The 230,686-nt window shown below is 66.3% G+C and carries 195 protein-coding genes, 2 tRNA genes, 2 pseudogenes and 2 riboswitches (2 of these 201 running past the window's edge); of the genes and pseudogenes, 73 read left to right on the forward strand and 126 right to left on the reverse strand.

Annotated elements, in window-relative coordinates; genetic code table 11:
• The 5 genes from thrC to glyA form a co-directional block, all read right to left on the reverse strand.
• Window positions 1-421: the start of a threonine synthase gene (gene thrC / locus E7V67_014995; GenBank protein ID WUR11027.1), read on the reverse strand. 782 nt of this gene lie to the left of the window's left edge; the window shows 421 of its 1,203 coding nt (coding positions 1-421); it begins with the start codon at window positions 419-421; its stop codon lies off the left edge, out of view.
• A 74-nt stretch (window positions 422-495) separates the two neighbouring features.
• Entirely contained in the window at window positions 496-924 is a 429-nt protein-coding gene (locus E7V67_015000) for a Rid family detoxifying hydrolase (GenBank protein WUR11028.1), read from the reverse strand.
• A gap of 51 nt (window positions 925-975) precedes the next feature.
• On the reverse strand, window positions 976-2,133 hold the full coding sequence (locus E7V67_015005) for an FAD-binding oxidoreductase (GenBank protein ID WUR11029.1): 1,158 nt from the start codon (window positions 2,131-2,133) through the stop codon (window positions 976-978).
• 5 nt (window positions 2,134-2,138) lie between these two features.
• Window positions 2,139-3,356, reverse strand: a complete 1,218-nt coding sequence (locus E7V67_015010) for a benzoate/H(+) symporter BenE family transporter (GenBank protein WUR11030.1) — start codon at window positions 3,354-3,356, stop codon at window positions 2,139-2,141.
• A 7-nt stretch (window positions 3,357-3,363) separates the two neighbouring features.
• A complete protein-coding gene (gene glyA / locus E7V67_015015) occupies window positions 3,364-4,635 on the reverse strand; it encodes a serine hydroxymethyltransferase (protein ID WUR11031.1) in 1,272 nt (423 codons plus the stop codon).
• Between the two features lie 270 nt (window positions 4,636-4,905).
• Here glyA and E7V67_015020 point away from each other — a divergent pair, with 270 nt between their 5' ends.
• Window positions 4,906-6,306: a PLP-dependent aminotransferase family protein gene (locus tag E7V67_015020; protein WUR11032.1), complete on the forward strand. Its 1,401-nt coding sequence runs from the start codon at window positions 4,906-4,908 to the stop codon at window positions 6,304-6,306.
• 48 nt (window positions 6,307-6,354) lie between these two features.
• Here the strand turns inward: E7V67_015020 and E7V67_015025 are convergent, their stop codons facing one another.
• The gene (locus E7V67_015025; protein ID WUR11033.1) at window positions 6,355-8,418 is read right to left on the reverse strand and encodes a TonB-dependent receptor; all 2,064 of its coding nucleotides are present in this window, start codon (window positions 8,416-8,418) and stop codon (window positions 6,355-6,357) included.
• 184 nt (window positions 8,419-8,602) lie between these two features.
• Here E7V67_015025 and E7V67_015030 point away from each other — a divergent pair, with 184 nt between their 5' ends.
• Both E7V67_015030 and E7V67_015035 read left to right on the forward strand, forming a co-directional pair.
• Entirely contained in the window at window positions 8,603-8,941 is a 339-nt protein-coding gene (locus E7V67_015030; protein ID WUR11034.1) for a DUF485 domain-containing protein, read from the forward strand.
• Window positions 8,938-10,605 (forward strand): cation acetate symporter, encoded by a 1,668-nt coding sequence (locus tag E7V67_015035; GenBank protein WUR11035.1) that lies wholly within the window; start codon window positions 8,938-8,940, stop codon window positions 10,603-10,605. The genes E7V67_015030 and E7V67_015035 overlap by 4 nt, the downstream gene beginning before the upstream one ends.
• Window positions 10,606-10,620: 15 nt before the next feature.
• On the opposite strand, the gene E7V67_015040 is transcribed toward E7V67_015035, so the two are convergent.
• From E7V67_015040 to E7V67_015060, 5 genes and pseudogenes are all read right to left on the reverse strand, one after another.
• Window positions 10,621-11,190 (reverse strand): hypothetical protein, encoded by a 570-nt coding sequence (locus E7V67_015040; GenBank protein WUR11036.1) that lies wholly within the window; start codon window positions 11,188-11,190, stop codon window positions 10,621-10,623.
• 21 nt (window positions 11,191-11,211) lie between these two features.
• A pseudogene (locus E7V67_015045) lies at window positions 11,212-11,550 on the reverse strand (translation initiation factor Sui1).
• Between the two features lie 10 nt (window positions 11,551-11,560).
• Window positions 11,561-11,797 (reverse strand): hypothetical protein, encoded by a 237-nt coding sequence (locus E7V67_015050; GenBank protein ID WUR11037.1) that lies wholly within the window; start codon window positions 11,795-11,797, stop codon window positions 11,561-11,563.
• 12 nt (window positions 11,798-11,809) lie between these two features.
• On the reverse strand, window positions 11,810-14,008 hold the full coding sequence (locus E7V67_015055; GenBank protein ID WUR11038.1) for an OsmC domain/YcaO domain-containing protein: 2,199 nt from the start codon (window positions 14,006-14,008) through the stop codon (window positions 11,810-11,812).
• Between the two features lie 137 nt (window positions 14,009-14,145).
• Window positions 14,146-15,042, reverse strand: a complete 897-nt coding sequence (locus E7V67_015060; GenBank protein ID WUR11039.1) for a LysR family transcriptional regulator — start codon at window positions 15,040-15,042, stop codon at window positions 14,146-14,148.
• Between the two features lie 113 nt (window positions 15,043-15,155).
• Between E7V67_015060 and E7V67_015065 the strand changes: the two genes are divergently transcribed.
• Together E7V67_015065 and E7V67_015070 are read left to right on the forward strand one after the other, a co-directional pair.
• On the forward strand, window positions 15,156-16,022 hold the full coding sequence (locus E7V67_015065; GenBank protein WUR11040.1) for an NmrA/HSCARG family protein: 867 nt from the start codon (window positions 15,156-15,158) through the stop codon (window positions 16,020-16,022).
• 25 nt (window positions 16,023-16,047) lie between these two features.
• Complete coding sequence (locus E7V67_015070; GenBank protein ID WUR11041.1) at window positions 16,048-16,521, forward strand: AtaL-like protein; 474 nt, start codon at window positions 16,048-16,050, stop codon at window positions 16,519-16,521.
• A gap of 88 nt (window positions 16,522-16,609) precedes the next feature.
• Here E7V67_015070 and E7V67_015075 read toward each other — a convergent pair whose 3' ends face one another.
• The 4 genes from E7V67_015075 to guaB all read right to left on the reverse strand — a co-directional run bounded on the left by E7V67_015075 (window position 16,610) and on the right by guaB (window position 22,414).
• The gene (locus E7V67_015075; GenBank protein ID WUR11042.1) at window positions 16,610-17,173 is read right to left on the reverse strand and encodes a hypothetical protein; all 564 of its coding nucleotides are present in this window, start codon (window positions 17,171-17,173) and stop codon (window positions 16,610-16,612) included.
• A gap of 528 nt (window positions 17,174-17,701) precedes the next feature.
• On the reverse strand, window positions 17,702-19,069 hold the full coding sequence (locus tag E7V67_015080; GenBank protein WUR11043.1) for a P-loop NTPase fold protein: 1,368 nt from the start codon (window positions 19,067-19,069) through the stop codon (window positions 17,702-17,704).
• A 187-nt stretch (window positions 19,070-19,256) separates the two neighbouring features.
• The gene (gene guaA / locus E7V67_015085; GenBank protein WUR11044.1) at window positions 19,257-20,867 is read right to left on the reverse strand and encodes a glutamine-hydrolyzing GMP synthase; all 1,611 of its coding nucleotides are present in this window, start codon (window positions 20,865-20,867) and stop codon (window positions 19,257-19,259) included.
• A 71-nt stretch (window positions 20,868-20,938) separates the two neighbouring features.
• A complete protein-coding gene (gene guaB / locus E7V67_015090; GenBank protein ID WUR16289.1) occupies window positions 20,939-22,414 on the reverse strand; it encodes an IMP dehydrogenase in 1,476 nt (491 codons plus the stop codon).
• Between the two features lie 142 nt (window positions 22,415-22,556).
• Between guaB and E7V67_015095 the strand changes: the two genes are divergently transcribed.
• Window positions 22,557-23,060, forward strand: a complete 504-nt coding sequence (locus E7V67_015095; GenBank protein ID WUR11045.1) for a DUF4124 domain-containing protein — start codon at window positions 22,557-22,559, stop codon at window positions 23,058-23,060.
• Window positions 23,061-23,172: 112 nt separating this feature from the next.
• Here the strand turns inward: E7V67_015095 and E7V67_015100 are convergent, their stop codons facing one another.
• The 20 genes from E7V67_015100 to tssA form a co-directional block, all read right to left on the reverse strand.
• A complete protein-coding gene (locus E7V67_015100) occupies window positions 23,173-23,772 on the reverse strand; it encodes a hypothetical protein (protein ID WUR11046.1) in 600 nt (199 codons plus the stop codon).
• A gap of 123 nt (window positions 23,773-23,895) precedes the next feature.
• Entirely contained in the window at window positions 23,896-27,393 is a 3,498-nt protein-coding gene (gene tssM / locus E7V67_015105; GenBank protein ID WUR11047.1) for a type VI secretion system membrane subunit TssM, read from the reverse strand.
• 11 nt (window positions 27,394-27,404) lie between these two features.
• Window positions 27,405-28,742 carry a type VI secretion system protein TssL, long form gene (gene tssL, locus E7V67_015110; GenBank protein ID WUR11048.1) on the reverse strand — a complete coding sequence of 446 codons (1,338 nt, stop codon included), beginning with the start codon at window positions 28,740-28,742 and terminating at the stop codon, window positions 27,405-27,407.
• A 27-nt stretch (window positions 28,743-28,769) separates the two neighbouring features.
• Entirely contained in the window at window positions 28,770-30,101 is a 1,332-nt protein-coding gene (gene tssK, locus E7V67_015115; protein WUR11049.1) for a type VI secretion system baseplate subunit TssK, read from the reverse strand.
• 39 nt (window positions 30,102-30,140) lie between these two features.
• Window positions 30,141-31,502: a type VI secretion system-associated FHA domain protein TagH gene (gene tagH / locus E7V67_015120; protein ID WUR11050.1), complete on the reverse strand. Its 1,362-nt coding sequence runs from the start codon at window positions 31,500-31,502 to the stop codon at window positions 30,141-30,143.
• A gap of 74 nt (window positions 31,503-31,576) precedes the next feature.
• Complete coding sequence (locus tag E7V67_015125; protein ID WUR11051.1) at window positions 31,577-33,559, reverse strand: type VI secretion system tip protein VgrG; 1,983 nt, start codon at window positions 33,557-33,559, stop codon at window positions 31,577-31,579.
• Window positions 33,560-33,562: 3 nt separating this feature from the next.
• Window positions 33,563-33,952, reverse strand: a complete 390-nt coding sequence (locus tag E7V67_015130; protein WUR11052.1) for a DUF4280 domain-containing protein — start codon at window positions 33,950-33,952, stop codon at window positions 33,563-33,565.
• 30 nt (window positions 33,953-33,982) lie between these two features.
• The gene (locus tag E7V67_015135; protein WUR11053.1) at window positions 33,983-34,771 is read right to left on the reverse strand and encodes a hypothetical protein; all 789 of its coding nucleotides are present in this window, start codon (window positions 34,769-34,771) and stop codon (window positions 33,983-33,985) included.
• Window positions 34,726-35,094: a hypothetical protein gene (locus E7V67_015140; GenBank protein ID WUR11054.1), complete on the reverse strand. Its 369-nt coding sequence runs from the start codon at window positions 35,092-35,094 to the stop codon at window positions 34,726-34,728. Before E7V67_015140 ends, E7V67_015135 begins: the two co-directional genes overlap by 46 nt.
• Before the next feature lie 104 nt (window positions 35,095-35,198).
• Window positions 35,199-36,305, reverse strand: a complete 1,107-nt coding sequence (locus E7V67_015145; GenBank protein ID WUR11055.1) for a M35 family metallo-endopeptidase — start codon at window positions 36,303-36,305, stop codon at window positions 35,199-35,201.
• A 67-nt stretch (window positions 36,306-36,372) separates the two neighbouring features.
• Window positions 36,373-37,548 (reverse strand): hypothetical protein, encoded by a 1,176-nt coding sequence (locus E7V67_015150; protein ID WUR11056.1) that lies wholly within the window; start codon window positions 37,546-37,548, stop codon window positions 36,373-36,375.
• Window positions 37,549-37,612: 64 nt separating this feature from the next.
• Window positions 37,613-40,279: a type VI secretion system ATPase TssH gene (gene tssH / locus E7V67_015155; protein ID WUR11057.1), complete on the reverse strand. Its 2,667-nt coding sequence runs from the start codon at window positions 40,277-40,279 to the stop codon at window positions 37,613-37,615.
• 21 nt (window positions 40,280-40,300) lie between these two features.
• Window positions 40,301-41,308, reverse strand: a complete 1,008-nt coding sequence (tssG, locus tag E7V67_015160) for a type VI secretion system baseplate subunit TssG (protein WUR11058.1) — start codon at window positions 41,306-41,308, stop codon at window positions 40,301-40,303.
• A complete protein-coding gene (tssF, locus tag E7V67_015165) occupies window positions 41,293-43,164 on the reverse strand; it encodes a type VI secretion system baseplate subunit TssF (GenBank protein WUR11059.1) in 1,872 nt (623 codons plus the stop codon). The genes tssG and tssF overlap by 16 nt, the downstream gene beginning before the upstream one ends.
• A complete protein-coding gene (gene tssE, locus E7V67_015170; protein WUR11060.1) occupies window positions 43,161-43,664 on the reverse strand; it encodes a type VI secretion system baseplate subunit TssE in 504 nt (167 codons plus the stop codon). Before tssE ends, tssF begins: the two co-directional genes overlap by 4 nt.
• Window positions 43,657-44,448, reverse strand: coding sequence for a type VI secretion system accessory protein TagJ (locus tag E7V67_015175; GenBank protein WUR11061.1), 792 nt, complete (start codon window positions 44,446-44,448; stop codon window positions 43,657-43,659). The genes tssE and E7V67_015175 overlap by 8 nt, the downstream gene beginning before the upstream one ends.
• 55 nt (window positions 44,449-44,503) lie before the next feature.
• Window positions 44,504-45,001: a type VI secretion system tube protein Hcp gene (locus tag E7V67_015180; GenBank protein ID WUR11062.1), complete on the reverse strand. Its 498-nt coding sequence runs from the start codon at window positions 44,999-45,001 to the stop codon at window positions 44,504-44,506.
• Window positions 45,002-45,064: 63 nt separating this feature from the next.
• On the reverse strand, window positions 45,065-46,552 hold the full coding sequence (tssC, locus tag E7V67_015185) for a type VI secretion system contractile sheath large subunit (protein ID WUR11063.1): 1,488 nt from the start codon (window positions 46,550-46,552) through the stop codon (window positions 45,065-45,067).
• Window positions 46,553-46,568: 16 nt separating this feature from the next.
• Window positions 46,569-47,069: a type VI secretion system contractile sheath small subunit gene (tssB, locus tag E7V67_015190; GenBank protein WUR11064.1), complete on the reverse strand. Its 501-nt coding sequence runs from the start codon at window positions 47,067-47,069 to the stop codon at window positions 46,569-46,571.
• Window positions 47,070-47,094: 25 nt separating this feature from the next.
• Window positions 47,095-48,126 (reverse strand): type VI secretion system protein TssA, encoded by a 1,032-nt coding sequence (tssA, locus tag E7V67_015195; GenBank protein WUR11065.1) that lies wholly within the window; start codon window positions 48,124-48,126, stop codon window positions 47,095-47,097.
• A gap of 747 nt (window positions 48,127-48,873) precedes the next feature.
• Here tssA and E7V67_015200 point away from each other — a divergent pair.
• On the forward strand, window positions 48,874-50,619 hold the full coding sequence (locus E7V67_015200; GenBank protein ID WUR11066.1) for a serine/threonine-protein kinase: 1,746 nt from the start codon (window positions 48,874-48,876) through the stop codon (window positions 50,617-50,619).
• Window positions 50,620-50,646: 27 nt separating this feature from the next.
• On the opposite strand, the gene E7V67_015205 is transcribed toward E7V67_015200, so the two are convergent.
• Both E7V67_015205 and E7V67_015210 read right to left on the reverse strand, forming a co-directional pair.
• On the reverse strand, window positions 50,647-51,186 hold the full coding sequence (locus tag E7V67_015205; protein WUR11067.1) for an OmpA family protein: 540 nt from the start codon (window positions 51,184-51,186) through the stop codon (window positions 50,647-50,649).
• Window positions 51,183-51,962: a protein phosphatase 2C domain-containing protein gene (locus tag E7V67_015210; protein WUR11068.1), complete on the reverse strand. Its 780-nt coding sequence runs from the start codon at window positions 51,960-51,962 to the stop codon at window positions 51,183-51,185. Before E7V67_015210 ends, E7V67_015205 begins: the two co-directional genes overlap by 4 nt.
• A 581-nt stretch (window positions 51,963-52,543) precedes the next feature.
• Between E7V67_015210 and E7V67_015215 the strand changes: the two genes are divergently transcribed.
• From E7V67_015215 to E7V67_015230, 4 genes are all read left to right on the forward strand, one after another.
• Window positions 52,544-52,678, forward strand: a complete 135-nt coding sequence (locus tag E7V67_015215; GenBank protein ID WUR11069.1) for a hypothetical protein — start codon at window positions 52,544-52,546, stop codon at window positions 52,676-52,678.
• Window positions 52,675-54,357, forward strand: coding sequence for a ShlB/FhaC/HecB family hemolysin secretion/activation protein (locus tag E7V67_015220; protein WUR11070.1), 1,683 nt, complete (start codon window positions 52,675-52,677; stop codon window positions 54,355-54,357). The genes E7V67_015215 and E7V67_015220 overlap by 4 nt, the downstream gene beginning before the upstream one ends.
• A 48-nt stretch (window positions 54,358-54,405) precedes the next feature.
• Window positions 54,406-61,245 (forward strand): YDG domain-containing protein, encoded by a 6,840-nt coding sequence (locus E7V67_015225; GenBank protein ID WUR11071.1) that lies wholly within the window; start codon window positions 54,406-54,408, stop codon window positions 61,243-61,245.
• Window positions 61,246-61,409: 164 nt separating this feature from the next.
• Window positions 61,410-61,742, forward strand: coding sequence for a helix-turn-helix transcriptional regulator (locus E7V67_015230; GenBank protein ID WUR16290.1), 333 nt, complete (start codon window positions 61,410-61,412; stop codon window positions 61,740-61,742).
• An 8-nt stretch (window positions 61,743-61,750) separates the two neighbouring features.
• Here E7V67_015230 and E7V67_015235 read toward each other — a convergent pair whose 3' ends face one another.
• Together E7V67_015235 and E7V67_015240 are read right to left on the reverse strand one after the other, a co-directional pair.
• Entirely contained in the window at window positions 61,751-62,128 is a 378-nt protein-coding gene (locus E7V67_015235) for an RnfH family protein (GenBank protein WUR11072.1), read from the reverse strand.
• Window positions 62,121-62,552: a type II toxin-antitoxin system RatA family toxin gene (locus E7V67_015240; protein ID WUR11073.1), complete on the reverse strand. Its 432-nt coding sequence runs from the start codon at window positions 62,550-62,552 to the stop codon at window positions 62,121-62,123. Before E7V67_015240 ends, E7V67_015235 begins: the two co-directional genes overlap by 8 nt.
• Window positions 62,553-62,692: 140 nt before the next feature.
• Here E7V67_015240 and smpB point away from each other — a divergent pair, with 140 nt between their 5' ends.
• From smpB to E7V67_015265, 5 genes are all read left to right on the forward strand, one after another.
• Window positions 62,693-63,142, forward strand: coding sequence for an SsrA-binding protein SmpB (gene smpB / locus E7V67_015245; GenBank protein ID WUR11074.1), 450 nt, complete (start codon window positions 62,693-62,695; stop codon window positions 63,140-63,142).
• Window positions 63,142-63,495 (forward strand): hypothetical protein, encoded by a 354-nt coding sequence (locus E7V67_015250; GenBank protein ID WUR11075.1) that lies wholly within the window; start codon window positions 63,142-63,144, stop codon window positions 63,493-63,495. The genes smpB and E7V67_015250 overlap by 1 nt, the downstream gene beginning before the upstream one ends.
• A gap of 109 nt (window positions 63,496-63,604) precedes the next feature.
• Complete coding sequence (locus E7V67_015255; protein WUR11076.1) at window positions 63,605-64,285, forward strand: hypothetical protein; 681 nt, start codon at window positions 63,605-63,607, stop codon at window positions 64,283-64,285.
• On the forward strand, window positions 64,285-64,833 hold the full coding sequence (locus tag E7V67_015260; protein WUR11077.1) for a FlgO family outer membrane protein: 549 nt from the start codon (window positions 64,285-64,287) through the stop codon (window positions 64,831-64,833). The genes E7V67_015255 and E7V67_015260 overlap by 1 nt, the downstream gene beginning before the upstream one ends.
• 52 nt (window positions 64,834-64,885) lie before the next feature.
• Window positions 64,886-65,461: a DUF1349 domain-containing protein gene (locus tag E7V67_015265; GenBank protein WUR11078.1), complete on the forward strand. Its 576-nt coding sequence runs from the start codon at window positions 64,886-64,888 to the stop codon at window positions 65,459-65,461.
• On the opposite strand, the gene E7V67_015270 is transcribed toward E7V67_015265, so the two are convergent.
• The 6 genes from E7V67_015270 to ppsA all read right to left on the reverse strand — a co-directional run bounded on the left by E7V67_015270 (window position 65,454) and on the right by ppsA (window position 72,129).
• On the reverse strand, window positions 65,454-66,341 hold the full coding sequence (locus E7V67_015270; GenBank protein WUR11079.1) for an NAD-dependent protein deacetylase: 888 nt from the start codon (window positions 66,339-66,341) through the stop codon (window positions 65,454-65,456). The genes E7V67_015265 and E7V67_015270 overlap by 8 nt on opposite strands.
• A 298-nt stretch (window positions 66,342-66,639) precedes the next feature.
• Window positions 66,640-67,770, reverse strand: a complete 1,131-nt coding sequence (locus tag E7V67_015275; GenBank protein ID WUR11080.1) for a hypothetical protein — start codon at window positions 67,768-67,770, stop codon at window positions 66,640-66,642.
• Between the two features lie 11 nt (window positions 67,771-67,781).
• A complete protein-coding gene (locus E7V67_015280) occupies window positions 67,782-68,201 on the reverse strand; it encodes a DUF4259 domain-containing protein (GenBank protein ID WUR11081.1) in 420 nt (139 codons plus the stop codon).
• A gap of 9 nt (window positions 68,202-68,210) precedes the next feature.
• Window positions 68,211-69,158 (reverse strand): stomatin-like protein, encoded by a 948-nt coding sequence (locus E7V67_015285; protein ID WUR11082.1) that lies wholly within the window; start codon window positions 69,156-69,158, stop codon window positions 68,211-68,213.
• A gap of 27 nt (window positions 69,159-69,185) precedes the next feature.
• A complete protein-coding gene (locus E7V67_015290) occupies window positions 69,186-69,602 on the reverse strand; it encodes an NfeD family protein (GenBank protein ID WUR11083.1) in 417 nt (138 codons plus the stop codon).
• 85 nt (window positions 69,603-69,687) lie between these two features.
• Entirely contained in the window at window positions 69,688-72,129 is a 2,442-nt protein-coding gene (gene ppsA / locus E7V67_015295) for a phosphoenolpyruvate synthase (GenBank protein WUR11084.1), read from the reverse strand.
• A 260-nt stretch (window positions 72,130-72,389) separates the two neighbouring features.
• On the opposite strand from ppsA, the gene E7V67_015300 reads away from it, so the two are divergent.
• Window positions 72,390-73,229, forward strand: coding sequence for a pyruvate, water dikinase regulatory protein (locus E7V67_015300; protein ID WUR11085.1), 840 nt, complete (start codon window positions 72,390-72,392; stop codon window positions 73,227-73,229).
• A gap of 6 nt (window positions 73,230-73,235) precedes the next feature.
• Here the strand turns inward: E7V67_015300 and E7V67_015305 are convergent, their stop codons facing one another.
• Both E7V67_015305 and E7V67_015310 read right to left on the reverse strand, forming a co-directional pair.
• Entirely contained in the window at window positions 73,236-73,562 is a 327-nt protein-coding gene (locus E7V67_015305; GenBank protein WUR11086.1) for a hypothetical protein, read from the reverse strand.
• A gap of 19 nt (window positions 73,563-73,581) precedes the next feature.
• Window positions 73,582-73,938: a hypothetical protein gene (locus E7V67_015310; GenBank protein ID WUR11087.1), complete on the reverse strand. Its 357-nt coding sequence runs from the start codon at window positions 73,936-73,938 to the stop codon at window positions 73,582-73,584.
• 234 nt (window positions 73,939-74,172) lie between these two features.
• Between E7V67_015310 and E7V67_015315 the strand changes: the two genes are divergently transcribed.
• A complete protein-coding gene (locus E7V67_015315) occupies window positions 74,173-75,789 on the forward strand; it encodes a M28 family peptidase (GenBank protein WUR16291.1) in 1,617 nt (538 codons plus the stop codon).
• 88 nt (window positions 75,790-75,877) lie between these two features.
• On the opposite strand, the gene E7V67_015320 is transcribed toward E7V67_015315, so the two are convergent.
• Window positions 75,878-76,489, reverse strand: coding sequence for a PEP-CTERM sorting domain-containing protein (locus E7V67_015320; GenBank protein ID WUR11088.1), 612 nt, complete (start codon window positions 76,487-76,489; stop codon window positions 75,878-75,880).
• 82 nt (window positions 76,490-76,571) lie between these two features.
• Window positions 76,572-77,573 carry an SDR family oxidoreductase gene (locus E7V67_015325; GenBank protein WUR11089.1) on the reverse strand — a complete coding sequence of 334 codons (1,002 nt, stop codon included), beginning with the start codon at window positions 77,571-77,573 and terminating at the stop codon, window positions 76,572-76,574.
• Window positions 77,574-77,707: 134 nt separating this feature from the next.
• Between E7V67_015325 and E7V67_015330 the strand changes: the two genes are divergently transcribed.
• The 3 genes from E7V67_015330 to E7V67_015340 all read left to right on the forward strand — a co-directional run bounded on the left by E7V67_015330 (window position 77,708) and on the right by E7V67_015340 (window position 79,546).
• Entirely contained in the window at window positions 77,708-78,595 is an 888-nt protein-coding gene (locus tag E7V67_015330) for an RNA polymerase sigma-70 factor (protein ID WUR11090.1), read from the forward strand.
• 98 nt (window positions 78,596-78,693) lie between these two features.
• Window positions 78,694-79,158, forward strand: coding sequence for a carboxymuconolactone decarboxylase family protein (locus tag E7V67_015335; GenBank protein ID WUR11091.1), 465 nt, complete (start codon window positions 78,694-78,696; stop codon window positions 79,156-79,158).
• A gap of 46 nt (window positions 79,159-79,204) precedes the next feature.
• Window positions 79,205-79,546: a hypothetical protein gene (locus tag E7V67_015340; protein ID WUR11092.1), complete on the forward strand. Its 342-nt coding sequence runs from the start codon at window positions 79,205-79,207 to the stop codon at window positions 79,544-79,546.
• 158 nt (window positions 79,547-79,704) lie between these two features.
• Here E7V67_015340 and E7V67_015345 read toward each other — a convergent pair whose 3' ends face one another.
• The 18 genes from E7V67_015345 to rpsB all read right to left on the reverse strand — a co-directional run bounded on the left by E7V67_015345 (window position 79,705) and on the right by rpsB (window position 97,870).
• On the reverse strand, window positions 79,705-80,844 hold the full coding sequence (locus E7V67_015345; protein WUR11093.1) for an IS481 family transposase: 1,140 nt from the start codon (window positions 80,842-80,844) through the stop codon (window positions 79,705-79,707).
• A 123-nt stretch (window positions 80,845-80,967) separates the two neighbouring features.
• Window positions 80,968-82,161, reverse strand: coding sequence for an EAL domain-containing response regulator (locus E7V67_015350; GenBank protein WUR11094.1), 1,194 nt, complete (start codon window positions 82,159-82,161; stop codon window positions 80,968-80,970).
• 41 nt (window positions 82,162-82,202) lie between these two features.
• Entirely contained in the window at window positions 82,203-82,988 is a 786-nt protein-coding gene (locus E7V67_015355; GenBank protein WUR11095.1) for an RNA methyltransferase, read from the reverse strand.
• Window positions 82,989-83,001: 13 nt separating this feature from the next.
• Entirely contained in the window at window positions 83,002-83,622 is a 621-nt protein-coding gene (rnhB, locus tag E7V67_015360; GenBank protein WUR11096.1) for a ribonuclease HII, read from the reverse strand.
• Entirely contained in the window at window positions 83,619-84,791 is a 1,173-nt protein-coding gene (lpxB, locus tag E7V67_015365) for a lipid-A-disaccharide synthase (protein ID WUR11097.1), read from the reverse strand. Before lpxB ends, rnhB begins: the two co-directional genes overlap by 4 nt.
• Complete coding sequence (lpxA, locus tag E7V67_015370; protein WUR11098.1) at window positions 84,775-85,563, reverse strand: acyl-ACP--UDP-N-acetylglucosamine O-acyltransferase; 789 nt, start codon at window positions 85,561-85,563, stop codon at window positions 84,775-84,777. Before lpxA ends, lpxB begins: the two co-directional genes overlap by 17 nt.
• Window positions 85,564-85,581: 18 nt before the next feature.
• Window positions 85,582-86,049 (reverse strand): 3-hydroxyacyl-ACP dehydratase FabZ, encoded by a 468-nt coding sequence (gene fabZ, locus E7V67_015375; GenBank protein ID WUR11099.1) that lies wholly within the window; start codon window positions 86,047-86,049, stop codon window positions 85,582-85,584.
• Window positions 86,046-87,113, reverse strand: coding sequence for a UDP-3-O-(3-hydroxymyristoyl)glucosamine N-acyltransferase (lpxD, locus tag E7V67_015380; GenBank protein ID WUR11100.1), 1,068 nt, complete (start codon window positions 87,111-87,113; stop codon window positions 86,046-86,048). Before lpxD ends, fabZ begins: the two co-directional genes overlap by 4 nt.
• Window positions 87,114-87,130: 17 nt before the next feature.
• The gene (locus E7V67_015385; protein ID WUR11101.1) at window positions 87,131-87,661 is read right to left on the reverse strand and encodes an OmpH family outer membrane protein; all 531 of its coding nucleotides are present in this window, start codon (window positions 87,659-87,661) and stop codon (window positions 87,131-87,133) included.
• Between the two features lie 27 nt (window positions 87,662-87,688).
• Entirely contained in the window at window positions 87,689-90,025 is a 2,337-nt protein-coding gene (bamA, locus tag E7V67_015390; protein ID WUR11102.1) for an outer membrane protein assembly factor BamA, read from the reverse strand.
• 100 nt (window positions 90,026-90,125) lie between these two features.
• Window positions 90,126-91,496 carry an RIP metalloprotease RseP gene (rseP, locus tag E7V67_015395; GenBank protein WUR11103.1) on the reverse strand — a complete coding sequence of 457 codons (1,371 nt, stop codon included), beginning with the start codon at window positions 91,494-91,496 and terminating at the stop codon, window positions 90,126-90,128.
• A 21-nt stretch (window positions 91,497-91,517) separates the two neighbouring features.
• Window positions 91,518-92,723 carry a 1-deoxy-D-xylulose-5-phosphate reductoisomerase gene (gene ispC / locus E7V67_015400; protein ID WUR11104.1) on the reverse strand — a complete coding sequence of 402 codons (1,206 nt, stop codon included), beginning with the start codon at window positions 92,721-92,723 and terminating at the stop codon, window positions 91,518-91,520.
• Window positions 92,724-92,802: 79 nt separating this feature from the next.
• Window positions 92,803-93,636 (reverse strand): phosphatidate cytidylyltransferase, encoded by an 834-nt coding sequence (locus E7V67_015405; GenBank protein ID WUR11105.1) that lies wholly within the window; start codon window positions 93,634-93,636, stop codon window positions 92,803-92,805.
• Between the two features lie 4 nt (window positions 93,637-93,640).
• A complete protein-coding gene (uppS, locus tag E7V67_015410) occupies window positions 93,641-94,390 on the reverse strand; it encodes a polyprenyl diphosphate synthase (GenBank protein WUR11106.1) in 750 nt (249 codons plus the stop codon).
• 110 nt (window positions 94,391-94,500) lie between these two features.
• Entirely contained in the window at window positions 94,501-95,061 is a 561-nt protein-coding gene (gene frr, locus E7V67_015415) for a ribosome recycling factor (protein ID WUR11107.1), read from the reverse strand.
• A 27-nt stretch (window positions 95,062-95,088) separates the two neighbouring features.
• A complete protein-coding gene (gene pyrH / locus E7V67_015420; protein WUR11108.1) occupies window positions 95,089-95,805 on the reverse strand; it encodes a UMP kinase in 717 nt (238 codons plus the stop codon).
• 227 nt (window positions 95,806-96,032) lie between these two features.
• On the reverse strand, window positions 96,033-96,947 hold the full coding sequence (gene tsf, locus E7V67_015425; protein ID WUR11109.1) for a translation elongation factor Ts: 915 nt from the start codon (window positions 96,945-96,947) through the stop codon (window positions 96,033-96,035).
• A 170-nt stretch (window positions 96,948-97,117) separates the two neighbouring features.
• On the reverse strand, window positions 97,118-97,870 hold the full coding sequence (rpsB, locus tag E7V67_015430) for a 30S ribosomal protein S2 (protein WUR11110.1): 753 nt from the start codon (window positions 97,868-97,870) through the stop codon (window positions 97,118-97,120).
• 333 nt (window positions 97,871-98,203) lie between these two features.
• Here rpsB and E7V67_015435 point away from each other — a divergent pair, with 333 nt between their 5' ends.
• On the forward strand, window positions 98,204-99,901 hold the full coding sequence (locus E7V67_015435) for a hypothetical protein (protein ID WUR11111.1): 1,698 nt from the start codon (window positions 98,204-98,206) through the stop codon (window positions 99,899-99,901).
• A gap of 94 nt (window positions 99,902-99,995) precedes the next feature.
• Here E7V67_015435 and E7V67_015440 read toward each other — a convergent pair whose 3' ends face one another.
• Window positions 99,996-100,295 (reverse strand): hypothetical protein, encoded by a 300-nt coding sequence (locus tag E7V67_015440; protein ID WUR11112.1) that lies wholly within the window; start codon window positions 100,293-100,295, stop codon window positions 99,996-99,998.
• Window positions 100,296-100,342: 47 nt separating this feature from the next.
• Window positions 100,343-101,044 (reverse strand): DNA-binding protein, encoded by a 702-nt coding sequence (locus tag E7V67_015445; protein ID WUR11113.1) that lies wholly within the window; start codon window positions 101,042-101,044, stop codon window positions 100,343-100,345.
• A gap of 182 nt (window positions 101,045-101,226) precedes the next feature.
• On the opposite strand from E7V67_015445, the gene E7V67_015450 reads away from it, so the two are divergent.
• The 8 genes from E7V67_015450 to E7V67_015485 all read left to right on the forward strand — a co-directional run bounded on the left by E7V67_015450 (window position 101,227) and on the right by E7V67_015485 (window position 109,686).
• Window positions 101,227-101,538 carry a hypothetical protein gene (locus E7V67_015450; GenBank protein ID WUR11114.1) on the forward strand — a complete coding sequence of 104 codons (312 nt, stop codon included), beginning with the start codon at window positions 101,227-101,229 and terminating at the stop codon, window positions 101,536-101,538.
• A gap of 142 nt (window positions 101,539-101,680) precedes the next feature.
• Window positions 101,681-102,091 carry a CopG family transcriptional regulator gene (locus E7V67_015455; GenBank protein ID WUR11115.1) on the forward strand — a complete coding sequence of 137 codons (411 nt, stop codon included), beginning with the start codon at window positions 101,681-101,683 and terminating at the stop codon, window positions 102,089-102,091.
• 51 nt (window positions 102,092-102,142) lie between these two features.
• Window positions 102,143-103,489 carry a PHB depolymerase family esterase gene (locus E7V67_015460; protein ID WUR11116.1) on the forward strand — a complete coding sequence of 449 codons (1,347 nt, stop codon included), beginning with the start codon at window positions 102,143-102,145 and terminating at the stop codon, window positions 103,487-103,489.
• A gap of 104 nt (window positions 103,490-103,593) precedes the next feature.
• A complete protein-coding gene (locus E7V67_015465) occupies window positions 103,594-104,340 on the forward strand; it encodes an MHFG family PEP-CTERM protein (protein WUR11117.1) in 747 nt (248 codons plus the stop codon).
• Between the two features lie 153 nt (window positions 104,341-104,493).
• Window positions 104,494-105,312: a type I methionyl aminopeptidase gene (map, locus tag E7V67_015470; protein WUR11118.1), complete on the forward strand. Its 819-nt coding sequence runs from the start codon at window positions 104,494-104,496 to the stop codon at window positions 105,310-105,312.
• 8 nt (window positions 105,313-105,320) lie between these two features.
• Entirely contained in the window at window positions 105,321-107,918 is a 2,598-nt protein-coding gene (locus E7V67_015475) for a [protein-PII] uridylyltransferase (GenBank protein ID WUR11119.1), read from the forward strand.
• Window positions 107,918-108,667: a pseudouridine synthase gene (locus E7V67_015480; GenBank protein ID WUR11120.1), complete on the forward strand. Its 750-nt coding sequence runs from the start codon at window positions 107,918-107,920 to the stop codon at window positions 108,665-108,667. The genes E7V67_015475 and E7V67_015480 overlap by 1 nt, the downstream gene beginning before the upstream one ends.
• Window positions 108,668-108,879: 212 nt before the next feature.
• Window positions 108,880-109,686, forward strand: a complete 807-nt coding sequence (locus E7V67_015485) for a PilZ domain-containing protein (protein ID WUR11121.1) — start codon at window positions 108,880-108,882, stop codon at window positions 109,684-109,686.
• Between the two features lie 122 nt (window positions 109,687-109,808).
• On the opposite strand, the gene E7V67_015490 is transcribed toward E7V67_015485, so the two are convergent.
• Window positions 109,809-111,206, reverse strand: a complete 1,398-nt coding sequence (locus tag E7V67_015490; protein WUR11122.1) for an ATP-binding protein — start codon at window positions 111,204-111,206, stop codon at window positions 109,809-109,811.
• Entirely contained in the window at window positions 111,203-111,886 is a 684-nt protein-coding gene (locus E7V67_015495; protein WUR11123.1) for a response regulator, read from the reverse strand. Before E7V67_015495 ends, E7V67_015490 begins: the two co-directional genes overlap by 4 nt.
• Before the next feature lie 133 nt (window positions 111,887-112,019).
• Between E7V67_015495 and E7V67_015500 the strand changes: the two genes are divergently transcribed.
• Window positions 112,020-112,802, forward strand: a complete 783-nt coding sequence (locus E7V67_015500; protein WUR11124.1) for a MipA/OmpV family protein — start codon at window positions 112,020-112,022, stop codon at window positions 112,800-112,802.
• A 60-nt stretch (window positions 112,803-112,862) separates the two neighbouring features.
• On the forward strand, window positions 112,863-114,464 hold the full coding sequence (locus E7V67_015505; protein ID WUR11125.1) for a sialidase family protein: 1,602 nt from the start codon (window positions 112,863-112,865) through the stop codon (window positions 114,462-114,464).
• 55 nt (window positions 114,465-114,519) lie between these two features.
• On the opposite strand, the gene E7V67_015510 is transcribed toward E7V67_015505, so the two are convergent.
• From E7V67_015510 to E7V67_015545, 8 genes are all read right to left on the reverse strand, one after another.
• A complete protein-coding gene (locus E7V67_015510) occupies window positions 114,520-116,511 on the reverse strand; it encodes an oligopeptide transporter, OPT family (protein ID WUR11126.1) in 1,992 nt (663 codons plus the stop codon).
• Window positions 116,512-116,757: 246 nt separating this feature from the next.
• Window positions 116,758-117,294: a peptide deformylase gene (gene def, locus E7V67_015515; GenBank protein WUR11127.1), complete on the reverse strand. Its 537-nt coding sequence runs from the start codon at window positions 117,292-117,294 to the stop codon at window positions 116,758-116,760.
• The gene (gene galU, locus E7V67_015520; GenBank protein ID WUR11128.1) at window positions 117,291-118,181 is read right to left on the reverse strand and encodes a UTP--glucose-1-phosphate uridylyltransferase GalU; all 891 of its coding nucleotides are present in this window, start codon (window positions 118,179-118,181) and stop codon (window positions 117,291-117,293) included. Before galU ends, def begins: the two co-directional genes overlap by 4 nt.
• A gap of 21 nt (window positions 118,182-118,202) precedes the next feature.
• The gene (gene ligA, locus E7V67_015525) at window positions 118,203-120,536 is read right to left on the reverse strand and encodes an NAD-dependent DNA ligase LigA (protein ID WUR11129.1); all 2,334 of its coding nucleotides are present in this window, start codon (window positions 120,534-120,536) and stop codon (window positions 118,203-118,205) included.
• A gap of 10 nt (window positions 120,537-120,546) precedes the next feature.
• The gene (locus E7V67_015530) at window positions 120,547-121,815 is read right to left on the reverse strand and encodes a cell division protein ZipA C-terminal FtsZ-binding domain-containing protein (protein ID WUR11130.1); all 1,269 of its coding nucleotides are present in this window, start codon (window positions 121,813-121,815) and stop codon (window positions 120,547-120,549) included.
• A complete protein-coding gene (smc, locus tag E7V67_015535; protein ID WUR11131.1) occupies window positions 121,812-125,339 on the reverse strand; it encodes a chromosome segregation protein SMC in 3,528 nt (1,175 codons plus the stop codon). Before smc ends, E7V67_015530 begins: the two co-directional genes overlap by 4 nt.
• 98 nt (window positions 125,340-125,437) lie before the next feature.
• Complete coding sequence (locus E7V67_015540) at window positions 125,438-126,163, reverse strand: phosphatase PAP2 family protein (GenBank protein ID WUR11132.1); 726 nt, start codon at window positions 126,161-126,163, stop codon at window positions 125,438-125,440.
• A gap of 166 nt (window positions 126,164-126,329) precedes the next feature.
• Complete coding sequence (locus E7V67_015545) at window positions 126,330-128,348, reverse strand: DUF1631 family protein (GenBank protein ID WUR11133.1); 2,019 nt, start codon at window positions 128,346-128,348, stop codon at window positions 126,330-126,332.
• Between the two features lie 370 nt (window positions 128,349-128,718).
• Between E7V67_015545 and E7V67_015550 the strand changes: the two genes are divergently transcribed.
• Entirely contained in the window at window positions 128,719-128,895 is a 177-nt protein-coding gene (locus E7V67_015550; GenBank protein ID WUR11134.1) for a hypothetical protein, read from the forward strand.
• An 82-nt stretch (window positions 128,896-128,977) separates the two neighbouring features.
• On the opposite strand, the gene E7V67_015555 is transcribed toward E7V67_015550, so the two are convergent.
• Window positions 128,978-129,538 (reverse strand): ATP-dependent Clp protease proteolytic subunit, encoded by a 561-nt coding sequence (locus E7V67_015555; protein ID WUR11135.1) that lies wholly within the window; start codon window positions 129,536-129,538, stop codon window positions 128,978-128,980.
• Between the two features lie 189 nt (window positions 129,539-129,727).
• A riboswitch (glycine riboswitch) is annotated at window positions 129,728-129,813 on the forward strand.
• Between the two features lie 11 nt (window positions 129,814-129,824).
• Window positions 129,825-129,931: riboswitch (glycine riboswitch) on the forward strand.
• A 70-nt stretch (window positions 129,932-130,001) separates the two neighbouring features.
• Here E7V67_015555 and gcvT point away from each other — a divergent pair.
• The 3 genes from gcvT to gcvP all read left to right on the forward strand — a co-directional run bounded on the left by gcvT (window position 130,002) and on the right by gcvP (window position 134,521).
• Window positions 130,002-131,117, forward strand: coding sequence for a glycine cleavage system aminomethyltransferase GcvT (gene gcvT, locus E7V67_015560; protein ID WUR11136.1), 1,116 nt, complete (start codon window positions 130,002-130,004; stop codon window positions 131,115-131,117).
• A 61-nt stretch (window positions 131,118-131,178) separates the two neighbouring features.
• Entirely contained in the window at window positions 131,179-131,562 is a 384-nt protein-coding gene (gene gcvH, locus E7V67_015565) for a glycine cleavage system protein GcvH (protein ID WUR11137.1), read from the forward strand.
• A 64-nt stretch (window positions 131,563-131,626) separates the two neighbouring features.
• On the forward strand, window positions 131,627-134,521 hold the full coding sequence (gene gcvP, locus E7V67_015570) for an aminomethyl-transferring glycine dehydrogenase (GenBank protein WUR11138.1): 2,895 nt from the start codon (window positions 131,627-131,629) through the stop codon (window positions 134,519-134,521).
• Window positions 134,522-134,592: 71 nt separating this feature from the next.
• Here gcvP and E7V67_015575 read toward each other — a convergent pair whose 3' ends face one another.
• On the reverse strand, window positions 134,593-135,666 hold the full coding sequence (locus E7V67_015575; GenBank protein ID WUR11139.1) for a hypothetical protein: 1,074 nt from the start codon (window positions 135,664-135,666) through the stop codon (window positions 134,593-134,595).
• Window positions 135,659-136,336, reverse strand: coding sequence for a hypothetical protein (locus E7V67_015580; protein ID WUR11140.1), 678 nt, complete (start codon window positions 136,334-136,336; stop codon window positions 135,659-135,661). The genes E7V67_015575 and E7V67_015580 overlap by 8 nt, the downstream gene beginning before the upstream one ends.
• A gap of 193 nt (window positions 136,337-136,529) precedes the next feature.
• On the opposite strand from E7V67_015580, the gene E7V67_015585 reads away from it, so the two are divergent.
• The 4 genes from E7V67_015585 to E7V67_015600 all read left to right on the forward strand — a co-directional run bounded on the left by E7V67_015585 (window position 136,530) and on the right by E7V67_015600 (window position 140,987).
• Window positions 136,530-139,757: a winged helix-turn-helix domain-containing protein gene (locus E7V67_015585; GenBank protein ID WUR11141.1), complete on the forward strand. Its 3,228-nt coding sequence runs from the start codon at window positions 136,530-136,532 to the stop codon at window positions 139,755-139,757.
• Window positions 139,754-140,191, forward strand: a complete 438-nt coding sequence (locus E7V67_015590) for a hypothetical protein (GenBank protein WUR11142.1) — start codon at window positions 139,754-139,756, stop codon at window positions 140,189-140,191. Before E7V67_015585 ends, E7V67_015590 begins: the two co-directional genes overlap by 4 nt.
• A 70-nt stretch (window positions 140,192-140,261) precedes the next feature.
• Entirely contained in the window at window positions 140,262-140,522 is a 261-nt protein-coding gene (locus E7V67_015595; GenBank protein WUR11143.1) for a hypothetical protein, read from the forward strand.
• A 96-nt stretch (window positions 140,523-140,618) separates the two neighbouring features.
• Window positions 140,619-140,987 (forward strand): cupin domain-containing protein, encoded by a 369-nt coding sequence (locus tag E7V67_015600; protein WUR16292.1) that lies wholly within the window; start codon window positions 140,619-140,621, stop codon window positions 140,985-140,987.
• 1 nt (window position 140,988) lies between these two features.
• Here E7V67_015600 and E7V67_015605 read toward each other — a convergent pair whose 3' ends face one another.
• Genes E7V67_015605 through E7V67_015615 form a run of 3 tightly spaced genes read right to left on the reverse strand, consistent with a single transcriptional unit; the run spans window position 140,989 to window position 143,713 of the window.
• On the reverse strand, window positions 140,989-142,449 hold the full coding sequence (locus E7V67_015605) for a hypothetical protein (GenBank protein ID WUR11144.1): 1,461 nt from the start codon (window positions 142,447-142,449) through the stop codon (window positions 140,989-140,991).
• Entirely contained in the window at window positions 142,446-143,321 is an 876-nt protein-coding gene (locus E7V67_015610; GenBank protein WUR11145.1) for an ABC transporter ATP-binding protein, read from the reverse strand. Before E7V67_015610 ends, E7V67_015605 begins: the two co-directional genes overlap by 4 nt.
• The gene (locus E7V67_015615) at window positions 143,318-143,713 is read right to left on the reverse strand and encodes a GntR family transcriptional regulator (GenBank protein WUR11146.1); all 396 of its coding nucleotides are present in this window, start codon (window positions 143,711-143,713) and stop codon (window positions 143,318-143,320) included. Before E7V67_015615 ends, E7V67_015610 begins: the two co-directional genes overlap by 4 nt.
• Window positions 143,714-143,849: 136 nt before the next feature.
• On the opposite strand from E7V67_015615, the gene E7V67_015620 reads away from it, so the two are divergent.
• Window positions 143,850-145,205, forward strand: a complete 1,356-nt coding sequence (locus E7V67_015620; GenBank protein ID WUR11147.1) for a glycosyltransferase — start codon at window positions 143,850-143,852, stop codon at window positions 145,203-145,205.
• A 40-nt stretch (window positions 145,206-145,245) separates the two neighbouring features.
• On the opposite strand, the gene E7V67_015625 is transcribed toward E7V67_015620, so the two are convergent.
• The 9 genes from E7V67_015625 to E7V67_015665 form a co-directional block, all read right to left on the reverse strand.
• Complete coding sequence (locus E7V67_015625) at window positions 145,246-146,907, reverse strand: peptide chain release factor 3 (protein WUR11148.1); 1,662 nt, start codon at window positions 146,905-146,907, stop codon at window positions 145,246-145,248.
• Window positions 146,908-147,006: 99 nt separating this feature from the next.
• Window positions 147,007-151,689, reverse strand: a complete 4,683-nt coding sequence (locus E7V67_015630) for a PilC/PilY family type IV pilus protein (protein WUR11149.1) — start codon at window positions 151,687-151,689, stop codon at window positions 147,007-147,009.
• 23 nt (window positions 151,690-151,712) lie between these two features.
• Window positions 151,713-152,294 carry a hypothetical protein gene (locus tag E7V67_015635; protein WUR11150.1) on the reverse strand — a complete coding sequence of 194 codons (582 nt, stop codon included), beginning with the start codon at window positions 152,292-152,294 and terminating at the stop codon, window positions 151,713-151,715.
• On the reverse strand, window positions 152,291-153,448 hold the full coding sequence (locus tag E7V67_015640) for a PilW family protein (GenBank protein ID WUR11151.1): 1,158 nt from the start codon (window positions 153,446-153,448) through the stop codon (window positions 152,291-152,293). Before E7V67_015640 ends, E7V67_015635 begins: the two co-directional genes overlap by 4 nt.
• The gene (locus tag E7V67_015645) at window positions 153,438-153,851 is read right to left on the reverse strand and encodes a prepilin-type N-terminal cleavage/methylation domain-containing protein (GenBank protein ID WUR11152.1); all 414 of its coding nucleotides are present in this window, start codon (window positions 153,849-153,851) and stop codon (window positions 153,438-153,440) included. Before E7V67_015645 ends, E7V67_015640 begins: the two co-directional genes overlap by 11 nt.
• Window positions 153,848-154,474: a GspH/FimT family pseudopilin gene (locus E7V67_015650; GenBank protein ID WUR11153.1), complete on the reverse strand. Its 627-nt coding sequence runs from the start codon at window positions 154,472-154,474 to the stop codon at window positions 153,848-153,850. Before E7V67_015650 ends, E7V67_015645 begins: the two co-directional genes overlap by 4 nt.
• Window positions 154,462-154,905, reverse strand: coding sequence for a type IV pilin protein (locus E7V67_015655; GenBank protein ID WUR11154.1), 444 nt, complete (start codon window positions 154,903-154,905; stop codon window positions 154,462-154,464). Before E7V67_015655 ends, E7V67_015650 begins: the two co-directional genes overlap by 13 nt.
• Window positions 154,906-154,964: 59 nt before the next feature.
• Window positions 154,965-156,329, reverse strand: a complete 1,365-nt coding sequence (locus E7V67_015660; GenBank protein WUR11155.1) for a sensor histidine kinase — start codon at window positions 156,327-156,329, stop codon at window positions 154,965-154,967.
• A complete protein-coding gene (locus E7V67_015665; GenBank protein ID WUR11156.1) occupies window positions 156,329-157,006 on the reverse strand; it encodes a response regulator transcription factor in 678 nt (225 codons plus the stop codon). The genes E7V67_015660 and E7V67_015665 overlap by 1 nt, the downstream gene beginning before the upstream one ends.
• 135 nt (window positions 157,007-157,141) lie before the next feature.
• Here E7V67_015665 and E7V67_015670 point away from each other — a divergent pair, with 135 nt between their 5' ends.
• The gene (locus tag E7V67_015670; GenBank protein WUR11157.1) at window positions 157,142-159,073 is read left to right on the forward strand and encodes a methyl-accepting chemotaxis protein; all 1,932 of its coding nucleotides are present in this window, start codon (window positions 157,142-157,144) and stop codon (window positions 159,071-159,073) included.
• Window positions 159,074-159,546: 473 nt separating this feature from the next.
• Window positions 159,547-160,356: a Crp/Fnr family transcriptional regulator gene (locus E7V67_015675; protein ID WUR11158.1), complete on the forward strand. Its 810-nt coding sequence runs from the start codon at window positions 159,547-159,549 to the stop codon at window positions 160,354-160,356.
• On the opposite strand, the gene E7V67_015680 is transcribed toward E7V67_015675, so the two are convergent.
• The 12 genes from E7V67_015680 to E7V67_015735 all read right to left on the reverse strand — a co-directional run bounded on the left by E7V67_015680 (window position 160,253) and on the right by E7V67_015735 (window position 171,465).
• Window positions 160,253-161,776: a CHASE3 domain-containing protein gene (locus E7V67_015680; protein WUR11159.1), complete on the reverse strand. Its 1,524-nt coding sequence runs from the start codon at window positions 161,774-161,776 to the stop codon at window positions 160,253-160,255. The genes E7V67_015675 and E7V67_015680 overlap by 104 nt on opposite strands.
• Before the next feature lie 241 nt (window positions 161,777-162,017).
• Window positions 162,018-162,650: a response regulator transcription factor gene (locus tag E7V67_015685; protein ID WUR11160.1), complete on the reverse strand. Its 633-nt coding sequence runs from the start codon at window positions 162,648-162,650 to the stop codon at window positions 162,018-162,020.
• A gap of 307 nt (window positions 162,651-162,957) precedes the next feature.
• On the reverse strand, window positions 162,958-163,365 hold the full coding sequence (locus tag E7V67_015690) for a MerR family transcriptional regulator (GenBank protein WUR11161.1): 408 nt from the start codon (window positions 163,363-163,365) through the stop codon (window positions 162,958-162,960).
• Between the two features lie 13 nt (window positions 163,366-163,378).
• The gene (locus E7V67_015695; protein ID WUR16293.1) at window positions 163,379-163,726 is read right to left on the reverse strand and encodes an integration host factor subunit alpha; all 348 of its coding nucleotides are present in this window, start codon (window positions 163,724-163,726) and stop codon (window positions 163,379-163,381) included.
• A gap of 237 nt (window positions 163,727-163,963) precedes the next feature.
• Window positions 163,964-166,390, reverse strand: coding sequence for a phenylalanine--tRNA ligase subunit beta (gene pheT / locus E7V67_015700; GenBank protein ID WUR11162.1), 2,427 nt, complete (start codon window positions 166,388-166,390; stop codon window positions 163,964-163,966).
• A gap of 22 nt (window positions 166,391-166,412) precedes the next feature.
• Window positions 166,413-167,429, reverse strand: coding sequence for a phenylalanine--tRNA ligase subunit alpha (gene pheS / locus E7V67_015705; GenBank protein WUR11163.1), 1,017 nt, complete (start codon window positions 167,427-167,429; stop codon window positions 166,413-166,415).
• Window positions 167,430-167,536: 107 nt separating this feature from the next.
• Window positions 167,537-167,896 carry a 50S ribosomal protein L20 gene (gene rplT / locus E7V67_015710; protein ID WUR11164.1) on the reverse strand — a complete coding sequence of 120 codons (360 nt, stop codon included), beginning with the start codon at window positions 167,894-167,896 and terminating at the stop codon, window positions 167,537-167,539.
• Window positions 167,897-167,921: 25 nt separating this feature from the next.
• The gene (gene rpmI / locus E7V67_015715) at window positions 167,922-168,119 is read right to left on the reverse strand and encodes a 50S ribosomal protein L35 (GenBank protein ID WUR11165.1); all 198 of its coding nucleotides are present in this window, start codon (window positions 168,117-168,119) and stop codon (window positions 167,922-167,924) included.
• Between the two features lie 340 nt (window positions 168,120-168,459).
• Window positions 168,460-168,981, reverse strand: a complete 522-nt coding sequence (infC, locus tag E7V67_015720; GenBank protein WUR16294.1) for a translation initiation factor IF-3 — start codon at window positions 168,979-168,981, stop codon at window positions 168,460-168,462.
• 72 nt (window positions 168,982-169,053) lie between these two features.
• Window positions 169,054-170,961, reverse strand: coding sequence for a threonine--tRNA ligase (gene thrS, locus E7V67_015725; protein ID WUR11166.1), 1,908 nt, complete (start codon window positions 170,959-170,961; stop codon window positions 169,054-169,056).
• Between the two features lie 255 nt (window positions 170,962-171,216).
• A tRNA-Val gene (locus tag E7V67_015730) sits at window positions 171,217-171,293 on the reverse strand.
• A gap of 95 nt (window positions 171,294-171,388) precedes the next feature.
• Window positions 171,389-171,465 (reverse strand) — tRNA-Val (locus tag E7V67_015735).
• A 242-nt stretch (window positions 171,466-171,707) separates the two neighbouring features.
• Between E7V67_015735 and E7V67_015740 the strand changes: the two genes are divergently transcribed.
• The 5 genes and pseudogenes from E7V67_015740 (at window position 171,708) to E7V67_015760 (ending at window position 177,687) form a co-directional block, all read left to right on the forward strand.
• Entirely contained in the window at window positions 171,708-172,634 is a 927-nt protein-coding gene (locus E7V67_015740; protein WUR11167.1) for a cation diffusion facilitator family transporter, read from the forward strand.
• Window positions 172,635-172,849: 215 nt separating this feature from the next.
• Entirely contained in the window at window positions 172,850-173,299 is a 450-nt protein-coding gene (locus tag E7V67_015745) for a hypothetical protein (GenBank protein WUR11168.1), read from the forward strand.
• Window positions 173,251-176,532 (forward strand): DUF6531 domain-containing protein, encoded by a 3,282-nt coding sequence (locus tag E7V67_015750; protein WUR11169.1) that lies wholly within the window; start codon window positions 173,251-173,253, stop codon window positions 176,530-176,532. Before E7V67_015745 ends, E7V67_015750 begins: the two co-directional genes overlap by 49 nt.
• A gap of 15 nt (window positions 176,533-176,547) precedes the next feature.
• A pseudogene (locus E7V67_015755) lies at window positions 176,548-176,619 on the forward strand (hypothetical protein).
• A 288-nt stretch (window positions 176,620-176,907) separates the two neighbouring features.
• Complete coding sequence (locus tag E7V67_015760; protein ID WUR16295.1) at window positions 176,908-177,687, forward strand: RHS repeat-associated core domain-containing protein; 780 nt, start codon at window positions 176,908-176,910, stop codon at window positions 177,685-177,687.
• A gap of 728 nt (window positions 177,688-178,415) precedes the next feature.
• Here E7V67_015760 and E7V67_015765 read toward each other — a convergent pair.
• The 4 genes from E7V67_015765 to E7V67_015780 all read right to left on the reverse strand — a co-directional run bounded on the left by E7V67_015765 (window position 178,416) and on the right by E7V67_015780 (window position 185,311).
• On the reverse strand, window positions 178,416-181,463 hold the full coding sequence (locus E7V67_015765) for a patatin-like phospholipase family protein (protein ID WUR11170.1): 3,048 nt from the start codon (window positions 181,461-181,463) through the stop codon (window positions 178,416-178,418).
• Window positions 181,464-181,700: 237 nt separating this feature from the next.
• Window positions 181,701-183,944 (reverse strand): bifunctional (p)ppGpp synthetase/guanosine-3',5'-bis(diphosphate) 3'-pyrophosphohydrolase, encoded by a 2,244-nt coding sequence (locus E7V67_015770; GenBank protein ID WUR11171.1) that lies wholly within the window; start codon window positions 183,942-183,944, stop codon window positions 181,701-181,703.
• 114 nt (window positions 183,945-184,058) lie between these two features.
• Complete coding sequence (locus E7V67_015775; GenBank protein ID WUR11172.1) at window positions 184,059-184,409, reverse strand: RidA family protein; 351 nt, start codon at window positions 184,407-184,409, stop codon at window positions 184,059-184,061.
• 17 nt (window positions 184,410-184,426) lie between these two features.
• A complete protein-coding gene (locus E7V67_015780; GenBank protein ID WUR11173.1) occupies window positions 184,427-185,311 on the reverse strand; it encodes an alpha/beta hydrolase in 885 nt (294 codons plus the stop codon).
• A 132-nt stretch (window positions 185,312-185,443) separates the two neighbouring features.
• Between E7V67_015780 and E7V67_015785 the strand changes: the two genes are divergently transcribed.
• The 5 genes from E7V67_015785 (at window position 185,444) to E7V67_015805 (ending at window position 192,141) form a co-directional block, all read left to right on the forward strand.
• Window positions 185,444-186,271 (forward strand): 3-hydroxybutyrate dehydrogenase, encoded by an 828-nt coding sequence (locus E7V67_015785; protein ID WUR11174.1) that lies wholly within the window; start codon window positions 185,444-185,446, stop codon window positions 186,269-186,271.
• Window positions 186,272-186,466: 195 nt separating this feature from the next.
• Window positions 186,467-188,761 (forward strand): TonB-dependent receptor, encoded by a 2,295-nt coding sequence (locus E7V67_015790; GenBank protein ID WUR11175.1) that lies wholly within the window; start codon window positions 186,467-186,469, stop codon window positions 188,759-188,761.
• 4 nt (window positions 188,762-188,765) lie between these two features.
• Window positions 188,766-189,725 (forward strand): fatty acid desaturase, encoded by a 960-nt coding sequence (locus tag E7V67_015795; GenBank protein ID WUR11176.1) that lies wholly within the window; start codon window positions 188,766-188,768, stop codon window positions 189,723-189,725.
• The gene (locus tag E7V67_015800) at window positions 189,722-190,528 is read left to right on the forward strand and encodes a PhnD/SsuA/transferrin family substrate-binding protein (protein WUR11177.1); all 807 of its coding nucleotides are present in this window, start codon (window positions 189,722-189,724) and stop codon (window positions 190,526-190,528) included. Before E7V67_015795 ends, E7V67_015800 begins: the two co-directional genes overlap by 4 nt.
• Window positions 190,529-190,815: 287 nt before the next feature.
• Window positions 190,816-192,141 (forward strand): dicarboxylate/amino acid:cation symporter, encoded by a 1,326-nt coding sequence (locus E7V67_015805; protein ID WUR16296.1) that lies wholly within the window; start codon window positions 190,816-190,818, stop codon window positions 192,139-192,141.
• 46 nt (window positions 192,142-192,187) lie between these two features.
• Here the strand turns inward: E7V67_015805 and E7V67_015810 are convergent, their stop codons facing one another.
• The 3 genes from E7V67_015810 to E7V67_015820 form a co-directional block, all read right to left on the reverse strand.
• Window positions 192,188-192,604 (reverse strand): hypothetical protein, encoded by a 417-nt coding sequence (locus E7V67_015810; protein ID WUR11178.1) that lies wholly within the window; start codon window positions 192,602-192,604, stop codon window positions 192,188-192,190.
• Window positions 192,605-192,674: 70 nt separating this feature from the next.
• Window positions 192,675-193,325, reverse strand: a complete 651-nt coding sequence (locus tag E7V67_015815; GenBank protein ID WUR11179.1) for a CoA transferase subunit B — start codon at window positions 193,323-193,325, stop codon at window positions 192,675-192,677.
• 10 nt (window positions 193,326-193,335) lie between these two features.
• Complete coding sequence (locus E7V67_015820; GenBank protein WUR11180.1) at window positions 193,336-194,034, reverse strand: CoA transferase subunit A; 699 nt, start codon at window positions 194,032-194,034, stop codon at window positions 193,336-193,338.
• A gap of 174 nt (window positions 194,035-194,208) precedes the next feature.
• On the opposite strand from E7V67_015820, the gene E7V67_015825 reads away from it, so the two are divergent.
• Together E7V67_015825 and E7V67_015830 are read left to right on the forward strand one after the other, a co-directional pair.
• Window positions 194,209-194,769 carry a PAS and helix-turn-helix domain-containing protein gene (locus E7V67_015825; protein ID WUR11181.1) on the forward strand — a complete coding sequence of 187 codons (561 nt, stop codon included), beginning with the start codon at window positions 194,209-194,211 and terminating at the stop codon, window positions 194,767-194,769.
• 95 nt (window positions 194,770-194,864) lie between these two features.
• The gene (locus tag E7V67_015830) at window positions 194,865-195,938 is read left to right on the forward strand and encodes a putative zinc-binding peptidase (GenBank protein WUR11182.1); all 1,074 of its coding nucleotides are present in this window, start codon (window positions 194,865-194,867) and stop codon (window positions 195,936-195,938) included.
• A 31-nt stretch (window positions 195,939-195,969) separates the two neighbouring features.
• Here E7V67_015830 and E7V67_015835 read toward each other — a convergent pair whose 3' ends face one another.
• The gene (locus tag E7V67_015835; protein WUR11183.1) at window positions 195,970-196,359 is read right to left on the reverse strand and encodes a RidA family protein; all 390 of its coding nucleotides are present in this window, start codon (window positions 196,357-196,359) and stop codon (window positions 195,970-195,972) included.
• Window positions 196,360-196,471: 112 nt separating this feature from the next.
• On the opposite strand from E7V67_015835, the gene E7V67_015840 reads away from it, so the two are divergent.
• Together E7V67_015840 and E7V67_015845 are read left to right on the forward strand one after the other, a co-directional pair.
• Entirely contained in the window at window positions 196,472-197,395 is a 924-nt protein-coding gene (locus E7V67_015840) for a LysR substrate-binding domain-containing protein (GenBank protein ID WUR11184.1), read from the forward strand.
• Window positions 197,396-197,436: 41 nt separating this feature from the next.
• Window positions 197,437-200,469: a triple tyrosine motif-containing protein gene (locus tag E7V67_015845; GenBank protein WUR11185.1), complete on the forward strand. Its 3,033-nt coding sequence runs from the start codon at window positions 197,437-197,439 to the stop codon at window positions 200,467-200,469.
• A gap of 167 nt (window positions 200,470-200,636) precedes the next feature.
• Here the strand turns inward: E7V67_015845 and E7V67_015850 are convergent, their stop codons facing one another.
• Together E7V67_015850 and E7V67_015855 are read right to left on the reverse strand one after the other, a co-directional pair.
• Window positions 200,637-201,239 carry a DUF1877 family protein gene (locus tag E7V67_015850; protein WUR11186.1) on the reverse strand — a complete coding sequence of 201 codons (603 nt, stop codon included), beginning with the start codon at window positions 201,237-201,239 and terminating at the stop codon, window positions 200,637-200,639.
• A complete protein-coding gene (locus tag E7V67_015855) occupies window positions 201,236-202,012 on the reverse strand; it encodes an SDR family oxidoreductase (protein WUR11187.1) in 777 nt (258 codons plus the stop codon). The genes E7V67_015850 and E7V67_015855 overlap by 4 nt, the downstream gene beginning before the upstream one ends.
• A gap of 180 nt (window positions 202,013-202,192) precedes the next feature.
• Between E7V67_015855 and E7V67_015860 the strand changes: the two genes are divergently transcribed.
• The 6 genes from E7V67_015860 (at window position 202,193) to E7V67_015885 (ending at window position 212,338) form a co-directional block, all read left to right on the forward strand.
• Window positions 202,193-203,860 carry an electron transfer flavoprotein-ubiquinone oxidoreductase gene (locus E7V67_015860; protein WUR11188.1) on the forward strand — a complete coding sequence of 556 codons (1,668 nt, stop codon included), beginning with the start codon at window positions 202,193-202,195 and terminating at the stop codon, window positions 203,858-203,860.
• A gap of 186 nt (window positions 203,861-204,046) precedes the next feature.
• The gene (locus E7V67_015865; protein WUR11189.1) at window positions 204,047-204,946 is read left to right on the forward strand and encodes a flagellin; all 900 of its coding nucleotides are present in this window, start codon (window positions 204,047-204,049) and stop codon (window positions 204,944-204,946) included.
• Between the two features lie 95 nt (window positions 204,947-205,041).
• Window positions 205,042-205,998, forward strand: coding sequence for a hypothetical protein (locus E7V67_015870; GenBank protein WUR11190.1), 957 nt, complete (start codon window positions 205,042-205,044; stop codon window positions 205,996-205,998).
• Between the two features lie 294 nt (window positions 205,999-206,292).
• On the forward strand, window positions 206,293-211,095 hold the full coding sequence (locus E7V67_015875; protein ID WUR11191.1) for an RHS repeat-associated core domain-containing protein: 4,803 nt from the start codon (window positions 206,293-206,295) through the stop codon (window positions 211,093-211,095).
• Window position 211,096: 1 nt separating this feature from the next.
• Window positions 211,097-211,561 carry a hypothetical protein gene (locus E7V67_015880; GenBank protein WUR11192.1) on the forward strand — a complete coding sequence of 155 codons (465 nt, stop codon included), beginning with the start codon at window positions 211,097-211,099 and terminating at the stop codon, window positions 211,559-211,561.
• Window positions 211,562-211,786: 225 nt separating this feature from the next.
• The gene (locus tag E7V67_015885) at window positions 211,787-212,338 is read left to right on the forward strand and encodes a hypothetical protein (protein ID WUR11193.1); all 552 of its coding nucleotides are present in this window, start codon (window positions 211,787-211,789) and stop codon (window positions 212,336-212,338) included.
• Between the two features lie 137 nt (window positions 212,339-212,475).
• On the opposite strand, the gene E7V67_015890 is transcribed toward E7V67_015885, so the two are convergent.
• From E7V67_015890 to E7V67_015935, 10 genes are all read right to left on the reverse strand, one after another.
• Window positions 212,476-213,522: a formylglycine-generating enzyme family protein gene (locus tag E7V67_015890; protein ID WUR11194.1), complete on the reverse strand. Its 1,047-nt coding sequence runs from the start codon at window positions 213,520-213,522 to the stop codon at window positions 212,476-212,478.
• 83 nt (window positions 213,523-213,605) lie between these two features.
• Complete coding sequence (locus E7V67_015895; protein WUR11195.1) at window positions 213,606-214,835, reverse strand: helix-turn-helix domain-containing protein; 1,230 nt, start codon at window positions 214,833-214,835, stop codon at window positions 213,606-213,608.
• 152 nt (window positions 214,836-214,987) lie between these two features.
• The gene (locus E7V67_015900; GenBank protein WUR11196.1) at window positions 214,988-215,404 is read right to left on the reverse strand and encodes a hypothetical protein; all 417 of its coding nucleotides are present in this window, start codon (window positions 215,402-215,404) and stop codon (window positions 214,988-214,990) included.
• Window positions 215,405-215,527: 123 nt separating this feature from the next.
• Entirely contained in the window at window positions 215,528-217,618 is a 2,091-nt protein-coding gene (locus E7V67_015905) for a flagellar biosynthesis protein FlhA (protein WUR11197.1), read from the reverse strand.
• Window positions 217,615-218,748, reverse strand: coding sequence for a flagellar type III secretion system protein FlhB (locus tag E7V67_015910; protein WUR11198.1), 1,134 nt, complete (start codon window positions 218,746-218,748; stop codon window positions 217,615-217,617). The genes E7V67_015905 and E7V67_015910 overlap by 4 nt, the downstream gene beginning before the upstream one ends.
• On the reverse strand, window positions 218,741-219,562 hold the full coding sequence (fliR, locus tag E7V67_015915; protein WUR11199.1) for a flagellar biosynthetic protein FliR: 822 nt from the start codon (window positions 219,560-219,562) through the stop codon (window positions 218,741-218,743). Before fliR ends, E7V67_015910 begins: the two co-directional genes overlap by 8 nt.
• An 11-nt stretch (window positions 219,563-219,573) precedes the next feature.
• A complete protein-coding gene (fliQ, locus tag E7V67_015920) occupies window positions 219,574-219,846 on the reverse strand; it encodes a flagellar biosynthesis protein FliQ (protein WUR11200.1) in 273 nt (90 codons plus the stop codon).
• Between the two features lie 12 nt (window positions 219,847-219,858).
• Complete coding sequence (gene fliP, locus E7V67_015925; protein WUR16297.1) at window positions 219,859-220,581, reverse strand: flagellar type III secretion system pore protein FliP; 723 nt, start codon at window positions 220,579-220,581, stop codon at window positions 219,859-219,861.
• A gap of 122 nt (window positions 220,582-220,703) precedes the next feature.
• The gene (locus E7V67_015930) at window positions 220,704-221,081 is read right to left on the reverse strand and encodes a FliM/FliN family flagellar motor switch protein (protein ID WUR11201.1); all 378 of its coding nucleotides are present in this window, start codon (window positions 221,079-221,081) and stop codon (window positions 220,704-220,706) included.
• Window position 221,082: 1 nt separating this feature from the next.
• On the reverse strand, window positions 221,083-221,931 hold the full coding sequence (locus E7V67_015935; GenBank protein WUR11202.1) for a FliM/FliN family flagellar motor switch protein: 849 nt from the start codon (window positions 221,929-221,931) through the stop codon (window positions 221,083-221,085).
• A 533-nt stretch (window positions 221,932-222,464) separates the two neighbouring features.
• Between E7V67_015935 and E7V67_015940 the strand changes: the two genes are divergently transcribed.
• The 10 genes from E7V67_015940 to E7V67_015985 form a co-directional block, all read left to right on the forward strand.
• A complete protein-coding gene (locus E7V67_015940; GenBank protein ID WUR11203.1) occupies window positions 222,465-222,821 on the forward strand; it encodes a flagellar hook-basal body complex protein FliE in 357 nt (118 codons plus the stop codon).
• Between the two features lie 51 nt (window positions 222,822-222,872).
• Window positions 222,873-224,669, forward strand: a complete 1,797-nt coding sequence (gene fliF, locus E7V67_015945; protein ID WUR11204.1) for a flagellar basal-body MS-ring/collar protein FliF — start codon at window positions 222,873-222,875, stop codon at window positions 224,667-224,669.
• Window positions 224,653-225,693, forward strand: a complete 1,041-nt coding sequence (locus tag E7V67_015950) for a flagellar motor switch protein FliG (GenBank protein ID WUR11205.1) — start codon at window positions 224,653-224,655, stop codon at window positions 225,691-225,693. Before fliF ends, E7V67_015950 begins: the two co-directional genes overlap by 17 nt.
• Entirely contained in the window at window positions 225,690-226,394 is a 705-nt protein-coding gene (fliH, locus tag E7V67_015955; protein ID WUR11206.1) for a flagellar assembly protein FliH, read from the forward strand. The genes E7V67_015950 and fliH overlap by 4 nt, the downstream gene beginning before the upstream one ends.
• On the forward strand, window positions 226,391-227,701 hold the full coding sequence (gene fliI / locus E7V67_015960) for a flagellar protein export ATPase FliI (GenBank protein WUR11207.1): 1,311 nt from the start codon (window positions 226,391-226,393) through the stop codon (window positions 227,699-227,701). Before fliH ends, fliI begins: the two co-directional genes overlap by 4 nt.
• The gene (locus tag E7V67_015965) at window positions 227,698-228,132 is read left to right on the forward strand and encodes a flagellar FliJ family protein (protein WUR11208.1); all 435 of its coding nucleotides are present in this window, start codon (window positions 227,698-227,700) and stop codon (window positions 228,130-228,132) included. The genes fliI and E7V67_015965 overlap by 4 nt, the downstream gene beginning before the upstream one ends.
• A gap of 97 nt (window positions 228,133-228,229) precedes the next feature.
• Window positions 228,230-229,618, forward strand: a complete 1,389-nt coding sequence (fliD, locus tag E7V67_015970) for a flagellar filament capping protein FliD (protein WUR11209.1) — start codon at window positions 228,230-228,232, stop codon at window positions 229,616-229,618.
• Between the two features lie 60 nt (window positions 229,619-229,678).
• On the forward strand, window positions 229,679-230,068 hold the full coding sequence (fliS, locus tag E7V67_015975; protein ID WUR11210.1) for a flagellar export chaperone FliS: 390 nt from the start codon (window positions 229,679-229,681) through the stop codon (window positions 230,066-230,068).
• Window positions 230,061-230,372, forward strand: coding sequence for a hypothetical protein (locus E7V67_015980; GenBank protein WUR11211.1), 312 nt, complete (start codon window positions 230,061-230,063; stop codon window positions 230,370-230,372). Before fliS ends, E7V67_015980 begins: the two co-directional genes overlap by 8 nt.
• Window positions 230,369-230,686: the start of a flagellar hook-length control protein FliK gene (locus tag E7V67_015985; protein ID WUR11212.1), read on the forward strand. Its footprint extends 900 nt past the window's final position; 318 of the gene's 1,218 nt are visible here — the first part of the coding sequence; its start codon is at window positions 230,369-230,371; its stop codon lies off the right edge, out of view. Before E7V67_015980 ends, E7V67_015985 begins: the two co-directional genes overlap by 4 nt.

A 230,686-nucleotide genomic window follows, 5' to 3' on the forward strand; every position in this document is an offset into this window, starting at 1 on the left:
GCGCCGCCGCAGCATTGCCCGTGCTGGCGGTGGCGATCGTGTCGAAGCCCTGACCGGCCGCCAGCGCCGCCGCCAGCGCGCTGGCGCGGTCCTTGAGCGAGCCGGTCGGGTTGCGGGTGTCGTCCTTGACCAGGACACGTCCGCCGCCATCCTGCTTGAGCTCATACAGCGGCGAACCGCCCGTGTGCAGCGCCGGCCGGAAATCGGGCGCGATGGGCAGCAGGCTGCGGTAGCGCCACATGTCGAAGCTGTCGTGGCGGGCCACGTCCTGGCGGAAGCCGGCGCCAATGCGCTCGTAGTCGTACAGCACGTCGAGCGCGCCGTCCAGTTCGCAGGTGGGACAGCAATAACCGGCTTCATTGATTGCATAGTTCGTATGACAGTGCAGGCAGCGCAGCGTGTAACCCGTTTCAAAGCTCATGACAGATCCGTTTTCCGTGTGAGGTTGAGGCGGCGAAGGCACCGGCGCGCGGGCCGGTGCCTGCAGGGACCAGCTCAGCTGCGCTGGACCAGGATGGCGTCGATCGCCACCAGCGTGCCGCGTGCCAGGTTGGCGGCACCCACCGTGGTGCGGGCCGGATACGGCTGGCTGAAATACTCGGCCATGATGGCGTTCATGACGGAGAACTTTTCGATGTCGGTGATGTAGACCGTGACCTGGACGATGTCGTCGATCGTGCCGCCGCAGGCCTCCGCCATCGTCTTCAGGTTGCTGAAGGTCTGGCGCACCTGGCCTTCGAAACCGCCCTCGGCGATGTCGTTCGTGCCCGGCACGACCGGCGTCTGCGCGGCCAGGAACACCATGTTCCCGACCCGTACGCCTTGCGAGTAGGTGCCCAGCGGCAGCGGTGCCTTGTCCGTGAAGATGATGTCGCGATCCGTTGCGCTGGCGTCGAGATCGACGCGTTCTGCTACCTGATTCATGCTTGCTTCCCTTTCAGTGAGTGAGATGAAGGACAAAGGTGGACGACTGCCCTATTCCAGTTCGGCCACCGCGGTCAGATGCCGCGCGGCGATGCCGGCCACGCGCCCCGGCGCCACGTCGGCCGCGTCGATGCCGGCCAGGTCGGCGGGGACGCCGGCGCCGGTTGCCAGCGCGGCGCACAGCCGGGCCATCGCCGGCGCCGTCTGGATGCCGTAGCCGCCCAAGGCGGCACACCAGACGAAGCCGTCCACGCCGGCGTCCGCGCCGACGACCGGGCTGCGGTCCGGCACGAACACGCGCAGGCCGGCCCAGCGATTCAGGATGCGTTTCGGCCGCAACGTCGTGGCCGACTCCAGCCGGTCCATCGCGATCGCCACGCCCAGTTCGTCCGGCAGCGCGTCGTGCGGCTCGGCCGGTGTCTCGTCGCATGGCGACACCATCAGGCGGCCCACGTCCGGCTTGATGAACAGCTGCTCGTCGACGGTGCCGATATACGGGCAGTGCGTCACGTCGCGCTCGGGGTCGACCACGACCACGGTACGCAGCAACGGCTGGATGCCCAGCGGCGTGGCACCGCAGCGGCGCGCCACGTCGTCGGCCCAGGCGCCGGCGGCGTTGACGATGGTCCCGGCGGCGATGCGGCTGCCGTCGGCCAGTTGTACGTCCCAGGCGCCGCCGCGGCGCTCCGCCGCGGCGATTTCCGCATCCGTACGCACCAGCCCTCCCCGCAGGCGCAGGCCGCGCAGGAAGGCGCTGTGGATCGCGTGCACGTCCAAGTCGAACGCGCTCGGTTCGTGGATGCCGGCGATCCACTGCTGGCCCATGAACGGCGCCAGCTCGGCGATGTCGCGCCGCTCGACCCAGGCGGCGCTGGGCACGTGCTGCTTGACGGCGGCGTAGCGCGCCTGCAGCTTGCCCCAATGTGCCTCGTCGCCCAGGATCAGCGCGCCGCGCGGCGCGCTGAGTGGATCGCTCGTCAGATCGGCCGGCGGTTGTTCGAAGAAGCCGCGCGAGGCGCAGGTCAGCCGGCGGATCAGGGCATTGCCATAACTCTCCATCGAGATGGCCGCCGAGCGGCCGGTGGTGTGGTAGGCCAGGCTGCGTTCGCGTTCCAGTACCAACACGCTGCCGTGCCGCGCCAGTTCCGACGCCACCGCGACACCGGCGATCCCGCCGCCCACCACCAGGAAATCAACAGACTGTGTCATCGTGTTCAAGCCTTCTTCAGGGTTGCAAGCTGCGGCGCCGCGCGTTTCCACGGCTTGTGCAGAATCAGGTAGGCGGCGCCGCCGATCACCAGGCCCCAGAACGCGGCGCCCAGGCCCAGGAAACTCATGCCCGAGGCGGTGACCAGGAAGGTGACGATGCTGGCGTCGCGATGGCTCTCGTCCTGTACGGTGCCGATCAGCCCCGTGGTGATCGCGCCGATCAAGGCCAGCCCGGCCAGCGCCGCGATCAGTTCGTGCGGCAGCGCCGAGAACAGCAGCGCCAGCGCGCCGCCGAACGTCCCCACCACGACATAGATCGCCCCGCCCACCACGCCGGCCACATAGCGCCGGTCGGCCTCCTCGTGCGCTTCCTTGCCGGTGCAGATCGCCGCCGTGATGGCGGCCAGGTTGACGCCGTGCGCGCCGAACGGCGCCAGCAGCAGCGAGGCCAGGCCGGTGGTGGCGATGATGCCGCTGGCCGGCACCTGGTAGCCGGACGTGCGCAGCACGGCCATGCCGGGCACGTACTGGCCGGTCAGGGTGACCAGCGCCAGCGGCACGCCCAGGCTCAACACGGCATGCCAGGACCATTCCGGCGTCGTCCACACCGGTTGCACCACGGCCAGCTGCAATTGCGACAGATTCGTCACGCCGGTGCTCACCGCGAAGGCGGTGCCGATCACCAGCACGCCGGCAATCGCATACCGGGGCAGCGTGCGCTTGACAACCAGGAAGGTCAGCACCATCAGCAGCACCAGCGCCGGGTTGGCCTTGACCGAGGTGAATACTTCCGTGCCGAAGCGCAGCAGGATGCCGGCCAGCATGGCGGCCGCGATACCTTTCGGGATGTGCGCGATGAAGCGGTCGAACGCGCCGGACAGCCCGATCAGCGTGATCGCCACCGAGCTGGCGATGTAGGCGCCGATCGCCTGCCCCAGCGGCATCGTCGGCAGCATCGTCACCAGCAACGCCGCGCCCGGCGTGGACCAGGCCGTGATGACGGGCGTCTTCAGGCGCCAGCTCAGCACCAGTCCGGTCAGGCCGCTGCCGATCGAGATCGCCCAGATCCAGGACGACGTCTGCGCTTCCGACAGGTGCGCCAGCCGCGCGGCCTGGAACACGATCACCAGCGGTCCGGCGTAGGAAATCAGCACGGCCAGGAAGCCGGCCACCAGCGCCGAGATGGAAAAATCGTCGCGCACCGAGCGTGATGGATTCGTCATCGCGACCTCAGCCATGAACGGGGCCATGAACGGGGCCATAAACCGGGAAGTCGCGGCACAGGGCCCGCACCTGCTCGTGCACCCGCGCCAGCGTCGGCGCGTGGGTGGGCGCCTGCAGCACGTCCGCCACCAGGTTGCCGACCAGGCGCGCCTCGGCCACGCCGAAGCCGCGCGTGGTGATGGCCGGGCTGCCCAGGCGGATGCCGCTGGTCACGACCGGCTTTTCCGGGTCGTTCGGGATCGAGTTCTTGTTGCAGGTGATGCAGACGTCGCCCAGGATGCGCTCGGCATCCCGGCCCGTGATGCCGGCGCCGCGCAGGTCCACCAGCATCAGGTGGCTTTCGGTGCGGTTCGATACGATGCGCAGGCCGCGCTGCCGCAGGGCCTCGGCCATCGCGGCGGCGTTGGCCAGCACCTGCTCCTGGTACAGCCGGAACGACGGCGCCAGCGCTTCCTTGAACGCCACGGCCTTGCCGGCGATCACGTGCATCAGCGGCCCGCCTTGCGTGCCCGGGAAGATGGCCGAGTTGACGGCCTTCTCGTGCTGCTCCTTCATCAGGATCACACCGCCGCGCGGCCCGCGCAGGCCCTTGTGGGTGGTGGACGTGACGAAGTCGGCGTGCGGTACCGGGTTCGGGTACTGGCCGCCGGCGATCAGGCCGGAGTAATGCGCCATGTCCACCATGAAGTAGGCGCCGACATCGCGCGCCACCCGGGCGAAGCGCTCGAAATCGATGCGCAGCGAATACGCCGAAGCACCGGCGATGATCATCTTCGGGCGCACCGCGTGCGCCGTGCGCTCCATGGCGTCGTAGTCGATTTCCTCGGCTTCGTTCAGGCCATAGCTGTGCACGTTGAACCATTTGCCGCTGATATTGAGCGGCATGCCGTGCGTCAGGTGGCCGCCTTCGGCCAGGCTCATGCCGAGGATGGTGTCGCCCGGCTTCAGGGCGGCAAAGAATACCGCCTGGTTCGCCTGCGAACCGGAGTGCGGCTGCACATTGACGCTCTCGGCGCCGAACAGGCTGCGCAGGCGCGCGATGGCCAGGCGCTCCGCCTCGTCGACGATGTCGCAGCCGCCGTAGTAGCGCTTGCCCGGATAGCCTTCCGCATACTTGTTGGTGAGCTGAGATCCCACGGCGGCCAGCACGGCCGGCGACGTGTAGTTCTCCGATGCGATGAGTTCGATGTGTTCCTCCTGGCGCAGCGTTTCGCGCCGGATGACGGCCTCGATCTCGGGATCGATGGCGGCTAGGGTGTGGTGGTGACGATCAAACATGGGCTGTTCCCGGATGAGTGGACGAATGCGGATGAGTCGCTTACAACTTACATCGATTTATTCGATGTAAATTGCCTAGTTAATTTAATGCAAACATCAAGGTCGGTCAACAGATTGTTTTGTCTGCTGTTGCGAAAACCGCTCTTTATTAGGCTATGCAACCATGTGATACTCCGAGGAAATCATTTCGCGCGCATTACATCGCTGCGGTAGGGACTTGCAATGTTGTAAAATAGTGCAATCGACGCAATCAACCTCCAAGGAACAACCATGTGGCAACCGGAACTGGTGCAGACTGACGGCCCCATCTACGAGAAGATCGCGGCGGCGCTGGAGCGCGACATCCGCGCCGGGGTACTCAGCAATGGCACCCGCCTGCCCACATTGAAGGAACTGGCGGCGTTGCTGCGCGTGACCCCCGGCACGGTGAACCGGGCCTACGAACTGGCCCAGCGGCGCGGACTGGTGCAGGGCGAGGTGGGACGCGGCACCTATGTGCGGGCCCAGGATGCGGTGGCCGAGGCTGCCAGCACGCCTGTCGTACCGGCCGCTGCCGCCACGCCGGAGCCCGCCAATGGCTGGCTCGACCTGTCGATCGTCAAGCCCAACCTGGCGTTGCAGGAGCCGTATGTGCGGGCCGCCCTGGCGGAGTTGAGCCAGTCGCCCCTGCTGACGGAAATGCTGGACTACACGCCCGATGGCGGCCACCCGCTGCACCGGGTCGCCGGCGCGGCCTGGATGCAGGCCGCCGGCCTGGCGGCGCGGCCGGAGCAGGTCTTGTTGACAGCCGGGGCGCAGCACGGCTTGTGGGTCGCCGTCAACGCGCTGACGCGCGCCGGCGACCTGGTCCTGTGCGAATCGCTGTGCTATCCAGGCGTTGCCTCCGTCGTGCACGGCCTGGGGCGACGCCTGCGCGGCGTCGCCATGGACGAGGAAGGCATGAGCCCGGACAGCCTGCGCGCGCTGTGCCAGCGCGAGCGGCCGGCCATGGTGATCTGTATCGCGACATGCCAGAACCCCACCACCCGCGTGATGTCGGCGCAGCGCCGTGCCGCCATCGCGGCGCTGGCACGGGAGTTCGACTTCATTTTGGTGGACGACGATCTGTACGGCTTCCTGGCGCCAACGCCGCTGCTGCCGCTGGCCAGCTACGCGCCGGAGCGGACCCTGTACCTGACCAGCCTGTCGAAATCCGTCTCCTCCACCGTGCGCCTGGGCTACCTGCACTGCCCGCCGGCTTGGCTGGCGGGACTGGCCGCCAGCGTGCGCACCAGCGTGTGGATGGTGTCGCCGCTGGCGGCGCAGCTGGCCACCAACCTGATCAACAGCGGCAAGGCTGCCGAACTGTGCAGTGCGCAACGGGCCGAAGCGCGCCAGCGCCAGCAGATGGCGCGCGAACTGCTCGGGCGGTTCGAATACAGCGCGCTGCCGACGGCCTATCACCTGTGGCTGAAGCTGCCCGAGTTCTGGAGCGGCGGCGACCAGTTCGCCGCCATCGCGCGCGGCCACCAGTTGCTGGTGGCCGGTGGCGACGCGTTCTCGATGAACGGCGACGGCGAGGGCCACCAGTACGTGCGCATCGCCCTGATGGCGGGCTCGCGCGAACAGATGCGCTTCGTGCTGACCAAGCTGGCCGGGCTGCTCACCATGCCCGATACGCGCTGGCTCTAGGGCGGCGCGGGAGCGGCCGCTCCTCCCGCCCGCCCGCGTGCGCCCGCGTTACAGCTCGTAGTGCAGGGCGATACCGGCGATGCGGGGCGCGCCGGCCGTGACCACCGGGCCGGTCGTGCGGCTGACCACATAGCGCCTGTCGCCGGCATTGCGCACGTAGGCACTCCAGCGCCACGGACCGACCTCGTATTGCGCGTTCAGGTTGACGAGTGTCGCCGCATCGCCCCGCAGCACGCCGGTCACCTGGCGGAAACGCGGCGAGCCGGGTTCGCCGTCGGTCAGGTATTGCGACGGCGCATCCGACTGGTAGGCCAGCTCGGCGTGCAGGCTCAGCGCCGGCAGCGGGCGCCAGCGGCCGCCGACGGTCAACTGGCGGCGCGGCGCGCGCTCGAACGCCTGGCCCGACAGGTCCTGGTTGACGGCCTGGAAGCTGCGGTAGCGCGTATGGTTGAGCGCGCCGTTGGCGTACAGCCGCACGGCCGGCGAAACGATCCACGTCGCCGACAATTCCGCGCCATACAGGCGCGCCCGACCGGCATTGGCCACCTGCGCGCTGTTGTCGTTGCCGGGGATCGTCAGCACGCTAACCTGCTGGTCCTTCCAGTCGGTCCAGTAGGCATTTGCATGCAGCTGCAGGCGCCGCCCCAGCGGGCGGCCACGGTAGCTCAACTCATAGTTGGTGCTGTATTCGGGATCGAACGGCACGCTGGCCTGCTGCGCGATATTGAAGGCCGAGCCGCCGCCGCGGTAGCCGCGCTGCACTTGCGCGCCCAGCCAATGGCCGGCGCCCAGCTCGTGGCTGACGCCCAGCTTGGGCAGCATGGCGTGGTAGCTGCCGGGCGAGACGGTCTCGGGATCGCTGTCGAAGCGTGCCGCGACGCGGTTGCGTTCGCGGTCGTAGCGCAGGCCGCCGATCAGTTCCCAGCGTGGCCGGAAGGCCCAGCTCACTTCGCCGAATACGGCACGGTTGCGCACGCGCGTATCGCCGCCCAGTCCGAGCACGGGCTCGCCGTCGAACAGCAGCCGGTCGTCGCGCATCTCATGGCTGTTGCCGGCATACACGCCGAGGTGGCCGGTCAGCCCGTCTGCGCGGTACGCCAGCCGGAACTCCTGCGAGGCCAGGCGGTGCCGGTGGTCGCGCAGCACCTCATCGACGGGGGCCGTGTCGGTCTGGTCGAAATCGAGCACCGCGTCGTACCGGGTATGCGTGACGGCGCTGGTGCTGTGCAGCGTCCAGGCGGGCGCGAGGCGGTATTCCAGGTTGGCGACCAGCGAGTTCTGGCGCATATTGTCCCAGGCGTCCGCATTGGTGCGCACACGGTACAACAACGCCGCGCCGTCCTCCTGGGTGACGACCGGATTGCCACGGCGGTGATCGGTATGGCTGACCGTGAACAGCGCGTCCAGCGCGGGGCTGGGCTGCCACAGCAGCTTGGCGCGCGCCGTCAGGCTGTCGCGCGGGTTGGCCGGCTTGCCCAGGGTCTCGTTGACGATGTAGCCTTCGTCCCTGGCGCGCTCCACGGCCACCCGCGCGGCAAGTTTGCCATCGACCAGCGCGCCGCCGCCAGCGAAGGCGGCGCTGCGCTCGTCGAACCTGCCGCCACGCACCTGCGTCCGCAGCGACGGCGTATAGGTGGGATTGCGGCTTTGCAGCACGATGGCACCGGCCATCGCGTTGCGGCCCTGCACCGTCGATTGCGGTCCGCGCAGGATCTCGACCTGCTCCATGTCCCAGGTGGACAGGGTGCCCAGCGTGACGTTCTGGCGCGGCTGCACGGCGCCGTCGACATACACGGAGATCAGGTCGTTGGCGCCCTGCTCGCCCAGCCCCGCGACCGGCACGCCGCGGATGCTGAAGGTCTGGTTGTTCGGCGCGGTGCTCACGCCCGGCGTGCGCGCCATCATGTCCGTCAGCGAATGGTCGCCGTGCTCCTCCAGGTCGCGCGCCGTGGCGACGCTGGCGCCGGTCACGGTCCGCTCGAGCGACTTGCCCATTTTCTCGCCGCTGACGACCACGACCGGCAGGTCGTCCTGTACCAATGCCTGGGCCTGGGCGGCGTGGCACAGGACCAGGCAGGCGGATGCCATGACGCTACGCGTAAAGACTTGCATGGGTGCCTTCTCGTTATGAATACGATAAGGCCCGCATCATAATGATAATCATTCTCAACATCAACCAGATAGATGAGGGGGCGCCGCGCGTCGTCAGTAAGGCTACGGTAAGAAACGTTGCGTAGGGTCTAAGGTCAGCGGCCATTCATGCAAGCTGCACCGACAAAAATCAATGGAGACACATATGGAACAAGACCTCGTCCGACGGGTCAAGAACGACCCCAACTACCACAAGCTCGTCAAGACGCGCTCCCGCTACGGCTGGATGCTGACCTGGGCCGTCATGGTGGCTTACTATGGCTTCACCGCCCTGAACGCGTTCGACAAGGAATTCATGGCCGGCAAGATCGGCGACGGCGTCATGTCGCGCGGCGTGCCGCTCGGGCTGTTCGTGATCCTGTTCACGGTAGCCGTCACAGGTATCTACGTGCGCCGGGCCAACCGCGAGTTCGATGCGTTGACGGACGCCATCCACAAGAACGCCGCCGCCCCCGCCAAGCAAGCCGAACAGGTGAGCGCATGATGGCCCGTGGCGCATTGCGCGGCGCGGCCGCGCTGGCCGCACTGGCCGCGGCCGGCACCGCGCTGGCCGCGCCCGACCTGGGCCAGGCCGCGAAACAGGCCACCAACTGGACGGCGATCGTCATGTTCGGCGCGTTCGTGCTGCTGACCCTGTTCATCACCAAATGGGCCGCCGCGCGCACCCGCTCGGCGTCCGACTTCTACACGGCCGGCGGTGGCATCACCGGCTTCCAGAATGGCCTGGCCATCGCGGGCGATTTCATGTCCGCCGCGTCCTTCCTCGGCATCTCGGCGGCCGTGTTCGCCAACGGCTTCGACGGCCTGATCTACGCGATCGGCTTCCTGGTCGGCTGGCCCGTGCTGACCTTCCTGATGGCCGAGCGCCTGCGCAACCTGGGCCGCTTCACGTTTGCCGACGTGGCCGCCTACCGCTTCGCCCAGAAGCCGGTGCGCATGTTCGCCGCGTCCGGCACCCTGGTCGTCGTGCTGTTCTACCTGATCGCGCAGATGGTGGGCGCGGGCCAGCTGATCAAGCTGCTGTTCGGCCTGGACTACTGGATCGCCGTCGTGCTGGTGGGCGTGCTGATGATGGTCTACGTGCTGTTCGGCGGCATGACCGCCACCACCTGGGTGCAGATCATCAAGGCCGTGATGCTGCTGGGCGCGACCAGCTACATGGCGTTCGCCGTGCTGGCGCTGTACGACTTCAGCCCGTCCCTGCTGTTTGCCGAGGCTGTGCACGTGCATGCCAAGGGCGACGCCATCATGGGCCCGGGCGGCTTCATCAAGGACCCGATTTCCGGCATCTCGTTCGGCATGGCGCTGATGTTCGGCACCGCCGGCCTGCCGCACATCCTGATGCGCTTCTTCACCGTGCCGAGCGCCAAGGAAGCGCGTAAATCGGTCCTGTGGGCCACCACCTGGATCGGCTACTTCTACGTGCTGGTGTTCATCATCGGCTTCGGCGCCATCGTGCTGGTCGGCACCAACGCCGGCTTCAAGGATGCCGCCGGCAAGCTGCTGGGCGGCGACAACATGGCGGCCGTGCACCTGGCCAAGGCCGTCGGCGGCGACGTCTTCCTCGGCTTCATTTCCGCCGTCGCCTTCGCCACCATCCTTGCGGTCGTGGCGGGCCTGACCCTGTCCGGCGCCTCGGCCGTGTCGCACGACCTGTATGCCACCGTCATCAAGAAGGGCCAGCCGGCCCCGGGCAGCGAGCTGCGCGTGTCGAAGTTCACCACGATCGTGCTGGGCGTGATCGCCGTGCTGCTGGGCATCGTGTTCGAGAAGCAGAACGTGGCGTTCATGGTGTCGCTGGCCTTCGCGATCGCCGCCTCGGCCAACTTCCCCGTGCTGTTCATGTCCGTCCTGTGGAGCAAGTGCACCACGCGCGGCGCCACCGTCGGCGGCTTCCTCGGCCTGCTGGCGGCCGTCACCTTGACGGTGCTGTCGAAATCGGTGTGGGTCGACGTGTTCCACAACGCTTCGGCCATCTTCCCCTACACCTCGCCTGCGCTGTTCTCGATGACGGTGGGCTTCGTCGGCATCTGGCTGTTCTCGGTAACGGACACCAGCAAGCGCGCAGCCATCGACCGCGCCGGCTTCGAAGCGCAGGAAGTGCGTTCGGAAACGGGCATCGGCGCGGCCGGCGCCACCGCGCACTGAGCCGGGTGCTGGCGGCTACTTGATGTTCGCCGCCAGCTTCGCCCAGACGGCGTCGCCGATGTCGCGACGCCCTTCCGGCGGCTGGAACGACAGGAAGAAGGTGTCGTTCTTGACGCCGGTCGCCATGTACATGAAGTAGGACGGCTGGCCGGTCGTGCCGCTCGTCATCGATACCAGCACGGCCGGGTGCTTGCCGTCCTTGAACGGGCGCACCTGGATATTGGTCGCCACGCTCCTCATCTTGTTCAGCGAGCCGGGATCGTCGATGCCGTAGAACACCTTGTGGCGCGCGTCGTACGTGACCTTGGTCGCCATCGACGCGATCAGGTAGCCATTACGCGTCGGCAGCTTTTCCGCCGTGGCGCTCGCAGCATCCGCCGGACGCATCCAGTACGAGTAACCGATGCGCTTGACGCCCGACTGGGCATACTCCACCGGCACCGGCACGTTCAGGTCGATCGGCTGCGGCAGACGGCCTTGCAGGAGCTGGTTGATCGGCACATCGCGCGTCTGCACGGGCGCGGCAGGCGCGGCCGAGGCGACGGTGACGATGGACAGACCGGCTGCGACGAATAGCGATTTCATGCGTTTCCTTTTCGGTTGAGGTCAGCCGCCGGCGCGCTTCGGCCGGTGGCCCTGCTTGGTCAACACGTCCATGATCAGGTCGCAGTGGTCGCCCTACACCTCGATCACGCCGTCCTTGACGGTGCCGCCCGAACCGCAGGCGGCGCGCAACTGCTTGCCCAGCGCGGCCAGCGCGGCGGCGTCCAGCGCCAGGCCCTTGACGACGGTGACGCACTTGCCGCCCCGCCCTTTGGTCTGGCGCGCCACGCGCACATTGCCGTCGCCCAGCGGCGCGGATGCGGCCTTGCAGGCGCAGGAAGCGACGCTCTGGCGGCACGCCGGACACATGCGGCCGCTGTCGGTGGAATAAACCAGGCCCATGCTACAGGGCTCAGGCCGACGGCTCGAGGCGCGCGAGGCGCTGGCCGATGATACCCCAGCGTACTTCGGCGCCGTCGACCGTGCCGACCAGCGCCCAGCCGGTGCCGATCTTCTCGACGGTGACGGGACTCTCCAGTTCGGCCGCCAGCTTCTCGGCCCACATGCCGGCCGCGCCGCGGCCCTTGAACAGTTCGTTGCCGTCGTAGATGACGGTGGCGTCGAACACCGGTTTGGTGAAGATGGTCATGCTGTCTCCTCGTTATTTTGCAGCGGCGGCGGCGCGGGCCTTGTGCAGCTTGCGGTAGCTGTCCAGCAGGCGCTGGTGGCGGTCCAGGCCCGCCAGGTCCATGCCGGTCGGGCTCAAGCCGTGGAAGCGCACGCTGCCGTCCACCGAGCCCAGCGCCGCATCCACGCGCGCGTCGCCGAACATGCGGCGGAAGTTGGTCACATAGTCGTCCAGCTCCAGGTCGTCGTCCAGCGTCACTTCCAGCACCACGTTCAGGGCCTGGTAGAACAAGCGGCGTTCGACCGTATTGTCGTTGTACTGCAGGAAGGCGCCGACCAGGTCGTGCGCGTCCTCGAAACGCTGCAGCACCAGGTTGATCAGGAGACGCAATTCCAGCACCGTCAGCTGGCCCCATTCCGTGTTCTCGTCGAACTCGATGCCGATCAGGGTGGCGATGTCGGAGTACTCGTCCAGCTCGTTGTTTTCCAGCCGGTCCAGCAGCGCTTCCAGCTGCTTGTCGTCCAGCTTGTGCAGGTTCATGATGTCCTCGCGGAACAGCAAGGACTTGTTCGTGTTGTCCCACACCAGGTCCTCGACCGGGTAGATCTCGGAATAACCGGGCACCAGGATGCGGCAGGCCACGGCGCCCAGCTCCTTGTATTCGGCGATATACACTTCCTTGCCGGCGTCGGCCAGCAGCCCGAGCAACCGCGCCGCTTCCTCGGCGTTGGCGTTCTCGCCTGCGCAGGTGAAGTCCCACTCGACGAAATCGTAGTCGGCCTTGGCACTGAAGAAGCGCCACGACACGATGCCGCTGGAATCGATGAAGTGCTCGACGAAGTTGTACGGCTCCGTGACCGCCGCGCTGGCAAACGTCGGCGGCGGCAGGTCGTTCAGGCCTTCGAAACTGCGGCCCTGCAGCAGTTCCGTCAGGCTGCGCTCCAGCGCCACCTCGAAGCTCGGATGCGCGCCGAACGACGCGAACACGCCGCCGGTGCGCGGGTTCATCAAGGTCACGCACATCACCGGGTACTCGCCGCCCAGCGATGCGTCCTTGACCAGCACCGGGAAGCCCTGCTCTTCCAGCGCCTGGATGCCGGCCAGGATGCGCGGGTATTTCGCCAGCACGTCGGCCGGCACGTCCGGCAGCGCCAGCTCGCCCTCGATGATCTCGCGTTTCACCGCGCGCTCGAAGATCTCGGACAGGCACTGCACCTGCGCCTCGGCCAGCGTGTTACCGGCACTCATGCCGTTACTGGCGTACAGGTTCTCGACCAGGTTCGATGGGAAGTAGACGGTGGCGCCATCGGACTGGCGCACGAACGGCAGCGCGCAGATGCCGCGCGCCACATTGCCGGAGTTGGTGTCGATCAGGTGGGAGGCGCGCAGCTCGCCGTCCGGGTCGTAGATCTCCAGGCAGTATTCATCGAGGATCTCCTCCGGCACCGCATCCTTGCGGCGCGGCTTGAACCAGCGCTCGTTCGGGTAATGCACGAACTCCGCATTGGCGAACTCCTCGCCCCAATAAGCGCCGGCATAGAAGTGATTGGCGCTCAAGCGCTCGATGTATTCGCCCAGGGCCGAGGCCAGCGCGCTTTCCTTGGTCGCGCCCTTGCCGTTGGTGAAGCACATCGGCGAATGGGCATCGCGGATGTGCAGCGACCACACGTTCGGCACGATATTGCGCCACGAGGCGATCTCGATCTTGATGCCCAGGCCCGCCAGCAGGGCCGACATATTGGCGATGGTCTGCTCCAGCGGCAGGTCCTTGCCAGGGATGTAGGTGGCCGTATCGGCATTCGGCTGCAGGGTCAGCAGCGCCTGCGCATCCGCGTCCAGGTTTTCCACTTCCTCGATGACGAATTCCGGTCCCTGCTGCACCACCTTCTTCACCGTGCAGCGGTCGATCGAGCGCAGGATGCCCTGGCGGTCCTTGTCGGAGATGTCGGCCGGCAGCTCGACCTGGATCTTGAAGGTCTGCTGGTAGCGGTTTTCCGGATCGACGATATTGTTCTGCGACAGGCGGATGTTCTCGGTCGGGATATTGCGCGTGTCGCAATACAGCTTGACGAAATAGGCCGCGCACAAGGCCGACGAGGCCAGGAAGTAGTCGAACGGACCGGGCGCCGAGCCGTCGCCCTTGTAGCGGATGGGCTGGTCGGCGATGACCGTGAAGTCGTCGAACTTCGCTTCGAGGCGGAGCTTGTCGAGAAAATTGACCTTGATTTCCATGTGGATTCCAGAAAACTGATGTGTGAGGTGCTGCCGGCGCGGCCCTTGAAAGCATCAAGCCCTGCCGTGGCAGGGCTTGGGCTGTTGGAGTCGGGCGATGGCGAAACCGGGATTATACGCAAGTTGGTGGTGCGGGTTCAGCGGTTTGCCGCGGGTGCCAGGTAGGCAGCCAGCTCGTCCGGCGTCCCGTTCGGAAAAGCCGTCTTCAGATGCGCGAGGAACGCCGACACGCGCGGGCTCAGCAGCCGGCGTGACGGATACAACGCCCAGATGGCGATCTCCGGCGCGTCGAGGTCGCCCCACTGGGCCAGCCGGCCAGCCGTCACATCATGGCTGACCAGCGACGCGGGCAGGCACGCGGCGCCGACGCCAGCCAGCGCCGCGTCGCGCACCATCACGAGCGACGACAGGCGCAGCCTGGGCTCGATGGCGATGCTGGCGCCGCCCGTCAGCCGCCAGGAGACTGGCCCTTCGACAGCCGCGCGCACGACGGCGGCAGCGGGCTCGCCCGCCCCTGGTCGCGCAACGGCAGGGTGGGCCACGACGACAAGCCGGTCACGCAGGAATATGCGCCCGACCAGCGTTGCGTCCGGGTCAGGATTGACGCGGATGGCCAGGTCGTAGCCCTCCTCGACCATGTCCACGGCCCGGTCCTCGGTGGTGATTTCCAGCCGCACCTCGGGGTAGGCCAGCGCGAAACTGGCGGCCAGCTTGCCCAGCGCCATCTGCGCGAACAGCAGCGGCGCGCTGATGCGCAACCGGCCGCTGACCGTGCTTGCGCCGGACGTCAGCGCTGCCACCGTCTCGTCGATCTCCAGCAGCAGCGGCGCCATGCGCGCATGAAACGCCTGCCCTTCCTGCGTCAGCTTCAGCGAACGCGCCCCGCGCTCCAGCAGCCGCACGCCCAGGCTGGCCTCCAGTTCCAGCACGCGGCGCGACAGCGTGGCCTTCGGGCGACCGCTGGCGCGCGCGGCACGGCCGAAGCCGCCGTGACGGGCGACGAGGTTGAAGTCGGCAAGCGCGAGCAGGTCCATGTGTATCACCAGCGAGACGGAGTGTCCAATTCTACCGTCTATCGGTGCGATCGTGGGACGCCTACCATGCAAAGCGTCAACCGACACTTTTCAATCGACCAGGAGCAACCATCATGACCATTCTCGTTACCGGTGCCACGGGCAACGTCGGCCGCAACGTCGTCGCACAACTCGTCCAGCGCGGCGCCACCGTCCGCGCCCTCGTCCGCAATCCCGCCAGCGCCAACCTGCCGGCCGGCGTGGAAGTCGTCCAGGGCGACATGCTCGACGTTGATTCGCTGCGCCGCGCCTTCGAAGGCGTCTCGACGCTGTTCCTGCTCAATGCGGTCGTGCCCGACGAAGTCACGCAGGCGCTGATCACGCTGAACGTGGCGCGGCAGGCGGGCGTCCAACGCGTCGTCTACCTGTCCGTGCTCCACAGCGACCGCTACGTCAACGTGCCCCACTTCGCCGGCAAGTTCGCGGTCGAACGGATGATCGAGCAGATGGGCTTCTCGGCCACGATCCTGCGCCCGGCCTACTTCATGGACAACGACTTGACGGTCAAGGACGCGATCACTTCCTATGGCGTATATCCGATGCCGATCGGCGCCCAGGGCCTGGCCATGATCGATGCGCGCGATATCGGCGAGATCGCGGCGATCGAGCTGATTCGGCGCGACGGCGCCGGCAGCGACTTGCCGCTGTCGCGTATCGATCTGGTCGGTCCGGAGACGCTGACCGGTGACGATGTTGCCGCCATCTGGGCGGAGACGCTGCGGCGGCCGATCGCCTACGGTGGCGACGATACCGCGGCTTTCGAGCAAAACCTGCGGCAGTTCATGCCGGGGTGGATGGCGTACGACATGCGGCTGATGAGCGAGCGCTTCATTAGCGATGGGATGGTTGCCGGGCCGGAGGATGCCGCGCGCCTGATTGCGCTGCTGGGACGACCGCTGCGCACCTACCGCCAGTTCGTCGCCCAAGCCGTTGCCGCCTGACCCAATCCGCTTTTGGAGACCCATCATGATCTATTCGACAGCGACCGTTCCGGTCAATCCTGCCGGTGAAGTTCCGTTGACGCGCGCCCAGGCTTGGCAAGGCCTGGTACTGAAGGCACGCGACGCACGGCTGTTCCTGCCACCCGGCTTGTGCACCCGCTGCGACGTCGTGGAGGAAAGCGCGACGCATATAGTGCGCGAAGCCACTATCGGCGGGAACGAGATCCGCGAGATCATCAGCTTCGATCCGCTGGAGAAAGTGTCGTTCTTCCAGGCCGGCGGGCCGCGTGAAGGTGTCATCGTCAATGAGCTTTTCGAGGATGCCGAGGGTGCGCTGCAGCTCAGGTTTTATTGCTACACCGGCTTGCGCGGCAAGGAGCCGGGCGGACCCGAGGAGCTGGCGGAGCAGGCCTGGATGGACAGCGACCAGGGTTACCGCGCGGCGTTGCTGTCGACGTTGGCACGCACACGCGAGCTGCTGTTCATTGGGAGGTTGTGATCCCTCTAGCAGAGGCATGGCCGGCTCGCCTGGCGCGACGCACAGAACGCTCGGCGCTGTGGTGGAGTACGCGAGCCGAACGACAGCGCTATTTCATATAGGCGGGCAGCGTGCTGCCGCTCTTGATAGCGTAATCCGCAATCCTGTCCGACACGCTGGCTGGCAAGACGAAGCCCGCCAGCGCCCGCACCGCCCCGCCGATCTGGTAGTCGGCACCCTTGGACAAGGATTTGTAGTCGGCCAACCCGTCCACCACGCCCTTCTGGCCCCACGCGACGATATAGGGGTTCGACGGCAGCACCGGATGGCCGCCCTGCGCCTGGCCGGCCTGGAGGCGTCCCAGCAGTTGATCGATCGCCTTTTTGAGGCCGTACAGCGTCGGCGCGGCGTGACAGGTCGGGTCGCCCGTTTGCCCGGCGAGGAAGCGTATGTACATATAGTGTTCGGCAGCCGCCGCATCGTAATCGTTGTCGTAGCGGTGGGCGGAATCGCCGCGTATCGTTGTTTTCAACAACTGCCAGGCGACACGATTGACCTTCACCGTAGGCGGTGTAGTGTCGCCGTCCTGCCAGAGTAAATATTTTGCGCTGGCCTGCGACCAGCGGATGAATTCCTGGACACGCGATTCGTCCAGCTTCGTGAAGTTTCCCATACGGCCTCTCTTGATGAACTGCCGCGACGGGAATCCGCGGCGGCTTATCGGTCCAGTTTACGCTAGCGGAGATCCGAATCTGGTCACGAATTGTCTGCCATGTGTATGCGGTGGCCAATTTGTTGGATCGCTGGGCAGCGCATTCGCCCGGCGTCTCGATGCTGTTCCTGCTCAATGCCGTGGTGCGCGATGAGGTGACGCTGGCGCTGAGAGCGGCTAATGTGGCGCGGCCAGCGCCGCGCCAGGGCACGCGACCAAGGTCAGGCCATGCTGACTTCAAGCGTATTGTCTGCCTGTCGATGACTGCCTCGGAACGCCATCCTGAGCGAACAGTTCGCGGATGCCGATAGTGCGCGGCAGTTCCGCTTCTACTGCTATTCGACGTTGCCAGCTAAGGTCCTGAGTGGCCCTGGGAAGCAGGTATGGGGCGGCACCGACGTGTGTCGCACGGCGCTGTTATCGACCTTGCTTCGGGGCAGAGATTGATTCGATAAGTCAGGGGCCTTACGCAGGTCCCAACCGGCATACTCATTCTTGCGGTGAAAACAAATTTAACTGGGAACAGAAGTACCCCCTCAGGTCCGCACGCCCCGCACTAAACCGCCAAATATCACTACCAAAACTATGCACGACGTGCTGTGGTGACAGTGCAGCGATTTCAGCATCTGAAGCAATGCAGAACAGAACCGAATTCATAAGCCGCGTTAACGAACCTGCATCGGGCTCGGCCTGCGAGCAGAATTTTGGCCAGCGATTTTGTAACTCATCCGCCAGCGGACCGTACGATAATGTTCCATCAGCCACCTTCTGATATAGCTCATTATCAACAACCTTCAGAACACTCAGAAAACAAATAAAACCAGGGAGCCTATAAGAATGTTTATTATGACAGAGGTATATGAGTGTTATATTCGTGAATACGCGCTCCAACTGACGTAGTGATAGATCAAACACTCTAGCGAAAACGGTAGTAGCAGTGAGAATTAGATCTTTGTCGTCCCAGGTTTCTAGTTCGTGCAGTTCGTAAAGCCGCTCTGCATAAATTTTAAGGTCACATGAACGCATTGAACCACCGCACTTCTTTGGCAGTATCGACTCTACAGTGATGAACTTCTGCAAATAGGTTCTTGAATCCAAATTCGAGCCATACACCGATTTCATTGCGTCTTCTAGCTGAATCTTGTTCATGACCAAGACAAATACCACGTTCGGTACAGAAAAAAGATGCTTTACGCGTTCCAGAAGATCAATCGCAAAAGTAGGCTTGCATCTATCGAGCTCATCGATGATAACTACCAAGCGACCGCCTTCATTGCCTTTCAACTTCGCAGGAAGCACCGACAACGATTTTTTAAAGTCATCGGCAAGCTCGGCGTCCTGCCGTGCAGACCCCAGCTTATCTGCAATTAATCTTTCTGTCGTATCCGCAATAGGATCTACAATATCATCTTTTATCTCATCAAGCGTATCGAGCTCCGATCGTCCGATAGCTCCGAGTGTTAGGGATTTGACCGCAACTTTGCCTGACCAAGATAGCAACTTGACGAAAACTTGTGTTGCTCGGGCCCTGAACTCCGTCTCACCAGCCCCATCCGAATGCGCCTTCGCATACGAAGTTATATTACTCGCCAACACGAGAAACGCATCGTCCACGTAGTCATTCTGGAACGCATCAATGTATATACTAGGCAAACCCTCTTGAGCTAGCGCGTCCTGCCACATTTTGACAAAGGTAGTCTTCCCCTCCCCCCATCGCGCATCAATCGATATCACCAAAGCTTCGCTACTATTACGAATTATACTTAGCAGAGAACGCCCAAACGACTCCCTCCCGAAGAGATCATTTTTGAAACCATCGCCCTTCTCGACCACCGCCTGCTTTGCAACAATTCGCATAAGATCCTCAACGTTTCTGGTTTCAAGGATACATCAGCTTTTCGCTACCCGAATATTCCGCGATCATATCGCCCACTAAAGCACATTTTATCTACCAGCAGCACAGATGCTACAACACAAAAAAAGGGGCCCTGAACTATAGGGCCACCTGGAAATTTATACTACGATTTGAACTAAAAAGTAGTTGTCACTCCCACTCAATCGTCGCCGGCGGCTTCCCAGAAATATCATAAACAACGCGATTCAACCCACGAACCTCGTTGATAATCCGGTTCGACACCTTACCGAGCAACTCATGCGGCAAATGCGCCCAATGCGCCGTCATGAAGTCCTGCGTCTGCACAGCGCGCAGCGCAACGACGTAGTCGTAGGTCCGGCCATCGCCCATCACCCCAACGGACTTCACCGGCAGGAACACGGCAAACGCCTGCGACGTCGCCTCGTACCAGTTGCGCGGCGCGGCATCCTGGTCGAAGCCAGGCACGATAGCGGCTTCGTACGGCGTATTGCGCAGCTCCTCGATGAAGATCGCATCGGCGCGGCGCAGCAGGTCGGCGTATTCCTTCTTCACTTCGCCCAGGATGCGTACGCCCAGGCCCGGGCCCGGGAACGGGTGGCGGTAGACCATCTCGTACGGCAGGCCCAGCGCGACGCCCAGCTTGCGCACTTCGTCCTTGAACAGCTCGCGCAGCGGCTCCAGCAGCTGCAGCTTCATGTGCTCCGGCAGGCCGCCCACGTTGTGGTGGCTCTTGATCGTCTGGCCCTTCTTGCCCTTGCCGGCCGATTCGATCACGTCCGGGTAGATCGTGCCCTGCGCCAGCCATTTGGCGTTGGTCAGCTTGCTAGACTCGGCATTGAACACCTCGACGAACTCGGCGCCGATGATCTTGCGCTTCTGCTCCGGGTCCGACACGCCCGCCAGCTTGCCCATGAACTGGTCGGTCGCGTCCACGCGGATGACCTTCACGCCCAGGTTCTTGGCGAACATGTCCATCACCATCTCGCCCTCGTTCAGGCGCAGCAGGCCATGATCGACGAAGACGCAGGTCAGCTGGTCGCCGATGGCGCGGTGGATCAGCGCCGCCGCCACCGACGAATCGACGCCGCCGGACAGGCCCAGGATCACTTCGTCCGTACCCACTTGCGCGCGGATCTTCTCGACCGCTTCGCTGATGTAGTCCGGCATGTTCCAGTCGGACTTGCAGCCGCAGATCTCGTGCACGAAGCGGCCCAGCATGGCCTTGCCCTGCACCGTGTGCGTCACTTCGGGGTGCCACTGCACGGCGTAGAACTTGCGCTCTTCGTCGGCCATGCCGGCGATCGGGCAGCTTTCCGTCGACGCCATCAGCTTGAAGCCCGGCGGCATGTCCAGCACCTTGTCGCCGTGGCTCATCCATACTTTCAGCATGCCATGGCCTTCGTGCGTGACGAAGTCGTTGATGCCGTTCAGCAGCGCCGTATGGCCGCGCGCGCGGACTTCGGCGTAGCCGAATTCGCGCACCTTGCCGTTCTCGACCTTGCCACCCAGCTGGGCCGCCATCGTCTGCATGCCGTAGCAGATGCCCAGCACGGGCACGCCCAGCTCGAACACGGCCTGCGGCGCGCGTGGCGAGTCGCCTTCCAGGGTGGAATTGTGGCTGCCGGACAGGATCACGCCGGCGGCGCCGTAGTTGCGGATGAACTCGTCGGAGACGTCGTACGGATAGACTTCCGAGAACACGCCGGCATCGCGCACGCGGCGCGCGATCAGCTGGGTTACCTGGGAACCGAAATCGAGGATGAGGATTTTAGAGTGCATTGATGTGTATATGCTGAGGAAACCGGGAACAAATAGAACAACGCCGGCGCGAGCCGGCGTTGCGAAGGGCGTTATTCCGAACGGTAGTTCGGCGCTTCCTTGGTGATCTGCACGTCGTGCACGTGCGACTCGCGCATGCCGGCCGACGTGATCTCGACGAATTCCGCCTTTTCGCGCAGCTCGTCGATCGTGGCGCAGCCGCAGTAGCCCATCGACTGGCGCACGCCGCCGACCAGCTGGAAGATGATCGCCAGTACCGAGCCTTTATAGGCGACGCGGCCTTCGATCCCTTCCGGCACGAACTTGTCGGCCTTGGCCGAGGCTTCCTGGAAGTAGCGGTCGGCCGAGCCTTCCGCCATCGCGCCCAGCGAGCCCATGCCGCGGTAGGACTTGTACGAACGGCCCTGGTACAGGATCACTTCGCCCGGGGCTTCTTCGGTGCCCGCGAACATCGAACCCATCATGACGGTCGACGCGCCGGCCGCCAGGGCTTTCGAGATGTCGCCCGAGAAGCGGATGCCGCCGTCCGCGATGCAGGGCACGCCCGTGCCTTCCAGCGCTTGCGCCACGTTCGAGATGGCGGTGATCTGGGGCACGCCGACGCCGGCGACGATGCGGGTGGTGCAGATCGAGCCGGGGCCGATGCCGACTTTCACCGCGTCCGCGCCGTACTCCACCAGCGCTTTCGCGGCGGCCGCCGTGGCGATGTTGCCGCCGATGACGTCCACATGCGGGTATTTCGTCTTGATGTATTTCACGCGGTCCAGAATGCCCTGGGAGTGGCCGTGCGCCGTGTCCACCACCAGCACGTCCACGCCGGCCTGCACCAGCAGCTCGATGCGCTCTTCATCCTTGGCGCCCACGCCGACCGCCGCGCCGACCAGCAGCTTGCCATGCTGGTCCTTGGAGGCATTCGGGTGTTCCGTCGACTTCTGGATGTCCTTGACCGTGATCAGGCCGCGCAGCTCGAACGCGTCGTTGACGACGATCACGCGCTCCAGGCGGTGCTTGTTCATCAGGCGCTTGGCTTCGGTCGTGTCCGCGTCTTCCTTGACCGTGACCAGCTTCTCGCGCGGCGTCATCTTGGCGCGCACTTCCGCGTCCAGTTCCTGTTCGAAACGCAGGTCGCGGTTGGTGATGATGCCGACCACTTCCTTGCCTTCGACGACCGGGAAGCCGCTGATGCCGTACTGTTCCGTCAGCTTGATCACGTCGCGGATCTTCATGTCCGGCGGGATCGTGATCGGGTCGCGCAGCACGCCCGCTTCGAAACGCTTGACCTTGGCCACTTCGCGCGCCTGGTCGGCTGGACGCAGGTTCTTGTGGATGATGCCGATGCCACCCTCTTGCGCCATGGCGATGGCGAGACGCGCTTCGGTGACCGTGTCCATCGCCGCGGACAGCAGCGGGATGTTCAGCGAGATATTGCGGGTCAGCTTGGTGCGGAGGGACGTGTTGGCAGGCAGAACGTTCGAGTATGCTGGAACGAGGAGCACGTCATCGAACGTGAGTGCTTTTTGGAGTAAAACGCATAGTACATTTCCTATCGGCGCAAAAGTGAATTATACAGAAGTTCACGCGTGCCGTCCTTGCAAGGCGGCAAAATTGGCGACATTTTTTGCGTGTTCGATTGACTTTGGCGTGCTTTCAGGGTGAAATCGTCTGATGATTCTGCATGGAAACACTGTCATGATGCCTCTTGCCCGTGCGGCGCTGGCCGCTGCGCTGCTCGTCAGCACCACTCTCGCGCACGCCCAGTGGGCCTGGAGGGATGCGCAAGGCCGGCCCGTCTATTCGGACCAGCCGCCGCCGCCCTCCGTGCCTGCCGCGCGTATCTTCAAGGCGCCGCGCGGGCAGATGCCGGATTTGCGCGAGCAGTTGCGGCAGCCGGAGGCGCCGGCCAAGGCTGCGCCTGCTGTTAAGGCAGCTCCGACGCTGGCCGAGCGCAACGCCGCCTATGAACAGCGGCGCGCCGCCGCAGCCGAGCAGGCCGGGCGTGCGGCGGACGAGGCCAAGTCGCGAGCGCAGCGGGCCGCCAGTTGCGAAAACGCGCGGCAGAACCAGCGGGCGCTGGAGGGTGGCGGCCGGATCGTGCGCTATAACGACAAGGGGGAGCGGGAGGTGCTGGGCGACGCGCAGCGGGCGGACGAGGCGCGCCGCAATGCCCTGGCGGTGGCAGAACATTGCAAGTAACACCATTGTCCGTTGTACTGGAGGAGTTCCCGGTACCAGGACCCACTGCTGACTCTTCGTGTCCTCGCGGGAGCCCAGTGTGCGCACAGCAGTTGGGTTAGCGACTCGTACTCTAGAATTTAGACCATGTCCTGGCGCCAAGTCCATCGACCCGATATACGCGGAAAGCCCATCTCGTACTAGCATCCCTGTAGCCGAAGACGATTGCGTAACCGTTGATATCGTAATTAAGGGCGGTTCCTGGCCCTGCACTGACAGACATCTTCCTGCGACCGCTCCTGGCTAACCGCGAATCACCTTCAGCACTGTCGCGCTGCCCTGAATTGGTTGGCCCTGCAACCGCGTTTCCTGCACCATAAGCGACGTGGCTTACACCTATGTCATCCACGACAAAGCGACAGCCAGTGAATTCGGAAGTAAGAAAATAGTCGCAACCCGTTTTGTTTATACTCTCCCACGTGGCCTCGGTGATTTGCCCCTTCCCTGGAGCTCCCGACCATGGAAGCCAATAGACCGTCTGCTGGTGGCGCGCGCCACCACCCGTGGCTTCCTTTTTCGAGTAAATATCGACATTGTTTCCATTGGTGATCGCGATAAACTCTTGCGCGCCGCGATGAGCACTCTTCATGTTTTGCGGGTTGCTAAGCTCTCCCATGAGGTGGATATTCATTGTCGTATTGCCGTGAAGGCTTTTCAGATCACTCCAGAACATGTTATCTCTCCTGTTTTCGAACGCAAAAAAGGACCTTCACCAAGATCCAGATACGAATATTCTTTCGCATGACTCGTGCGCAGGACAGCCAATCGGAGCCGGCACGTGTCGCGCCATACATGGTCATAAACTATCCACACACCGAAACTGCTCCAACACCCCACGCCGGAACGGATTGACCACACTGCTGGCAGTCATCTCGAACGCCGCCTTCCGCCCATCCACATCGAACGTCACCTTGTACCGCTCGCTCTGCCCGGTCTGCTCGACAGTAGCCGCATCCAGCATCCGCAGCCAAGCCCACGGCCCCTCCCTCCGCAGCGCGCCGTGCGACCCGGCCGGCACCGTCTCCAACTGCACCTGCCCACTGCCCTTCCCGCTGGGCAGCTGAAACGTGCCAGCCGCCAACGCGCCTGGCGCGACGACCAGCGGCTGGCCGTCGATGTCCAGCGTCAGCTTGCTGAGCGCCGGATCGAGCGACAGCGGCCGCAGTGTGAAGCGCAGCGACGCCAGCCGGCCGCCGGCACCGAACCAGGCGTCGCGGATGCGGGCTGCGCGCTGGAATTCGTCCAGTGCTGCTTGCGAAATGCCGAGGCTGCCGTTGCTGGCCGTGGGCCGCCAGCGCCACTGGCTGCCGCCCATGTCCACGTATTGCGCCAGGTTCTTCTGGAAGAAATCGTCGATCAGGCCGCCAGGGGCGAACAACTTGCCGAAGTCTTCGGCCGGAATGTCGGCAGTGGCACTGCGCACGATCGGGTAGCGGCCCGCGACGGCCTGCCGACAGAACGTGGCGGGGCCGGCTCGCCAGAGTGTGTTCAAGCGTTCGCGCTCGCCGCCGGAGGCCAGGCCGGCGCCGCCGCTGTCGATCGTTTTCAGCACCGCCGCCAGCGGCTCGGGCTTGCCGTCCGCTTCCAGCCGCACCCGCGCCAGCGCATCGGCCGGCGGTGGCGGCGTGCCGCTGCGCTTGGCCGCGGCCGCCGCGTCCAGGTAGACGGCCACGTCCTTCAGTGTCTGCAGCGCCGCATCCAGTGGTGGCGGTGTGCCGGCCGTGAGCTGGTGCAGGGCCGCGAAGTGCGCGTCGACAGGATGCTCCGCCGGCGCGGCTGCCGCCGGCGCTTCGTTGCCCAGCAAGCCTTGCAGGCGCTTGGTGTAGTCGCCCAGCTTGGCCGCGACGCCGGCCCCGGCGCCCGCGGCGGCCGGCTTGGCGGCAGCCGTCAGCGTGGTCTCGCGGCTCGCGGCCATCAGGAGCTTGCGCAGCGGCGAGTCGGCGCCACCCAGCAAGTTGGCCATGCGCGCGCCCTGCTCCAGCGTGTCGAACGGCCGCACCGTCACGTCCGCCAGCAACGCGTCCCACGCCTTGATGTAGTCGTCGTAATACTGCTGCAGCATGGCCTGGCGCATGCCGGCTTCATCGCCGGTGGCGGCCTCCTGCCGCGCCAGCACCCAGCGTTCCGCCGCTACGTTGGCCAGCGCGGCCTGGCTGGCCTCCACGAAGCGGGCATGGCCCGCCAGCGTGAACATGCCGTTGATGCCGCGCGTCAGCGGTGCGCCGCTGCGCCGCGTCAGCACGGATGCCGCCGCCGGGCCACCCGCGCTGACGGCGGAAAATTCCGGCAGTCCGCTGGCCATCACGCGGCGCTTCAGGCTGGCGTAGACGCGCTGCTCAAGCGACATCTGCGCCAGCGCCAGGCGGCTCGCGCCGACCAGGTCCTGGTCCAGTTGCGGCAGCATCTGGCCTTCGCGCAGCGTTTCAAGCAACGCTTCCTGGTGCGCGGACAGCGCACGCAGGCCCGGCTCGCCCAGGTCGGCCTGGGCCCGTGGGTTGTCCCAGGCCAGCCAGCCCGCGATCGAGGCCGAGTCGAAGTGGCCGGGATCGCCCAGCATCAGGTAGACGCGCAGCGTTTCGTACAGCGCGTCCATATCGCCCGCGTTGCCGCGCCGCAGGCGCTCTTCCATTCTTTGCTGCACGCGCGGCAGCAGCATTTCCTGCAGCAGCCGACGGTAGGCGATGCGGGCCGCTTCGCCCAGCTTGTCGCCCTGGTACAGGCCGAAGCGCATCGACCACGGCGGCGATTGCTCGCGCTCGGCGTAACCGCCGGGCAGCGTGCGCGCCGCATCCAGTACCGGCAGCGCCGGCCCGCCGGCCGCGACACGCCGGGCCAGGTCGGCGCCGCGGCTCGCCATCTCGCGCACATACACGTCGTTGCGCAGGTAGCTGCGCACCATGGCGGCGGCCGTCAGCAGGAAGAGCAGCGCCGCCGCGCCCAGGCCGCCCCATTGCAACCACTGGCGCCGGCGCTCCACGGCGCGGTTGACGCCGGCCAGCTGCGCCTCCGGGAACATCACGTCGCGCAGCACCCGCGTCAGGAAATAGCTGCGCCCTTCCGGCTGGGCCGCGCCGGCCGCGCCGTGCGGCGCCAGCGCCTGGTAGCCGACGCCGAACGACGCCGCCAGCGCGCTCATCACGCGGTCCAGCGGCGTGCCCTCCTGCGTGCCGCTGCTGAAGTACACCCCGCGCAACAGCGCCTGCTGCTCGTAGCGGTTGGGTTCGAAGACCTCGTTCAGCATCGTCCCCAGGGCCTCGCGCATGGCGGCGAACTGCTGGGGGAAACGGTAGACCAGCGCGCGCCGCTCCGGATCGCGCTCCTGCTGCATGCGCGCCAGTACCCGCCCCTGCAGGCGCTGCTCGAGCAGGTCGAATTCGGCCGGGAAGGCGGCCAGGGAGCCGTCGGCCGGGAACGTCATGCCCCACACCTGGCCGCGCTCTTCCCGGCTCAGGTGATCGAAGAATTCGACGAAGCCGGCCAGCAGGTCGCACTTCGTGACCAGCACGTAGACGGGAAAGCGCAGGCCCAGTTGCTCGTGCAGCTCCTTCAGGCGGGCCCGCAGCGCCGCGACGTGTGCGGCGCGGCCGGCCTCGTCGCGGCGCAGCACGTCCGTCAGCGACAGCGCCAGGATCACGCCGTTGATTGGACGCCGCCGGCGATGACGCCGCAGCAGCTGCAGGAAGCCGGTCCAGGCGGCGTGGTCGGCTGGCGCGTCGCTGTCCTGCGTGGTGTAGCGGCCGGCCGTGTCCAGCAGCACGGCTTCGTCGGTAAACCACCACTCGCAGTTGCGCGTGCCGCCGATGCCGCCGATCGCGCCCGGGCCCATGCTGCCGGCCAGCGGGAACTTCAGTCCGGAGCGCGTCAGCGCCGTGGTCTTGCCCGTGCCCGGGGCGCCGATGATCATGTACCACGGCAGCTGGTACAAGCCGCCCCGTCCGCCCGTGCGCGACTTGCGCAGCACGGCCAGCGCCTCGCGCATTCTCTGGTTGAGCTGGGCCAGCTCGGCCGCCACTTCCGGCTTCGGCTGGTCCGGCGCCGCCTTCTGCTGCGCAGCGAGGCTTTCCAGCAGGCGCAGGTTGGCCAGCTTGACGACCAGCAGCTTGCCGCCGAACCAGAGCGCCCACAGTATCAGCAGCGCGGCGATCCAGTACCAGCGCACCCGTTCGGGCGCGAACGGCGCATGGCCGTCGAACGACACCAGCGGTGCCTCGAACCAGATCACCAGCGCGAGCAACAACACGCCCAGCAGCGCCAGCACAGGTGGCTTGATCAGCCAGCGAAACAGCTTTTTCATCCTTGCCCCCGTCAGGCCGCCGGCGTGGCGACCATGATTTCCACGCGGCGGTTGCGTGCCCGGTTGGCCGCCGTATCGTTCGGCACCAGCGGCTCGGCTTCGCCATGGCCTTCCACGTCATACCGTGCCGGCGGGCCCGCGCGCCGCGCCAGCAGCGCGCGCACCGTCTCGGCGCGGGTGCGCGACAGCTCGTAGTTGGACGGGAAGCGCGCCGACAGGCCCGGGCGCACGTTGTCCGTATGGCCCACCACCGCCACCCTGCCGGGCACCGTGGCCAGGGCCGCGCCGATCCGGTCCAGCAGCGGCAGGTAGGCCGGCGCCACCTCGCCGCTGCCGGACGCGAACACGCCATCGCCGCGCAGCGTGATGGTGGTGCGGCCGTCCCGTTCCGCGACGCTCACCAGTCCCTGCGCGATCTCCGGCGCGAGGAACGTGACCAGGTGCGCCGACCGTGCCGGCGCGCGTGCCGGCGCAGGTGCGGCCGCGGGCGGCGCGGCCGTCTTCAGCGACAGCAGGCTGGCGAAGACGGGGTCGGACGCCTGCCCCAGCCGCCACGACAGCGCCAGCTGCAGGACCAGCAACAGGACGGCGGCGCCGGCCGCGACGATCCAGACCGGCACCGCGCGCCACAGCGGCTCGCCGGCACCGCCCTGCCCCTGCCAGTGCACGGATAATTCCGGTCCGGCCGGCCCGCGCTGGCGCTCGATCATCTGCAGCAGCCGCTCGCGCAGGGCATCGAGCTGGCTGCGTCCGTTCTCCAGCACGCGATAGCGCCCTTCGAAACCCAGCGCCAGGCAGACGTACATCAGTTCCAGGGCCGGCAGCGCCGCCTGGGGATTCTGGCTCAGCTTTTGCAGGATCAGGAAGAACTTCTCGCCGCCGAACGCCTCGTTATGGAACGTCACCAGCAGGCTGCGGCTGGGCCAGGCGCCGCCGCCCCAGGGCGTCGATGCGATGGTCTCGTCCAGCAAGGTGCACAGCGCATAGCGTGCCGCCGCGATCAGTTCTGGATCGACCTGGGCAGCACGCGCCGCCGCTTCGAAGGTGCGCACCGCCTGCACCAGGCCGATACGCAGGCCTTCCACGTCCGGATGGGTGGCCATGCGCCGCAGCGGCGGCACCAGGTCCAGCAGCGGATTGGCCGCCTGGACAAGCGGGTTCAAGCCGGCGCCGTGCAGCGGCACCGGTTGCACAGGCGACGCCGCCGGCGGGGCCGCCACCGGCGCCGCGACGGGCGCCGTGGCCGGCTCGCGCGGCAGCAGCGAGGGCGCCGGGTGTAGGCCCGGGCGCGGCACCAGCATGGTCCGGTCCGTGTCCTGCAAGGGCTGGTCGGAGTCGTTCGCGTTCACGGTATCGTCCTTCTCATGTGGCAGGCGCTACTTGCGGATCGCCCAGAATTCCATCTGCAGGCCCGGGTATTCGTTCGGCACGTGCAGGGCAAACCCGGCCGACGTCAGCAGCGGGCGCCAGTAGTCGCTGTTGCGATCCAGCTCGAAGTACGTAAAGCCGGCATGGAACGGCAGCTGGCGCGGCGCGACCGGCAGCGCGCGCAGCGCGATCCCGGGCAATTGCAGGTTGACGAGGTCGCGGATCTTTTCCACCGAGCCGATCTTGACCATGGCGGGAAAGCCGCTGCGCACCGCCTCCGGCGGCACCTGCGCATTGACGGCCAACACGAAGGTGGCCGTGCGCAGCAATTCGGGGTCGGGCACCACCGCCACGCGCAGGCCAAACTGGCGCTCCTCCAGTTTGAGCGCTACCGCATGGGGGTCGATCACCTGCGACAGCGCCGCGCGCACGTCCTCCATCAGCGGCTGGAATGACTCGGCCAGGCGGTCGTGCCGGTAGACGGGGTAGCCGGTGGCCAGCTTGTCCGGCTTGCAGAACGTGGCCAGTTCGCCGGCCAGCCGGGCCAGTTCGGCGTACAGCGTTTCCGGATGCGCGCCCGTCATGCCGGCGAGGTGGGCGAACAGCGGCAGGCTGCGATTGAGCAGCTGCAGCATCAGGAAGTCCGCGATTTCGGCCGCGCCGCCCACCCCCGGCTGGCTCAGCCGGCTGGCCAGCGCCTGGGCACGCTGCCCCAGCAGGCCGACCAGCTCGTCGGCGAACGCTCCCAGCCGCGGCGCGGCGCGGAAGTCCAGGCACGGCGGGCAGTACGCCGCGTCCAGCACCACGCGCTGGTCGGGCCGCCGCTCGATCACGCGCGCCACGCCCAGCGCGGTGCAGCCATTGGCGACGTCGCGCGCCAGCGCCAGGCGCAGGCGCAGGCTGCCCACCTGCATCAGCGCGGCGTTGTCCAGGCCGTTGCTGTCCAGCGCTTCGTGCTCGACGGTGCGGTAGCGGGCGAAATTCTCCGGCCCGGGCGCATCGCAGGTTTCGGCGATGCCGGGCCGGCGCACCGGCAGCGCCAGCACCACCAGCATGTCGCGCGCATCCTCGGGGATCGGCAGCGGCGCCGGCAAGGCGTCGTCCTGCGGCAGCACCAGCGTGGTTCCATCCGGCAGCACGGCGCGGCACGACAGCAAGGCGAGCTGGCCCTGCGCCAGCAATGCCTCGTCGATGACGAGCGACGTGAAGCCCCAGGAGTACGCGCGCACGCCCGCCACGCGCGCCTCGAGCACGCTGTGCAGGTAACGGTCGTGCTGCTGCAGGTGCTGCGGCTGCAGCAGCATGCCCTCCGACCAGATCACTTTACGGTTCCAGCTCATCTCGTCCCGCCATGGTTACATTGATTGTTGGGTTGACAGTCAGCAGCCGGCATCGCGCAGCCGCCGTACCTGCTCTTCATACGCTTGTGCGAACGCCGCGCCGAACAGGCGCTGGAAATCCTCGTCCGCCTCCAGCGCCAGCTGGTCGTACACCTGCACCATGCGGTCCCACAGGCGCGTCTTGTGGCCGCCCGCGAACACCTTGGCCAAGAGGCCCGGCTCGTGCAGGCGCTCTTCGATCGCGGCCGGATCGAAGCGGCGCAGCACCCCCGCCAGCGCGGCGCGGGTGCCCGCCATCACGGCCAGTTCGTGCGCGCGCAGGTCGACAAAGGCGCCGGCGAACGCCCGCTCCGGCGGCAGGTAGCCTGGCAGCGGTCCTTGCAGCATGTGCGTCAGCGCCGTCGTCGCATCGGGGAAGAACTTCAGCGGATTGTTGGCTTCCGGGGCGATCATCGTCATCTCGACCCGGCTGCCGCGCTTGGTCAAGCTGCGCGCCATCAGCACGCCGATGGTCCCGGCCGTGGCTTCGCGCAGCATTGCCCCAATCAGCTCGGCCAGCGCTTCCGGCTCATGCCGGCTGTGCAGGTCCGGCACGCCCAGGCCGCGCAGCAGGGCCTGCAAGACCCTGCAGTCATCGGCGGCCGGCGCTGCCTTGGCATCCTCCGCAGGGGCGCTCGCCATCGGTTGCGGTTCGGGTTGCGCGGGCGTGGCCAGGGCGGGTGCCACGGGTACGGCCGCGCGTGACGGCAGCGCGTCCGCGAGGGGGTCATAATCGTCGGGAATCAGCGGCGCCGGCACCGCCACCGCCACCGGCGGCGGCATCATCAGCATCGCCTGCTCAGGCGGCGCATGATCGGATTCGGCGCCACGGTAGGCCGGGCCGGGCACTGGCACGCCCGCAGGCGCCAGATTCAGTCCAAGCGGATCGAGCGCCGGATCGAAGACGCCGTCGAACGGTCCGCTCACGTCGACGATGGCGGCCGCCGCCAGCGCGTCGGGTGCCTCGTCGTACAGTGGCACGGCTGGCGCGACCGCCATGGGGGGCGGTGCGGGCACGGGCATGGGTGCGGGCGCGGGCTCATTGTCCGGCTCCAGCGTGGCCACCAGCGTGTAGTCGCCGATGTCGATGCGCTCGCCGCCCTGCAGCCGGGCCGGGCCGGCATCCCCCAACAGCTGGCCGTTGACGAAGCTGGGATTGCCGCCCAGGTCGAACAGGAACCAGCCGCCGTCGCGGAACTCGACGCGGGCGTGGGCGCGCGAAATGTACTTGGTCGGGTCGCTCAGCACCAGGTCGCTGCCGGTCCCCCGTCCCAGCACGCCGCCGGCGCGGTCGAAGCGGTGTCCCAGCGGTGCCGCCGGCGCCACACCGCGATAGGCCTGGACGTCAAGCGAGATCGGCATGGCAGCTCCGATGCGCGCCGCGCGCGGCGCGTTGGCAGTGCGAATGATCGAATCGGCTCACGAATCCTCCGCGCTCAGTTGATTTTCACGAGGGCACCCTCGGCGGTCAGCATGCCGCCCGCCTTGATCGAGACGACGCCGTCCGCCTCGACGGCGATCTGCGCCGACTTCAAGGTGATCTTGGCCGGCTCGATCTTGACGCTGCTGGCGCCCACCTTCAGCTCGATCGACGTGCCGGCCTCGATGACGATGGTCTGGCCCACGTCGACCTTCTGCTGGCCGTCCACCTTGACGGTGTCGTCCTTGCCCACTTGGGTGGCACGGTCCTTGCCGACTTCGATCTTCTGATTGGCATCGACCTTGACGGATTCGTCGTTGACGACGTGGACGCTGCGGTCGTGGCCCACGTCGAGGCTCTGGTCGTGGCAGATGGCGATGGTCTGGTCACCCTTGTCCTGCTTCTCGAAACCGACTTTCAGCGTGTCGTTGTTCTTCACCACGCGGTTGAAGTCCTTCTCCGCCTGCAGGTACACTTCCTCGGCACCCTTCTTGTCCTCGAAGCGCAGCTCGTTGTAGCCGCCTCCGCCCTTCGAGCTGTTGGTCTTGATGGTGGAACGGGTCTGGTTGGCCGGCAGGTCGTAGGGCACGACGGTGTCGGCGTTGTAGACGCAGCCCGTCACCAGCGGCTGGTCCGGATCGCCCTCGAGGAAACTGACCACCACCTCCATGCCGATGCGGGGCAGGAACAGCATGCCCCAGCCCTTGCCCGCCCAGCCTTGCTGCACGCGCACCCAGCACGAGCTGGTCTCGTCGTCGTGCCGCTCGCGCTCCCAGTGGAACTGCACCTTGATGCGGCCATGCTGGTCGGTCCAGGTCTCCTCGCCGGCCTTGCCGACCACGATGGCCGTCTGCGGGCCGTGCACGCAGGGCCGGGCCGCGATGCGGGGCGGCCGGTAGCTGTGCTCCTTGCCCACGGCCTGAAACGCGCACTGGAATTCGAAGGCCCCCTGCGCGCCGCCGCTGCCATAGGCCGACGTGGCAAATTCGGTCGACGTCGCCGTGACGAGGAACTCGCGGTTCTGGTCCGCGCGCGGGTGCTCGGCCAGCTTGAACAGCCCCCCGGCGGCCAGGCCACGCGCGGTTGTGCTGGCGTCGACCTGCTCGCCCTGGCCATGCAGCGCCTCCATCCGCGCCCGGGCCCGGCTCTCGCCCGCGCCGGCAGCCTTGTAACGGCCCGGATAGTCGTACTGGCGGAAGCGCTGGGCGATGAACGGCGCGGCGATGACAGACTTCACCAGCAGGCCGGCGTTGCGGATGGCGGCGGGCTGCTCGAAATCGTAGTCGTTGAGGACATACTCGGCCGCTTGGACGGCGCCGGCCGGCCACATGCGCGTGACCGACTTCGCGGGGGCGCGGCGGCCCTCCTGCTCGTCCCAGAATGGCAGCGTGGCATAGCCGGCGGCGCTGGCGTGGGCGCCGTAGCCGTCCGCCAGCACCATCGTGTGGGAAGCCGCCTCGTGCCGGAAGTAGTAATAGATGCCCTCCTCTTCCATCAGCCGGCTGACGAAGTCGAAATCGGACTCGCGGTACTGCACGCAGAAGTCGCGCTTGGCCGGCGTCGCCGCCAGCTTGCCGGCGTCGATCCTGACCAGCCCACCATAGGCGCTGTCGCCGCATACCGCCTTGACGATCTCCAGCACCGTTTTGTCCTGGAAGATGCGGCAATTCGACGAGCGCGTCAGCAGCCACAAGGCCGGGTGTACGAGCGCCTCCCAGGCCGGCATGCCGTCGCGGTGGCCCATGCAGGCGAAGCGGGTGACGATGCCGTGGAAGTAGCGCTGGCCGCCATCCTCCAGGTCCAGGGCGACCGTCAGCGGCTGGCCCAGCAGGTCCGCGGTGGCGATATCGGCGCGGGTGGAGGCCAGTTGCAGGCGGAACTCGAACAGCCGGCCCAGCGCCTCGCTGCACTGCATGCGGCGAAACAGCAGCACGTCCGCGCCGAGGGGCGAGGTGACGGTGACGGGGCGGTTGGCTTGGGTGGGCTGCATGATCGGCATGGCTCAGGGCACCTGGGTCTTGACGGTGCCGGACGTGCTGAACTGGATCACGCCGCCCCAGTTGCACATGCACTTCGACACGTTGTCCAGGGTCGGCATGTTCGCCAGCAGCACCGTGGGCGCGCCCGGTACCCATGGCGCGGCGGTCGCCGGAATGCAGGGCATGGGCGTCAGCACGCCCATGGCCGCGGCGGTGGCCGCCGCCACGACGGGATTGGCCGGCGACATGCAGACGCCGAACGGCAGGATGTTCACCATCGGCACATGGTCCATGATGTTGGCCGCGGGCGGCCCCTCGCACAGCACCTTGTTCTTGGGCAGGACGACCAGCGACGATGGGGCGGCGCCCATCGTGCAGGTCATCATGGCGCCCATGGAGACTTGGTTTGGCATGCTCGATATCCTCCCCTCGCTACTAATTATTCATTTGTCGACATGCAGCACGCCATGCGTGTCTACATTTTTGCCTGCGAGCAGAGCCGCCTCGTTCTTGCTATGCCCGGAGATACGAAAACCGGACTTGCCCCAGTTGCCGATCTTGCCGACATACAGGTACAGCACGCTCTGCAGGCCGACGCGAATCGGTTGGTCATGCAGGACCTGCTTGACGGCCAGGTACAAATTCCGGCAGGAGCGATCACTCCATTTCAAGGGTGTACCGACCCACACGGTCGGTCCCGACTGACCACTCCAATTCATCCGGCGCACAGCTTGCATGATCGAATCGAAGTCGCCTGCGACCGTGCCGTTCAGATGGTTGGGGGCTGACGGCAGGCTGTTCAGATCGAGCAGCTTGGGCTCAACGGCAAACGTTACCGGCAAGCCGACAGGCTTGACCGTGGCGCTTGCCGGCTGAGGATGGGCACCAACCATCGAGGCGTAGGAATGCACTGGCGCGATCGCCTGAGTGATCCCTGCCTGCAGGTGCGGGGTCACCGGTTTCGGCGATTTGATCCTGGGGGGTGGCACGATCACCGCCTGCACGGGGGCGTCCCGCAGGGATTTCGGCAGCGGCGGAATCGGCAGCGCAAGGTCGAGCTTCCAAGGGCACTTCGCCTCGTCGCAATCGCACAGCACTGCCCAGGTGGGCCATTCCTTGCAGATATCGCAATGCATCGTGTTCTCCTTTTGGCTGTCATGCATGGTTGGGCGGACCACCGTTGGCGCTACCGGGATTTCGCTGGCCGCCGCGCATCCGGTCCAGATACCCATTCGGCCCTGCGCGCCGTCAGATCGACCAGGTACCGCCCCCCGGCCTCGTTCTCGATCTCCAGGTGCGTGCCATCGGCGGCCAGCTTCATGCTGCGGAAGTAGCGCCCCGGCTGGAACGGTGCGTCGGCCTGCGTCGGCACCTCGTACACCTTCAGCATCCACAGCCGCTCGCCGCTGGCGGGATCGACAGCGACCAGGTAGCCGCCGGGCTGGTCGCCGCCGTGCTGCCCGCTCCGCATGTCCTGTTCGTAGCGGACCCCGGCGTGGACGACGGGATCGACGTGAGGTGGCGCCTTGCGGCTGGCGCTCGGTGGTTCGCTCATGGCAGTGTTCTCCTCGATGGTTGACGGGACTGGCGACATGTCGGCTGCGCACCCGCCAGCGGCAAGCGACAGCAGCAGGGGCGCCAGCCGATGCGGTCGTCCATTCATTTGATGGTCAGCGCGGTATTGCGTTCGGCGGCGGTCAACGCGCCGCCGCAGTCGGCGGCAAAAAAGGCCCAGTTGTCCGCGTTGCGGATGCAGTCGCTGCCCGGGTAGCCGGCATGCGGTCCGATGCCATAGGAGGCATAGCGGGGCGCGCCCTTGTTCACGTCGGCGGTGCCGCACACGAGGTGCGACAGCTCGTGCACGACGATGCGGGTCCAGTTGGCCTGGCCGGTCAGCACGTCGCCTGGCGCCCAGGTGAAGAACTGGCTCTCGATATACACCACGTCCATCCCCTCGCCATTGCTGGCGAACGTGAACGCCTCCGCGGCCAGGAACTCCGCCTCGTCGGCATCGGTGGTGCCGCGGAACGGTACCCAGTCCGTCAGCACCAGATTACCCTTGTTGAGCATGGCGATGATCTTCTTGAAGCCGGCACCGAGGTCGGTGATGTAGGTTGACAGGGTCGCATCGGCCAGCCCTGTTTCGGCAAACCAGCGCGATACCACCGCGCGCGCGTCGGTGGTGGCCTTGTCCTTGCTCTTCGACGCCGCCTGGGCCAGCACGATGCCAGCCTTCTGGCACCACGCCAGCGCCTGTTGCACGCTGGTGCCGAGATGGCGCTTCTGCTCCTCGCTGAATATTTCGTTGTCGCTGGCGAGGATCGTCTTGACGGCGCCCACTGTGCCGCCGCTGGCGGCGATATGGAGACTGGGCCAGTCGGTGATCGCGGTCGGCAGCGACACCACCCATACCTTGCGGTTACCCGCCTTGTTCTGCAGGTAGACATGGCGCAGCAGTTTCAGGCAGGCGGCGCGCTTCTTCGCTTCCGCCGTCAGCGTGCCAGCCGCTCCCTCCACCCAGGCACCGGCGCCTTGCAGGATGCCGCGATCCTCGGTCACCTTGGTCGTGCCCGTACCTGCCGTGACCTTGACGCGCAGCTTGCCCAGCGCGTTTTCCTTGGCGGCGTCGAAACCGGCGGGCGACATCAACAGTTCCAGTTCCTTGACCAGCGGCCGCCAGTCAGGCGCGAAATTGCCGTTCTGCGCGATGACGGCACGCGCCGCCTCGTATTCCGGCTTGAATTTCTTGTTCCAGTCGATCGGCATGATCATGCTCCTTCACGAGACGTGTGACCTGACGGGGCCGTATGGACCGCCGGTCTGCCTGCGCTGTTCATAGTGCTGCCTTGTTGGTGACGACACGCCGCGCCGTGCATGGAAAGGACGAGAGCAGCTTCTTTTGCTCCAGGCTCAATTTGCTGAAGTCCCGGCCGCCGATCACCCTGTTCCACAGGTACTCGTGATGCGTATTGATGAATCCGCCCGGAGATTCCAGCGCCGTCACCTTGGCCAATGGCGTGTTGGTGCTGGCATGCCCCTGCGCGATCGGGCGCGTCGTGCCCAGGCTGTCCGGCAGCTTCGTATAGCTGTGCTGTTGCATCGCCTGGTAACCGGCGTCCAGCAGTACCATTTCGTCGTACAGCTTGAGCTGCTGGTAGCTGGACAAATTCAGGCAATTCGTCATCGTCACCCCATGACAGTTCAAGAACAGTTCCGCGAAATGACGCACCAGCCGGCCCGGCGCCGTGAACGTCTGCGGCCCCTGCCGCTGGCCATCCGCATGCGCATTGCCGACGAGGGTGCCATGGCGCCCCGGCAGTATCACGGTGAGATAGCTGCCGCGCACCGACAACTTCGGCAGCGTCGGCGTGAAGCCGAACGACCTTTCGTCACGCGCGAAGACGCCGAAATAGTCCTGCACGTTCGGGCCGAGCGCGACCCGATGCGGCTGGAACTGCAATGGTCCGGGCACGGGGTCGATGGCGAAGATATTCACCGTGATGCCTTTCAGCTGCTCGTCCTGCGCCATCGCATTGGCCATCATGTGGCAGGTCACGGCGCCACGACTCCAGCCGACCAGGTTCACTACCGTCGGCAGCGGAATGCCGAGGATCTTTTTGCGCGCCGCCTGCAAGTCCTGCGGCGTGATCCTGCGCACGCTGCTTTCGTCCACCAGGCCGCCCAGTGCCCTCTTGTCCTTGTTCGTGTAGCGCCTGCGGGACCACTTGGGATCCTTCTTGATGACGGCGATCGCATGGGCCACGTTCTCTTCCCAGCCGTAGCCGAACCCGATCCCCATCGGGCTGCAGTAGTTACCGGGCCTGACCCACTTGTCCGCTTCCTGCAGGTTGCCGCTGCCCGGACCGTCGACGATGATCCAGTCGTCGAACTCCAACCCGGGATGATTGCGCGCCAGCTTGGCGATCAGTTCACCGTCGATGTAGGCCGGGTTCTGATGGTCCTCGTGGCTGGCGCCCGTCCCGCAAAAAAATACCGTAAACGTCGTCATGTCGCTCTCCTCATCCTTCCTGCCCGCGCTGCGGCTTCGGAAACAGGCGCGCCGCGTGGGGCGCTCATGTCAGCTCGTACTCGAATGCTTGCCCGGGCGCGCGCACCGCGATGGCACGCACTGCCTGCGCCGCCGCACCGGCAGCGAGCAGCCTGCGGCTCAGCTCCGGCAACAGCGTGTTGGTCAATATCGCATCGATCATCCGCCCACCCGACTCGCTCTCGGTGCAACGCGAGACCACCAGCCGTGCCACATCGTCGCCATACTCGAACGGGATGCCGTAGCGCGCCTCGACCCGCCGCTTGACGCGCTCCAGCTGCAGCCGCACGATCCGGCCCAGCATCTGGTCCGACAGCGGGTAGTAGGGAATCGTCACCAGGCGTCCCAGCAGGGCCGGCGGGAACACCTTCAGCAAGGCCGGCCGCAAAGCCTTGGCCATGCCCTCCGGATCGGGCATCAGGTCCGGGTCCTTGCACAGCCCCGCGATCAGGTCCGTCCCCGCATTGGTGGTGAGGATGATCAGCGTGTTCTTGAAATCGATGAAGCGGCCCTCGCCATCCTCCATGAAGCCCTTGTCGAACACCTGGTAGAAGATCTCGTGCACGTCGGGGTGGGCCTTTTCCACCTCGTCCAGCAGCACCACCGAGTAGGGCCGACGCCGTACCGCCTCGGTGAGCACGCCGCCTTCGCCATAGCCGACGTATCCCGGTGGCGCGCCCTTCAGGGTCGATACCGTGTGCGCTTCCTGGTACTCGCTCATGTTGATGGTGATCAGGTTCTGCTCGCCGCCGTACAGGGCCTCGGCCAGCGCCAGCGCCGTCTCGGTCTTGCCGACGCCGGAGGTACCGGCCAGCAGGAACACGCCCACCGGCTTGCCGGGATTGTCCAGCCCCGCGCGCGACGTCTGGATGCGCCTGGCGATCATGTCCATCGCATGGTCCTGGCCCACTACCCGCTGCGCCAGCACGGTGCCGATGCTGAGGATGTTTTCCAGCTCATTCTTGGCCATCCGGCCGACCGGAATCCCGGTCCAGTCGCCGACCACGGCGGCGACGGCCTGGTAGTCCACCGTGGCCAGCACCAGCGGCTGTTCGCCCTGCAGCGCCGCCAGCTTGCCCTGGATGCCCTGCAGCTGTTCGCGCCAGCCGGCCCGTTCATGGTCGCCATCCGTGCCGTCGACCGGCCTGCCGCCATCGCGCAGCCTGGCGCGCAGTGCCAGCAATTCGTCAACCAGCGCGCGCTCGCCCTGCCAGCGCTCCTCCAGCGCCGCCAGCCGGCCCTGCTCCTCGTCCAGCGCCATTTGCGCCGCGCTGGCGCGCCGGGCCGTGTCGATGCCGATCGCGTCCTCGCGCCGGATGATCTCCAGCTCCGTCGTCAGCGCGTCGATGCGCTTGCGGCTGTCGTCCACCTCGGCCGGCGTGGCATGCAGGCTGACCGCCACGCGCGCGCTGGCCGTGTCGAGCAGGCTGACGGATTTATCCGGCAGCTGGCGGCCGGGAATGTAGCGGTGCGACAGCCGTACGGCCGCCTCCAGCGCCTCGTCCAGGATCTGCACCTTGTGATGCCCCTCCATCGTCGAGGCCACGCCGCGCATCATCAGGATGGCGCGCGCCTCGTCCGGCTCATCGACCTGGATGCTCTGGAAGCGCCGCGTCAGCGCCGGGTCCTTCTCGATATGCTTCTTGTATTCAGCGAAGGTGGTCGCGCCGATGGTGCGCAAGGTGCCGCGCGCCAGTGCCGGCTTCAGCAGGTTGGCGGCGTCGCCCGTGCCGGCCGCCCCGCCGGCGCCCACCAGCGTATGGGTCTCGTCGATGAACAGGATGATCGGCTTCTCGCTGGCCTGCACCTCGTCGATGACGGCGCGCAGGCGCTGCTCGAACTCGCCTTTCATGCTGGCGCCGGCCTGCAGCAGGCCCACGTCCAGCGTCAGCAGGCGCACCTCCTTCAGCGCCGGCGGCACGTCGCCGCGCGCGATGCGCTGCGCGAAGCCTTCCACCACGGCCGTCTTGCCGACGCCGGCCTCGCCGATCATGATCGGGTTGTTCTGGCGCCGCCGCATCAGGATGTCGACCATCTGGCGGATCTCGTCGTCGCGGCCGACGATCGGGTCCATCTTGCCGCCGCGCGCCTGTTCGGTCAGATCGACCGTATATTTTTGCAGCGCTTCCTGCTTGCCCAGCGCCGCCGGCGCCACGGCACCGGCGGCTTCGCCGGGTGCGGCGGTGACGAAGCCGTCGCTCGCCGTCATGCGCGCTTCCGGCGACTCCTTCAGCAGGCTGGCGAAGCGCTCGGACAGGTCGTCCGGCTTGATGCGCTCGAACTGGCGGCTGATCGCGAACAGGGCATTGCGCAGGTTGGCGGTCTTCAGTGCCGCCACCACCAGGTGACCGCTGCGCACGGCGCCTTCGCCGAACATCAGCGTGCCGTACACCCAGGCCCGTTCGACCAGCTCCTCGACGTGCGAGGACAGGTCGGTGACGGAGGTGGCGCCGCGTGGCAGCCGGTCCAGCGCCGCCGTCAGGTCGCGCGCCAGCCCGGCGCCATCGAGTTCGTAGTGGCGCACGATGCGGTGCAGGTCGGAGTCCTGCAGCTGCAGGATCTGGTGCACCCAGTGGACCACCTCCACATAGGGATTGCCGCGCAGCTTGCAAAATACCGTGCTGCTGTCGATCGCGCGGTAGCACAACGCATCGAGCTTGCCAAACAATGCGACCCGGCTGATATCGGCCATGTTGTTCTCCTGTGGTTCCGGTCAGGCCGCGACGGCGGCGCCCCGGAGTGTCAATCGATCGGCGTCGTGCGCCGCCGGCGCGCTGGCCAGATAAGTGGTCCAGCCCAGCCGCATCGCGCCGAGCTGCAGACGCGGCACCTGCTCCTTCTTCAGCACCAGCCGGACCTCCCAGTCCAGCGCCAGCCCGGCGTACTGATGTACCCACGCGCGCAGCCGGCACATGCCGGGCGCCCCAGGCAGCAGGCGCAGGTAGTCGGCATAGTCGAGCGGGCCGAACACCAGGCGGAACCTGTGCTGGCAGTCCCACACGGCGCGCCCCAGCACGGCCGACCCGCCCAGCCGGTTGCCGCGCTCCTCGCCACCGATCCGCGTGCACTGCGGCGGCGGGATGCGCAGCCAGTGGCCGGCAAACTGCTCCAGCCGCACCGGCAGGCCGTAGTAGGCGCGCAGGATGGTGGCCAGGCCGGCCGCCGGGCGCTTGCCGTTGGCCAGCAGCCCGGCGAAATGCAGCTTGGCGAAGTCGCCGATGGCGTCCCGTTCGCGCAGCGCGGCGGTACCGATGCCGCACAGGCTGCCCACGTAGTCGCCGAAGCGGTCGCTGGCGGGGCGGTCCAGGCTGATCGCCGGCTCGGCGCTGGCGCGGGCGCGGTAGAACAGCGCCAGTACCCGGTGATGGAAAATATCGAGGAAGGCCGCCATCGTGCCGTCGCCATGGTGGCGGGCGCGTTCGCGGGCGTACTCGGTGAGATGCAACGGCAGCGGCCCGTTCGGTCCCGTGAGACCCAGGAAATTCACGCTCAGGCGCGCCTTGCCGCGCGCGCCAGCCGGCGCGAACGAGCGCAGCGCGCCCGGTTCGAACAGCAGCGAGGGATCCTGGCCGAAGCGTACCGCCTCGTCGCGCGGCCGCAGCGCGGTGCCGATGCGGGGCTGGTGCGGATAGGCGTTTTCCAGCAGCCGCAGCGCCTGGAAGAAGTCCATCCGCCCGGCCCGTTCGAGCAGCTGGCGCTCGACGTCTACAGGATCGCGCATACGCCCTCCCGTGCCGGCCAGCGCATGATGGTGCCGCGCGCCACCGTCCTGACCACCGTCTCGACAAACGTGTTGATGGCGACGTATTGCTGGAAGAAGTGGCTCAACACCGCGCCCAGCAGGAACGCGCCGGCGCCTTCGAACGCCGCATCGTCCAGGGTGACGGTCACTTCGAGCCCACGGCCGAACGTGATCGGTCCCGGCGTCGGCATGCGCCGCGTGACGGCACGGGCCTGCACGGAACGCACGCCGTCCACCTGGCGCTGCGCCACCGGGTCGTCCTTGTGGCAGTACAGCGCCAGGAGCTCGCGCAGCGCCACGGCGCCGTCGGCGCCGGCGTCGGCCAGCGACAGGTAGTTCAGCGACAGCTGGTTGATCAGCCGCCACGCCACGGCGCCCTCGGCGAAGGACGGCATGGGCCGGCTCGGCCCGGCCACGACACGCACCGCCAGCACGGGCGCGCCCAGGTCGAGCGCGAAATCGGTATTGCCCACGCCCAGCGGCATCGACAGCGGCAGGTCGCGGTTGCTGCACCACACCGTCACGCCCAGCTGGCGCAGGTCGTGACGGTAAGGTGCCTCGGCCGCGTCCACCAGCGTGATGTAGGTCTCGCTGCCGATATACGAGGAGCGGGGGCCGCGCTCGCGCTGGCGCTGCGACAGCAGCCGCGCTTCGCGCCGGACCTGGTAGTACGCGCCGCGCGGCCCGCCCAGGTCGGCCGCGCCGTACAGCGGCGTGAAGGCCTGTTCGCCGTCGGCGCCGCTGCCGTAACCGGTCACGCTGGCGATGCTGTGCACCTCGAAGTCCAGCGGCCGTGTGCGGTCCACCAGCACGTGATGTTCGAACTGGTCGCCGGAAAGGTCGATGCGGTCGGCCCGGCGTGGGAACAGGTTGACGACGGGCGTGCAGTGCAGCGCGAAGTGACTGGTGTCGACCATCTGCTCCAGCCGGGCGTCGCCCTGGTCGAGCAGGACGACGATTTCCAGTTCCGGCTCGGCGCAGCTTGCGAGCGCCGCGCGCAGTCCGAGCAGGTCGAGGAACAGGAAGCGGGGCGCGAACGCGAAATATTCCTGCAGCAGCCGGTAGCCCTGGAAGCTGCGCCCCGCGCCGGGCACCAGCGCCTCGGACTCGTCGAACCCCGCCGGCCGCAGCGCGCTGCGCGGCAGCAGCCGGTGCCAGTTGGCGGGGCGCGAGGCTGGCATGACGAGCACGCCCACGACACTGGCCAGCAGGCGTTCGTGGATCTGGGCCGGCAGCGCATCGCCGCCGCGCAGGTGCAGCGCCAGGCGATCCAGCGGCAGCGTCGCGAACGGCGCGCCGTGGGTGGTGCGCAGGCGCAGGCGCAGCGCCGCCTTGACCTCGGCCGGCAGCGCCGTGTCGAGGCCATCGATGCGGCCGGCACACGTGAAGAACTTCGCCTCGGCCAGCTCGATCGGCCACAGGGTCACGGCATGGGCGCTGCGGTACTCGCACGCCGTGGTGTCATCCCGGCCCAGCAGGCTGCGCATTGCCGTACCGGCCGGGATCTCGAACCCCTTTTGCAAGGCTGGACTGGACAGGTCGGGCTGGCACTGCACCACGGCCATGGACGGCGTCGGCGCCAGGAAGTGCGGATAGACCAGCTCGCACAAGTGCTGGGTGAAGCGGGGGAATTCGGCGTCGATCTTCATCTGCACGCGCGCGGTCAGGAACGAGAAGCCTTCCAGCAGCCGTTCCACGTAGGGATCGGCGCACTCGAAACCTTCCAGGCCCAGCCGGCCCGCGACCTTCGGATAGCGCGCGGCGAATTCCCCGCCCATCTCGCGCAGGTGCTGCAGCTCCTGGCTGTAGTATTGCAGGAAGCGCGGCGAGGTCATGGCGTGCCCCCGGCATGCTCGGTCACGCTGACGCTGGCCACGTCCAGGTCGAGCTCCGTGCGCAGGTACAGCCGCTCGGGATAGGGCTGGGCCCACAGGTCGCCCTGGATCTCGAACACGACCTTGGCGATGCTGTCCGATGGCATTGCCCGCACGGTCACGGAGGAGCGGTTCAGGCGCGGCTCGAAATCCCAGATCGCCTGGCGGATGGCCCGCTCCACGTCCGCCAGGTTCATGCTGGCCAGCGGGGCGCCCGACAGGTCCGGCAGACCATAGTTGAGGACGGAGCCGGCCACGTACGGCAGCGCCGGCGCATCCGTGACCGACAGCAGGTTGGTCGCGTTGAGCAGCCAGCCGAGGTCGCGCAGCACGCCCTCGCGCAAGGCCCGCGCCGACAGCACCCGCCGTTCGCGCGACTCCACCGGCGCCTCCGGCTCATGATCGGTCAGGCGGTCCAGCAGCGATGGCTGCAGGCGCTCGCGCGCGGCCAGTTCAGCCATTGCCGCTCTCCCCGGCACCTTCCAGTACGATGCTGCGGGTGTCCAGCAGCGCGTGCTCGCCGGCATCGGTGGCGAACATGCGCTGGCCCAGGCCGCGCGGTCCGTTCCATTCCGTGCGGCGGGCCAGCTTCAGCGCGTCGTCGCCCTCCTCGACCGTGCCCGCGTACCGCACCGGGATCAGCCCAGCCGTCTGGGCGCCGCTGGCAAAGGTGAAGGTGGCGGGCACCCACACGGCATCGCGCAGGTCGGCCGGGGGCTCGATGTCGAGCGCGGCCAGGCGCATGAACGGCAGCCAACCGTAGCGGCCGTCGATGATCGCCTCCAGCACGGGGCCGAGGCGTTGGTCCGCGTCCGCGAGCCAGTCGAACGGGGTGCCGTCGAGGGTGCCGGCCGATGCGCTGGCGAGGTCGAATGCCTGCGCACGCAAGGTGTCGGCCCGCTCTGGCGCGGTACGGTCCAGGCGCAATGCCTCGACCAGCAGGCCGATCCAGTCCGGCGGCTCGCCGAAAATATGCGGCGTGCGCTCGCCCGCGAACACGGCGGCGCGCAAGGCTTCGCATTGGATCGCGGTGCGGTAGGTCTGTACCATCGGCAAGGTGGCGGCATCGAGTTCGCCGGCCACGTTCAGTTGCGTCAGCGCGCGCTGCCAGTCGCCCATCACGGCCAGCAGCTGGAACAGGAAAGTGCGCAGCTTCGCGTCGGCGCTGTCCTGGCGTACGGCCTGCTGCAGGACTTGCAGTGCGCCGGCCAGGTCGCCGTCGCGAATAAGCTGTTGTGCTTGCATGATGCCCTTTCTGCTGTCTTTTGTGAGGGTCCGCCGAACGACGAACCCTTGCCCTTCAGGACACGTTGCCGTCGGCTTCGGCGATATTCCAGGTGAATGGTTTCTCCGCACCCAGTATGCCTTTCTCGCTTTGCGGCTTGTAGGCGAACTTCACCTTGGCAAAGTTGAGCGTGACGTTTTCCGTCAGCCGGTCTTCGCCGCCGCTGCCGCCCGTGGACACGGATGTGACGATCACCTCTTCCATCGTGATGGTGATGTAGGGCTTCTGCCCTTCGCCCGACTTGCGCACGATCAGTTCGGCCTTGTCGATGTGCGTGCCCTTGGCCAGCGCGAACATCAGCGCATTGCTCGCCGTGTCGACGTACTTGGTGAACGACAGGTCCTGGAAACTGGCCTTGCCGGAGCCGCCGCCGCCGCCCATGTGGGTCGTGCCGGACTGGCTCATGCCCCAGCTCCAGGCCAGCACGTCGATGTCCTTGTTCGCGGCGCGCACCTTGTCGGTGGTTTCGCCCTCGATGCCATTGCTCATATTGATAAAGATGTCTACGGCCATTTTGCTTCTCCGGTTGTGCCACGGCGCTATCGCGTGGCGGTGAGTGAAAACAACGCTGCTACGTCATGCCTTCATCGAAGGCAGCTTCGACACCAGCCGCAACGACACGGTCAATCCCTCCAGCTGGTAGTGAGGGCGCAGATAGAACTTGGAGGTGTAGTAGCCGGGATTGCCCTCGACGTCCTCGAGCACGACTTCGGCTGCCGCCAGCGGCTTCTTGGCCTTGTAGAATTCGCTGGAGTTGGCAGGGTCGCCATCGACGTACTGCATGATCCAGTTCGTCAGCCAGCGCTCCATCGCGTCGCGCTCCTTGAACGAGCCGATCTTGTCGCGCACGATGCACTTCAGGTAGTGCGCAAAGCGGCAGGTGGCGAACAGGTACGGCAGGCGCGCGGCCAGGTTGGCGTTGGCGGTGGCGTCCGGGTCGTCGTATTCGGCCGGCTTGTGCAGCGACTGGGCGCCGATGAAGGCGGCGAAGTCGGTGTTCTTCTTGTGCACCAGCGGCATGAAGCCGTTGGCGGCCAGCTCCGCTTCGCGCCGGTCGGAGATCGCGATCTCGGTCGGGCATTGCATGTCCACGCCGCCGTCGTCGGTCGGGAAGGTGTGCACGGGCAGGCCTTCCACCGCGCCGCCCGACTCGATGCCGCGGATGCGCGAGCACCAGCCGTACAGCTTGAACGAGCGGTTGATGTTGACGGCCATCGCATAGGCGGCGTTGGCCCAGGTGTAGTTCTTGCTGCCGGGGGCGCTGGTGTCTTCCTCGAAATCGAATTCCGCGACCGGGTCCGTCTTGGCGCCGTACGGCTGGCGCGCCAGGTAGCGCGGCATCGCCAGGCCGACATAGCGCGAATCCTCGGACTCGCGGAACGAGCGCCAGGCGGCATGTTCCGGCGTCTGGAAGATCTTGGTCAGGTCGCGCGGGTTGGCCAGCTCGTTCCACGAATCCATCAGCATGACGGCCGGCGCCGCCGCCGAGATGAACGGCGCGTGCGCCGCGGCGGCGACCTTGGCCATCGACGACAGCAGCTCGACATCCGGCGCGCTGTTGTCGAAGTAGTAGTCGGCCACGATGCAGCCGAACGGCTCGCCGCCGAACTGGCCGAACTCCTGTTCGTACATCTTCTTGAAGATCGGGCTCTGGTCCCAGGCGGTGCCCTTGAACTTCTTCAGCGTCTTGCCCAGGTCGTTCTTCGAGATGTTCATCACGCGGATCTTCAGCATCTCGTCCGTCTCGGTGTTGTTGACGAGGTAGTGCAGGCCGCGCCAGGCCGATTCCACCGCCTGGAACTGCTCCGTGTGCAGGATCAGGTTAATCTGTTCGGTAAGCTTCTTGTCCAGCGCCGCGATCAGGCTTTCGATCGTGGCCAGCACGTCGCCCGAGACCAGGCTGGTGCCGGCCAGCGCCTGCTCCGCGAGCGTGCGCACCGCCACTTCGACCGACTCGCGCGCCTTGTCGGACTGGGGCTTGAATTCCTTCTGCAACAGGGCGCTGAAGTCGCTTGCCTCCAGCACGCTGCCTTCCTGCTGTACTGCCGCCGCTGCGTCTGCCATGGTGTTCTCCCTGTATTTACTCGGTGGGCTTCGGTGCCGCCGTCAGCGACTGCATCAGCGCCGGCTCGGCCAGCAGCCGGGCGATCAGTTCCTCAGCGCCGGTCTTGCCATCCATATAGGTCATCAGGTTGGCCAGCTGGCCGCGCGCCTCGAGCAGCTTGCGCAGCGGTTCGATCTTGCGCGCGATGGCGGCGGGCGAGAAGTCGTCCATGCTTTCGAACGTCAGGTCGACGGCCAGGTTGCCTTCGCCCGTCAGCGTGTTCGGCACCTGCACGGCCGCGCGCGGTTTCATGGCCTTCAAGCGCTCGTCGAAGTTGTCGACGTCGATCTCGAGGAATTTGCGCTCGCTGACGGGCGCCAGCGGTTCGGCCGGCTGGCCCGACAAATCCGCCAGCACGCCCATGACGAACGGCAGCTGCACCTTTTTCTCGGCGCCATAGACTTCGACGTCGTACTCGATCTGCACCCGCGGTGCGCGGTTGCGGGCGATGAACTTCTGACTGCTTTCCTTGGCCACGATGACCCTCCTGATGGTTGATTGGCTACTGCTGCGGCAACGGCCCGCGAATGACGAGCAACTGGCTGACGCCATCCGGCGCCAGGTCTTCGATGACTTCCATGAACGTTTTCGGTACCAGCCGCCGCGCCCGTTCGAGCAGCAGCGGCACCGGGCTGGATGGCTCGTGGCGCTGGTAATACGCCAGCAGCTTGTCGATGGCCAGCAGCACGTCGTCGCGGTCGAGGATGTCGCCCGACAGCCCTTGCACCGGCGCTGCCGCGGCCACCGCCATGGACGCCGGTCCGGCCGCTTCGGCTTGCGCCGGCGCCGTTTCCTGCTGCACATGCGGCTGCACCGCCGCCACGATGCGCGCCAGCGAGCGCAGCAGCGGCGCCAGGTTGGGCGCTTGCGTATTGCCGACCCGCTCGCCCAGCAGCGTTTCGATCGCGCTCACGCTGGCGTGGGCCTGCCGCGCGGCCGCCAGCGCGCCTTGCACGGCTTCCTGCGGCACCGCCGCGAAGGCCTGTTCGATCGACGCCGGCGCCAGCGCCACCTGACCGGCCGGGACCGGCACTTCGCCGTTCGCATACTCGAGCTGGCGCAGCGACAGCGGCCCGAGGCCCGGCAGCTGCACGAACGCGGTGTCGTGCAATTCGCGCAGCACCGTTGCCGGGTCGGTCAGCGGCGCCAGGCTGTTGATGCGCAGCGTGGGATCGTTGTTGTCCTCGGCATCGAGCTGCGGGTGTACGCCGTCCCAGTGCGCCGTCAGCATGGCTTCGATCGCCTGCAGGGCACGCGCGAAGCCAGGCAGCCCGTCCAGCGCCAGCACGGCCCGTGCCAGCGCGACGGCAACGCGCAAGTCACGTGTGCGCGCCAGCAGTTCGACTGCCTGGCGCCGCACTGTCTTCCAGTCCGGCGGCACCGCGGCGGTGATGGTCGTGCCGTATTGCACCTCGGGCTTGCCGACGAGGTTGCGCTCGAGTTCCTGGAACGCGGGGTCGTATTCCAGGTTCGGGCCGCACGTATCCGCGCCGTCCACCGCCTGTTGCAATGCGCTGATATCGATCATTTCCATTTTGCCGATACTCCCCGCTCGATCGATGGACGAACCAGTGCATCGGCGCTATCCAAACGATACGCCCGCGTCCGCTGATTCGAGGTTGGTCGTGTTTTATTCCGGCCGATTTGCAGCCGTTCATTGGCCGGTCGCCGGCCTGGCTGGAGCAATAAGTATGCGTCTCTTCAATTCGAATCGTGGATTCGATCACTGGGCGGGTCGATAATCCGCTCTCATAATAAAAGACGTGCGAGAAATACCAGCAGGATCGCCAAGATAATTACTCAGTCCGGTTACCTCGGTATCGCGATCGTTGCGTCGTCACGGCTTAACTATACCGCCGCGAGCAGGGAAAATATTCAAAATTTTTTTAGACTGTGGCGAATTACAAATTGCCGACATTTGTCGACACATTACTACCTATTACCAGCTCGGCATTAAGGCCAGCGACGCCTTCGGCTAACGCTGAGTCAAATGTCACATCGACGGCATCCGGACTGTGAACTCGCACTATGACGGCGGATGGCGGGCGGCATGGCCGAGCTTATATGCAGCGGGAAAAAATATTTTCCCGGAGTTGAGAAGATTATTGCTGTTCGTATCCAACGAGGGGCCCGACCCTGTTGATGCAGCCCTCGTTATTGAGGGATGCCGATCGCGGCCAGGCATGTTAGTCTAGATCGCACCCCGCCTGTCTGCGGGTTGCCGTGCCGGCCCGGTCAGCAGCCGCGGCCGGTCGCCTCACCCGTCGGGAGCGCTGCGCGGATGAACGAACCGGAAAACGACGAGCACACGGTATTGGTGCCCAGCGCGCGGGCGGGGGCGCTCGCCGGCGCGGCGTCGGCCGCGCCTGGCGCCGACAATGTGCTGCCGACCGGGTCCCGCCTCGGCGAGTTCGAGATTGTCGGCCTGCTGGGCGTGGGCGGCTTCGGCATCGTCTACCGCGCGCACGACTGCTCGCTCGGCCGCGACGTGGCCTTGAAGGAATACATGCCCTCGGCCCTGGCCTCGCGCTCGCAGTACAACGTGCACGTCAATTCGGCCCGGCATACGGACCTGTTCCAGGCCGGGCTGCGCAGCTTCGTCAACGAGGCGCGCATGCTGGCCCATTTCGACCATCCGGCGCTGGTCAAGGTCTACCGGTTCTGGGAAGCCAACGGCACTGCCTACATGGTGATGCCCTACTACCACGGCCGCACGCTGAAAGAGGCAATGCTGGCGCGGACGAGTCCGCCGGACGAGGGCTGGTTGCGCCAGCTGGTAACGCAACTGCTCGACGCGCTGGCGCTGATCCACGCCGAGCAGTGTTATCACCGCGATATCGCACCCGACAATATCATGATGCTGGACGATTGCCGCCCTTTGCTGCTCGATTTCGGCGCGGCGCGGCGCGCCATCGAAGGCATGACGCAGGCTTTTACCGTCATTCTCAAGCAAGGCTATGCGCCGATCGAACAGTATGCCGAGGTGCCGGGCATGCGCCAGGGCCCCTGGACCGACCTGTACGCGCTGGCGGCGGTTGTCCATTACCTGATCGACGGCCACCCGCCACCCCCGGCGGTCGGGCGGATCATTGCCGATCCGTACGTTCCGCTGGCCCAGCGGTATGCGGCGAGCTACAGCCAAACATTCCTGGCTGCAATCGACGCCGCGCTCGCCGTCAAGGCCGAGCAGCGCCCGCAGGACGTCGCCGCCATGCGCGCGCTGCTGGGGCCGAGCGACGGCACGGCGAGCGCGCCGGCACGGCCCGCCGCCGCGACGCCCGATGCCGCCCTGCCACCGTCGGCGCCGGTAGCGGCCGCCGCGCCCGGCAAGCGGCGCGTCATGGCCGCGCTCGGCCTGCTCGTGATCGCGGCGGGCGGGCTGGGCTACTGGGCCCTCGAGCGGGGCGCGCCCGTCACCACGATCGCCGTCACGCCGCCGCCACCGCCGCGGCCGGCACAGCCATCGCCTCCGCGCGCCGTCACGCCCGTGGCCCCGTTCGAGCCGGTGGCGGCACTCGACGCCATCGTTGCCGGCGCCGACCCGGGGCGCAAAGTGGACGTCGAGGTCGAAAATGCCAGCGTCAGGATCGGGCGCGACAGTCTCAAGCTGTCCGTCCGGTCATCGCACGCCGGTTATGTCTATCTGTACATGGTGGGTAGCGACCGCAGCAACTTCTGGCTGCTGTTTCCCAATGCTATCGATCGCGACAATGCCATCCGCGCGGGGCAATCGCTGCAGTTACCTGGGAAACGCCCTGGCAAGGAGCACTGGAGCCTGTACGCTGGCGGCCCCCCGGGGACCGACCATCTGGTCGTCATGGTGGCCGATGTCCCACGCCGGTTCGACGCCACCGGGCTGACGCCGAGCGACATGTTCAACGAATTCCCGATCGCCCGTGCAGCCGAGCTGCAGCGCGCCCATACGGGCAAGACGGCACTCTTTGCCGGCCAACCCGATTGCGCTGGTGCCGCCTGTTCGCCAGCCTACGGCGCCACCGCCTTCACGATCGAGGAAGTGGCGCACTAGCACTGCCGGCGCGGCCGCGCTGGTTTGCTACTTGGACAGGTTGACGATCGTCACGCGCCGGTTTTCCGGCGCCGCCGGGTTGGCATGGTTCATCAGCTCGCGGTCGCCCTTGCCCACCGCGTCGATACGCGCGCTATCGATCTTGCCATTGCCGACCAGGTAGTCGCGCACCGACTCGGCGCGCGCCTGCGACAGCTTCAAGTTCGATTGCGGCAAGCCGCGCGGGTCGGCATGGCCTTCGATGGCGAAGCGCGCCCCCGCCAGCTTTTCCGAGGACAGGGCCGCACCGACCACGTCCAGCGACTGGCGGGCCGCGGCCGTCAGCGCCGCCGAGTTGGTCTCGAAAGTAATCAGCAGCGATGCGCTGGCGGGCTTGGCCGCCTGGCCACCCCGGTCGTCGTCACGCCGCACCCGCAGGCTGCGGGTACGCACTTCCCGCGCCGGCGCCAACGCGTCGACCAGGGCCTTCTCCGTGACCTGGCCCTCGGTCAGGACCGGCGCTTCCTGCGCCGGCACGGGCCCTGCCGCCAGCAGCAGGCAAGCTACCATCAACATGTTTCGTTTCATGTGACACTCCTAGCAGTGGAATAGCGCAGCACTGTCGTGCTCGGATCGGTGCAGGCGACGGCCAGCGCCGAGTAATTGTCCTGGCCAGGACGGCCGCGCGCCCGTACCAATTGTTCAAGCTGGCGCAACCAGCTGTCCGGATCGCCGGCAGCCGCCAAGCTCCGTTCCATGTCTTCTTCGAGCGTGTATTCCCAGAAACCATCCGTGCATAGCAGGAAACGGTCGCCATCGCGCACGTGCAGCGGTGCGCTGATCTGTGGCACCGGCGCCTCGGCTTCGCCCAGCGCACTCAGCAGGGCATTCCGGTGCGGCGAGTCACGCAACTGTTCCGGCGTCAAGTAGCCGGCATCGACCATTGCCTGGACGACGCTGTGGTCGCGCGTGCGCAGCAGGATTGCGTTTGCCCGGAAGCAGTAAAGGCGCGTGTCGCCGACATGGGCCCAGGTGGCTCTGGCATTGTGTGTGTCCACCGCAAGGATGACGAGCGTGGCCCGCATGCTGGCAAGCTCGGGCCGGCGCTGTTGCTCGGCCAGCAAAGCGTCGTTGGCGGCACGCATGGCGCCGACGACACCCGCTGCGGTCACCAGCGGCGTGCGACGAAAGCTGTCCAGCGCCGCCTCCACGGCAATCCGCGATGCCACTTCACCGCCCGCATGGCCGCCCAGACCGTCGGAGACGACACCGATCCAGCACCCCGGGCCGGCCCAGTACCCGCAAGTATCCTCATTGACTGCCCGCCCTCCTGGTTGGGACAGCACGGCAACGCGCAAATCCATATGCAACCCCGTAGTCAGGGACGCCGCACGCGGCGCGCCGCCGCCTGTCCCAGCCACCGCTACCTGTCAAGGCATGGCGCTGGCGAATGACGGGGCGAATAGTCGAATCAGCAAACCAATAATGGACGAACAGGGGCAGGCAAAGCACCAAAATGCTTGGCCATTCACTGCGGCAACTCATCGGTTGAGCATGCAATATTCATCGGACCGGCAGCAACGATATGCCATGAACGCATAAAGCAACTTCGAACAACTTCGAGCAACTTCGCGCACCGGCCATTCCTGTTTCGAATGTGTTTTTTTATTCTAGGTGGGCGCTCGGTGAAGCGCAAGCAATTCGCATTTGTTGCGAAGGCGCCACGCACGGTTATCGTGGCTTTTTTGGGACTATACTGTTTTTAACAAACCATGCCGATTGAATGTGGCAGCGTTATCCAAACGCATTGTCCTTTTATTTATTCCCCTTGATCCGGCGAGCCGTACTGCAAGTGGTTATAACGGACCGACGTTACGGATATTAATCAAGCATTGCTCCTGGCGTCCGCGGGCTGTGGCTCAAGCATGTGCAGTTGAGTTTCATCATGACCGACAGCGCGTTGCGGGGGAAGATCGACAAACGCCGTCCAGATCGCGCGTACCGCTCGCGCGCCAGCCTGCAGGCCGCACGGGCTGGCGCGATCGACCATGGCAACCACGGCCCCTTCGAGGAAGAATGATGGTTATCCGCCTGCGCTCCCTGCTCCTGCCGCTCGCTCACGCCTGCCACGTCGGCCTGCTGCCGGCCCGGATACCGCGGGCCGCCCCGCTGGGTCGCCAGGCTGGCTGCTGCTGCGTTCTTGCCCTGCAGATGGGCGCCGCTGGTGCGCAGGAGCCCGCGCCGCAGCCAGCGGCGGTGGTGGTCACTTCGGTGGAAGTGCAAGGCAACACGCTGCTGCCGCCACCAACGCTGCAGGCACTGACGGCCGGCCTGGCCGGCGGCAGCCGCACCCTGGCCGAACTCAACGCGGTCGCCGCGCGGGTGCAGGACGCCTATCGCGATGCCGGCTATGGCGGCGTCGTCGCCTACGTGCCAGAACAAGCCGCGCCGGGCGGCCACGTGGTGATCCGCGTCGTCGAAGGCAAGCTGGCCCAGGTACGCATCACCGGGAACCGCTATTTCGACGCCGCCAACGTGCGTGCCGGCTTGCCCAGCCTGGTGGAAGGCGCCACGCCACGCGTGGCCGACGTGGACCGCGACATCCAGCTCAGTAACGACAATCCGGCCAAGAACGTCAAGGTCACCCTGACGGCCGGCGCGCGCCCGGGCGACATCGACGCGGACGTCAGCGTGACCGAGACCAATCCGCTGCAATACCTGGTCGGCTACAACAACACCGGTAACCACAGCACCGGGCGCCACCGCGTCAGCGTGGGACTCCAGCACGCCAACTTGTTCGGCCGCGATCACGTCGGCACGCTGCAATATCAAACCTCGCCGGAAGATCCGGGCCGCGTGAAGATCTTCAGCGCCGGCTATCGCGTGCCGCTGTACCCGTATGCGGCCTCGCTCGACGCGTTCGTCGCCCACTCGAGCGTCAGCAATGGCACCACGATCACGCCAGCCGGCCCGCTGTCCTTCACGGGACGCGGCACGGTGGCGGGCTTGCGCGCCAACCGCAACCTCGATCGCATCGGCGAATACGACCACCACGTCACGCTGGGACTGGACTGGCGCAAATACGACGACGACTGCGCGATCGGCGACTTCGGCCCGGCCGCATGCGGCTCAGCCGCCGTGGATGTGGCCACGATCCCCCTCGTGCTGGCCTATACCGGCCAGAAGCAGGGCCCGCAACTGGCTTACGGCCTCAGTGCCGCGCTGTCGGTCAACGCGGGCGGCAGCGCGCGCGCGACGTTCGAAGCGGCGCGCCCGGGTGCCACCCGCAACTATGCCATCGCGCGCGGCGCCGGCTTCGTCGATCGCGCGTTCGCGGCCGGGTTCTCCGTCAACGCGCGCGCGGACCTGCAATACAGCCCGCACGCGCTGATCTCCGGCGAGCGCTTCGGCCTTGGTGGCGCAGCCAGCGTGCGCGGCTACGCCGAGCGCGAACTCTCCGGCGATGCCGGCCTGCTGGTCCGCCTCGAAATCGCACCGAATCCCGTCGAACTTGCGGGCGGCTGGCGCGTACGCCCCTACCTGTTCGTCGATCACGGCCGCATCGTCAACCACCACGACCTGCCCTGCCGGGGCACCGACCGCACCGCCTGCCAGCTCACCGGCGCCGGTATCGGCGCGCGCGTGGGTCTGGGCCGCAAGGTCAACGCCAGCATCGATCTCGGCCGCGCACTGGAACGGGGCATCAACACGGCGCCGGGCGACGTGCGCGGCCACGTCGCCCTCAACCTGATTTTTTGACGGGTCGGCCGCGCGGCAGCGCCGGCCAGTGCCCTGGGAGAAGCCATCATGAAGCAGTCGTTCGACACGCCGCAGGCCGGCCCCGACCAGGTCGGGGTCCGCGGCGCACGCCTGGCGCTGGCCGCCGCCATTGCCGCCGCCTTCGGCGCCACGGCGGCCGATGCATGGGCCCAGCTGCCCGCGGGGGCCACCGTCGTGCATGGCAGCGCCGCTATCGCCACCGACGGCGGCCGCATGACGGTCACGAACAGCCCAAACGCGGTGCTGAACTGGCGGGCGTTTTCCGTCGGCGCCGGCAACAGCGTGCATTTCGCGCAGCAAAGCGCGGCAAGCCAGGTCCTGAACCGTGTGGTCGGCAACGACCCTTCCGCCATCCTTGGCGGCCTGTCCTCCAACGGCGGCGTATGGCTCGTCAACCCGCACGGCGTGCTGTTCGGTGCCAATGCGCGCATCGATGTCGGCGGCCTGGTCGCCTCCAGCCTGCCCTTGTCGAACGAGGACTTCCTGGCGGGCCGGCATCGCTTCGACGGCGCGGGCGCTCCTGCGGGCCAGGTCCTGAACCAGGGTGACATCCACACCAGCTTTGGCGGGCGCGTATGGCTGATGGGCGACACGGTGCGCAACGACGGGCTGATCGAAAGTCCCGGCGGCCATATCGTGCTGGCGGCCGGCCGCAGCATCGACCTGGTCGACTCCGGCGTGCCGAACGTGACCGTGCGTGTCACGGCCCCGGCCAACGCGGCCGTCAACCTCGGCACACTGCTGGCGCACGGCGGCGGCAGCATCGACGTGCACGGCGGCATCGTCAACCAGCAGGGCATCGTGCGCGCGGACAGCATGGGCCGCGATGCGGCCGGTCGCGTGGTGCTGCAGGCACAAGGTGACGTGCGGCTGGGCGCCGGCGGCGCCACCAGCGCGGACGCCGCGGGCAGTGGCGCTGGCGGCACGGTGCTGGTGGCATCGGCACGGGGCGCCACACTGGCGCAGGGCGACGTGTCGGCGCGCAGCAGCGGTGGTAAGGGCGGACGCATCCACCTGCTGGGACAGCAGGTCGGCGTGTACGGCAACGCGCAGGTCGATGCCTCCGGCGCGACCGGGGGCGGCGAGGTCCTGGCGGGTGGCGACTACCAGGGCGGCAATGCCGCCGTGCCGCACGCGCAGGCAAGCTATCTGGGGCCCCGCGCGGCGCTCCGCGCCAACGCCACGGCGACGGGCGATGGCGGCAAGGTCGTGCTGTGGAGCGACCGCGCCACGCGCGCCTTCGGCACCCTCGAAGCGCGCGGTGGACCAGGCGGCGGCAATGGCGGCCTGGTCGAAACCTCGGGACGCCATCTGGATGCGCGTCCCGAGGCCGTGGACGTGGGGGCCAAGCATGGCAAGGGCGGCACCTGGCTGCTGGACCCGGGCAATATCACGATCGTCGCCGGCGGCTGCTGCGGCGGCGACAGGACCGCGTTCGACGAGACGTTCATGTTCACCATCGAGTCGAGCGCGGACGACACGGAGATACGAGCGGACGTCATCACGCGCGCGCTGGCGTCGGACGGCCACGTGATCGTGCGCACCGGCGGCGGCGACGCCACCACGCAGGAGGGCGACATCCGCGTGGCCGCCAACATCGACGCCACGGGCGCCGCGGCCGGGGCGAAGCTGACGCTGGAGGCGCACAACGATATCATCTTCGACCCGGGCGTGCACATCACGGCCGGCAGCAATCCGCTGGGCGTCACGCTGACAGCCGACAGCGACGGCAACCGCCGCGGCGACGTGCTGCTGCAGGCGGGCGCCGGGATCGCCGCCAACGGCGGCGATATCATCATGACGGCCGGACCGGATGCCGAGCGGCCGGCAGGGCGCATCGACCTGCAGCGGGCCACGCTCGACGCGGGCGCGGGCGTCATCGGCCTGCGCGGCGGCAGTATCGACATCGGCGACGGCAGCGAGCTGGCCGGCAGCAGCATCGGCGCTGCCGCCGACACGCTCACCGTTACCGGTTCCAGCCTGACCGCGCGCGATGGCCTGCTCGCGCTCAGCTCGCGCGACGGCCTTGGCGCCGCGACGGTCGAAGGCTCGACCTTGAGCGCCAGTGCCGCCGAATCGCCGCTGCTGGGCCGGATCATCGTCCAGAACGGGCGGCTCGACGTGAATGGCTCGCGCATGACGGCCAGCAATGCGTTCGACCTGTCGGCCACGACAACGAACATCACGGCAGGCAGCACGCTGACGGCGCCCACGTTCCGGCTGTCCGCCCATGACTTCACCGTCAAGGATGCGACATTGAATGCGGCGGCAGGCGGCCTGGAACTGATCGGCAGCCCTGGCGAGCTACCGAGCCGGGCCACGCTGACGAACGCGACCTTGACCGCCGGGCCAGGCGGCGAGATCTGGCTGTGGCGCGACCAGATCGACATCGTCAACTCGAAGTTGACCGCCGCGGGCGCACTGCAGCTCAATGCGCCGTCGCTCGACATCTCGGCTGGCAGCCGGCTCACGGGCCGCAGCGTCATGCTCAACAGCGGTGCGCTCGACGTCCGCGATAGCGCCCTCGCCGCCACCGCTGGCGGGATCGTGCTGACCGTGGAAGGAGCCGACGGCGCCGGCACGATCGCGCTGCGCGACACCAGCCTCGACGCCCGTGCGCCAGCGGGCGCGGACGGCCGGGTGATGTTCATCGACGGCGCCGTGGCACTGACCGATACGAACATCGCGGCGACCGGCCCGCTGACGATCAACGCCGACTCCGCGTCGATCGCCAACCCGGGCCGGACCGCCACGCTGCGCGCGGCCGAAATCGACATCGTGGCGCGCACGACTTCGCTGGACCAGGCCAATCTTGCCGCCGCCACGACAGGCGATGCCATCGTGATCGACACGGCCACGCTGGCAAACCGCGCCAGCGTGCTGTCCACCCCGGCGGGACGCTGGCTGGTCTACCTGCGCGAAGGCGGCTTCCCCGCCGCCGCCCTGGCCGACCTGCCCTACACCTTCGTGCAGTTCGACGCGGCCGATACGCCTGCCGCGGTCCACGGCGCCGGTGCCCACGGCATCATGCTGGCCGACCCGCTCGACCTGCACATCAAGGTGGACGCGGCGCGTCCCTACGACGGCACCACCACCGCGCGCTTCTCGCGCGTGCTGGCAAGCGATGCCGGGCCGGGCTTCACGGTGCGGACCCGCGTGGACGCCGAGGCCGCGGAAGGCGTCTTCGACAATCGCAATGCCGGCCTGGACAAGCCCATCGTTTTCGAGGCCGAGGGCGGCTATTTCGAGGTGCGCGCCCCTGGCGACCGCCCCGTCTACGGCGCCACCCAGTCGTACACAGGCGACATCACGCCGAAAGCCATCACCGCTTCCGGCCTGGTGGCCGCGAACAAGGTGTACGACGCGACCCGCACGGCCAGCCTGACGGGGTCGCTCGCCGGCGTCGTCGAGGGCGACCGCGTCGACCTGGCCGGCGCCACCGGCCTGTTCGACACCAAGGACGTGGGCACCGGCAAGACCGTGAGCTTCTCGGCCGCCACATTGGGCGGCGCCGACGCGGGCAACTATATCCTGGCCGGCGGCGCGACGACGACGGCGGACATCACGCCACGCACGATCTCGGCGGCCGGCATCACGGCCCTGGACAAGGTCTATGACGGCACGCGCGTCGCGGCCCTCGCCGGCAACCTGACCGAGGCATTTGCCGGTGACGACCTGACGCTGGCCGCCAGCGGAAGCTTCGCCGACAAGAACGTGGGCGCCGGCAAGACCGTTACCGTCAGCGGGGGCACGCTGGCCGGCGCGGACGCCCACAACTATCTGCTCGCGGGCGAGTACGTGACCCGGGCCAGCATCACGGCGCGGCCCATCGCGCCGGCCGGGATCATCGCCCTCGACAAGGTGTACGACGCCACCCGCACCGCCACGCTGGCGGGAGCGCTGGCCGAGACGATCCCCGGCGACGTGCTGTTCCTGACCGGCGCCACCGGACTGTTCGACAACAAGAACGCGGGCACCAACAAGCTCGTCACGATCAGCGGCGGCACGCTGACAGGCGCCGACCGCGGCAATTACATCCTGGTGCCCGACTACACCACCCGCGCGTCCATCGCGCGGCGCCCCATCGGCGCGACCGGCTTGAGCGCGGCGGACAAGGTGTACGACGGCACGCGCACCGCCACGCTGAGTGGCACCTTGGCCGAGGCGCTGCCGGGCGACCGCGTCAGCCTTGCTGGCGCCACCGGCCTGTTCGACACCAAAGACGCCGGGACGGGCAAAACCGTCACGATCGCCTCGGCCACGCTGGCCGGCCCGGACGGGGGCAACTATGTGGTGGCCGACGACGCCAGGACGACGGCCAGCATCACGCCCCGGCCGATCTCGGCGGCCGGTATCACGGCGGCCGATAAAGTCTACGATGCCAGCCGCACCGCCACGCTGGGTGGCGCGCTGGCGGATGCCCTGGCGGGCGACGACGTCGTACTGGCCGGTGCCTCGGCCCTGTTCGACGACAAGAACGTGGGCGTGGCGAAGCCGGTCACCATTTCCGGCGGTACCCTGGGCGGGCGTGACGCCGGCAACTACCGGCTGGCCAGCGCCTACACCACGACGGCGAGCATCACGCCGCTGGCGATCAGCGCCAACGGCATCACCGCGCTCGACAAGGTCTACGACGGCACCCGCGGCGCCACGCTGGCGGGCACCCTGGCGGACACGCTTCCGGGCGACGCGCTCGCCCTCGCGGGCGCCACCGGCGAGTTCGACACGAAAGCGGCCGGCGCCGGCAAGGTCGTGACGGTGAGGGGCGGCGTGCTGACCGGTGCCGATGCGGGCAACTACACGCTGGCGGGCAGCCACACGACGACGGCGGCGATTACGCGCCGGCCCATCGACGCGGTCGGCATCACGGCGGCGGACAAGGTGTACGACGGCAATCGCGACGCCACGTTGTCCGGCTCGTTGTCCGGTGTGCTGGATGGCGACGTGCTGGCGCTGGCCGGAGCGACCGGCCAGTTCGACAGCAAGAACGTGGGCACGGGCAAGGTCGTCGCCATCACGGGCGGCACCCTGACGGGGCCGGACGCGGCCAACTACATCCTGACCGAAGGTGCCACGGCGCGAGCCGCCATCACGCCGCGCCCGGTGAACCTTGCCATCAGCGGTCCGGTCGTGAAGGAATACGATGCCGGCAGCAGCGCCAGCCTGGGCGCCGGCCAGTACGTGCTGAACGGGGCCATCGCGGGCGACGCCGTCGGCGTCACCGGTCCGACCCAGGGCAGCTACGACAGCGCCAACGTGGGCCAAGGAAAAACCGTCAGTGTCACGGGCGTGTTCCAGATCTCGGGGGGCGATGCACTGAACTACCGGGTCGGCACCGTCGACCTGACCGCGGCAAGCAATGTGGTGAGCGCCACCGCCGTGGGCAACAGCGGCGCCATCACGCCGGCGACGCTGTTCTATACGGCCGCCCCGGTGCTGCGCGAACCCGGCGTGCCCGTCGATGGGCTGTCCGGCACCGTGACCGGTTTCAAGGGCGCGGACACGCTGGCCTCGGCCACCACCGGCGTGCTGGTCTGGCGCAGCACCGCGCCGACACCCACCCAGCCCGGCGTCTACCCCATCATCGGCGCCGGCCTGTCCGCCCTCAACTACGTGCTGGTGCAAGCACCGGGCAACGACGCGGCTCTGGAGGTCACCGTTGGCAACGCTCCCGCCAGCGCGCCGCAACAGGCACAGGTGGGCAGCGTGGCCGCGATCGCCTCCGCGCTGAACGGGGCGCTGCCGGCGCCCGACCAGCGGCCAGCCACGGGCGGCCTGCTCGACATTTCCAACCCGGCCGTCGGCCGCACCTATGGTGCCGTGCGCATCGGCGCCATGTCGCAGGATGAACTGGGCCAGCTGATCGCACAGCGCCGCAACTTCAAGCGCAAGCTGTTTGCCGATGCGGTCTACAAGCTCGAGCTGGACCCCAGCCTGGCCGACGTGCAGCCGTGCGCGACGGTGATCGAGTCGGCATCGGGTGCCTGCCGTCTGACGCCGAACCAGCTCAGCTCGATCGGGGCGGATGCGCGGCTGGCCGCGCTGGTCGGCAAGGTCGAGACCACCGGCAGTTCCGCGGGCGGCAGCACCGGCAGCTCGGCCGAGGATGGCGCGCCGGCCAGGAGTGCCCGGGTTGCGACCGCGCACCTGCCGCAGATCGAACGCAAGATCGCGGTACTGTTCGGCATCAACGACTACGCCGACAAGACCATTCCACCGCTGCTCAACGCCGTGCCGGACGTGGACGCGGTGTCGCAGCTGTTCGCGGACAAGCTGGGCTACGAGGTACGGGTCGTGCGCAACCCGACCAAGGCCGACATCATCCGCACGCTGAACCAGCTGTCGGTGGAGATCAACAGCACCGACAGCGTCGTCATCTATTACGCCGGCCATGGCTATTCCCTGGAGAAAAATGGCGCGGGCTACTGGCTGCCGGCGGATGCCCAGGCAAGCGAGCCCAGCCGCTGGATTTCCAATGTGGACGTGGCGCGGCTGCTGACCGGTATCCGCTCGAGCCAGATGGTGGTGATTTCGGACAGCTGCTATTCCGGCGCCTTTGCCCGCGACGGCATGACGGCCGTGGGCCGGGACGTCACGGCCGAAAGCGTGCTGGCCAAGCGCTCCGTGGTGGTGATCTCGTCCGGCGGCGACGAGCCGGTCGCCGACGAAGGCAAGGATGGCCACTCGATCTTCGCCTGGAACCTGATGCAGGCGATGCGCTCGATATCGGACTGGAAACCGGGCAGCACCGTCTTCAACGACGTGCAGGCCGGCGTGCGCAAGGAATTCCCGCAGACACCGAAGTATGGCGCGGTAACGTCCGCGGGGCACCAGGCGGGCGGCGATTATTTGTTCGAGCTGCGCTGAACAGGCGGTCGCGCGGCGTGTCGCACGATATTGCGGCTGGCACAGGGAATCCGGCGGCGTTTGATGCCACACAAGGACGGGGAAGATGATGCGCGGGCGCCGGGCAATATAAGCCAAACTGGACGATACGTATGAACGACGTACGATCAACCGGCGACGCCACCATGAACACGTTTTCCAACGTCCAGATCATCAACGGCCCGGATGGCGAGCCCGTCTATGTCGTCATCCCCTATGCCACCTATATGCAGGCGCGGGCACGCCAGCGCGACGATCTTGTGCCGCACCAGGTGGTCGGTTTCATTGCCGAGCGAGGTTGGACAGCAGCGCGCGCCTGGCGCGAATACCTGGGGCTGACACAGCAGCAAATGGCCAGCCGCATCGGTATCAGCCAGCCGGCCTACGCGCAACAGGAAGCCGGACTGCGTCCGCGCAAGGCAACGCGGGCGCGCATCGCTGCCGCGCTGGGGATCGAGACGCAGCTGCTCGATTTGTGAGGTGCCGCCTAGGCCTTACCGGCTTCCGGCCCGACCGTGCCGCCAGCCGCCATCGGGGTCAGCACCTCGCCGGCATCCGGCGTCGGCATCGCCGTGGGCGCGGCCGTATCCTTCCTGGCCCGGCGCCGCCGCGCGTTCTTCGGATCGACGATCAGCGGCCGGTAGATTTCGACCCGGTCGCGCGCCTGCACGACGGTATCGAGCGTCTTTTTCTTGCCGTAGATACCCACCGGCATCGTCACGAGATTGATCTCGGGCGCGTCCTGCAGCATGCCGGACAGCTCGATGGCCTGCCCGATCGTCGTGCCGGCGTCCACTTCGAGCGCGCGCAGCAGCGGATTCGGGCCGCTGGCGTAACACAGCGAGATCTTGATCCGCTCAGCCATACACCGTTTCGGCGCGCTTGGTGAACGAATCGACCATGCTGTTGGCGATCATGCCGAACACGGGGCCGATGACCTGTTCCAGCAGGCGGCTGGAGAATTCGTATTGCAGATCCAGTTCCACCTTGCAGGCATCCTCACGCAACTCCTTGAACGTCCACACGCCGTTCAAGGTCTTGAATGGGCCGTCGACAAGGCTCATATGGATGGCCGTGGGCGGGGTATTGGTATTGGCCGTCGTGAAGCTCTGGCGCACACCGTGGAAATTGATGCCGACGCTGGCGACCACCTTGTTGTCGCCCCGCTCGCGCACCTCGACGCCGCCACACCACGGCAGAAATTTGGGATAATCCTCGACCCTGTCGACCAGGTCGAACATCTGCCTGGCGCTGTATCCCAGCAAAACCGACTTGTGCACTACTGCCATTCTTTAACCGTTTGCTATCATGTTGGAAAATGCGAGGGGGCCTGCCGGGGTAAGTCCCCAGTGCAAGCCTTGCAACACCTCCCGCGCCTGTTGCGCGAAAACCGTAGTTTAACCGACCCGCGCCGAAGACCACATTACTCATGACTATTGCCGATAACCGCAAAGCCTTCCACGACTACTTCATCGAAGACCGCTACGAAGCGGGCATCGTGCTGGAAGGCTGGGAAGTCAAGGCGATCCGCGATGCGCGCGTCCAGATCAAGGAAGCATACGTTACGATCCGCGATAACGAACTGTACCTGTTTGGCGCGCACATCAGCGCACTGCCCACCGCCTCCACCCACATCCACCCCGAAGCCGTGCGTACCCGCAAGCTGCTGCTGCACCGCCAGGAGATCGACAAGCTGATCGGCAAGGTCGAGCGGGCCGGCTACACGCTGGTGCCGCTGAACCTGCACTACAAGGGCGGCCGCGTGAAATGCGAGATCGGCCTGGCCAAGGGCAAGAAGCAGCACGACAAGCGCGCCAGCGAGAAGGACCGCGACGCCAGCCGCGAGGTGCAGGCGGCGATGAAGCAGCATCGGCGTTGATGGCGTTTCGTCCGTTCGGCATCGGCGGCTGGCGCCGGCCGGGGCACGAAGGCATCAATATGTGGGCCAATCTTGCCGCATCGATCGGCGTGCTGACCTATCTGGTGGCGCTGTTGCTGTACAACGGCGTGTTCCTGGGCGGCCGGGCGGCATGCGGCGGGTTCGGGCTGACGTGCTTGTTCGAGGCGCTCGTCACGCTCGTCGCTGGTGGCGTAGCCGGCACGCTGGCAGCACTGGCATCCCTGCTCAGCTCGCGCAAGCAGCGCTGGCTCAGCTGGCTGGCGCTTGAACTCAACGGCCTTGCGATACTCGGCGTTGGCATATTCCTGCTTTGGGCCTTGCACGCGCACTGACACCCTGACAACCCGTCGCAACAACGCGACGCGACAGCAGCGTTTGATTTTCCACATGGAAACACGCATGCTACACTGGCGGTTGACCATCACCGGCCATGCCATCCTCATGTCTGTCAAAGCCCCTCTCCTCGTTACCGTCCTCGCCGCCACCCTTGCCGGCTGCGCGATACCGTACTCGCCCACCCCGGTGGCCAGCAACTTCCCGACCGCGCGCCAGGAGAAGCTGCAGGCGGCCGCGCACTGGACCACCATTGCCGATCACATCGAGCAGCGTGTGGTGACGGACATGAAGAAACACCCCACCCGGCCGTTCTACCTGGCCGAGGACAAGGACGCCTCGCCGTTCAAGAAAGCCGTCATGACGCAGCTGGTGACGTCGCTCGTCAAGGACGGCTTCGTGGTGGCGCGCACCCCCGCCGGCGCCTGGAAGCTCGAACTCGACATCCAGCCCATGACCTTCACCCGCGACCGCCCGCAGTACCGCTACGCCGGCGCGCCAACCGCGCTGGCGACCGGCGTCTGGGTGCTGTCCGACATCAATCCGACCATTGGCTCGATCGCCCTGGGCGGTGCCGCCGATGCATTCCGCTGGTTCCACAGCCAGTTCGCGCCGGGCGCCACGCCGAAGACGGAACTGCTGGTGACGCTGTCCGTGGGCGACCAGTACCGTTACTACGCGCGCTCGACATCGGCGTATTATGTGGCCGACACCGACCGTGCGCTGTACGGCATCAAGGAAGAGGACACCCAATTGACGAAAGTATTCAAAGTGCAGGGAGGCCGCTGATGCGCGCCCTCGCCCCGGTTGCCGCCCTCGTGGCCGGCGCCCTCCTGGCCGGCTGCGCCACCGGTCCTGCCAAGGACGAACCGAATTACGCGACGGTCGCGTCGAACCAGTTCGTCTCGGCCAATTACAAGGCGGCCGATACGCTGTTGACGCAATTGTCCGGCAAGCTGGCCGCCGACAAGCCGCTGATCATGGCCACCGTCGTCAATATCGACGCACTGGACCAGACTTCCACGCTGGGCCGGCTGGTGTCCGAGCAGATCTCGACGCGGATGGCCCAGGGTGGCCTGAAGATGCTGGAAATGAAGCTGCGCAACAGCGTCTACCTGAAACGCAACCAGGGCGAACTGATGCTGACGCGCGAGATCGGCGAAGTGGCGCAGAGCCACAACGCGCAGGCCGTCGTGGTCGGCTCCTATGCCGAGACCAGCGACATGGTGTTCATCAACATCAAGGTGGTCCAGCCGCAGAGCAACTTCGTGCTGGCCGGCCACGATTACGTATTGGCCAAGGAAGGCATCGTTCGCTCGATGCTGATGACGCGCTGATTGGCACGGGGCGGTATAGTGGCGTTTTTCACAACGCCACGGCCTCCCGACCATGTTTTCCCACTGCACCTGGCTCAACGAACCGGCCGAGTACACGCTCGACGACACCGGCCTCTGCGTCACCACCGACGGCGCCACCGACTTCTGGCGCATCACGAGCTACGGCTTCATCCGCGACAGCGGCCACTTCCTCGGCCGCCCGGTCGAAGGCGACTTCACCGCGCAGGTGCACGTGCAGGGCAACTTCGAGCAACTGTACGACCAGGCCGGCCTGATGGTACGCATCGACGAACGGCGCTGGATCAAGGCCGGTGTCGAGTTCTCCGATGGCGCACTGTTGCTCAGCAGCGTGCTGACGGACGAACGGTCGGACTGGGCCACCAGCCTGGCGCCCGCGCTGCCCGACGGCTTCTGGCTGCGCGTCACGGTCGCCGCCGGCGCCATCCGCGTGCAGTATTCGGCCGACGGCATCACGTGGCCGCTGCTGCGGCTGGCGCCCTTCCCCATCGCCTCGCGCTACCTCGTCGGCCCGATGTGCTGCACGCCCGAACGGGCCGGGCTGAGCGTGCGCTTCGCCCAGTTCACGGTCGGCCCCGCGCTGGTGCGCGACCTGCACGACCTCAGCTGAGCGGAGCGCCGTCCAGCAGTGCCGCCACCCGCGGCAGCGCCTGCTGGGCGGGCACGGCGAGCTTCAGACCGATCAGGTCGTCCGCGCGCGTCTTGCCGACGTTGACGGCGGCGATCGGCTTGCCGGCCGCGGCCGCCAGCTTGGCGAAGCGGTAGCCGGAAAACACCATCAGCGAGGAGCCGACCACCAGCAAAGCGTCGGCGCCTTCCATCCAGCCCAGCGCCCGCTCCGTGCGTTCGCGGGGCACGTTATCGCCGAAGAACACCACATCCGGCTGCAGCACGCCGCCGCAGATGGCGCAGTCCGGCACGACGAACTGCTCCAGCGACTCCGGTTCCAGCTGGGCGTCGCCGTCCGGCAGCGGCTGGGCCAGCACGCCGGCCAGCGCCGGATTGTCGCGCAGCAGGCGCTCCTGCAGCGCGGCGCGCGCTTGCACGTGGCCGCAGGCCAGGCAGCGCACGTGATGGATATTGCCGTGCAGCTCGATCAGGCTGCTGGTACCGGCCCGCTGGTGCAGTCCGTCCACGTTCTGCGTGATCACGTGCGCGACGTGGCCGGAGCGTTCCAGCCGCGCCAGCGCGCGGTGGCCATCGTTCGGCTCGGCCTGCGCCAGCACGGGCCAGCCCACGGTGCTGCGCGCCCAGTAGCGCCGGCGCAGCGCGTCGGAGCGGCGAAATTCCGGTCCCTCCGTTGGCGGCCGGCCCCGACGGATGCCCTCGGCATCGCGGTAGCCGGGAATGCCGGAGGCGGTGGACAGGCCGGCGCCGGTCAGCACCAGCACGCGGCGGTGGCTGTTCAGGAAGTCGGCGAGGCGCTCCAGGTAGTCGGCGGTGGATGGCGTGACGAATGCGTTGTCGTCGAAGTCGGTCGCGGAGTTCATGCGGTGATGCTAGCATTTCCGCCCGCACGGCGGCGGCTGAGACAGCGGTGACAGGCACCGAATGCGGGTCGTCGATGCGCCAAGGGTCAGTCCCTAATGCCGCTAAGTTAAGGAAAATCATTAGCCTGCTGCAGACGGCTTTGCACCCAACAGCGGAAAGCTGGGGTCAGACCCGGCGGGTCTGACCCCGGTTTTGGGCCTGGGGTTGACGGATACGCCTGCGGCCCTGTGAGTCCTACATCCTTAACTTAGCGGCATCAGGGTCTGTCCCCGTGCACGGACAGCCCCCAACGGCGGTCTAGTCGCGGAAGCGCACCGTATTGATCAGCGTATTGGTGGTATCGACATCGGCCAGCGTCTCGGCCGAGACACGCAGCAGGCTGCGCTCGCGCACCCGCACCAGCTCGTCGATCAACGCCTGCTTCGGCAGCGCGGCGCGGGCCAGCGCGGCCGGGGCAATGCCGTCGTAGCTGCCATAGCTCCGGTACAGCGCGTCCAGCGCCTGGCGGGCACCGGCCGCATCGAGCCCGCGGACAACCGGCGGCGCACCCGGTGCCCGCTCCTCGCCCTGCTCGACCAGCTGGTCGGCCAAGGCCGCGAACGACATCCGATCGAGCTGGCCATGGGTCTGGCGGTAGAACTCCAGCGCCTTGCCCTGCAGGCCGCGCGGGTCGAACGCGCGCAGCGCGTCGCGCCCCTGTGGTCCGCCGGCCCGCAACAGGAAGGTGGCGGCGCGCGCGAACGTGTCCGCATCGGCCGTGTTCAGGAGCGCCGCCACGGCCGGCACGCTGTCCGGCGAGCCCACCCACATCAGCACTTCCAGCGCGCGATTGACGACACTGGCATCGCCCAGCAGGGCACGCAGGTGCCGTTCGGCCGCCGCGCCGTACTGGCCGTACAGGTAGATGCAGGTCGAGGCTTCGTCCAGCGTGCTGCCCTGCTGCGGCAGGAACACGGTGACCTGGCCGCGCAGGAACACCTTGTCCATCAGGGCGAACAGCCGGGTGTCGCGCCCGGCCGCCAGCGCGTGCATGAAGCGGAACAGCTGCTGGCTCTGCGACTTCGGCACGGTGCCGTCCGGGTCGATGCGCAGCAGCGCCTGCAGCGCCAGCGCCGTGTCGCCCGGCTCGCCATGGGCGCGCAGGAAGTAGCCCACGTCCAGCAGCACCAGCTGGTTCGGCTGCGCCTTCTTCAGCTCCGCCGCCAGCTCGCGCCGCAGCACCGGCAGGGCCTCGGCCTTGTGGTTGCCGAACCAGCGCCACGCCGCATCCAGTTCGCCGCGCTGGCGCAGCGCGTCCTGCGTTGCCGTCGCCGCGGGCAAGGCGCGAATCTGCGCCAGGCGCTGCAGGGTTTCATCGGCCGGCGCCGCCAGCGCACCGGCCATGCAGGTTGCGGCAGCCAGCGCTGCCAGCATTTTCGTTACCGCCATCGGGGTTCCCGTCATTCTTGCAGCCGCGCCTTCTGTGCCAGCACGCCGGCGCGCCACGGTTCGTCATGCTCGCTATCCTGCCACAACTGGCGCAATTCCGACCGTTCCGACAGGATCAGGTCGAGCACCCGGCCGGCCTTCTCGAACAGATCGGCGCGCGGGCGGAAGCGGCCCTTGATGGCACCGACCCAGTCGTCCACCGCCTGCGTGTCCTCGTCGGACTCGCCCTCCCGGCCGAACAGGCGCAGCAGCGTCTCGACGGCCGCCAGCCCTTCGGCGCCATACGGTGCTTCCAGCACGTCGGCCTGCTCGCTCGAGAGCACGTTGTCCAGCGTGTTCTCGATGAAGTACAGGTCGTTCGATTCCTGCAGGTCCTCCGCCCAGTCCTGCGCGAAGTCGTTTGCATATGGTCCGATGCCCCAGGTTGCCATGCTCTCCCCTTAGTCCGGCCGCACGACGGTGCGCTCGGCCTTCTGCGTTTTCACGACCTGCATCGCGGTCGCGATCAGGCTGCTCATGTCGCCCAGGTTGGCCGGGACGATCAGCGTGTTGTTGGTCTTCGCCAGGCGGCCGAACGCGTCGACGTACTGCTCGGCCACGCGCAGGTTGACGGCCTGCGAACCGCCCGGCTCCTCGATGGCGGCGCCCACCTGGCGCAGCGCGCCGGCCGTGGCCTCGGCGATCGCGGTGATGGCGGCCGCCTCGCCCTGGGCGCGGTTGATGGCGGCCTGCTTCTCGCCTTCGGAGCGGGCGATCGACGCTTCCCGCTCGCCCGTGGCGATGTTGATCTGCTCCTGCTTGCGGCCCTCGGAAGCGGCGATCAGCGCGCGCTTGCCCCGCTCCGCCGTGATCTGGGCCTGCATCGCGTGCAGAATGTCGGCCGGCGGCGTCAGGTCCTTGATCTCGTAGCGCAGCACCTTCACGCCCCAGTTGGCGGCCGATTCGTCGATCGCGTTGACGACCGCCGTGTTGATGTGCTCGCGCTCCTCGAAAGTCTTGTCCAGCTCCATGCGGCCGATCACGGAACGCAGCGTGGTCTGCGCCAGCTGCGTGATGGCGTTCACGTAGTTGGACGAGCCGTACGAGGCGCGCATCGCGTCCGTCACCTGGAAATACAGGATGCCGTCCACCTGCAGCTGGGTGTTGTCCTTGGTGATGCAGACCTGCGACGGCACGTCCAGCGGGATCTCCTTCAGGCTGTGCTTGTAGGCGACGCGGTCGATGAACGGCACCACGATGTTCAGGCCCGGCCCCAGGGTGGCGTGGTACTTGCCGAGCCGCTCGACCACCCAGGCGTGCTGCTGCGGCACCACGTTGATCGTCTTGAAGACGAACACCAGCGCCACGACCAGGATGACGAGCGTGACGCCGCCGAAAGTAAAGTCCATATGCTTGTCCTTGTTCCGATAAAGAGCTCAGCTGACGATCAGCGTGCTGCCGCGCACCGCCCGGATCGTGAAGATGCCGGCCTGCGCGGGCGCGCCCGGCGCCAGCTCCACGGTCCACAGGGCGCCGCGGTACATCACGCGCGCGGCGCCGTTGTCCCAGTGCGTGACCTGCACGGTCTGGCCGATGTCCAGGTTGACGTTGGGGTCGCGCGCCGCCTCGAGGCGCGCCGCCTTCCCGTAGCGGCTGCGCCGCAGCAGCACGGTGGCGACGCTGCCGACGATGGCCGCCGCCAGCATCTGGCCGGGCAGGTCGATGCGCAGCGCAGCCACCAGCGCTCCGGCCAGCGCACCGACCGCCACCATCAGCAGGTAGAACGTGCCGCTGAACAGTTCGAGCGCGACCAGTACGCCGGCCGCGATGAGCCACATGATCCAGTCTGCCATCGCCTCCTCCTATCAATAAAAAACCCTCGCGGCCCGGTGGGCGGCGAGGGTAACAATAATGTAATTTCCTACTGTTGGGTAGGGTTTACTTCTGCAGGGCCGCCAGCTTCTGCCAGGTGTCGACCACCGAGTCAGGGTTCAGCGACATCGACTCGATGCCCTGCTCCATCAGCCACTCGGCCAGGTCGGGGTGGTCGGATGGGCCCTGGCCGCAGATGCCGATGTATTTGCCTTGCTTCCTGCAGGCGGAGATCGCCATCGACAGCAGTGCCTTCACGGCCGGATCGCGCTCGTCGAAGTCGGCCGCCAGCAGTTCCATGCCGGAGTCGCGGTCCAGGCCCAGGGTCAGCTGGGTCAGATCGTTCGAGCCGATCGAGAAGCCGTCGAAGTACTCCAGGAACTGGTCGGCCAGCACCGCGTTGGACGGGATCTCGCACATCATGATCAGGCGCAGGCCGTTCTCGCCGCGCTTCAGGCCGTTCTTTGCCAGCAGCTCGACGACTTTTTTCGCCTGGCCGATCGTGCGCACGAACGGCACCATCAGTTCGACGTTGGTCAGGCCCATGTCCTCGCGCACGCGCTTCATGGCCTGGCATTCCATGTTGAACGACTCGGCGAAGTCCTCGGCGATGTAGCGTGCCGCGCCGCGGAAGCCCAGCATCGGGTTTTCCTCGTCCGGCTCGTAGCGCGAACCGCCGATCAGCTTCTTGTACTCGTTCGACTTGAAGTCGGACAGGCGCACGATGACGGGCTTCGGCCAGAACGCGGCGGCAATCGTCGCCACGCCTTCGGCCAGCTTGTCGACGTAGAACGCCTTCGGCGAGGCATGGCCGCGCGCCACCGACTCCACCGCCTTCTTCAGGTCCGGGTCGATGTTCGGGTATTCCAGGATCGCCTTCGGGTGCACGCCGATGTTGTTGTTGATGATGAACTCCAGGCGGGCCAGGCCCACGCCGGCGTTCGGCACCTGCTGGAAGTCGAAGGCCAGCTGCGGATTGCCCACGTTGAGCATGATCTTGGTCGGCAGCTTGGGCAGCTCGCCGCGCGCCACTTCCGAGATCTCCGTTTCCAGCAGGCCGTCGTAGATCTTGCCTTCGTCGCCTTCGGCGCACGAAACGGTGACGAAGGTGCCGTCCTTCAGCACCTCGGTCGCGTCGCCGCAGCCGACCACGGCCGGCACGCCCAGCTCACGGGCGATGATGGCCGCGTGGCAGGTGCGGCCGCCGCGGTTGGTGACGATCGCGGAGGCGCGCTTCATGACCGGTTCCCAGTTCGGATCGGTCATGTCGGCCACCAGCACGTCGCCCGGCTGCACGCGCTCCATCTCCGACGGGTCGTGGATCACGCGCACGGGACCGGCGCCGATCTTCTGGCCGATCGCGCGGCCCGATGCCAGCACGGTGCCGGTGGATTTCAGCTTGAAGCGCTGCTGCGCGTCGGTGGCCTTCTGCTGCGACTTGACCGTTTCCGGGCGCGCCTGCAGGATGAACAGCTTGCCGTCGCGGCCGTCCTTGCCCCACTCGATGTCCATCGGGCGGCCATAGTGGCGCTCGATGATGACGGCGTATTTCGCCAGCTCGACCACTTCGGCATCGGTCAGCGAATAGCGGTTGCGCAGCTCGATCGGCACGTCGACGGTCTTCACGGAGCGGCCGGCCTTGGCCTCGCTGGTGAACTCCATCTTGATCAGCTTCGAGCCGATATTGCGGCGGATGACGGGCGACTTGCCTTGTTCGAGCATCGGCTTGTGGACGTAGAACTCGTCCGGATTGACCGCGCCCTGCACCACCGTCTCGCCCAGGCCGTAGCTGGAAGTGATGAAGACCACATCCTTGAAGCCGGACTCGGTGTCGATCGTGAACATGACGCCGGCGGCGCCCAGGTCGGAACGCACCATGCGCTGCACGCCGGCCGACAGGGCCACTTCGGCGTGCGTGAAGCCCTTGTGCACGCGGTAGGAGATGGCTCGGTCGTTGTACAGCGACGCGAACACGTGCTTCATCGCGTCCAGCACGTTGTCGATGCCGACCACGTTCAGGAAGGTCTCCTGCTGGCCCGCGAACGAGGCGTCCGGCAGGTCTTCCGCGGTGGCGGAGGAACGCACGGCGAACGACATCTCGGCATCGGATGCTGCCACCAGCTTGTCGTAGAAGGCACGGATGTCCTGCTCCAGGCGCGGCTGGAACGGCGTGTCGATGATCCACTGGCGGATCTCGGCGCCGGCCTGCGCCAGCGAACGGACGTCGTCCACGTTCAGGTCGGCCAGGCGGTCGGCGATGCGCTCGGCCAGCGGCTTGCCGCCGTCGATGCTGTGATTGAGGAAGTCGCGGAAGGCCTGGGCCGTGGTGGCGAAGCCGCCCGGCACGCTGACGCCGGCTTCGGCCAGCTGGCTGATCATCTCGCCCAGCGAAGCGTTCTTGCCGCCGACGGACTCGACGTCCGTCATGCGCAGGTCCTCGAACGCGGCGACGTACACCGCGTTCTCGCCCTGCGCCAGGCCCGGCTCCTTCAGTACTGCGTTAGACATGTTGGTCATAATGACACCCTTACTGTTTAGAAACCTTGCCCCCGTCCACGCCGCACCGTGTCCCGCCACCCTGGCGCTGCCGATGGGCGCGCACGGGGCCGGCGTTCGTGCCGCGGTCCGAAGTCGGGGGTCTTTATTCCTCTTGCAGGCATGCCGGCATGTCTTGTTATTCTGAAGGCCGTGCAGCACAATCCAACTGTTGCCGGACATTTTACAGCCTGCGGCGGAAATTGACGATTCACAATCAAAAGACACTCTTCATGACATCTGAGCAACGTCCCGTGGCGGCCCGCACCGTCTTCTTCGTGTCCGACGGTACCGGCATCACCGCCGAGACGTTCGGCCACTCCGTGCTGACCCAGTTCGAGCTGCGCTTCCGCCAGATTCGCCTGCCCTTCATCGACACCGTGGACAAGGCGCGCGACGCGGCCCGCAAGATCAACGAGATGGCGGCGGCGGACGGCCAGCGCCCGATCATCTTCAGCACCCTGGTGCAGGCCGAGCTGTCGAGCATCATCCGCCAGTGCAACGGCATGCACATGGACCTGTTCCAGACCTTCGTGGCGCCGCTCGAGCAGGAGCTGGGCGTCAAGTCCACGCACACCATCGGCCGCTCGCACAATATCGTCGACAGCGAGGAGTACAAGAACCGCATCGAGGCCATCAACTTCTCGCTGGCGCACGACGACGGCCAGTCGCACAAGAACCTGGCGGAGGCCGACGTGATCCTGGTCGGCGTGTCGCGCTCGGGCAAGACGCCGACGTCGCTGTACCTGGCCATGCAGTACGGCATCAAGGCCGCCAACTATCCGCTGATCCCGGACGATTTCGAGCGCGGCCGCCTGCCCTCGGCGCTGTACGACTACAAGCCGAAGATCTTCGGCCTGACCATCACGCCCGAGCGCCTGACGGAGATCCGCAACGAACGCCGCGCCGGCAGCAAGTATGCGTCGCTGGAGAACTGCCGCTACGAGGTCAACGAGGCGGAGATGATGATGAAACGCGAGGGCATCCGCTGGTTGTCGTCGACCACCAAGTCGATCGAGGAGATCTCGACGACGATCCTGCAGGAAATCAAGCCGAACCGGCGCGAGTATTGACGCGGCCTACTGGCCTGAGTACGCGGCCGGGGCGCTGTTCTTCGAAACAGAATGCGCGGCGGCAATGATCAGGCTTTGCACGATCGCCGGCGATGTCAGGCCGACCTGCAGTGCCAGGATGGGGCTGAGTTTGTCGCCATTCATCAGGTAGATCGCTGTCATACTGCCGCCCAGCACCGGCAGCACGACAAACAGGGCCGAGAAGCAAACCACGTCACGCCGCAGCGGCATCTTGTCGGCGGCGGCGCGCATGAAATGCTCGGCCAGCTTCAGCCCGAACAGCACATAGCCACCGAACACCGAAATCGCAATCAGGTGCGCATTCGCCGGCAACGCGCTCCACGGGCCGGCATCAGGCCACATCGGGCAGCTGCGGCCGGCGTGTCGCGAAGAAGTCCACGAACCGCTCGGTCCAGGTAGCTTCGTTGGCGAAGCGGTCTTTCGTGGTGACCAGGAGCCGACCGTCCTGCGTGCGGATGGGCACCAGCTTGATCGTGTTGGCCAGCGCGGCATCGGTATGCATGGCCTGCACCACCGTGCTGGTGCTCAGCCTGGCCTCCTGTGCAATGCCTTGCAAGGTGCGCATGCGAAAGCGCGGGTTGTTCAGCGCCGCCACGATCCGCTCGCGCACCTCCTGGCCGTTGCGCGCCGGCTTGCTGGCACTGCGCAAGCGCCTGGCACGGGACGCCTTGGAAAGCATGCTCGTCATGATGCACTCCTCATGGTCGGTCATTCCAGCAGACCAGGCCGCCCGCAACACAGGCGGCCGCGTCGAAAGCTTTACCTTATCCATGAAAAGGCTACACCAAAAAACCACGGTCTGCGCGGATTTCGCAGCGCGTCATTGCGTTGCATCGCGCGGCCTCACGGTCCCTAACGCGGGGCCGGATCGGGTAAGATTTCCATCTCTGCAATTCACAGGAATGACCCGATGCCTTCTTCGATGCGCCTGACCACCCTCGCCACAAGCGCGCTGCTCTTCAGCGGCGCCGCTCTTGCCCAGCAAGCCCCCACCGTCGCCGAACACGCGCTGCGGGGCCACCTCGCCTTCCTGGCCGACGACCTGCTGGAAGGCCGCGGCACCGGCCAGCGTGGCGGCGACCTGGCGGTGCGCTACCTGGAGACCCAGGCCCAGGTGATCGGCCTGAAGCCCATGCCCAGCGGCGGCTACCGGCAGTCGGTCAGGTTCGAAGGCAGCAAGCTGCTGCCTTCCAGCAGCGTGACCTTCCGCGCCGGCGCCTCGCGCATCCAACCGATCGTCGGCAAAGACATCGTGTTCGGCACCGGCAGCGGCAAGGCCAGCCTGTCGTTCGATGCGCCACTGCTGTTCGTCGGCTACGGCGTCAAGGCCGACGAGGAGAACTGGGACGACTACAAGGGCGTGGACGTCAAGGGCAAGATCCTCGTCATGATGGTCAATGACCCGCAGCCGACCAGCGAGGAACCGCACCGCTTTGCCGGCAAGGCCTATACCTACTACGGCCGCTGGCTGTACAAGTTCGAGGAAGCCGTGCGCCGTGGCGCCGCCGGCGCGCTGCTGATCCACACGACGGCGTCAAGCTCCTACCCGTGGAGCGTGCCCGCCAACGGCTTCTCGCACGAGCGCTTCCACCTGAAGGGCGCAGGCAACCCGATCGAAGGCTGGCTGCACGAGGACATGGCGCGCGAGCTGTTCCTGGCCGCCGGCTTCGACCTGGACGTGCTGCGCGCGCAGGCCGAGCGGCGCGAGTTCCGCCCCATCGACCTGAAGATCGCATCGCACGTCGAGCTGCACTCGACAATCCGGCAGGTCGAGCAGTTCAACGTGGTGGGCGTCGTGCCCGGCACCGACGCGAAACTGAAGCAGCAGGCCGTGGTCTACTCGGCGCACTGGGACCACCTGGGCGTCGACGAGGTCGCACCCGATGGCAAGGACCACATCTACAACGGTGCCATCGACAACGCCTCCGGCGCGGCGGCGCTGCTGGCGATGGCGGCGGAAGCGGTGAAGCGGCCGGCCAAGCGTACCCAGGTGTTCCTGTGGCCGGCCGCGGAGGAACAAGGCCTGCTGGGCGCGGCCGCCTACGTGGCCGATCCGGTCGTGCCGCTGGCGCAGACGGCGGCGGACCTGAACCTGGACAGCATGAACTTCGCCGGCCGCACCAGGGACATCGGCGTGGCAGGGGCCGAGCGCAGCAGCCTGTACGACACGTCCGCGCAGGTCGCCAAAAAAATGGGGCTGAAGCTGGCCCCGTCGATCCCCGACCTGTCGGGCGCGTACTTCCGCGCCGATCATTTCATCTTCGCCAAGGCCGGCGTGCCTGCCTTCAATGTCGGCTCGGCCGTTTTCTCGGGTGACGGCCACTTCGAATTCGAGCACGATCACACGGCGGCAAGCGCCAAGATGGTCGGCTTCAAGAAGGATTATCACCAGGTGACGGACGAGTACCGGCCGGAGTGGGACCTGTCCGGCATGGTGCAGCAGGCCCAGTTCACACTGAACCTGGGCTATGCGGTGGCGAACGCGGCAACCATGCCGACGTGGAAGAAGGGCGAGGCGTTCGGGCGCATCAAGCGCTGAGCCGGGGCGCCACGGCCCAGCCCGTGTCCCACCTCGGGGTCAGTCACCGAAGTGGGACACGAACCTGGCTGTACCGCTTGCCTCGGGCTCAGGCAAGCTTCTTGTTGCGGCGGCGCGCCGCGATGCCCAGCGCGGCCAGACCGATCCCGAACAGCGCGTATTGCGCCGGTTCCGGCACGGGCGCGACGGTCAGCACCATATTGTCCAGGTTCAGGATATGGTCCGGATGGTCGGCGTGCACCGCGATGCGGTAGATCGCGGCGCGGCCGGACAGTGCCAGCACGGCATAGGCGTACTGCTGCTCATCGTTGACGAAGCTGTCGGTCGCCACGACGTTGCCGGCGACATCGAAGCCCGTCAGCGTGGCGCCCCATTTGGCGAAGGTATCGACGCTGACGCCATACACCGGCCTGTCGAAGTACGCGCCGAACGTGGGTGCGGACAGGAACACGTTCCTTGCGTTACCGTCGAAGAATGCACTGCGCACCATATTGCCGTCGGTGAAATGAATGCCCGCTGGCGCCAGTTCCTCACGGATCCAGCCAGGGTAGGACTGCGCCGGCATCGAGGCATCGTCTCCGGTGCCAAACTTGCCATCCGCGCCGGGAGTCGTGTTGAAATCGACGTTCATGGTGCGAGCCAGCGCAGGCTGGCTGACGACACAGGCGGCGGCCAGCATCAGGCCTGGGAGTTTGCGCATGAATTTTCCTGAAAATTTGCAAAGTGAAATGTCAGTATGACATCCACAAACTCATCAGTAAAGCGCCGCCGCCCCGCCGGGCTCAGGGGTTGCCCTTGCCGCCCGCCACGCCGTAAACCTGCCCCGTCGTATAACTGGCATCGTCGGCCGCCAGCGTGACGTAGGCACTCGCCAGCTCGGCCGGCTGGCCCGGGCGCTTCATCGGCGTGTCGGCGCCGAATTTCTCCAGCGCTTCCGGCTTCTGCCCGCCCGTCACCTGCAGCGGTGTCCAGATCGGCCCTGGCGCCACCGCGTTGACACGGATGCCCTTGTCGGCCACCTGTTGCGCCAGCGCCTTGGTGAACGCCACCTGGGCCGCCTTGGTCTGCGCGTAGTCCAGCAGGTTCGGCGACGGATCGTAGGCCTGCACCGAGGCCGTCACGATGATCGCGCTGCCCGGCTTCATCAGGCCCACCGCCGCCTTGCAGATCCAGAAATTGGCGTACAGGTTGGTCTTCATCGTCCAGTCGAACTGCGCCGTCGTCAGGTCCAGGATCGAATCCACCGACTGCTGCCGGGCCGCGTTGCTGACCAGGATGTCGAGGCCGCCCAGCTGGCGTGCCGCGTCCTCGACCAGCTTTCTGCAGAACGCCTCTTCGCGGATGTCGCCCGGCAGCAGCACGGCCTTGCGGCCGGCGGCGCGGATCAGCTCGGCCACCTCGCGCGCATCAGGCTCCTCGGCCGGCAGGTAGCTCAGCGCCACGTCCGCGCCCTCGCGTGCATAGGCGATCGCGGCGGCGCGGCCGATGCCCGAATCGCCGCCGGTCACCAGCGCCTTGCGCCCGTTCAGGCGGCCGCTGCCCTGGTAGCTGGTCTCGCCGTGATCGGGGCGTGGCGTCATCTTGCCGGCCAGGCCCGGCCAGGGTTGCTGCTGTTTCGGGAACGGCGGTTTGGGGTGGTTCGGCAGTGGCTTGCGCGCGCCGGCGTTACCGCTACCAGAAGCGCCCTGCTGGGCCAGCGCGCCGGTGGCGGCCGTGCCCGCCGCCAGGCCGGTCGCCATCGCGCCGACAAAGCGGCGCCGCGACGGCTTGATTGCATCGTCCATCGATACCTCCGTGTGAAGTGATTGAATGTTGGTATGCTCCGCCCGAGAATGTAGAGACGAACGCGACGGCCTGCCAACACCTTTGCCACAGGAAACCGCTGTCACAATCGCGCCGGCTCGTCCGTCTTAGCCGCATGACCATCCTGGAGAGCTCCGTGAACGACACCACTTTTGCCGCCCTGCGCCCGCGCTTGTTCGCCATCGCCTACCGCATGCTGGGCACCCGCGCCGACGCCGAGGACGTCGTGCAGGACGCCTGGCTGCGCTGGCACGGCAGCGACCAGGCCGCCGTGCAGTCGGCCGAGGCCTGGCTCGTGACCACCACCACGCGTCTGGCGATCGACCGGCTGCGCACGCGCCAGAGCGAGCGCGAGGCCTATATCGGCTGGTGGCTGCCCGAACCGCTGGTCGAGCTGGATGAGCGCACCCCGGAACGCGCCGCCGAACTGGCCAGCGACGTGTCCGTCGCCATGCTGTGGGTGCTGGAGCGCCTGGCGCCGGAGGAGCGCGCCGCCTTCCTGATGCGCCAGGTGTTCGAGCAGGACTACGCCGACCTGGCCGCGACGCTCGGCAAGAGCGAGGCCGCGTGCCGCCAGCTGGTCCACCGCGCGCAAGAGCGGGTACGGCAGGAACAGCCCCGCTTCGCCGTCTCGCGCGACGTCCACCGGGAAGTCCTGACGGGCTTCATGCAGGCCGCCGCCACGGGCGATCGCGCCGCGATGAAGACCTTCCTCGCCAGCGACGTGCAGTTCGTCTCGGACGGCGGCGGCAAGGTGCCCTCGTTCGGCCGCATCCTGCGCGGCGCGGCCCGCATCGCGGGGCTGTACTGGTGGGTGCAGGACCAGTACCCCGGTGCCGTCACCTACCGCATGGCGCGCATCAACGGCGAGGCGGGCCTGCTGCGCTACGTCGACGGCACCATCGAATCGGCCCAGTCGTTCATCGTCGACGGCGGCAAGATCGTCGCCGTCTATGTCGTGCGCAATCCGGACAAGTTGGCCGGCATCGCCGCGCTGGCCTGACGATTTTCGCGCGGCGCTGTCACACGGCGCGCGGCGCCAACGTCTAATCGGTATGGCGGGCGCAGGGTGCGCCCGCCGCCACACCGAAAGGAACCATCATGACGCAAGCCGCCCGCCTCAACTTCTACCAGCACGCCCCCGCCAACTTCCGCGCGATGCTCGCGCTCTCGAACTCCGTCAAGGAAAGCTCGCTGGGCCTGCAACTGGCCGAGCTGGTGTTCCTGCGGGTCTCGCAGATCAACGGCTGCGGCGTCTGCATCGACATGCACTGGCGCGCCCTGGTCAAGGAAGGCCGCGACCCGCGCCACCTGAACAGCGTGCCGGCCTGGCGCGAGTCGCCCTTCTTCAGCGCGCGCGAACGGGCCGCGCTGAACTGGGCCGAAGCCGTCAACGCCATCCCGCAACGCGAGCCGACGGACGCCGACTTCGCCCAGTTGAAGGAGCACTTCAGCGACAACGAGATCGCCGAACTGGGCTACGCGATCGCCGTGATCCGCGGCTGGAACATGTTCAACGTCAGCCTGCGCATGCCGATTCCGGAAGTGCCGGCGCCAGGCATGTGACAATTCGCGCAATTTCGCCGCCCCGCGCCGTGCTAAGCTCCCGCCGATGGGAAAACGCACGAGAAGGCGCCGCCAGCGCGCGCAGGGACAGGCTGGCAATCCAGCGCCGCAGGGCCAACAGGGCAGCGGTGGCGACGACGGGCTGGGCATCCTTGGCCTGCTGCTCGTCTATCCCTTCGCCTGCTGGGGCCTGTATCACATCGGCGGCAAGGTCTGGCGCATCGCCACCACGGGCAGCACGTGCCCGGCGCGCCACTGCATCTCGTGGGACGAGCATCCGTGGCGCATCGTGCACGAATTCATCGCCTACGGGGGTGTCAGCGTGCTGCTGGCGGCCATCGTGATCGGCGGCGGGATTGCGCTGCTGCGGGGTGGGAAGTTCGACTAGATCGGATAGACCAAGCCGCTAACACTAGCATGACCGCTGGCGCGCCACAGGCCACATTCCACCCAACCCCGACACCTGGGGTCAGACCCGCCGGGTGTATAGCCGGGACACATAGGTAACACATGTCGGGAGACATGGGTTACACATGAAATTGCATTTTACGTCACGGCCTTGAGGTCCAGCTCCATTACTTTGTGATGGCAGAACCGGACCTCAAGAAGGCCGTCGTTGTCAGGATCGGGCCTGATCGCGACCGGCTGTCCCTGCATGCCCTCTCCGATGTAGTGGCGTTGATTGGCATACGAGATGTAGCCCTTCGCATCGACCTTTCTCACAATATCGCTGGATAGGTACTCGATGGGCCGCAAGACACTGGGCAGTTCGCGTCCGCTGCGCTCATACCGTGTGATCGGCGGCTTCATGCCTAAAGCGTGGTGGGGGCGAAGCATGTTGTATTTGTCACGCCACTCATCGAAGGCCAACTGGCACTGAGCAATCGAACCGAAGCCGCGACGATCAAGCAGCTCTAGCTTTAGAGTACGATGGAAGCGCTCATCTTTACCTTGCGTTTGCGGATGATACGGACGGCTATGGCTGATGCGGATACCGAGTCGAATGAGCCACACCTTGAGCTTTGTCAGCCCTTTGAGACCAGTACTTCCCCAAGGTGGACCGTTGTCAGCAGTAATTCGATCAGGCAGCCCGTAGCGCTCAAACGTCGCTTGCATCCCTGCCTGGACAGAGCTGAATCGCTCGTTAGAACAAGCGGTAAGGCAGACGCTATAGCGGGAATGGTCATCAAGGATGGTCAGCGCATGGCATCGCCCTGCGGCCTCTGTGGTCAGCCCGAAATGTCCTTTGAAGTCCATCTGCCAAAGCGAGTTCGGTAGGTCATGCTCGAAGCGTGTCGAGGCCAAATCCTGTTTAACCGGCGCCCCAATAACCTGGCAGCCATGGCGCTTTAAGATCGCGTCAACAGTGCTGTGGTGGGGGCGTGGCAGATGCTCGGGCAAGAGCTCACGCAGCTTGCGTGAGCCCCAGCATGGATTCTCCAAATGCAGCGCTAGCACCTGCAGCTCTAGTTCATCCGACGAGCTTGCAGGCGATGAGTGGGGTCTACGCGATTGCTCGAACAGCCCCTCCGCACCATGGTTGGCATATCGATCGAGCCATTTGTATGCAGTCTTCCGGCTGATTTGGAACGCCCGGCAGAGGGCAGCGATGTTAGCTTCCGGAGCTTGGGCGAGCATGACAAACTCGAGTCGGGACGACATAGTGGTGGACTCCTTCCAAGGCATTGCACGCTCCTGTTAGTTGCTGTGCAATGATCATAAAAGGTGTTACCTATGTCTCCCGACAAGTGTTACCTATGTCTCCCGCCCAAACACCCGCCGGGTCTGACCCCGGCTTGTGGTTCCGGGTTAAAAGAATTCACGCCACTCGGCCAGCCAGGCCGGCACATCCTCGACGGCCATCGGGCTGGCGATGTAGTAGCCCTGCGCGTAGGTGCAGCCCAGGCCCTGCAGGAAATCCCAGTCCTGCTTGGTCTCGACGCCGACAGCGCAGGAGCGCCGGTCCAGGCTGCGCGCCAGGCCCAGGTACGATTTCAACACCGTGCCGAGCGCGCGCTTCCTGGATGCGCCGTCGACGAAGCTGCGGTCGATCTTCAGTTCCGAGAACGGAATGCTGGCCAGCAGCTGCAGGTTGGAGCGCCCCGTGCCGTAGTCGTCGATCGCCAGGCTGAAGCCCATCATGCGCAGCCGCAGCAGCCGCTCCAGCAGGTGCGGGTCGTGCTGCAGCACCGTCGATTCCGTGATCTCGAACGTGATATAGCCCGGCAGGATGCGGTGCCGCTCCAGGCAGGCCGTGATCTGGCCCACGAACTGTGGGTGGGACAGGGTGCTGGGCGCCACGTTGACGGAAAACGAGATCGGGATGCCCTGGTCGTGCAGGGTGCGGCAGGCCGCCACGGACTTCTCGATCATGCTCCAGTCGAGGAAGTCGATCCGCCCGTTCGCCTCCAGCACGGGCACGAAGGCGGAAGGCCCCAGCACGCCGTGCTGCGGGTGGCGCCAGCGCGCGAACATCTCCAGGCCCTTCAGCTGGCCGGTCTCCAGTTCGATCTTCGGCTGGAAGAACGGATCGAATTCGCGCGCCTGCAGGCCCTTGCCGACTTCCGCGAACGTGAACGCAGGATGTGCCGGCTCCGGCACCGGCGTGCCGGGCGGCGTGTAGTGGGCGATCAGCTTTTCCAGCCGGCCGACCGTGGCCGGCTTGGCCGACGTGCCCAGCAGGTCGACACCATAGGCCAGCGCCATCGTCTCGACGGAAAACAGGATGTCGCCGCTTTGCGCGCCGACGACGATCAGGCCGGCGCGGCATTTTTCCTCGGCCAGCCGGCGGATCAGCTCCAGGCCGTCCATGCCCGGCAGCGCCAGGTCGATGACGGCGATGTCGATCGGCGGCGCGGCGCCCTGCACGGCCAGCAGCGCGGCGTGGCCGTCCGGCACCGTGTGGATGTGCTGCGCGCCGAGGCTGCGCAGCAGGCCGGCCAGCAGCTCGCGCTGTACCGGTTCGGCTTCGGCGACGAGAAACTGCAGCTGTGCGATGTCCATCGACGCTCCCGTGTTGTGTGCCCCCTCTACAGTGGCGGGCTTCAGTCGAGATTCTGCCTGACTTGCTCGAAAAAGCATACCGCCGCACACGCGGCCACGTTGAGCGATTCGACCTGGCCCAGGTGCGGGATGACGACCTGGTGGCGCGCCAGGTTCAGCAGCTGGTCCGACACGCCCTGCCCCTCGTGGCCGAAGACCCAGGCAACCGGCTGTTTCAGGTCGACGTCGTACAGGCGCTGGCGCGCGTAGCCGCTGGTGGCCAGGGTGGCGATCGGCGCACCGTCCAGCAGGGGCGCGAGCTCGACGTTTTCGAAGATGTCCAGCACGAAGTGCGCCCCCATCGCGGCGCGCAGCACCTTGGGGGACCAGCAGAAGGCCGTGCCGGCACTGCAGTAGACTTCGCGGATGCCGGCGGCGGCCGCGCTGCGCAGGATCGAGCCGACGTTGCCGGGGTCCTGCACGTTATCGAGCAGCACCGCGTTGACGGACAGCGCCGCCGGCGTGGCGCGCTGCGGCGTCTCGACCAGGAACATGATGCCGACGCCATGCTCGACCTGGCTCAGCGCCGCGTACAGCGCATCCGGGAAGCACAGCACGTGCGCGTGCTCGGCTTCCAGGCCCGCCACGATGGCGGCGACTTCGGGGTTGTGCAGCGCGGTTTCGCTGACGATGCACTGCTCGGGATGGCCGCGCAGCTGCAGCCACGTTTCGCACAGGTGCACCCCGTCGAGCAGCGTGCGGCCGGCCTTGCGGCGCGCCTGCGAGCTGGTGGCCAGGTGCTTCAGGTCCTTGTATTGCGCGTTGTCGCGCGAGGTGATGGTCTTCAAGTTCGGCTTTTCTTCAGAACGCCAGCTCGATCAGCTCGCGCACGGGCGCGAACGAGCGCCGGTGCACCGGCGACACGCCATGCGTGCGCAGGGCTTCCAGGTGCTGCGCGGTGCCGTAGCCCTTGTGCTGGTCGAAGCCGTATTGCGGGTATTTTTTATGCAGCTTGCGCAGTGCCTCGTCGCGCGCCGTCTTGGCCAGGATCGAGGCGGCGGAGATCGATTCGATCTTGTCGTCGCCGTCGACGATGGCGATCGTCTGGATACGCATCACCGGGCACTTGTTGCCGTCGATCAGGGCCAGGGTGGGGATCGTCTCGAGCGCATGCACGGCGCGCTTCATCGCCAGGAGCGAAGCCTGCAGGATGTTCAGCTTGTCGATTTCCGCCTCGGAGGCCTTGGCAATCGCCCAGGCCACGCAATCGCGCTTGATCAGCGGCGCCAGCTCCTCGCGCCGCGCCTCCGTCAGCTTCTTCGAGTCGCGCAGGCCGTCGATGGGGCGCTCGCGGTGCAGGATGACGGCGGCCGCGTACACCGGCCCGGCCAGCGGGCCGCGTCCGGCTTCATCCACGCCGCAGATGATCTCGTCGAGGGAGTACGGCAAGTCGTCGAACAGGCCGGTCTGCATGGTATTCATCGGTTTCGGTTTGCTTCGATTACTTTCATTACCGCCGCCGCGCTCTCGTCCGCGCTGTTGCGCAGCAGGCTGTGGTGCATGTCCGTGAAGCGCTGCACCAGGGCCAGCCGGTGCGGCACGTCCGTCAGCTGCCGCCACATCGCCTCGGCCAGCGCCTCGGCGCTGGCATGGTGCTGCAGCAGCTCCGGCACCAGGAACTCGCGCGCCAGGATGTTGGGCATGCCGATCCACGGCTGGTAACCCATGTGGCGCATGATTTCCCACGATGCCCGCATCATTTTATACGCGATCACCATCGGCTTCTTGAACAGCGCCACTTCCAGCGACGCGGTGCCGGATGCCACCAGCACCGCGTCGGCCGCGCAGATGGCCGTGTGGCTCTGGCCGTCCAGCAGCTGCACCGGCACGTCCTGCAGGCCCGCCTGCGCCACCAGCTCGAGGAAATACTGCTTCTGCCTTTCCCCCGCCATCGGCGCCACGAAGCGCAGCGAGCGGTCGCGCTGCAGCAGCAGCTTCAGTGCTCCCACGAACGCGACGGTGTTGTACTTCAGTTCCCCCATCCGGCTGCCCGGCATCAGGGTGACCACGTTGGCGTCCTCCGGCAGGCCCAGCGCGCGGCGCGCCGCCGCCGTGTCGGGCGCCAGCGGAATCACTTCCGCCAGCGGATGGCCGACGTAGGTGACCGGCACGCCGGCCTTTTCGTAGATCGCCTGCTCGAACGGAAATACCACCAGCATGTGCGAGACGGAGCGGACGATCTTCTTGATGCGGCCACCGCGCCAGGCCCAGATCTGCGGCCCGATGTAATGCATCGTCGGGATGCCGGCGTCCTTCAGCTGCGCTTCCAGGCCCAGGTTGAAACCCGGGTAGTCGGCGCCGATGAACACGGCCGGGCGCTCGGCGATCAGGCGGTCGCGCAGCGCGTTCTGGATGCCTTTCAGTTCGCGGTAGCGCGGGATGATCTCGAACAGCCCGCGCACCGTCATCGTTTCCATCGGCCAGTGCGATTCGAAGCCCTGGGCGATCATCTGCGGTCCGCCGATACCGTGGAAGCGCGTGCGCGGCAGGTGCCGGCGCAGGCCGGACAGCAGGCGCCCCGCCAGCAGGTCGCCGGACGGCTCGCCCGCCACCAGGGCGACCGAGCCGACGCTGTCAGCGGACGATGCCACGGGTCGCGGTATCGAGGAAGGTGCGGAATGCGCGCAGGTGTTCGGCCGCGTCCGGCGTGGCCTGCTCCTGCTCCAGCAGCGCAGCCTTGGCCTCTTCCAGCGTCAGGCCGGAGCGGTACAGGGTCTTGTACGCGGCGCGCAGCGCGTTGATCTGCTCGCGCGTGAAGCCGCGCCGCTTCAGGCCCTCGATATTGATGCCGTGCGCCTGCGCCGGGTTACCGTTCAACAGCACGAACGGCGGCACGTCCTGGGTCAGGCTGGTGCTCATGCCGACGAAGGCGTGGGCGCCGATCTTGCAGAACTGGTGCACGTTGGCGTAGCCGCTCATGATGACCCAGTCGCCGATCTCCACGTGACCCGCCATCTGCGCGTTGTTCGAGAAGATCGTGTTGTTGCCGACCACGCAGTCGTGCGCCAGGTGGACGTAGGCCGAGATCCAGTTGTCGTTGCCCAGCTTCGTCACGCCCTTGTCCTGCACCGTGCCCAGGTTGAACGTGCAGAACTCGCGAATCGTGTTGCGGTCGCCCACTTCCAGGCGGGTCGGTTCGCCCTGCCACTTCTTGTCCTGCGGCGGCGCGCCGATCGAGGAGAACTGGAAGAACTTGTTGTCGCAACCGATCGTCGTATGGCCTTCGATGACGACGTGCGGCCCGACCCAGGTACGGTCGCCGATGACCACGTCGGGACCGACGATCGAGTAGGCGCCGATCTCGACGCCTTCGCCCAGCTGCGCCTTCGGGTCGACGATCGCGCTTGGATGGATGGTAGCCATGCCTGCCTCCGCCGTGCGTTACGCTTCGACCGTGTTACGGATGGTGCACATCAGGTCCGCCTCGACGGCCACCTGGCCGTCCACGCTGCCCACGGCCTTGTACTTCCAGATGCCGCGCGAGGTACGCAGGATCTCGACATCCATCTTCAGCTGGTCGCCAGGCCCCACCGGGCGCTTGAAGCGGGTGTTGTCGATGCCGACGAAATACACCACCGAGTTCTCGTCCGGCTTCACGTTGGTCGACAGGAACGACAGCAGCGCGGCCGTCTGCGCCATCGCCTCGATCATCAGCACGCCCGGCATCACCGGCTTGTGCGGGAAGTGGCCGTTGAAGAATTCCTCGTTGGCGGTCACGTTCTTGATCGCGGTGATCGTCTTGTTCGCTTCCCAGGTCAGCACCCGGTCCACCAGCAGCATCGGATAGCGGTGCGGCAGCAGGGCCTTGATCTGGTTGATGTCGAGCGTCTTGTTGTCTGCAGTCGTCATGATTCGTCGTGTTTCTCGTTTTGATTCGTTATCGTTTTAATGGTTTGTTCCAGCGCCCGGATCTTCTCGCGCATGCCGGCGAGATTGCGCACGATGGCGGCCGACTTCTCCCACTCGCTGTTCTTCGCCAGCGGATAGAAGCCCGTATACTGGCCCGGCTCCAGGATCGAGCGCGATACCAGGCTGCCGGACGAGACGTGCACCTTGTCGGCGATCGTCAGGTGGCCCAGCACCATCGCGGCGCCGCCGAAGGTGCAGTACTTGCCGATCTTCGCGCTGCCCGCCACGCCGACGCAGCCGGCCATCGCCGTGTGCGCGCCGATATGGCAGTTGTGGCCGATCTGGATCTGGTTGTCCAGCTTGACGCCATCCTCGATGACGGTATCGGCCAGCGCGCCGCGGTCGATCGTGGTGGAGGCGCCGATGTCGACGTCGTCGCCGATGACCACGCGGCCGGTCTGCGGAATGCGCACGTAGACGCCGCCCTCGTTGGCGAAGCCGAAGCCGTCGGTGCCGATCACGGCGCCGGAATGGATGATGCCGCGCGCGCCGATCACGCAGCGCGCATGGAACGTCACGTTGGCGAAGAAGTGGGTGCCGGCGCCGATCACGGCGTCACGGCCGACGTAGCAGCCGGCGTCGATGACGGCGTTGGCGCCGATCCGCGCCCCCGCCTCGACCGTCACATTGGCGCCGATGTGGGCCGTCGGGTCGATGGCCGCCGTCGCGTCCACCACGGCGCTCGGGTGGATGCCCGGCGCCGGCACGATGGCCGTCAACGACTCGAACCACTGCGCCGCATGCGCGAAATAGGCGTACGGATTGGGCGTGACGATGCGCGCGCCCTGGTACGTCTGGGCGATGAGCGCGTCGTCGTTGGGAGATACGATCAGCGCGGCTGCCCGGCTCTGCCCGGCCTGCGCGCGAAACTTGCTGTTGGTGAGAAAGCTGATGTGTGAAACGCCGGCGTCCGTCAATGGCGCGATCCCGGACACCTGCGTGTTCGGGTCGCCGATCAACTGTCCGCCCAAGCGTTCGACCAGTTCTCCTAGTCGAAGGCCCATCGGGTGATCCAATCTGATTATTTATCCTTGTCCAGCTCTTCCAGCACCTTCTTGGTGATGTCGATGCGGGGGTTGGCCCAGACGGCGTCCTGCAGCACGATGTCATAGCCTTCGGTTTCCGCCAGGCGCTTGATGATGCGCGTCGCCTTCTCGGCGATCAGGGCCCGTTCCTCGTTGCTGCGCTGGTTGACGTCCTCGCGGAACTCGCGCTGGCGGCGCTGGAATTCCTTGTCCAGTTCCACCACCTCGCGCTGGCGCTTGGTGCGCTCGCCCTCGGCGAGCGTCGGCAGGTCTTTTTCCAGCTTGTCGGAAGCGTCCTTCAGGCGCTGCGCCAGGTCCTTGACGGTCTGCTCGCGCTTGGCGAACTCTTCCTGCAGTTTCTTCGTCGCCAGCGTGGCCAGCTTCGATTCATTGTAGATGCGCTCGGGGCTCAACCACGCGATGCGGGAGGACTGCGCCTGCGCGGGAGCGTATGCGCCCAACGCAAAGCAGCCCAGCGCCGAAGCGGCAACGAACTTGCCCAGCGTAGCGGATGCAGTCTTCAACATGTTTCTCCTATAACGAACGATTGCGCGTCAGAAGCCCGTGCCCATCTGGAACTGGAAGCGTTCCAGGCGATCGCCCGGTTTGGCGTTCAAGGGCTTAGCATAACTCAACTTGAGCGGACCCACGGGAGAAATCCAGCTGATGCCCAGGCCCGTCGAGAAGCGCAGCTCGGACAGGCGCATCTTCTGGCCTTCCTGGTAGACCTGGCCGCCGTCGAGGAAACCGAACCAGCGCAGGCTGCGGTCCTTGCCCTGGCCGGGGAACGGCATCTGCAGTTCGGCATTGCCGATCAGGCGCGAGGAGCCGCCCAGCGCGTCGAAGTTGACCGGGTCGACGTAGCCCAGCGACGAGCTGTAATAGCCGCGCACGGAGCCGATGCCGCCGGCGTAGAAGTTCTTGAAGACCGGATAAGGCTTGCTGCCGATGCCGTGGCCGTAGTCGAATTCGCCCTTCAGCGCCAGGGTCATCGTCGACGTCAGCGGACGATACCACTGGTGTTCGTAGATGGCGCGGTAGTACTTGGTGTCGCCGATCAGGTCCAGCTCCAGGTTGGCGCGCTGGTAGCGGCCCACCGTCGGCGTGACGGCGCTGTCGCGGCTGTCGCGGCCCCAGGCCACCGTCAGCGGCACGGAGTTCGACGAGACGGAGCCTTCGCCGCTGGCCGGGCCGCCCAGGTCGCGCACGTATTTCTTGAAGTAGCTCGGCGACGTGGGGTCGGTCTCGATGTTGGCGTGTTCCAGGCCGATACCGAAGAACACCGTGTCCACTTCGGAGAACGGCACGCCCCAGCTGACGCGGCCACCGGTCTGCTTGATCGCGTAGGCACCGATGTTGACCGCCGGCGGGCGGTAGGTGCGCAGGTAGACCTCATAGCTCTGCGACACGCCGTCGTCGGTGAAGTACGGATTCGTTTCCGAGAACGCGATCGTGCGGCTGTACTTGCTGGTGTTCAGGTCGATGCCGACGGTGTTGCCCGAGCCGGCGAAGTTGGCCTGCTGGATCGAGGCGTTCAGGCTGAATTTCTCGGCCTGCGAGAACGCGCCGCCGATCTGGAACGAGCCGGTCGGCTTCTCGACCACCGTCAGGTTGACGTCGACCTGGTCGGACGTGCCCTGCGCTTCCGGCGTGTCGATCGTCACGTCCTTGAAGTAGCCCAGGCGGTCGACGCGATCGCGCGACAGCTTGATCTTGGTGGCGTCGTACCAGCTCGATTCGAACTGGCGGAATTCGCGGCGGATCACCTCGTCGCGCGTGGTCGTGTTGCCGGCGATGTTCATGTGGCGCACGTAGGCACGCTTGCCCGGGTCGATCATGAACGTGAACGCCACCTCGCGCTTCTCGCGGTTCACTTCCGGATTGGCGTTGACGTTGGCGAAGGCATAGCCGAAATTGCCCAGGCGCTCGGTGATCAGCTTGTTGGTCGCGGTCAGGCGCGCGCCCGAATAGGTCTGGCCGGGTTTCAGCAGCACCAGCTGGCGCAGCTCCTCCTCGCGGCCGAACATCTCGCCTTCGAACTTGATGTCGGAGACGGTGTACTTCTCGCCTTCGGTGATGTTGATGGTGAGGTAGATGTCCTTCTTGTCCGGCGTGATCGACACCTGGGTGGAATCCACGTTCATCTCGATGTAACCGCGGTCCAGGTAGAACGACTTGAGCGACTCGATGTCGCCCGTCAGCTTGGTCTTCGAATACTGGTCGGCCTTGGTGTACCAGCTGAACCAGCCGCTCGTGTTCAGCGACAGTTCCTTGCGCAGCTCCTTGTCCGAGAAGACCTTGTTGCCGACGATGTTGATCTGCTTGATGCGGGCGACCTCGCCTTCGTCGACGTTGAAGGTGATGCTGACGCGGTTGCGCTCCATCGGCGTCACCGTGGTCGTGATCTTCACGCCGTACAGGCCGCGCGACAGGTACTGGCGCTTCAGTTCCTGCTCGGCGCGATCGACGGTGGCCTTGTCGAAGGTCTTCGCTTCGCCGACGCCGATGTCCTTCAGCGCCTTGACCAGCATGTCCTTCTCGAATTCGTGCGTGCCGCTGAAGTCCACCTTGGCGATCGCGGGACGCTCCTCGACGATCACCACCAGCACGTTGCCGTCCGCCTCCAGGCGCACGTCCTTGAAGATGCCGGTCGCGTACAGTGCCTTGATCGCCGCCACGCTCTTGTCGTCGCTGAAGGTCTCGCCCACGCGCACCGGCAGGTAGCTGAACACGGTGCCCGCTTCGGTACGCTGGATGCCTTCGACCCGGATGTCCTTGACGACGAAAGGAGCGATGGCGGAGGCGCTGCCGGAGCAGAAGGCCAGGACGGCGGCACCGATCAGGCTGCGGCGAAAGGAAGGCAAGGCAAAGCGATCAGATTGGAATTTCATTGGCAAATATAATGGCATGGAAGCCGCTTCGCGATGGACGCCGCAGGCGCACATTCCGAACCAGCTTCCCGAACACGAGACTGCACGCGTGGCGGGCGGATCACATCAACCGCGCGACGTCGTTGAACACAGCGAGCGCCATCAAGGTCACCAACAACCCCACGCCCAGACGCTGTGCAATCTCCCCAAAACGCTCCGGCACCGGGCGCCCAGTCAAAACTTCCAGCGAATAATACAGCAAATGGCCACCATCCAGAACGGGAATCGGTAGCAAATTCATTACGCCAAGGCTGATGCTGACCACTGCCAGGAATGACAGGTAGCTGGCCAGGCCGATGCGCGAACTCTGGCCCGCGTAGTCGGCGATCGTGATCGGTCCCGTCACGTTCTTCCACGAGACGTCGCCTGTCAGCATGCGCCCGATCATCCGTACCGTCAGCACCGAGGAATCCCATACGCGCCGCACCGCCTTGACGGTGGCCCGCACGGGACCATCGGCCACGACGATCATATCCGGCCGCCCCAGCAGCTCCACCTTGATCTTACCGACTGTTACAGAACCTTTACGGGGATCGTCGGCACGCGCGGATTCCGGCGTGATCGTCAGTCGCAGCGGCTGGCCATCGCGCACCACGTCCAGCGCGATCGCGCGGCCTGGCGCCGCACGCACGGCCTGCGTGAAAGCGCCCACGTCCTGTACCGGCGCGCCTTCGAGCGCGACGATCGCGTCGCCCGTGCGCAGGCCGGCACGCGCACCGGCGCCGTTCGGGTCAACCTTGCCCAGCACCGGTGGCGGCAGTGCGATGGCCAGGCCCAGCGTGGCCGGCACATCGCCATCGAGGTCGAGCGCGGTGAGCGCGGCGGACGGCAGCGTGAAGGTAAAGGTGCCGCGCGACGGCCGGCGCACTTCGATGCGGGCGTCGCCACCCTCCTTCGCATCGACAGCCGCGCGTACCAGCTGCCAGCGCAGCTCGGACCAGCCGGTCACGCGCACGCCGTTGACGGCCGTGACGACGTCGTCGCGCTTGAGGCCCGCCAGTTGCGCCGGCGTGCCTGGCGCGGGCTGCGCCAGCCGCGTGGCCGGCTCCTCGATGCCGTGCATGTACAGACCGGCGAACAGCACGATGGCCAGCAGGAAGTTGGCGAGCGGGCCGGCGGCCACGATGGCGATGCGCTTCCACACGTTCTGGCGCGTGAACTCGCGGCGCAGCTCCGCCTCGGGCAGGCCTTTCACGTCCTGTTCGCGCGCGTCCAGCATCTTCACGTAGCCGCCCAGCGGCAGCGCGGAGATGGCCCATTCGGTCTGGTCGGGCCCGAAGCGGCGCGACCAGACCACGCGCCCCATCCCGACGGAGAAGCGCAGCACTTTCACGCCGCACCAGCGCGCCACCAGGTAGTGACCCAGTTCGTGGAACGTGATCAGCGTGCCCAGCGCGATGACGAAGGCAACGAGCGTCTGCAGCAGGTTCATGGCAGGGGGAAGCAGCCCGGCTTACGCTTCGGCGGCCGCCAGCAGCGGCCGGTCCATCGTCGCGATCACGCGCCCGGCGCAGGCGCGCGCCAGCCCATCCTGCGCCATCACGGCCTCGATCGACGAGGCGGCGCCGTGCGGCAGCTCGTCCATCACGGCGGCGATCACGCGGTCGATCTGGCGGAAGCCGATGCGTTCGTCCAGGAACGCCTGCACCGCCACTTCGTTGGCCGCGTTCAGCAGGGCCGGCGCGGTGCCGCCGGCGCGCAGCGCGTCATACGCCAGCGCCAGGCAGGGGAAGCGGGCGAAGTCCGGCTGTTCGAACTGCAGCGTGCCGACCTGCGTCAGGTCCAGCTGCGCCACGCCGGAAGCGATGCGCTCCGGGTAGGCCAGCGCGTGCGCGATGGGCGTGCGCATGTCCGGATTGCCCAGCTCCGCCAGCACGGAGCCGTCGTTGTACGACACCATCGAGTGGATCACCGATTGCGGGTGGATGACCACCTCGATCTGCGCGGCCGGCGCGCCGAACAGCCAGTGCGCCTCGATCACTTCCAGGCCCTTGTTCATCATCGTGGCCGAATCGACGGAAATCTTGCGGCCCATGACCCATTTCGGGTGCTTGCAGGCTTCGTCCGGCGTCACGCTGTCGAGGGTTTCGACGGCGCGCTTCAGGAACGGCCCGCCGGATGCGGTCAGCAGGATCTTGCTGACACCGGCCGCTTCCGGCACGCGCCGGTAGCCGGCCGGCAGGCACTGGAAGATGGCATTGTGTTCGCTGTCGATCGGCAGCAGGGTGGCGCCGCTGTCCTGCACCGCGTCCATGAACAGCTGGCCCGACATGACCAGCGCCTCCTTGTTGGCCAGCATGACCTTCTTGCCGGCGCGGGCGGCGGCCAGGGTGGGCGCCAGGCCGGCGGCGCCGACGATGGCGGCCATCACGCCGTCCACTTCCGCGGCGCAAGCGATCGCGCACAGCGCCGCCTCGCCCCACTCCACCTGGGTGTCCACGTTCATCGCGCGCAGCAGCGCGGCCAGCTGGTCGGCCGCGGCGGCGCTGCCGACCACGGCGCGGGCCGGGCGGAACTGCGCGCATTGCGCGGCCAGCTCCTGCACGCGGCCATGCGCGGACAGGGCATACACGGAATAACGATCGGGATGGCGGGCGATGACGTCCAGGGTGGAGACGCCGATGGAACCGGTGGCGCCGAGTATGGTGATACGTTGCATATTGTTTCCTCTGCTGGGGACCGGGCGGCGGCACCGCGGACCCCGTTGCGCCGGCAGGCGGGCCTGCCGGCGTGATGGTTTACTGCCAGCCGCCCATCAGCGCCACCAGCGGCAGCACCGGCACCAATGCGTCGATGCGGTCGAGCACGCCGCCATGGCCGGGCAGCAGGTTGCTGCTGTCCTTGAAGCCGGCGCGGCGCTTCAGCTGCGATTCGTACAGGTCGCCCACGACGGAGGCGATCACCAGCACCGTCAGCGCCAGCAGCGCCAGGGCCCAGCCCAGGCGCGCCTGCAGGTGCACGGCGAAGGTGTCCTGCAGCAGCGGCACGGCGGGCGCCGCCAGGATGGTGGCGCTGGCCAGGACCAGCACGGCGATCCAGCCGCCGATCGCACCCTCCCATGATTTACCGGGCGAGATCGACGGCGCCAGCTTGCGCTTGCCGAATGCTTTGCCCGCGAAGTAGGCGCCGATGTCGGCCACCCATACGATCGCCATGGCCGACAGCAGGTAGACGGGCGAGCGGCCGAACAGCACCAGCATCGCCACGAAGCAAGCCACCAGCGTGACGGCATACACCATGCTGAGCAGCGTGTTGCCGAAGCCCTGCGGCGCCGGCAGCCCCAGTTTCAGGGACGGGAAGAAGCGCATCAGCCAGATCGCGCTGGCCAGCAGGAACCAGAAGCGCGCCTGCGCCAGGCCGTCGTGGAAGAAGAACGTGTAGGCGAAGGCCGCCGTCCAGCACACGGCGACGACGGCCGCGGCGCGCAGGGTGAACAGCCGGAACGCCTCCCACACGGCGGCGCCGAACGCGAGCGCGACCAATGCCTGCACGGCCGGCAGCGAGCCGGAGAACAGCACCGCCAGCACGACGACCAGCAGCACGACAGCAGTAATGATCCGGGTCTTCAGCATATTGTTATTTGGCCTTGGCCAGTTGTTCACCGGTACGGCCGAAACGGCGCTCGCGGTGCTGATAGGACGCGATGGCCTCGTCCAGCTTGTCGCTGGTGAAGTCGGGCCAGTACGTGTCGGTGAAATACAGCTCGGTATAGGCGAGCTGCCACAACAGGAAATTCGAAATGCGTTCCTCGCCACCGGTGCGGATGAACAGGTCCGGCTCGGGCGCGTACGCCATCGCCAGGTGCGGCGCCAGCTGCTCCTCGGAAAAGTCGGCCGCGCCCGGATGGGCCGCCACCATCTTGCCGATGGCCTGCATGATATCCCAGCGGCCGCCATAGTTGGCGCACACGGTGACGGTCAGGCGGGTATTGTTGGCGGTCTTGCGCTCGGCCGCGGCGATCATCTCGCGCAGCTTGGCATCGAAGCGGGACAGGTCGCCCACGACCTTCAGGCGGATATTATTGGCGTGCATCTTCGCCACTTCGCGCTCGAGCGCGGTGACGAACAGGCGCATCAGCAGCGATACTTCTTCTTCCGGCCGGCGCCAGTTCTCGGAACTGAAGGCAAACACGGTCAGGTACTCGATACCGCGCTGCACGCAGGCCTCGACCACGGTACGGACCGCCTCGACGCCCTTGACGTGGCCCGCGACCCGGGGCAGGAAGCGCTTGGTGGCCCAGCGTCCATTGCCGTCCATGATGATCGCCACGTGGCGCGGCACTTTCGGCACTTCCGGTACTGCAGTCGTCGAACTCGAATATTTCATGTAAACGCTTCAACCAAAAGCTGACTTTATAACAAAAAAACCGGGGACAGTCCCCTGTTTTCGGAAAATATTTCCTAAAAAACAGCGAACCGTCCCCGGCGTGGCGGCCGTCAGACCGTCAGGACTTCCTTTTCCTTCTCGGCGACGATCTTGTCGATGTCGGCGATCGCCTTGTCGGTCAGCTTCTGCACGTCGTCGGAGGCGCGGCGCTCCTCGTCTTCCGAGATCGCCTTGTCCTTGGTCAGCTTCTTCAGCTGCTCGTTGGCGTCGCGGCGGATGTTGCGCACGGCGATCTTGGCGTCTTCCGCCTCGCTCTTGCACAGCTTGACCATTTCCTTGCGGCGCTCTTCGGTCAGCGGCGGCGTCGGCACGCGGATCTGGTCGCCCTGCGACGACGGGTTCAGGCCCAGGTCGGCTTCGCGGATCGCCTTCTCGATGGCGGCCGCCATCTTCTTCTCGAACGGCTGCACGCCGATCGTGCGGGCGTCCACCAGGGTCAGGTTGGCCACCTGGTTCAGCGGCGTCGGGTTGCCGTAGTACTCGACCGTCACGTGGTCCAGGATGCCCGTGTGTGCGCGGCCCGTGCGGACCTTGGCCAGGTCGGCCTTCAGCGTTTCCAGCGACTTCGCCATCTTGTCCTGGGCATTTTTCTTGATGTCGGCTGTAGACATGTGTTCTCTCCTGTTTCTTGAATCTTGTTAAACGTGGACCAGGGTGCCCTCTTCCTCACCCATGATAACGCGCATCATAGCGCCGGGCTTGGTGATCGAGAACACCTTGATGGGCAGCTTCTGGTCGCGGCACAGTGCGAACGCGGTCGCATCCATGACCTGCAGCTGCTTGGCGATGGCGTCGTCGAAGCTGATCGAGTGGTACAGCGTGGCTTCCGGGTCCTTCTTCGGGTCGGCGCTGTAGACGCCGTCGACCTTGGTGGCCTTCAGCACGATTTCGGCCGAGACTTCCGAGCCGCGCAGGGCAGCGGCCGTGTCGGTCGTGAAGAACGGGTTGCCGGTGCCGGCGGCGAAGATGACGACCTTGCCCTCTTCCAGGTACTGCAGCGCCTTCGGGCGCACGTACGGCTCGACGACCTGCTCGATGCCGATCGCCGACATGACGCGCGCGGTCACGCCCACGTGACGCATCGCGTCGGCCAGCGCCAGCGCGTTCATGACGGTGGCCAGCATGCCCATGTAGTCGGCGGTGGCGCGGTCCATGCCCTGGGCGCCCGGGGCCACGCCGCGGAAGATGTTGCCGCCGCCGATCACGACCGCCAGTTCCACACCCAGTTTCGCGACCTCGGCCACGTCGGCGACCATGCGCTCGATCGTGCCACGGTTGATGCCGTAGGCGTCATCGCCCATCAGGGCTTCGCCGGACAATTTGAGGAGGACGCGCTTGTAGGCTGGTTTTGACATGAGCTGGGGCTCCTTTAAAAATTGGTTCGGTGGCCGTCGTGGCACCCGCCTGGGCTGCCACGCCGACCGATAACTCTCCGGCGGCAATAATAGCGGAACGCCGCACCCCGCCGGGGGGATTTCGGCCGCGTCGCCCTCGTGGGGCCGCGGCCGGTGGCGCGCACGAGCGGCGCGACACCTTTACAACCACTACCTTAAAAAAACGGGCCTCGCGGCCCGTTTTTTAATTACGCTCCCTTGGAAGCAGCCATCTGGGCTGCCACTTCGGCGGCGAAGTCGTCGACTTTCTTCTCGATGCCTTCACCCACCACGTACATGGTGAAGCCCTTGACGGACGCATTGGCGGCCTTCAGCATCTGCTCGACGGACTGCTTGTCGTTCTTGACGAATGCCTGGTTCAGCAGCGATACCTCTTTCAGGTACTTCTGCACGGAACCTTCCAGACGCTTGGCGACGATGTCCGGCGACTGGGCTGGCTTGCCTTCGGCGGCGGCTTTCGCCGCATCTTCATCGGCCTTGGCCTGGGCCACCGAGCGCTCTTTCTCGATCAGTTCGGCAGGCACCTGGTCGGCCGACAGCGACACCGGCTTCATCGCGGCGATGTGCATGGCCACGTCCTTGCCCACTTGCTCGTCGGCGCCGTCGAACTCGACGATCACGCCGATACGGGTGCCGTGCAGGTACGAGGCCAGCTTGGCGGTCGTCTCGAAACGCTGGAAGCGGCGGATCGACATGTTCTCGCCGATCTTGCCGACCAGGGCGGAGCGCACTTCGTCCAGGGTCTGGCCGGATTCGGTCGGCAGTGCCAGCAGGGCGGCCACGTCGGCCGGGTTCTTCTCGGCGGCCAGCTTGGCAGCCGTGTTGGCCAGGGCCAGGAAGTCGTCGTTCTTGGCGACGAAGTCGGTTTCGGAGTTCACTTCCACCAGGGCGCCCACGTTGCCCGAGATGTAAGCGGCGACGACGCCTTCGGCGGTAACACGTGCGGATGCCTTGGCAGCCTTGCCGCCCAGCTTAACGCGCAGAATCTCTTCCGCTTTGTCCATGTCGCCGGCCGCTTCGGTCAGGGCCTTCTTGCATTCCATCATCGGGGCGTCGGTCTTGGCGCGCAGTTCGCCAACCATTGCTGCAGTAATCGCTGCCATGTTTTTCTCCTGTTATTCGGTGAGTATTCGGTGAGTATTCGTTGAACCACCGGGGCGGCACCTCGCGGCGGCCTGCTCTGCCGGTATTTCGTTAAAAAAAAGGGGAGCTTGAAGAGCCACCCCTTTTCAAAGCGTTCAGCCACCCTGCTCGCACAGGGCAGCACCAAACATCAAGCCTGCTCGTTGACTTCCACGAACTCGTCGCCGGCGCCGGTCTTGATCGTTTCCAGCACGTCGGCGGAAGCGTTGGCACGGCCTTCCAGGATCGCGTCTGCCACGCCGCGGGCGTACAGGGTGATCGCTTTGGAGGAGTCGTCGTTACCAGGGATGATGTAATCCACGCCAGCTGGCGAGTGGTTGGTGTCGACCACGCCGATGACTGGGATGCCCAGTTTCTGCGCTTCGGTGATCGCGCCCTTGTGGTAGCCGACGTCGACCACGAAGATTGCGTCAGGCACACCGCCCATGTCCTTGATACCGCCGATGGACTTCTGCAGCTTTTCCAGTTCGCGACGGAACAGCAGTGCATCCTTCTTGGTCAGCTTCTCGACGGAACCGTCTTCGATGGAAGCTTCCATGTCTTTCAGGCGCTTGATCGAGGTCTTGATGGTCTTGAAGTTGGTCAGCATGCCGCCCAGCCAACGCTGGTCGACGTAAGGAACACCCGCGCGCTGGGCTTCAGCGGCGATGATGTCGCGCGCCTGGCGCTTGGTGCCCACCATCAGGATGGTGCCACGGTTGGCAGCCAGTTGGCGCACGGTCTTCATCGCCTCCTGGTACATCGCCATGGTTTTTTCCAGGTTGATGATGTGAATCTTGTTGCGGTGGCCGAAGATGAACGGAGCCATCTTTGGGTTCCAGAAACGGGTTTGGTGACCGAAATGGACGCCGGCTTCCAGCATTTCACGCATCGTTACAGACATTATTTGCTCCAGGGTTGGGTCTGGAATCCACTCAGTCACCCTTGCGGGCACCCTTGCAGAGAGGATTCGAGTTTATAAAAGTGTGGTTTTTACAACATTGCCCGACGTGGGGTCGGGCAACCCGAGATTGTACCTCAGACGAACGGATCGCACAAGCTGATGAAGCCCCATTTCTGCCCAATGCTGGACGAACCGTGTACGGAACATCTAGCACGATGTGGCGCTTCTGCCACGGACAGAAAATATTTCTTGAACTGCGACAATTTGAGACATTTTTGAGCTACAGGATGACTTACGCTAACACAATCATATGTAACTGGCAGGGCATAAACCATGAGCTATCAGCAATCGGCAATCGAAACAATATATCGCAAAGATGATGATCTTCTTATAATTGGCCTAACAGGAAGAACTGGCAGTGGATGCTCGACGGTAGCCAAAATATTATGCTCTCCAAAAGAAAGCATTAACCACTCGCTTTTCAAGGGAAATAAGCCGGGCGGTAATGATGATCGCAAGAGCAAGATTATATACAACCATTACAATAGCACATGGCGCCAGTTCGAGCTCATACAGGTCCGATCCATCCTTACGCTTTTTTTGCTGCAAGACGGTTTCAATACTGCAGCCATGAAATTAAAGGAAGCTTTCCCTGGCCATGAATCGCGGATTGATGCGGCAGCGATATATCTTGAAGGCATCCAAACGATGCACGACCGAATTGATGAAAAAAACGATCCCGGCGGAGCAATTGACTTTTATACCAAGGCGCTGCCGAGTGCTTGTAGCGATTTAAAGGAAGCACTGGGCGAGAATCTTTTTATAAAACTTTACCAAGTTGTGGGCCGAAATATTCGGCATTCGGGAAAACCCTTCGATGCGACGCGACAGGAGGGGAAGTTTTTCACCCTTGCCGAAAAAATTAATGCGATCCTTAAGATCATCATCAGCGCGAACAAAAGTTTAAAGCGAAGTACCCTTGTTGTAATAGACGCCATAAGAAGCCCGCTTGAAGCGATTTTCTTTCAAGACCGCTATGCCGCGTTCTATTTAGCCGCCGTATCGTGCCCCAATGATGAGAGGATCAAACGTCTACATTCTTTAGGTTTATCTGTGGATCAGATAGCCGCAATTGATAGCGAAGAGTATTCATCACGTGACCTCGATAATCCTGAGACCTATTCTGTGCAGGACATCCAAGCCTGCCTTCAACGAGCCGACGTGTACATAAGCAACCATGACGTTCCAAATAAGGTGTCCGAGTTCCAAGGTTTAGCCAATCAGCTAATACGCTTAGTTTCTCTCATGAAACATCCTGGATTAGTTACTCCAAATGCAGTAGAACGGTGCATGCAATTAGCTCACACAGCAAAGCTAAATTCTGGTTGCATATCGCGCCAAGTCGGCGCAACCATTACGGACGAGAATTTTTCGGTGCAAGCTATTGGATGGAATGATGCTCCACGTGGCCATGTTCCGTGCAACCTGCGAAATAGAGAGGACCTTACAGCCGGAGAAGATCAAAGCGCCTACAGCGAATACGAAAGAAAAACGGAGAAATTCCTAAATCAAATTCGGCAGAATACGCCAAAGTATATACACATAAAAAACACTGGGCGAAATCTATCCTACTGCTTTAAGTCAGAGTACAACATATTGACCGGGAAGCCAAATCAGGTCCACACAAGGTCCTTGCACGCCGAAGAGAATGCTTTCCTACAGCTATCCAAGTACGGCGGTCGCGGCATTGCTGGAGGCTACCTTTTCACAACCGCAAGCCCATGTGAACTTTGTGCAAAAAAGGCATATCAGCTTGGGGTCACAAAAATTTACTACATTGACCCGTACCCTGGTATCGCTCTTACTCACATCCTAGAAGGCGGAACCACAAATCCAGAATTAATACTGTTTTCTGGAGCCATCGGTAGAGCTTTTCACCGTCTCTTCACGCCAATCCTCCCATACAAGGACGAACTGACAGCACTAGCGAAGATGGATACAGTTAATGCATTGACAAATGATGCGCAATAATTGAACTTCTAGTGTACGAATTCGAAGGAAGTGTCATACTCTAAAGATGAAATGTCGGTTAATGCGCTCATATTATTACACACGGCGTATTTAGTTACACATTTGCATCTCCCGCATGCCAGCGCCCACCTTTCCAATAGGCCAGGTCGCCGCTGGCTCCCTGGTGCATCGTCTCCAATCGGTTCGCGCCGCCCGGGGCGAACGACCGGGCGGCGCTGGAATCGGCCGCGTTGACGGCCTCGGCACCCTGACCACAGTTGCCCTTTGGCCCGAAGATCGTGACAGGTTCCTGGTGGGTCGAGATGGCGTCCAGCTCGGTCACGGCGCCATTGACGAAGGCGGTGAAGGCGCGCTCGCGCTCGCGGAGAACACCGGCGAGATGGCTGTCCGACATGCTTGCCTCCTCGCGTGATGGCCGGGCCGCAGAGGCTGCCCGCTGCCTTACGTCTGGCGTCGACCGCGCAACGCGTCCATCTCGGCGCGCAGCGAAGTGCGCTCCGCCTTGATCGTCTCCAGCTGCTGGCGCAGCTGCTTGAGCTCGGACGCGAACTCGTCGCGCGCCGTCACCGCGCCGACCAGTTCCATCTCGGCGGCCAGGCGGGCGTCCGAGTCGGCCGCCGAGGCCGCCACATTGCGCTCCAGCTGCTGGCGCAGGTCGTTGATCTGGCGCTCCTTGCCGTCGATGGCCAGCTGGTCCTTGGCCTTGCTGACCAGCGCTTCCGTCGCCACGCGGCGGGCGTCGCGCAGCTCGACCTGCAACTGCTCGATCTGCGCAGTCTGCTCGGCGTTGATGGCCTGCGCCTGGTTGCGTTCGTATTCGATCTCGTCGCCCGAGCGCAGCAGTTCGTCGATGTCGGCGCGGGCCCGTTCCAGTGCATCGCGCGCGCCGGCACCGGCCTCTTCCGCATGGCGGCGCGCCCAGTCCGTCAGTGCCGTCGCCAGTTCGGGTGGAATGGCGGCGGGCGGCGGCTCCGGCATGGGCTGCTCGGCGTCGCGCCACTCGGCCAGGTGGCGCAGGATGGCGGCGGCGGAGCCGTGGCCGACGATCTCGCGCACGGCGTCGATGGTGACGGGATTGCCCTCCTCGCGCAGGCGGGCGGCGGCCTCGGCGACTTCTTCGTAGGTTGGTATGGCGTCTGGCATTGCTGTTCCTCTTGTTGCGACCGGTGGTCTGGTTGTTGTTCTTCGTCCTCGGCAACACTGTACCGTGCCGCCAGCGGGCGCGGCGCCCGAACCGGACGGCGCCGCCGCAGGCGTTAGCTTATCCTGACGCACGAAGCTTTACCGACACCTTACCTTCTTTCACATCCCCGCAAGGAGCCACGATGCAATCGATACAACTGGAACAATTCGAACAGGGCCTGCGCGAGGTGCTGCGGCTGCTCGAGCGCGACGAGAGCGGCGGCGCCGCGCTGCCCGCCGATCACCCTGCCGTGAAAGCGGCCGCTGCCTGCGAGCTGATGCTGCCGCAGCCGCTGACGGCCACCACGCTGGCACAAGCGGCGCGGCACAAGATCGACAATGTGCAGGTGCTGCTGGCGCGGGCGCGCGAACACGAGAAGCTGCCGCCGGAGGCGCAACTGGCGGCCGATGAGGGCTACCTGGTCGGCGAGGAAGACCTGAACCGGCCACGCTGACACCTTCCTACGCCATCATCGGGGACGGCTGCCTGACTCGGGCAGCCGTCCCCGTCGCTATTTCTGGCCTTGAAATCGCGCATTGGAGTAGCATATACCATCCAACGGGATGGTTCCCGGATGGAGAAACGACAGGAAAGCCATGCCGAACGACCTCAAAACCCGGGCAATCGACTCGGAAAAAATCACCATCAACCTGTTCCCGGTCGACCTGGGACAGATCGACCTGCTGGTACAGCAGGGTTTCTATGCGAACCGGACGGACCTCATCCGTACCGCCATTCGCAACCAGTTGCAGCTGCATGCCGATGTGGTGCGCCAGACCGTCACGCGCGACAAGCTCGTGCTCGGTGTACAGCACTATACGCGCGCCGACCTCGAGGCCGTCCAGGCCGCTGGCGAGGCGCTCAATATCCGCGTACTGGGCCTGGCCTCGATCGGCACCGACGTGTCGCCCGAGCTGGCCGCCGCAACCATTCACTCCATCGCCGTGCTGGGCGCCTTGCATGCCAGCCCGGCGGTCAAGGCCGCCCTGAAGGGGCGGATCAGCTGACGCTTATCGCCGGCGGCCTCCAGCAAAAGGCGCCGGCACGAAAGGTTTTCCATGAAATTCGATCCCCAACTGATGGCGCGCCTGCAAGCGGCCACGCAACAACTGTTGAAAGACGGCCCGGCCGCCTCCAGCGCCGCACTGCGCGACGCCATGACCGGCACAGCCCCTGCCGACGCCAGTCGCCCGGCGCCGACGCCGCGCAATTTCAAGGACCTGAATGCCGCGCCGGACTATGCCAAGCCAACGGCGGCGACCGATAGCGACACCGGCGCGGCGTCCGCGCCCGACCTAGCCGGCTTCCTGGCCGGCTTGGGCGTGCGGCTGCCCGAAGGCTTTACAATGCCCGCAGGCGCTGCCGAGGCCTTCGGCAAGGCCGGCGCCTTCGGCCTGCAGCCAGGCTTCAAGCTGCCCGACGGCGTCAAGCTGCCCGAAGGCTTTAGCCTGCCCGAGGGTCTCGACCTGCCCGAAGGCCTGTCCATCCCCAACGCACCAGCCATGCGCAAGCGTACCCCACCACCGCCGATCCCTGAAGGCGCCACGTTCGAGAGCGCCAGCTTCGCCAACCACGGCGGCAGCCGCGGCTACAAGCTGTATGTGCCCAGCACGTACAAGGACCAGGGCCAGCCCGTGCCGCTGGTCGTCATGCTGCACGGCTGCACCCAGGACCCGGACGACTTTGCCGCCGGCACGCGCATGAACCAGCTGGCCGAGGAAGATGGTTTCCTGGTGCTGTATCCCGCGCAGTCGCAGCAGGCCAACCAGTCGCGCTGCTGGAACTGGTTCGCGCCGGGCGACCAGCAGCACGGCCGCGGCGAGCCGGCCATCATTGCCGGCATGACGCAGGAGATCATGCGCCGCTACGCGGTGGACCCGCGGCGGGTCGGCATTGCCGGCCTGTCGGCGGGCGGCGCGATGGCCGTCATCGTCGGCACGCTGTATCCGGCGCTGTTCCGCGCGGTCGGCGTCCACTCGGGCCTGCCCTACGGCGCGGCGCAGGACCTGCCGGCGGCGCTGCAGGCGATGAAGTCGGGTCGCAAGGGGCAGCACGGCCGCCGGCCGACGTCGCCACCGCTGATTGTGTTCCACGGCGACAAGGATCGCACGGTGCATGCCATCAACGGCGAGCAGGTCCTGGCCGACGCACTCGCGCCGCACGGCGCCGGCGCGCCGGTGACGACGCAGGCCAAGGCGCCGGGCGGACGGCGCTATACCCGCGCGGTCCACAAGGGGCGCGACGGTCGCGTCGTGGCCGAGCACTGGACGCTGCACGGCGGCGGCCACGCCTGGGCGGGCGGCAGCGCCAGTGGCAGCTACACGGACCCGAAGGGGCCGGACGCGAGCCGGGAACTGATTCGTTTCCTCATGGAATCAACTGCTGATGCAAATGTGGATGCCTAGCCACGATTGAAACAAACATTCCGTCGGTATTTGCAAAATACCAATCAGCAATTTTAATTCCGGAATTAAAATATGAGCTAGTGCACTTTTCGCAGGACCGCATCATGCCCCTCATCGCCGCCGCCCTCGCCGCCACGCTGTCCGTCAGCGCCACCTGTTCCTGGAACCGGCCTGGCGTCGACCCCTACCGCGGCGATGCCGCCACCGCGCTGGCGCACTATCCGGACATCCCGGCGGCCCAGCGCGAGGTGTTGCTGGACAAGATGAGCAAGGGGCGGCCGGACGACAGGGTGGCGATCCGGCGCGATGCCATCATCGGCGACGCCGACTACGATCCTGCCATCCGCGACATGCACTTCGGCAAGACCAAGATGTGCGGCAGCGTGGACCGCAGCAAATGGACAGCGTCGCGCAGCGAGCCCGGCGCGGTCTATTGCGCCGACCAGCACTGCATCCTGGTACCGAAAATCTGCGGCAATGTCAGCCGCATCACGCGCCGATCCCAACCGGCCACCACGCCACCCGACCAGCCGGATCAGCCGCTGACCGTGGCCGAGGCAGTCCCGGTAGAGCCCTGGAACCCGGAACGGCACCCGCTCGACTGGCTGACCGGTACGGAACTGGGGCTGTCCGACGGCCCCGGCCACGAAGGCGGCGACGGTGACGGGGAAGGCGATGGCAGCGGTGAACCGTACCTGACGGCCGACGCCGGCAATCCGGCGCTGTGGGGCTGGGACGAAGACCAACCGGTGCAGGCCGTGCCGGAGGCGTCCACCTGGGCAATGCTCGTTGCGGGGGTTGGCATCGTAGCCGGCTGGGGCAGGCGGGCGCGGCGCAAGGCCGCCGCCTGACGCCCCTTCACTTGCGCCGGCCTGTCCGGCGCGTTGTTTTTCCATCCGTCGCGCTAATATTGCCCTCTATCAACATCGGCCGCCCCGGCCGGAAGGGTGTGCCTCGTTTATAATCTCCCCTTGCACGCCCTTACCGAATACGATCCAAACAATATGGCCATTTCCATCAAGACCCCTGAAGACATCGAAGGCATGCGCATCGCCGGCCGCCTGGGTTCCGAAGTCCTCGACTACATCACGCCGTTCGTCAAGCCTGGCGTGACCACCGGCGAGCTCGATCGCCTGTGCCACGAATACATGACCAACGTGCAGGGCACGGTGCCGGCGCCGCTGAACTACTGCCCGCCCGGCTACACCCCCTACCCGAAGGCGATCTGCACCTCCGTCAACGACGTGATCTGCCACGGCATCCCGGGCGACAAGGTGCTCAAGAACGGCGACGTGGTCAACCTGGACATCACCATCATCACCAAGGACGGCTACCACGGCGACAACAGCCGCATGTTCTACATCGGTGAGCCGTCGATCCTGGCCAAGCGCCTGACGGAAGTGACGTACGAATGCATGTGGCTGGGCATCGCCCAGGTGCGCCCGGGCGGCCACTTCGGCGACATCGGCTTCGCCATCCAGCAGCACGCGGAAAAGGCCGGCTACAGCGTGGTGCGCGAGTTCTGCGGCCACGGCATCGGCAAGGTGTTCCACGAGGAGCCGCAGGTACTCCATTACGGCAAGCCCGGCACCGGCGAGGAGCTGAAGCCCGGCATGGTCTTCACGATCGAGCCGATGATCAACGCGGGCCGCCGCGAGATCCGCGAAATGAACGACGGCTGGACCATCAAGACCAAGGACCGCAGCCTGTCGGCGCAGTGGGAGCACATGGTGCTGGTGACGGAAACCGGCTACGAGGTGCTGACCCTGTCGGCCGGCTCGCCGCCGCCACCTGCCTTCATCACCGCCGCCAAGGCCGCCTGACCGCCACCATGAACACGATGATCGCCGCGTGCGGCCAGCCGCGCGACCAGCTGCGCAACCAGCTCAAGGGCCGGCTGAAGTCGGACCGGCAGCTCGTCATCGCGACATTCCACCAGGACGGCAAGCCGGAAAAGCTGCTGCGCGGCCTGCGCCAGAGCGTCGATGCGGTGCTCGAACAGGCTTGGCAGGCATCCGGCCTGCCGCCCGAGACGGCGCTGGTGGGCGTGGGCGGGTACGGGCGCGGCGAGCTGTTCCCCCATTCCGACGTCGACGTGCTGATCCTGCTGCACCAGGCACCAAGCGAGGAAACCCGCCACAAGCTGGAGGAATTCGTCCAGCTGCTGTGGGACCTGGGCCTGGAGATCGGCAGCAGCATCCGCACCATCGACGAATGCCTGGTCGAGTCGAAGGCCGACATCACGGTGCAAACCAGCCTGCTGGAAGCGCGCTGCGTGGCCGGCAACCGCCAGCTGTTCGAGCAGCTGCAGCAGGCCTACGACGCGGCGATGGACCCGCAGGCCTTCTTCCACGCGAAGACGTCGGAAATGCGCCAGCGCCACGCCAAGTACGAGGACACGGCGTTCTCGCTCGAACCGAATTGCAAGGAAAGCCCGGGCGGGCTGCGCGACCTGCAGGTGATCCTGTGGGTGGCCAAGGCCGCCGGCCTGGCCAGCTCCTGGCGCACCCTGGCCACGCGCGGCCTGATCACGCAGACCGAGGCGCGCCAGCTGATGGAGAAGGAGCGCGCCTTCAAGGACATCCGCGTGCGCCTGCACCTGCACGCGGGCCGGCGCGAGGACCGCCTGGTGTTCGACGTGCAGACGGCCGTGGCGGAGAGCCTGGGCCTGCAGACCACCGGCAGCGGCATCCACATGCGCCGCGCCAGCGAATACCTGATGCAGCGCTACTACTGGGCCGCCAAGACCGTCACGCAGCTCAATACGATCCTGCTGCAGAACATCGAGGCGATGCTGTTCCCGCAGGGCGGCGAGCCGCAGCCGATCAACGCCCGCTTCAACGAGGTCAATGGCTTCATCGACATCAGCAGCGACGACGTGTTCGAGCAGACGCCGTCGGCGATGCTGGAGATTTTTGTCCTGATGACGGAGCGCCCCGCGCTGAAGGGCATCACGGCGCGCGCCACGCGTGCGCTGTGGCACGAGCGCTTCAAGATCGACGGGCGCTTCCGCGCCGACCCCGTCAACCGCGCCTACTTCCTGCGCATCCTGCAGGCGCCGGTCGGCATCATCCACGCGCTGCGCCGCATGAACGACCTGTCGATCCTGGGCCGCTACCTGCCGAACTTCCGCAAGATCGTCGGCCAGATGCAGCACGACCTGTTCCACGTCTACACGGTGGACCAGCACATCCTGATGGTGGTGCGGAACATGCGCCGCTTCACGATGACGGAGCACGCGCACGAATACCCGTTCTGCAGCCAGCTGATGGCGAACTACCCGCAGCACTGGCTGCTGTACGTGGCCGCGCTGTTCCACGACATCGCCAAGGGCCGCGGCGGCGACCACTCCAAGCTGGGCGTGGCCGACGTGATGCAGTTCTGCCAGGACCACGGCATGAGCGCGGACGAGACCGAGCTGGTCGCCTTCCTGGTCGAGCAGCACCTGTTGATGTCGACGGTGGCGCAGAAGCAGGACCTGTCCGACCCGGACGTGATCGCGGCCTTTGCCAGAACCGTCAAGGACGAGCGCCACCTGACCGGCTTGTACCTCTTGACGGTGGCCGACATCCGCGGCACCAGCCCGAAGGTGTGGAACGCCTGGAAGGCCAAGCTGCTGGAAGACCTGTACAAGATGACCTTGCGCGTGCTGGGCGGTGAGCCGCCCTCGGCCGACCGCGAGCTGAAGAACCGCCAGCAGGAGGCGCTGGCCACGCTGCGCCTGTACGGCCTGCCGCCGGATGCGCACGAGCCGCTGTGGCAGCAGCTGGACATGGCCTACTTCCTGCGCCACGACTCGTCCGACATCGCCTGGCAGACGCGCGCGCTGTACGACCGCCTGAACAGCGACAAGCCGGTGGTGAAATGCCGCCTGGCGCCGATCGGCGAAGGCCTGCAGATCGCCGTCTACGTGCGCGACCAGCCCGACCTGTTCGCCCGCATCTGCGGCTACTTCGACCGCAAGAACTTCTCGATCCTGGATGCCAAGATCCACACGACCAAGCACGGCTACGCGCTCGACACGTTCCTGGTCACCGAGCAGAGCTTCGCCAAGAGCTACCGCGACATCATCAGCCTGATCGAGCACGAACTGTGCGACCTGCTCATCACGGCGGCGCCGCTGCAGCCGCCCACGCGCGGCCGGCTGTCGCGCCTGTCGCGCACCTTCCCGATCCAGCCGACCGTGGACCTGCGGCCGGACGAACGGGGCCAATACTACCTGCTGTCGGTGGCGGCGAACGACCGCACCGGCCTGCTGTACTCCATCGCCAACGTGCTGACCAGGTACAAGGTCAACCTGCACACGGCCAAGATCATGACGCTGGGCGAGCGTGTCGAGGATGTGTTCATCGTCGACGGCGCGGCGCTGGCTAACACGCGCACCCAGCTGCAACTCGAAACCGATTTACTGGAAGCTTTGAAAGTCTGATGTCTGAAGAATTACTACGCCTGTCCAAGCGCATGTCCGAACTGGGCCTGTGCTCCCGCCGCGAGGCCGACGAATGGATCGCCAAGGGCTGGGTGCGGGTCGACGGCAAGGTCGTGTCCGAGCTGGGCACCAAGGTCTACCCGAGCCAGAAGGTGACGGTGGAGCGCCAGGCCGCCGCCGAGCAGTCCAAGCGCGTGACGATCCTGATCAACAAGCCGATGGGCTACGTGTCGGGCCAGGCGGAGGACGGCTACACGCCGGCCGTCGCCCTGATCAAGCCGGAAAACCGCTGGGCCGACGATCCGTCGCCGGAGCAGTTCCACCCGACCCAGCTGCGCAGCCTGGTGCCGGCGGGGCGGCTGGACATCGATTCGGTGGGCCTTTTGGTATTGACGCAGGATGGCCGCATCGCGAAACACCTGATCGGGCACGACACGGAGATCGACAAGGAGTACCTTGTACGAGTGCAGTACACCAAGCCGGGCAAGCTGCCGGACGCCGACCTGAAAAAGCTGAATCATGGCTTGTGGATGGACGGCAAGCCGCTGCTGCCGGCAAAGGTACGCTGGCAGAACGACGACCAGCTCAGTTTCACGCTGCGCGAGGGGAAGAAGCGCCAGATCCGGCGCATGTGCGAGATGGTGGGCCTGAAAGTGGTCGGCCTGAAGCGCGTGCGCATCGGCAAGGTCAAGCTGGGCGACCTGCCGACGGGCCAGTGGCGTTATCTTTCTCCCGAAGAAAGATTCTAGTCCATAAAACAACAAAGTTGCTGCGGTTTAAAGCTTTACTGATATCCTTCTACGTGTAAATACGCATGAAAGCACCATCCAAACAACGGCGCGAGCGGGCCACGTGGCTCAATACGATGGCCGTCCGCACGTTCAGCGCGAAGCGCCGTCCAAAGTGGACCGCCGCGCAGGTATTCCGCGGTGCTTTCCGGCGCAACAGCCCAGGGGACGCAATGAGCAACCTATCCGTAGCCAGCCACCAGGCCGCCTTGCTAGACGCAACGGCGCCGTGCCAGCCGAATCCACACCGCAAAGGACCGCCGCGGCCGGCCGATGCGCTCGAACGCATCGCCATCACGGCGCCGTCGCACGAGATCACCGATATCGACCAGATCGGCGACTCGCTGCAGGTGCTGGCCGAACGGGGCGACGCCGTGTCGATCTACCCGGCCGGGGAAAGCACGCCGATCCTGGCGCGCATCCTGTGGGTGCATCCGGAACAGCCGCATTTCATGCTGGAGCTGAACGAGGGCGGCGTGCTGCCGATGGGCCGCTGCACCTTCGTGGCCATGCTGCAGTCGGCCCGCTTCCAGTTCGAGCTGTCGGCCGACTGGCAGGCCGAGCCCGGCCATCCGACCTATGTGCCGGCCGTGTTCCCCGAGCGTGCGCTGGTGCTGAACCGGCGCTCGACGATGCGGCTGGAAACGCCGCTGGCCAGCACGTTCAACGCCTCGTTCGTCCTGTTCGGCAATCCCTACGAATTGCAGTTGTACGACGTATCCGCCGGCGGCGTGGGCATGCGCTGCGCGCCGCGCGACGCCGCCGGCCTGCACATCGGCCGCAAGCTGCAGCGCGTGCGCCTGGAGCTGGGGCCCGACACCGTCGTCATCTGCGACCTGGAAATCCGCCTGGCGCGCCGTTTCCGCTCCTTCCTGCTGGGCGAACAGCTGCAGATCGGCTGCCAGTTCGTCAACCTGTCGCCGCAGATGCAGCAGGAAGTCGAGCGCGTGCTGGCGCGCATGAGCGCCAACCGCCGCTGAGCGCTCCCCCGGGGTCAGTCCCCATAGGGGACTGACCCCGAAGTTTGCCTCCCCTTGCGCGCAGTATGATCAACTTCGGGGTCAGTCCCTTGCAGGGACAGACCCCAAGGTACTCGTTCGGTCTAAGCCAGCGGCAAGGACACGGTAACCAGCAAGCCACCGTCTTCGGCATCCCCCAGCGCGATCGACCCGCCATGCTGCGCGACCACCGCATGGGCGATCGCCAGTCCCAGCCCGCTGCCGCTGTGCGCCTGGTCGGGCGCGCGGAAGAAGCGGTCGAACACGCGCTCGCGCCACGCCGCCGGGATGCCCGGTCCGGCGTCCGCCACCGTCAGCCGCGCCATGCCCTGCTCCGCCGTCAATCTTACCGCCACGGTGGCACCTGCGGGACTGTACTTGATCGCATTGTCGAGCAGATTGTCCAGCAGGGAGGTCAGCCCTTCGCGCCGGCCGCGGATGCGCACCGCCTGGGCCGCCGCCAGGTCCAGGTCCACGCCGCCGGCATCGGCCAGGCAGGACAGCGCCGCCATGCGCTCCTGCAGCAGTTCGTCCAGCTCCAGCGCCGCCATCTCGTCGCGCGTCGCGTCGCCGCCCGTCGCCTCGCTGCGCATCAGGTTCAGCAACTGGCCGACCAGCCGCGCCGCGCGCGCGCTGGCGCTGACAATCCCCGCCAGCAGCTGGCGCTGGCCCGGATCGTCGGCATGCGTCCGCAGCGCCTCGACGTTGATGCGCAGCGCGGCCAGCGGCGTGCGCAGCTCGTGCGCCGCATCGGCGATGAAGGCGCGCTCGCGCCGGCTCGCCTCGTCGACGCGGCGCATCAGCGCGTCGATGCTGTCGACCATCGCACGCAGCTCGCGGTGGCGCGGCCGGAACGTCAGCGGCGCCAGGTCCTGCGGCCCGCGCGAGGCCACTTCCTGTGCCACCTTGTTCCAGGGCCGCAGCGCCAGGCGGATCGACAGCCAGGCCGGCAGGATCAGGAACGGAATGCTGACGAGGATGGGCATCAGGTAGAAGCCGCGCGAATTGACCGTCAGTGCCACGTTCATCCAGTCGCCGGGGGCGATGAACATCATGCTGATCGTCCCGTCGGGCGACTGGCGCGTGCGCGCGCGCCAGCGCACGCCGTCCACCACGACCGCCTCGACCACGTCCAGCCGGGTATTGCGCACGCCGCGCGGCGCCGTCGGCGAGCGATAGATCTCCTGGCCCGCGCGGGTCAGCACGATGGCCGGCACGATGCGCGAATCTTCCGCCCCCGAATCCTCGCTGATCGCCCGGTCGATCGCGGCCAGCGCGACCGCGCGGCGCTCGGGCCGGTCGTCCATGTTCTGCGCGACCGTCAGCACGGCATCGAACACGCCGTTCTCCTTCAGCATCGAATGCTCGTTGACGCCTTCGAAGATGATCAGCGCGGCGCTGACCAGCCACAGCAGCGCCAGCAGCACCATCTGCGCCAGCAGCAGCCGGCGCGTCAGGCTGGGCTGCAGCAGTGCGCGCAGCCAGGCGAACACGCGCCTCATGACGCCTGGCCAGCTGATGGACCCACCTGGTCGATCACATAGCCGACGCCGCGCACGGTGCGCACGTAGCCGTCGCCGATCTTGCGGCGCAGGTTCGCCATGTGGACGTCCAGCGCATTGCTGGCGTTGGCCTGCGCGCCCGGCAGCGCCTGTTCTTCCAGATGGCGGCGCGTGACGACGCGGTCGGCCCGCATCATCAGCGTCTTCAACAGCACGAACTCGCTGGCGGTCAGCTCGACGGGACGGCCGCCGACGCTCACGCGCCGCGTCGCCACGTGCAGGCTGACGCCCCGCAGCTCCAGCGTGCCGCCGTCGAAGCCATAGCTGCGCCGGGCCAGCGCACGCACGCGCGACAGCAGTTCGGCCAGCTCGAACGGTTTCACCAGGTAGTCGTCGGCACCCGAATCCAGCCCGCGCAACCGGTCCGGCAAGGAGTCGCGCGCACTGAGGATCAGCACCGGCAGCTCGCTGCGCTCGCGCCGCAGCCGCGTCAGCAAGGTCAGGCCATCGCCGTCCGGCAGGCCCAGATCGAGCAGCACGAGGTCGCACTTGTCGCCTTCCAGCCAGGTGCCGGCGTCATTCAGGTGGCGTACCCACACCACGTCCAGGCCCTGGTCGGCCAGCGCGATGCGCACGCCGTTGCCCAGGTCCATATCGTCTTCGATCAGCAGGATTTTCATGGGCCGTATTAAACCACCGCCAGATGAACGGCGGGTGAAGATCGCCCGCTTCATGCAATCTTCATGTGCGGCTCAGATTGCGTTCATCGGGCCCGTCGATACTGCCCGCTCCACAACTGACCGGAATCACGCAATGAACAACAAATTTCGCCTGATCGCCCTCGCCGGCCTGCTCGCCGCGAGCGCCGCCCATGCCGACGACGATGTCAACGTGCTGACCCTGGCCGGCGGCATCGCCGGCGGACCGCGCTATTCGGGCGCGGACGAGCGGGTGATCGGCCCGGCCCTTGCCATCGACTACCAGATGGCCAACGGCTTCTACGCCAGCACCATGCGCGGCATCGGCTACGGCCGCCAGCTGGGGCCCTTCGACGTCGGCGCCGCGCTGGGCTACCGGGGCGAGCGCAGCGAACGCGATCGGGCCGGCCTGGGTGGCGCGCGCGGCAGCACGGCGCTGCACGGCATGGGCACGGTCAAGGGCAGCGCCACCGCCGTGCTGCATGCCGGCTATGCAGTGCTGGACGGGCTGGAGCTGACCATGGCGGCGGACCTGCCCATCAGCCATCGCGAAAACGGGCGCACGCTCGCCATCGGCGTGACCGGCACGCTGTTCGCGCAAGGCGCCGATCACGTGACGCTTGCGCTGGCGGCCAACCTGGCCGACAGCGCCTACGTGCGCACCTACTACGGCGTAACGGCGGCCCAGGCGACGCGCACCGGCTATACGCCGTTCACGCCGAAAGCTGGCTTGTACGAGATGGAACTTGGCATGACCTGGCAGCATCGCTTCAACGAACGGTGGTCGGTGACGACAATGGCGGGCCTGTCCGTGCTGACGCGCGACGCCGCCAGGAGTCCGCTGGCACGCAGGGATACGGCGCCCACCGGCGCGGTCTTCCTGGGATATCGCTTCTAAAAGAAGGCTGGGATAAAACTTTCCTGATTGCTACAATGATTACTTTTTATCATAAGCATCATGAACCTCCCATTCTTGCGTGGCGCCGCGCGCCTGCTGGCGTTGTCTGCCACCGCCGCCGTCACGGGCTGCACGACCATGGCCACCGACCCCGCCAAGACCGGACCGGTGGCCGGACAAGTGCCCGTCATCCTCAGCATCACCAGCAACACCGGCCAGGTGCGCGGCACCGACCTCATCCACCTCGCTCGCTTCGACACGCCGGGAGCGGCGACCGCCGCTGCCGGCTCGCAGAGCTACACATTGCGCCGCGTTGCCGCCGGCATCGGGCGCGACACCGCGGCCTTCGTGGGCAACCTGCCGCCGGGCGAATACGAGCTGACGCAATTTCTCGACCTTGGGACGCACAAGTCGCTGAGGCTGGGCGACAGCCAGCGCGCCGCGCTGGGCCGCTTTACCGTGGCCGGGTCCGCCGCCGTCGATCTGGGCCGCGTGATCATCACGCCGCTGAACGAAAAAGTGCTGGTCGGGCACAGCACCTCGCTGCCATCGAACCGCGCACTGCTGCCACGCCTGCCGGCCGACTATGCGCGCCTGTTCGCCGGCACCGCCGGCCAGGCCTGGAGCGTGGCACCCGAGGCCGCGCTGCCGGTCGAACGTTATGCACTGAACCGCCCCGTGGGCGCCGACTGCGTGACCGAACTGGCGGATGGCCGCGTGGTGGCGGCGAGCCGGCTGGGCGCGCTGCTCGTGCGCGCGACGGACGGGCGCTGGAGCGCACTGCGCGGACCATCGCTCGAATCGCTGCTGTGCGTCTCGCCCGTCGCGCTGCCCGACGCCGACCTGCTCGCCGTCGGCGAATACGGCACGCTGCTGCGGCATGCGCCGAACGGCGACAAGCTGATTCCCGTCGATACGGGCAACCTGCCGCCTGGCGACCTGGTACGCATCGAAGGCAGCGCCGGCGCCGGCTGGTACGTGGCCCATCGGGACGGCAGCGCGCTGACGATCTTCCGCTCCGACCGGCTCGAGGCGGGTGACTGGCAGGTAGTCGCACGCGAGAGTCTCGCCTTCAGCTTCTGGCATGGCGGTGTCGGCTTCTGGATGTGGCCGACCAAGGACGGTTTCGGCTACTCGACGTCGGCCGGCCCGCTGCGTTTCCTCGACTTCGCCACGCGCCAGTGGCGCGAGCGGGCCCTGCCCGACAACCGGCGCCTGATCGACATCCGGCACAGCCCCACCGGGCTGCTGAGCGTGCTGACGTCGCCCGGCGGCGGCATGGGCGGCATCTTCGCCAAGGTGCACACGTCCCTGGACGGCGGCGAGCACTGGACGGCCATCGAAAGTCCGTTCAAGGTCGTCATTTCGCCCGTCACCCAGCTGGCGAACGGCACGATGCTGATGTATGGCGGCGCCATGACGCAGGCCGAGCTGCAGTCCAGCACCGACAACGGCAAGACCTGGTCGCGCCTGGCCGACTACCAGCACGGGCAGGTCTTCCATGCCCTGAAATCCGGGCTGCTGGTGGATGCCGACCTGGGTCAGTTCGGCATCTTCGATCTGCGTTCCTCCGGCGACGGCGGACGGCATTGGAAGATCGAATACACGACGTTCGATCGCGCCTTCTACGAACAGCAGAAGGCCAGGGACGGCAAGAAGTAGGCGCGCCAGCGCCAGCAGGAATGGCCGGGGCGCACGCCCCGGCATTGACGGGCCGTCAGGCCTCGATGTCGCGCGCCGACTTGGCGGCCCAGCGGTACAGGGCGCCCAGCAGCACGCCGGCCGCGGCCAGCGAGACCAGCATGCCCACCGATTCCGGCAGGCCGACCCCGAAGTCCAGCGGTTCGCTCTTGCCGGAAGCGACGATCAGGCCGGCCAGCGCCACGTTGAACAGGCTCTCGCCGACGATGAAGCCGGACATCACCAGCACGCCCACACGCGACGCGGCTTCGCCGTAGCTCTTGCTGCGCATCGCCTTTTCAAAATAATAGCCGGTCACGGCACCCAGCACCACCGGTGCCGTGACGGCGGAAGGCAGGTAGACGGCCAGGCCGACACCCAGCGGCGGCAGGCTGTATTTGCCGTTGCTGGCCTTCTTCAGCACGAAGTCGAATGCCACCAGGCCCAGGCCGATCAGCGCGCCCCAGGCGATCAGGTGCCACGGCAGGTCGCCGCCGATGACGCCGCGCGCCAGCGTCGAGATCAGCGTGGCCTGCGGCGCGGCCAGCGGCTGGTCGGAGATCGCATGCTGGTTGGGGGCGCCGGCAAAGCCGTAGGCATGGTTCAGCAAGTCCAGCACCTGCGGCACCACGCACGAGCCGGCGAATACGCCGATGATCAGGGCCACCTGCTGCTTCCACGGCGTGGCGCCCACCAGCTGGCCGGTCTTCAGGTCCTGCAGGTTGTCGTTACCGATCACGGCCACGGCCAGGACCACCGTCGTGACGAACAGCGCGAAGGCGATCAGGGCCTGGCTGGTGTCCGGGCCCATCACCTGGCGGCCGACGACGCCCACCGACGTGGCGGCGCCCAGGATGGTGAGAATCGCGATGCCGGACACGGGCGAATTGGACGAACCGATCAGGCCCGCCATGTAGCCGCACACGGCCGCCGCCAGGATGCCGGCGACGAGGATATAGGCGATGCCGACGGCCACCAGCGGCGTCGAGATCGACGCCAGCGCGCCGCCTTCCAGGAAGGAAGCCAGCAGCCAGCCGGCTGGCACCAGCGCGATCAGCGTGACGAGGCCGACGATAAAGATCGGCATGTCGCGGTCCTCGCGCGGCACGGCCGCGCCGCCGTGCTTGGCCGCGCGCGCCGCTTCCAGCGCGGAAGTCAGGCCACCCAGCACCGGCTTGGCCAAGGTGGCCAGCGTGACGATGGCGGCCGCGCCGATCGTGCCGGCGCCCATCATGCGCACCTGCGTGCTCCACACGCCCAGCGCGTGGTCGGCGACGGAGGCGCCGGCGGCCATCGGCGTGGCTGCCGTCAGGATCGGCACCAGGATGCCCCAGGCGATCACGAGACCCGCCAGCATCGCGATACCGACGGTGATGCCCATCAGGTGGCCGGCGCCGATCAGCGCCAGCGAGGTCGAGGCGCCCAGGCCGGTGGCGCCGCTGCCGGCGCCGAAGCGGAAGTAATGGGCCACCTCGGCGGCGCCGACCTTGATGGCGGCCAGCAGCGCGAAGAACGCCGAAGCCAGCGTGCCCAGGATGACGGCCTTCAGGCCCGCCTTGCCTTCCTGCGCGCCGGCGCGCGAGGCGGTGCCGACCTTCAGCACCTCGGCGGCGGCGACGCCTTCCGGATACGGCAGGTTCGATTGCGACACCAGGGCGCGGCGCAGCGGCACCGTGTACATCACGCCCAGCACGCCGCCGATGGCGCAGGCGCCGAAGGTGGGCCAGAACGGGATGTTGGCCCACCAGCCGATCATCAGGAGGCCCGGCAGCACGAAGATGACGGAAGCCAGCGTGCCGGCGGCCGACGCGATCGTCTGCACGATATTGTTTTCCTGGATGGTGGCATCCTTGAAGGCCGACAGCAGCGCCATCGAGATGACGGCGGCGGGAATCGACGTGGCGAACGTCAGGCCCACCTTCAGCCCAAGGTAGACCTGGGCGGCGGTGAACACCAAGGTGATCAGGATGCCGAGGATGATGCCCCTTGCGGAGAATTCCAGTGGATTGGACGATGTGGATGGTTTCATCCCGTGTTGCTCCCGGTGGCCGGGATCAACTATCCCGGATTGTTATAAGGTGAATAAGCTGCCGGGATATTACGACAGATTCGTGATGGCGCCAATGTTCGCCCAGCTTCCCAGGCTTGGGGTCTGTCCCCAACGGGGACTGACCCCGGTTTTAATCGTGCGATGCCCGGCCTGCGCCGATAAAAACCGGGGTCAGTCCCGAAAAGACGGGACAGACCCCAAGCCCGATGCGCCGCGGGAATGCGCTCAATCGTCGTCGCGCGGATCGAGCTCCGGAAACATCACGCTGGTGAATCCGAACTTCGAAAAATCGCGGATGCGCATCGGGTACAGGATGCCGTGCAGGTGATCGACCTCGTGCTGCACCACGCGGGCATGGAAGTCGCTCGCGTCGCGCACGATGCGGTTGCCGTACTGGTCGAAGCCTTCATAGTGCAGCCGCACGTGGCGCGGCACGCTGCCGCGCAGGCCCGGCACCGACAGGCAGCCTTCGAACGCCTCCTCGACCGCACTGCCGATCGGGGTCAGCACCGGGTTGACCAGCACCGTTTCCGGCACCTGCGGCGCGTCCGGGTAGCGCACGTTCGACTTGAAGCCGAAAATGACGACCTGCAGGTTGACGCCGATCTGCGGGGCCGCCAGGCCGGCGCCGTTGGCCACGTGCATCGTGTCGAACAGGTCCGCCACCAGTGCATGCAGCTCGGGCGTGTCGAACGCGCGCACGGGTTCGGCCTGGCGCAGCAGGCGCGGATCGCCCATTTTCAGGATCTCGCGTACCGTCATTGCCCCGCTCCCGCCTGCACGTCCGCCACGAACTGGGCGAACTCGGGCCCCGTTTCCGGATGCTTCAGGCCCATCGCCACCGTCGCCTTCAGGTAGCCCAGCTTGGAGCCGCAGTCGTAGCGCTGGCCGTCGTAGCGGTAGGCCAGCACGCGCTCGTGCTTGAGCAGCGCGGCGATGCCGTCGGTCAGCTGGATTTCGCCGCCGGCGCCGGTGCCGACCTGCTCCAGGAACTCGAAGATGCGTGCCGACAGCACATAGCGGCCGACCACGGCCAGCGTGGACGGTGCCTGCTCCGGTGCCGGCTTCTCGACGATGCCGGTGACCAGCTCGAGGCGCTCGCGATACGGGCTGGCGCTGACGATGCCGTACTGCCGCGTGTGCGCCCGCGGTACCTCCTGCACGGCCAGCAGGCTGGCCCGCTCGAACTCGTACTGCTGCGTCATCTGCGCCAATACCGGTGGCGTGCCGGGCGGCGTGTCCATGAAGTCGTCCGCCAGCAGCACGGCGAACGGCTCGTTGCCGACGATGGGGCGGGCGCACAGCACCGCGTGACCCAGGCCCAGCGGGGCGGACTGGCGAATGTAGATGCAGTTGACGTGCTTCGGGATCACGTTGCGCACCAGTTCCAGCAAGGCTTGCTTGTTGGCCGCCTCCAGCTCCGCTTCCAGCTCGTAGGCCTTGTCGAAATGGTCCTCGATGGCGCGCTTGTTGCGCCCCGTGATGAACACCAGGTCCGTGATGCCGGCCGCCACCGCCTCCTCGACGGCATACTGGATCAGCGGCTTGTCGACGATCGGCAGCATCTCCTTCGGCTGCGCCTTGGTGGCGGGCAGGAAGCGGCTGCCCAGGCCCGCCACGGGGAATACGGCTTTCTTGATCGCGTTCATGCGCCCTTCCTTATCGTTGCCTTACTTGCCCAGCAGCGCCAGCAGGCCCGCCTCGTCCAGGATCGTCACGCCCAGCTCTTCCGCCTTGGCCAGCTTGCTGCCTGCCTCGGCGCCCGCCACCACGTACGACGTCTTCTTCGACACGGAACCCGACACCTTGCCGCCCGCCGCCTCGATCAGCGCGCCGGCCGCGTCGCGGCTCATGGTCGGCAAGGTGCCCGTCAGCACGAAGGTCTTGCCGCTCAGGTGACCTTCGGCTGCCGCCGTTTCCGGCAACTGGGCCAGCAGGTCGGCGCGCAGGCGGTCCAGCTGAAGCAGCGCCTCGCGCTGCGCCGGCACGGCCATCCATTCCTCCAGCGCGCCCGCCACCGTGGCCGGCAGGCCATACACATCGAACGTGCGGCGACTCGCCAGCGTTTCGAACGTGCCTGCCTGCTCGAGCAATTGGCGGGCGCGCGGCTCCGTCAGTTTCGGGATCGCCAGCGCCGCCAGCAGCTGGACCGGGTCCAGCTTCTCGCGCAGCTGCGCCTTCGGCGCGTGCTCGCCCTGCGGCGTCACGCCGGCCGCCAGCAGCGCGTCGATGGCCTGCTGGTTCTTCTCCTCGGCAAAGAAGTCGGCGATCGATTCGGCCACCGTGCCGCCGATGTCCGGCAGCACCCGCAGCAGCGCTGCCGGCGCCTGCCGCACCAGCTCGAAGCGGCCCAGCCAGTCGGCCAGCGTCTTGGCGGTCGACTCGCCCACGTGGCGAATGCCCAGCGCGAACAGCAGCCGCTCCAATGGCGGCCGCTTGCTGGACTCGATCGCCTGCAGCAGGTTGTCGGCCCACTTGGTCGCGACCTTGCCCTGCTTGACCGTTTCCGGCGTGGTGCCGTCGCGTTCGTCGGCCATGCGCTTCATCTGCAGCAGGTCGTCCAGGGTCAAGCTATAGAGGTCGGCCACGCCGTGCACCAGGTTGCATTCGACCAGGCTGTCGATGTAGCGGTCGCCCAGACCTTCGATGTCCATCATGCGCCGGCCGGCGAAGTGGCGGATCGCCTCCTTGCGCTGCGCCGCGCAGGTCAGGCCGCCGGAGCAGCGCGCCACCGCCTCGCCTTCCTCGCGCACCACGTGCGAACCGCACACCGGGCAGGTATTGGGCAACACGTACGGCGCCGGCTCGGGCGTCGGGCGCCGTTCCAGCACCACCGCCAGCACCTCCGGAATCACGTCGCCGGCGCGCCGCACGATCACGGTGTCGCCCACGCGCACGTCCTTGCGGCGCACCTCGTCCTCGTTGTGCAGCGTGGCATTGGTGACGGTCACGCCGCCGACGAACACCGGCACCAGCCGTGCCACCGGCGTGATCGCGCCGGTGCGGCCCACCTGCACCTCGATGGCCTGCACCGTCGTCAGCGCCTCCTCGGCCGGGAATTTATGGGCCAGTGCGAAGCGCGGCGCGCGCGAGACGAACCCCAGCGCGCGCTGGTCGGCCAGCCGATTGGTCTTGTAGACCACGCCGTCGATCTCGTACGGCATCGCCGGGCGGCCCTGGCCGATCCTGGCGTAGTAGTCCAGCAGGCCGTCCTTGCCGCGCACGACCGCGCGCTCCTTCGCCACCGGCAGGCCAAGCTTTTCGTACCAGTCCAGCAGGGCGCTGTGCGTTTGGGGCAGCTCCGCGCCCACCAGTTCGCCGATGCCGTAGGCGAAGAAGCGCAGCTTGCGCTCGGCGGTGATGCGCGAGTCGAGCTGGCGCAGCGCGCCGGCCGCCGCGTTGCGCGGATTGACGAATTCCTTCTGGCCGGCGGCGCGCTGGCGCTCGTTCATCGCGTTGAAATCGGCCTTGAACATCAGCACCTCGCCGCGCACCTCCAGCACCGCCGGCAAATCGTCGCCATGCAGGCGCAGCGGGATGGCGCGGATGGTGCGGATGTTGGCCGACACGTCCTCGCCCGTGTAGCCGTCGCCGCGCGTGGCGGCCTGCACGAACACGCCGTTCTCGTAGCGCAGGTTGATCGCCAGGCCGTCGAATTTCACTTCGGCCGCGTATTCCACTTCCATCGCGTCGAGCCCTTCGCGCACGCGGCGGTCGAAGTTCTCGATGTCCTCGTCCGTGAAGCCGTTGTTCAGCGACAGCATCGGCACCGCGTGCGTGACCGCTTCGAACTGCCCCAGCGGCGGCGCGCCCACGCGCATCGTCGGCGAATCGGGCGCCACCAGTTCCGGATGGGCCGCCTCGATCTGCTGCAGCTCGATGAACAGCTTGTCGTATTCGGCGTCCGGAATCGTCGGCGCGTCCAGCACGTGGTAGGCGTGCAGGTGGCGGTTCAGCTCCGCCGTCAGCCAGGCCGCGCGTTCGGCGGGGGTCTGCGTCGTCATCGCGCCTCCGTCAGTTGAACAGGCGCAGCGCGCGGGTCGAGCCGGCCGGAATGTCGGCCGCTTCCATGTCGGCATAGAAGTCGCGCACCTGGCCGGCGATCTCGGCCAGCGCCGCATCGGTCAGCGGCTGGTTGTAGTCGTCCACGATCACCGCGTCGAGGCGCTGCACCAGCGCCTTGGCGCAGGCGATCATGGCGCCGAAGCCGTCGCGGCTTGGCGCCACGCACGGCACGTCCAGCAGCAGGGTCAGGCGCGGCGTGGTTTCCTCGGCCGGCGAGACGTTGGTCGACAAGGTGAACAGCTGGCCGCCCTCGCCGTCCGGCATCACGAAGCGGCCGTCCGGACGCACGTCGAAGCCCTGCTTTTCCAGCGCGCCGATCAGGGTGGCGATGGCCCACGGCGCGCCGTTGGCGGCCAGGTTGACGCCCAGCTGGGCGTCGTGGCTGGCCACGAAACGGTGCAGGTTCTTCGCTTCGGCCATCACCTCGATCATGTCCGGCACATGCGGCTCGGCGCCGATCTCGTCGGCCATGCTGCGCAGGCGCGTGACCAGTTCCGAGTACTCCAGTTCGTTCAGCGCGGTGGTGCGGCTGGCCAGCTGCACGCCGCCCTGCAATTTGGTGTAGACGGTGCCGTGCTGGATCGGCTCCCAGTCGCCGCTGACGGCCAGGCCGATGTAGTGCACCGGCTTGCTGCCGACCAGGCGCAGCTTGTGCAGCGCGGGCAGCAGCTTCTCGCCGCGCATCGGTGCCGCCAACTCCAGCGGCAGCAGGCAGTCCACCAGCGGATCGACCAGCGCCGTGGCCAGCTCGGCGCGCGGTACGGCCGCGTCGGCGGCGCGCGGCGGCACCGGCATCGGCACGGGGGCGGGCTCGTCGGCCAGCTGCGGTTCCTGCCGCGGCGCCACCGGGGCCGCGGCCTGTTCCGTCACGGCCGGTGCGGTTGCGGCGGCCGGCGTTACCTCGTCGTCGACCGGCGCCAGGGTCGGGGCGACCGGCTCTTCGTGCGCCGGCACGGCATAGCCGCCGGAGCCGCCATCGACCATCGACACGTCGCCCAGCGTGAAACTGGGCTCGCTGCGCGCGGCCAGGTCGCCGTCGGCGCCGTAGACCGGGGCCGTGGGCTCCTCGCCCTTGCGCATCAGCACATCGTCGTGCTCGGACGCGAAGGCACGCTCGACGCTCTTCTTGGCCTTGTGCTCCTGCCACTTGTTGTAGACGAAAACGCCGGCGACGAACACGCCGGCCGCTGCGATCAAACTGGTCTGGAAATCTGTCATGCTGCTTGTGCCTCGGAAGCGAAGTTGATGGCGGCTTCCATATCCACCGCCACGATGCGCGATACGCCCTGCTCCTGCATCGTCACACCGATCAATTGAGTGGCCATCTCCATCGCGATCTTGTTGTGCGAGATGAAGAGGAATTGGGTCTGGTCGGACATGCGTTTCACCATGCGGCAGAAACGCTCCGTGTTGGCGTCGTCCAGCGGTGCGTCGACTTCGTCGAGCAGGCAGAACGGCGCCGGGTTCAGGCGGAACATCGAGAACACGAGCGCCGTCGCCGTCAGCGCCTTTTCGCCGCCGGACAACAGGTGGATCGTCGCGTTCTTCTTGCCGGGCGGCTGGGCCATCACCTGCACGCCCGCATTCAGGATCTCGTCGCCCGTCATGATCAACTTGGCCTGGCCGCCGCCGAAGAGGATCGGGAACAGCTCGGAGAAGTGGCCGTTGACCTTGTCGAAGGTTTCCTGCAGCAGGTCGCGGGTTTCCTTGTCGATGCGGGCGATCGCATCCTCCAGCGTGGTGATCGCCTCCACCAGGTCGGCGTTCTGCGAGTCGAGGAAGTTCTTGCGTTCGGAAGCCGTCGCCAGCTCGTCCAGCGCGGCCAGGTTGACGGCGCCCAGCGCCGCGATCGCATTGGTCAGCCGCGTCACCTCGCCTTGCAGGTACTGCGCCTTCATGTCCGGATGCAGTTTCGACGCCAGCGTAGCCTCGTCGGCCTGGGCCTCGGCCAGCTGCTGGGCGAACTGCTCCTGGTTCAGGCGCGCGGCCTGTTCCTTCAGCTGCAGTTCCATGATGCGGTCGCGCTGCGGTTGCAGGCTGCGTTCGTTCTGGCTGCGCGCATCCTCGGCATGGCGCAGCTGCTGCGTGATCTGGTCCAGCTCATGGCGCGCGTCCGCCAGCGCGCGCTCCTGCTGCGAGCGACGGTCCAGCAGCTCCTGCAGGCCTTCGTTGCCGCTGCCCGCTTCCAGGCCCGCCAATTCCAGCCGCCCCGCTTCCAGGCTTTGCGTCACCTGCGCCGCCTGGGTGGTGGCGGTGGCGATATTGCGGCGCAGTTCGTCGATGCGGGTGCGCGCCGCCTTCTCCGCGAATCGCGCTTCCTGGGCGCGCCGCTCCAGCTCGCGCAGCGCCTCGCGCGCGTCCGCCAGGCGCTGCTCCTTCAGCAGGAAGGCGCCCTGGCCTTCCTCGTGCTCGCCCTGCAGGTTGGCCAGTTCCATGTCGAGCTGCTCGAACTTTTCCTCGGACTCCAGCTTGACCTGCATCTGCTCCGCTTCCTGCGCGGCGATCTCCGCCAGGTCGGCGTCGATCTGCGTGCTGCGCTGGTTGAAGCGGGCCTCGACCTCGGACAGCTTCACCACCTCCAGCTGCAGCGCATGCACGCTGGACGTGAGCGCCTGGATCTTCTGGCGCAGCTCGGCCACGTGGCGCGCGTGGCTCGTCACGGCCGCCTCGGCGCGCACGGCGCGGGCACGGGCTTCCTCGGCCAGCATCGTCTGGGCCTTGAGCTGCTTGCCGATATTGTCGATCTCGTGCTGCCGCCCCAGCATGCCTTCCTGCTCGGAGTCGGCGGCGTGGAAGCGCACGCTGGACGGCCCTACCAGGTGGCCCTGGCGCGTGACGAAGCTGGCGCCCGGCGGCAGCTTGGCGCGCTCGGCGAACGCCTGGGCCGCGTCTTCGGCGATGAAGACGTGGTGCAGCCAGTCGGCCAGCACGCCGCGCAGGCCGGGATCGTTCAGTTTCAACAGGTCGAGGAATGGCCGCAGGCCCGCCACCGCGGCATCGGGCGCGGGAGCGCTGGTGACGGGCGCGAACAGCGCCAGCTTGGCCGGCGGCGCGTCCGCGAAAAAGGCCTTGGCCCACTCCAGGTTCGATACCTGCAGGGCGGAGGCGCGCTCGCGCAGCACGGCTTCCAGCGCCGTCTCCCAGCCCTCCTCGATCTGCAGCTTCTGCCACAGGCGCGGCAGCGCATCGAGTTCGTGCTTTTGCAGCCACGGCGTGACCTTGCCCTGCGTTTGCACGCGTTCCTGCAACTGGCGCAGCGCGTTCAGGCGCGCTTCCAGCTGGGCGTTGGCACTGGTCTCGCGCTGCACGGCGGCCTGCGCCTCGCGCCGCTCTTCTTCCACGCGCGGCTGCTGCGCCAGCGCCTCCTCCAGCCCCATGCGCTGTTCTTCCAGCACCTGCTGCTTTTCCTCCAGCTGCCAGCGCAGGTTGTCCAGGTGCGCCGAATCCGGCGGCGCCAGGCCGTTCTTCTCCTGCTGCAGGCGCTCGCGCCGCGTCGCCAGGCTTGCCAGGATGTTGGAGGCGTTGCGCTGGTGCGCCGATTCCAGCTCCAGCTGCTGCTGCGCCGCCATGATGCGGGCACGCGACTCGGTGCTGCGCTCCTGCGCCGCGCGCCATTCCGCTTCCAGCACGGGCAGCAGCTCGGCCTTCTGCTCGGCCAGCATGGCCGACTCCTCGACCTTGGCGGACAGCTCTTCCAGCTCGAACTCCGCCTCCGCCAGCTGGCCGCCGTGTTCCTCGGCCTGGCGCTGCCACTGGTCGCGCTGGGCGGTCAAGGTGGCGATCTGCTGCTGCAGGCGCGTGCGCGATTCGACGACGAACTTGATCTGCGCCTCCAGGCTGCCGATTTCCGCGTTGGTCTGGTACAGCGCGCCCTGCGCCGTGTGCAGCCGGTCGCCCACGGCGAAGTGGGCCTGGCGCATCTGCTCCAGCGACAGATCGACGCCGCGCAGCTTCGCGGTCTGTTCCTCCAGGTCGTTCTGGGCCTGCTCCATCTCGCGGAAGTAGCGCACCTGCTCGGCCTGGGCTTCGTTCTTGCGCAGCAGCCAGAGCAGCTTCTGCTTCTCGTCCTGGTCGGCCTGCAGCTGGTGGAACTTCATGGCGACGGCGGCCTGGCCTTCCAGCCGTTCCAGGTTGTTGTTCAGCTCACGCAGGATATCCTCGACGCGCAGCAGGTTCTCGCGCGTGTCCTGCAGGCGGTTTTCCGTCTCGCGCCGGCGTTCCTTGTATTTCGAGACGCCGGCCGCCTCCTCGAGGAAGACGCGCAGTTCTTCCGGGCGCGATTCGATGATGCGGGCGATCATGCCCTGGCCGATGATGGCGTAGGCGCGCGGGCCCAGGCCGGTGCCCAGGAAGATGTCCTGGATGTCGCGCCGGCGCACGCTCTGGCCGTTGATGTAGTAGGTCGAGGTGCCGTCGCGCGTCAGGGTGCGCTTGACGGCGATCTCCGCGTACTGGCCCCATTGGCCGGCGGCCTTGCCCTCGTGGTTGTCGAATACCAGTTCGACCGAGGCGCGGCCGGCCGGCTTGCGATGCGTGGAGCCGTTGAAGATAACGTCCTGCATCGACTCGCCGCGCAGCTCCGAGGCCTTGGATTCGCCCAGCACCCAGCGCACGGCGTCGATGATGTTCGACTTGCCGCAGCCGTTGGGCCCGACCACTCCGACCAGCTGGCCCGGCACCTGGAAATTGGTGGGATCGACAAACGACTTAAATCCCGACAATTTGATGGATGATAGGCGCACGTTGGAATCGGTTCTTCGCCTTGACTGGCACGATTGGAAAGGTGGTTATCATACCATCCCCGCGCCGGCAATCTGGACAAATTCGCACGCCTGGCGGATCAGATCGCCATCCGTACCGTGGCCCCGGGCAGGCGCCGCACCGCCGGATCGGTCTCGCCGCCGTGCGCTGGCGGGTGTTCGCGCGGCGCGCGCTGCCGGTAGTGCTCGCGGCCCGGACCAAGGCGCCAGGCCCGCTCGACGGCCGACTCGCGCCCGGCCAGCGCCACCGCCAGCTTCTTCAGCATGCCTTCGGTATACACCGGTTCCGTCGTCGGCACCACCAGCAGCGGCGGAATGCACAGCGCGAGCAGCACGCGCCCCACGACGGTGGGATGCTCGCTGCGGGCCTGCCAGATGAACCCGGCCGCCACGGCAAAGCCCACGATGCCACCCAGCACGACTTCCGACCACGAGTGGGCCAGCACGGGCACGCGCGAAATGCTGACCAGCAGGGCCAGCACGATGCCGGCCGCCAGCGCGAGCCGCCGCGCCGGCGAGCCAAGACGCCGGAACGCCAGGTAGAACACGACGGGGAAGACGGCGCAGGCGCGCATCGCGTGACCCGACAGGCCAGCGAACTTGATCTCGGGAATACCGATGCCCCAGCCCATGTAGGCGAGCTTGGTGACGACGACCAGCGCCATGCCGGCGCCGTACAGCAGGCACCATGCCAGCGACAGCCGCCATGAGCGGCCCGCCACCAGCCAGACGGCGATCGCCACGCCCAGCGGCCCCGTCACCTCGATCCCGCCCAATCCCGACAGGGCGCTCCACCAACTTGTCATCCGTCTTGCCTTTCGTTTCGCATTCCAGTGTACGACGCCGCGCGGGCGCGGCAGGCGCCACGTCGACGGCGCCGCCAGAATACCGGTAGTTTATTAAGTGTCGATTAAATTATTCGAAGTCGGCCCATTACGCAGCCAACTCCACCTATCCAGCTGGCAATGCCTGTCATGCGGCGCACTCGCCGGCGTCGTTCGCCGCCAGCTCGCGCACGGCACGGCCGAGCGCTCGCGCCACCAGCGGTTCGGCCGCCAGCACGGCGGCGCTGCCGTCGCGCAGGTGCCGCGCCAGCTCGTCGGCCGCCAGCGAGAACGCTTCCTCGCGCGCGCCGTTGGAAAAGATGTACAGCGTGCGCAGCGGACTGATCCAGGCCAGCTTGACGCGCCGCCGCCCCTCCGCGCGCGCGAATTCGAGCCAGGCGCCGCGCGCCAGGGCCGCCACCGCCTGCGCCGCGGCGTCGGCCGGGGCCTCGGGGATGGCCGGCTCCTGGCGCCGCTGCGCCGCCAGCCGGGTCGCCTCCAGCGCCAGCGTGGCCTTGCGCGCCGGCGTCAGGTCGAGCGGCGCGCGCACCAGCGAGGCGTGGCACTCGGCCAGCTCGGCAAAGAAGCGCAGACGCTCGGCGTCCTGCCAGCGGATCACGTCGAGCCAGCGATTCAGCACGGCCAGCAACGCCGGCAGCCGGCCGATCAGGCGGCGCCGCTCGTCCGCGTCCTGCTTCGGCTGCACGCTCCACAACAGCTCGTCCATCGCCCGGGTGGCGTCGCGCACGGCACCCGGCTTGCGTTCCTCGACCGTATGCGCCAGCGTCAGCACGTCGGTCCAGCGGGTCTGCAGGAAACCGGCGACGACGGCATTGGCACCCGCCTCGCCCGCCGCCAGCCGTTGCGCCACGGCCGCGCGCGCGGCCTGGCCCGCCTCGGCGCGACGCTCCTGCCGCAACGCGGCGGCCACGGGACCGGCCAGGGCCGCCTCGGTGGCCGCGTCGTCGGCACGCAGCGAGGCCTCCAGTTGCGCCACCGCCTGCGCGCAGGCCTGGTCGCTGGCGGCGCCGCCAGCGGCCGCCGTGGCGACACTGCGGCGCATCGCCAGCAGCAATGGGTCCTGCGGATCGGCGCTGGCGCGCTGGGCGCGCTCCCAGCCCATGCGCGACAGCAGGTCGAGCAGGCGCCGGGCCGGGTGCTCCGCTTCGAAGAAGAAGCCGTGGTCGGCCAGCGCGGCCTGCAGCACCGGCAGCTGCACCAGGTGGATCAGGTCGCGGATGTCCGCCGCGATGTCGCCGTCCGCCGCCACCGTGTCGAACACGGCGCCCAGCAGGTCGATCGTCGTCTCGTCCGCGCGCGACAGGCTGCCGGCCGGCGCCTGGGCCTTCAGGGCCTGCAGGCGCGCGCTGCCGGCAGCACGCGGCAAACCGGCCAGCCAGGCCTGCAGCGGACGCGTGACGGCAGTGCCACCGGCGTGCCCGGCTGCCGGCGCGAACAGGCGCCGCAGCACGTGGGCCACCTGCGCGTCCCCGCTGGAGCGGGCTGCGCTGTCGGCCCGCGCCGGCACCGTCACGCCGGCGCGTTCCAATATTAGGTTCAGCGCATCCAGGATCGGCGCCAGGTCGAAGAACCGGCCAGGACGCAGCAGCGGCAACAGCAGCGGCGCGGCGGCGGCATCGGGCTGGAACCCGGCCCAGGCCTGCTGCAGCGCGCTGACGAACACCTCGGGACGGAACGGGTTCTGCCGCGCCCGCAGCACCGGGCGCTCCAGCAGCACGGCCAGGCGCGCGTCCAGCGCCGCCAGCGCATCCGCGTGGGCGGCATCGAACGGCCGGGCCACGGCCGCCAGCGTCACCTGCTGCTCCATCTCGTCGTAGGGCACCAGCGCCAGCTCCGCCGTGACGGCCACCGGCGCCGGCGCGAGCTGCGCGATGGCGCGGCGCAGCTCGCGCTCCAGCGCGGCGCTGGCCAGGTGCAGGAATGCGAAGTGATGCTCGCGCAGCAGGTTGCCGGCGCGCAGGCGCGCCTGCACGGCGCCCTCGGCCAGCGCCGAGCCATCGAGCAGCGCGGCCGCCAGGCCGGTCGCCAGCGCGCGCATCTGATCGCCCGCGATGCCGACGGCGCTGGCGATCAGCTCTTCCAGCAACGCATGCCGCGGCGACACGGCGGGCGGCGTGGGAGCGGTTGAATTGGCGGCAGCTTGCATGGGTTCCGGGCCAGTGAGGTAATGCGGCATGCGCACGCCGCTAGCCGCCATTCTGGCATAACATTGCCTCGGGGCAATAGGAAAACTTGCTGTCGGCGCCGTTTTTTACCACGCCCGCCACTGCCGCGGGCTGGCGCGGCGGCACCTCCGGCACGGCTCGCATAACGAAGGAAGCCCGCCGTATAAGGCGGCAAGAGGTCTTGTCCTACATGTCAGGACGGTAAACTCCGATACTCCGGACCTGAGCAAAAACGCATGATTCCATGACCGGAAACGCATCCGCGCCACGGGCCGCCCACCTGGCGACCCGTGCCGGATCACCGATGCGCCTTCGGTAGTCGACTCTCTCCATCACTGAAAGGAAAGCAAAATGGCATCGAATCAGAAAAGCGGTGGCAGCAAGCAAGGCTCTTCCAGCAGCGGCAGCAAGCAGTCGGGTAACCAGGGCTCGCGCTCCGGCGGCACCCAGGGCGGCACGCACGAGCAGCACGTGGAAGCCGGCCGTCAAAGCCACAAGAACGACAGCAAAAAGTCTAAAGGCAAGTAATCGCGGGGCTGCGGCCCCGTTGCGCGAGCCTGGCCAGGGTCACCTGCCAGGCTCGTTTGCCATCCGGGCATGCGGACGGGTTTCAGATATTGGTGACGCGCTTGCCCTTCGGCGGCTTGAAGTCGCGCACGTCGTTGACCAGGTTCACCTTGGCGGCATCGCGCGCGGTCAGGTGCAGGTCGGAGTAGGCGTGCACGGCCCAGTGCTCGTCCGACAGGTTGACGTGCTTGCGCAGGATCGATTCCGTGCGCGCGTCGTCCGCCTGCAGGCCCTCGACGATGATGCGCAGCGCATCGGGCCGGGCACCGGACGGCGCGCTGGCGTGCGACTTGTGCACCATGAAGCGTGCCGTCTCGCTGGCATAGCGTTCCTCGCCCGCCAGGAACAGGATCACGGCGATCGACGCCACGGCGCCGGCGTTGTAGGTGACGATCTTGATCGGCAGGCTGCTCAGGTAGTTGTGCAGGCACAGGCCGTCGCTGACGTAGCCGCCGTTGGACTGGATCAGGATGTGCGCCGTCTCGACGCCATCCTCGGTCATGTCGGCCACGGCATCGAACACGCGGTGCACCATGTCGCTGTTGACGTCGCCCGACAACGTGTACCAGGCCGCCCCATCCAGTTTTTGCTTGTCTTCGCTCATAGTTGTTATACCTCTCCAAATGGTCGCTGTCATTCTAGCGCAGGCGGTTTTTTCAGGACGCACGACCGGCAACCAGCCCCGGTCCGGGCACCGCCGTGGCCCGGCAGTGCCGATGGCGCGCCGGCCGGGGCGACCCGGTGTGGCTTTTCCTTCCACATTGACACCCCCTGCCAACTGACATATAGTCCCGATCCTCGACCGGGAGAGCGCAGCTTCGCTGCCGCCGAAGGGGCACTACCCGCAAACTCTCAGGCACCAAGGACCGGTCAGGGGCCGCCAGCATGGCGGCCGAAACTCTGGAGAGCGGCGATCATGGATCGCCCACCGAAGGGGCGTGCGGCGCCGGTATCACCGGCCCGCTATCTCTCAGGTACCGAGGACAGAGGGGTGACGAACAACTGGACAGGCGCTGTCGGCCTGTCCCTGCTTGTGCTGTTAACCCTACAACCGGTCCGAGGAAGTCATGACGTTGAAATCCACCCCACTCAACAACGCCCACCGCGCCCTGGGCGCCCGCATGGTCGATTTCGGCGGCTGGGACATGCCGGTCAACTACGGCTCGCAGATCGAAGAGCACCATGCCGTGCGCACCGACGTGGGCATGTTCGACGTAGCGCACATGTGCGTGGTCGATATCAAGGGCAGCGACGTGCGCGCTTTCCTGCGCCGCCTGCTGGCCAACAACGTCGACAAGCTGCAGGTGTCCGGCAAGGCCCTGTATTCCTGCATGCTCAACCCTGACGGCGGCGTCATCGACGACCTGATCGTCTACTTCATCAATGAAGACTGGTTCCGCCTGGTCGTCAACGCCGGCACGGCCGACAAGGACGTGGCCTGGATGAATGCCCAGAACCAAGCCTGGGGCACCAAGCTCACCATCACGCAGCGCCGCGACGGCGCCGATGCCATGGCCCTGATCGCCGTGCAGGGCCCGAACGCCCGCGCCAAGGTATGGGAAGTGATCCCGCAGGCGAAGGATGCCACTGCCGAGATGAAGCCCTTCAACGTGGCCCTGGTGCCCGGCACCGCGTTCGGCGAGGCGATGATCGCCCGCACCGGCTATACCGGCGAAGACGGTTTTGAAATCGGCGTCGCGGCCACCCAGGCCGAGGCCCTCTGGAACGCGCTCGCCGCGGCCGGCGTCAAGCCGGCCGGGCTGGGCGCACGCGACACGCTGCGCCTGGAAGCGGGCATGAACCTGTACGGCCAGGACATGGACGAATCGGTCAACCCGCTGGACGCCGGGCTGGCCTGGACCATCGACCTGGTCAGCGAGCGCGACTTCATCGGCAAGGCGGCCCTGCAGGCCAAGGGCCAGAACGCCCAGTTCGTCGGCCTGATCCTGCGCGAGAAAGGCGGCGTGCTGCGCGCCCACCAGAAAGTCATCGCCGCCAGCGGCGAAGGCGAGATCACGTCCGGCACGTTCAGCCCGACGATGCAGCAGGCCATCGCGCTGGCGCGCGTCCCGACCGGTGTGCAGGTCGGCGACACGGTGCACGTCGAGATCCGCGACAAGAAGCTGGCCGCGACAGTCGTGAAGCTGCCGTTCGTCCGCAACGGTAAAATCCTGGCTGCGTAAGCGCCGGTCACGGCGCCTGCGCGGGCCAGAACCCAACAACAACACCCCTTTTGGAGCACACATGAGCAATATTCCTGCAGAGCTGAAGTACACCGAGTCCCACGAATGGGTACGCCTGGAGTCCGACGGCACCGTCACGGTCGGCATCACCGAGTTCGCGCAGGATGCGCTGGGCGACATCGTGTTCGTCGAACTGCCGAAGGTCGGCACCAGCTTCACCGCCGGCGACGACGCCGCCGTGGTGGAATCCGTGAAAGCCGCCTCCGACATCTACTCGCCGCTGTCCGGCGAGATCACCGAAGTCAACGAAGCCGTGGCCGGCGCCCCGGAATCGATCAACGCCAACGCGTACGACGCCTGGCTGTTCAAGCTGAAGCCGGCCGACGTGTCGCAGCTGGACGGCCTGCTGGACGCCGCCGCTTACGGCAAGACCACCGCAGCTTAAAACCCGCAGTACCAAGGGCCGGCGCCAGTGCCGGCCTTTCTTCTTTGGCCCAAGAGATCTTCACATGACCCGCACCAGCCTGACCCAACTCGAAGCCCGCGATGCGTTCATCGCCCGCCATATCGGCCCGGACGCCGCCGAACAACAGCAGATGCTCGACACCCTCGGCTACGCCTCGCGCGCCGCGCTGATCGACGCCATCGTGCCGGCCCACATCCGCAACCGTGCCGCCCTGCCCCTCGGCCAGTTCAGCGAGCCGAAGCCGGAGCAGGAAGCGCTGGCCGTGCTGAAGGGTCTGGCGAAGAAGAACCAGGTGCTGACCTCCCTGATCGGCCAGGGCTATTACGGCACGATCACGCCCGGCGTGGTGCTGCGCAATATCTTCGAGAACCCGGCCTGGTACACCGCCTACACCCCGTACCAGCCGGAGATCTCGCAAGGCCGCCTGGAAGCGATCCTGAACTTCCAGCAGGCCATCACGGACCTGACCGGCATGGGCATCGCCAACGCGTCGATGCTGGACGAAGGCACGTCGGCCGCCGAGGCGATGACGCTCCTGATGCGCGTCGGTAAATCGAAGTCGAAGACCTTCGCCGTGGCCAGCGACGTGCTGCCGCAGACCCTGGAAGTGGTGCGCACCCGCGCCGAGCCGCTGGGCATCGAAGTGAAGACGTTCGACCCGGCCGAACTGGCCGGCGTGACGGACGCCTTCGGCGTGCTGCTGCAGTACCCGGGTGTCGACGGCGCCGTGCGCGACTACCGCGCCGACGTCGAAAAAGTAAAGGCCAACGGCACCATGGTCGTGGTGGCGGCCGACCTGCTGGCACTGACGCTGCTCACGCCACCGGGCGAATGGGGCGCGGACGTCGTGGTCGGCAACAGCCAGCGCTTCGGCGTGCCGCTGGGCTTCGGCGGCCCGCACGCCGGCTACATGGCCACGCGCGACGAATACAAGCGCTCGATGCCGGGCCGCCTGGTCGGCGTCACCGTCGACCAGCAGGGCAACACCGCCTACCGCCTGGCGCTGCAGACGCGCGAACAGCACATCCGCCGCGAAAAAGCCACCTCCAACATCTGCACCGCGCAGGTGCTGCTGGCCGTGATCGCGTCGATGTACGCCGTCTACCACGGCCCGCAGGGCCTGAAGAACATCGCCCAGCGCGTGCACCGCTACACCGGCGTGCTGGCCTCGTATCTGCGTACGCTGGGCTACTCGCTGACCAGCGAGTCGTACTTCGACACGCTGACGATCCGCACCGACAACGCCGATGCGCTGCACGCGGCGGCGGTCGCCAACGGCATCAACCTGCGCAAGATCGATGCGCGCCACGTCGGCGTGTCGCTGGACGAGACCACCGACCGCAATACGCTGGCCGCGCTGTGGACCGTGTTCGCCGGCAAGGGTGACGCAACCCCGGCCGCGCCGGACTTCGCCGCCGTCGAGGCGGAAGTGAACCAGGCCTTCCCCGAAGCGCTGGCCCGCTCCAGCGACTACCTGACGCACCCGGTCTTCAACCGCTACCACAGCGAGACGGAAATGCTGCGCTACCTGCGCAGCCTGGCCGACAAGGACCTGGCGCTGGACCGCACCATGATCCCGCTGGGCTCCTGCACGATGAAACTGAACGCCACCAGCGAGATGATCCCGGTGACGTGGCCGGAGTTCTCCAACATCCACCCGTTCGCGCCGAACGACCAGACGGTCGGCTACCGCGAGATGATCGACCAGCTGGAACAGATGCTGTGCGCCGTCACCGGCTATGCGGCCGTGTCGCTGCAGCCGAACGCCGGCTCGCAGGGCGAATACGCGGGCCTCCTGGTGATCCAGAAGTACCACCAGTCGCGCGGCGAAGGCCACCGCAACATCTGCCTGATCCCGTCCTCCGCGCACGGCACCAACCCGGCTTCGGCCTCGATGGTCAACATGCAGGTGGTGGTGACGGCCTGCGACGAGAACGGCAACGTCGACCTGGCCGACCTGAAGGCCAAGGCCGAACAGCACAGCAAGAACCTGGCGTGCGTGATGGTCACCTACCCGTCCACCCACGGCGTGTTCGAGGAAGGCATCAAGGAACTGTGCGACATCGTGCACGCGCACGGCGGCCAGGTCTACATCGACGGCGCCAACATGAACGCGCTGGTCGGCGTGGCCGCGCCAGGCGCGTTCGGCGGCGACGTCTCGCACCTGAACCTGCACAAGACCTTCTGCATCCCGCACGGCGGCGGCGGCCCGGGCGTCGGCCCGATCGGCGTGGGCGCGCACCTGGCCGAGTTCCTGCCGAACCAGCGTTCGACCGGCTATGCCCGCAACGACAACGGCATCGGCGCCGTCTCGGCGGCGGCCTACGGCTCGGCCTCGATCCTGCCGATCTCGTGGATGTACATCGCGATGATGGGCGCGGCCGGCCTGACGGCGGCCACGGAAACGGCGATCCTGAACGCCAACTACATCGCCCGCCGCCTGGCGCCGCATTATCCGGTGCTGTATTCGGGCCATGACGGCCTGGTGGCGCACGAGTGCATCCTGGACCTGCGCCCGCTGACGGACGCCACCGGCATCAGCAACGAGGACGTGGCCAAGCGCCTGATGGACTTCGGCTTCCACGCGCCGACCATGAGCTTCCCGGTGCCGGGCACCTTGATGATCGAGCCGACCGAGTCGGAATCGAAGGCGGAGCTGGACCGCTTCATCGACGCGATGATCGCCATCCGCGGCGAGATCGCCAAGGTGGAAAGCGGCGAATTCGACAAGGCCAACAACCCGTTGAAATTTGCGCCGCACACCGCCGAGGTACTCACCGCCGACAACTGGGATCGCCAGTACAGCCGCGAAACGGCGGCCTACCCGCTGCCGTCGCTGCGCAAGAACAAGTACTGGCCGACCGTGGGCCGTGCCGACAACGTGTATGGCGACCGTAACCTGATGTGCGGCTGCGCGCCGATCAGCGCCTACGAATAAGCCATCCGCCTGTAAAGGCCAACGCCGTCGCCGCCCCCCGGGGCCGCGACGGCGTTTTTTTATCCGATGACTTATATATGTATGGTGGGGTCTCCCAGCGCCACCGCGACAACCGGTCCCGGGGCGCCGGCCCCGTCGAACCGCCGCACCGCCAGCATCTTCCCTTCGCGCGCCGCCGCGAAAATCGTCCCATCGTCCGTCACCGTCAGCACCGCCCTGCCCCGTGTCAGCCGCACCGGCGCGCTCCAGGCTTCGCGCGGCGACCGCGCCAGCAGCCATACCGCGCCCTCGTCGTCCGCGAAGGCCAGGAATTCGCCGGCCTCGTTGCGCGCGCTCCACAGCAGGCGCGCCCCCGCGACCGCCGCCACCCGCTGCGGCACCGGATTGCTGCCCCGGTAGACGACGATGGCATCGCCGGCCGCGAACACGTCCGGCACGTTCGGCATCGACCCATGCGCCAGCAGGACGCTGCGGGTGCGCGCCGGCAGGTTCGGGTAGACGACGTCGACCTGCCAGCCGAAGGTCGCGCCGAACGAGGCGAACCTGAGCTCGTCCTGCCCGTCGCCCTGGCGCAGCGCCCACACCCCGGGCAGCCGGTACGTGCCCACCGCAACCGGGTGCGCGCCGCGCGCCGCCGCCGGCACCAGCAATGCCTGCAGGCCCAGCGCCGGCGTGGCCGCATTGCAGTACCAGGTGCGGGAGGTGCCGTGCACGCTGGCGCCCACCAGCAACAGCGGCGGCGCCCCCGCCAGCATCGGACCGAACGCCAGCCGCGTCACGCGCGCCCCGGCCGGCAGCCCCGGGCAAGGGGCCAGCGTGGCCAGGCGCACGCGCCAGCCGGCATTGTCCAAGGTGGCCGGGATGCCGGTGCCGACGTACAGGGCGTCGCCAGCGCCGGTGGAGACGGCCAGCGCGACGGCCACGCTGCCGTCGCCGGCCTGGCGGATATCGGCCGCGCGCACGATCACACCCGCTACCGGCTCCACCTGCGCCGTACCGGAGCCGGTGCGCGCCAGCAGCAGGCGGCCGGCGCCATCGACGTGGAATACCAGCGGCGCGCCGCTGTCGTCGTGGACGATGAACAGGGGCGGCGTGGCCGCCGCGTCCGGATACAGCGCCAGGTGCGCCATCAAGGCCTCAATCATGGGCCAGCGCCGGCTCGATGGCGGCCGCCAAGCGCGCGACCAGATAGTCCTGCACGGCCGCCAGGCCGGCGCTGCCATGATCCCAGGCCTCGGTCAGGCGCGGCAGATTGAGCAGGTGGGCCAGCGGATCGGAGGCGATATAGGCACCGGACTTGCCGCCGTCCGCCACCGGCGCCGCCCTGCGCGCCCGGCTGATGACGTGAGCGCGGCCGTCGCCGTCCACGATCAGCTGCAGCTGCAACGCCCAATGCAAGGTCGCGCGCACCCAGCCGCGCCCCAGGTCGGCGTGCTTGCCGCGGCCCAGGGTCTGGCTGACGGCGTCGCGCTCGTAGCGCATGAGCGAACCGTACAGGTCGACGGTCAGGCGCGGTACGCCGGCCATGTCCGGCTGTTCCGACACCGACACCCCGTACTGCAAATCCTGCTCCGACTCGCGCTGATGGCTGACGTCGCCCGGCTGTTGCCACTGCAGCAACACATGGTCGCCGTAGTACCAGCCCGACGGGGTGCGTACGAAACGCGCGCGCAGCCCGGTGTTGCTCGCCGTCACTCCCGATTTGTCGTTGATCGAGCCTTGCCCGGTAGCAACAGCACCGGCCGGCAGCACCAGCGCATAGTCCGGCATGGCATTCAGGCGTTCTTCCAGCGGATCGATCAGCAGCGGTTTCAAGTACCGTTGTGAAAAAACTTCACGGTCGGAAAAATTTAACTCAGGCATTTTATTTTCTTGGGGAAATGTTAAGATTCGTGTTCTTCAGTCAAGCCGAACAGTACCGATGGTCGCGTGCGCGCGCCTTCCGGAAACCTGCCGGAATAGCAAGTCATTGATTTGATTGATAATATTTTTTAGAGGAAACGGCACGATGGATGGACGCGGGTTCCGCTTCGGCGACTGGCAGGTGGACGTGGGCGGCAATGCGCTGAGCCACGGCGACGCCCGCGCGACGCTGGAACCGCGCGCCATGGACGTGCTGCGCTACCTGTGCCGTCATCCCGGCGCCGTCATCCCGGCCGAGGAGTTGCTGCAAAAATGCTGGGGCACGGCCGAACTCGGTGACAACCCGGTGCACAAGGCGATCGCCCAGTTGCGCCGCGCACTGGGGGACTCCAGCACCGAGCCGCGCTATATCGAGACGGTGCGCAAGCGCGGCTACCGGGCCATCGCGCCGGTGGTCGAGGCGGCCGACCATGCCGAAACCTGGCACGGCGGCTCGCCGTTCCGCGGCCTGGAAGCGTTCCAGGAGAGCCATGCCGCGATCTTCTTTGGCCGCGTCCAGGCCACGCACCGGCTGCGCGAAGTGGTGCTGGCCCAGGCCGCGGGCGGCTGTCCGATGGCGCTCGTACTGGGCCCTTCCGGCTCCGGCAAGACCTCGTTGGTGCGTGCCGGCCTGCTGCCGGCGCTGGCGGACGCCGGCCCGGTCGCGGTGACGTCGACGCTGCACATGGACTGCGCCGACCTGGGCGGCAGCGACCTGTTCGGCGCCCTGGCCGCCGTCCTGCTCGATGCGGAAAGCGACGGCAAGCCGTGCTTCGACGGCAGCAGCGCCGATGCGCTGGGCCGGCGCCTGCGCGAGGCGCCGGCGGACGTCGCGGCGCGGCTGGGCGCAGGCGCGCCGATCCGCACCGCTGTCTTCATCGACCGGCTGGAAGCGATCTTCCGTGCCCCGGCCACGTCGGACGGCGACCGGGCCTGCTTCGTCGCCGTGTTGGAACAGCTGGCGCGGGCCGGGGTGCTGGTCGTGCTGGCGTGCCGCAACGACTTCTATCCGGCGCTGATCGCGCTGCCCGAGCTGATGGCGCTGAAAAGCCGCGGCGGCCACTTCGACGTGGAGCCGCCGGGCGGCGCCGAAATCGCCCAGATGGTGCGCCAGCCGGCGCGCGCCGCGCAACTCACGTTCGAGCACGACGCCGCCACCGGCGCCAGCCTGGACGACGTGCTGTGCGACGCCGCGCGCGCCAGCCCTGACGCGCTGCCGCTGCTGCAGTACTGCCTGGACGAACTGTATCGCCAGCGCGGCGACGACGGCACCCTGCGCTTCGACGTGTTCCGCCAATTGGGCGGCATCGAGGGCGCGCTGGGCGTGCGCGCCGAGCAGGTCGTCGCGAAGCTGCCGGCGCAGCAGCAGGCCGCCCTGCCTCACGTGCTGTCGCTATTAATCAATATCGGTGACGAACAAAGCGCCGTCACGGCGCGCCGCACGCCATGGGCCGCACTGGACAGCGAGGCGAAACGCGAGCTGGTACGTGCGCTGGTGGAAGCGCGCCTGTTCGTCAGCGAGCTGACGGGCGACGTGCCCACGTTCGGCGTCGCCCACGAAGCGTTGCTGCGGCGCTGGCCGCGCGTGGTGGAGTGGATCGAGCGGCACCGGCAGGCACTGCAGATCCGCACCCGCGTCGCCGCGCAGGCCGAGCGCTGGGCCGCCGCCGGCCGCCCGCGCGACCTGCTGCTGCCCGAGGGCACGCAAGCGAACCAGGCGCGCGGCTTGCTGGAGATCGCCGATCTTGCCCTGTCAAGCCAGGAGAAGGACTACGTTGACGCGTCGCTGCGGCGCGCCCGCCTGGGTTCGCGCATCCGCTTTGCCGCGATGGCGATCATCGGGCTGCTGGCCGTGCTGGCCGCGGTGCTGGGCCTGACCGCGCGCTCGGCGCAGCAGGAGGCCGAGCAGCGGCGGGCGGATGCCGAGAGTCTGATGAGCTTTATGCTGGGGGATTTTGTCGACAAGCTGCGGCCGCTGGGGCGGTTGGATTTGCTCGATGATGTGAGCGCGAAGGCGCTGACGTATTTGTCCGGCGCCGCCACGGACAGCAGCACCTCGTCTGCCAATGCGCAACGCGTCAAGACGCTGCAACTGATCGCAGAAGTGGGCACGGCCCAGGGCCGTCATGCCGCGGCCTCGGACGCCCTGCGCGCTGCCGAGCAAATCCTGCAGCGCCAACTTGCCGCTGGCCACGACGAGCTACCGCTGCTGAAGGCGGCAGGCGCCAATGCGTTCTGGCTGGGCAAGCTCTCTTTCGACCGGGGCGAGTGGAGCCGCGCGGAGCAGTACATGCTGCGGTATCGCGACTTCAGCGCACGCATCGTCAATGCCATGCCGAACGACCTGGACGGATGGATGGAGCTGTCGTATGCCCATAACAGCTATGGCAGTGCCCTACTCAGGCAAGACAAGCTCCCCGCCGCCGCCGCCGCGTTCGCCCACTCTGTCGAACTGAAACAGCGTGTGCTTTCGCGTCAGCCAGAGCGACCCGGTATCGCCGTCGATCTTGCCAACGCGATATCCTGGCTGGCCAGCACGAAGGTCAAACTAGGGCAATTGCGGGAAGCCATGCGCCTATTTCAGCAAGAAGAAGCCTTGTTAATCGGCGCCCATAACAAGGAGCCCACGAATGCGGTATGGGCGCAAAAACTGTCGTCGTCCATATGGCGTAAAGCCGACCTACTGCAAGCTTTCGGAGATGCCTCCGCAGGCGCGGCGTATGAGCGGGCAGCGCAGTTAATCTTGCAGCCGATCCAACGCGACCCCACCAATAAGCTATGGCAGCGGCACGCCGCCTCCATCCGCTTGCGCCAACTCGCCGAGGCGGGCGATACCGATAGCGCTGCCGCGCTGGCAGTCCACCAGCACCTGCAGCAATTGCGCGACCAGTCCCCCGATGCGCGCGAGGTACAGCATCTGCTTGCGAAAGCAAGCGAACAGCTGGCGCGTTCCTATCTGCGCAAAGGGAACGCTTCACTGGCATCGATTACCTTGCAGCAGGCCGTTGAAATTTACCAGCAGCTGCGCTCAGGCGCGCTCGACAGGTCGGTTGACGCCAGCTATGCAAGAACTCTGCTGTTGACCGCGGAGATTCAGCTAGCGCAGGGCTCACAGGATGCGAAACAAACATGTCGCGCGGCCATCGAGGCTCTCGATCCAGCCCGGCGCGGAAGCGATTACCTCACCTTGGTGCCGCTGGTGGAAGCCAGCCTTTGTGCCGGTGAGGCCAAGGCAGCGCTTGACATCATGGCGCGTCTGGAGTCCATGGGCTATCGAGATGCCCGCTATTTGAAGAACATCTCGAAATATAAATCTGAAAAGGGAAACACATGAAAGCGACTGACAAGCCTACCGCGTTCCTGAACGTGCAGGTGACCGCGATCCCGGGCATCGATCCGGCGACCGGTAAAACCAAATACGCGGTGCACTTCAAACCGGCCACCCTGCAGGTAACGGAATACGACACCGTGATCAATTACCAGCTCGTCGATCCCACGCCGGCAGGCGTGGTGTTCAAATCGGTCACCGTGAAGCCGAGCCGCGAGGACCAACTGAGCGACCCGTCCATCAGCGAAAGCGGTAAGCTGGTAACATTCAGCGATGCCAACACGAAGAAAGCGAAGTTCAATCTTACCCTGCACTTCAAGGACAAGGCTGGCGTCGAGTTCCTGCATGATCCTGAGATTTCTAACGATCCGCCGCCGCAATTGATGCTGCACGCGACGCTGATGCCTGAAGTGGGTAACGAGCCGCCGCCCTCCAACTAACTCGCACATGAATCTTCGCACCAAAGCCGCCCTCCTATCCGCCCTGCTCTTCCCAGGACTGGGCCAGGCCTTGGTACTAAAACGCCCACGGCGGGCACTGTGCTTCATCGTGCCCGCCCTGCTGGCGATGCTCTGGCTGCTGCACGCCGCCTGGACGGTCGCCAACCTCATCGTCGACCAGATCGGCGCTGGCACCCTGCCGCTCGACCCGGTCCTGATCCAGCAGCAGATCGAAGCCACCAATACGGGCCCGGGCGGCAATCTCGCCGCCGCCGTGCTGCTGGTCGCCTGGCTGGCCAGCATCCTCGACGCGCTCTTCGTCAAGCCCTGACTGCGTTACCATGGTCCTCGCGCCAACGCGCGCGACCACGATACCGACAATAGGGAGACCACCATGCAAGCAAACGTACGGGCCTTTGCGGCCTTGATGCTGTGCGCCAGCAGCCTGGCACTGGCGCAAACGGGCAGCACACCGCCACCGTTGAAACGCACCGAGATCGTCCGCGGCGACATCTCCGTGCCCAACCGCGAAGCCATCGTCGCGCACATCGAGATCGCGGCCGGCGCCACGGCGCCGCGCCACACCCATCCCGGCGAGGAGATCAGCTATTTCCTGGGTGGCGAATGCGAGCTGCTGATCGATGGCCAGCCGCCGCGCCGCATGAAGGCCGGCGAGGCGTTCATCATCCCGGCCGGCGTCGTGCACGCGGCGCGCAACACGAGCGGCGAGCCGGCCCGGCTCGTGGGCGTGTATGTCGTCGAGAAGGGCCAGCCGCTGGCGACCCCGGCAAAGTAAGCTAGTCCTGCGCCAGCCGCCCGGCGGGAAACGCCGGCGGCAGTGCCGGCAGCCGGCGCCAGCCGCGCCACGTCAGCCAAACCGCCGCGACGACGATCGCGGCGATCGGCAGCCACGGCATGTCGTCGCGCCACACCACCACCACGATGCGCAGCAGCACCGACAGCGCGACGACAGCCGCGATGACGAGCGTGATGACCTGCGGCGACAGCCGCCGGCTGGCCGCGTGGTTGCGCAGCAGCGCCGGCGCCAGCAACAACGTCAGCGCGGCGCTGATGCCGACGGCACCTTGCGCCGCCACGCCCGGCGCCAGCACGGCGGCGCTGAGCGAGGCGCTGGCCACGCAGGCCAGCCACAGCAAGCCAAAGCGGGCCAGCAGCGCGCCGCCCAGCTGGCGGTTGAACGCCGCGCTGCGCGGCGCCGCTGGCGTCAGGCGCAGCAAGGCCTGCTCGGTGCGATAGCGCTGCAGCGCCGCCAGTACGGCATGCACGTGCGTGACCAGCGGCGTCACCACGAGGATCACGCACGACAGCCCGGCCAGGCCGTCGCGGTCCAGGCCCTGTCCCAGCCGGCTGCCGGCCGCCAGCACGAACGCCACGGCGGTCGCCAGCGCCCCGAGCATGGCGCCCGGATGCGAAGCGGAACGCAGTGCGAACAGCAGCGCCTGGGCGCGATTGCGCGGCGGTCGCGCCCAGCCGGCGCGCTCGGTCAAGCGGCGAAGGCCGGCCAGGTAAGGCTGCTGCAGCCACGCAGACGGGCGCCACGCGGCCGCGTACTCCTGGCCGGGCAAGGCCAGCGCTTCCTTCATCGCCTGGGCCCGCGCGTCGTAGCGGCGCTGCCATGCCAGATGGCGGTCGCCGCCGCGCGGCAGCAGCCGCCGCTGCACGAACGCGGCGAGGCCAAGCAGCAGCGCCAGGCCCGCCAGCGTAAGCCCGGTTTCGCCCAGCGTGGCGTGGACGGCGCGCATGCCGGCACCCGGCACCAGTGGCACGAAGCGATCGACGATCATGACGGCCAATGGCACCAGCAGCAACCAGGGCCACTGCTGCAGCGCCGCCAGGAACAGGAAGGCCGCCGCCGCGGCCAGCAGCACATAGCCGAAGTGGCCGAACGGCAGGCCGAACAGGCCGGCGACCAGCAGCGCGGCCAGGCTCCACGCGGCAGCGACCGCCGTCACGATCCGGCGGTGCTGCCCCGGCACCAGGCAGGCCAGCGCCGGCTGGTTCTGGCGGATGGCGCTGCCGAGCAATTCCAACCAGCAGGCGGTAACGAAGGCCGTCAGGAAAAACCCGGCAGCCAGGATGCCGGCACGCCAGTCGTCCTGCCCGATGCCGAAGGCGGCAAACGCCAGCAGCGCGCCGCCCAGCAGGCCCCACGCGATCCACGCCGAGCGGCTGAGCCGCCATGACAGCACGGGCTGGCGCAGCAGCGCGCGCCATGCTTGCGTGTCGGCGGCCGTCATTTCGTCACCTCGACGAACAAGTCTTCAAGGCTCAGCGCGTCGGCCTGCACACCGGGCAGCGTCCGCAGCCGCTCCTGTTCCGCCCCGGACAGCCGCGCCACCACGGTGACGCTGCCGCCGTCATGCCGTTCGCGCCGCAACTCGCCGCCCAGGCCCAGCGCATCCAGCGCGGCGGCCGGACCGGTGATGCGACGGGCTCCTTCCAGCAATTCGTCCAGCGGCGCCTGCAGGCCGATGCGGCCGTCGTGCAGGAAGGCCACGTCCAGCGCGACCCGTTCGAGGTCGGACAGGATGTGGGTCGAGAACACGACGGTCGTGGCGCCATCGGCCACGGTGCCGATCAACTCGCGCAGGAATTCGCGCCGGCCGACCGGATCGAGGCTGGCGACCGGCTCGTCCAGTACCAGCAGCTCGGGCTCGTGCGCCAGTGCGCGGATGATGGCCAGGCGCTGCTTTTCGCCGCCGGACAGGCGGCCGATCGGCTTGTCGCGCAGCTCGCCGCCGAAGCCCCAGCGCCGCAGCAGGCCTTCCACCCGCGCGTCGTTCCAGCGCGGGTAGAGCGCGCGAAAGTACTCCAGCATCTGCATGGGCGTCAGCCACTCGAAGGCTTCGGCCTTCTGCGGCACATAGCCGATTCGGGCACGCGTGTCTTCCGACAGCGCCGTCACCGGTTCGCCGAACAGGGTCACGCCGCCGGCGTCCGTCTCGCGCAGGCCCAGCAGGCATTCGAGCAAGGTCGACTTGCCGGCACCGTTGCGCCCCAGCAGGCCGACGACGGCCCCGCGCGGCAGTTGCCAGTCCACGCCGCGCAGCACCTGCTGGCGGCCGAAGGTTTTCCGCAGGCCGCTGGCCTCGACTACGACAGGATTCATGGCATCTCTTTCAGGATGGATTCGAACAGTTCAAGTACCTCGGCATCGCCCAGCTCCAGCTGGCGTGCTTCCAGGGCCGCCCGCTCCAGCGTGGGCCGCAGCAGTTTTTCGCGCGCGGCCGCGCTGGCGCTGCCGCGCCGCGGCGCGACCTGCATGCCCAAGCCGCGCATGCGCGTCAGCACCCCTTCCGTCTCCAGCATGTTCCATGCCTTCGAGACGGTCATCGGATTGACGGCCAGGGCCTGCGCCGTCTCGCGCACGGAAGGCAGGCCGTCGCCGGGCGCCAGCACGCCGGCGGCGATCATGCGCCGCACCTGCTCGATCAGCTGGCGGTAGATCGGCTCGGCGGACCCGGGGGCGATCGTGAAGAGCGCGGCGGTGTGGTTGGTCATGCGTATGCCTGGTGTATTAATTACGTAATACAGTATACATCGCTGCCGGGCGTGTCAAGCGCTGCCTGCAGAGAGTCTGGAATCGCGCGATAATCGAGCATGTTACGTTTTAAGCAAGGCGACAATGCGGATCGGTATGCAAACCTGGGGCAGTCATGGCGACGTGCGCCCGTTCCTGGCCCTGGCCGAAGGGCTACACGCGGCCGGCCATGACGTCACGCTCGTCGTCACCACGATCGATACGGATGCCTACGCACGCATGGCATCGCGCCCCGGCCTGCGCATCGAGGCGGCCGGGGCGGCCTTGCTCGGGCCGGCCGAGGCGCAGGGCATCATGGAGGCGATCTACCAGGTACGCGACCCGATGCGCCAGGCCGCCACCTTGATGCGGCTCGTATTCGCACCGGTCGAGGACGACATGTTCGCCGCGGCGCAGCGGCTGTGCGCGCAGTCGGACCTGGTGATCGGCCACTTCATCGTCCATCCGCTGCAGGTGGCGGCGCAGCATGCCGGCGTGCCCTACGCCAGCGTGTTCCTGGCGCACGGCAGCCTGCCGAGCGCCCACGCCCATCCGCTCGGCACGTTCGGGCCCACCGTCAACCGGGCACTGTGGTGGCTGACCCGGCGCATGCTCAATGGCGCGTTCAATCATTATCCGGACCGGCTGCGCCGCCAGCTCGGCATGCCGCCCGTGCGCGACATCATCGACGACGCCTGGGTGTCGCCGCGCCTGACCCTGGTGGCGGTCAGCCCGCAGATCTGCGTGCGCCAGCCGGACTGGCCAGCGTCAGTGCACGTGTGCGGCTTCCTGGACATGCCGAACATGGCCGTCGAGGGCGCCCTGCCGCCGCACCTGGACGACTTCCTGGCCGCCGGCGATGCGCCGGTCTACATGACCTTGGGCAGCTGGACGCCCGAGCAGCCGGCGGCGCAACGCGCGACGCTGGCGCTGTTCACCGAGGCGGCGCGGCTGGCCGGTTGCCGCGCCATCGTCCAAAGCCCGTCATGGCACGACTGCGGCGTGGTGTCCGACGACCGGGTGTTGTACGTGTCGGCCGCGCCGCATCACGCCATTTTTCCGCGCTGCGCCGCGGTCGTGCATCATGGCGGCGCCGGGACCACGCAGGCGGCGACGCTCGCTGGGAAGCCTTCGGTTGTGATCGCGCACATCAGCGAGCAGGAACACTGGGGCAGCGAGTTGCGGCGGCTGGGGATAGCCGGGAAGGTGCTGCGGCGGCGCGATGTGACGGCGGCGCGGCTGGCGGCGCGTATCAGGGAGGTGTTACGCCAGCCGGACATGGCGGCGCGGGCCGCGGCGATCGGCGCGGCGATGCGACAGGAGAACGGGGTGCAGGTGGCGGTCGGGCTGATCGAGCGGGAGTTTGGTCGGGATGCCCGGGACCCAAGGGTTGCGGCGGATTTGCCGGCCGCGATGAAAACCGGGGTCAGTCCCCGTGCGGGGACAGACCCCAAGCTATCTGACGGCGGCTGAGCACCCGGGGCCAGTCCCCATGCGGGGACAGACCCCAACCTCAGGCCAGCTTGGTGGCGTGCTCGCGCGTCGCGTGGAACGTCAGCTGCGGCCAGCGCTCCTGCGTCAGGCGCAGGTTGACGCCCGACGTGGCGAGATACGCCATATTGCCGGCGGCGTCGTAGGCCACGTTGTGGCCCAGCGAGTTCTCGAAGTCGGCCAGGGCCTTCTTGTCGTCCGACGAGACCCAGCGCGCGCTGCTGATGCTGGTGCCTTCGAACACGGCATCGACGCCGTATTCGTTCATCAGGCGGCTCGCGACCACTTCGAACTGCAGCACGCCGACGGCGCCCAGTACCAGTTCGCCGCCCTGCACCGGCTTGAACACCTGCACGGCGCCCTCTTCGCCCAGCTGCTGCAGGCCCTTGTGCAGCTGCTTGATCTTCAGCGGGTTGCGGATGCGCACGGAGCGGAAGAAGTCCGGCGCGAAGTACGGGATGCCGGTGAACTGCAGCATCTCGCCTTCCGAGAAGCTGTCGCCGATCTGCATATTGCCGTGGTTCGGCAGGCCGATGATGTCGCCGGCGTACGCTTCCTCGACCTGCTCGCGCGAGGAGGCCATGAACGTCACCACCGACGACACCTTCACTTCGCGGCCCAGGCGCAGGTGCTTGACCTTCATGCCGCGCTCGAAACGGCCGGAGCACACGCGCAGGAAGGCGATGCGGTCGCGGTGCGCCGGATCCATATTCGCCTGGATCTTGAAGACGAAGCCGGAGAACGGCTGCTCGGTCGGCGCGACGGAGCGCACGGTGGCGTCGCGCTCACGCGGCGGCGGCGCCCAGTCCACCAGCGCGGACAGGATCTCGCGCACGCCGAAGTTGTTGATGGCGGAGCCGAAGAACACGGGCGTCTGGATGCCGGCCAGGAATTCCTCCAGGTTGAACGGGTGCGAGGCGCCATGGACGAGCTCCACTTCCATGCGCAACTGGTCCATCTCCAGCGGGAACATCTCCTGCAGCTTCGGATTGTCGATGCCCTTGATGACTTCGAAGGTCTGGTTGGCGCTTTCCTCGCCGGCGCGGAACAGCAGCACTTCGTCGCGCAGCAGGTGGTACACGCCGCGGAAGTTCTTGCCCATGCCGATCGGCCACGTCACCGGCGCGCACTGGATCTTCAGCACCGATTCCAGTTCATCGAGCAGCTCGAGCGGATCGCGCGTCTCGCGGTCCATCTTGTTCATGAACGTGACGATCGGCGTATTGCGCATGCGGCACACGTCCAAGAGCTTGATCGTCTGCGCCTCGACACCCTTGGCCGCGTCGATCACCATCAGCGCCGAGTCGACCGCCGTCAGCACACGGTAGGTGTCCTCCGAGAAGTCCTGGTGGCCGGGCGTGTCGAGCAGGTTGATGATGTGGTCGCGGAAGTCGAACTGCATCACGGACGAGGCCACCGAAATGCCGCGCTGCTTCTCGATCTCCATCCAGTCGGAGGTGGCGTGGCGCGCGCTCTTGCGCGCCTTGACCGTGCCGGCCATCTGGATCGCGCCCGAGAACAGCAGCAGCTTTTCCGTCAGCGTCGTTTTACCGGCGTCGGGGTGGGAAATGATGCCGAACGTGCGGCGGCGCTGCACTTCGCGCGCGATCTGCGCGGGTGCCTTGGCGCTGCCGGCGGCAGCTTCCTGTTGGTCTGGGCTGGTGACTTCGATTTCTTCGGACATGGTGGCGGCCTATCAAACGGCTCACGGGAAAACCCGGGATTTTACCGTTTTTTGGCCGCCCCCGGGCGCTTTTCGGGCTGAAGACCCATCAGTCGCCCCTCAGTCCCCCTTCACCCGGCGCCAGCCGGCCCGGTGCGCCCCCACCGTGTCCAGTTCCTGCAACGGCCGCGTCAGCGTTTCGCCCTTGGCCGTCGTGGTGATCAGCTTCAGGTCGCCCTTCGGCAGCCGGACGATGATGAAGCCCACCGCCGCAGAGGTATTGGACAGCATGCTGCCCACCAGCGTGCCGTTGACGCCCGTGCCCTTGCACACGTCCACGGCATAGAAATTGGACGTGCCGCCCACGGAACACGACGATTCGGAAGTCGGCACGTTGGTCACCACATTGCCCACGCCGCTGACGATCTTCGGGTCGAGGTTCATCCGCTCGCCGGCGTTGAGCTTCCAGTCGAAGTACCAGCCGCTGTTGCGCGACAGGTCCACCCGAGTGCCAGCCAGGTCGATCGCGTCGATCGTCGTGACGGCGTCGTCGCCGCTGCCTTCCGTCGAGGTACGCTGCGACAGCGTCTGCGCCACCATCGTGCTGCCGCGCAGGTTCAGGTCGGCCGCGCCGTCGTCGCGCAGCGCGTACAGGCTTTGCACGTCCGTATTGGCGATGTCGGGCATGTCCAGCAGCCGGCCGGTACCGAACAGCACGACGCGCTGCGCGCTCTGCGACGTGGCGCCGCTTGCCGCCGTGGTCGTCACCGCGCACAGCGTCACGTCCGGCCGCGCCGTGATCGGCTGCGGCACGCCGTCCACGGCGGCGATGCCGATGCGTTTCACGCTGGCGCCGGCGGTCAGGTCGAAGCGGTACAGGTTGCCCTGGTTGTCGCCGCCGTAGATGTAGGTGGTGACGGGATCAGCCGCCGGATCGTTCGAGATCGCCGTGATGCGCGCCAGGCCGGAAGGCGTGGCGGTGTCGCCCACATTGGTGCTGACCCGATCGAGTACCTCGCCGGTGGCCACGTCGACGATGAACAGGTAGCCCTTGCCGTCGCCGGTGGCGACATTGTCCGCACCCGGCACGTTGTTGTAGCCCGAGGTCAGGTACACCACCCAGCGGCCGTTGTGCATGCCGAACTGCGGCGCGCCGAACGTCAGGCCGATATTGTTGGCATCCAGGCGGCTCTGCGGGCACAACGCCGCGTCCGCGCACAGCTCCCACAAGAGCTTCGGGCGCTGCCCGCCCCGGCTGGCACCGGTGGCATCAAGCCAGGCGGGGCCGGCATCCGTCACGTCCAGCGCGTAGTAGCCGCGCCCGCCGCCGTTCAACCCTGCCACCAGGACCGTGCGCCACTGGCCATTGATCTGCACGTCCGCCAGTTCCGGCGAGCCGTCCGTGGTGTACTGGTGGTTGGTGCCGTACGTGGTCGAGGCCAGCGCCGGCAGCTTCTGCATCGTGATGCGCGGCACGTAGGCCCACAGTTCGCGCCCGCCGCTGCCGCCGTCGGCCGCGTCGAAGGCGTGCAGCATGCCGTCGTTCGCGGCCACGAACACCGCCGGCGCGCGCGTTGCGTAACTGCTCTTGAACGCCTCGTAACCGGCCAGGCTGTAGGCCTTGCGCGGATCGCGCATATAGGCGGGCTTGGACGACGCGATATCGCCCAGCACGACCGGCACGGTCGCGGTGGCGGCGGGATCGGCGTCGCGGCTGTTGCTGTAGGCGCGGAACACGACGTCGTCGGCATATTGCTGCTGGCCGCGCAGCCAGTTGACCAGTTCCGTGCCGGCGTTGACCAGCGCGCGGTTGGCGCTGTCGAGCAGGGTGCACTGCGTCAGCAGCGGGCACTTGTTGCTGAACCAGCCCTTCTCCGTCGCGCTCATATTGGCGAAGTAGAACGGTTTCAGGTCCGTGGTGGCACCGTCGCGCATCCAGATCGTGCGCCCGTCCGTGGTGGCGCCGGCGCTGCCGGTGGTCGCCACCTGGCCGCCCATCGCGGTGGCCGATGTCCATACGGGCGTGGCATCGACGATGCCGGTGGCCGTGTCCACGTTGCGCTTGGACAGCACGCCGAACCATTTCACGGTGGTGAAGGTGGACGAGAAGATGTCATTGTCTTCCAGCGAGATGTTCGGCGTCGAGGTGGCGGCAGCCGCGGCCGCGCCCACGCTGATCTGCATCTTGTCGAGCGCTTCCTGCAGGCCGGCCACCACGTCCTTCGGCTGGCTGGCGCTGAAGTACTTGCCGTGGCCGTTGATGGCCGCGTGCCACAGGTCGTCCACCCGCTCCTGCACGGTGGACGCGGTGCTGGTCACCTGCGGGTCCGGCCAGACGTAGGCACCGCCGCCGTTCCATGGGCAGCCGCTGGTGACGCCGTTCTTCAGGTTGAAGAAGTCGCCGTTGACGAGCGGCGCGCTGTCGTACTTCGGTTCGTAGTTCATCACGCCGTCCACCCCCAGGCCCAGCGTGTAGGTGGTCATGTGCAGGTGCGTGTTCTCGCCGGCGGCCGCCGGCACCAGGCCGGGCTTGAGCATGTTCGGTTCCAGGTCCGGCCGCAGCGACACGGTGCCCGTACTGGAGCCGCCGTTGTACCAGTGCAGCGCCACGTCCGAGATCGAGGGCTGGCTCTGCGCGCGCGTGTCCACGCAGCCGTCCTTCTTCAGGCAGAAGCGCGTGACGCTTTCCTTGTCGTCGTTGTTGACGACGTTGTTGGTCGAATTGCCGTTCCAGTAGCCGTCCGTCGTCAGGATCAGGAAGTTCTGCTGGCACGGGTACTGCACCACTTCCTGGCCGCTGGCGTAGTTGTAGGGCGCCAGGTTGGCGTACATGCGGCCCACGTTGTCCATCGCCGTGCGGATCGGGGTCGAGCCGGACGTGGTCGTGTTGTACAGGGTCGAATACCAGTTGGTCCGCGCCGTGCCGGTAAAGTCGGCCGGCTTCAGTTCCACCGCGCCGCCGGCGCCCGCGCTCGACAGCCGCACGTAGCCCACGCGGTAGTTGCCGTTCAGGCGCGTGAAGGCGATGCCCACGGACGTCTTCATCATCTGCAGCCGCGATTTGTAATACGAATACCAGTTGGCGAAGTTCGTCATCTCCTCCGCGTAGGTGCAGGTCGTACCGGCGCAGTCGGTACGACCGGCGCCTTTCGGGTAGGTGCGGCCGCTGACGATGTTGACCCGGGCGAACGTGCTGGGCGCGGCGCTGCCGCTCGAGATGGCCTGCACCGTGGTCGGCACCGTATCGACGTCGACGAAGGTATCGCTCGGCGTGATCGTCAGCGAGCCGCGATTGCTGATCGAGCCGACGGTGACGCTCTTGGCCGGCGCGTTGTTGGCCGTGTCCACCAGGCAGACGGTGGCCGCGTCGGCGGCGCCCGCGCAGGTCGGCGTGATGGCATTGCCGCCCGGGTAGGCGCGCACGGTGCCGGAGGTGCCGATGCGGTTGACGATCGCCGTCGCCACCGCCGTGGCGCCGACGTTGCCGCTGTTGGTGCCCAGCGCCAGGTTGCTGAACAGGTTGCTGCCGGCCAGCGCCACGTTGGCAAGGGTCGCCTGCTTGTTGTTGGCGGTGGTGCCGCTGATGCGCAGCAGTCCGGTCGGCGCGCCGATGCGGGTGCTGGCCGCGTCCACCGTGATGCCCCAGCCGCTGCGCGAACTGTCGTAGTACGGCTGGCAGGTGGCCACGCTCTTGCTGCCGCTGCACGATACCGGCAGGATCGCCAGCACGCTGTCGCTGGCCAGGTTGATGCCGAAGGTCGAGCAGGCCGGCACGTTGGCCACCCCGATCGGGTTCTTCACGCACGCCAGATACGGATAGGTGGTGCCGGTGCGCGCCATGATGGAGGAAGCCAGCGCGCTGGCCAGCGTCTGCTGCTTGAGCGCCGTGTTGGTGCCGTTCGGCGCGCTGACGGCGCCGTTGGTCACGGTACGGTTGCCGTCCGGGTCGTTGACGACGATCGAGTTGATCGTCAGCGCGTTGCTGGTGCGGCTGGCGCCGATCGTCACGGTGCCGTAGGCCACCCCGGCGCCCAGCGCCTGCGAGTAGCGCGGATAGATGAAGCTGCCCACGCGCTTGGCCTGGCAGTTGGTCAGGTTGCGCGTGTCGCACCAGCGCACCACGGCCGGCACCGGGTAGCCGGATGGCGCGGCGGCGCCGGCGCTGGTCGAGACGCAGGTCTTCATCGCCGCGTCGGTGCAGTATTCGGCCACGCCGATCGTGTAGTAGTACGGTCCGGTGTTGATCGCGCTGGCCGACGTGTAGGTGTTGTCCGGATAGGTGTACGTGGCGCTGTTGACCTTGCAGTCGCTGGTGTTGTCCGGGTCGCACCAGCGCAGGTCGGGGAACTGCGTGGTCAGGTCGATGGACGTATCCGAACTGCCGTACAGGTTGACGTTCTGCTTGCCGAAGCCGTCGCTGGCCACGTTGGTCCAGTTCGACGTGGCCGCCGCCGTCTGTTCCGGATAATAGGTGCCGTCGGCCTTGATCGGCGGCTGGTAGCGGATCTGCGGGTTGTAGTACTGCTTGTTGAAGTCCGGGCTCATGAACGGCGGATGGCCGACGTTGCAGGAGGTGACGCCGTTGGCCAGCCGCGCCGAGGTGCGGCACAGGTTGTCGTTGACGTAGTCCGGCGTATAGGTCTGCTCCATCGAGCCGGAGTTATCGAACAACAGCATCAGGTTCGGCTTGACGGTGCCGGTGCCGCTGATGTTCAGCAGTGGCACCTGGGCGATCTGCGTCTGCGCCGCGAAGGCTGGCAGGCTGGCGCACAGCGCCAGCAGGACGGAGAGGAGTGCTTTCATGGCGGTTACCTGTGCGGGACCGGTCAAGGCCCCATCATGACGACGGTCTGGTTGACGACATTGCCGCCGCGCGTGCCGAACACGCGCGCCGTGATCACGTAGTGCAGCTGCGGCTTGTCCTGGTACGCCGGCGCGTCGGACGACAGGCTGTCGCCCATCTGCGTGGCCGCGCTGACGTTCTTCTTGGCCGACGTCAGCGTGCAGCTGTTGCCGGCGTTGTAGTCGCCCGCGGCCGTGCACATGCGGTGGATCACGTATTCGATGCGCACATTGGTGGTGGCCTCGGTGACGGACGTGGAGCCCTGCCAGAACGCCGGCGTGCGCACCGACCAGGCGGGATTGAGCGTGGCGACGTAGCCGGCGGCGGCGCGGTCCTGCGTCAGCTGGCCCTTGTCCACGGTGCTGAGCCAGTCGAACGCCGTGTGCAGCGCCAGGTCGGCGGACTTCGACAGCGCCGCCTCGTAGGCCAGGTTGGACGTGGTCAAGGCGGTGGAGGTGGTGGAGCGCAGCAGGTAGATGCTGCTGATCAGCAGCACCGTCAGCATGATCAGCATGACGGGCAAGGCGATGCCGCGCTGGTGCGGGTAACGGTGGCTGGGCATCATGGCCTCCATGCCGCGTTGCGGATCGGGACGATCGTCTCGAAGGCGCGGTAGCGGTAGCACTTCCAGTCGGCGCTCGTGTCGACGTTGACGGTCACGGGCGCCGCCGCCACGGTGGCGGGGGAACGGCCGGCGAACACCGTCAACGGCGTCGTGGTGGCGCTGCACTGCTTCGTCGCCGCGTCCGGCTTTTCCGGCATCTTGCTGCGCGCGATCACGGCCAGCCGCACGGCGGCCACGCGCTGGAAATCGCCGGCCCCGGCCGTGACGCCGTCGCCGTCCGCGTCCGTCATCGATGCGCTCCATGCGCCCACGCGCATTCCCGTGGCCGGATCGAACGCGGCGCCCGCGCGCGTATCGAAGCCGTACTGCGCCTTGATCGCGACGATATTGTCGGCCACGGCGGCGGCATTGGCGGAGGCGCCGGCCAGGTCGGTCGCGCGCAGCATCAGGTTGCCGTTCACGACCGACCAGGTGTGGAAGGCCAGCTGCTGCACGGGACCGAGGTTGTAGACACGCGCCTGGCCGGCGCTGTAGGCGTTGCCCAGCGCGGCGCGGTTGAAGCGGAAGGCGGCGCCGGCGTCGAAGTTCAAGGTGAAGCCGGGCGGCGTGGCGGACAGCTGCGCCAGCGCGCACTTGCCGCCGGCCGGCTCCGGTGCGACGACGACCACGGTACCCTGCAGGAAGCCGAACGGCTGGTTGGTGGCCACGTTGATCGAACCTGCGCCCGCGTAATTGTCGCGCAGGCGCTCGGAACCGACTCCGCTCATGGCGCTGCCGGCCATCAAGGTGATGCGATCGGACGCGGTGCCGCCGCTTTCGATGATCACGGGCGCCAGCGGCGTCGTCTCCACCGCGCCACGCAGCACCACCGGCAGCGCGTAGCCGGCGGTGTCGGAGAAGGTGGTGTCGCAGCCGGACAGCAAGGTGTCGTTCAGGCCCCAGCCGGCCTGGCTGGCGTCGTTACTGATCGAGAACATGGCCAGCATGCCGTTCTGCACGGCGTCCGAGCCGCCCACGGCCGCGGCCTTGTTCTGCTCACTGCTGACGAACAGCCGCGTGGCGAACACGATGGCCAGCATGCCGACCAATACGCTGACCAGCAGCTCGACCAGGGAAAAACCGCGCGCGGCGCGGCGTGGCGTCCTAGATGACATAGGCCGTCACCTGGTGGCTGTTGCTGTCGGTGCCCTGCTTGCGGCGCCACGTGATGGTGATGTCCACGCGCCAGCGCGTGCCCTGCTGCGCCACGGTGACGACAGCCGCCGCGCCGGGAATCAGCGCGCGCGTCTCGGCCACCCACGGCGCCAGCGCGGCACCGGGCGTGGCGTTGGCGGCCAGCGCATAGCCGCCGATATTGGCGACGTCGTTGTTGATCATGGCCACCAGCTTGTCGGCCTGGATGGTCGCCTCGGCGCGCTGCCCGGCGTCCGCCAGCGCGGAATAGGAACGGGCCTGCAGGCCGATCGCGCCCAACAGGCCGATGCCGAGCAGGATCACGGCGATCATCACTTCCAGCAGCGCGACCCCGCCCTGGCGGCGCATCGTGATTGGGTTCATGGGCAGGCCCTCGGGTCGGGTGCGGCGACGTCCGGATCGCATTTGGCGGCGATGCCGGCCAGCGGGATCGCCAGCGCCACGGTGGCGACGCCGTCGCGCAGCGCCGGGGCCGGGGTCAAGGTCAGGCGCGTCAGGCGCTGCGGGTCGCTCGTGTCGACCCAGCCCAGCGCCGTGAAATAGACGCCGGTACTGCCCTCTGGCTGCAAGGTCGGCACCAGCGCATCGGCATGCGGCAGCGCGCTGGCGGCGCGGAAGATCGATTTGAACGGCGCCGCCGCGTTCGGATCGTTGTCGGCCGCCGCGGCGACGGTGGACCAGCTGCCGCTGTCAGCGCTGCATGGCACGCCGGGCACCGGGAAGCAGACGTCGACCTGCCAATCGAGCTGGCCGTTGGCGTTGGGACTCAATACAAAGCGGCTGGCGGCGTTGCGCGTAACGGCTTCGCGCCGGGCCGTGGCCAGCCCTTCCGCATAGAATTCGGACGCGCCCCGGGCCTTGTTCGACAGTACCCACGTGGTCATGTTCGGAATGCCGACGGCCAGCAGGGTGCCCATGATGGCGATCGCCACCATCAGCTCGACGAGCGTGAAGCCGGCCAGGCGGCTGCGCGTCAATGGATGCATTCGCCGCCCTTGCGGTCGGTCCAGCAGCCGGCGTTGGCGGTCCAGCCGGCCGGCGCGGCGGTGGTGGCACGGTTGCCGTTCTGGTCGACCGTGAAGACGAAACCCTGCACCGCGCCCTTGCCCGTGGCGGTGACGACGTAGGATGCGTTGTCGGCGGCGGTCAAGGCGTAGTCGAAGTTCTGGCTGGCGCGCGGAAACGCGTTCAGGCCGCCCAGGCCGGCGTAGGTACGGTTGTTCGACCAGTGCTGCTCGGCGGTCGGCTGCACGCTGCCCAACGCGGAGAAGGCCTCGGCCAGCCGCCCGCGCGTGACGTAATCGCGGTACATCGGCACGGCGACGGCGGACAGGATCGCCACGATGGCGACCGTGATCAGCACTTCGACCAGGGTGAAGCCGCGCTGGCGCGGGGCGGATTGCGTGTGGTGGATCATGACAGCTCCGACTGCGAAGGCAAAATTTATTGCCTACAGTCTACTATTGAAAGCTGACGTTACCCTGAGGAAATCCTGACGGGAGGCTGACAGTGTGGTTTTCCGGCAAACCCTGGGGGTCGGACGCCAGTGTTCAAGCTGCCGAAGCGGACCACGAAGCGGGCACCCTGCCCGCCTGTCGCCGTGTCGATATCGACCCGCGCCCCATGCGCCGCCGCGATTTCCCGCACGATGGCCAGCCCAATGCCGGTGCCGGCACTGTGCTCGTCCAGCCGCACGAAGCGGCTGAACACGGCCGTGCGCAGCGCGGGCGGGATGCCGGGGCCATTGTCTTCGACGATCAGGAAGGCGCCCTCGCCCCCGACGCCGCACGACACCGTCACCCGCCCGCCCTCCGGCGTATAGCGCAGCGCATTGTCGATCAGGTTGTCGGCCAGGTCGCGCAGCTGGAAGCGGTCGCCCTGCACGATGGCCGGAGCCAGCTCGAAGCCCAGGTCGATGTGCTTGCGCGCGGCCTGCTCGACGAACTGCTGCACGCTCTCGCCCAGCAATTCGTCCAGCGCGACGCGCTCGGCGCGGCGCCGGCCCGGCTGGCCAGGTTCGGCGCGCGCCAACGCCAGCAACTGCCCGACCTGGCGGGTCATGCGTTCGGTGGCCGCGCGCATCAGCGCCAGCGTGGCGGCATCCCCGGTGCCGGCGCGGCCACGCGCCAGCACGTCCAGCTGCGCCTGCAGTCCGGCCAGCGGGGTGCGCAGCTGGTGCGCCATATTGGCCAGGAAGTCCTGGCGCACGCGGGCGTTTTGCGCCGACTGCTCCAGCAGGCCGTTCACGGCGCGCACCACCGGTTCCAGTTCGGCCGGGACGTCGTCGATGGCCAGCGGCGCCACGTCGTCGGCGGCCCGGGCGCGCAGCGCGGCGCGCAGGTGCCCCAGCGGCCGCAGGCCGCGCGTGACGGCGTACCAGACCAGCGCGGCCGAGACCGATGTCAGCACCGCTTCGAGCAGCACCAGTGCGCGCACGATGGCGGCCTGCGTCTGGCCGCGCTGGCGCAGCGTCTTGGCGACGGTCACCGTCACGCCCTGCGCCGTGCGAATCCGCACCAGTCGCGCCGGTTCACCGTGCACCAGCGCGTCGACGGCCTGGCTGTAGGTATCCACGCGCGGCAAGTCAGGGTCGCCCGCCAGCAACCGCCCCGCCGGGCCGCGCACGGCCAGGTAGACCGCCTCGCTGTCGCCGGCGCGTGCTGGCTGCCATGTTTGCGGCGGCGACGCGGCCAACGCGTGCGCCGTATCAAGCAGCCCCTGGTCGAATGCCTGCTGCGCCGGCAGCCAGGCCAGCGCGTACACCAGCGCCCCGCCGGCCAGGTTCACCAGCAGGATCGGTCCGATCAGCCAGCGCAGCAGGCGCACGCGGAGGCTGGCCATCACGCGCTGGCCGGTTCCAGCATGTAGCCGAAGCCGCGGATGGTACGGATGGCGATGCCCGCGTCCGCCGTTTTCTGGCGCACCCGCGAGATGTAGACCTCGACCGCATTGGGCGTCACGTCGTCGCCCAGCGGCAGGATGGCATCGATGATCTGCTGCTTCGACACCACGCGCGAGACATGTTGCAGCAGGTATTCCAGCACGGCCCACTCGCGCGCCGACAGGTCGACGATGCGCTCGCCCACCTTGGCGCGGCGGGTGGCGCTGTCCAACGTCAGGGTGCCCAGGGCCAGCACGGCCGGACGCGGCGCGTGGCGGCGCGCCAGCGCGCGCACCCGCGCCACCAGTTCCGGCGTGGCGAACGGTTTGACCAGGTAGTCGTCCGCCCCCAGTTCCAGCCCCTTGACACGGTCCTCCACCGCGTCGCGCGCCGTCAGAAGCAGCACCGGCACCGCGCTGCCGCGCGCACGCACCCGGCGCACGATCTCGAAGCCGTCCATGCCGGGCAAGCCGATATCGAGTACCAGCACGTCGTAGCCGTCGCCGCCCGCCAGGCGCGCATCGGCGACGGCGCCATCGCGCAAGGTGTCGACCTGCATGGCATGGCCGGCCAGCAGGCGCGCGATGGCGTCGAGCAGGGTGGGATCGTCTTCGACGAGCAATACTCGGGTGTTCATGTCCCGATTATGCACCAGCACCCCAGCGGTTCGCCCCTGTTTCATGGCCCTGTCACAAATCCTCGGCATTATCCTGCGGAAACAATCGTACACATTGAAACAATGTCACTCCTGCTCGCCCCTGCCGTCCGCCTGATGCAACGACTGCGTCTGTTGCCCAAGTTCCTGGTCGTCTCGGCCGTATTCCTGCTGCCGCTGCTGCTGGCCACCGGCTTCCTGATGACGGAACTGCAGCGTTCCGTTACTGCCGCCCGCATGGAGCGCACCGGTGCGGCGGTCATTCTCCGCCTGGCCGAGATTGCGCACCTGGCGCGGCAACACCGTTCGCTCGAGCACCTGCGGCTGGCAGGGCGGCAGGAGCTCGACAGTGCCACGCCGGCGCGCAAGCTGACGGCCCAGCTGGACGCACTGGTGCAGTGGCGCGACGACCTCGATGGGGCAACGTTGCCGTCGTTCGATGCTCTGGCGCGCCAATGGGCGGTGCTGCGCCGTGCCGATGCACAGCGTTCGGCCAAGGCGAGTTTCGCGCAGCACAGTGCGCTGATCGCCGAATCGTCCCGGCTGATGGCGCAGGTGGCGGACAGCTCCGGCCTCAGCCTCGATCCCGAGGTCGGCACCCACCGCCTGATCCGGCTGTTCACCGCGACCTTTGCCGAAACCACGGAACAACTTGCCGTGATCGGCGCGCGGGGCGGCGCTTACATCGACAGCGGCCTGCTGGAAGCGAACGAGGACCAGTTGCTGAACGCCGCCGCGCTGCTGGCGCGGCACGAGCTGGAGCGAATGCCCGATCAGCTCGCCAGCGCCGTCGCGGCCGACCCGGCGTTCGCCCAGCAGCTGTCACCCTATCGCCATGCGATAGCCGCCGCCCATGCGTTTCTGGACCGTGCCCGCAACGAGGTGACGAATGCGGTCGACCAGACCAGCGGACGCCAGTTCAACGCGGCGGGCGCCGAGGCCGCCGATGGCCTGCACGGTATCGTGCGCACGGCCGCGGCCGCGCTGGACAGGTTGCTGGCGCAACGGCAGACACGCGACACGCTGCGCCGCAACCTCGTGCTGACGGCGCTCGTCGGCGCCATCGTGCTGGCGGCCTGGTTGTACGCCGGCCTGTACCGCTCCTTCGCCCGCGACATCGGCACCTTGCACGGTGCGGTGCACGCGGCGGCGGCAGGCAACCTGTCGGTAAGGATCGGCTCGCCCGCGCGGGACGAGCTGGGCAGCCTGACCAATGCGTTCGGCGAGATGCTGCGCTCGCTGGAGGCGCTGGTGGCCGACGTACGCCTGGGCGCGGGCCGGATCGGCGGTACCGCCGACGAACTGGCAGCTGGCAATGCGGGACTGTCGGAACGAACCGGCGCGCAGGCAGCGGCGCTGGCGCAGACTGTGGCGTCGATGCGGGCGCTGGCCGATGCTGTGCAGCACAATGCCGTCCACGTGCAGCACGGCGACGAACTGGCCAGCGCCGCCGGCGCCATTGCGACCCGCAGCGGTAACGACGTGCGCGCCGTCGTCGAGGTGGTGGGGTCGATGCGCGCCGGCTCGCAACGCATCGCGGACATCATCGGCGTCATCGACGCAATTGCCTTCCAGACCAATATCCTGGCCCTGAACGCCGCCGTCGAGGCGGCCCGGGCGGGGCCACAGGGCCGCGGCTTCGCCGTGGTGGCGACGGAGGTGCGCAACCTGGCGCAACGTTGCGCCGCCGCCGCCCTGGAGGTCAAGCAGCTGATCGCCGCCGCGGTGGCGGATGCCGAACAGGGCAGCGCGCGGGCGGACACGGCCAGCCGGACCACCGCGCAACTGCTCGACGCCGTGCAGCGCATGACCGAAGTGCTGACCCGTATCCGCGCCGTGGAAGCGGCGCAGCGCAGCGAAATCGCCGCACTGAACGACGCGCTGGAGCGGATCGACCGGATGAATCGCCGCAACGCCGCGCTGACCGCCAGCGCGGCCGAGGGCGCAAGCCGCATCCACGCCGAATCGTCGTTGCTGAACGGCGCCCTGCGGCGGTTCCGCCTCGGCGCGGCGCCGTCGGCCGAGGATCGTCGCGCGTTGACGACATAATCGGCTCGGCAAGCCGAACGGTTCGGCCAATTGGTCACGTCGGCAGTTCAAGAGCTTGTAGGAATATGCCGTAAACGACACTGGCGCCGGGCCAGCCACGCTGTCTTTCCTGGCGGCGCGATTTGCGCGGCGGGCGGTGCGTGGAAACCCGCGTCGTTGTACGCAAGCCAGCATTCATGCGGGCCGGCGCCGGGTTTTCGATGGTGCGGCGGTCTCCGAGAGCAATCGTGCGCCACTCAAACGCATCCCATGATATGGAAATATCATGTTGCGGTAGGACTACGCTGACATGTTGCCATCTTACCAGCCTACACCCGAGCGGAAACCCGTCTTATGTTCGTTACCTACATAGGAAACTAAAGTACTACCTACGCAATCGGCAAAAGCAGCGCGAGAACAGAAGCGCTCCCGCCCTGTCCAAACAGTGGTCGGCCCCGACAGCGTACCGTGTACTTAAGCTCTGTGAGGATAAAATGAACAACACTCAACCTGGCGCCATCGAAAAGAACAATGTTTCCCGCACCATGCCGGTCGGCTCGCGGGACTTCAAAGTGGCGTCCCGGCCCGTTGTCAGCTACAGCGGCACCCAGCAGAACGAACTGCTGGCCGCACTGCCTCGCCAGGTACTGGAATCGCTGTTCGAACACCTGGAACTGGTCCAACTGCCCTTCGGCAAGGAACTGTTCGAATACGGCAGCAAGCTGGAAAACGTCTACTTCCCGACCACCGCCATCGTCTCCCTGCTGTACGTGATGGAAGACGGTGCCACCACGGAGATTGCCGTGGTCGGCCATGAAGGCGTCGTCGGCGTCTCGATGTTCCCGGGCGAACGTGCCATGTGCACCGCTGTCGTGCAAAGCGCAGGCTACGGCTATCGCCTGAAGGCACAGGCGCTGCGCGACGTATTCAACCAGGGCGGCGCACTGCCCCAGCTGCTGATGCGCTACAACACCGCCCTGTTTGCCCAGATGGCACAAAACGCCGTTGGCGGCCGCCACAGCTCGATCGAGCAGAAGCTGTGCCGCTGGCTGCTGGACCGCCTGGACCGCTCGCCCAGCAACGAGCTGAAGGTGACCCAGGAAATGATCTCCATCATGCTGGGCGTGCGGCGCGAAAGCATCACGGCGGCCGCCGGCAAGCTGCAGGACGACGGCCTGATCACCTACCGCCGCGGCAACATCACTGTGCTGGATCGTGCAGGGCTGGAACGCTATGCGGGTGAGTGCTACAAGGTGGCAAAGACGGAATATGATCGTCTGCTCGTTGACGTAGCAGGTTGCTGAGTTGCCTCGGCGGCTCGGCCGCCACCGCCCCGCCCCGCAGCGGGATGAACACCTCGATACAGGTACCCTTGTCGCCCCGGCCGCGCCGGATCGTCAGGGTACCGCCCAGCAGCAGCGCCCGTTCGCGCATGCCCAACAGGCCGTGCGACATCGGCTTGACGATCATGTCGGACGCGATGCCGATTCCATCGTCGATAATGCGCAACACCAGCATGCCCTCTTCCGTCTGCTTCAACGTGACCGACACGTGCTGCGCCCGCGCGTATTTGCGGATGTTCGTCAGCGACTCCTGCACGATGCGGAACAGGGCGATCGACAGGCTGGCCTCGCCCTCGCGCGCGATGCCATCGACCTCGGCACCGATCTGCGTATCGCAGGGGATGCCCGTCAGGCGGGCGAAGTCTTCCGTATAGCTGTCGATGGCGGCGCACAGGCCTAGGTTGTCCAGCAGGCTGGGGCGCAGGTTTTCGATGATGCGGCGTTTCAGCTCGACCGTTTCCAGCAGGGTCGCGCGGGCGCGGCGCAGCTGGGACACCAGTTCCGGCTCGGTCTTCTGCAATGGCTGGATGACGGCGGCGATGTCCATGCTGATCGATGTCAGGTGCGCGCCCATCTCGTCGTGCAGCTCGCGCGACAGCCGCGCCTTCTCCTCTTCCGAAATACTGATCAGGTGGCGCGACAGCACGGACAGCTGCTCCGTACGCTGCGCCACCATCTCTTCCAGGTTCTCGTTGGACTGCTGCAGCGCGTGCTCGACGGTGGCCTGGTTGAAATAGCTGCGCCGCACCAGCTGATAGAACATCACCAGCACGACGATGGCGACGGCGTTGATGCCCATGCCCAGCATCAGGGCCTTGTGGTATTCGTCGTAGAAGCGCGCGCTGCGCGCCGCCAGGGTTTCGTTCTGCTCCTGGATCATGATGACGGTCTGCAGTCGGATCTCGTCCATGCCGCTGCGCTCGTCCGCATAGCGGGCGATATTGACGATCTCGTCCAGCCCGCCATGCTTGTAGACGTCGATGGCCTGCCCCATCATCGCCAGCTTGCGGCGCACCAGCTGGTGCAGCTGGTTCAGGTTCTTCAGCTGGGCCGGATTATCGGCCAGCAGCTTCTCCAGCAGCGCGAACTCCGCCTCCGTCTCCGCCGTCACGGCCCGCGTGGGTCCCAGGTAGGTTTCGTTACCGGAAATAAAGTAGCCACGCATGCTGCTCTCGGCATCCTGCACGAGTACGCCCAGGTATTGCAAGCGTTCCGCCACGCGCGAGCTCTGCAGCGTCTGGCCGTTCGCGCTCTTCAGCGATTCGAGGTTATGGAACAGGCTCAGGCCGTTGACGATCAAAAACAGTACGCACGTGACGCACAAAACGGTCTTGTAGAGCGGCAGGCGGTGTTGCGGACCTGCTTTGACGGTGAAATACATCCTGAAGCATCCTTCGCTGAGCGCGGCGGCGGGAGCAGGCTATTATAGACTGCCGAGCCAATTAATGCCTCGCGGAAAGCTCATTCGGCGCAAAAAGTTGCGCTGGAGAACAACGGATACTTGAGGAAACTGCACGGCACGGTGCCGGTTCGGCACCGTCGGGGGCGGGATGGCGGCGGCGTCCCGAGGAGGGACGCAGCGCACGCGGCAAGGCCGGCAGCCCCGCCGCGCAAGCGACACTTCAGTCCAGCAGGTTGTTCTTCATGGCGTAGTAGGTCAGGTCGCTGTTCGATTGCAAGCCCATTTTTTCCATGATCCGGGTGCGATAGGTGCTGACGGTCTTGATGCTGAGCGACAGCGCCGTGCCGATGTCCGACACGGTAGCGCCACGCGCGAGGCGCAGAAAGACCTGGAACTCGCGATCAGACAGTTCCGTGTGCAAGGCCGTGTTCGGGTCACGGTCGAAGCTCTGTGCCAGCAGCTCGCCAACCTGCGAGCTGACGTAGCGGCGGCCCTGGTAGACGGTGCGCACGGCCGTGATCAGCTCGTCCGCCTCGCATTCCTTGTTCAGGTAGCCGTTGGCGCCCATCTTGAACAGATTGAGCGCGTACTGTTGCGCCGGATAGCCCGACAGGATCAGCACGGGCAGGTCCGGTTGGCCCTGGCGAATGGTGCGCAGGGTGTCGATGCCGCTCTGGTCGGGCATGGCAATGTCCAGCAGCAACACATCGCAGATCTCGCGCCGCGCGATATCGAGCGCTTCCCGGCCCGTGCTGCCTTCCGCCACGACGGAAAATTCGTCGGAGGCTGAGAAAATCTGTTTGAACCCTGCTCTAACTATCTGATGATCGTCACAAATGGCAACGCGTATCATTGTTTTCCCTCGTATGTCCCTAGCGTGGGGAAGTAGGTCTGGAGCGCTCGCCGCTCCGGATCAGCGTCTGCATTTTTCACTGGCAAAATTATAACGTTGATATTGTATCACCAATCATTTAACGTTCTCGCGCATTGTCGCGCTGACATCAAAACCGGGGCGGGCGAAAAAAAAGACGCTGTCCGCGCCGTCAGACGCTGCCACGTCTCCCTGTCGCGACGCGCCATGAGGGGCGCCATCGTGCGCGTCCGCCCATCGCGTCATGCGACGGACAGATGGTGCCGCACCCGGTGGTTTTCAATATGCCTCATTTCAACAGATCCAGGATCGCCTGCAACTCGCCGCGGATCATGTCACGGTCCAGCGGCGGCAATACTTCGGCACGCGCCTCGTCGGCCATGCCCGAACCACCATCATACTCTTCTTGCACGGCCGCGCCACGGCTGTCCAGCTTATTGCGCGCGCCACTGATCGTGAAACCCTGTTCATACAGCAGTTCACGGATGCGACGGATCAACAGCACTTCGTGGTGCTGGTAATAGCGACGGTTGCCGCGCCGCTTGACGGGCTTCAGCTGGGTGAATTCCTGTTCCCAATACCGCAATACGTGGGGCTTGACGCCGCACAGTTCGCTGACCTCGCCAATCGTGAAATAGCGCTTGGCCGGAATCGGCGGCAGGCTCACCAGATCGGTCTTGCCGATGCGATCGTTCATGTCCACCCTTTGATCAGGCAGCACGTGCCAGCGCGGCACTTTCTTCCACCATCGCCTTGAGCTTCTGGCTGGCATGGAAGGTAACGACCCGGCGGGCCGTGATCGGGATCTCCTCACCCGTCTTCGGGTTGCGGCCCGGCCGCTGCGGCTTGTCACGCAGCTGGAAATTGCCGAAACCGGACAGCTTGACGGCCTCGCCCCGCTCCAGCGCGTTGCGGATCTCGTCGAAGAAGGTTTCGACCATGTCCTTGGCCTCACGCTTGTTCAGGCCAACCTGTTCGAACAGCAGTTCGGCCAGCTCGGCTTTCGTCAGCGTGGGCAAGTCTTTTTCAGCTTCCTTGCGGACCTTGGCAACCTGCATGGCGCTGTGCAACTCGGCATCCAGCGCAGATTGCAATACCGCGGAATCGACGTCGTTGTTGTTAATTTTCCTGCCCTGCCTTTACAAAGAACATCGAGTCCGGTGGGACCGGACTCGCGGGGATGAACTGATGAGTGCGTGACTATACCTGCCGGCGGCCGGTGCTTCACTTAATGACAACTTAATGTCATCGAAGTCAAGCTGCCGGCGGCCGCCTGCGGGAGCCCGTCGGGCTACTTACTTGCGGACCTTGGCACCCTGCTTTTGCGCCGCGGCATCGGCCAGCGCCGCCATCAGGGTGTCGACCAACTCGTCCTGCAGGGTGGTTTGAGTATCTTGCAAGCTAAAGCGGAAAGCAAGCGATTTTTCGTCCGCCTCCAAGCCCTTGCCGCGATATTCATCAAACAAAACAATGGCTTGCACGATGCGTCCATGCTCGGCCGCGGCCACCGCGGCGGCAAAGGCGTCGAGCAGGTCCTGGGCCGCCACGTGCTGCTTGACCACCAGGGCCAGGTCGCGCGTGGTGCCCGGGAACTTCGAGATTTCCTGGTATTGCGGCACGCTGCGTTGCTGCAGCGCGTCGGCATCCACCTCGAACAGCACCGGTGCCTTCGGCAGGTCGTATTTCTGCAGCCAGCGCGGATGCAGCTCGCCGACGAAGCCGATCACCTTGCCGTCCAGCGCCACCGAAGCGGCACGGCCCGGGTGCAGCGCCGGGTGCTCCAGCTTGGCGAAACGCAGCTGCGCCGGCGCGAACAGCGCTTCCAGGTCGGCCTTGACGTCGAAGAAGTCGACGTCGCGAGTCGGCTGGCCCCACTGCTCGTCCGCCTGCGGACCGTAGGCGATCGCGGCCACGCGCTGCGGCTGGCTGTAGCCGGCCACCGTCAACGCACCGTCCGCCACCGCAGCGTCGCGATGATACACGGCGCCCACTTCGAACACCCGCACGCGCGGCGCCTTGCGGTTCAGGTTATAGCGCACATTGGCCACCAGGCTGCCGATCAGCGACGAGCGCATCACGGAGAGCTGGCTGGCGATCGGGTTCTGCAGCTTGATCGGGTTGTCGTTGGCGGCGAAGTCCAGCTCCCACTGCGCTTCCACGAAGCTCATGTTGACCACTTCCTGGTAGCCCAGGTCGGCCAGCTGGTGGCGCACGGCGAAGATCGAACGGGTATTCTCCGGCTCGATGCGCATCGTGTTCTCGGCCACCGGCGGACGCGCCGGGATGTTCTCGAAGCCGTACACGCGCGCCACTTCCTCGATCAGGTCTTCCTCGATCTCGATGTCGAAGCGGTAGCTCGGGGCCGTCACCGAAAACACGCCGTCCTCCAAGGTGAACGGCAACGCCAGGCGCGTGAAGATGTCGGCCACGACCGCGTCGGTCAGCGGCACGCCGATCACCTTCTGGGCGCGGGCGGTGCGCATCTTGACCGGGCTGCGCTGCGGCAGGCTGGCGACGATGTCGTCCACCGGGCCGACCTTGGTTTCGGGCGTGCCGCAGATCTCCAGGATCAGCGCGGTGATGCGCTCGATGTGCTCCACCGTCGTCGCGTAGTCCACGCCGCGCTCGAAGCGGTGCGCCGCATCGGTCGAGAAGTTGTATTTACGGGCGCGGCCCTGGATCGAATTGGGCCACCAGAACGCCGCTTCCAGGTAGATATTGGTCGTCTCCAGCGACACGGCGGTCGAATCGCCGCCCATGATGCCGGCCAGCGATTCGAGTTCCTTGTCGTCGGCGATCACGCCGACCCACTCGTCCACTGCCACGGTATTGCCGTTCAGGAGCTTGAGCGATTCGCCGGTCTTACCCCAACGCACGTCCAGGCCGCCGTGGATCTTGTCCAGGTCGAATACGTGCGAGGGACGGCCCAGTTCCAGCATGACGTAGTTGGAGATGTCCACCAGCGCCGACAGCGAACGCTGGCCGCTGCGCTCGAGGCGCTGCTTCATCCAGTCCGGCGTCGCGGCACGGGCGTCAAGGTTGCGGATGACGCGGCCGGAGAAGCGGCCGCACAGGTCCGGCGCGCTGATCTTCACGGCCAGTTTTTCATCGGTGTTGACGGCCACCGGCGCGCATTGCGGCGCCTGCAGCGGCACGCCGGTCAGCGCGGAAACCTCGCGCGCCACGCCCAGCACGGACAGGCAGTCGGCCTTGTTCGGCGTCAGCTTGATCGTGAACTTCAGGTCGTCCAGCGCGTAGTAGTCGCGGAAGTCGGCACCGACCGGCGCGTCTTCCGGCAGCTCCAAGAGGCCGCCGTGGTCTTCCGACAGCTTCAGCTCGCGCGCCGAGCACAGCATGCCCTGCGACTCGACGCCGCGCAGCTTGCCCACCTTGATCTCGAACGGCTTGCCGTCCGCACCCGGCGGCAGCACGGCGCCGGCCTTGGCGCACACGACCTTCAGGCCCGGGCGCACGTTCGGCGCGCCGCAGACGATGTTGAGCAGCGTACCGGTGCCGACGTCGACCTGGCACACGTTCAGGCGGTCCGCGTTCGGGTGCTTTTCCATTTCGCGCACGTGGCCGACCACGACGTTCGAGAACGGCGGCGCGACGGGCTCGACTTCTTCCACTTCCAGGCCGGACATCGTCAGCAGGTGCGACAGTTCATCCGAAGTCATCTTCGGATCGGCCATGGTACGGAGCCAGTTTTCGGAGAATTGCATATTCAGCCCTCGGATTATTCTTTTAATTGAACTGCTTCAGGAAGCGCAGGTCGCCTTCGTAGAACAGGCGCAGGTCGTTGACGCCGTAGCGCAGCATCGTCAGGCGCTCCAGGCCGGAGCCGAACGCGAAGCCGATGTATTTTTCCGGGTCCAGCCCGAAATTGCGCACGACGTTCGGATGCACCTGGCCCGAACCGGACACTTCGAGCCAGCGGCCCTTGAGGGGGCCGGAGCCGAACGCGATGTCGATCTCTGCCGACGGTTCCGTGAACGGGAAGTACGAGGGGCGGAAGCGCACCTGCAGGTCGTCCGTCTCGAAGAAGGCCTTGACGAAGTTCAGGTACACGCCCTTCAGGTCGGCAAAGCTGATGCTCTCGGCGATCCACAGGCCTTCGACCTGGTGGAACATCGGCGAGTGCGTCGCGTCGCTGTCGACGCGGTAGGTGCGACCCGGCGCGATCACCTTGATCGGCGGCTGGTGGCTGCGCGCATAGCGCACCTGCATCGGGCTGGTGTGGGTACGCAGCAGCAGCGGCTTGCCGGTGCTGTCGTTGCCTTCGATGTAGAAGGTGTCCTGCATCGAACGGGCCGGGTGGTTTTCCGGGCTGTTCAGTGCGGTGAAATTGGTCCAGTCGGTTTCGATTTCCGGGCCGCCGGCCACGTCGAAGCCGATCGAGCGGAAGATCGCTTCCACCCGTTCCCATGTGCGCATCACGGGGTGGATGCCGCCGGTGGCGCGGCCACGGCCGGGCAAGGTGACGTCGATGGCTTCCGCGTTCAGGCGCAGCTGCAGCTGGGCATCCGCCAGCGCGTCACGGCGCGCGGTCAGCGCGGCTTCGATCTGCTGCTTGGCGGCGTTGATCAGGGCACCCTGCGCCTTCTTTTCCTCGGGCTCGAGCTTGCCGAGGCCCTTCATCAATTCGGTGATGCGGCCGGTCTTGCCGAGATAGACGGCTTTGGCGTTTTCAAGTGCGGCTGCGTCGGCGGCGGCGATGAAGTCAGCCTGGGCCGCGACGACCAATTCTTCGAGGGAGTTCATCCGACTGTTTTCCTATGCTGGAAATGTAAAACGGGGCCCAGGTTGTTAGACCCTGCCCCGCTCTTCGTGCCGCCTTGCAGCGGCACGCAACATCGATCACTGATTAATTAAGCAGCGATTTTTGCTTTCACGGCGTTGACAATCGCGGCAAACGCCGGCTTGTCCATCACAGCCATATCGGCCAGGACTTTACGGTCCAGTTCGATAGCGGCTTTCTTCAGGCCGTTCATGAAGACGCTGTAGGTCAGGCCGTGTTCACGCGAAGCCGCGTTGATACGGGTGATCCACAGGGCGCGGAAGACGCGCTTCTTGTTACGACGGTCGCGGTAGGCGTACTGGCCAGCGCGCATGACTGCTTGCTTGGCAATACGGTAAACCTTGCTGCGACGACCGCGGTAACCCTTGGCCAGATTCAGTACTTTTTTATGACGGGCACGCGCAGTAACCCCACGTTTTACTCGAGGCATAGTAGCTCCTTAGATGAGTGTGAGATTAAGCGGACGGCATCATGCGCAGGACGCTCGTGACGTCGGACGCATTGATGTTGCGGGTACCACGCAGTTGACGCTTGTTTTTGGTGGTCTTCTTGGTCAGGATGTGACGCTTGAACGCCATACCCGACTTGACGGTACCACCTGGACGCACGCGAAAACGCTTCTTCGCGGAGCTTTTGGTCTTCATTTTTGGCATAACACATCTGTCCTCGCGGACAGCTCCAAAGTAACAGGATTGCAGGTGGCAACAACACGTTGCGCTTGGGTGCCTGCTTTCACTTGTTGATGCAGCGGCAGCGGGGCCACTACATGTTGCAGCTTGAGGCTGCAAATTCTTTTCGCCGGGTGCACTCGGCAGCCGGCAATTATAACCGATTTTTCCAATTGCAACGCCTTGAAACGCGATGCATGGTTGGAAAGAGGCCTCGGAAAACTCGCACAGCGGGATGCAGTTCGGGCCCGCCGCGCGGAGTCGTACACATGTACGACGAGCACGGCGGACCCGAAATGCGCCCGCTTTGCGAGTTTGCCGACGCCTATTTCTTCTTCTTTGGCGCGATGACCATAATCATCTGCCGGCCTTCCATTTTCGGGAACTGCTCGACCTGGCCATGTTCTTCCAGATCAGCCTTCAGACGCTCGAGCATGCGCATGCCGATGTCCTGGTGGGCCATTTCGCGGCCACGGAAACGCAACGTGATTTTCGTCTTGTCGCCGTCTTCCAGGAACTTGATCAGGTTGCGCAGCTTGATGTTGTAGTCGCCATCATCGGTACCCGGACGGAATTTGACTTCCTTCACGGAGATGACCTTCTGCTTCAATTTCGCTTCGTGCGCCTTCTTCTGCTCCGAATACTTGAACTTGCCGTAGTCCATCAGACGACAGACAGGCGGATTCGCCGTCGGGGCGATTTCCACCAGGTCAACGTTCGCTTCTTCCGCCAGGCGGAAGGCTTCGGCCAGGCTTACGATGCCCAGCGGCTCATTGTTGACACCGGACAGGCGCATTTCCGGTGCCGTGATTTCGCCATTGATGCGATGCGACTTGTCAGTAGCTATTGCAGTTTCCTTTAAGAAATATGTTGGAGCGGCCGGTTACGGTGGTGCAGCGGTTGCCCGCTGCACTTCCCGTCAGGCTTTGTTGGCGACGTCCTGCTGGAGTCGCTCGACCAGGGCATCGATCGACATAACGCCGAGATCGACATTGCCCCGCGCACGCACGGCCACGGTATTGGCATCCCGTTCCTTGTCGCCGATCACCAGGATATAAGGCAACTTTTGGACGGAATGTTCGCGTATTTTATACGTGATCTTCTCGTTGCGCAAATCAGCCGTGACGCGGAAGCCCTGCTGGCGCAGCTTCGCGGCCAGCGCCGTCGCGTATTCGGCCTGGCTGTCCGAAATGTTCAGCACGGCAACCTGGACCGGTGCCAGCCACATCGGCAGCGCGCCGGCGTAGTTCTCGATCAGGATGCCGATGAAGCGCTCCATCGAACCAACGATCGCGCGGTGCAGCATGACGGGCACCTTGCGGGTGTTGTCGTCCGCGACATATTCCGCACCCAGGCGCTCCGGCATGAAGAAGTCGACCTGCATCGTGCCCACCTGCCATGGGCGGCCCAGCGAGTCCTTCAGGTGGTATTCGATCTTCGGACCGTAGAACGCGCCCTCGCCCGGCAGTTCCGTCCAGGTCACGCCGCAGGCGCGCAGACCCTGGCGCAGCGCCTCCTCCGCGTCGTTCCAGATCTCGTCGGTACCGATACGATTGTCCGGACGCAGCGCCAGCTTGACTTCGATATTGGTGAAGTCGAAGTCCGCGTAGACCTCCATCGCCTGCTGGTGGAACGCCACCACTTCCGGCTCGATCTGCTCGTGCGTGCAGAAGATGTGGCCGTCGTCCTGGGTGAAGCCGCGCACGCGCATGATGCCGTGCAGCGCGCCGGACGGCTCGTTGCGGTGGCACTGACCGAACTCGCCGTAGCGCAGCGGCAGGTCGCGGTACGAGCGCATGGCCGAGTTGAAGATCTGCACGTGGCCCGGGCAGTTCATGGGTTTGAGCGCGTAGGAACGGTTCTCCGACTCCGTCACGAACATGTTTTCGCGGTAGTTGTCCCAGTGGCCGGTCTTGCCCCACAGGCTGGCGTCCAGGATCTGCGGCGCCTTGACTTCCTGGTAGCCGTTGTCCTGGTACTTCTTGCGCATGTATTGCTCGACCTGCTGCCAGATCGTCCAGCCTTTCGGATGCCAGAACACCAGGCCCGGCGCCTCGTCCTGGAAGTGGAAGAAGTCCAGCTGCTTGCCCAGCTTCCGGTGGTCGCGCTTTTCCGCCTCTTCCAGCATGTGCAGGTACTGCTCCTGCTCTTCCTTCTTGGCCCAGGCGGTGCCGTAGACACGCTGCAGCATCTCGTTCTTCGAGTCGCCGCGCCAGTAGGCGCCGGCCAGCTTCATCAGCTTGAAGACTTTCAGCTTGCCGGTCGAGGGCACGTGCGGACCGCGGCACAGGTCGGTGAACTTGCCTTCGCTGTACAGCGACACGTCCTCGCCCGCCGGGATCGAGCTGATGATCTCGGCCTTGTATTCTTCACCGATGGACTTGAAGTACGCCACCGCCTCGTCGCGCGGCAGCACCTTGCGGGTGACGGGCTCGTCCTTCTTGACCAGCTCGGCCATTTTCTTTTCGATCGCCACCAGGTCGTCCGGCGTGAACGGGCGCTTATACGAGAAGTCGTAATAGAAGCCATTTTCGATCGTCGGGCCGATCGTCACCTGCGCATCGGGGAACAGCTCCTTGACGGCGTAGGCCAGCAGGTGGGCGGTGGAGTGGCGGATGACGTCCAGGCCTTCCGGATCCTTGTCCGTGACGATGGCGACGTCGGCGTCCTGTTCGATCAGGAAGGAAGTATCGACGACCTTGCCGTCGACCTTGCCGGCCAGGGCGGCCTTGGCCAGGCTGTTGCTGATGTTCGATGCCACCTGGGCGACGGTGACCGGCGCGTCGAACTGGCGCACGGATCCATCGGGAAGTCGGACTGATACCATAGTGATCTCCAATCGGCACGAGGGCCGCTTAAGCTGCTGCGAAAATAGATGGGGACGAATGTAGGGAAAAGCGGGACGAAAAAAAACGCGGACTAGCCGCGTTTTTCTTCAAATTGAAAAAGCCAAAGAAAGCCGGTCGACTAGCGTCACTCACCAAACCCTGCGGTCGTAGTTCGCGGTGTCATAACCGGTGTGCCTTTCTCGCTCTTACAAGATGAAAGCGCCGCGCAAGGCTGCACGACGCTTCTGGAATTCTGGTGGGCGGTGAGGAATTCGAATCCCCGACCCCTTGGATGTCGACCAAGTATTCTAACCAGCTGAACTAACCGCCCGGTGGCCCGGAGCAGTGATACTACGCGACATTCGTCACACAACAGCACTACCCTGGACTTTACTGCCTTACAACCAACTACTGTACTGCTTGTTCTGGTGGGCGGTGAGGAATTCGAATCCCCGACCCCTTGGATGTCGACCAAGTATTCTAACCAGCTGAACTAACCGCCCGATGCCCAGCATTATAGGGAGGCAACGAGAGAAAAACAAGGGCCAACCTGAAAATGTTGGCACGGACTCATCCAGGGCAGCGCTGCCGGGCGCCATGCTATATTGACTGCCGCCATGCATCCCGCCCTGTTGCCCCTGGCTTCCTGCCCTGCGCGTGGAAGCGCACTGCCGGGCGGCGGCGGCCATGGCCGAGCTTGGCAACCCATCCGGCGCCTACCGATGAACCTCTTGCGCTCCACACCATGAATGCACCCAGCCACCTGCACGCCCACCTGAAGGGCGATGCCAAGTACCGTCACCAGCGCGCCGATCGCAGCCTGTCGATTCTCGCCTGGGCACTCGGCCTCACCTTGCTGTTCGCCGGCGTCGAGGTGGGTGCCGGCTTCATGTCCAATTCGCTCGCGCTGATCTCCGACGCCGGCCATATGGTAACGGACGCCGCTTCGCTGGGCCTGGCCCTGTTCGCCCAGCTGATCGCCCGCCAGCCGCCCTCTTCCCGTTATTCGTTCGGCTTCGGTCGCGCCGAGGCGCTGGCCGCCTTTGTCAACGGCCTGGTGATGCTGCTGGTCGTGGGCTGGATCGTGTTCGAGGCCGTGCACCGGTTTGCCGAACCGCAGCCGGTGGCCGGCGGCACCGTGTTCGTCGTGGCCGCCATCGGCCTGGCCGTCAACCTCGTCGTGGCCTGGGTGCTGTCGAAGGATCGCGACAGCATGAACACCCGCGCCGCGCTGGTCCATGTGCTGGGCGACATGCTGGGCTCCGTGGCCGCCCTGGTCGCCGGCGCCGTTATCTGGTACACGGGCTGGATGCAAATTGACCCGCTGCTGTCGCTGATCGTCTCGCTGCTGCTCCTGAAATCCACCTACGGCATCCTGCGCGAGTCGGGCCATCATTTGATGGAAGGCGTGCCAGCACATATCGATTATTTGCAGCTGGGGGCGGACCTGGAGGGGGTGGACGGCGTCGTTTCCGTGCACGACCTGCACGTGTGGGACATGTCGCCGGGCGAACCGGCGCTGATCGGCCATGTCGAGGTGACGGACCTGCAGCACTGGCCGCGCGTGCTGAAGGCGATCAGGACGATGCTGCTGGAGCGGCACCGCATCGACCATGTGACCTTGCAGGCCGAGGTGGCGGGGCGGCAGGGGCGGCCGGCTGGCCACCTCTGATACCCGCATCCGCTGGCCTTACCGTGCCCATCAAGCCGCGTTGGGATTGAGCCTGGCCAAACGAGACGAACCTTTGCTGAAGCCAGCATGACGAACGTCCTACGATACAGGTCGAAAGGCCGCTCGGCCGTCACCATTCCAGGCAATATGTCGATGCAGGCATGTTAAAATGGCAACTAGGCCATTAGGCGCATGCGTCCCACGCGCCTGCGCCTGTGGAAGAAAACGAAGAACAGCGTCATGACCGACCCCACGTCCAAGCCTGCCCAACGCCCCCCGAAGTCGCCGTCGCCCCACTGAACACGATCGACCAGCAGGACGTCGGCGCGGCTGCAGCCGCCTTCGACAAGTGGCTGCGCAAGATCAGCCACGATTACGTGACCCTCGAGCGCCTCAGCACCGTGGCAGGCAGCCTGCCCGTGATCGGCAACATCATGGCGGTGATCGACGCTGTCATGGATGTCGTTGGCATCGTCCAGAAATACATCGCCGATAAAAAAGTCGATTTCCTGGAGTGGGTCAGCCTGGGCATCAACCTGATCGGCGTGATCCCCCTGCCGGCATCGAGCGCCGCGCGCATGAGCCTGCCCTCCACCTGGCGCGGCAAAAGTTCGCCATGGGCTTCAAGGATGTCGGCGCCACGCTGGTCGAGGTGCTGGCAGTAAACCTGAACGCGAAGCTGGCCGGCGAGCTCGACACCTTTATCGAGGGTGCGATGGCCAGGCTGTCCGGCATCCTGGATGACTGCGCCAAGATGGCCGACGGCATTGCCGACGACCTGATCAAGATCCTCAACCGCTGCATCGGCAAGGAGCCGCTGTTCGAGATCGCCTCGCCGGCGGAGGTGGAAGACAAGCTGCACGACCACAAGGTGCAAAGCAGCTGGCGCCGCATGCTGGGTGCGCTGGACCGGCACTACAAGAAGGCCGCAAACTATGCCGCAGCCACGGCGGCGCGCCAACTGCCGGAAAGCGCTGTCGCTGGCGTGACGGTCATCATCACGCACCTGACCAAGTTCAAACCCGCGTTCCGCGCCCAGCTGACCGCGCTGGCCGACGAGAAGGCGCAGATGAGCATCAAGTGGATCCTGCTGCGCCTGCGCGAAGGCGTGGTCAAGCACAAGAAGCGCCATGCGGTGCTGATGCCATCCGCCAAGGGTGCGCAACACAAGAAGGACAATCCCGGCCACGAGCTGGAGGTCGTCAACAAGCAACACCCGGCCACGGGCGATGCCAATCAATGCAAGCTGTGCCCGGCCAAGGCCGCCACTACGCACTCGATCAGCTTTGCCACCGGTGCCGAGACCTTTGCGCACACGGACTTCGTGCTGGATGCGCCACTGCCGATCGAATGGAGCCGCACCTACCGCAGCCAGCTGGTCGCCTACGACAGCGGCAACCTGGGCGCGCGCTGGCTGACGCCGTACAGCATCCGCATCGACGTCGTCGGCCAAGGCAAGCCGACCGGCCTGCTCTACCACGCCGCCGACGGCCGCAGCCACCGCTACCCATGGCTGGCGATCGGCGAAACGCACCACGATCCGGTCGAGCAGATCACGCTGACCCGCTTGAACATGACCTTGCTCACGCTCGACTTCGGCAAGCCGTTGCCCGAAGGCGCATCCAGCCCGTGGCGCGAAAGCTATGAGCTGACCGACACGGTGCGCGCCAAAGTGACCGAGATAGGCAAGCAGCACTTCCGCCTGATCTCGATTCACGCCAAGGACGGTGCCGCCCTGGGCCTGCGCTACGACCACGTGACCAATGGCGAGGCGGTACTGAGCGACATCATCAGCAAGCAAGGCGACACCATCGTCGCCCATGCCGGCACGCAGGTCGACGACAAGGGTCACATCGTCGCACTGTGGGAAATCAAAGACGGCCAACTGGTGCGCCAACTGTCCGCCTACGATTACGACGAACACGGCGACCTGATTTACGCCCAGGAAGAAAACGCGGCCGCCTGGCACTACCAGTACGACCGCCACCTCGTCACGCGCTACACCGACCGTACCGGTCGCGGCATGAACCTCGCCTACGACACCAGCATCGACAGCGGCGCCAATGCCAAGGCAATCCGCGAATGGGCGGACGACGGCAGCCACGACACCCGGCTTGAGTGGGACAAGAACATCCGCCTGACCTACGTCACCGACGCGCTGGGCCAGGAAACGCGCTACTACTACGACATCGCAGGCTACACCTACCGCACCATCTACCCGGACGGACTGGAAGAATGGTTCTACCGCGACAGCGCGAAAAACGTCATCCGCCACATCCACACCGACGGCAACAGCGAGCATTTCCGTTACGACGACCATGGCAACCTGCTCACGCACACACGCGCTGACGGCACTCAGGTGCACTTCGAATACGATGCCAACCACCGCATCACCGGCATCCTCGATCCCGAAGGCGGCACCTGGAAGCGCGACTACGATGCGCAAGGCCACCTGGTCGAGGAAATCGACCCGCTCGGCAACAAGACGCAACATGCGTACGACAAGGCCGGGCGCCCCGTCGAAGTCACTGATGCCAAGGGCGGTGTCAAGAAGCTCGCCTACACGCCCGACGGCCAGCTTGCCAGCTACACCGACTGTTCCGGCCACAGCACCCAGTGGCAATACGACGAGCGCAAGCGCCTCATCAAAAGCTTCGACGCCGCCGGCAATATCACCCGCTACCGCTACACGCCAGTCAACGCCGAAACGCTGACCTTGGCGCTCAGCGAAGAAACCGGCAATTACCCAGGCCAGCTCGAAGCGGTGATCCATCCCGACGGCACCGAGGAGCAGTTGCGCCACGACGCCGAAGGCCGGCTACTGGCGCACATTGATGCCCTGAATCGCACCACCGCCTACCGCTACACGGCGGCCGGCCAAATCGCGCAGCGTACCGACGCGCTGGGCCACAGCCTGCGCTACCGCTGGGACGCGCTGGGCCGGTTGTCCGCGCTGGAAAACGAAAACGGCAGCGTCTACCGCTTCCAGTACGACCCGGTGGGCCGCCTGCTGCAGGAGCAGGGCTTCGATGGCAAGACCACCGACTACCGCTACCATGAAGGGACCGGCGTGCTGGCGGAAACGGTCGAAGCTGGCGTCGCCACGCGGCTCGAGTTCGATGCCATGGGCCGGCTCATGCAACGCCGCGCAGCAGCCCTAGGCCAGCCGGAGCAGATTGAAACTTTCGCCTACTACGCCAGCGGCCAACTGGCCGACGCAAGGAACGAACACGCCCGGCTGCAATGGTTCTACGACCCCGCCGGCAACTTGGTACGCGAACACCAGCATTACCACGGCCCATTCCACCCCGACAAGCGCACGGCGGTCTGGCACCACCGCTACGACGAGCTGAACCAGCGTATCGGGACGACCCGCCCGGACGGCCAGCGCATCGACTGGCTGACCTACGGCGCCGGCCACGTGCACGGACTGCTGCTCGACGGGCAAGAAGTCGTGTCGTTCGAGCGCGACGCGCTGTACCAGGAAACCGCCCGTATCCAGGCCAACGGCTTGCTGCAAACGATGAAGTACGACCCGGCCGGCCGGCTGATCGAACAGCAGCTGGGCCGGAAGAACATGGAGTTCCGCCCTGACCCATATCGTCCCGATGCGCAAGTCGGCATGCAGGCGGCCATCCAGCGGAGCTACCGCTACGACCGCTCCGGCCAACTGACGAGTATCGATGACACCCGGCGCGGGCATATCGAATACCGCTACGATCCGATCGGCCGGCTACTCGCAGCAAACAGCGCGATGGGCCATGAAACCTTTGCGTTCGACCCGGCTGGCAATATCCAGGTGCCCAACACTGGGCAGCAGCACCAGAGCATTGCCACTCGCGTCCCACTGCCAAAAGTGCTGGACAACCTACTCAAGGAATACGCCGGCACCAGCTAGCGATACGATGGACGCGGTAACCTCATCGAGCGCATTCAAAATGGCCAGCGGGATACATTCGAATGGGATGCGTTCAGCCGGATGACGCGCGCGAACACCCGATATGGTGTCACGACCTTCGCCTACGACCCGCTGGGGCGGCGCATCGCCAAGCACAGCCAGGCAAGCGACAGCACTACCCTACGAAACACGACTCGGACCATGTACGGCTGGGATGGCGACACGCTGGCCTTGGAAAGCAGCGTGCACCACGGCCACACACCCACCGAACGAACCGTGCACTATGCGTACGAGCGCAACAGCTTCGTGCCGCTGCTGCAGGCGACGCGACGCCAGGCGCTGCAACTGGCGCGCGCCACCGATGTGAAGGCACTGATGGCGCGCAATGCCGGAAAATACGACATTGCACTTGATCCGCTATGGAACGGTGAGTATGACCAGGAAGCCGAGCCATTTGGCAAGGATGAGATCTGCTTCTATCAATGCGATCAGTTAGGTACACCGCAGGAACTTACGAACCATGAAGGCAGAGTCGCGTGGTCGGCGCAGTATCTAGCGTGGGGGCCGGCAAAGGAAGCAACCAGCGACGCCGCACGCAAGTCCGGGATGCGAAATCCGATACGTTTTCAGGGTCAATATGAGGATGTAGAGACGGGACTTCGCTACAGCAGGTATCGATACTACGATCCTGACAGCGCAAGATTTCTCACGCAAGATCCGTTGGGATTACGCGGAGGGGAAAACCTGTACTCATACGTGCCGAATCCAACCGCTTGGGTAGATCCACTTGGGCTTACCGCAGGAAAAGGGGGCGGCCCGGGTCGCAAACCTAGAACAGGCAAGCCAAACATTGATCAGCGGTGTAATGATGGTTGTCGCAAATGGGAGCTAAACAGATACGACAAAATATGTGAAGGACATATTCCGGGTGTCGGCCACGCAAAATATTTCCGAGACCCAAAAGATGGGGTTTGGTATTCAGTTGACCAGACAGGGCACGGAGGTAGTGCATTCAAGCAATTTGAACAAAAAGGCTATGCGCTTCATCATACGTTTGACTTGGATGACTTCGGTGACCGAATGGGAAAACATAAAGGCGAGGCCGGGAAAACGGTCGACTTGAAATCACTAAAATGTAAGGATTCGAAACCGTGATTAGCTCTACAGAGGAATTTATCAAGTTATGCTCCAGCCAAGATGCGGAAGCCATTAATAGAACAATGTCAGACAATGCGACAATAGAAACGTGGACCCAGATTATTGATACATATCCTGGAAGGCGAATCGACGTAGCGCAAAATCGAACTATCCCAGACGAGATCATGCGGATTCTCGCTTCTTGTGACGATCCTATTGTCCGTTCGTTGATTGCACAAAAGCGGCGCCTGACACTAGACCTGTTTCCGCTATTGGCAAGAGACCCAGACGAGACCGTAAGAAGAGCTATTGCCGCCAATCAAAAAACCCCTCTCGATCTTTTAAGGGCCCTAACTGAGGATTCTATCGAAAGCGTAGCCTCGGTCGCTGCTTATAACTTCCGAGAACGGTCAAAGAACGCTAAACATCCAAAATAATGCACACTTAATCGCTGGTGGCCTTGGTGCTCGCTCACTCCTTGCGTTGCCGCAAAACGCATGGAACAGTCGGCGTCGGTCTGTACGTACGGGCTATCCGGAGGCCTAGTCGGAAAGTCCTGCTCAGGCCTCAATATGATGAGCCCTGCGGCGCTGCCGAGTGATATGACCTCTAAGCGTTGAATTACTCATCTATCGACATGTGCGAGGCGTTCGATCACTAGCTTAGGAGGCTCGGTCATTGCCCTACTGACAGCCGACTCACTCCTCACCCATCCGTTCGCCGCCAGGAGAGCCTGCTGGAGGCCCTCAACCTGCCACAAAATCCCCCCGCACCTGCCGCAACCGCTCAGCCAAATCCGCCTGCATGCCCGGCCCCAGCGCCTCGGTCGCAATATGCCGCCCCAGCCGCCGATAGCTCTCGAACTGGTCCTCGCCATAGAACTGGTCCCCGGTCGACTCGTGCGGGAAGGCCGGATGCTCGGCGTGGTACTGGCGCAGCGAGGCGTCGCCCACCGTGGGCGGCAGCGTCGCCTTCAGGTACACCAGCGTGCCCTCCCCTTCGGCGACGCCATCGGCATCGCGGTAGACGATGCGGCCCACCACGCAACTGCATTGACTGAGGCGGGTCTTCTCGTCCGGCGCCAGCGCCGTCACGTCGATGTCGATATCGGCGTTGAAGTCCACCTTGCACAGCCGGATCAGGGTGCCCAGCGCGCCGCAGTGCAACGCCGGATCGCATTCCGCGTCCACCGCCACGATCAGGGCGCAGCGCCGCCGCACCAGTTCGTAGACGCCCAGGTTGTCGAAATGGCCGCCGTCCGAAATCATCAGGTAGCGCGAGCGCTCGCTGGCGGACGCGAACAGTTCCATCAGCAGGCAGCCGGTGCTGAGCGCAGGCGAGGTACGCTGGCGCGGGAAGCGCGGGTTGGCGAACCAGCGCCCCAGCCGCACGTTAAAGAGCGTCATCATGAACGCCACCGCCGGCGAAGAATGGAAGCCCTGGTTCGGACTGGCCGCCGCGCCGGACACCGAGATCGCCTCGGCCAGGGTCAGCTCGCCCGCCCCCATGTCGTCGCAGGGCTGGTGCCGGCGGTAGCCGATCTTGTCGAGCGGGGACTCACCATAGTCGCTACCCAGCGCCAGCGGCCCGATCGTGAACGACGCCCCGTGGCGCGTGTGCAGCGACAGGTCGCCCGAGCCGCCCAGGTTGACCGTGCAGTTGATCAGGTGCAGCGGCAGGGCCGGCGGCGCGTCCGCCCCGGCGCGCGGCTGCAGCGCGCACAGCGCGATGTCGTCCTTCTCGTCGAACTGGGTGAAATTCTGCGGCTTGCGGGCGCGGTGCGACGCGCCCAGGTAGCAGCGCGACAGCCGGCTGCGGTAGAACGCATGCAGGCTGAATTCGTTGATATCGACGCGCCAGGCCAGCAGCAGGCCCACGAGCGCCACACCCAGCATGACTGCGCCGATCATCGCTGCCGACGGCGCCCAGCGCTGCGCCCAGTAAGCGTCCCAGCAGGCCGCGCCGGTGCAGCGGTCGAAGTCGACGGCGATGGCCGCATCCGGTACCGCGGCGTAGGTCAGCACCACGTACAGCACGGCGGCCACGCCGATCAGCAGGCCGACGATGAACAGCGGCGGCGCGATCTTCGTCAGCGCGTCGAGGGCGATCATCGGCAAGGTCCTGCGCTTCGAGCGGATCGTGTCGTCGCCGCCGGACGCGGACGAATTGGCCGCCAGCAGGCCCGCCACCGTGGTGCCGACCCAGCCCGCCACCGGCGCCAGCGCCTGCCAGTGCTCCAGGCTGGCCAGCCACAGCACCAGCATCGGTCCGTACAGCGCCGACAACGTCAGCACGTTCCACACCGTGGCATAGATCCACAGCCACGCGGCCAGCCGGCTCCACCATTCGCGCATGCCTTCCAGCGAGGCCTTGCCCACCAGGCCGATCATGAGCGTCACGGCCGACGCGAAGGCGGACAGGATCAGCGTCGGCCCCCAGATGAACGCATGCCATGACACCGCATCGGGCCCGAGCCGGGCCCAGTGCATCAGCCACAGGATGCCGCAAAACATCGCGTGCAGCGCCAGCATGCAGACGGCGGACGACAGCGCGATCAGCACCGCGTTGAACAGCACGCGCGGCACCTTGTGCCGGCCGGTCACGCCGCGCCAGCAGCGCAGCGAGCAACAGGCCAGCAGCACCAGCGCGGTGAAGGCCAGCGCCAGCTGGAACGGCCAGGCGCTGGGCTGGTGCGCCAGCAGGTAGCCGTAACTGACGTCGGCCGGCAGCCTGCGCGCCAGGTGCGCCAGCACGGCCGACAGCTCGACGCTCGTCAGCAGCATCGGCACGACGATCCAGCGCTGCACGGCGACCTGGCCGAAGTCGGGCCAGTCGCACTCGCTCTGGAACACGTTGCAGCGCGCCAGCGCCGGCAGTGCGCACAGCGCGCCCAGCATCAGGAGCGCCGCGATCGGCACGGCCCAGGCGCTGACCGGCGCCGTCTCGAACGGATTGAAGCCGGTCACGCGCCACAGCGCCGCGCAGACCGCCAGCAGCATCGCGCTGACGCCGGCCCAGCGGCCCCAGTGCGCCGGGTGGAAGCGCCACTCGCGCTGCAGCGGCGACGCCTGGGCGCTGCCGCCCTGGTCGCGCCGCTGGCGCAGCTGGTTGGCGGCCAGCAGCACGACGGCGCCGACGAACAGGCCAATGGTGCCGCCCCGCACCAGTTGGTACTCGGGCCAGATGGCGAACCAGCGCATCGCCAGCTGCGGCACCAGGAGGAGCAGGACGATGCCGCAGATGATCGTCAGCTGCACCAGCGCGGCATTGCGCATCCAGGTGGTCAGCATGGTCCAGGTGTCGGCACTGAACAGGCCGACCTTGGGCGACAGGTAGTTGGAGAACTTGCTCAGGTGGGCGATCGACTGGCGCCACTGGCCGGCCCGCTCCGGCTCCAGCCATCCGCTGCCGTCGCGATGGCAATGGGCACGCAGCCAGGCCATGATGTAGCCGCCGCCCGAGACCGAGGACCAGTAATCGAAGCGGCGCAGCAGTCCCAGGTCGCGCAGCGCCTCCAGCACGCCCAGGCCGAAGGTGGCGCTGCGGATGCCGCCGCCCGAAAACGCCAGCGCGGCCAGCGGCGCGTCATGCGCGACGCCGATGCGGTCGCGCCAGCGGTCGACCTGTTCCCGTTCCGCGCGCAGCACCTGGTCAGCGTCGAGCCGGCCATTGCCCAGCGCGGCCGGCGGCGCCTGCGGCGCCGGCATGGCGGGTTCGGGCGGGAGCGGCTGGAGCGGCTGGAACGGGTGGTTCGGGTCGAACGGTGGCTTCGATGGCTGCGGTACGGCACTCATGGCGACCTCCCGGGCTATGGCTTGCCACAGCGTAGCCCTGGTGGCGCCGGGAGATTGTCACGGATTGTCACCGTTTGTCGCGGTGTGGTTTTTCTGCCATCTACGAACAGACGAGCTTGGGGTCTGTCCCTGCACAGGGACTGACCCCGGTTTTCATCGATACCCAAACGGCGCGAAAAAAACCAGGGTCAGTCCCGAAGGGACAGACCCTAAGCCTGATGCGCCAGCAGATAGCAGTCAGGCCCGTCGGGCTTCGAGCACCCCCGTCACCTCGGAAATGGCCGCCAGCGCCTTCTGCAACTGGGCCGTGGCCCCGATCTCGGCGGTGAAGGTCATGCGCGCCTGGCCTTTGGCACTCTGCGTATTGACGCCGATGACGTTGATCTTCTCGCGCGAGAAGATCTCGGAGATGTCGCGCAGCAGGCCCTGGCGGTCGCCCGCCAGCACGAACAGGTCGACCGGATAGACGGTGTCGCCGCGCGTGTTGCCCCATTCGGTGACGATGACGCGCTCCGGCGCCTTGGCCCGCATCTCGGCGAAATTCTTGCAGGAGAGGCGATGGATCGACACGCCCTTGCCGCGCGTGACGAAGCCGACGATGGGGTCGGGCGGCGCCGGCTTGCAGCAGCGCGCCAGCTGCGTCATCAGCCCTTCCGTGCCGACCACCAGCACGCCCGACTTGGCGCCCTGCTCGGTCGACGAGGCGCGGCTCTTGTTGAGCACCACCGCATCCTCCGGCGGCGGCGCCTCGGCCGGGTCGTGCAGCGCCTGCTCGACGTGGCGCAGGCTGAACTCCTCCTTGCCGACCGAGAGGAACAGGTCGTCCACCTTGCCGAAGCCCAGCTTCTGCGCCAGCGCTTCCAGGTTGACGGCCGTCTTGCCCTCGCGCTGCAGCGACTTCTCGACCAGCGCGCGGCCGTGCGACAGGGTCTCCTGCATGTCGATCGCATGGAACCACGCGCGCACCTTGGCGCGGGTGCGGTTGCTGACGGCGTAGCCGGGGCTGAGCCAGTCGCGCGACGGCCCGGCCGATCCCGGCGCGCCCTTGGCGGTGATGATCTCGCAGGTCTGACCGCTCTTCAACGGCGTGTTCAAGGGCACCATGATGCCGTCCACCCGCGCGCCGCGGCAGCGGTGGCCGACGTCGCTGTGCAGGTGATAGGCAAAGTCGATCGGCGTGGCGCCTACCGGCAGCTCCAGCACGCGCGCCTGCGGCGTCAGCACGAAAATACGGTCGTCCAGCGCGGCCGACTTGAGCTTTTCCACCCACTCGCGCTGCAGCTCCTCCTGGCCGACGACGGCATCGGCCACATCGGTCTTCCAGGCCAGCAGCTGGCGCAGCCAGGCGATCTTCTCGTCGTACTTCTGGCCCTGGAAATTGGAGCCGCCCTCCTCCTTGTAGCGCCAGTGCGCCGCCACGCCGTACTCGGCGAAGCTGTGCATCTCCTGGGTGCGGATCTGCACCTCCAGCGGGCGGCCGTCGTCCGCCGTCACCACCGTGTGCAGCGACTGGTAGCCGTTCGGCTTCGGGCGCGAGATGTAGTCGTCGAATTCCTTCGGAATCGGCGTCCAGATGTTGTGCACCACGCCCAGCACGGTGTAGCAGGTCTTCACGTCCGCCACGATGACGCGGAAGGCGCGCACGTCGTACAGCTCCGTGAAGTCGAGCTCCTTGCCGCGCATCTTGTTCCAGATGCTGTAGATGTGCTTGGGCCGGCCGAACACCTCGGCCTTGATGCCGGCGTTGGCCAGCTCCGTCTGCAGCCGCTCGATCGACTGCTCGACGAAGCTTTCGCGCATCATGCGCTTTTCTTCCAGCATCTTGGCGATGCGCTTGTAGTTCTCCGGCTCGATGAAGCGGAACGACAGGTCCTCCAGCTCCCACTTGATCTGCCAGATGCCGAGGCGGTTGGCCAGCGGCGCGTACAGGTCCAGGGTCTCGCGGCCGTAGGCGCGCGTCATCTCGTTGAACAGTTTCGCGTCCGCGAAATAGCGCAGCGTGCTGCAGCAGGAGGCCAGGCGCACCAGCACCACGCGCATGTCGGAGGCCATCGCCAGCAGCATCTTGCGCAGCGTCTCCATCTGCGCCACCGCCTGCTGCGCGGCGTTCTTGCCGCGCGCCGCGGCCGGCGTGGCCTGGGTCAGCTCACGCAGCCGGATCAGCTGGTGCACGCCGGTCACCAGGTCGGACACTTCCTTGCCGAATTTCGGCTCGATGGCGATCGCCTGGGCCGGTTCGAGCAGGCACAGCTCGAACATCAGGCCGGCGATGCGGGTGGCCGCGTCGGTACGCAGCAATGCCAGCGTGGTGGCCACGCCGACGGCGAAATCGAACGCGTTCTGGCCGCTCGTGGCGGTCTTGCCGGCGTAGGCGTCGCTGGCGAAATCGAGCGCCGCCAGCACGCGCACGCCGTCTTCATGGGACAAGCCCTGGACCAGCTGATCGGACGTTGCGCTGTTCAGCGCCGCGATGGAAACCATAATGCAACCTTAAACCATAACAATGCCGGCGTAATCGTCGGTGCGACGTCCTTCCCGGGCCCGCGCCCCGCCACCGGCGGCGGGGAATGTGCTATGCCATGCGCGGGCGTGTCGTCAGCGCTGGGCGGCGACGACCACGATCTCGACCAGGCAGGCCGGGTTGGCCAGCTTGGCCTCGACGGTGGCGCGCGGCGGCGTGTGGCCTTGCGCGACCCAGGCGTCCCACTCCTCGTTCATCGCCGGGAACAGCGCCATGTCGCTGATATAGATCTGGGTGGACAGGATGCAGCTCTTGTCGCTGCCCGCTTCCGCCAGCAGGCGGTCGACGTGGCCCAGCACTTCGCGCGTCTGGCCCGCGATATCGGCCGTGGTGTCCTCGGCGATCTGGCCGGCCAGGTAGACGGTGTTGTTGTGGATCGCCACTTCGGACAGGCGCTTGCCAACGTGCAGTCGTTTGATTTCCATTCAGTTCTTCTTTCTCTCTACTGGTTCAACAAAAATTCGCGGATCACGGCGATCTGCTCGGGCTGGATCAGCATCGGCGCATGGCCGACGCCGGGGATCTCGACCAGCTGCGCACGCGGCCCGCGCCGCGTCATTTCCTCGGCCGTCGCGTGCGACAGCAGGTCGGACAGCGCGCCGCGCACCACCAGGGTGGGGCAGCGGATCGCATCGTAGGCAGCCCACAGCCGCTGGCCGTCGGCGGCCACCGATTCGGGCGTGGCGGCGCGGAACGGCAGCGCCAACCCCATGTCGTAGTGACGCACCCATTCGCCGTTGGCGTCCTGGCGCAGCACGTCGCGCGCCATCTTGTCCCATTGTGCTTCCGTGTGCGGGCCGAACGGCTGCGACACCTCGCGCACGAACTGGGCGCCCGCCTCGAAGGTGGGGAAACGCAGGTCCTGGCCGATGTAGTCGCCGATGCGGTGCAGCGCGGCCGGGTCGAGCACGGGGCCGATATCGTTCAGCACCAGGCGGTCGATCGGGCTGTCCGGCAGCGAGGCCAGGCCCATGCCGATCAGGCCGCCCATCGACGTGCCCAGCCAGTGCACCTGCTGCCGCTCGCCATTGGCCAGCACGCGCGCCAGCAAGGTGACCATGTCGCTGACGTATTGCGGCACCACGTACAGTTCCGGATTGCGCAGCCGGCCGGAGCGGCCGCGCCCCACCACGTCCGGGCAGACCACGCGGTAGCGGTCGGACAGGGCGCGCGCCAGGTCGTCGAAATCGTCCGCCACGCGGGTCACGCCATGCACGCACACCAGCACGTCCGGATTGGCCGGGTCGCCCCATTCCTTGTATGCCATCCGGTGCAGACCGGCCGGCGAGATGCACTGCACAGACTTCGTTGTTACCGGGTCGCTCATGCGTCCTCCTCCTGCCGAGTATTGGTTTTTGCGCTACATTTTACCGTGCGCTGCGGATAAAATCCCCGGGAAGTGTAGCGCAGCGCATCCGGCAGGACCAAACCGGGCATTTTCACTCAGTAAAGGACAACCATGAGCAGCACTGCAAGCAACGCAGTCCCAGGCGCCAACTCCGGCGCACTGGCCGGCAAGATCGCCCTCGTGACCGGCTCCACCTCCGGCATCGGCCTGGGCATCGCGCACGCGCTGGCGGCCCAGGGCGCGGACATCGTCTTCAACGGCTTCGGCGAGGCCCAGGCCATTACCACGCTGCAGGAAGAGACGGCACGCCGCTACGGCGTACGCACCGTGCATCACAACGCCGACATGAGCAAGCCGGCCGAGATCGAGGCCATGATGGCCTTCGCCACCGAGCAGTTCGGCGGCGTGGACATCCTCGTCAACAACGCCGGCATCCAGCATGTGGCCAACGTGGACGAGTTCCCCGTCGAGAAATGGGACGCCATCATCGCCATCAACCTGACCTCGGCCTTCCACACCACGCGCCTGGCGCTGCCCGCCATGAAGGCGAAGAACTGGGGCCGCATCATCAACCTGGCCTCGGCCCATGGCCTGGTCGGGTCGAGCGGCAAATCGGCCTACGTGGCGGCCAAGCATGGCCTGGTGGGCCTGACCAAGGTAACGGCGCTGGAGACCGCCACCACCGGCGTCACCGTCAACGCGATCTGCCCCGGCTTCGTGCTGACGCCCCTGGTGCAGAAACAGGTAGACGACCGCGCCGCCAAGGACGGCCTGTCCAACGAGCAGGCCAAGCACGCGCTGCTGGCCGACAAGCAGCCGTCCGGCGACTTCGTCACGCCCGAGCAGCTGGGCGGCCTGGCCGTGTTCCTGTGCAGCGACGCCGCCGCCCAGGTGCGTGGCGCCGCCTGGAACGTCGACGGCGGCTGGGTCGCGCAGTAATCACTTGCCGGCGCGCCGCAAGGCGTGCCTCCCCTGTTGCGCCGCACGGCGCGCCGCTCCCCGCGGCGCCGGACTATCGTGCGGACGCCGCATATCCAAGCACAGTAAACTTCGTTCCCCCCGCGCCGGCGCGTCCCTATACTTTTGCCAGGGAACGTGCGGGCCGCGCCTACCCCACAAGAACAAGGACAACCGATGCACCAGCAGCCGCTTCACCAGCTCACCTTTGCCGTAATGTCGGCCATCGCCACCATGGCGCATGGCGCCGACGCCGTGCCCGCCCCTGCCCCGGCCAGCGCCGACATCATCGAACGGGTCGAGGTCACGGCCACCCGCACCGGCGCGGTGGACGTGCAGCACGTGCCGGCCGCGATCAGCGTCATCAAGCCCGACAGCCTGACCCGCTACGGCCTGGGCAACCTGGCCGACCTCGCCGCTGTCGTTCCGGCCATGACGGTGCAGCAGCAAGGGGCCGGCGTCAACAACGTCACCATGCGCGGCCTGGTGGTACGCGGCATCGTGCCGTCCGAGGTGCAGGATGCCTCGCTGGTGGCGGTCTACATCGACGAGATGCCCGTCACCCTGAAGTCGGCCAACCCGGACCTGAAGGTGCTGGACCTGGAGCGCGTCGAGGTGCTGCAAGGGCCGCAAGGGACGCTGTTCGGTGCCGGCGCGATGGCGGGCGCGGTGCGCCAGATCACGCGCAAGCCGGAGTTCAACGACCTGTTCGGCTCCGTCGAGGCGGTGGGCTCGCAGACCTCCGGCTTCGGCGGCACCAACCACAACCTGCGCGGCATGGTCAACCTGCCGGTCAAGGACGACGTGCTGGCGCTGCGCCTGACCGGCTACACCGGCAAGGACTCCGGCTACATCCGCAATGCCAATGAGGGGACAACTCGTGGCGCGACCACCAACGACACCTCCACCAACCAGGGCCGCGTGGCCGCCCGCCTGCGCGCCAACCGCGACCTGCTGGTGGATGCCAGCATCACCGCTTCCAACATCAAGGGCGGCATCAACGACGCCTACGCCGACCTGGCGCCCTACACCACGTTCGCGCTGCTGCCGCAGGCCAGCAACGACCAGCTGCAGCTGTACAACCTGACCTTGAACCAGGAGCTGGGTACGGCCACCCTGGTCTCGTCCACCTCCTACCTGCACCGCAAGACCTGGTACGTGACGTCGGCCCAGTATCCGGCAACCGCCTTCATCTTCGGCGGCCAGCCGCCGCTGATGCAGTCGGCCTACCGCATCGGCAACGCCATCGAGGACTTCGCCCAGGAGCTGCGCCTGCAATCGAAGGGCGCCGGGCCGTTGAAGTGGACGGCTGGCGCGTTCTACGAGCAGGGCCGCCGCGACACGCGCCAGGACCAGCCCACCGCCGGCTTCGACGCGCGCTACGCGGCCACCCGCAACTTCCCCGGCTACGACTCGCAGGTCAACGACCAGGCGTTCAGTGCGGACAACTACTTCTCCGGCTACCAGAACACCAACTCGCGCCAGCTGGCGCTGTTCGCCGAGGCCACGTACACCGTGTGGGACCGGCTCGACCTGACGGCGGGCCTGCGCCTGTTCCGCGGCACGCAGGACTTCGACCTGAAGTTCACGGGCCTGTTCGGCAACCTCGTCACCGCCACGCCGGCCGTGCCGACCGGGCAGCCGGAAGTCAGCACCAGCAGCGCCACCTCGCGCGGCGCCAATCCGCGCTTCGCGGCCGCCTGGCGCATCGACCAGGATCACACGCTGTACGCCTCGGCCGGCAAGGGCTTCCGCTACGGCGGCAACAACCAGCCGGTGCCGTTCAACTTCTGCGGCGTGCAGGCGCCCACCACGTTCGCCCCGGACAGCCTGTGGAACTTCGAGGCCGGGTCGAAGAACACGCTGCTGGGCCGGCGCCTGACCGTCAATGCCAACGCCTACCTGATCGACTGGGACCACGTGCAGGTGTTCAACCGCCTGCCCTGCACCTACTATTTCACGCAGAACGCCGGCAAGATCCGCAGCAAGGGCGTGGAGCTGGAAAGCGCGTTCAAGCTGACGCGCCAGGCCTCGGTCGGCCTGAACGCTTCGTACAACCACGCCAGCGCCACCGACACCGTCGTCACCGGCATCCCGGCCCAGAACATCCCGGCCGGCAGCCGCGTGCCGTATGCGCCGCGCTTCTCGGCCAGCGCCACGGCCAGCTACACGATTCCGGTGGCCGCCGGCGACGAAGTGGGCCTGTTCGCCAGCTACGCCTACCGCGGCGAGGCCTACACCAACTTCGCCGCCAGCCAGGGCAGCTATGCGCGCATCCCGTCCTCGAACACGCTCAACGCCACCGTCACCTACCGCACGCGCGGCTACGAGATTGGCCTGTTCGGCACCAACCTGACCAACGGCGCCAAGGTCAGCGACGTGGTCCCGAACGGCATCGCGATCCAGCCGGGCAACCTGGTCTACCTGGTGCGGCCGCGCACCGTGGGCCTGCGCGTGAGCGCGCGCTTCTGATGCCATGACGCCCGCCGCCCCCCACCGCTCGGAATACCTGGATGACGCCCAGCGCGCCCAGGTGGCGGCCGAGCGGGGGCGGCGGCTGTGGCGGGGCGAGTGGCCGACCTGGCTGCTGATCGTCGTCATCCATGGCGGCTGGTGGGCCACCGTCGCCTTCTGGCGCGAGCTGGGCACGCCGCTGGCCACCGTGCTGATGGTCTGGTGGTGTGCCTGGTACATGTCGCTGCAGCATGAGCTGATCCATGGCCACCCCACCCGCAAGGCCTGGCTGAACCGCCTGTTCGGCGCGGCGCCGCTGGCGGTCTGGTATCCCTACACGCTGTACCGCGACAGCCACCTGCGCCACCACGACGATGCGCACCTGACCGTGCCGACGCTGGACACGGAGAGCTGCTACCTGTCGCCGCGCGACTGGGCCCGGATGACACGGCCGCTGCGCGCGCTGTACTGGTTCAACAAGACGTTCTGGGGCCGCCTGCTGGTCGGGCCCGCCATTGCCATCTGCGCCACCTGGAGCGGCGTGGCGCAGGCCCCGCTGCGCGGCATGTGGCTGCGCCACTTCGCCATGCTGGCGGCGATGTTGTGGTGGCTCGACGCCTGGCGCGGCATCGCCCCGCTGTACTACCTGCTGGCGATCGCCTACCCGGCCCAGTCGCTGGCCATGATCCGCTCCTACTACGAGCATCGCCCGGCCGCCCACCACAAGCAGCGCATCGTGCTGAACGAGGCGGGCTTCGTGGCGCGGCTGCTGTTCCTGAACAATAACCTGCACCTGGTGCACCACGACCTGCCGTCGCTCCCTTGGTACCTGCTGCCGCGCGTGTATCGCGCGCGCCGGGCCGACTACCTGGCGCGCAGCGGCGGCTTCCACGTGGCCGGCTATGGGGAGCTGATGCGCCGGCACGGCTTCAGCCCGGTCGATGCGCCGGTCCACCCGCACCTGCCGCAGGCGGCGGCATGAGCTGGACGGTCGCCCTGCCCATGTACAACGTGTCGCCGCGGCTGCGCGACGGCTACGAGGCATTTGCCGCGGCCCTGCTGCGGCAGGCCGACCTCGATCACGACGCCACCCTGGTACGCGACGTGCCGCTGCCCGGCTTCTGGAAGCGGCCCGGACTGCTGCTCAGCCAGACCTGTGGCTACCCCTACGTGACGGCCTTGCGCGACGACGTCACCTTGCTGGCCACGCCCTGCTACGACGTGCCGGGCTGCGACGGCAGCGATGCAGGCAGCAACTACCGCAGCGCGCTGGTGGTGCGCGCGGACGGCGCCATCGCCACGCTGGCCGACGCGCGCGGACGCGTCGCCGCCGTCAACGACGAGCACTCGAACAGCGGCATGAACCTGCTGCGCCATGCCGTGGCGCCGCTGGCGCGCGACGGCCGTTTTTTCGCGGCCGTGCAGTGGTCGGGCAGCCATGCCACCAGCGTGGCGATGGTGCGGGCGGGCGCCGCCGACATCGCCGCCATCGACTGCGTCACGTGGGCTTACCTGTGCGAGGAGCGGCCGGCCGACGTCGCCGGGCTGGCCGTGCTGGGCTATTCGGCGGCCGCGCCCGGGTTGCCGCTGGTGGCGGGGGCGGACGTGCCGGCGGCCTCGGTCGAACGGCTGCGTGCCGCCCTGCTGGCGCCCGGCCCGGCGCTGCTGGCGACTCTCGCGCCGCTGCGCATTCTCGGGTTCGAGTACCGTGACGACGCGGCGTATGGCCGTATTGCGCAACTCGAGGACGAGGCGCGGCGGCTTGGCTATCCGCTGCTCGGCTGAACCCGTGCCTCCGCTGCCGCGTACAGGCTTGGGGTCTGTCCCTGCACAGGGACTGACCCCGGTTTTATTCGGTCACGTTGCGTTTCCTGCGCGATGAAAACCGGGGTCAGTCCCCTGCGGGGACAGACCCCAAGCCTGACACGCCTGCGGCGGCATTACGTAAAAACCCCAATGTGGATACCCCTGATAGGGCAAACCACAATGCGGATAATCACAATGGTGATATCTGAGATGGTTCGGCATGATGGTTGCATTGAAAACCATGCGACACCGGGGAGCTGGAGACCATCATGAAAAAACCGTTCTACAAAGTCCTGTACGTACAGGTGCTGTTCGCCATCGCCGTTGGCGTGCTGCTGGGCATCTACCTGCCCACGGACGCCGTCGCGATGAAGCCGCTGGGCGATGGCTTCATCAAGCTGATCAAGATGATCATCGCGCCGGTGATCTTCTGTACCGTCGTCACCGGCATCGCCGGCATGCAGGACGTGAAAAAGATCGGCCGCGTCGGCGGCAAGGCGCTGCTGTACTTCGAAGTGGTCTCCACCTTCGCCCTGGTGATCGGCCTGTTCGTCGCCAACCTCGTCAAGCCGGGCGCGGGCTTCAATGCCGATCCCGCCACGCTGGACACCAAGGCCATCGCCCAGTACACGGAAAAGGCGTCGCACCAGTCCACCGTCGACTTCGTGATGAACATCATCCCGAACACCGTCGTCGACGCCTTCGCCAAGGGCGACATCCTGCAGGTGCTCTTGATCTCCGTGCTGTTCGGCTTCGCGCTGTCGCTGCTGGGCGAGAAAGGTCGTCCGGTCGCCAAGCTGATCGACGAAGCCGGCGCCGCCATCTTCGGCATGGTCAACATCATCATGAAGGCCGCCCCGATCGGCGCTTTCGGCGCGATGGCCTTCACCATCGGCAAATACGGCATCGACTCGCTGCTGCCGCTGGCCAAGCTGATGGGTTCGTTCTACCTGACCTGCGCGCTGTTCGTCTTCATCGTGCTGGGCGCCATCGCCCGCTTCACCGGCTTCTCCATCGTGCGCTTCATCGCCTACATCAAGGAGGAACTGCTGATCGTGCTGGGCACCAGCTCGTCGGAAAGCGCACTGCCCTCCCTGATGACGAAGCTGCAGCGCCTGGGCGCCTCCAAGCCCGTCGTCGGCCTGGTCGTGCCGACCGGCTACTCGTTCAACCTGGACGGCACCAATATCTACATGACGATGGCCGCCCTGTTCGTGGCCCAGGCCACCAACACGGACCTGACCTTGACGCAGGAGCTGACCATCTTGGGCGTGGCGATGCTGACCTCGAAAGGCGCCTCCGGCATCACCGGCGCCGGCTTCATCACCCTGGCCGCCACCCTGGCCGTCGTGCCGACCATTCCAGTGGCCGGCATGGCCCTGATCCTGGGTATCGACCGCTTCATGAGCGAATGCCGCGCGCTGACCAACTTCGTCGGCAACGGCGTCGCCGCCATCGTCGTGTCGAAGTGGGAAGGCGAGCTGGACATGGCTACCATGCAGCGCGAGCTGGCCAACCCGTCCGCACCGCACGAGCCGCTGGAAGAGGTGGCGCACGGCGAGCCGGTCGCATTGCGTGCCGCCAGCCGCTGATCCCTGCCCCATCCGCTGACTGGCCCCGCCACCGCGCGGGGCTTTTTCATGGCCGGGCGGCCGCTGCGACGCCAACGGCCAGCGCGCCCCGCGCCTGGTCGTCGACCCGCAGCGCCAGCCAGGTCCAGATGGCGCCGCACAAATCGACCACGCCGAACAATGCCAGCATCGGCTCGGCCATGCCTGCAAGCACAAAGCCGGCCAGTACGATAAACACCAGCGCGCGGGTGTAGACGGAGGCCTGCAGGAAGCGCCGGTGATGCGCACTGATCCACGCGTAGACGCCGAGGTTGAAGGCAACCAGGCCGACGACGCGGATCCAGATCTCGCTGGTGGGCGCCATACCGAACAGCGCCAGCAGCAGGTTCGGCACCAGCAGCAGCGCCGCCCCGACGGACACCACATAGAAGGCAAACCAGCGGGCGCTGAGCGCGGCACGGGGCATGGACTGGCTACTGGACATCGGTTTCTCCTTGTTCTGCGAAGTAAAAAAAAGGCACGCCGCGGCGTGCCTTCCGTCAGGTGAGCGTGGCTCAGACGGCCGAAAAGTCCAGCGCGACACCCGTCGCGGCGGCGATCTGTTCCCGCGTCACCTCGGGCGCCAGTTCCAGCACCTTCAGGCCCCGGTCCGTCACTTCCATCACGCCCAGGTCGGTGATGATCAGGTCCACCACGCCAACGCCCGTCAGCGGCAGGTCGCACTTCGGCAGGATCTTGTGCGACGTGGTGCCGTCCTTGGCGGTCGCCACGTGCTCCATCAGCACGACGACCTTCTTGACGCCGGCCACCAGGTCCATCGCACCGCCCATGCCCTTGACCATCTTGCCCGGAATCATCCAGTTGGCCAGGTCGCCCTGTTCGGATACCTGCATCGCGCCGAGGATTGCCAGGTTGATCTTGCCGCCGCGGATCATGCCGAACGAGTCGGCCGAGCTGAAGTAGGCCGCGCCCGGCAGGGCCGTCACGGTCTGCTTGCCGGCGTTGATCAGGTCGGCGTCCACCTCGTCGTCGGTGGGGAACGGGCCGATGCCCAGCAGGCCGTTTTCGGACTGCAGGAACACTTCGATATCGTTCGGCACGTAGTTGGCCACCAGCGTGGGCAGGCCGATGCCGAGGTTGACGTAGAAGCCGTCCTGCAGCTCCCGGGCCGCGCGCGCGGCCATTTGATCACGAGTCCATGCCATGTCTGTCTCCTCAGTTCGAACGCACGGTGCGCTGTTCGATGCGTTTTTCCGGGTGGGCGTTCAGCACGATGCGGTGCACGAAGATGCCCGGCGTATGGACTTCGTCCGGATCGATCTCGCCCACTTCCACCAGCTGCTCGACCTCGACGACGGTGATCTTGCCGGCGGCGGCCACGTTCGGGTTGAAGTTGCGTGCCGTCTTGCGGTAGACCAGGTTGCCGGCCTTGTCGGCCTTCCAGGCTTTTACCAGCGCCACATCGGCCACCAGGCTGCGTTCCATCACGTACTGCTCGCCGTCGAATTCACGGATTTCCTTGCCTTCGGCGACGATCGTGCCGACGCCGGTCTTGGTGAAGAAGGCGGGGATGCCGGCACCGCCGGCGCGCAGCTTCTCGGCCAGCGTGCCTTGCGGCGTGAATTCCAGTTCCAGTTCGCCGGCCAGGTATTGGCGCGCGAATTCCTTGTTCTCGCCCACGTAGGAGGCGATCATCTTCCTGATCTGGCGCGTTTCCAGCAGCTGGCCCAGGCCGAAGCCGTCCACGCCCGCGTTATTGGAGATGGCCGTCAGGCCCTTGACGCCGGAATCGCGCAGCGCCGCGATCAGCGCTTCGGGAATGCCGCACAGGCCGAAGCCGCCGACGGCGATCGTCTGGCCGTCCTGGACGATGCCGGCCAGCGCCGCGTTCGCGTCGGGATAGATTTTGTTCATTGGTGACCCCTCTATTTTTTGATAAGCTCCCCCGGTGCACGCGCGCGCGCACGCAAGGTCCCGCTCTGTCGCACAGATGGCGTACCAGAATAGATGACACAACTGGAAAGTACAATACCGTAGAAATACCTGCAACTCGAGGTTATCGACGACAATACGGATGACGCCGCAACGATGAACGCCCCCTACGAAATCGACTACGAAACCATCTTCAAGTTCGCGCCCGTGGGCATGTGCATCTCCGTCAACCGCGTCATCCAGTCCAGCAACGACGCGCTGACGTCGATGTTCGGCTACCCGCACGGCGCGCTGGACGGCGAATCGTTCCTGCGCCTGTATCCCACGATGGACGAGTTCCTGCGCACGGGCCACCGCATCATCCCCATCATGAACGCGCGCGGGCGCTACTCGGACGAGCGCATCATGCGCCGCGCCAGCGGCGAACTGTTCTGGTGCCACGTGACGGGCCGCGCGCTCGACCCGCAGGACCCGCTGGGCGCTGGCGTATGGACGTTCGAGGACGTCAGCGAGAAGCGCCCCGTGTCGGCCGAGCTGACCCCGCGCGAGCGCGAGATCGCCGCCTTCCTCGTGGAGGGCAAGACCAGCAAGATGATCGCGCGCGAGACCGACCTGTCGCCGCGCACGGTGGAGATGCACCGGGCCAAGCTGATGCGCAAGTTCGGCGCCGCCACGTCCAGCGAGCTGGTCCACAAGCTGATGGGCGTGACGCGCTAGCTTGCCCGCGCACGATAGGCGCGACGGCACGGAACGGCGCCGGGTTTGCTGTTAGATTAATCAAATACTAACAATCCAGATCCCGGCAAACTCCCATGATCACGTTCCATTGCGACAAGTGCGGCCACCAGGTCTTCTTTGAAAACACCGTCTGCTTCCACTGTGGCAGCATGCTCGGCTACCAGCCCGCGCTGCGCTGCATCAGCAGCTTCGAACCGGCCGAGGCGGAGCGCTGGCGCAGCCTGCATCCGCGCGATGCCGGCCGGCTGTACAAGCGCTGCGCCAACTGGGTCCAGCACGACGTCTGCAACTGGATGCTGCCGGCGGACGACCCGCACGCGCTGTGCCAGTCGTGCCAGCTGACCGTCGTCATCCCTGCCCTGGCGTCCGAGAAGAACCGCATCCTGTGGGCGCGGCTGGAGGCGGCCAAGCGCCGCCTGCTGTTCTCGCTGGCCACCTTGCACCTGACGCCACCTTCCAAGCACGACGACCCCGAGGCTGGCCTGGCCTTCCAGTTCCTGGAGGACGGCGTGGCCGAGCAGCCCGTGATGACGGGCCACGCCAATGGCGTCATCACGCTCAACATCGCCGAGGCCGACCCGGCCGAGCGCGAGCGCACGCGCGAGCAGATGCACGAGCGCTACCGTACCCTGCTGGGACACTTCCGACATGAGAGTGGCCACTACTACTTCGACCGGCTGGTGGTGGGCACGCCCTGGATCGACGAGTGCCGCGCCTTGTTCGGCGACGAGCGCGCCGATTACGGCGCCAGCCTGCAACGGCACTACAAGGAAGGGCCGCCGGCCGACTGGGAACAGCGCTTCGTCAGCAGCTATGCCAGCGCGCACCCGTGGGAAGACTGGGCCGAGACCTGGGCGCACTACCTGCACATGATGGACACGCTGGAGACGGCCCATGCCTGCGGCGTGTCGCTGACCCCGCGCAAGCCGAACGAGCCGGCGCTGGCGATCGCCGTGCCGCCGGCGAAGACGGACGCGTTCGACGCCACGCTGCACGACTGGTTCGCGCTGACCTATGTGCTGAACAGCCTGAGTCGCAGCATCGGCATGCCGGATGCGTATCCGTTCACCCTCAGCCCGCCCGTGCTGGCGAAGCTGGGGTTCGTGCACAAGGTGGTGCGGGAGCAGATGAAGGCGGCGTCGATGTAACAAACGATGCGCCCCCACCGGTGTTTCCTCGTCAGCGCGGCAGTTGCGCCACCACCTTGATCTCGAAGTCGAAGCCATACAGCCACGTGACGCCGACGGCCGTCACGGTCGGATGCGGCGCCTCGCCCCAGAACTCCTGCGCGACGGCCCAGATGCGCTCGAAGCGTGCCGGCGGGTCGACGATGAACACGGTCACGTCCACCACGTCGGCGAACGAGCAGCCGGCCGCCGCCAGGATGTCGTTCAGGTTGGCGAAGGCGCGCCGCACCTGCGCGTCCAGCTCCGGCTCGGGCGAGCCGTCCTCGCGGCTGCCGACCTGGCCGGAAACGAACAGCAGGCCGCCGGCGCGCACGGCCGGCGAATAGCGGTTACGCTCATACAGGGCCTGGCGGCCCGCTGGAAAAACGACGTCTCGCGTCATGGCATCACTCCTCTTTGTTTGGAATGGCCGAACTGTAGCCGGTGCCGCCCGACCGATAAACGGCCAATACCCGTCAACACTGTTTGTATAATCCAAACAAACAGGAGATCGAATGGACCGGTTCCACGCCATGCAGGCCTTCGTGCGCGTCGTCGAGACGGGCAGCTTCACCAAGGCCGCCGCCGCGCTGCACCTGAGCCGCACCACCGTCACCCAGCTGGTGCAGCAGCTGGAGGCGCGCCTGCGCGTGCAGCTGCTCAACCGCACCACGCGCAAGGTCAACGTCACGCCCGACGGCGCCGCCTACTACGCGCAGCTGGTGCCGCTGCTGGCCGAGCTGGAAGCCATCGAAACCGGGCTGCCGGGCGCCGCCACGGCGCCGCGCGGCAGCTTGCGCGTGGACGTTCCCAGCCCGCTGGCGACACTGGTGCTGATGCCGGCACTGCCAGCCTTCCACGCGCGCTACCCGGACATCGAGCTGGAACTGGGCGCGAGCGACCGCAAGGTGGACCCGATCGCCGACGGCGTCGACTGCATCGTGCGCGGCGGCGCCGTCACGGACAACGCGCTGAAGGCACGCCACGTGGCCGACCTGCGCCTGGGCGTGTACGCGGCCCCGGCCTACCTGGCGCGAGCGGGCGTGCCGGTCCATCCGGAGGAGCTGGCCGACCGGCGCCACCGCATCGTCGCCTACCGCTGGTCCACGCCGGACGGCCACGCGCCATACGCCATGCGGCGCGGCGCCGAACAGGCCTGGGTGCGCGGCCGCCACGTGGTGCGCACCGACGACGGCAATGCCTACCTGGCGGCCGGCCTGGCCGGCCTCGGCGTGCTGTGGCTGCCCGATTACATGGCGCGCGCGCCCGCCGCCGGCGGCGCGCTGCTGCCGCTGTTCGCCGACTGGCAGGTCGATCCCATGCCGATGCATGTCGCGTATCCGGCCACGCGCCATGTCAGCCGCCGGCTGCGCGCCTTCATCGACTGGATCGTCGAGCTGATGGCCGACCAGCACCCCGTGACCGCAACGCGACGATAAGCTATAGTGGCATTGACACTTAGTAATCATCTACCCTGCCCGTGACCCACCTCCCTTCCCTGCGCCACGCGGTCGCCCTGCTCTGGCTGCTGGCCGCCCTGCTGCCGGCCCGCGCCGCGCCCGGCCCGGTGCCGGCCGACTACACGCACACGGCATGGGGCAGCCTGCAGGGCGCGCCAGTGGACGTGCTGAAGTTCGCCCAGGGCCCCGACGGCTGGCTGTGGATCGCCACCGCCACGGGCCTGTACCGCTACGACGGCGTGCGCTTCGAACGCAGCGACAGCGTGCATGGCCATCGGCTGTATTCGTCCAACGTCCTGGGCCTGCTGGCGGCGCGCGATGGCGCGCTGTGGGTGGGCTACCGGCTCGGCGGCGTGACGGCCTTGCGGCCGGACGGCGCCCGCACCTATATGGAAGCCGATGGCCTGCCGGGCGGCGCCGTGTTCCATATCGCCGAAGCGCCGGACGGCACCGTCTGGGTGGCGGCGCGCGACGGCGTTGCGGCCCTGCGGCCGGGCGCCAGCCGCTTCGAGCCGCAGGGAGAAAGCGTCGGCCTGCCGGCACGGCGCATGTTCCAGATCCTGTTCGCGCGCGACGGTACCCAATGGGTCGCGGCCCTGGGCGGCGCCTTCTTCCGGCCGCCAGGCGCGGCGCGCTTCACCCAGGCCTGGCCGCGCACCACGCTGATGGCGATGGCCGAAGGGCCGGACGGCGCCATCTGGGCCAGCGACGACCAGAGCCGCTACTACCGGCTGCACACGAGCGCACCGGCGCAGGCGCCGCGGCCGGAGTACACGGCCAGCGGCATGCATTTCGACCGTGCCGGCCAGATGTGGCTGCTGCATCCGGACGCGGTCGAGCGCGCGGGCGCGCCGGCGGCGCAGCGGCTGACCTTGCAATCCGGCCTGTCCGGGGCCCTGCCCCAGACCTTCTTCCAGGACCGCGAGGGCAGCATCTGGATCGGCACCTCGGCCGGCCTGGACCGGCTGCGGCCGAACCGCCTGCGCGCGCTGGCGACGCCACGGCACTTCGACCATCCCGGCATGATCGCCGGGCCGGACGGCAGCGTCTGGATCGGCGACTACGCCGGTCACGTGGCAAGCTACACGGCCGACGGCACCGGCAAGCCTGTCCTGCGCAGCGGTTTCGCGGCGGCGCACCGTGCGCCGGACGGCACCTACTGGATCGGTGACGACCAGTCGCTGCACCGGCGCATGGCCGACGGCACATGGCAGACGGTGGCCTCGCCCGCGGGCCTGCGCGGCCTCGATCCGCAGGCGCTGCTGCAGGCCGACGACGGCGCCCTGTGGGCGTCGTTCTCCGGCGGCGGCCTGTTCCGCCTGAAGGACGGCACATGGACCCGTGACGGCGGCCTGGCTGGTTTCCCGGCCGCCCTGGCGCTGACGATGGCGCGCGCCGCCGACGGCACGGTGTGGATGGGCCATGCCCGCAACCAGGTCAGCCTGGTCGGCCGCGACGAGCGCGTGCGGCGGCTGGACGCGCGCCAGGGCCTGCAACTGGGCACGGTGCTGGCGCTGACGCCGGATGGCGGCACGATGTGGGCCGGCGGCGAGGCCGGCACCGCGCTGTACCGCGACGGCCGTTTCCTCGCGCTGCATGGCAGTGGCGGCGAGACGTTCCGCGGCGTGTCGGGCATCGTCCGGCTGCCCGGCGGCGACCTGTGGCTGCATGGCGCCGATGGCATCTACCGCATCGGCGCCGCCGCGCTGGCCGGCTGGCTGCGCGATCCGGCACAAGCGGTCGCGTTCGAGCGCTTCGGCGCCCTGGACGGCCTGCGCGGCCACGCTTCGCAACTGCGGCCGTTGCCGTCGCTGGTGCAGGCGCCGGACGGCCAGCTGTGGTTCGCGACCGGCAGCGCCATCGCGCTGCTGGACCCGGCGCGCATCCCGCGCAACCCGCTGCCGCCGCCGGTGCTGATCCGCGCGCTGACGGCTGGCGACCGCCACTACCCCGTCGCCGGCGGCGCCGTCACGCTGCCGCAAGGCAGCGACACCCTGCAGATCGGCTTCACGGCCCTGTCGCTGGCGATGCCGGAGCGGGTACGGCTGCGCTACCGGCTGGAAGGCGTCGACCATGGCTGGCAGGAGGCAGTCGGCCGGCGCGAGGCGTTCTATACCAACCTGGCGCCCGGCACCTACCGCTTCCGCGTCACGGCGGCCAACGAGGACGGCCTGTGGAACGAGGCTGGCGCGACACTGGACGTGCAGATCCCGCCGACCTTTGTGCAGACGCCGTGGTTCGTCGTGCTGCTGACGCTGGGCGGCGCGGCGCTGCTGTTCGCCGCGTACACGCTGCGCATGCGTCACGTGACGCGGCGCCTGGCCGAGCGCATGCAGGAGCGCATGCACGAACGGCTGGCCGAGCGCTCGCGCATCGCCCGCTCGCTGCACGACACGCTGCTGCAGGCGGTGCAGGGCCTGATCATGTCGTTCCACGCCCACGTGCGCCAGTTGCCCGCGGGCACGCGCGAGCGCGAGCGGCTCGACCTGGCGCTGGACCGCGCCGACCGCCTGCTGGTCGAAGGCCGCGACCAGATCATGGACCTGCGCGCCAGCGCGCCGCCGCCCGACCTGGCCGAGGCGCTGCGCGAGTTCGCCGCCGGCCTGGCCGAACCGGCGGCGCAGGCGTTCGAGATGACGGTGACCGGGCTGCGCCAGCCGCTGCGGCCGCAGGTCAGCGAGGAATTGCAGGCGATCGCGCGCGAGGCGCTGTGCAACGCCGGCCGTTATGCCCAGGCCGAGCGCATCGTGCTGGAAGTGGACTATGGCAGTGCCGCCTTCACCTTGCGCGTGCACGACGACGGCTGCGGCCTCGACGCCGCCGTGGCGCAGGCCGGCGGCCGGCCCGGCCACTGGGGCCTGGTCGGCATGCGCGAACGGGCCGCCGCCATCGGCGCCACCCTGCGCATGGCCAGCGGCCCGGGCCAGGGCACGGCGCTGGAGGTGACGCTGCCGGCGGCGCGGGCGTACGGCGTCGCGGAGCAGCGCGGCGATGCGGAATCGGCGACGGAGTCCGAACCGGCGGACAGCTGGTATCGGGGCCAGCAGCGCTGACCGTGCCGCTAGCCGCAATGCGGCGAAATCGGGGCTGCATTGAAACCCCGCCGGTTGGCAAGTCGCGTACGCGTTGCCACCCCGGGACCGAAGACCGGGGTCAGACCCGGCGGGTCTGACCCCAGCCCTCTGCTGATGGGCGCAAACCGCGGCGAAGGGTACGATTGTTACAGGTGAAATACCACCACGTCATGCCCCGCCTGCGCCGCATGCTGGTAAAACTCGCTCAAGCGCACGAAGGACGGGACCAGGAACTCGTCGCGCACGCTGTCCTCTTCCTGCCGCCAGTCCATGCCGCCCACGTGCATGCGCGCCATGGTCTCGCGGTCGAAGGCGCCACGAAACGCGGACCATGGGAACTGCGAGAACGTGACGGCGATGCGGCGCACTGCCTTGGGCGGAAACACCCGGGCGCCGCCCAGGCCGAAATTGAGCGCCGGGTCGTGGTCACGCTCCTCGCCGCGTCCTTCGATCGCGTCCAGCAACAGGTCGTCGCCTGGCGGTGGCGGCCGGCAGCCCAGCCTGGCGACGACGCGTAGCACCTGCTCGGCATCCTGCCCGCCGGCCGTCGCGGCGGCATGGTGGCAGGTTTCGCTGCGCTTCGTGGGCGAAGCGAGCCAGGACAGCACCTGCCAGTCCTGGTCGACGTCCATCATGGCCGCACCCGCGAAACGGGGATCCTCGCGCATGTGCCAAACCAGCGGCGGCTTGGCGCGCAGCGCGGCCAGCTGGGCCGCGTCGACCTCGACATAGTAGGCGACGATACTCACTGCGCCGTCATGCCATCATCCGCCGAGATGACGGCGCCATTGATGAAATGCGCCTCGTCGCCGGCCAGGAGCAGCATCAGGCCGTCCAGGTCTTCCGGCTTGCCGGGGCGCTTGCGCGGCAGCATGTCGATCAGGCGGCGGCCCTGCTCGCTGGCGAAATAGTCCTCGTTGATCTCCGTCGAGATGTAGCCCGGGCAGATCGCGTTGGTGTTGATGCCGTATTTGCCCCACTCCACCGCCATCGCCTTCGTCATGTGGATGATGCCGGCCTTGCTCATGCAGTAGACGCCGATCTGCGGCAGCACGCGCAGCCCGGCGACGGAGGCGATGTTGATGATGCGGTGCTGCTTCTTCGGGTCGCCCTTGGCGCGCGCGATCATGCGCTTGGCCGCTTCCTGCGCCACGAAGAAGGCGCCGCGCAGGTTGGTGTCCATGATGAAGCTGTAGTCTTCCGGCGTGACGTCCACCAGCCGCTGGGTGGTCGAGACGCCCGAGTTGTTGACGAGGATGTCGATGGGACCCGCCTCCGTCTCGGCATGGGCAATGGCGGACTTGATGCTGGCGTAGTCCGTCACGTCCAGCGCCACCACGTGGGCGGCGCCGCCATCCGCCTCGATCTCGGCGCGCAGTTCCTTCAGCCGCTCGGTGCGGCGCGAGGCCAGCACCACCTGCGCGCCCGCGCTGGCCAGGACCTTGGCGAAACGCGCGCCCAATCCCGACGACGCGCCCGTGACCAGCGCGATCTTGCCTTCAAAATTGACTTCGATGCCCACGACTGCTCCTTGTTGTTCGTTGTCACGGCACGCATCCTGGGGGCGCGTGCGCAGTGTCCGATATCTTACACAATCAGCAGTATTAGACGGGAACATCTAATACAATGCCGTTGCATTTGCGCGGGAAAAGAAGCACACTCGTGCTAATTTTTCCGTTTCACCTCTAAAACTACAATTCATATGACAAATCTCGTTGAACAGTACGGCCCGCGCGAAGCGATGGAGTATGACGTCGTGATCGTCGGCGGTGGCCCGGCCGGCCTGTCGGCAGCCATTCGCATCAAGCAACTGGCCCAGGAGAAGGGCCAGGAGATTTCCGTTGTCGTACTGGAGAAAGGCGGCGAGCTGGGCGCCCACATCCTGTCCGGCGCCGTCATGGACCCGCGCGCGCTGACCGAGCTGATTCCGAACTGGAAGGAGCTGGGCGCGCCGCTGAACACCGCCGTCACGGAAGACCGCGTGCTGTTCCTGACCGAAACGAAGGCGTACAAGACGCCGAACTTCATGATCCCGAAATGCCTGGAGAACCATGGCAACTACGTGATCTCGCTGGGTAACGTCGTGCGCTGGCTGGGCCAGCAGGCGGAAAGCCTGGGCGTGGAAATCTTCCCCGGCTTCCCCGCCGCCGAGATCCTGTACAACGAGGACGGCTCCGTCAAGGGCGTGGCGACCGGCAATATGGGCGTCAAGCGCGACGGTGAGCCGGGCCCCGACTTCCAGCTGGGCATGGAACTGCACGGCAAGTACACGCTGTTCGCCGAAGGCTCGCGCGGGCACCTGGGCAAGCAGCTGATGGCCAAATACGACCTGAACAAGGGCAAGGACCCGCAGGCCTACGGCATCGGCATCAAGGAACTGTGGGAGATCGACCCGGCCAAGCACCAGCCAGGCCTCGTCATCCACACGTCCGGCTGGCCGCTGGCGCACGACACCTACGGCGGCTCGTTCCTGTACCACATGGAAAACAACCAGGTGGTGGTCGGCTACGTGGTCGGCCTGAACTACCAGAACCCCTACCTGTCGCCGTACGAGGAATTCCAGCGCTACAAGACGCACCCGGAAATCCGCAAGTTCTTCGAAGGCGGCAAGCGCATTTCCTATGGCGCCCGCGCCATCACGGCCGGTGGCCTGCAGTCGCTGCCGAAGCTGGTGTTCCCGGGCGGCGCGCTGATCGGCTGCGACGCCGGCTTCCTCAACATGAGCCGCATCAAGGGCAGCCACGCCGCCATCAAGTCCGGCATGCTGGCCGCCGAGGCGCTGGTGGCCGCGCTGGGCGAAAACCGCCAGTTCGACGAGCTGACGGCCTACCCGGTCGCCTTCGAGCAGTCCTGGCTGCACGAGGAACTGCACGTGGCGCGCAACGTCAAGCAGTACCTGAACAAGGGCCTGATCTACGGTTCGATCATGACCGGTATCGACCAGATCGTCTTCCGCGGCAAGGCGCCCTGGACCTTGCACCACAGCGAGCCGGACCACGCTTGCCTGAAGCCGGCGGCGAACTACAAGCCGATCGTCTATCCGAAGCCGGACGGCAAGCTGACGTTCGACAAGCTCTCTTCCGTGTTCATCTCCAACACGAACCACGCGGAAGACCAGCCGGTGCACCTGACGTTGAAGAACCCGTCGGTGCCGGTGGACGTCAACCTGGCCAAGTACGCCGGCCCGGAACAGCGTTACTGCCCGGCCGGCGTGTACGAGTTCGTCAAGAACGACGACGGCGCCGAGCGCCTGCAGATCAACGCGCAGAACTGCGTGCACTGCAAGACCTGCGACATCAAGGACCCGACCCAGAACATCGTCTGGGTCACGCCGGAAGGCGGGGGCGGGCCAAACTACCCGAATATGTAAGCATTGTTCGGGTAGCAAAATGACAACGGCGCCGGTGCCTTGCCCCGGCGCCGTTTTTTCATACACAAAAAAAGTCGAAAAAATTTCCGCATGGCACTTAATGTCCGGTTCGAGGCGGTCGTCTTGTACTCATGAGAGCGCAGAAAGCTGCTCTAAATCGAACCCCTTAAAACCGGAGTAACTAACATGCTGAGCCTTCACACCAACAACGCCGCCCTGTCCGCGCAGAACTCGCTGACCAAGACCCAGAGCACCCTGTCGACGTCGATGACCCGCCTGTCGACCGGCTACCGTATCAACTCCGCAATGGACGACGCTGCTGGCCTGCAGATCGCCACCCGCCTGAAGACCCAGACGAGCGGCATGCAAGTGGCAATGCGCAACACCCAGAACTCGATCTCGCTGATGCAGACCGCCGAAGGCGCGCTGGACGAGACCACCAACATCCTGAACCGCATGAAGGACCTGGCCACGCAAGCCGCCGACGGTTCCTCGACCAAGGACGACCAGGCCGCGATGCAAGCCGAATTCGACTCCCTGTCGAACGAACTGGGCAACATCATGACCAACACCAAGTTCGGCGGCACCAACCTGCTGACGGACACGACCGGTAAGCTGTCGACGACGATCACGTTCCAGATCGGTTCCGACAAGGACGAAAAGATGACGGCCGACTTCTCGACCGAGATGACCGCCGTGCACTCGAAGATCAAGCTGGCCGCCACGCAGTACGACGGCGCCACCGGTGTCGCCGCGACCGCGGCCGGTACGGAAATCTCCGGTGCCGACGCTGCCACCGGCGCGACCAACGCCAACGCGACGATCAAGACCCTGTCGGACGCCATCGACTCCGTCGGCACGATGCGCTCGAAGCTGGGTGCGATCTCGAACCGCCTGGACCACGTCTACAACAACCTGTCGAGCATCTCGACCAACACGAAGAACGCATCCGGCCGCATCATGGACGTGGACTTCGCGACGGAATCGGCCAACATGACGTCGAACCAGATGCTGCTGCAAGCCGGCACCGCGATGCTGAAGCAGTCCAACAGCCAGTCCTCGCTGGTCCTGTCGCTGCTGCAGTAATCCTGACGGCCGGACCCGCGACCGGGTCCGCCTGACGCAGAGCCAACCGCCAGCGCGGTTGGCTTTTTTTTATCCATGCATGGTAAGCTGTCTTCATGGCAATAAACCGACTGGCGCCCACCGCGCCGACCATCACCGAACGCACGTCGCGCGAGCCGACCGGCCAGCAGCCGCGGCCCGGCCTGCCCCAGCCCGCCGCCACCGGCCCGGCCGCGCCGTTCGCGCTCGAGCCGGGCTTGCCGGCCGCGGTCGGTGCCGTGCTGGAGGCGATGGACGGCCAGCTGCTCGCCAGCGCCGCCCCAGCCGCGCTGGCCGGCAAGGCGGCGCTGGACAGCCTGCTGGCCGATACCGGCGCCATGCAGCCGAATCAGCTGTTCGCATCGCGCCAGCTGGTCTGGCAGACGCCGGATACGTCGGTGCTGGCCGCGTCATGGCAAGTCATGGTGCGCAACTACGCCGAGCAGCGCGCCGCCTTGCAACAGCAGACCGAAGGGCGGCGCCTGCCGTCCGGGCTGTTCCGGTCCGAGCAGGCCGGTGCCGTACTGCAGGGCGGCCGCGTGTCGCCGGAGGTGGTCGCCGAAACGGAAGCGTGGAAGTTTGCCGTGTATGCCTGGGGCGCCGAGAAACTCGTGCTGCGGGTCGTCACGCTGTCTCCCGACGAGGACGAGGCCTCGGATCGGCGCGGGCGCCGTCCAGCGGTGCCGCGCGTGGCATTGCGGCTGGAAGTCTTCCTGCCCGACATGGGCAAGGTGGTGGTGCAAATGGAGCCGGCGCCCGGCGGCGTGCTGCTGGACATCGGCGCGGCGCAACAGGCAGCGATGCAGCACATGCGTACCCTGCTGCCGCAGATCGCCGTGCTGGCCAACCGCTGCGGCATCACGATCGGGCGCGCGCGCATGATGCGCGAGCTGCCTGCCGCCGCCGGCAACCAGCCGACCGGGCGGCAGGTCGCGCAACTGACGCCCGCGCTGTTCCGCACGATGGCCGAGGTGGCGGTGTTGTTGTCGCAGCCGTTGCCGGCGGATGAGTTGTTTTTCGAGCCGCGCGGATAGGGCTGTCTTTCCTCGAACGGGCCGCCGCGTTCTCGAGCTGTGCCGTTAAAACCGCGCTCGATTTGATCCTGGCCAATCGGATGTCGATCGCTTTCTTACCCGTCCCGCTGACTGACTAGGATGCAGTCCAGGCACCGCCATCTCACCGGCCGCCCATCCACGGCGCATGCTAAAATAGCAACACCAGGCCGATCTGACGGGTGCATCGCGTAACGGGTGGAACGCTGCCTCCCCTGGCCGGCGCAGCTTCGTTGCGTGCCTACGCTCTGAATAAAACCATCGCCTGACAGTTCCATGACCGAACCCACGCATAAACTTGGCGAGCGCCCGCCCGAGGTCGCCGTCGCGCCGCTGAACACGATTGACCAGCAAGACGTCGGCGCCGCCGCGGCAGCCTTCGACAAATGGCTGCGCAAGATCAGCCACGACTACGTGACCCTCGAGCGCCTGAGTACGGTGGCGGGCAGCCTGCCGGTTATCGGCAACATCATGGCCTTGATCGACGCCATCATGGACATCGTCGGCGTCATCCAGAAGCTCATCGCCAAGAAGGAAATCGAGTTCCTGGCCTGGGTCAGCCTGGGCATCAACCTGATCGGCGTGGTGCCGCTGCCGGCATCGAGCGCGGCGCGCATGAGCCTGCGCCCTGCCCTGCATTTGGCGCGGCAGAAGCTGGCGATGAGCGCCAAGGATATCGGCGCGACGGTGGTCGAGGTGCTGGTCGTGCACCTCAATGCCCGGCTGGCCGGCGAGCTCGAAACTTTCATTGACGGCGCGATGAGCAGGCTGTCGGGCATCCTGGACGAATGCGCCAAGGTGGCCGACGGCATCGTCGACGACCTGGTCAAGATCCTCAAGCGCTGCATCGGCAAGGAACCGCTGTTCGACGTCGCTCCCCCGGCGCAAGCGGAGAGCAAGCTGCACGACCCAAAGGTGCAAAGCAGCTGGCGCCGCATGCTGGGCGCGATCGACCGGCAATACAAGCGGGCCGCGAACTACGCCGCCGCCACGGTGGCGCGCCAACTGCCGGAAAGTGCCGTCACGGGCGTCACGGCCATCATCACGCACCTGACCGACTTCAAGCCGGCGTTTCGCGGCAAGCTGGCCGCCCTGGCCGACGAACAGGCGCAGATGAGCATCAAGTGGATCCTGATGCGCCTGCGCGATGCCGTCGTCAAGCACAAGAAGGACTATGCGGTGCTGATGCCATCCACCAAGGGCGCCCGGCACAAGAAGGACAACCCCGGCCACGAGCTGGGCGCCGCCAGCCATCAAAGCCCGGCCATGGGCGATGCCAACAACTGCAAGCTGTGCCCGGCAAAAGGTGGAACGGGACGGTCGATCAGCTTTGCCACCGGCGCCGAAACGTTTACACATACCGACTTCGTCCTCGATGCCCCGCTGCCGATCGAATGGAGCCGCACCTACCGCAGCCAGCTGGTCGCCTACGATCGCGGCAACCTCGGCGCACGCTGGCTCACGTCGTACAGCACGCGTATCGACGTCGTCGGTCAGGGCAAGCCGACCGCCCTGCTCTATCACGCCGCCGATGGCCGCAGCCACCGCTACCCCTGGCTGGCCGTTGGCGAAAAGCACCACGACCCGGTCGAGCAGATCACGCTGACCCGCTTGAGCATCACGCTGCTGACGCTCGACTTCGGCAAGCCGCTGCCAGCGGGCGCACCCAGCCCCTGGCGTGAAACCTACGAGCTGACCGACACCGTACGGGCCAAAACCGCCGAGATGGGCAAGCAGCACTTCCGCCTGATCGCCATTCACGCCAAGGACGGCGCAGCCCTGGGCCTGCGCTACGACCACGTGGCCAATGGCGAGGCGGTGCTCAGCGACATCATCAGCAAGCAAGGCGACGCTATCGTCGCCCATGCCGGCACCCAGGTCGACGCCAATGGCCACATCGTCTCGCTGTGGGAAATCAAGGATGGACAATTGGTGCGCCAACTGTCCGCCTACGACTACAACGAGCACGGCGACCTGATCTACGCCCAGGAAGAAAACGCGGCCGCCTGGCACTACCAGTACGACCGCCACCTCGTCACCCGCTACACCGACCGCACGGGTCGCGGCATCAACCTGGCCTACGACACCAGCATCGACAGCGGCGCCAATGCGAAAGCGATCCGCGAGTGGGCCGACGACGGCAGCCACGACACGCGGTTAGAGTGGGACAAGAACATCCGCCTGACCTACGTCACGGACGCGCTGGGCAATGAGACGCGCTATTACTACGACATCGCCGGCTACACCTACCGCACCGTCTACCCGGACGGGCTGGAAGAATGGTTCTACCGCGACAATGCGAAAAACGTCATCCGCCACATCCACACCGATGGCAACAGCGAGCATTTCCGCTACGACGACCACGGCAACCTGCTGACTCACACCCGTGCCGACGGCAGCCAGGTCCACTTCGAATACGACGCCAACCACCGCATCACAGGCATTCTCGATCCCGAAGGCGGCACGTGGAAGCGCGACTACGATGCGCAAGGCCACCTGGTCGAGGAAATCGACCCGCTCGGCAACAAAACGCAATATGCCTACGACAAGGCTGGACGCCCCGTCGAAGTCACCGATGCCAAGGGTGGCGTCAAGAAACTGGCCTACACCCCGGACGGCCAGCTCGCCAGCTACACCGATTGCTCCGGCCACAGCACCCAGTGGCAATACGACGAGCGCAAGCGCCTCATCAAAAGCTTCGACGCCGCCGGCAACATCACGCGCTATCGCTACACGCCAGTCAGCGTCGAAACGCTGACGCTGGCACTCAGCGAAGAAACCGGCAATCGCCCAGGCCAGCTCGAAGCCGTCATCCACCCTGACGGCAGCGAAGAGCAACTGCGCCACGACGCCGAAGGCCGGCTGCTGGCGCACATCGACGCGCTGCAACGCCGCACCGCCTACCGCTACACTGCGGCCGGCCTGATCGCGCAGCGAACGGATGCACTGGGCCACAACCTGCGCTACCGCTGGGACGCACTGGGCCGGCTGTCCACGCTGGAAAACGAAAACGGCAGCGTCTACCGCTTCCAGTACGACCCCGTTGGCCGGCTGCTGCAGGAACAGGGCTTCGATGGCAAGACCACCGACTACCGCTACCACGAAGGAACCGGCGTGCTGGCGGAAACCGAGGAAGCCGGCGTGACCACACGGCTCGAGTTCGACGCCATGGGCCGTCTCATGCAGCGCCGCGCCGCCGCGCCAGGCCAGCCCGAGCAAATCGAAACCTTCGCCTACTACGCCAGCGGCCAACTGGCCGACGCGAAAAACGAACACGCCCGGCTGCAATGGTTCTACGACCCCGCCGGCAATCTGGTACGCGAACACCAGCACTATCACGGCCCATTCCATCCGGACAAGCGCACGGCGGTCTGGCACCACCGCTACGACGAACTGAACCAGCGCATCGGCACGACCCGCCCCGACGGTCACCGCATCGATTGGCTGACGTATGGCGCAGGCCACGTGCACGGCCTGCTGCTCGATGGGCAGGAAATCGTGTCCTTCGAGCGCGATGCGCTGTATCAGGAAACCAGCCGCACGCAGGCTAATGGCCTGTTGCAAACGATGAAGTATGACCCGGCCGGGCGCCTGATCGAGCAACAGCTGGGCCGGAAGAACGTGGAGTTCCACCCCGGCCAGTATCGTCCGGACGTTCAGGTCGGCATGCAAGCGGCGATCCAGCGGCGCTACCGCTACGACCGCTCCGGCCAACTGACGAGCATCGACGACACCCGGCGCGGCCATATCGAATACCGCTACGATCCGATCGGACGGCTGCTGGCGGCAAATAGCGCGATGGGCCATGAGACCTTCGCCTTTGACCCGGCTAGCAACATCCAAGTGCCCAACACTGCGCAGCAGCACCAGAGCATTGCTACCCGCACCCTGCTGCCAAAAGTGCTGGATAACCTGCTCAAGGAATATGCCGGCACCAGCTACCGCTACGATGAACGAGGTAACCTCATCGAGCGCCTGCAGAACGGCCAGCGCGACACGTTCGAGTGGGATGCGTTCAATCGGATGGCACGCGCCGTCACGCGGCACGGCGTCACGACCTACGCCTACGATCCGTTGGGTCGGCGTATCGCCAAGCATAGCCAGGCCAGCGACGGCGCTACCATGCGAAATGCGACCCGGACCATGTACGGCTGGGATGGAGACACGCTGGCGTTGGAAAGCAGCATGCACCACGGCCATGCCACGAGCGATCGGACGGTTCATTATGTGTACGATCGCAACAGCTTCACGCCGCTGGTGCAGATTACGCAGAGTCGCATATTTGCACTTGCCCCTACCACAGATGTGAAAGCACTAATGGTAGGCAACGATGGCAAGTATGACATCGCAATCGATCCGCTATGGAACGGTGAGTACGAGCAGGAAGCCGAGCCCTTCGGCAAGGATGAGATCGCATTCTATCAGTGCGATCATCTGGGTACACCCCAAGAATTGACGGATCATCAGGGTAAGGTCGCGTGGTCCGCGCAGTCTAGGGCGTGGGGGCGAGCGAAGGTAGCGATCAGCGAGGCTGCATACAAGGCAGGAATTCGGAATCCGATCCGGTTCCAGGGCCAGTATATGGATGATGAGACGGGGCTGCATTACAACCGGTATCGGTATTACGACCCACATATCGGCAGATTCGTCTCCAGTGACCCTATCGGACTCCAGGGTGGCCTGAATATACATCTGTATGCTCCCAGCCCAACCGGTTGGATTGATCCGCTAGGACTGTTGCCCAGCGGTGGAACACCAGCGCTAATTGGTGGTGATTACCATCCCGACACGGTGGCAGCGAATTCAGCCCGAAATCAACAGTTTTATGGAAAGAAGTGTCCGACAGGCCATGCCGCAAAGGCTGTCAGCCTTGGGTACAGAAGAACCAATGAGTTGTCGCATGGACAACCGGTATATACCAATCCAAAGGCGCGAAGCGCTTTAAAGTATATCTCGCCTGATGCAGATGGGCACAACATTTCGAACGGGTGGAAAGGGGCGGATACTATTCCAAACCTGGGCAGCCGGCGCACGCGCTCGGGAACCTACGATGAAGATCTGAATAGAATTGGAGATTGAAATGGATTATTCTTATAGAATCACGAAATATAGGTATTTAACTTTCGGGGGAACGTTACGCTCGCCAGCTACTGAGTGGACGAGTTTTTCTGAAATCGACCAGGAGGACGATGATCGCACGAGAGAATATCTAGCTATTGAAGGCGAATATATATCGCTAGCCATATATCTGTGTAACTCATTTGGCGCCAGCAGCTTGAAAGTTCAGGGGCTCGAGAACAGCAAACCAATTGAGAATGACATTTGCGAAGGGCAATCATTTACAATCGCACAAGTTCCAAAATTAATTGCTTCTATATTGCGAGAGGAGTTCTGGTGCCGTTTGATTGGCGATGGCATTGAGTTCCATTTCGGGTATGACTATTATATGTACTTCGTTTCAGACCGGGATGCATCGGAATTCATATTGAATTCTAAGACGAAATTATTTACTCAAGAGTTTCTTTCGCCTTACATGATTGACTAAAGCCGGCCCATCGGAGCGTTCGCAATATTGCTACTCATCCATGATAGTCGCAAGGCACTAACCATGACAATGTCGATGCATCAATGTGGGTATATTGGCACATTCCCCCGACGAGGTAGGCTTCGTACTCGACATTAATCGCGCCGATGTGAATGCCGCGTGCATCCACGACTGGCTGGCGCAGACGCTGATGAGCCGGATGAGTAACACGAGCGGGTGGCGGCGATGTCTACCGCCGTCGACGTCTCAGAGCAGGCCGGCGCCGTGCTGCAGGGCGGGCGCGTGGCGCCGGAGGTGGTCGCGGAAACGGAAGCGTGGAAGTTCGCCGTGTATGCCTGGGGTGCGGAAAAACTGGTGCTGCGCGTCGTCACGCTGGCGCCGGACGAGGACGAAGCCCCTGGCCGGCAGGGTCGCCGGCTGGCGGCATTGCGCGTGGCCTTGCGCCTGGAAGTGGTCCTGCCCGGCCTGGGCAAGGTGGTGGTGCAAATGGAGCCGGCGCCGGGCGGCGTGCTGCTGGACATCGGCGCGGCGCAACAGGCAGCGATGCAGCACATGCGTACCCTGCTGCCGCAGATCGCCGTGCTGGCCAACCGCTGCGGCATCACGATCGGGCGCGCGCGCATGATGCGCGAGCTGCCTGCCGCCGCCGGTAACCAGCCGACCGGGCGGCAGGTGGCGCAACTGACGCCCGCGCTGTTCCGCACGATGGCCGAGGTGGCGGTGTTGTTGTCGCAGCCGTTGCCGGCGGATGAGTTGTTTTTCGAGCCGCGCAGCTGAGCTCTCTCAAATTCCGTCGGGCCTGTTCCTGGATGGGGCCGATGGCGATCCTGCAAGCGCTCGGCGACGCAAAAAACCCCGGTGACAGGTACCTCGCAAGCCGGCAGCGAATCGGCGCGATAGCGGCCCTCAGCAAGCTATTTCGGGCTGCCCTTTGCCCGCTCCCTGCTAGCGCGTTCCGCCAGCTGCGCGCTGGCCAGGCCAGCCTCGAATGCACTTGGCTTCGCGGTCTTGCCGGCTCTGCTCTTTTGCGCGGCGGCGTCTTCGATCGTTTCGGCGATACGGAACCCTTCGCCGAGGCTGCTGCGATTGTCCAAGCCCGCGTGGCCGCGATGGGTCGGGCTGGCACCGACCGCGCCATTGTTGTAGCTGCCGCCGCGATGGATCGCCATCGCCCCACCGTGGAACGTCGCGCACCCGCTTGTCCACGCGCTGCCGTCGGTGGGCGCGCCTTCATAGGACAGGTGCTGGCAATCTTCGACATACTCGCCGACGTTGCCGAGCATGTCATGCAAGCCGAACGCATTGGGTGCATACATGCCCACGACCGTGGTGAACTCCGCCCCGTCATGGCATTTGACTTCGTCCCTGGATTTACCCGTCAGTCGCGCGATGGCGGCCTTGCCGCCGCGGTCGAACACATTGGCATGCTTGCACAGGGCCGCGGGATCATCGCCAAACGGATAGCGGGCATTGCCGCCTGCGCGCGAGGCGTATTCCCATTCCGCCTCGCTGGGCAGGCGGTAATGTTTTCCGGTTTGCTGGGACAACCATTCCAGATATGCATGGGCATCGTTCCAGCTGACGCACGTGACCGGGTGATAATCCGTGGGTGCATTAACGGGTGAATCCCATGCGACCTGTCCGACTTCAATGCCCCATTCATTGGCGGCAAGTTTCCAGCAGTCGCCTTTGGCCTGATAGCCCGTCGCCTCGACGAATTGGCGGAATTGCTTCACCGTGGTCTCGTACTTGGACAAGCGGAAGGACTTTATCTTGACCGCATGTACCGGTTCGGAGGTCGGGTAATTCTCGTCCTTGGGATTGTCAAAACTGCCCATCAAGAATTCGCCGCCTTTAATCATTACCATCGGTGGGATGATCACGGCATCGCCAGCCGCCGCCAGAGGGCCGCTGACGGCAGCCAGGGCGGCCAGCGCTAAAACAAGGAGGATGTTTTTCATGAAGTATGTCGTAGGGATGAAAAACAGGGCACGGCCGGGATGATCGGCCGCCGCGCGGGACAAGACGGCCTGTTGCCAGACAGCTAGGGGGAAGTTTGCCCCGACGCGCTTGCCGCAACGTCCTGGCCGATCGGCGCGGACGTCCATCCATGCAGGCGGCGCCAGCAGGACGGTGCCAAGCCACTGATTTTCTTGAAGGAAGCGTTGAACGTGGATTTGCTGTTGAAGCCAGCCGCGAACGCCAGGTCGAGCAGCGTGCGTGCCTCATTGCCGGGGTCGCGCATCATGTTGTGGATTTCCGCAACCCGCAAACCGTTGATGTATCCGAAAAAATTCATTCCCAGCACATCATTGAGATATTGCGACAGCAGTTGTGGCGACGTGCCGATGCGTCCGGCCAGATCGGACAATTTGATATCGGGATCGCGATAACCGCACTCGTGCACGGCCCAATGCGCCAGACGCTGGCCAATCAAGTGGCTTGCCGCGTCCGTCATGCCGGATCGGGAATATTTATGCCCGCCGACGTCAACAGGGTCGCCGAAAGGCGACTCCTCAGCAGACGCTACCGACTGAGTCACCGATATGATCGCGGCCCTGTCTTCTCCGGCAGGAACAGCCGGACTGGATTCCTCCACCGTGCCTATGCCAATTGGGGACATGAATACCGCCGTCTGGCGCAAGCCGAACCACCCAACCAGATACAACGTGATCAAACGGCCGAGAATCAGCAGCAGGCTCCAGAAACCACCGAGCAGATTCGACGGAATCCAGATGATCAATAACGCGATAAATATAATGCTGAGCCAGGACAGCCAGATCAGGTCACGCTGCCCGATCGAGGAATAGTGCTCACGCAAGCGTTGCCGATACTGGCTAAGCCGGTACAACGCGGCCAGGGCGTAGCCGGCCGCCAGCACCTGAAAGGCCAGCAGCGCCATGCTGAACACCGATCCTCGCAGCAGCAAACCCAACAAGTCCGGTCCCGAGAGTTGGGAGCGCCCATATAGCAGGGCGACAACCAGCAGCGCGAGCGGCACGAAGTGCCAGCGCTGCCGGAGTGAATTACCCAGGCCGGTCACGCTGCGCACGTAGCAATAGAAAAATGGTCCGACGCTGGCCAGCGGCCAGTCGAACAAGCCAAATAGCGCGGGAAACCGGCTGTACATGGGGAACGCCAGCGACAGCAGGGAAACTGACAGGATAAACAGGCCCAACCATAGATTGGCCGGCCGACTGCCGGTCATCGCGATCAGCGGGATTGCCAGGAAAAAGCCAAGCAAGCCGGTCGAAATTTCGATGGCGGCTAACATGAAACCGCCTCGTCAACGGCGATGGATAAGGTCATTCTGCTACCGTATTGCTGTCAAGGCAGCAAGGATAGCGCAAATGCAAGCAATGCAATAAGAAATGCGTCGGCCAGCGTCGTCGAACACGCCATACCGGCGGCCCAGCCGCGCGAGACTCATCCATGCCCAGGTGGGCGCCACGTGTTGACAAAGGGTATCAGCGATTCATAAAGGTAGCGCATATTCTTTGAAGTGCCGAGATGTATTTCCTGACCGCTCATCCGTACCACAATGCCCATGGCGCCCTCTTCCAGCCCCCAGTCGCCGCCAAAAGCAACATCCTCGATGAAGCATGATCGATAGGTTTTGTAGGGAACAAAAAACCATTTACGCACGACTTCGACGTGATCGGGAAAGACCTGAATCGATGAACGAAGACCACCGATCAGAAGGAGACAAATCAGCGCAAGCGCTGCAAGCAGCTTCCAGCCAGCCCACTGCCCAGCAAGTATGCTAACAATTCCTCCGCCAGCAAACGGAATCAACCATACCGTGAACTGTGCCAGGGAATCGGCACTCTCGAAGGCGAACAATGGGGTGTCGGACGCACAATCCATCTCGGGTTCTGAGTTTTCAATTCGTGCTGAGAGATATTGCAGCGATCCCGGGCGTAAAGTCGGAACGGCGCCCGCAAACCGGCGCGCGGCCCCATTCACCTACCCCACCGTCCCAATAATCGAAACCTCCCGATTCTCCGGCACCTCGTTATACGACAACACATGCAAGCCCGGCGCAAATAACCGCGCATAGCGCGCCAACAGCGGCCGGATCTGCGGCAGCACCAGGAGGATCGGCGGCGTCGCGGCCTGCTTCATCTGCTCGCGCGCCACCGGCATGTTGACCTGCAGCTGCGCCAGCAGGTGCGGGTCGATCGGGTAATTGTCCAGCACCACCTTGCCGCTCTGGCGCGCCTGATTGAGTGAACCGAGCAGCATATTCTCCAGCTCGCCGCCCAGGTTAAACGCCAGCATTTCCTTCCGCTGCCCGAACAGGCTGCCCACGATCTGGCGCCGCAGCGCGCAGCGCACTTCCGCCGCCAGCAGGATCGGGTCCTTGGTCGTTTCGGCACTGTCCAGCAAGGTGGTGGCGATCGGCACGATGTCCTTCAAAGAGACGTTCTCGGCCAGCAGCACCCGGAACACGCGCAAGAGCTGCGTGTGCGTCATCGCCTTGTCCAGCGCGGCGCCCAGCTTCGGGGCCAGCGCCGTCAAGCGCTCCATCAGCGCCGCCACGTCGTCGTGGCGGAACAGCTCCGGCAGGTATTCGCGGATCAATTTGGAGACGTGCGTGGCGATCGCGCTGGGCGCCTCCACCACCTGGTAGCCCATGCCCAGCGCCTGCGCCTTGTCGGCCGGGTCGATCCAGACCACCGGCATGCCGTAGGCAGGCTCCACGCCGGGGATGCCGTCCACCTGCCCGTACATATTCGGCGACGGGATCGCCATCAGACGGTCGGGGAATACCTCGGCCTGCGCCACCGTGGCGCCACCCAGCACGACAGAGTATTGCGACGGCTTCAGGCCCAGGTCGTCGCGCACGCCGATCGGCGGCAGCACCATGCCCATCCCTTCGGACAGGCTCTGGCGCACGCCGCGAATGCGCTTGGTCAGCACCTCGCCTTGCGCCTTGTCGATCAGGCCGACCAGCTTGTAACCCAGCAGCACCTGCAGCGGGTGCACGATGGGCAGGCTTTGCCACTCCAGCTCCGGCGTCTTCTCTTCCGACAGCGCGGCCTGGATCGCCTCGATCTGTTTCGTGTCCGGCGGCGTGACCGCGCGCTGGGTCATGCGGTAGCCGGCATAGGCCAGCGCGCCGCCAAACGACAGGAACGGCAGCCACGGCATGCCCGGCACGATGCCCAGCACGACCATCAGGCCGGCGGCCGAGTACAGGATGTTCGGGCTGGCCAGCAGCTGCTTGCCCACCTCGCTTTCGAAGTCGCCCGCATCGGAAATACGGGTGACGATGATGGCGGCAGCGGCCGACAGCAGCAGCGCCGGGATCTGCGCGACCAGGCCGTCGCCGATGGTCAGCAGCGCGTACTGGCGGAACGCATCACCGAAGCTCATGTCCTGCATCAGCGAACCGATGGCGACACCGCCCACCAGGTTGATGATCAGGATCAGGATCGAGGCGATGGCGTCGCCGCGCACGAACTTCGAGGCACCATCCATGGCGCCGTAGAAGTCCGCTTCCATCGCCACTTCACGCCGGCGCTGCTGCGCCTTTTCCTGGTTGATCAGGCCTGCGTTCAAGTCGGCATCGATGGCCATCTGCTTGCCGGGCAAGGCGTCCAGCGTGAACCGGGCCGACACTTCCGAGATCCGTTCCGCGCCCTTCGTGACCACGGCGAAGTTGATGATCATCAGGATGACGAACACCACCAGGCCGACGACGAAATTACCGCCGATGACGACGTTACCGAACGCCTCCACCACCCGACCCGCCGCATGCGTGCCCTCGTGGCCATGCAGCAGCACCACCCGGGTCGAGGCCACGTTCAAGGTCAGCCGCAGCATCGTGGTGGCCAGGATCACCGTGGGGAACACGGAGAAGTCCAGCGGCCGCTTGGCCTGCACCGAGACCAGGATGACGATCAGGGCCAGCACGATGTTGAACGTGAACAGCACGTCCAGCAGGATCGGTGGCAGCGGCAGGATGATCATGCCCAGGATGGACATGACGAACAGCGGCGTGGCGAACTTATGGCGGCGTAATTCGGCGACGATGCGGTTCAACAAATTCATGACGGCGAAACCTCACTCATGGATGGTGGTACGACAATCTGGTCGGGGAATGCCGGCATGCCTTGCCGGCTCCCCGTCTTGAAGGCTTTCAGCTGCAGCACGTAGTGCAGCACCTGCGACACGGCCTGGTACAGCTGCACGGGAATCTGCTGGTTGACCTGGGCCGTGTTGTAGATCGCGCGCGCCAGCGGCGGCAAGGTCAGCACCTCGATCTGGTGCTCCTGCGCGATCGACTTGATGTACAGCGCCAGCTCGTCGACGCCCTTGGCCACGACGAACGGCGCCTCGGCGCGCTTCTCGTCGTACTTCAGCGCGACGGCATAGTGCTCGGGGTTGACGACGACCACGTCGGCCGTCGGCACGGTCTTGCGCGCGCTGCGCTGCGCCATCGCGCGCTGCAGCTGGCGGATGCGGCCCTTGACCTCGGGCCGGCCCTCGCTGCTCTTGTGCTCTTCCTTGACCTCCTGCTTGCTCATGCGCTGGCCCTTGGCGAAGAAGAACGCCTGCGCCGGCACGTCGAGGATGGCGAACAGGATGAAGATCGACACCAGCGCCATCAGGCCATCCGCCATCAGGTCGGCGCCCTTGATCATCGCTTCCGTCAGGGGCATCGACTGCAGCCGGGTGTAGTCGTGCAGGGTCGAACGGGCCAGGTGCACCAGCACCGCGATCAGGATGCCGGCCTTGCCGACCGACAGGGCCAGTTCGCCGCCATGCTTGGCCGAGAACAGGCGGCCCAGATTCGACATCGGGTTCATGCGCGAGAACTTCGGCTGCAGGTTCTTCGCGCTCAGCACGAACCCGCCCGGCAGCACGGACGACAGCACGATACAGAACGGCACGATGAACAGCGGCGCCACCATCTGCACCAGCAGCAGGCCGGCTTCGTAGAACACGTCGGACAGTGCGTTGCCGATGGTGTCGGTGCCGTCCAGCGCGATGAAGCTCTGGCCGAAGATGGCGCGGAACTGGTCCAGGTAGGACGGCAGCAGGTAGATGAACAGCTTCAGGCTGACGAGGATGCCGACGGCCGTGGCCAGGTCCTTCGAACGGACCACCTGCCCTTCCTCGCGCGCCTTCCTCAGCTTCTGCTGTGACGCCTTCTCGGTCTTGTCGCTGCTGTCAGCCATGATGCGGCACCTCCAGGGTAAGCGCGACGCGCGGCCGGGGAGCCGCGTGCATCTGCTGCCGGATCATCTCCAGCACCTGGCCCGACATGCGCGTGTAGTGGTCGGGAATGAAGCGTACCACCTGGCCCAGCATCAGGAGGCCATACACGGTAATGACGGAAAAGCCCAGCGAGAACAGGTTCAGCGACGGCGCCACGCGATTGAGGAAACCGAAGCCGATCTGCACCACGACGGTGGCGAACACGATCGGAATGGCCAGCAGCAGCGCGGCCGAGAAGATCCACGCCACGTTCCAGGCCACGGTCTGCAGCAGCAATGGCGCGAAGCCCCCACCCAGGGGCCAGGCCTTGAAGCTGGCGCCGATCACGTTGGTGATCACCAGGTGGCCGTCGATGGCGAAGAACACAATGATGGCCAGCATCGACAACAGGCCCGAGACCACGTCCGACGAGGTGCCGTTGAGCGGGTCGTTCATGACGGCCATCGAAAAGCCCATCTGCGACGAGACGATGTAGCCGAGCAGGCTGATGACGGACATGGCGAAGTGGAACGCCAGTCCCAGCACGAAGCCGATGACGGCCTGCTCCGCGGTGGCGACGGCGGCGGCCAGCGAGAACGGATCGATGACGACCATTTCCTTGCCGGTGATCGGCATCATCAGCACGGCGATGACGAGCGAGACCAGCAGCCGGATCGGCACCGGCACCATGGCTTCGCCCAGCACGGGCGCGGCCGACAGCAGCGCCATCGCGCGGACAAACGGCCACCACAACGCGTTCAGCAGGGGGAAGAGATTGGCGAGGACCTGTTCCACGAGTCGTTCGGCTAGCCCACCAGCGTGGCGGCGCGCGTGAAGATGGAAACGCAGTAGTCCATCAGGTAGCCCGCCATCCAGCGGCCCGTCAGGATGATGGCGAACAGTGTTACCAGGAGGCGCGGCAGGAACGACAGGGTCTGCTCGTTGATCTGCGTGGCCGCCTGGAACAGCGCCACCACCAGACCCATCACCAGCCCCGGGACCACGAGCACCATCACCAGCACCATCACGATGTGCAGGGCTTCGACGACCAGGTCGACCGCGACGTCGGGTGTCAGCATGCGCGCTCCCTCCTAATACGCCTGGATGCTGGTGACCAGCGTGTTGACCGTCAGGGTCCAGCCGTCCACCAGCACGAACAGCAGCAGCTTGAACGGCAGCGAAATCACCAGCGGCGACAGCATCATCATGCCCATCGCCATCAGGACCGACGATACCACGAGGTCGATGATCAGGAAGGGAATGAACAGCATGCAGCCGATCTGGAACGCGGTCTTCAGTTCGGACAGCACGAAGGCGGCCAGCTTGACGGCGAAGCCATGGTTCATCGGCACCGTCACGTTGCCCTCGCCCGCCAGGGTGGCGATCTGCTTCAGCGCCGCCTTGCTGGTCTGGGCCAGCATGAAGCGCGACACGGGCTGCTCGGCGATGCGCAGGGCCTCGTTCAGGCCGATCCTGTCCTGGTCGTACGGCACGAACGCGTCGCGCCAGACCTGGTCGCCGATCGGCTTCATGACCAGCAAGGTGAGGATCAGGGCGATGCCGGTGATGATGCGGTTGGGCAGGCCCTGCTGCAGGCCCAGCGCGGAGCGCAGCAGGGACAGCACGATGACGAAGCGGGTAAAGCTCGTCATCATCATGACCATCACGGGCAGCAGGCCCAGGAGGGTCATGACGATCAGGATCTGCATCTTGACCGACAGGTCGGTGGCGGCACCCGGCACCACGCCGGCCAGCAGGTCCGGCGTGTTGGCGGGCGCCTGCGCCGCCGCTTGCGCCCAGCTCTCCAGGGGCAGGCCGGCCAGCACGGCTGCCAGCAAGACTAGTACAACAGGAAACAACCGTGGCAATCTCGTCAAGACACCCCCAAAAGCAAAAGGCCGGCTCAAGCGGCCGGCCAGGGTTGCAAGGCACGTCGTCATGACGTCATCATGTCGAGGTTCAACCCGTCCAGGTCGATCACCTTCAAACCGTAGTTCTCGCCGGCCACGACCACTTCGGCGCGGCCGATCGCGGTGCCGTTGACCTTGATGACGAGCGGCTCGCCGGCCAGCACGTCCAGTTCGACGACGCTTTCCGGTCCAATGCTCATCAGGTCCTGCAGCGAGATGCGGGCCGAGCCCACTTCCAGCGTCAGGGTGACGGGAATCTTGCGCATCATTTGCGGCAGGTCGCGGCGCGGGGCACGCGGCGCCGGCACGTCGGCCAGTTCGCCGGGCACGGGATCGAGGATCATCTCTTCCGTCACGTCTTCGAGCATCGCGTCGTTGGTGCCGTTAGCGTTTATGTTCATCATATTATTCGACGTCTTCAAAAGAGGTTAGGCACAGTTTTCCCTTGTGTTCGGTCACCGCGGCCGTGAACAGCCGGGAGTCTTCCAGCATCACATCGGCCCTGTGCAGGCTGACCGGGATCACGTCGCCGACACGCAGGTCGAACAGCGCGCCCAGCGTCACTTCCTTGCTGACCAGCCTGCCGTTCAGCGACACCTGCATGCGCTGCGCCAGCGGGCTCGCCGGCTTCTGCGCTTTCGGTCCCGTGTCGCGCTCGGGCAACACGCCCCGCAATACGTCGCTGATCAGGTTCTTGTCCAGCGCAAACCACACCTTGCCTTCCAGCTCGCCGTCGCGCACGTTCATCGTGACGATCCACGTACCCTTCGGCGGGTAGGAAGCGGCGATCGGGTGCACCTCGGCCGTGGCTGGATTGTCCACACCGGGCAGGTTCGCCGCGATGCGCTGGGCCACGACTGCCGACAGTTGTTGGCCCAAAACAACGGCCAGGCGCTCCTCCGTCGCTGTAACTTTTACGGTCGCCTCGTCCACCGCGGGACCGCTTTCCTTGCCACGACCATAACGGTTATTCAGCACGGACAGCAACACCTTACGTTCCAGCGCGAAGCCCAGCACGCCGCTGCCGGCCGCATAGTGCTGCCAGCGCACGCGCGCTTCGCTGCCGTCGAGGCGCGAGAAGTCCACCGCTTCGACAGCGAAATTGCCCCAGTAGCGCCGTACCGGCCCCTGGCGCAGGGCGGCGATCAGGTCGTCGCGCAGCTGCGCCGCGAAATGCGGCAGCCGGTGCACGGGCCGGCCCAGCAGGGCAGGATCCAGCACCAGCGGCTTGGCGGTCGTTTGTATTTTAGTCATCAGTGTCATCCGTCCGCATATTCCGTCTGCTTTTCACATCGTATCGCAAAGTATACAAGTGGACGATCCAGGCACGGTAGAATACCCGAAATTCTCGGTTATTGCCACGCGTCAATACGCACAAATCCCCAAATTCCTCTTTACAGTGTTGTTGCCACCCGGTAAGCTTATCCCTGTCCCGAGCAACACACTGCTGTCCTGCAGCAAAATGACAAGCAGTGCCTAGTGTTTGATTATTAAGGACATTTGCCAAAGTAACAGCGTTTCTCTTACAGGAAACAATGCAGCGCACTGAATCGACCCTGGCACATTATTTCAGCATGATTGCAATTAATCATGCGGCTCATCCAGATAATCGGATGCAGGTTATGTCAGCAGTTTTCGGTTTTCCAATCAGGTTGCAAGCGCTGGCAACCCGGACCGGAAAACCGACCCGTAGCACCCCCTGAAGCCAGCCACGGTCCGCCCTGGCACCAACTCTGGGGTTGCACTATGGAAAACGTAGATCAACGTTGCAAGAAAGTGAGAAGCAAATGGCAAACGATATCGCCGGCATGATCCAAGCCGACCTGGCGTCCCTGAAGAACGCCGCCGCCGACCTGGCCCAGAATGCGGCCCAGATCGCCCCGGCCGCGCAGTTCGCGGACCCTTCCTTTGCCGGTGGTTCCACCGGTTCTTTCGCGCAAGCGATGCAGAACGCCGTCTCCGGCGTGAACGCGGCCGAGCAGGCTGCCAGCGCAAAAATGGCCGATGTCGACGCCGGCCGCAGTGACGACCTGGTCGGTGCCATGATGGCCAGCCAGGAAGCCAGCCTGTCCTTCTCCATGTTGATGCAGGTTCGCAACAAGGTGATGGGCGCTGTCGACGAGCTCATCAAGCTGCCGCTGTAATTTCGCCGTAGTTCAGCCGATCCTCCCTCTGTTTCAAGCGAAAGTTCCGACGTGATCAATACTGTCAAGTCCGCCTTCGGGCGTTGGCGTGGTGCCCCCAATGGCATGGTGCCGCCTGCCCTGCTGAAAAACCTGTATCCGCTGCTGCTGCTCGCAGTCGGCGTGACCGCTCTGGTCCTGATGTTCCTGTGGAAGGACCAGGCCGGCTACAAGCCCGTGTTCGGCGCCCGCGAGAAAGTCGCCGCGGCCGACATGATGGGCGTGCTCGAAGCGGAGCAGATTCCCTACCGCATCCACCCGGACAGCGGCCAGGTGCTGGTGCCGGACGCCCAACTGGGCAAGGTGCGCATGCTGTTGGCCTCGAAGGGCGTCACCGCCCAGCTGCCGGCCGGCCTGGAGCTGATGGACAAGAACGATCCGCTGGGCGTGTCGCAATTCGTGCAGGACGTGCGCTTCCGCCGCGGCCTGGAAGGCGAGCTGGCGCAGTCGATCATGACGCTGGACCCGATCGCCTCGGCGCGGGTGCACCTGTCGATCGCCAAGTCGACGTCGTTCGTGTCGTCGGACGGTGAAAAGTCTTCCGCCTCGGTCGTGGTCGGCCTGAAGCCGGGCCGCACCCTGGCGCCCGAATCGATCGCCGCCATCGTCAACATGGTGTCGGGCAGCGTCGCCAGCCTGGCGCCGGCCCGCGTCAGCCTGGTCGACCAGGCCGGCAACCTGCTGTCCTCGCGCGTCGACCTGACCGATGGCTTCGACGCCACCGCCAGCGGCAACGAAAGCCAGAAGCGCATCCAGGAAGAGATCAAGGGCAATATCCGCGGCCTCCTGGGTCCGATCATGGGCGAAGACAACTTCAAGGTCAGCGTGACCGCCTCCGTGGACAACGACAAGGTCGAGGAAACCATCGAGAAGTACGGCGAGACGCCGAAGGTCACCAGCGAAGCGATGCGCGACGAGCAGGACCGCAACCGCATGGTGATGGGTGTGCCGGGCACGCTGTCGAACCGCCCGCCGCAAGCGGCCGCCGATCCGGCCGCAGCCGCGCCGGCCGCCGGTGCCGACGGTGCCGCCGCCGCCCCGGGCGCCCCGGGCCAGCTGCCCGACGGTACCGCACGCAAGAATGCAACCACGCGCCAGTATGCTTACGACCGCAGTATCGTACAGACCAAGCGTGCCCGCGGCCGCCTGGAACACCAGAACGTCGCCGTCGTGCTGGCCCAAGCGGCCGCCATGAACCCGAAAACGGGCTGGACCGCCGCCGAGCTGGCCAACATCGACAAGGTGTTGCGCAACGGCCTGGGCATCAACGCCGAGCGTGGCGACACGCTGGTGGTGACGGCGATGAATTTCCCGCCGAAAGCCGCGCCGGTGCAATGGTGGGAAGAACGCGACAACATCGTCGACATGAGCGGCTGGGCCAGCTACGCGATCGCCACGCTGCTGGGTTACTTCCTGGTGCTGCGTCCGCTGCTGCGCCTGCTGACGAACCGCCTGGCCCCGGCCGGCACGACGAGCGCGGCGGCACTGGCGATCGATACCCGCAGCGGCGCGGACCGCCGCGCCGGCGAAGCGGCCGCCCTGCCGGTGAACGCCGAAGCGGTTGCCGGTACGCCAGCCGCGCTGGGCACGACGCCGGCAGCGACTGTCGTGGCCGGTGCCCCGGCCGCCGTCGAGATGAGCTCGTCGGGCATGCCGGTGGTGCCGCTGCTGGAAAACTATGATCTGCCGCCTGCCGGTTCGCCGGTCGATGTGATGGTCGATCACCTGAAGGTTCTGGCCGAGAAAGAGCCGGAGCGTGTTGCGGAAGTCGTCAAACAGTGGATGCAGAAAAATGGCCGAGCTCAATAATATGAACGCGAACGAGATGATGCCCGTCGAGGGCGCCAACCTGACCCCGGTCGAGCAGGCCGCCATCGTGCTGCTGTCGATCGGCGAGGAGCAGGCCGCGGCCGTGCTGCGCTGCCTGTCCCGCGAGGAACTGCTGGAAGTCACGCAGGTCATGTCGCGCATGAGCGGCATCAAGGTCGAGGCCGTGAAGACGGCGATCCAGACCTTCTTCGACGACTACCGCGAGCAGTCCGGCGTGCACGGCGCGTCGCGCTCCTACCTGAAGCGCTCGCTGGACCTGGCGCTGGGCGGCGACATCGCCAACACGGTGCTGAACAATATCTACGGCGACGAGCTGCGCCCGAAGATGGCACGCCTGCAGTGGGCCTCGCCGAAGTGGCTGGCCGACTACATCGCCAACGAGCACGTGCGCATGCAGGCCGTGTTCCTGGCCTTCCTGCCGCCCGCGCTGGCCGGCCAGATCATCGATGGCCTGCCGCTGGAAGGGCGCGACCTGGTGCTGCTGTCGCTGGCGCGCCTGGACGAGATCGACCGCGACCTCCTGGTCGAGCTGGACGAGCTGGTCGACCGCTGCCTGGCCTCCTTCGACATGCAGAGCACCAGCATCGAGGGCGTCAAGCAGGTGGCCGAGATCCTGAACCGCCTGCCGGGCAACCGTGCGCAAGTGGTGGAACTGCTGCGCGCCCATGACCCGTCGATCGTCGAGCAGATCGAGCTGTCGATGTACGACTTCCTGATCCTGTCGACGCAGACCGAAGCCGTGCTGTCGCGCATCATCGAGGAAGTGCCGCTGGAGCAATGGGCGATCGCGCTGAAGGGCGCCGAGCAGTCGATCCGCGACGCCGTGCTGCGGACGATGCCGAAACGCCAGGCGCAAGCCTTCGAGGACATGATGCGCCGCGCCGGTCCCGTGCCGATGTCGCGCATCGAGGCGAGCCGCCAGGAAATCATGGCCACCGTCAAGGCGCTGGCCGATTCCGGCGAAGTCGAAGTGCAGCTGTTTGCCGAGACGGTGGTCGAATGAAGCAGTTCCGCCCTTACCGGTTCCCACCGCTGTCGCATCACACGCCGCCGGCGGGACAGCGCGGCAGCGGCCAGGGTGCGACGGTCGATGCCGCCCAGTGGCAGGCGTCGATCAGCGAGGGCTACGAGCAGGGGCAGCGCGACGGCTATGAAATCGGCCTGCAGCGCGGCCAGGAAGACGGCTACGAGGCCGGCCGCGAGCAAGGCATGGCCCAGGGCCGCGAGGAAGGCCGCCAGGAAACCCTGGTCGGCTTCGACCAGCTGGCCCGCCCCGTCGACGCGATGCTGAAGAGCCTGAAGAAGCTGCGCACGGATTACCGCGCGGCGCAGCGCAAGGAAGTGGTGGACCTGGTCGCCAAGGTGGCCCGCTCCGTCATCCGCGCCGAGCTGGCGCTGCAACCGGTGCAGATCATGGCCTTGGTGGACGAGACGCTGGCCTCGATGCCGCCGACGCGCGAGGAGATCGACGTCTACCTCAATCCGGAAGAGCTGAAGCGTGTGACGGAACTCGATCCGAAGCGCGCCAAGCGCTGGAACCTGATCGCCGATGCGCGCCTGGAACCGGGCGAATGCCGGATCCGCGCCGGCGACAGCGAAGTGGACGCCGGCTGCACGCAGCGCCTGGCGGCCGTGATGGAACAAGTGGACAAGCAACTGCAGGCCGCCGATGGCGGCGATGACGAAGACGAGAACGACGAATGATCGCTGACGCACTGCGCAAACTGGAGCTCGACGCCGTACCGATGGCGACCCCGACGGGCCGCCTGGTGGGTGCGCAGGGCTTGCTGCTGGAAGCGGTCGGCTGCCCGATGCACACGGGCCAGCGCTGCCAGATCGAGACGGTCGACGGCGGCTGGCTGGAAGCGCAGGTGGTCGGTTTCCGCGACAAGGTGTCGTACCTGATGCCGTTCAAGAAGGCCATCGGCCTGGCGACGGGCGCGCGGGTGCTGCCGCACGCCGACAAGGTCAACCTGCAGATCGGCAACGGCTGGCTGGGCCGCATGGTCAACGGCCTGGGCGAGCCGATCGACGGCCTGGGCAAGCTGACCGGCGAGCACGTGCTGGAAATGCAGCCGCCCAAGGTCAACCCGCTGAAGAAAAAGCCGGTGGAAGAGCCGCTCGACGTGGGCGTGCGCGCCATCAATTCCATGCTGACCCTGGGCAAGGGCCAGCGCGTGGGCCTGATGGCCGGCTCCGGCGTCGGCAAGTCCGTGCTGCTGGGCCTGATCACGCGGCAGACGGTGGCGGACGTCGTCGTCGTCGGCCTGATCGGCGAACGCTCGCGTGAGGTGCGCGAATTCGTCGACATGTCGCTGGGCGCCGAAGGCCTGAAGAAAGCCGTGCTGGTGATCGCGCCGGCGGACGAGTCGCCGATGATGCGCGTGATGGCAACCGAACTGTGCCATTCGATCGCGGCGCACTACCGCGACCAGGGCAAGAACGTGCTGCTGCTGGTGGACTCGCTGACGCGTTATGCGATGGCGCTGCGCGAAGTGGCGCTGGCGCTGGGCGAACCGCCCGCCACGAAAGGGTATCCGCCCTCGGTGTTCTCGAACCTGCCGCAGCTGGTGGAATCGGCCGGCAACGGCGAGCACGAGGACGGCTCGATGAGCGCCATCTACACGGTGCTGGCCGAAGGCGACGACCAGCAGGACCCGATCGTCGATACGGCGCGGGCGATCCTGGACGGCCACATCGTGCTGACGCGTTCGCTGGCCGAGCGGGGCCACTACCCCGCCATCGACGTGGGCCAGTCGATCAGCCGTTGCATGAACGGCATCATCAGCAAGGACCACATGCTGGCCGCGCGCGCCCTGAAGGCGGCGATGGCCAAGCACGACCGCGTGCGCGACCTGATCCCGCTGGGCGCCTACGTGCCCGGCGCCGATCCGGTGACGGACCGCGCGGTCCAGCTGCACCCGCATATCGAGGCGTTCCTGTGCCAGGGAACGAAAGAAGACGCACCGTACACGCCGTGCGTGGAGCAACTTGAAAGGCTGATGAAGTGAGCGACCTGAACCTGATTCGCAACCTGTCGACCCTGGTAGCACTGCGCAATACGGAAGTGGAAAAGCTGCAGGCCGTGCAGGCCGAGAAGCAGGCCACGGCCGAGCGCTACCGCAAGAACCTGGAGCGCCTGCACAGCCTGGCGACCAACAGCGGTGCCTCCGGCGCCCTGCCGATCGCCCTGGCCGCCAACTGCGGCAACTACAAGCAGGCCGTGCTGGCGATGGCCGACAGCCACCGGCTCGACCTGACGATGCACGAGGCCGACATGGCGGTGTCGCAACGGGCGCTGACGGCGGCCTTCGTCAAGCGCGAGGTGCTGGGCCAGGTGCTGGAGAAAAAGCAGGCGGTGGTGACCACGGCGAAGAACGTGCAAGAACGCAAAGTGCATGACGACCTGGCTACGCAACTGTGGCTGCGGGGCCAAAAATAAGGCGTTTTGAATCCATACGGAAATAAATTTCATGAGAACGTGACTTTGGTCGCTTCTACCCAAGGTACACTCTCAATAATTTCCTCGGAGCACGAAAATGGCAACGACCGCACCAACCTACGATCCGAAAAATACGGCGACCCAGCTGGCCACCGCCTACATCGCGGACCGCCAGCAGATCCTGACGACGCAGAACTCGGCCGCCACGTCGACGGAAAAAGCCCTGTCGAGCCTGAACTCGGCGCTGAACGCGTTCGAAAGCGTGATGTCCGGCCTGTCGCTGAAGAAATCGGTGCTGGCCACGTCCGCCACGTTCAGCTCGACCGTCGGCACGGCCTCGGCCAGCACGTCGGCCGCGCCCGGCAACTATTTCTTCTACGTGGAGCAACTGGCCACGGCGAACCAGGCCTCGTACGAGAACCTGAGCGATACCACGCCCATCGCCGAGGCGGGCACGATCACCGTCTCGGTCGGTTCGACCAGCTTCCCGGTGGACCTGGCGACGGCGGACAAGAGCGGCGACGGCATCCTGTCGGTGAAGGAGCTGGCGGCGGCGATCAATATCGCGTCCGGCAACACGGCCAAAGTGACGGCCTCGACGATGACGGTGAACGGTGTCCAGCAGCTGGTGCTGACGGGCAGCGAAACGGGCGCGGCCAACACGGTGTCGATCGACGCCAGCGCCCTGCCCGCCGGCAACCTGAAGGATACCCTGAGCCTGGCGGGCAACCGCAAGGACCTGATGGTGGCGCAGGACGCCATCGTCTGGCTGGGCGACCAGGGTACCGGCACGCCGCTGCAGCAGGCCTCGAACACGTACAACGTCATCGACGGCGTGTCGATGACGTTCAACAAGGCGCAGACGGCCGGCGAAAAGCCGGTCAGCCTGACGGTGGGCACGGATTCCTCGGGCACCCAGGCCAACCTGCAGGGCTTCGTGGACGGCTGGAACGCGCTGGTCAAGACCTTGCAGGGCCTGACGAACTCGGGCGACGCGGTCAAGGGCCAGTCGGCCGGTGCGTTCAGCTCGGACGCCGGGGTGCAGGCGCTGCGCACGCGCATGCAGGCGGCACTGCGCCAGGAAGTGGGCGGCGTCAGCCTGGTGAACTACGGCATCACGGCCCAGCGCGACGGTACGCTGAGCCTGAATACGACGCGCCTGGACAAGGCGCTGGCGGCCAATCCGACCGGCCTGGATGCCATCATGGGCTCGTCCAGCCTGACCACGCCGTCCGGTGTCATGGGCAGCCTGGACAAGCTGATGGACCAGTGGACGGACACGTCGACGGGCCAGATCACGAAGCGGCGCGACAACAACACCAAGTTGCAGAGCTCGATCATGGACCGCCAGGCCCGCCTGGACAAGCAGTACGAGTCGGCCTACGTGCGCTACCTGAACCAATTTACCAAGCTGCAGACGCTGCAAGCGCAGATGGGCAGCAATACCAGTATTTTCGACGCCCTGTTCGGCGATAAATCGAACTGAGCCTGACGGCCGGCCGAGCGAGCAGGGCAACCCAGAATTCAAGCATAGAACGGTGACCCCATGATGAATCACGACGCATACAGCGAATACCACTCGACCAACCTGGACGCGCAGACCGCGCGCGCCTCGCCGATCGAGCTGGTGCTGGTCCTGACCGACGGCCTGCTGGAAGAGCTGGCGCGGGCGCGCGGCCACGTCGTGGGCAAGCGCTACGAGCTGAAGGCCACGAGCCTGGACAAGTGCACGCAGATCATCAACGGCCTGTCCAGCTCGCTCGATTTCGACAACGGCGGCGAAGTCGTCGCCAACCTCGGCCGCCTGTACGACTACTGCGCCGCGCGCCTGTACCGGGCCGGCATCGACATGGACCCGGCCATCATCGACGAGGTCGTGGGCCTGCTGTCGACGATTCGCCAGGGCTGGCTTGGCGTGCAGGCCAAACATGGATAGGCAACAGCAGTTGTTGCGGATGGGCCAGCGCCTGTCCGCGGCCAGCGCGGCGTCCGACTGGGACGCGCTGGCGGAAATCAATACGTTGATGGCGTCCTCCTTGCCGGCCATGGCCGCCCAGGGCAAGTGGACGCCAGCCGAAAAGGCGGCCCTGGCCGCCTTGCGCCAGCTGCACCGCGAAGCGGTCCAGAAGGTCGCAGCGGCCGGCGCGGAACTGGGCAAACATTTGCAGCACATGAACACGCACAAGGAGGGCTGGCTGGCTTATGCCCTCGATAACGATTTTGCCGGAACCGAAGCATGATGATGACTTTCCCCTCCGCGCCGGGTGGCGCGACTCCCGATACTACACTGCCGGGCACCCCCGCGCCCGCATCCGGTATCCCTGGCGTTGAAGGCCAGGCCGAAGCGACCGGCCTGCCGGCCCTGTTCGCGCAACTGCTCGACGTGGCGGCAGCCGCGGTGCCCGGCCTGGACATGGCCGGCCTGCAGGGCGCCAGCGCACCCGCGGGCGACGCCCCCGCGGCCACGGCCGAAGGCGCAGCGGAAGGCACGGATGCGGCCGCCGCGCCGCTGGCCGCGATGCTGCCGATGATGAACTTTGCCGCGCTGGCCGTG

This window comes from [Empedobacter] haloabium (genome assembly GCA_008011715.2).
GTDB lineage: Bacteria > Pseudomonadota > Gammaproteobacteria > Burkholderiales > Burkholderiaceae_D > Rugamonas > Rugamonas haloabia.

Bases quoted from the DNA above. Each gene is read 5' to 3' on its own strand.
- E7V67_015000 (WUR11028.1), bottom strand. From the start codon at position 924: ATGAATCAGGTAGCAGAACGCGTCGATCTCGACGCCAGCGCAACGGAT.
- E7V67_015005 (WUR11029.1), bottom strand. From the start codon at position 2,133: ATGACACAGTCTGTTGATTTCCTGGTGGTGGGCGGCGGGATCGCCGGT.
- E7V67_015010 (WUR11030.1), bottom strand. From the start codon at position 3,356: ATGACGAATCCATCACGCTCGGTGCGCGACGATTTTTCCATCTCGGCG.
- glyA (WUR11031.1), bottom strand. From the start codon at position 4,635: ATGTTTGATCGTCACCACCACACCCTAGCCGCCATCGATCCCGAGATC.
- E7V67_015020 (WUR11032.1), top strand. From the start codon at position 4,906: ATGTGGCAACCGGAACTGGTGCAGACTGACGGCCCCATCTACGAGAAG.
- E7V67_015025 (WUR11033.1), bottom strand. From the start codon at position 8,418: ATGCAAGTCTTTACGCGTAGCGTCATGGCATCCGCCTGCCTGGTCCTG.
- E7V67_015030 (WUR11034.1), top strand. From the start codon at position 8,603: ATGGAACAAGACCTCGTCCGACGGGTCAAGAACGACCCCAACTACCAC.
- E7V67_015035 (WUR11035.1), top strand. From the start codon at position 8,938: ATGATGGCCCGTGGCGCATTGCGCGGCGCGGCCGCGCTGGCCGCACTG.
- E7V67_015040 (WUR11036.1), bottom strand. From the start codon at position 11,190: ATGAAATCGCTATTCGTCGCAGCCGGTCTGTCCATCGTCACCGTCGCC.
- E7V67_015050 (WUR11037.1), bottom strand. From the start codon at position 11,797: ATGACCATCTTCACCAAACCGGTGTTCGACGCCACCGTCATCTACGAC.
- E7V67_015055 (WUR11038.1), bottom strand. From the start codon at position 14,008: ATGGAAATCAAGGTCAATTTTCTCGACAAGCTCCGCCTCGAAGCGAAG.
- E7V67_015060 (WUR11039.1), bottom strand. From the start codon at position 15,042: ATGGACCTGCTCGCGCTTGCCGACTTCAACCTCGTCGCCCGTCACGGC.
- E7V67_015065 (WUR11040.1), top strand. From the start codon at position 15,156: ATGACCATTCTCGTTACCGGTGCCACGGGCAACGTCGGCCGCAACGTC.
- E7V67_015070 (WUR11041.1), top strand. From the start codon at position 16,048: ATGATCTATTCGACAGCGACCGTTCCGGTCAATCCTGCCGGTGAAGTT.
- E7V67_015075 (WUR11042.1), bottom strand. From the start codon at position 17,173: ATGGGAAACTTCACGAAGCTGGACGAATCGCGTGTCCAGGAATTCATC.
- E7V67_015080 (WUR11043.1), bottom strand. From the start codon at position 19,069: ATGCGAATTGTTGCAAAGCAGGCGGTGGTCGAGAAGGGCGATGGTTTC.
- guaA (WUR11044.1), bottom strand. From the start codon at position 20,867: ATGCACTCTAAAATCCTCATCCTCGATTTCGGTTCCCAGGTAACCCAG.
- E7V67_015095 (WUR11045.1), top strand. From the start codon at position 22,557: ATGATGCCTCTTGCCCGTGCGGCGCTGGCCGCTGCGCTGCTCGTCAGC.
- E7V67_015100 (WUR11046.1), bottom strand. From the start codon at position 23,772: ATGTTCTGGAGTGATCTGAAAAGCCTTCACGGCAATACGACAATGAAT.
- tssM (WUR11047.1), bottom strand. From the start codon at position 27,393: ATGAAAAAGCTGTTTCGCTGGCTGATCAAGCCACCTGTGCTGGCGCTG.
- tssK (WUR11049.1), bottom strand. From the start codon at position 30,101: ATGAGCTGGAACCGTAAAGTGATCTGGTCGGAGGGCATGCTGCTGCAG.
- tagH (WUR11050.1), bottom strand. From the start codon at position 31,502: ATGCCGATCTCGCTTGACGTCCAGGCCTATCGCGGTGTGGCGCCGGCG.
- E7V67_015125 (WUR11051.1), bottom strand. From the start codon at position 33,559: ATGCCGATCATGCAGCCCACCCAAGCCAACCGCCCCGTCACCGTCACC.
- E7V67_015130 (WUR11052.1), bottom strand. From the start codon at position 33,952: ATGCCAAACCAAGTCTCCATGGGCGCCATGATGACCTGCACGATGGGC.
- E7V67_015135 (WUR11053.1), bottom strand. From the start codon at position 34,771: ATGGGTATCTGGACCGGATGCGCGGCGGCCAGCGAAATCCCGGTAGCG.
- E7V67_015140 (WUR11054.1), bottom strand. From the start codon at position 35,094: ATGAGCGAACCACCGAGCGCCAGCCGCAAGGCGCCACCTCACGTCGAT.
- E7V67_015145 (WUR11055.1), bottom strand. From the start codon at position 36,305: ATGCCGATCGACTGGAACAAGAAATTCAAGCCGGAATACGAGGCGGCG.
- E7V67_015150 (WUR11056.1), bottom strand. From the start codon at position 37,548: ATGACGACGTTTACGGTATTTTTTTGCGGGACGGGCGCCAGCCACGAG.
- tssH (WUR11057.1), bottom strand. From the start codon at position 40,279: ATGGCCGATATCAGCCGGGTCGCATTGTTTGGCAAGCTCGATGCGTTG.
- tssG (WUR11058.1), bottom strand. From the start codon at position 41,308: ATGCGCGATCCTGTAGACGTCGAGCGCCAGCTGCTCGAACGGGCCGGG.
- tssF (WUR11059.1), bottom strand. From the start codon at position 43,164: ATGACCTCGCCGCGCTTCCTGCAATACTACAGCCAGGAGCTGCAGCAC.
- tssE (WUR11060.1), bottom strand. From the start codon at position 43,664: ATGGCTGAACTGGCCGCGCGCGAGCGCCTGCAGCCATCGCTGCTGGAC.
- E7V67_015175 (WUR11061.1), bottom strand. From the start codon at position 44,448: ATGCAAGCACAACAGCTTATTCGCGACGGCGACCTGGCCGGCGCACTG.
- E7V67_015180 (WUR11062.1), bottom strand. From the start codon at position 45,001: ATGGCCGTAGACATCTTTATCAATATGAGCAATGGCATCGAGGGCGAA.
- tssC (WUR11063.1), bottom strand. From the start codon at position 46,552: ATGGCAGACGCAGCGGCGGCAGTACAGCAGGAAGGCAGCGTGCTGGAG.
- tssA (WUR11065.1), bottom strand. From the start codon at position 48,126: ATGGAAATGATCGATATCAGCGCATTGCAACAGGCGGTGGACGGCGCG.
- E7V67_015200 (WUR11066.1), top strand. From the start codon at position 48,874: ATGAACGAACCGGAAAACGACGAGCACACGGTATTGGTGCCCAGCGCG.
- E7V67_015205 (WUR11067.1), bottom strand. From the start codon at position 51,186: ATGAAACGAAACATGTTGATGGTAGCTTGCCTGCTGCTGGCGGCAGGG.
- E7V67_015210 (WUR11068.1), bottom strand. From the start codon at position 51,962: ATGGATTTGCGCGTTGCCGTGCTGTCCCAACCAGGAGGGCGGGCAGTC.
- E7V67_015215 (WUR11069.1), top strand. From the start codon at position 52,544: ATGACCGACAGCGCGTTGCGGGGGAAGATCGACAAACGCCGTCCAGAT.
- E7V67_015220 (WUR11070.1), top strand. From the start codon at position 52,675: ATGATGGTTATCCGCCTGCGCTCCCTGCTCCTGCCGCTCGCTCACGCC.
- E7V67_015225 (WUR11071.1), top strand. From the start codon at position 54,406: ATGAAGCAGTCGTTCGACACGCCGCAGGCCGGCCCCGACCAGGTCGGG.
- E7V67_015230 (WUR16290.1), top strand. From the start codon at position 61,410: ATGAACACGTTTTCCAACGTCCAGATCATCAACGGCCCGGATGGCGAG.
- E7V67_015235 (WUR11072.1), bottom strand. From the start codon at position 62,128: ATGGCTGAGCGGATCAAGATCTCGCTGTGTTACGCCAGCGGCCCGAAT.
- E7V67_015240 (WUR11073.1), bottom strand. From the start codon at position 62,552: ATGGCAGTAGTGCACAAGTCGGTTTTGCTGGGATACAGCGCCAGGCAG.
- smpB (WUR11074.1), top strand. From the start codon at position 62,693: ATGACTATTGCCGATAACCGCAAAGCCTTCCACGACTACTTCATCGAA.
- E7V67_015250 (WUR11075.1), top strand. From the start codon at position 63,142: ATGGCGTTTCGTCCGTTCGGCATCGGCGGCTGGCGCCGGCCGGGGCAC.
- E7V67_015255 (WUR11076.1), top strand. From the start codon at position 63,605: ATGTCTGTCAAAGCCCCTCTCCTCGTTACCGTCCTCGCCGCCACCCTT.
- E7V67_015260 (WUR11077.1), top strand. From the start codon at position 64,285: ATGCGCGCCCTCGCCCCGGTTGCCGCCCTCGTGGCCGGCGCCCTCCTG.
- E7V67_015265 (WUR11078.1), top strand. From the start codon at position 64,886: ATGTTTTCCCACTGCACCTGGCTCAACGAACCGGCCGAGTACACGCTC.
- E7V67_015270 (WUR11079.1), bottom strand. From the start codon at position 66,341: ATGAACTCCGCGACCGACTTCGACGACAACGCATTCGTCACGCCATCC.
- E7V67_015275 (WUR11080.1), bottom strand. From the start codon at position 67,770: ATGGCGGTAACGAAAATGCTGGCAGCGCTGGCTGCCGCAACCTGCATG.
- E7V67_015280 (WUR11081.1), bottom strand. From the start codon at position 68,201: ATGGCAACCTGGGGCATCGGACCATATGCAAACGACTTCGCGCAGGAC.
- E7V67_015285 (WUR11082.1), bottom strand. From the start codon at position 69,158: ATGGACTTTACTTTCGGCGGCGTCACGCTCGTCATCCTGGTCGTGGCG.
- E7V67_015290 (WUR11083.1), bottom strand. From the start codon at position 69,602: ATGGCAGACTGGATCATGTGGCTCATCGCGGCCGGCGTACTGGTCGCG.
- ppsA (WUR11084.1), bottom strand. From the start codon at position 72,129: ATGTCTAACGCAGTACTGAAGGAGCCGGGCCTGGCGCAGGGCGAGAAC.
- E7V67_015300 (WUR11085.1), top strand. From the start codon at position 72,390: ATGACATCTGAGCAACGTCCCGTGGCGGCCCGCACCGTCTTCTTCGTG.
- E7V67_015310 (WUR11087.1), bottom strand. From the start codon at position 73,938: ATGACGAGCATGCTTTCCAAGGCGTCCCGTGCCAGGCGCTTGCGCAGT.
- E7V67_015315 (WUR16291.1), top strand. From the start codon at position 74,173: ATGCGCCTGACCACCCTCGCCACAAGCGCGCTGCTCTTCAGCGGCGCC.
- E7V67_015320 (WUR11088.1), bottom strand. From the start codon at position 76,489: ATGCGCAAACTCCCAGGCCTGATGCTGGCCGCCGCCTGTGTCGTCAGC.
- E7V67_015325 (WUR11089.1), bottom strand. From the start codon at position 77,573: ATGGACGATGCAATCAAGCCGTCGCGGCGCCGCTTTGTCGGCGCGATG.
- E7V67_015330 (WUR11090.1), top strand. From the start codon at position 77,708: ATGACCATCCTGGAGAGCTCCGTGAACGACACCACTTTTGCCGCCCTG.
- E7V67_015335 (WUR11091.1), top strand. From the start codon at position 78,694: ATGACGCAAGCCGCCCGCCTCAACTTCTACCAGCACGCCCCCGCCAAC.
- E7V67_015340 (WUR11092.1), top strand. From the start codon at position 79,205: ATGGGAAAACGCACGAGAAGGCGCCGCCAGCGCGCGCAGGGACAGGCT.
- E7V67_015345 (WUR11093.1), bottom strand. From the start codon at position 80,844: ATGCCTTGGAAGGAGTCCACCACTATGTCGTCCCGACTCGAGTTTGTC.
- E7V67_015350 (WUR11094.1), bottom strand. From the start codon at position 82,161: ATGGACATCGCACAGCTGCAGTTTCTCGTCGCCGAAGCCGAACCGGTA.
- rnhB (WUR11096.1), bottom strand. From the start codon at position 83,622: ATGAATACCATGCAGACCGGCCTGTTCGACGACTTGCCGTACTCCCTC.
- lpxA (WUR11098.1), bottom strand. From the start codon at position 85,563: ATGGCTACCATCCATCCAAGCGCGATCGTCGACCCGAAGGCGCAGCTG.
- fabZ (WUR11099.1), bottom strand. From the start codon at position 86,049: ATGACGACTGCAGACAACAAGACGCTCGACATCAACCAGATCAAGGCC.
- lpxD (WUR11100.1), bottom strand. From the start codon at position 87,113: ATGGGCCTTCGACTAGGAGAACTGGTCGAACGCTTGGGCGGACAGTTG.
- E7V67_015385 (WUR11101.1), bottom strand. From the start codon at position 87,661: ATGTTGAAGACTGCATCCGCTACGCTGGGCAAGTTCGTTGCCGCTTCG.
- bamA (WUR11102.1), bottom strand. From the start codon at position 90,025: ATGAAATTCCAATCTGATCGCTTTGCCTTGCCTTCCTTTCGCCGCAGC.
- rseP (WUR11103.1), bottom strand. From the start codon at position 91,496: ATGAACCTGCTGCAGACGCTCGTTGCCTTCGTCATCGCGCTGGGCACG.
- ispC (WUR11104.1), bottom strand. From the start codon at position 92,723: ATGCAACGTATCACCATACTCGGCGCCACCGGTTCCATCGGCGTCTCC.
- E7V67_015405 (WUR11105.1), bottom strand. From the start codon at position 93,636: ATGCTGAAGACCCGGATCATTACTGCTGTCGTGCTGCTGGTCGTCGTG.
- uppS (WUR11106.1), bottom strand. From the start codon at position 94,390: ATGAAATATTCGAGTTCGACGACTGCAGTACCGGAAGTGCCGAAAGTG.
- frr (WUR11107.1), bottom strand. From the start codon at position 95,061: ATGTCTACAGCCGACATCAAGAAAAATGCCCAGGACAAGATGGCGAAG.
- pyrH (WUR11108.1), bottom strand. From the start codon at position 95,805: ATGTCAAAACCAGCCTACAAGCGCGTCCTCCTCAAATTGTCCGGCGAA.
- tsf (WUR11109.1), bottom strand. From the start codon at position 96,947: ATGGCAGCGATTACTGCAGCAATGGTTGGCGAACTGCGCGCCAAGACC.
- rpsB (WUR11110.1), bottom strand. From the start codon at position 97,870: ATGTCTGTAACGATGCGTGAAATGCTGGAAGCCGGCGTCCATTTCGGT.
- E7V67_015435 (WUR11111.1), top strand. From the start codon at position 98,204: ATGAGCTATCAGCAATCGGCAATCGAAACAATATATCGCAAAGATGAT.
- E7V67_015440 (WUR11112.1), bottom strand. From the start codon at position 100,295: ATGTCGGACAGCCATCTCGCCGGTGTTCTCCGCGAGCGCGAGCGCGCC.
- E7V67_015445 (WUR11113.1), bottom strand. From the start codon at position 101,044: ATGCCAGACGCCATACCAACCTACGAAGAAGTCGCCGAGGCCGCCGCC.
- E7V67_015450 (WUR11114.1), top strand. From the start codon at position 101,227: ATGCAATCGATACAACTGGAACAATTCGAACAGGGCCTGCGCGAGGTG.
- E7V67_015455 (WUR11115.1), top strand. From the start codon at position 101,681: ATGCCGAACGACCTCAAAACCCGGGCAATCGACTCGGAAAAAATCACC.
- E7V67_015460 (WUR11116.1), top strand. From the start codon at position 102,143: ATGAAATTCGATCCCCAACTGATGGCGCGCCTGCAAGCGGCCACGCAA.
- E7V67_015465 (WUR11117.1), top strand. From the start codon at position 103,594: ATGCCCCTCATCGCCGCCGCCCTCGCCGCCACGCTGTCCGTCAGCGCC.
- map (WUR11118.1), top strand. From the start codon at position 104,494: ATGGCCATTTCCATCAAGACCCCTGAAGACATCGAAGGCATGCGCATC.
- E7V67_015475 (WUR11119.1), top strand. From the start codon at position 105,321: ATGAACACGATGATCGCCGCGTGCGGCCAGCCGCGCGACCAGCTGCGC.
- E7V67_015480 (WUR11120.1), top strand. From the start codon at position 107,918: ATGTCTGAAGAATTACTACGCCTGTCCAAGCGCATGTCCGAACTGGGC.
- E7V67_015485 (WUR11121.1), top strand. From the start codon at position 108,880: ATGAGCAACCTATCCGTAGCCAGCCACCAGGCCGCCTTGCTAGACGCA.
- E7V67_015490 (WUR11122.1), bottom strand. From the start codon at position 111,206: ATGAGGCGCGTGTTCGCCTGGCTGCGCGCACTGCTGCAGCCCAGCCTG.
- E7V67_015495 (WUR11123.1), bottom strand. From the start codon at position 111,886: ATGAAAATCCTGCTGATCGAAGACGATATGGACCTGGGCAACGGCGTG.
- E7V67_015500 (WUR11124.1), top strand. From the start codon at position 112,020: ATGAACAACAAATTTCGCCTGATCGCCCTCGCCGGCCTGCTCGCCGCG.
- E7V67_015505 (WUR11125.1), top strand. From the start codon at position 112,863: ATGAACCTCCCATTCTTGCGTGGCGCCGCGCGCCTGCTGGCGTTGTCT.
- E7V67_015510 (WUR11126.1), bottom strand. From the start codon at position 116,511: ATGAAACCATCCACATCGTCCAATCCACTGGAATTCTCCGCAAGGGGC.
- def (WUR11127.1), bottom strand. From the start codon at position 117,294: ATGACGGTACGCGAGATCCTGAAAATGGGCGATCCGCGCCTGCTGCGC.
- galU (WUR11128.1), bottom strand. From the start codon at position 118,181: ATGAACGCGATCAAGAAAGCCGTATTCCCCGTGGCGGGCCTGGGCAGC.
- ligA (WUR11129.1), bottom strand. From the start codon at position 120,536: ATGACGACGCAGACCCCCGCCGAACGCGCGGCCTGGCTGACGGCGGAG.
- E7V67_015530 (WUR11130.1), bottom strand. From the start codon at position 121,815: ATGACAGATTTCCAGACCAGTTTGATCGCAGCGGCCGGCGTGTTCGTC.
- E7V67_015540 (WUR11132.1), bottom strand. From the start codon at position 126,163: ATGACAAGTTGGTGGAGCGCCCTGTCGGGATTGGGCGGGATCGAGGTG.
- E7V67_015545 (WUR11133.1), bottom strand. From the start codon at position 128,348: ATGCAAGCTGCCGCCAATTCAACCGCTCCCACGCCGCCCGCCGTGTCG.
- E7V67_015550 (WUR11134.1), top strand. From the start codon at position 128,719: ATGGCATCGAATCAGAAAAGCGGTGGCAGCAAGCAAGGCTCTTCCAGC.
- E7V67_015555 (WUR11135.1), bottom strand. From the start codon at position 129,538: ATGAGCGAAGACAAGCAAAAACTGGATGGGGCGGCCTGGTACACGTTG.
- gcvT (WUR11136.1), top strand. From the start codon at position 130,002: ATGACGTTGAAATCCACCCCACTCAACAACGCCCACCGCGCCCTGGGC.
- gcvH (WUR11137.1), top strand. From the start codon at position 131,179: ATGAGCAATATTCCTGCAGAGCTGAAGTACACCGAGTCCCACGAATGG.
- gcvP (WUR11138.1), top strand. From the start codon at position 131,627: ATGACCCGCACCAGCCTGACCCAACTCGAAGCCCGCGATGCGTTCATC.
- E7V67_015575 (WUR11139.1), bottom strand. From the start codon at position 135,666: ATGATTGAGGCCTTGATGGCGCACCTGGCGCTGTATCCGGACGCGGCG.
- E7V67_015585 (WUR11141.1), top strand. From the start codon at position 136,530: ATGGATGGACGCGGGTTCCGCTTCGGCGACTGGCAGGTGGACGTGGGC.
- E7V67_015590 (WUR11142.1), top strand. From the start codon at position 139,754: ATGAAAGCGACTGACAAGCCTACCGCGTTCCTGAACGTGCAGGTGACC.
- E7V67_015600 (WUR16292.1), top strand. From the start codon at position 140,619: ATGCTGTGCGCCAGCAGCCTGGCACTGGCGCAAACGGGCAGCACACCG.
- E7V67_015605 (WUR11144.1), bottom strand. From the start codon at position 142,449: ATGACGGCCGCCGACACGCAAGCATGGCGCGCGCTGCTGCGCCAGCCC.
- E7V67_015610 (WUR11145.1), bottom strand. From the start codon at position 143,321: ATGAATCCTGTCGTAGTCGAGGCCAGCGGCCTGCGGAAAACCTTCGGC.
- E7V67_015615 (WUR11146.1), bottom strand. From the start codon at position 143,713: ATGACCAACCACACCGCCGCGCTCTTCACGATCGCCCCCGGGTCCGCC.
- E7V67_015620 (WUR11147.1), top strand. From the start codon at position 143,850: ATGCAAACCTGGGGCAGTCATGGCGACGTGCGCCCGTTCCTGGCCCTG.
- E7V67_015625 (WUR11148.1), bottom strand. From the start codon at position 146,907: ATGTCCGAAGAAATCGAAGTCACCAGCCCAGACCAACAGGAAGCTGCC.
- E7V67_015630 (WUR11149.1), bottom strand. From the start codon at position 151,689: ATGAAAGCACTCCTCTCCGTCCTGCTGGCGCTGTGCGCCAGCCTGCCA.
- E7V67_015635 (WUR11150.1), bottom strand. From the start codon at position 152,294: ATGATGCCCAGCCACCGTTACCCGCACCAGCGCGGCATCGCCTTGCCC.
- E7V67_015640 (WUR11151.1), bottom strand. From the start codon at position 153,448: ATGTCATCTAGGACGCCACGCCGCGCCGCGCGCGGTTTTTCCCTGGTC.
- E7V67_015645 (WUR11152.1), bottom strand. From the start codon at position 153,851: ATGAACCCAATCACGATGCGCCGCCAGGGCGGGGTCGCGCTGCTGGAA.
- E7V67_015650 (WUR11153.1), bottom strand. From the start codon at position 154,474: ATGCATCCATTGACGCGCAGCCGCCTGGCCGGCTTCACGCTCGTCGAG.
- E7V67_015655 (WUR11154.1), bottom strand. From the start codon at position 154,905: ATGATCCACCACACGCAATCCGCCCCGCGCCAGCGCGGCTTCACCCTG.
- E7V67_015660 (WUR11155.1), bottom strand. From the start codon at position 156,329: ATGGCCAGCCTCCGCGTGCGCCTGCTGCGCTGGCTGATCGGACCGATC.
- E7V67_015665 (WUR11156.1), bottom strand. From the start codon at position 157,006: ATGAACACCCGAGTATTGCTCGTCGAAGACGATCCCACCCTGCTCGAC.
- E7V67_015670 (WUR11157.1), top strand. From the start codon at position 157,142: ATGCAACGACTGCGTCTGTTGCCCAAGTTCCTGGTCGTCTCGGCCGTA.
- E7V67_015675 (WUR11158.1), top strand. From the start codon at position 159,547: ATGAACAACACTCAACCTGGCGCCATCGAAAAGAACAATGTTTCCCGC.
- E7V67_015680 (WUR11159.1), bottom strand. From the start codon at position 161,776: ATGTATTTCACCGTCAAAGCAGGTCCGCAACACCGCCTGCCGCTCTAC.
- E7V67_015685 (WUR11160.1), bottom strand. From the start codon at position 162,650: ATGATACGCGTTGCCATTTGTGACGATCATCAGATAGTTAGAGCAGGG.
- E7V67_015690 (WUR11161.1), bottom strand. From the start codon at position 163,365: ATGAACGATCGCATCGGCAAGACCGATCTGGTGAGCCTGCCGCCGATT.
- E7V67_015695 (WUR16293.1), bottom strand. From the start codon at position 163,726: ATGCAGGTTGCCAAGGTCCGCAAGGAAGCTGAAAAAGACTTGCCCACG.
- pheT (WUR11162.1), bottom strand. From the start codon at position 166,390: ATGCAATTCTCCGAAAACTGGCTCCGTACCATGGCCGATCCGAAGATG.
- pheS (WUR11163.1), bottom strand. From the start codon at position 167,429: ATGAACTCCCTCGAAGAATTGGTCGTCGCGGCCCAGGCTGACTTCATC.
- rplT (WUR11164.1), bottom strand. From the start codon at position 167,896: ATGCCTCGAGTAAAACGTGGGGTTACTGCGCGTGCCCGTCATAAAAAA.
- rpmI (WUR11165.1), bottom strand. From the start codon at position 168,119: ATGCCAAAAATGAAGACCAAAAGCTCCGCGAAGAAGCGTTTTCGCGTG.
- thrS (WUR11166.1), bottom strand. From the start codon at position 170,961: ATGGTATCAGTCCGACTTCCCGATGGATCCGTGCGCCAGTTCGACGCG.
- E7V67_015740 (WUR11167.1), top strand. From the start codon at position 171,708: ATGAATGCACCCAGCCACCTGCACGCCCACCTGAAGGGCGATGCCAAG.
- E7V67_015750 (WUR11169.1), top strand. From the start codon at position 173,251: ATGGGCTTCAAGGATGTCGGCGCCACGCTGGTCGAGGTGCTGGCAGTA.
- E7V67_015760 (WUR16295.1), top strand. From the start codon at position 176,908: ATGGCGCGCAATGCCGGAAAATACGACATTGCACTTGATCCGCTATGG.
- E7V67_015765 (WUR11170.1), bottom strand. From the start codon at position 181,463: ATGAGTGCCGTACCGCAGCCATCGAAGCCACCGTTCGACCCGAACCAC.
- E7V67_015770 (WUR11171.1), bottom strand. From the start codon at position 183,944: ATGGTTTCCATCGCGGCGCTGAACAGCGCAACGTCCGATCAGCTGGTC.
- E7V67_015775 (WUR11172.1), bottom strand. From the start codon at position 184,409: ATGGAAATCAAACGACTGCACGTTGGCAAGCGCCTGTCCGAAGTGGCG.
- E7V67_015780 (WUR11173.1), bottom strand. From the start codon at position 185,311: ATGAGCGACCCGGTAACAACGAAGTCTGTGCAGTGCATCTCGCCGGCC.
- E7V67_015785 (WUR11174.1), top strand. From the start codon at position 185,444: ATGAGCAGCACTGCAAGCAACGCAGTCCCAGGCGCCAACTCCGGCGCA.
- E7V67_015790 (WUR11175.1), top strand. From the start codon at position 186,467: ATGCACCAGCAGCCGCTTCACCAGCTCACCTTTGCCGTAATGTCGGCC.
- E7V67_015795 (WUR11176.1), top strand. From the start codon at position 188,766: ATGACGCCCGCCGCCCCCCACCGCTCGGAATACCTGGATGACGCCCAG.
- E7V67_015800 (WUR11177.1), top strand. From the start codon at position 189,722: ATGAGCTGGACGGTCGCCCTGCCCATGTACAACGTGTCGCCGCGGCTG.
- E7V67_015810 (WUR11178.1), bottom strand. From the start codon at position 192,604: ATGTCCAGTAGCCAGTCCATGCCCCGTGCCGCGCTCAGCGCCCGCTGG.
- E7V67_015815 (WUR11179.1), bottom strand. From the start codon at position 193,325: ATGGCATGGACTCGTGATCAAATGGCCGCGCGCGCGGCCCGGGAGCTG.
- E7V67_015820 (WUR11180.1), bottom strand. From the start codon at position 194,034: ATGAACAAAATCTATCCCGACGCGAACGCGGCGCTGGCCGGCATCGTC.
- E7V67_015825 (WUR11181.1), top strand. From the start codon at position 194,209: ATGAACGCCCCCTACGAAATCGACTACGAAACCATCTTCAAGTTCGCG.
- E7V67_015830 (WUR11182.1), top strand. From the start codon at position 194,865: ATGATCACGTTCCATTGCGACAAGTGCGGCCACCAGGTCTTCTTTGAA.
- E7V67_015835 (WUR11183.1), bottom strand. From the start codon at position 196,359: ATGACGCGAGACGTCGTTTTTCCAGCGGGCCGCCAGGCCCTGTATGAG.
- E7V67_015840 (WUR11184.1), top strand. From the start codon at position 196,472: ATGGACCGGTTCCACGCCATGCAGGCCTTCGTGCGCGTCGTCGAGACG.
- E7V67_015860 (WUR11188.1), top strand. From the start codon at position 202,193: ATGACAAATCTCGTTGAACAGTACGGCCCGCGCGAAGCGATGGAGTAT.
- E7V67_015865 (WUR11189.1), top strand. From the start codon at position 204,047: ATGCTGAGCCTTCACACCAACAACGCCGCCCTGTCCGCGCAGAACTCG.
- E7V67_015870 (WUR11190.1), top strand. From the start codon at position 205,042: ATGGCAATAAACCGACTGGCGCCCACCGCGCCGACCATCACCGAACGC.
- E7V67_015875 (WUR11191.1), top strand. From the start codon at position 206,293: ATGACCGAACCCACGCATAAACTTGGCGAGCGCCCGCCCGAGGTCGCC.
- E7V67_015880 (WUR11192.1), top strand. From the start codon at position 211,097: ATGGATTATTCTTATAGAATCACGAAATATAGGTATTTAACTTTCGGG.
- E7V67_015885 (WUR11193.1), top strand. From the start codon at position 211,787: ATGTCTACCGCCGTCGACGTCTCAGAGCAGGCCGGCGCCGTGCTGCAG.
- E7V67_015890 (WUR11194.1), bottom strand. From the start codon at position 213,522: ATGAAAAACATCCTCCTTGTTTTAGCGCTGGCCGCCCTGGCTGCCGTC.
- E7V67_015895 (WUR11195.1), bottom strand. From the start codon at position 214,835: ATGTTAGCCGCCATCGAAATTTCGACCGGCTTGCTTGGCTTTTTCCTG.
- E7V67_015905 (WUR11197.1), bottom strand. From the start codon at position 217,618: ATGAATTTGTTGAACCGCATCGTCGCCGAATTACGCCGCCATAAGTTC.
- E7V67_015910 (WUR11198.1), bottom strand. From the start codon at position 218,748: ATGGCTGACAGCAGCGACAAGACCGAGAAGGCGTCACAGCAGAAGCTG.
- fliQ (WUR11200.1), bottom strand. From the start codon at position 219,846: ATGCTGACACCCGACGTCGCGGTCGACCTGGTCGTCGAAGCCCTGCAC.
- E7V67_015930 (WUR11201.1), bottom strand. From the start codon at position 221,081: ATGATGAACATAAACGCTAACGGCACCAACGACGCGATGCTCGAAGAC.
- E7V67_015935 (WUR11202.1), bottom strand. From the start codon at position 221,931: ATGACTAAAATACAAACGACCGCCAAGCCGCTGGTGCTGGATCCTGCC.
- E7V67_015940 (WUR11203.1), top strand. From the start codon at position 222,465: ATGGCAAACGATATCGCCGGCATGATCCAAGCCGACCTGGCGTCCCTG.
- E7V67_015950 (WUR11205.1), top strand. From the start codon at position 224,653: ATGGCCGAGCTCAATAATATGAACGCGAACGAGATGATGCCCGTCGAG.
- fliH (WUR11206.1), top strand. From the start codon at position 225,690: ATGAAGCAGTTCCGCCCTTACCGGTTCCCACCGCTGTCGCATCACACG.
- fliI (WUR11207.1), top strand. From the start codon at position 226,391: ATGATCGCTGACGCACTGCGCAAACTGGAGCTCGACGCCGTACCGATG.
- fliD (WUR11209.1), top strand. From the start codon at position 228,230: ATGGCAACGACCGCACCAACCTACGATCCGAAAAATACGGCGACCCAG.
- fliS (WUR11210.1), top strand. From the start codon at position 229,679: ATGATGAATCACGACGCATACAGCGAATACCACTCGACCAACCTGGAC.
- E7V67_015980 (WUR11211.1), top strand. From the start codon at position 230,061: ATGGATAGGCAACAGCAGTTGTTGCGGATGGGCCAGCGCCTGTCCGCG.